197 protein-coding genes and 2 tRNA genes (1 of these 199 cut by a window edge) are annotated in these 230,686 nt (G+C 39.3%); 120 read left to right on the forward strand and 79 right to left on the reverse strand.

The features are described 5' to 3' along the window. Positions 1–155: 155 nt before the first annotated feature. A complete protein-coding gene (locus R2S57_RS01345; RefSeq protein ID WP_316843324.1) occupies positions 156–626 on the forward strand; it encodes a nuclear transport factor 2 family protein in 471 nt (156 codons plus the stop codon). Positions 627–680: 54 nt separating this feature from the next. Here R2S57_RS01345 and R2S57_RS01350 read toward each other — a convergent pair whose 3' ends face one another. The 3 genes from R2S57_RS01350 to R2S57_RS01360 form a co-directional block, all read right to left on the reverse strand. Continuing rightward, positions 681–1,250, reverse strand: a complete 570-nt coding sequence (locus R2S57_RS01350) for a DUF2911 domain-containing protein (protein ID WP_316843325.1) — start codon at positions 1,248–1,250, stop codon at positions 681–683. 128 nt (positions 1,251–1,378) lie between these two features. Beyond that, complete coding sequence (locus R2S57_RS01355; RefSeq protein WP_316843326.1) at positions 1,379–1,564, reverse strand: hypothetical protein; 186 nt, start codon at positions 1,562–1,564, stop codon at positions 1,379–1,381. Positions 1,565–1,636: 72 nt separating this feature from the next. Further along, entirely contained in the window at positions 1,637–4,141 is a 2,505-nt protein-coding gene (locus tag R2S57_RS01360) for a glycoside hydrolase family 9 protein (protein ID WP_316843327.1), read from the reverse strand. Positions 4,142–4,256: 115 nt separating this feature from the next. Here R2S57_RS01360 and R2S57_RS01365 point away from each other — a divergent pair, with 115 nt between their 5' ends. From R2S57_RS01365 to R2S57_RS01385, 5 genes are all read left to right on the forward strand, one after another. Beyond that, positions 4,257–4,883 carry a TetR/AcrR family transcriptional regulator gene (locus R2S57_RS01365; RefSeq protein ID WP_316843328.1) on the forward strand — a complete coding sequence of 209 codons (627 nt, stop codon included), beginning with the start codon at positions 4,257–4,259 and terminating at the stop codon, positions 4,881–4,883. After that, positions 4,880–6,199, forward strand: a complete 1,320-nt coding sequence (locus tag R2S57_RS01370) for a TolC family protein (protein WP_316843329.1) — start codon at positions 4,880–4,882, stop codon at positions 6,197–6,199. The genes R2S57_RS01365 and R2S57_RS01370 overlap by 4 nt, the downstream gene beginning before the upstream one ends. Positions 6,200–6,207: 8 nt before the next feature. Then, on the forward strand, positions 6,208–7,287 hold the full coding sequence (locus R2S57_RS01375) for an HlyD family secretion protein (protein WP_316843330.1): 1,080 nt from the start codon (positions 6,208–6,210) through the stop codon (positions 7,285–7,287). A 7-nt stretch (positions 7,288–7,294) separates the two neighbouring features. Beyond that, complete coding sequence (locus R2S57_RS01380; protein ID WP_316843331.1) at positions 7,295–8,842, forward strand: DHA2 family efflux MFS transporter permease subunit; 1,548 nt, start codon at positions 7,295–7,297, stop codon at positions 8,840–8,842. A 262-nt stretch (positions 8,843–9,104) separates the two neighbouring features. Further along, the gene (locus R2S57_RS01385; RefSeq protein WP_316843332.1) at positions 9,105–11,690 is read left to right on the forward strand and encodes a phosphoenolpyruvate carboxylase; all 2,586 of its coding nucleotides are present in this window, start codon (positions 9,105–9,107) and stop codon (positions 11,688–11,690) included. A 395-nt stretch (positions 11,691–12,085) separates the two neighbouring features. Here the strand turns inward: R2S57_RS01385 and R2S57_RS01390 are convergent, their stop codons facing one another. The 5 genes from R2S57_RS01390 to R2S57_RS01410 all read right to left on the reverse strand — a co-directional run bounded on the left by R2S57_RS01390 (position 12,086) and on the right by R2S57_RS01410 (position 17,457). Beyond that, positions 12,086–12,334, reverse strand: a complete 249-nt coding sequence (locus tag R2S57_RS01390; protein WP_010599336.1) for a DUF6952 family protein — start codon at positions 12,332–12,334, stop codon at positions 12,086–12,088. Continuing rightward, on the reverse strand, positions 12,334–12,642 hold the full coding sequence (locus R2S57_RS01395; protein WP_025141703.1) for a thioredoxin family protein: 309 nt from the start codon (positions 12,640–12,642) through the stop codon (positions 12,334–12,336). The genes R2S57_RS01390 and R2S57_RS01395 overlap by 1 nt, the downstream gene beginning before the upstream one ends. Positions 12,643–12,656: 14 nt before the next feature. Continuing rightward, entirely contained in the window at positions 12,657–13,289 is a 633-nt protein-coding gene (locus R2S57_RS01400) for a peroxiredoxin (RefSeq protein ID WP_025141704.1), read from the reverse strand. A gap of 430 nt (positions 13,290–13,719) precedes the next feature. Beyond that, positions 13,720–16,104: a prolyl oligopeptidase family serine peptidase gene (locus tag R2S57_RS01405; RefSeq protein WP_316843333.1), complete on the reverse strand. Its 2,385-nt coding sequence runs from the start codon at positions 16,102–16,104 to the stop codon at positions 13,720–13,722. 180 nt (positions 16,105–16,284) lie between these two features. Continuing rightward, positions 16,285–17,457 carry a hypothetical protein gene (locus R2S57_RS01410; RefSeq protein ID WP_316843334.1) on the reverse strand — a complete coding sequence of 391 codons (1,173 nt, stop codon included), beginning with the start codon at positions 17,455–17,457 and terminating at the stop codon, positions 16,285–16,287. Between the two features lie 187 nt (positions 17,458–17,644). Here R2S57_RS01410 and R2S57_RS01415 point away from each other — a divergent pair, with 187 nt between their 5' ends. The 4 genes from R2S57_RS01415 (at position 17,645) to R2S57_RS01430 (ending at position 20,496) form a co-directional block, all read left to right on the forward strand. Then, a complete protein-coding gene (locus tag R2S57_RS01415) occupies positions 17,645–19,042 on the forward strand; it encodes an aldehyde dehydrogenase family protein (RefSeq protein ID WP_316843335.1) in 1,398 nt (465 codons plus the stop codon). 65 nt (positions 19,043–19,107) lie between these two features. Further along, positions 19,108–19,632: a YfiT family bacillithiol transferase gene (locus R2S57_RS01420; protein WP_316843336.1), complete on the forward strand. Its 525-nt coding sequence runs from the start codon at positions 19,108–19,110 to the stop codon at positions 19,630–19,632. Next, on the forward strand, positions 19,629–20,105 hold the full coding sequence (locus R2S57_RS01425; RefSeq protein WP_316843337.1) for a DUF6265 family protein: 477 nt from the start codon (positions 19,629–19,631) through the stop codon (positions 20,103–20,105). Before R2S57_RS01420 ends, R2S57_RS01425 begins: the two co-directional genes overlap by 4 nt. A 208-nt stretch (positions 20,106–20,313) precedes the next feature. Further along, positions 20,314–20,496, forward strand: a complete 183-nt coding sequence (locus tag R2S57_RS01430; RefSeq protein ID WP_316843338.1) for a hypothetical protein — start codon at positions 20,314–20,316, stop codon at positions 20,494–20,496. A gap of 160 nt (positions 20,497–20,656) precedes the next feature. On the opposite strand, the gene R2S57_RS01435 is transcribed toward R2S57_RS01430, so the two are convergent. From R2S57_RS01435 to R2S57_RS01470, 8 genes are all read right to left on the reverse strand, one after another. Beyond that, positions 20,657–21,376, reverse strand: a complete 720-nt coding sequence (locus tag R2S57_RS01435; RefSeq protein ID WP_316843339.1) for a heavy-metal-associated domain-containing protein — start codon at positions 21,374–21,376, stop codon at positions 20,657–20,659. Between the two features lie 381 nt (positions 21,377–21,757). Next, positions 21,758–22,582, reverse strand: coding sequence for a 4,5-DOPA dioxygenase extradiol (ygiD, locus tag R2S57_RS01440; protein WP_316843340.1), 825 nt, complete (start codon positions 22,580–22,582; stop codon positions 21,758–21,760). A gap of 92 nt (positions 22,583–22,674) precedes the next feature. Then, complete coding sequence (locus tag R2S57_RS01445; protein WP_316843341.1) at positions 22,675–23,247, reverse strand: YceI family protein; 573 nt, start codon at positions 23,245–23,247, stop codon at positions 22,675–22,677. 254 nt (positions 23,248–23,501) lie between these two features. Further along, on the reverse strand, positions 23,502–24,062 hold the full coding sequence (locus tag R2S57_RS01450; protein WP_316843342.1) for an AraC family transcriptional regulator: 561 nt from the start codon (positions 24,060–24,062) through the stop codon (positions 23,502–23,504). Further along, positions 24,062–24,565, reverse strand: coding sequence for a DUF3347 domain-containing protein (locus R2S57_RS01455; protein ID WP_316843343.1), 504 nt, complete (start codon positions 24,563–24,565; stop codon positions 24,062–24,064). Before R2S57_RS01455 ends, R2S57_RS01450 begins: the two co-directional genes overlap by 1 nt. A gap of 67 nt (positions 24,566–24,632) precedes the next feature. After that, a complete protein-coding gene (locus R2S57_RS01460) occupies positions 24,633–25,445 on the reverse strand; it encodes a hypothetical protein (RefSeq protein WP_316843344.1) in 813 nt (270 codons plus the stop codon). Position 25,446: 1 nt separating this feature from the next. After that, positions 25,447–25,983 carry a heavy-metal-associated domain-containing protein gene (locus R2S57_RS01465; RefSeq protein ID WP_316843345.1) on the reverse strand — a complete coding sequence of 179 codons (537 nt, stop codon included), beginning with the start codon at positions 25,981–25,983 and terminating at the stop codon, positions 25,447–25,449. A gap of 110 nt (positions 25,984–26,093) precedes the next feature. Then, a complete protein-coding gene (locus tag R2S57_RS01470) occupies positions 26,094–26,495 on the reverse strand; it encodes an HYC_CC_PP family protein (protein ID WP_316843346.1) in 402 nt (133 codons plus the stop codon). Positions 26,496–26,589: 94 nt separating this feature from the next. Here R2S57_RS01470 and R2S57_RS01475 point away from each other — a divergent pair, with 94 nt between their 5' ends. The 4 genes from R2S57_RS01475 (at position 26,590) to R2S57_RS01490 (ending at position 30,577) form a co-directional block, all read left to right on the forward strand. Further along, positions 26,590–27,312, forward strand: a complete 723-nt coding sequence (locus R2S57_RS01475; protein ID WP_316843347.1) for a peptidylprolyl isomerase — start codon at positions 26,590–26,592, stop codon at positions 27,310–27,312. 204 nt (positions 27,313–27,516) lie between these two features. Then, the gene (locus R2S57_RS01480) at positions 27,517–28,284 is read left to right on the forward strand and encodes an exodeoxyribonuclease III (protein ID WP_316843348.1); all 768 of its coding nucleotides are present in this window, start codon (positions 27,517–27,519) and stop codon (positions 28,282–28,284) included. 99 nt (positions 28,285–28,383) lie between these two features. Next, positions 28,384–29,625 carry an imidazolonepropionase gene (gene hutI, locus R2S57_RS01485; protein WP_316843349.1) on the forward strand — a complete coding sequence of 414 codons (1,242 nt, stop codon included), beginning with the start codon at positions 28,384–28,386 and terminating at the stop codon, positions 29,623–29,625. Then, on the forward strand, positions 29,618–30,577 hold the full coding sequence (locus tag R2S57_RS01490; protein ID WP_316843350.1) for a formimidoylglutamase: 960 nt from the start codon (positions 29,618–29,620) through the stop codon (positions 30,575–30,577). Before hutI ends, R2S57_RS01490 begins: the two co-directional genes overlap by 8 nt. Before the next feature lie 155 nt (positions 30,578–30,732). Here R2S57_RS01490 and R2S57_RS01495 read toward each other — a convergent pair whose 3' ends face one another. The 4 genes from R2S57_RS01495 to efp (R2S57_RS01510) all read right to left on the reverse strand — a co-directional run bounded on the left by R2S57_RS01495 (position 30,733) and on the right by efp (R2S57_RS01510) (position 32,813). After that, positions 30,733–30,891: a hypothetical protein gene (locus R2S57_RS01495; RefSeq protein WP_186828576.1), complete on the reverse strand. Its 159-nt coding sequence runs from the start codon at positions 30,889–30,891 to the stop codon at positions 30,733–30,735. Between the two features lie 10 nt (positions 30,892–30,901). Continuing rightward, on the reverse strand, positions 30,902–31,462 hold the full coding sequence (locus tag R2S57_RS01500) for a 5-formyltetrahydrofolate cyclo-ligase (protein ID WP_316843351.1): 561 nt from the start codon (positions 31,460–31,462) through the stop codon (positions 30,902–30,904). A 99-nt stretch (positions 31,463–31,561) separates the two neighbouring features. Beyond that, positions 31,562–32,122: an elongation factor P gene (gene efp / locus R2S57_RS01505; protein ID WP_108197094.1), complete on the reverse strand. Its 561-nt coding sequence runs from the start codon at positions 32,120–32,122 to the stop codon at positions 31,562–31,564. Positions 32,123–32,252: 130 nt separating this feature from the next. Next, positions 32,253–32,813 (reverse strand): elongation factor P, encoded by a 561-nt coding sequence (gene efp / locus R2S57_RS01510; RefSeq protein WP_316843352.1) that lies wholly within the window; start codon positions 32,811–32,813, stop codon positions 32,253–32,255. 549 nt (positions 32,814–33,362) lie between these two features. Between efp (R2S57_RS01510) and R2S57_RS01515 the strand changes: the two genes are divergently transcribed. Continuing rightward, positions 33,363–34,700: an IS1634 family transposase gene (locus R2S57_RS01515; RefSeq protein WP_316843353.1), complete on the forward strand. Its 1,338-nt coding sequence runs from the start codon at positions 33,363–33,365 to the stop codon at positions 34,698–34,700. Positions 34,701–35,131: 431 nt separating this feature from the next. On the opposite strand, the gene R2S57_RS01520 is transcribed toward R2S57_RS01515, so the two are convergent. The 6 genes from R2S57_RS01520 to R2S57_RS01545 all read right to left on the reverse strand — a co-directional run bounded on the left by R2S57_RS01520 (position 35,132) and on the right by R2S57_RS01545 (position 40,919). Next, the gene (locus tag R2S57_RS01520; protein WP_316843354.1) at positions 35,132–35,746 is read right to left on the reverse strand and encodes an ABC transporter ATP-binding protein; all 615 of its coding nucleotides are present in this window, start codon (positions 35,744–35,746) and stop codon (positions 35,132–35,134) included. A gap of 25 nt (positions 35,747–35,771) precedes the next feature. Beyond that, entirely contained in the window at positions 35,772–36,236 is a 465-nt protein-coding gene (locus tag R2S57_RS01525; RefSeq protein WP_316843355.1) for a GNAT family N-acetyltransferase, read from the reverse strand. A gap of 73 nt (positions 36,237–36,309) precedes the next feature. After that, complete coding sequence (lpxA, locus tag R2S57_RS01530) at positions 36,310–37,095, reverse strand: acyl-ACP--UDP-N-acetylglucosamine O-acyltransferase (RefSeq protein WP_029274294.1); 786 nt, start codon at positions 37,093–37,095, stop codon at positions 36,310–36,312. Further along, positions 37,095–38,507: a bifunctional UDP-3-O-[3-hydroxymyristoyl] N-acetylglucosamine deacetylase/3-hydroxyacyl-ACP dehydratase gene (locus R2S57_RS01535; protein WP_025141732.1), complete on the reverse strand. Its 1,413-nt coding sequence runs from the start codon at positions 38,505–38,507 to the stop codon at positions 37,095–37,097. Before R2S57_RS01535 ends, lpxA begins: the two co-directional genes overlap by 1 nt. Then, positions 38,497–39,573, reverse strand: coding sequence for a UDP-3-O-(3-hydroxymyristoyl)glucosamine N-acyltransferase (gene lpxD, locus R2S57_RS01540; protein ID WP_316843356.1), 1,077 nt, complete (start codon positions 39,571–39,573; stop codon positions 38,497–38,499). Before lpxD ends, R2S57_RS01535 begins: the two co-directional genes overlap by 11 nt. Before the next feature lie 122 nt (positions 39,574–39,695). Further along, positions 39,696–40,919 carry an HD domain-containing protein gene (locus tag R2S57_RS01545; RefSeq protein ID WP_316843357.1) on the reverse strand — a complete coding sequence of 408 codons (1,224 nt, stop codon included), beginning with the start codon at positions 40,917–40,919 and terminating at the stop codon, positions 39,696–39,698. 111 nt (positions 40,920–41,030) lie between these two features. Here R2S57_RS01545 and R2S57_RS01550 point away from each other — a divergent pair, with 111 nt between their 5' ends. The 4 genes from R2S57_RS01550 (at position 41,031) to R2S57_RS01565 (ending at position 45,236) form a co-directional block, all read left to right on the forward strand. Next, a complete protein-coding gene (locus R2S57_RS01550) occupies positions 41,031–42,584 on the forward strand; it encodes a PglZ domain-containing protein (RefSeq protein ID WP_316843358.1) in 1,554 nt (517 codons plus the stop codon). A gap of 179 nt (positions 42,585–42,763) precedes the next feature. Beyond that, a complete protein-coding gene (gene tsaE / locus R2S57_RS01555) occupies positions 42,764–43,180 on the forward strand; it encodes a tRNA (adenosine(37)-N6)-threonylcarbamoyltransferase complex ATPase subunit type 1 TsaE (protein ID WP_316843359.1) in 417 nt (138 codons plus the stop codon). A 73-nt stretch (positions 43,181–43,253) separates the two neighbouring features. Next, positions 43,254–44,483, forward strand: a complete 1,230-nt coding sequence (locus R2S57_RS01560) for an alanine dehydrogenase (RefSeq protein ID WP_316843360.1) — start codon at positions 43,254–43,256, stop codon at positions 44,481–44,483. A 69-nt stretch (positions 44,484–44,552) separates the two neighbouring features. Continuing rightward, entirely contained in the window at positions 44,553–45,236 is a 684-nt protein-coding gene (locus R2S57_RS01565; RefSeq protein ID WP_316843361.1) for a M15 family metallopeptidase, read from the forward strand. Between the two features lie 237 nt (positions 45,237–45,473). Here R2S57_RS01565 and R2S57_RS01570 read toward each other — a convergent pair whose 3' ends face one another. The 3 genes from R2S57_RS01570 to R2S57_RS01580 are packed head-to-tail and all read right to left on the reverse strand — an operon-like array spanning position 45,474 to position 48,299. Then, positions 45,474–45,974 carry a phosphoglycerate mutase family protein gene (locus tag R2S57_RS01570; RefSeq protein WP_316843362.1) on the reverse strand — a complete coding sequence of 167 codons (501 nt, stop codon included), beginning with the start codon at positions 45,972–45,974 and terminating at the stop codon, positions 45,474–45,476. Between the two features lie 37 nt (positions 45,975–46,011). Next, positions 46,012–47,055 (reverse strand): aminotransferase class I/II-fold pyridoxal phosphate-dependent enzyme, encoded by a 1,044-nt coding sequence (locus R2S57_RS01575; protein ID WP_316843363.1) that lies wholly within the window; start codon positions 47,053–47,055, stop codon positions 46,012–46,014. Next, positions 47,055–48,299: a D-alanyl-D-alanine carboxypeptidase gene (locus R2S57_RS01580; RefSeq protein ID WP_316843364.1), complete on the reverse strand. Its 1,245-nt coding sequence runs from the start codon at positions 48,297–48,299 to the stop codon at positions 47,055–47,057. Before R2S57_RS01580 ends, R2S57_RS01575 begins: the two co-directional genes overlap by 1 nt. A gap of 135 nt (positions 48,300–48,434) precedes the next feature. Here R2S57_RS01580 and R2S57_RS01585 point away from each other — a divergent pair, with 135 nt between their 5' ends. The 6 genes from R2S57_RS01585 to R2S57_RS01610 all read left to right on the forward strand — a co-directional run bounded on the left by R2S57_RS01585 (position 48,435) and on the right by R2S57_RS01610 (position 55,248). Then, positions 48,435–49,682: an aspartyl protease family protein gene (locus R2S57_RS01585; RefSeq protein WP_316843365.1), complete on the forward strand. Its 1,248-nt coding sequence runs from the start codon at positions 48,435–48,437 to the stop codon at positions 49,680–49,682. An 88-nt stretch (positions 49,683–49,770) separates the two neighbouring features. After that, a complete protein-coding gene (locus R2S57_RS01590) occupies positions 49,771–52,287 on the forward strand; it encodes a zinc-dependent metalloprotease (protein WP_316843366.1) in 2,517 nt (838 codons plus the stop codon). A gap of 193 nt (positions 52,288–52,480) precedes the next feature. Next, on the forward strand, positions 52,481–53,356 hold the full coding sequence (locus R2S57_RS01595; protein ID WP_316843367.1) for a phosphodiester glycosidase family protein: 876 nt from the start codon (positions 52,481–52,483) through the stop codon (positions 53,354–53,356). 68 nt (positions 53,357–53,424) lie between these two features. Beyond that, entirely contained in the window at positions 53,425–54,351 is a 927-nt protein-coding gene (locus R2S57_RS01600) for a hypothetical protein (protein ID WP_316843368.1), read from the forward strand. Positions 54,352–54,455: 104 nt separating this feature from the next. Then, positions 54,456–54,647 carry a cold-shock protein gene (locus tag R2S57_RS01605; protein WP_025141747.1) on the forward strand — a complete coding sequence of 64 codons (192 nt, stop codon included), beginning with the start codon at positions 54,456–54,458 and terminating at the stop codon, positions 54,645–54,647. A gap of 73 nt (positions 54,648–54,720) precedes the next feature. After that, positions 54,721–55,248 (forward strand): RBBP9/YdeN family alpha/beta hydrolase, encoded by a 528-nt coding sequence (locus R2S57_RS01610; protein ID WP_316843369.1) that lies wholly within the window; start codon positions 54,721–54,723, stop codon positions 55,246–55,248. Positions 55,249–55,393: 145 nt separating this feature from the next. Here the strand turns inward: R2S57_RS01610 and R2S57_RS01615 are convergent, their stop codons facing one another. From R2S57_RS01615 to R2S57_RS01630, 4 genes are all read right to left on the reverse strand, one after another. Continuing rightward, a complete protein-coding gene (locus R2S57_RS01615) occupies positions 55,394–55,876 on the reverse strand; it encodes a hypothetical protein (RefSeq protein ID WP_316843370.1) in 483 nt (160 codons plus the stop codon). Next, on the reverse strand, positions 55,873–56,454 hold the full coding sequence (locus tag R2S57_RS01620) for a sigma-70 family RNA polymerase sigma factor (protein WP_316843371.1): 582 nt from the start codon (positions 56,452–56,454) through the stop codon (positions 55,873–55,875). Before R2S57_RS01620 ends, R2S57_RS01615 begins: the two co-directional genes overlap by 4 nt. 309 nt (positions 56,455–56,763) lie before the next feature. Then, positions 56,764–57,084, reverse strand: coding sequence for a multidrug efflux SMR transporter (locus R2S57_RS01625; RefSeq protein ID WP_316843372.1), 321 nt, complete (start codon positions 57,082–57,084; stop codon positions 56,764–56,766). Positions 57,085–57,153: 69 nt separating this feature from the next. Continuing rightward, complete coding sequence (locus tag R2S57_RS01630) at positions 57,154–57,720, reverse strand: Crp/Fnr family transcriptional regulator (RefSeq protein ID WP_316843373.1); 567 nt, start codon at positions 57,718–57,720, stop codon at positions 57,154–57,156. A 233-nt stretch (positions 57,721–57,953) separates the two neighbouring features. Here R2S57_RS01630 and R2S57_RS01635 point away from each other — a divergent pair, with 233 nt between their 5' ends. After that, the gene (locus R2S57_RS01635; RefSeq protein WP_316843374.1) at positions 57,954–58,316 is read left to right on the forward strand and encodes a DUF6249 domain-containing protein; all 363 of its coding nucleotides are present in this window, start codon (positions 57,954–57,956) and stop codon (positions 58,314–58,316) included. A gap of 350 nt (positions 58,317–58,666) precedes the next feature. Here the strand turns inward: R2S57_RS01635 and R2S57_RS01640 are convergent, their stop codons facing one another. The 3 genes from R2S57_RS01640 to R2S57_RS01650 are packed head-to-tail and all read right to left on the reverse strand — an operon-like array spanning position 58,667 to position 60,777. Then, positions 58,667–59,089 (reverse strand): hotdog fold thioesterase, encoded by a 423-nt coding sequence (locus tag R2S57_RS01640; RefSeq protein WP_316843375.1) that lies wholly within the window; start codon positions 59,087–59,089, stop codon positions 58,667–58,669. After that, positions 59,079–59,588, reverse strand: coding sequence for a DinB family protein (locus tag R2S57_RS01645; RefSeq protein WP_316843376.1), 510 nt, complete (start codon positions 59,586–59,588; stop codon positions 59,079–59,081). Before R2S57_RS01645 ends, R2S57_RS01640 begins: the two co-directional genes overlap by 11 nt. Next, positions 59,569–60,777: a HAMP domain-containing sensor histidine kinase gene (locus R2S57_RS01650; protein ID WP_316843377.1), complete on the reverse strand. Its 1,209-nt coding sequence runs from the start codon at positions 60,775–60,777 to the stop codon at positions 59,569–59,571. The genes R2S57_RS01645 and R2S57_RS01650 overlap by 20 nt, the downstream gene beginning before the upstream one ends. Positions 60,778–61,000: 223 nt before the next feature. Here R2S57_RS01650 and gltX point away from each other — a divergent pair, with 223 nt between their 5' ends. The 8 genes from gltX to R2S57_RS01690 all read left to right on the forward strand — a co-directional run bounded on the left by gltX (position 61,001) and on the right by R2S57_RS01690 (position 70,536). After that, positions 61,001–62,509, forward strand: a complete 1,509-nt coding sequence (gene gltX, locus R2S57_RS01655) for a glutamate--tRNA ligase (protein ID WP_316843378.1) — start codon at positions 61,001–61,003, stop codon at positions 62,507–62,509. 172 nt (positions 62,510–62,681) lie between these two features. Beyond that, a complete protein-coding gene (locus R2S57_RS01660) occupies positions 62,682–63,524 on the forward strand; it encodes a neutral zinc metallopeptidase (RefSeq protein WP_316843379.1) in 843 nt (280 codons plus the stop codon). A 104-nt stretch (positions 63,525–63,628) separates the two neighbouring features. After that, positions 63,629–64,762: a hybrid sensor histidine kinase/response regulator gene (locus R2S57_RS01665; protein WP_316843380.1), complete on the forward strand. Its 1,134-nt coding sequence runs from the start codon at positions 63,629–63,631 to the stop codon at positions 64,760–64,762. Positions 64,763–64,780: 18 nt separating this feature from the next. Beyond that, positions 64,781–68,371 (forward strand): response regulator, encoded by a 3,591-nt coding sequence (locus R2S57_RS01670; RefSeq protein ID WP_316843381.1) that lies wholly within the window; start codon positions 64,781–64,783, stop codon positions 68,369–68,371. 17 nt (positions 68,372–68,388) lie between these two features. Further along, positions 68,389–68,760: a two-component system response regulator gene (locus R2S57_RS01675; RefSeq protein ID WP_316843382.1), complete on the forward strand. Its 372-nt coding sequence runs from the start codon at positions 68,389–68,391 to the stop codon at positions 68,758–68,760. 3 nt (positions 68,761–68,763) lie between these two features. Further along, positions 68,764–69,582: a CheR family methyltransferase gene (locus tag R2S57_RS01680; RefSeq protein ID WP_410479058.1), complete on the forward strand. Its 819-nt coding sequence runs from the start codon at positions 68,764–68,766 to the stop codon at positions 69,580–69,582. Continuing rightward, positions 69,567–70,151 carry a chemotaxis protein CheB gene (locus R2S57_RS01685; RefSeq protein ID WP_316843384.1) on the forward strand — a complete coding sequence of 195 codons (585 nt, stop codon included), beginning with the start codon at positions 69,567–69,569 and terminating at the stop codon, positions 70,149–70,151. Before R2S57_RS01680 ends, R2S57_RS01685 begins: the two co-directional genes overlap by 16 nt. Before the next feature lie 19 nt (positions 70,152–70,170). Continuing rightward, a complete protein-coding gene (locus tag R2S57_RS01690) occupies positions 70,171–70,536 on the forward strand; it encodes a response regulator (RefSeq protein ID WP_113950067.1) in 366 nt (121 codons plus the stop codon). 119 nt (positions 70,537–70,655) lie between these two features. Here R2S57_RS01690 and R2S57_RS01695 read toward each other — a convergent pair whose 3' ends face one another. From R2S57_RS01695 to R2S57_RS01710, 4 genes are all read right to left on the reverse strand, one after another. After that, a complete protein-coding gene (locus R2S57_RS01695) occupies positions 70,656–71,612 on the reverse strand; it encodes a DUF3137 domain-containing protein (RefSeq protein ID WP_316843385.1) in 957 nt (318 codons plus the stop codon). Further along, entirely contained in the window at positions 71,612–72,169 is a 558-nt protein-coding gene (locus R2S57_RS01700; protein ID WP_316843386.1) for a LemA family protein, read from the reverse strand. The genes R2S57_RS01695 and R2S57_RS01700 overlap by 1 nt, the downstream gene beginning before the upstream one ends. A 50-nt stretch (positions 72,170–72,219) precedes the next feature. Beyond that, positions 72,220–74,034, reverse strand: coding sequence for a hypothetical protein (locus R2S57_RS01705; RefSeq protein WP_316843387.1), 1,815 nt, complete (start codon positions 74,032–74,034; stop codon positions 72,220–72,222). 67 nt (positions 74,035–74,101) lie between these two features. Then, positions 74,102–75,889 (reverse strand): hypothetical protein, encoded by a 1,788-nt coding sequence (locus R2S57_RS01710; RefSeq protein ID WP_316843388.1) that lies wholly within the window; start codon positions 75,887–75,889, stop codon positions 74,102–74,104. Between the two features lie 900 nt (positions 75,890–76,789). Between R2S57_RS01710 and miaB the strand changes: the two genes are divergently transcribed. The 8 genes from miaB to R2S57_RS01750 all read left to right on the forward strand — a co-directional run bounded on the left by miaB (position 76,790) and on the right by R2S57_RS01750 (position 84,874). Then, positions 76,790–78,205, forward strand: a complete 1,416-nt coding sequence (gene miaB, locus R2S57_RS01715) for a tRNA (N6-isopentenyl adenosine(37)-C2)-methylthiotransferase MiaB (protein WP_316843389.1) — start codon at positions 76,790–76,792, stop codon at positions 78,203–78,205. A 70-nt stretch (positions 78,206–78,275) separates the two neighbouring features. Continuing rightward, on the forward strand, positions 78,276–79,523 hold the full coding sequence (locus tag R2S57_RS01720; protein WP_316843390.1) for a sigma 54-interacting transcriptional regulator: 1,248 nt from the start codon (positions 78,276–78,278) through the stop codon (positions 79,521–79,523). Positions 79,524–79,559: 36 nt separating this feature from the next. Then, positions 79,560–80,072, forward strand: a complete 513-nt coding sequence (locus tag R2S57_RS01725; protein ID WP_316843391.1) for an LptE family protein — start codon at positions 79,560–79,562, stop codon at positions 80,070–80,072. A 74-nt stretch (positions 80,073–80,146) separates the two neighbouring features. Further along, positions 80,147–81,199, forward strand: coding sequence for a hypothetical protein (locus tag R2S57_RS01730; protein ID WP_316843392.1), 1,053 nt, complete (start codon positions 80,147–80,149; stop codon positions 81,197–81,199). Between the two features lie 15 nt (positions 81,200–81,214). Continuing rightward, positions 81,215–81,577, forward strand: coding sequence for a preprotein translocase subunit SecG (secG, locus tag R2S57_RS01735; protein WP_316843393.1), 363 nt, complete (start codon positions 81,215–81,217; stop codon positions 81,575–81,577). 153 nt (positions 81,578–81,730) lie between these two features. After that, on the forward strand, positions 81,731–82,756 hold the full coding sequence (locus R2S57_RS01740) for a sensor histidine kinase (protein ID WP_316843394.1): 1,026 nt from the start codon (positions 81,731–81,733) through the stop codon (positions 82,754–82,756). Between the two features lie 453 nt (positions 82,757–83,209). Beyond that, positions 83,210–83,851: a DUF47 domain-containing protein gene (locus tag R2S57_RS01745; RefSeq protein WP_316843395.1), complete on the forward strand. Its 642-nt coding sequence runs from the start codon at positions 83,210–83,212 to the stop codon at positions 83,849–83,851. Positions 83,852–83,863: 12 nt separating this feature from the next. After that, entirely contained in the window at positions 83,864–84,874 is a 1,011-nt protein-coding gene (locus tag R2S57_RS01750; RefSeq protein ID WP_316843396.1) for an inorganic phosphate transporter, read from the forward strand. A 152-nt stretch (positions 84,875–85,026) separates the two neighbouring features. On the opposite strand, the gene R2S57_RS01755 is transcribed toward R2S57_RS01750, so the two are convergent. The 3 genes from R2S57_RS01755 to R2S57_RS01765 form a co-directional block, all read right to left on the reverse strand. After that, positions 85,027–85,641, reverse strand: coding sequence for an FMN-binding negative transcriptional regulator (locus R2S57_RS01755; protein WP_316843397.1), 615 nt, complete (start codon positions 85,639–85,641; stop codon positions 85,027–85,029). A 120-nt stretch (positions 85,642–85,761) separates the two neighbouring features. Beyond that, positions 85,762–87,057: a carboxypeptidase-like regulatory domain-containing protein gene (locus R2S57_RS01760; RefSeq protein ID WP_316843398.1), complete on the reverse strand. Its 1,296-nt coding sequence runs from the start codon at positions 87,055–87,057 to the stop codon at positions 85,762–85,764. Beyond that, on the reverse strand, positions 87,050–87,628 hold the full coding sequence (locus R2S57_RS01765; RefSeq protein ID WP_316843399.1) for a sigma-70 family RNA polymerase sigma factor: 579 nt from the start codon (positions 87,626–87,628) through the stop codon (positions 87,050–87,052). Before R2S57_RS01765 ends, R2S57_RS01760 begins: the two co-directional genes overlap by 8 nt. A gap of 216 nt (positions 87,629–87,844) precedes the next feature. On the opposite strand from R2S57_RS01765, the gene R2S57_RS01770 reads away from it, so the two are divergent. From R2S57_RS01770 to R2S57_RS01820, 11 genes are all read left to right on the forward strand, one after another. Further along, positions 87,845–88,606 carry a DUF4197 domain-containing protein gene (locus R2S57_RS01770; protein ID WP_316843400.1) on the forward strand — a complete coding sequence of 254 codons (762 nt, stop codon included), beginning with the start codon at positions 87,845–87,847 and terminating at the stop codon, positions 88,604–88,606. A 333-nt stretch (positions 88,607–88,939) separates the two neighbouring features. After that, the gene (locus tag R2S57_RS01775) at positions 88,940–89,872 is read left to right on the forward strand and encodes a hypothetical protein (RefSeq protein ID WP_316843401.1); all 933 of its coding nucleotides are present in this window, start codon (positions 88,940–88,942) and stop codon (positions 89,870–89,872) included. Positions 89,873–89,882: 10 nt separating this feature from the next. Further along, positions 89,883–90,815, forward strand: coding sequence for a 2-dehydropantoate 2-reductase (locus R2S57_RS01780; RefSeq protein WP_316843402.1), 933 nt, complete (start codon positions 89,883–89,885; stop codon positions 90,813–90,815). A 118-nt stretch (positions 90,816–90,933) separates the two neighbouring features. Then, on the forward strand, positions 90,934–91,485 hold the full coding sequence (locus R2S57_RS01785) for an RNA polymerase sigma factor (protein WP_307524385.1): 552 nt from the start codon (positions 90,934–90,936) through the stop codon (positions 91,483–91,485). Positions 91,486–91,495: 10 nt separating this feature from the next. After that, positions 91,496–91,849 (forward strand): hypothetical protein, encoded by a 354-nt coding sequence (locus R2S57_RS01790; protein ID WP_316843403.1) that lies wholly within the window; start codon positions 91,496–91,498, stop codon positions 91,847–91,849. Between the two features lie 352 nt (positions 91,850–92,201). Then, a complete protein-coding gene (locus R2S57_RS01795) occupies positions 92,202–92,468 on the forward strand; it encodes a hypothetical protein (protein ID WP_316843404.1) in 267 nt (88 codons plus the stop codon). Between the two features lie 5 nt (positions 92,469–92,473). Continuing rightward, the gene (locus R2S57_RS01800; protein WP_316843405.1) at positions 92,474–92,707 is read left to right on the forward strand and encodes a hypothetical protein; all 234 of its coding nucleotides are present in this window, start codon (positions 92,474–92,476) and stop codon (positions 92,705–92,707) included. A gap of 4 nt (positions 92,708–92,711) precedes the next feature. Continuing rightward, entirely contained in the window at positions 92,712–93,104 is a 393-nt protein-coding gene (locus R2S57_RS01805) for a hypothetical protein (protein ID WP_316843406.1), read from the forward strand. 51 nt (positions 93,105–93,155) lie between these two features. Next, positions 93,156–93,608 (forward strand): Hsp20/alpha crystallin family protein, encoded by a 453-nt coding sequence (locus tag R2S57_RS01810; RefSeq protein WP_316843407.1) that lies wholly within the window; start codon positions 93,156–93,158, stop codon positions 93,606–93,608. A 176-nt stretch (positions 93,609–93,784) separates the two neighbouring features. Next, positions 93,785–95,005 carry a DEAD/DEAH box helicase gene (locus R2S57_RS01815; protein WP_316843408.1) on the forward strand — a complete coding sequence of 407 codons (1,221 nt, stop codon included), beginning with the start codon at positions 93,785–93,787 and terminating at the stop codon, positions 95,003–95,005. Positions 95,006–95,075: 70 nt separating this feature from the next. Continuing rightward, a complete protein-coding gene (locus R2S57_RS01820) occupies positions 95,076–95,987 on the forward strand; it encodes an AEC family transporter (protein ID WP_316843409.1) in 912 nt (303 codons plus the stop codon). A gap of 299 nt (positions 95,988–96,286) precedes the next feature. On the opposite strand, the gene R2S57_RS01825 is transcribed toward R2S57_RS01820, so the two are convergent. The 11 genes from R2S57_RS01825 to R2S57_RS01875 all read right to left on the reverse strand — a co-directional run bounded on the left by R2S57_RS01825 (position 96,287) and on the right by R2S57_RS01875 (position 112,710). Next, positions 96,287–97,480: an aminopeptidase C gene (locus R2S57_RS01825; RefSeq protein ID WP_316843410.1), complete on the reverse strand. Its 1,194-nt coding sequence runs from the start codon at positions 97,478–97,480 to the stop codon at positions 96,287–96,289. Positions 97,481–97,592: 112 nt separating this feature from the next. Then, entirely contained in the window at positions 97,593–99,020 is a 1,428-nt protein-coding gene (locus tag R2S57_RS01830; protein WP_316843411.1) for an L-serine ammonia-lyase, read from the reverse strand. A gap of 65 nt (positions 99,021–99,085) precedes the next feature. Continuing rightward, on the reverse strand, positions 99,086–99,745 hold the full coding sequence (locus tag R2S57_RS01835) for an MgtC/SapB family protein (protein ID WP_316843412.1): 660 nt from the start codon (positions 99,743–99,745) through the stop codon (positions 99,086–99,088). A 24-nt stretch (positions 99,746–99,769) separates the two neighbouring features. Further along, on the reverse strand, positions 99,770–100,792 hold the full coding sequence (locus R2S57_RS01840) for a PorP/SprF family type IX secretion system membrane protein (RefSeq protein WP_316843413.1): 1,023 nt from the start codon (positions 100,790–100,792) through the stop codon (positions 99,770–99,772). After that, positions 100,792–106,686, reverse strand: a complete 5,895-nt coding sequence (locus R2S57_RS01845; RefSeq protein ID WP_316843414.1) for a PKD domain-containing protein — start codon at positions 106,684–106,686, stop codon at positions 100,792–100,794. The genes R2S57_RS01840 and R2S57_RS01845 overlap by 1 nt, the downstream gene beginning before the upstream one ends. Positions 106,687–107,039: 353 nt before the next feature. Then, positions 107,040–108,674 carry a chaperonin GroEL gene (gene groL, locus R2S57_RS01850; protein ID WP_316843415.1) on the reverse strand — a complete coding sequence of 545 codons (1,635 nt, stop codon included), beginning with the start codon at positions 108,672–108,674 and terminating at the stop codon, positions 107,040–107,042. A 133-nt stretch (positions 108,675–108,807) separates the two neighbouring features. Next, complete coding sequence (gene groES / locus R2S57_RS01855; protein ID WP_316843416.1) at positions 108,808–109,098, reverse strand: co-chaperone GroES; 291 nt, start codon at positions 109,096–109,098, stop codon at positions 108,808–108,810. A 249-nt stretch (positions 109,099–109,347) separates the two neighbouring features. Beyond that, on the reverse strand, positions 109,348–110,112 hold the full coding sequence (locus R2S57_RS01860; protein ID WP_316843417.1) for a TIGR03915 family putative DNA repair protein: 765 nt from the start codon (positions 110,110–110,112) through the stop codon (positions 109,348–109,350). 184 nt (positions 110,113–110,296) lie between these two features. Beyond that, positions 110,297–111,553, reverse strand: coding sequence for a putative DNA modification/repair radical SAM protein (locus R2S57_RS01865; protein WP_316843418.1), 1,257 nt, complete (start codon positions 111,551–111,553; stop codon positions 110,297–110,299). A 154-nt stretch (positions 111,554–111,707) separates the two neighbouring features. Next, positions 111,708–112,352, reverse strand: a complete 645-nt coding sequence (locus tag R2S57_RS01870; protein WP_316843419.1) for an HD domain-containing protein — start codon at positions 112,350–112,352, stop codon at positions 111,708–111,710. A gap of 76 nt (positions 112,353–112,428) precedes the next feature. Then, on the reverse strand, positions 112,429–112,710 hold the full coding sequence (locus tag R2S57_RS01875; protein ID WP_316843420.1) for a helix-turn-helix transcriptional regulator: 282 nt from the start codon (positions 112,708–112,710) through the stop codon (positions 112,429–112,431). A 312-nt stretch (positions 112,711–113,022) separates the two neighbouring features. On the opposite strand from R2S57_RS01875, the gene R2S57_RS01880 reads away from it, so the two are divergent. The 5 genes from R2S57_RS01880 (at position 113,023) to R2S57_RS01900 (ending at position 117,597) form a co-directional block, all read left to right on the forward strand. Next, positions 113,023–113,256 (forward strand): hypothetical protein, encoded by a 234-nt coding sequence (locus R2S57_RS01880; protein WP_187592469.1) that lies wholly within the window; start codon positions 113,023–113,025, stop codon positions 113,254–113,256. Between the two features lie 268 nt (positions 113,257–113,524). Next, complete coding sequence (locus R2S57_RS01885; protein WP_316843421.1) at positions 113,525–113,758, forward strand: hypothetical protein; 234 nt, start codon at positions 113,525–113,527, stop codon at positions 113,756–113,758. Positions 113,759–113,827: 69 nt separating this feature from the next. Further along, positions 113,828–114,043 carry a hypothetical protein gene (locus R2S57_RS01890; protein ID WP_316843422.1) on the forward strand — a complete coding sequence of 72 codons (216 nt, stop codon included), beginning with the start codon at positions 113,828–113,830 and terminating at the stop codon, positions 114,041–114,043. Between the two features lie 96 nt (positions 114,044–114,139). Further along, positions 114,140–115,345: an HlyD family secretion protein gene (locus tag R2S57_RS01895; protein ID WP_316843423.1), complete on the forward strand. Its 1,206-nt coding sequence runs from the start codon at positions 114,140–114,142 to the stop codon at positions 115,343–115,345. Then, positions 115,342–117,597 (forward strand): peptidase domain-containing ABC transporter, encoded by a 2,256-nt coding sequence (locus R2S57_RS01900; protein ID WP_316843424.1) that lies wholly within the window; start codon positions 115,342–115,344, stop codon positions 117,595–117,597. The genes R2S57_RS01895 and R2S57_RS01900 overlap by 4 nt, the downstream gene beginning before the upstream one ends. Here the strand turns inward: R2S57_RS01900 and R2S57_RS01905 are convergent. Continuing rightward, complete coding sequence (locus tag R2S57_RS01905; protein WP_316843425.1) at positions 117,594–118,088, reverse strand: hypothetical protein; 495 nt, start codon at positions 118,086–118,088, stop codon at positions 117,594–117,596. The two genes, R2S57_RS01900 and R2S57_RS01905, sit on opposite strands and share 4 nt — an antisense overlap. 67 nt (positions 118,089–118,155) lie before the next feature. Beyond that, positions 118,156–119,334, reverse strand: coding sequence for a class I SAM-dependent RNA methyltransferase (locus R2S57_RS01910; RefSeq protein ID WP_316843522.1), 1,179 nt, complete (start codon positions 119,332–119,334; stop codon positions 118,156–118,158). 71 nt (positions 119,335–119,405) lie between these two features. On the opposite strand from R2S57_RS01910, the gene R2S57_RS01915 reads away from it, so the two are divergent. The 3 genes from R2S57_RS01915 (at position 119,406) to R2S57_RS01925 (ending at position 122,659) form a co-directional block, all read left to right on the forward strand. Then, complete coding sequence (locus R2S57_RS01915) at positions 119,406–119,771, forward strand: DUF3127 domain-containing protein (protein ID WP_029274214.1); 366 nt, start codon at positions 119,406–119,408, stop codon at positions 119,769–119,771. A gap of 192 nt (positions 119,772–119,963) precedes the next feature. Beyond that, positions 119,964–121,787 (forward strand): HAMP domain-containing sensor histidine kinase, encoded by a 1,824-nt coding sequence (locus R2S57_RS01920; RefSeq protein ID WP_316843426.1) that lies wholly within the window; start codon positions 119,964–119,966, stop codon positions 121,785–121,787. Between the two features lie 176 nt (positions 121,788–121,963). Next, a complete protein-coding gene (locus R2S57_RS01925; protein WP_316843427.1) occupies positions 121,964–122,659 on the forward strand; it encodes a response regulator transcription factor in 696 nt (231 codons plus the stop codon). Positions 122,660–122,766: 107 nt separating this feature from the next. On the opposite strand, the gene R2S57_RS01930 is transcribed toward R2S57_RS01925, so the two are convergent. Next, the gene (locus tag R2S57_RS01930) at positions 122,767–123,606 is read right to left on the reverse strand and encodes a 1,4-dihydroxy-6-naphthoate synthase (RefSeq protein ID WP_316843428.1); all 840 of its coding nucleotides are present in this window, start codon (positions 123,604–123,606) and stop codon (positions 122,767–122,769) included. 118 nt (positions 123,607–123,724) lie between these two features. Further along, positions 123,725–124,348, reverse strand: a complete 624-nt coding sequence (gene mqnB, locus R2S57_RS01935) for a futalosine hydrolase (protein ID WP_316843429.1) — start codon at positions 124,346–124,348, stop codon at positions 123,725–123,727. A gap of 117 nt (positions 124,349–124,465) precedes the next feature. Between mqnB and R2S57_RS01940 the strand changes: the two genes are divergently transcribed. The 4 genes from R2S57_RS01940 (at position 124,466) to R2S57_RS01955 (ending at position 130,313) form a co-directional block, all read left to right on the forward strand. Next, positions 124,466–124,876: a 6-pyruvoyl trahydropterin synthase family protein gene (locus R2S57_RS01940; RefSeq protein WP_090501570.1), complete on the forward strand. Its 411-nt coding sequence runs from the start codon at positions 124,466–124,468 to the stop codon at positions 124,874–124,876. A 12-nt stretch (positions 124,877–124,888) separates the two neighbouring features. After that, complete coding sequence (folE, locus tag R2S57_RS01945; protein WP_316843430.1) at positions 124,889–125,524, forward strand: GTP cyclohydrolase I FolE; 636 nt, start codon at positions 124,889–124,891, stop codon at positions 125,522–125,524. Positions 125,525–125,607: 83 nt separating this feature from the next. Beyond that, positions 125,608–126,489 carry an ACP S-malonyltransferase gene (gene fabD, locus R2S57_RS01950; protein WP_316843431.1) on the forward strand — a complete coding sequence of 294 codons (882 nt, stop codon included), beginning with the start codon at positions 125,608–125,610 and terminating at the stop codon, positions 126,487–126,489. Between the two features lie 89 nt (positions 126,490–126,578). Beyond that, on the forward strand, positions 126,579–130,313 hold the full coding sequence (locus tag R2S57_RS01955; RefSeq protein ID WP_316843432.1) for a sensor histidine kinase: 3,735 nt from the start codon (positions 126,579–126,581) through the stop codon (positions 130,311–130,313). A 34-nt stretch (positions 130,314–130,347) separates the two neighbouring features. Here the strand turns inward: R2S57_RS01955 and R2S57_RS01960 are convergent, their stop codons facing one another. Further along, positions 130,348–131,250, reverse strand: coding sequence for a hypothetical protein (locus R2S57_RS01960; RefSeq protein ID WP_316843433.1), 903 nt, complete (start codon positions 131,248–131,250; stop codon positions 130,348–130,350). Between the two features lie 205 nt (positions 131,251–131,455). On the opposite strand from R2S57_RS01960, the gene R2S57_RS01965 reads away from it, so the two are divergent. Further along, positions 131,456–133,000 carry a glycoside hydrolase family 10 protein gene (locus R2S57_RS01965; protein WP_316843434.1) on the forward strand — a complete coding sequence of 515 codons (1,545 nt, stop codon included), beginning with the start codon at positions 131,456–131,458 and terminating at the stop codon, positions 132,998–133,000. Positions 133,001–133,006: 6 nt separating this feature from the next. Here R2S57_RS01965 and R2S57_RS01970 read toward each other — a convergent pair whose 3' ends face one another. The 3 genes from R2S57_RS01970 to nagB form a co-directional block, all read right to left on the reverse strand. Then, positions 133,007–134,026 (reverse strand): LacI family DNA-binding transcriptional regulator, encoded by a 1,020-nt coding sequence (locus tag R2S57_RS01970; RefSeq protein WP_316843435.1) that lies wholly within the window; start codon positions 134,024–134,026, stop codon positions 133,007–133,009. 37 nt (positions 134,027–134,063) lie between these two features. Next, positions 134,064–135,224, reverse strand: a complete 1,161-nt coding sequence (locus R2S57_RS01975) for a DUF5009 domain-containing protein (RefSeq protein WP_316843436.1) — start codon at positions 135,222–135,224, stop codon at positions 134,064–134,066. A 303-nt stretch (positions 135,225–135,527) separates the two neighbouring features. Next, entirely contained in the window at positions 135,528–137,453 is a 1,926-nt protein-coding gene (nagB, locus tag R2S57_RS01980) for a glucosamine-6-phosphate deaminase (RefSeq protein WP_316843437.1), read from the reverse strand. 152 nt (positions 137,454–137,605) lie between these two features. Here nagB and R2S57_RS01985 point away from each other — a divergent pair, with 152 nt between their 5' ends. The 3 genes from R2S57_RS01985 to R2S57_RS01995 all read left to right on the forward strand — a co-directional run bounded on the left by R2S57_RS01985 (position 137,606) and on the right by R2S57_RS01995 (position 143,418). Next, on the forward strand, positions 137,606–138,802 hold the full coding sequence (locus R2S57_RS01985; RefSeq protein WP_316843438.1) for an anhydro-N-acetylmuramic acid kinase: 1,197 nt from the start codon (positions 137,606–137,608) through the stop codon (positions 138,800–138,802). Positions 138,803–138,967: 165 nt separating this feature from the next. Beyond that, a complete protein-coding gene (locus tag R2S57_RS01990; protein ID WP_316843439.1) occupies positions 138,968–142,105 on the forward strand; it encodes a SusC/RagA family TonB-linked outer membrane protein in 3,138 nt (1,045 codons plus the stop codon). 17 nt (positions 142,106–142,122) lie between these two features. Continuing rightward, positions 142,123–143,418 (forward strand): RagB/SusD family nutrient uptake outer membrane protein, encoded by a 1,296-nt coding sequence (locus R2S57_RS01995; protein WP_316843440.1) that lies wholly within the window; start codon positions 142,123–142,125, stop codon positions 143,416–143,418. A 35-nt stretch (positions 143,419–143,453) separates the two neighbouring features. Here the strand turns inward: R2S57_RS01995 and R2S57_RS02000 are convergent, their stop codons facing one another. After that, positions 143,454–144,200, reverse strand: coding sequence for a DeoR/GlpR family DNA-binding transcription regulator (locus R2S57_RS02000; RefSeq protein WP_316843441.1), 747 nt, complete (start codon positions 144,198–144,200; stop codon positions 143,454–143,456). A 371-nt stretch (positions 144,201–144,571) separates the two neighbouring features. Between R2S57_RS02000 and R2S57_RS02005 the strand changes: the two genes are divergently transcribed. Beyond that, entirely contained in the window at positions 144,572–148,039 is a 3,468-nt protein-coding gene (locus tag R2S57_RS02005; RefSeq protein WP_316843442.1) for a TonB-dependent receptor, read from the forward strand. An 11-nt stretch (positions 148,040–148,050) separates the two neighbouring features. Beyond that, entirely contained in the window at positions 148,051–149,895 is a 1,845-nt protein-coding gene (locus R2S57_RS02010) for a RagB/SusD family nutrient uptake outer membrane protein (RefSeq protein ID WP_316843443.1), read from the forward strand. Between the two features lie 73 nt (positions 149,896–149,968). On the opposite strand, the gene R2S57_RS02015 is transcribed toward R2S57_RS02010, so the two are convergent. Then, the gene (locus R2S57_RS02015) at positions 149,969–151,801 is read right to left on the reverse strand and encodes a PQQ-binding-like beta-propeller repeat protein (protein WP_316843444.1); all 1,833 of its coding nucleotides are present in this window, start codon (positions 151,799–151,801) and stop codon (positions 149,969–149,971) included. Positions 151,802–151,990: 189 nt separating this feature from the next. Then, positions 151,991–152,593 (reverse strand): porin family protein, encoded by a 603-nt coding sequence (locus R2S57_RS02020; protein WP_316843445.1) that lies wholly within the window; start codon positions 152,591–152,593, stop codon positions 151,991–151,993. A 260-nt stretch (positions 152,594–152,853) separates the two neighbouring features. Between R2S57_RS02020 and R2S57_RS02025 the strand changes: the two genes are divergently transcribed. The 5 genes from R2S57_RS02025 to R2S57_RS02045 all read left to right on the forward strand — a co-directional run bounded on the left by R2S57_RS02025 (position 152,854) and on the right by R2S57_RS02045 (position 161,568). Next, positions 152,854–153,069 (forward strand): hypothetical protein, encoded by a 216-nt coding sequence (locus tag R2S57_RS02025; protein ID WP_316843446.1) that lies wholly within the window; start codon positions 152,854–152,856, stop codon positions 153,067–153,069. 184 nt (positions 153,070–153,253) lie between these two features. Beyond that, positions 153,254–154,945 carry a S41 family peptidase gene (locus R2S57_RS02030; RefSeq protein WP_316843447.1) on the forward strand — a complete coding sequence of 564 codons (1,692 nt, stop codon included), beginning with the start codon at positions 153,254–153,256 and terminating at the stop codon, positions 154,943–154,945. 28 nt (positions 154,946–154,973) lie between these two features. Then, positions 154,974–156,299 carry an alpha-L-fucosidase gene (locus tag R2S57_RS02035; protein ID WP_316843448.1) on the forward strand — a complete coding sequence of 442 codons (1,326 nt, stop codon included), beginning with the start codon at positions 154,974–154,976 and terminating at the stop codon, positions 156,297–156,299. Between the two features lie 270 nt (positions 156,300–156,569). Then, positions 156,570–158,828 (forward strand): GH92 family glycosyl hydrolase, encoded by a 2,259-nt coding sequence (locus tag R2S57_RS02040; protein WP_316843449.1) that lies wholly within the window; start codon positions 156,570–156,572, stop codon positions 158,826–158,828. A gap of 133 nt (positions 158,829–158,961) precedes the next feature. Further along, positions 158,962–161,568 carry a glycoside hydrolase family 2 protein gene (locus R2S57_RS02045; protein WP_316843450.1) on the forward strand — a complete coding sequence of 869 codons (2,607 nt, stop codon included), beginning with the start codon at positions 158,962–158,964 and terminating at the stop codon, positions 161,566–161,568. A gap of 553 nt (positions 161,569–162,121) precedes the next feature. Here the strand turns inward: R2S57_RS02045 and R2S57_RS02050 are convergent. The 3 genes from R2S57_RS02050 to R2S57_RS02060 all read right to left on the reverse strand — a co-directional run bounded on the left by R2S57_RS02050 (position 162,122) and on the right by R2S57_RS02060 (position 165,919). Continuing rightward, on the reverse strand, positions 162,122–162,448 hold the full coding sequence (locus R2S57_RS02050; protein ID WP_116250525.1) for a 2Fe-2S iron-sulfur cluster-binding protein: 327 nt from the start codon (positions 162,446–162,448) through the stop codon (positions 162,122–162,124). Between the two features lie 42 nt (positions 162,449–162,490). Further along, complete coding sequence (locus R2S57_RS02055) at positions 162,491–163,501, reverse strand: NAD(P)/FAD-dependent oxidoreductase (protein WP_025141836.1); 1,011 nt, start codon at positions 163,499–163,501, stop codon at positions 162,491–162,493. A gap of 288 nt (positions 163,502–163,789) precedes the next feature. Next, entirely contained in the window at positions 163,790–165,919 is a 2,130-nt protein-coding gene (locus R2S57_RS02060) for a prolyl oligopeptidase family serine peptidase (protein ID WP_316843451.1), read from the reverse strand. Positions 165,920–166,243: 324 nt separating this feature from the next. Here R2S57_RS02060 and R2S57_RS02065 point away from each other — a divergent pair, with 324 nt between their 5' ends. The 4 genes from R2S57_RS02065 to R2S57_RS30455 all read left to right on the forward strand — a co-directional run bounded on the left by R2S57_RS02065 (position 166,244) and on the right by R2S57_RS30455 (position 168,970). Further along, a complete protein-coding gene (locus R2S57_RS02065; RefSeq protein WP_316843452.1) occupies positions 166,244–166,993 on the forward strand; it encodes a UDP-2,3-diacylglucosamine diphosphatase in 750 nt (249 codons plus the stop codon). A 468-nt stretch (positions 166,994–167,461) separates the two neighbouring features. Continuing rightward, positions 167,462–168,535 carry a peptide chain release factor 1 gene (gene prfA / locus R2S57_RS02070; RefSeq protein WP_116250528.1) on the forward strand — a complete coding sequence of 358 codons (1,074 nt, stop codon included), beginning with the start codon at positions 167,462–167,464 and terminating at the stop codon, positions 168,533–168,535. Positions 168,536–168,638: 103 nt separating this feature from the next. Further along, positions 168,639–168,712 (forward strand) — tRNA-Asp (locus tag R2S57_RS02075). Positions 168,713–168,775: 63 nt separating this feature from the next. Beyond that, positions 168,776–168,970: a GIY-YIG nuclease family protein gene (locus R2S57_RS30455; RefSeq protein WP_410479059.1), complete on the forward strand. Its 195-nt coding sequence runs from the start codon at positions 168,776–168,778 to the stop codon at positions 168,968–168,970. 217 nt (positions 168,971–169,187) lie between these two features. On the opposite strand, the gene R2S57_RS02080 is transcribed toward R2S57_RS30455, so the two are convergent. Further along, a complete protein-coding gene (locus R2S57_RS02080; RefSeq protein WP_316843453.1) occupies positions 169,188–171,524 on the reverse strand; it encodes a hypothetical protein in 2,337 nt (778 codons plus the stop codon). A 310-nt stretch (positions 171,525–171,834) separates the two neighbouring features. Here R2S57_RS02080 and R2S57_RS02085 point away from each other — a divergent pair. Then, a tRNA-Asp gene (locus tag R2S57_RS02085) sits at positions 171,835–171,908 on the forward strand. Between the two features lie 184 nt (positions 171,909–172,092). On the opposite strand, the gene R2S57_RS02090 is transcribed toward R2S57_RS02085, so the two are convergent. Next, positions 172,093–172,491, reverse strand: a complete 399-nt coding sequence (locus R2S57_RS02090; RefSeq protein WP_316843454.1) for a hypothetical protein — start codon at positions 172,489–172,491, stop codon at positions 172,093–172,095. 551 nt (positions 172,492–173,042) lie between these two features. Here R2S57_RS02090 and R2S57_RS02095 point away from each other — a divergent pair. Further along, positions 173,043–173,669: a sensor histidine kinase gene (locus R2S57_RS02095; protein ID WP_316843455.1), complete on the forward strand. Its 627-nt coding sequence runs from the start codon at positions 173,043–173,045 to the stop codon at positions 173,667–173,669. Then, on the forward strand, positions 173,670–174,371 hold the full coding sequence (locus R2S57_RS02100) for a LytTR family DNA-binding domain-containing protein (protein WP_316843456.1): 702 nt from the start codon (positions 173,670–173,672) through the stop codon (positions 174,369–174,371). Between the two features lie 826 nt (positions 174,372–175,197). On the opposite strand, the gene R2S57_RS02105 is transcribed toward R2S57_RS02100, so the two are convergent. Together R2S57_RS02105 and R2S57_RS02110 are read right to left on the reverse strand one after the other, a co-directional pair. Then, the gene (locus R2S57_RS02105) at positions 175,198–175,851 is read right to left on the reverse strand and encodes a TlpA disulfide reductase family protein (protein WP_316843457.1); all 654 of its coding nucleotides are present in this window, start codon (positions 175,849–175,851) and stop codon (positions 175,198–175,200) included. A gap of 158 nt (positions 175,852–176,009) precedes the next feature. Next, positions 176,010–177,125: a hypothetical protein gene (locus tag R2S57_RS02110; RefSeq protein WP_316843458.1), complete on the reverse strand. Its 1,116-nt coding sequence runs from the start codon at positions 177,123–177,125 to the stop codon at positions 176,010–176,012. 419 nt (positions 177,126–177,544) lie between these two features. Between R2S57_RS02110 and R2S57_RS02115 the strand changes: the two genes are divergently transcribed. Continuing rightward, the gene (locus R2S57_RS02115; RefSeq protein WP_316843459.1) at positions 177,545–177,937 is read left to right on the forward strand and encodes a RidA family protein; all 393 of its coding nucleotides are present in this window, start codon (positions 177,545–177,547) and stop codon (positions 177,935–177,937) included. Between the two features lie 125 nt (positions 177,938–178,062). On the opposite strand, the gene R2S57_RS02120 is transcribed toward R2S57_RS02115, so the two are convergent. Then, positions 178,063–178,623: a GIN domain-containing protein gene (locus R2S57_RS02120; protein WP_316843460.1), complete on the reverse strand. Its 561-nt coding sequence runs from the start codon at positions 178,621–178,623 to the stop codon at positions 178,063–178,065. Positions 178,624–178,941: 318 nt separating this feature from the next. On the opposite strand from R2S57_RS02120, the gene R2S57_RS02125 reads away from it, so the two are divergent. The 3 genes from R2S57_RS02125 to R2S57_RS02135 all read left to right on the forward strand — a co-directional run bounded on the left by R2S57_RS02125 (position 178,942) and on the right by R2S57_RS02135 (position 183,152). After that, positions 178,942–180,525 carry a Na+/H+ antiporter gene (locus R2S57_RS02125; protein ID WP_316843461.1) on the forward strand — a complete coding sequence of 528 codons (1,584 nt, stop codon included), beginning with the start codon at positions 178,942–178,944 and terminating at the stop codon, positions 180,523–180,525. A 98-nt stretch (positions 180,526–180,623) separates the two neighbouring features. Beyond that, the gene (locus tag R2S57_RS02130; protein ID WP_316843462.1) at positions 180,624–181,043 is read left to right on the forward strand and encodes a hypothetical protein; all 420 of its coding nucleotides are present in this window, start codon (positions 180,624–180,626) and stop codon (positions 181,041–181,043) included. 435 nt (positions 181,044–181,478) lie between these two features. Further along, positions 181,479–183,152, forward strand: coding sequence for an alkaline phosphatase family protein (locus R2S57_RS02135; protein ID WP_316843463.1), 1,674 nt, complete (start codon positions 181,479–181,481; stop codon positions 183,150–183,152). Positions 183,153–183,407: 255 nt separating this feature from the next. On the opposite strand, the gene R2S57_RS02140 is transcribed toward R2S57_RS02135, so the two are convergent. Further along, complete coding sequence (locus R2S57_RS02140; RefSeq protein WP_316843464.1) at positions 183,408–184,547, reverse strand: hypothetical protein; 1,140 nt, start codon at positions 184,545–184,547, stop codon at positions 183,408–183,410. 20 nt (positions 184,548–184,567) lie between these two features. Continuing rightward, positions 184,568–185,461: a TssN family type VI secretion system protein gene (locus tag R2S57_RS02145; RefSeq protein WP_316843465.1), complete on the reverse strand. Its 894-nt coding sequence runs from the start codon at positions 185,459–185,461 to the stop codon at positions 184,568–184,570. Between the two features lie 115 nt (positions 185,462–185,576). On the opposite strand from R2S57_RS02145, the gene R2S57_RS02150 reads away from it, so the two are divergent. Continuing rightward, on the forward strand, positions 185,577–186,515 hold the full coding sequence (locus R2S57_RS02150; RefSeq protein WP_316843466.1) for a type VI secretion system baseplate subunit TssG: 939 nt from the start codon (positions 185,577–185,579) through the stop codon (positions 186,513–186,515). Between the two features lie 24 nt (positions 186,516–186,539). On the opposite strand, the gene R2S57_RS02155 is transcribed toward R2S57_RS02150, so the two are convergent. Together R2S57_RS02155 and R2S57_RS02160 are read right to left on the reverse strand one after the other, a co-directional pair. Then, complete coding sequence (locus R2S57_RS02155; RefSeq protein WP_316843467.1) at positions 186,540–188,405, reverse strand: hypothetical protein; 1,866 nt, start codon at positions 188,403–188,405, stop codon at positions 186,540–186,542. 26 nt (positions 188,406–188,431) lie between these two features. Continuing rightward, positions 188,432–188,866, reverse strand: coding sequence for a GPW/gp25 family protein (locus tag R2S57_RS02160; RefSeq protein ID WP_316843468.1), 435 nt, complete (start codon positions 188,864–188,866; stop codon positions 188,432–188,434). Between the two features lie 178 nt (positions 188,867–189,044). On the opposite strand from R2S57_RS02160, the gene R2S57_RS02165 reads away from it, so the two are divergent. From R2S57_RS02165 to R2S57_RS02310, 30 genes are all read left to right on the forward strand, one after another. Continuing rightward, positions 189,045–189,566 carry a hypothetical protein gene (locus tag R2S57_RS02165; RefSeq protein WP_316843469.1) on the forward strand — a complete coding sequence of 174 codons (522 nt, stop codon included), beginning with the start codon at positions 189,045–189,047 and terminating at the stop codon, positions 189,564–189,566. Positions 189,567–189,577: 11 nt separating this feature from the next. Continuing rightward, entirely contained in the window at positions 189,578–190,063 is a 486-nt protein-coding gene (gene tssO, locus R2S57_RS02170) for a type VI secretion system TssO (protein WP_316843470.1), read from the forward strand. A 33-nt stretch (positions 190,064–190,096) separates the two neighbouring features. Further along, the gene (locus tag R2S57_RS02175) at positions 190,097–191,077 is read left to right on the forward strand and encodes a PKD domain-containing protein (RefSeq protein WP_316843471.1); all 981 of its coding nucleotides are present in this window, start codon (positions 190,097–190,099) and stop codon (positions 191,075–191,077) included. Positions 191,078–191,119: 42 nt separating this feature from the next. Continuing rightward, positions 191,120–193,495, forward strand: coding sequence for a type VI secretion system protein TssR domain-containing protein (gene tssR / locus R2S57_RS02180; RefSeq protein ID WP_316843472.1), 2,376 nt, complete (start codon positions 191,120–191,122; stop codon positions 193,493–193,495). 5 nt (positions 193,496–193,500) lie between these two features. Further along, on the forward strand, positions 193,501–196,017 hold the full coding sequence (locus tag R2S57_RS02185; protein ID WP_316843473.1) for an ATP-dependent Clp protease ATP-binding subunit: 2,517 nt from the start codon (positions 193,501–193,503) through the stop codon (positions 196,015–196,017). A gap of 56 nt (positions 196,018–196,073) precedes the next feature. Then, positions 196,074–196,520, forward strand: coding sequence for a hypothetical protein (locus tag R2S57_RS02190; protein ID WP_316843474.1), 447 nt, complete (start codon positions 196,074–196,076; stop codon positions 196,518–196,520). An 18-nt stretch (positions 196,521–196,538) separates the two neighbouring features. Further along, positions 196,539–197,927, forward strand: a complete 1,389-nt coding sequence (locus tag R2S57_RS02195) for a DUF5458 family protein (RefSeq protein ID WP_316843475.1) — start codon at positions 196,539–196,541, stop codon at positions 197,925–197,927. 122 nt (positions 197,928–198,049) lie between these two features. Further along, on the forward strand, positions 198,050–198,622 hold the full coding sequence (locus R2S57_RS02200) for an NAD(P)H-dependent oxidoreductase (RefSeq protein WP_316843476.1): 573 nt from the start codon (positions 198,050–198,052) through the stop codon (positions 198,620–198,622). Positions 198,623–199,208: 586 nt separating this feature from the next. After that, entirely contained in the window at positions 199,209–199,604 is a 396-nt protein-coding gene (gene tssD, locus R2S57_RS02205) for a type VI secretion system tube protein TssD (protein WP_025141859.1), read from the forward strand. Between the two features lie 128 nt (positions 199,605–199,732). After that, a complete protein-coding gene (gene tssD, locus R2S57_RS02210; RefSeq protein ID WP_025145659.1) occupies positions 199,733–200,128 on the forward strand; it encodes a type VI secretion system tube protein TssD in 396 nt (131 codons plus the stop codon). A gap of 345 nt (positions 200,129–200,473) precedes the next feature. Next, positions 200,474–202,342: a type VI secretion system Vgr family protein gene (locus tag R2S57_RS02215; protein WP_316843477.1), complete on the forward strand. Its 1,869-nt coding sequence runs from the start codon at positions 200,474–200,476 to the stop codon at positions 202,340–202,342. 15 nt (positions 202,343–202,357) lie between these two features. Continuing rightward, positions 202,358–204,241 carry a phospholipase effector Tle1 domain-containing protein gene (locus R2S57_RS02220; protein WP_316843478.1) on the forward strand — a complete coding sequence of 628 codons (1,884 nt, stop codon included), beginning with the start codon at positions 202,358–202,360 and terminating at the stop codon, positions 204,239–204,241. Continuing rightward, positions 204,213–205,370: a DUF2931 family protein gene (locus tag R2S57_RS02225; RefSeq protein WP_316843479.1), complete on the forward strand. Its 1,158-nt coding sequence runs from the start codon at positions 204,213–204,215 to the stop codon at positions 205,368–205,370. The genes R2S57_RS02220 and R2S57_RS02225 overlap by 29 nt, the downstream gene beginning before the upstream one ends. Before the next feature lie 29 nt (positions 205,371–205,399). Beyond that, positions 205,400–206,104 (forward strand): hypothetical protein, encoded by a 705-nt coding sequence (locus R2S57_RS02230; protein WP_316843480.1) that lies wholly within the window; start codon positions 205,400–205,402, stop codon positions 206,102–206,104. Between the two features lie 61 nt (positions 206,105–206,165). Next, positions 206,166–207,110, forward strand: coding sequence for a hypothetical protein (locus R2S57_RS02235; protein WP_316843481.1), 945 nt, complete (start codon positions 206,166–206,168; stop codon positions 207,108–207,110). Positions 207,111–207,143: 33 nt separating this feature from the next. Further along, on the forward strand, positions 207,144–207,620 hold the full coding sequence (locus R2S57_RS02240) for a DUF4280 domain-containing protein (protein WP_316843482.1): 477 nt from the start codon (positions 207,144–207,146) through the stop codon (positions 207,618–207,620). A gap of 2 nt (positions 207,621–207,622) precedes the next feature. Beyond that, entirely contained in the window at positions 207,623–210,610 is a 2,988-nt protein-coding gene (locus tag R2S57_RS02245; protein ID WP_316843483.1) for a hypothetical protein, read from the forward strand. Further along, positions 210,610–211,482, forward strand: coding sequence for a hypothetical protein (locus R2S57_RS02250; protein WP_316843484.1), 873 nt, complete (start codon positions 210,610–210,612; stop codon positions 211,480–211,482). The genes R2S57_RS02245 and R2S57_RS02250 overlap by 1 nt, the downstream gene beginning before the upstream one ends. Positions 211,483–211,639: 157 nt before the next feature. Beyond that, positions 211,640–212,005, forward strand: coding sequence for a hypothetical protein (locus R2S57_RS02255; RefSeq protein WP_316843485.1), 366 nt, complete (start codon positions 211,640–211,642; stop codon positions 212,003–212,005). A 63-nt stretch (positions 212,006–212,068) separates the two neighbouring features. Continuing rightward, a complete protein-coding gene (locus R2S57_RS02260) occupies positions 212,069–212,734 on the forward strand; it encodes a hypothetical protein (RefSeq protein WP_316843486.1) in 666 nt (221 codons plus the stop codon). Between the two features lie 291 nt (positions 212,735–213,025). After that, complete coding sequence (gene tssD, locus R2S57_RS02265) at positions 213,026–213,421, forward strand: type VI secretion system tube protein TssD (RefSeq protein WP_116249250.1); 396 nt, start codon at positions 213,026–213,028, stop codon at positions 213,419–213,421. A 163-nt stretch (positions 213,422–213,584) separates the two neighbouring features. Next, entirely contained in the window at positions 213,585–213,980 is a 396-nt protein-coding gene (tssD, locus tag R2S57_RS02270) for a type VI secretion system tube protein TssD (protein ID WP_025145659.1), read from the forward strand. 84 nt (positions 213,981–214,064) lie between these two features. Further along, positions 214,065–214,784 carry a hypothetical protein gene (locus tag R2S57_RS02275; protein WP_316843487.1) on the forward strand — a complete coding sequence of 240 codons (720 nt, stop codon included), beginning with the start codon at positions 214,065–214,067 and terminating at the stop codon, positions 214,782–214,784. Position 214,785: 1 nt separating this feature from the next. After that, positions 214,786–215,631, forward strand: coding sequence for a hypothetical protein (locus R2S57_RS02280; RefSeq protein ID WP_316843488.1), 846 nt, complete (start codon positions 214,786–214,788; stop codon positions 215,629–215,631). A gap of 23 nt (positions 215,632–215,654) precedes the next feature. After that, positions 215,655–217,472, forward strand: a complete 1,818-nt coding sequence (locus R2S57_RS02285; RefSeq protein ID WP_316843489.1) for a type VI secretion system Vgr family protein — start codon at positions 215,655–215,657, stop codon at positions 217,470–217,472. Between the two features lie 17 nt (positions 217,473–217,489). Beyond that, positions 217,490–218,770: a hypothetical protein gene (locus R2S57_RS02290; RefSeq protein WP_316843490.1), complete on the forward strand. Its 1,281-nt coding sequence runs from the start codon at positions 217,490–217,492 to the stop codon at positions 218,768–218,770. A 50-nt stretch (positions 218,771–218,820) separates the two neighbouring features. Then, positions 218,821–223,470, forward strand: coding sequence for an RHS repeat-associated core domain-containing protein (locus R2S57_RS02295; RefSeq protein ID WP_316843491.1), 4,650 nt, complete (start codon positions 218,821–218,823; stop codon positions 223,468–223,470). Between the two features lie 10 nt (positions 223,471–223,480). Beyond that, complete coding sequence (locus R2S57_RS02300) at positions 223,481–224,038, forward strand: hypothetical protein (RefSeq protein ID WP_316843492.1); 558 nt, start codon at positions 223,481–223,483, stop codon at positions 224,036–224,038. Between the two features lie 542 nt (positions 224,039–224,580). Continuing rightward, entirely contained in the window at positions 224,581–224,895 is a 315-nt protein-coding gene (locus R2S57_RS02305) for a hypothetical protein (RefSeq protein WP_316843493.1), read from the forward strand. Positions 224,896–225,063: 168 nt separating this feature from the next. Beyond that, positions 225,064–225,594: a hypothetical protein gene (locus R2S57_RS02310; RefSeq protein ID WP_316843494.1), complete on the forward strand. Its 531-nt coding sequence runs from the start codon at positions 225,064–225,066 to the stop codon at positions 225,592–225,594. A gap of 99 nt (positions 225,595–225,693) precedes the next feature. On the opposite strand, the gene R2S57_RS02315 is transcribed toward R2S57_RS02310, so the two are convergent. Continuing rightward, a complete protein-coding gene (locus R2S57_RS02315; protein WP_316843495.1) occupies positions 225,694–226,587 on the reverse strand; it encodes a LysR family transcriptional regulator in 894 nt (297 codons plus the stop codon). Between the two features lie 76 nt (positions 226,588–226,663). Between R2S57_RS02315 and hutH the strand changes: the two genes are divergently transcribed. Together hutH and R2S57_RS02325 are read left to right on the forward strand one after the other, a co-directional pair. After that, positions 226,664–228,199 (forward strand): histidine ammonia-lyase, encoded by a 1,536-nt coding sequence (hutH, locus tag R2S57_RS02320; protein WP_316843496.1) that lies wholly within the window; start codon positions 226,664–226,666, stop codon positions 228,197–228,199. Positions 228,200–228,218: 19 nt separating this feature from the next. Then, positions 228,219–230,225 (forward strand): urocanate hydratase, encoded by a 2,007-nt coding sequence (locus R2S57_RS02325; RefSeq protein ID WP_316843497.1) that lies wholly within the window; start codon positions 228,219–228,221, stop codon positions 230,223–230,225. 216 nt (positions 230,226–230,441) lie between these two features. Here the strand turns inward: R2S57_RS02325 and R2S57_RS02330 are convergent, their stop codons facing one another. Then, positions 230,442–230,686: the 3' portion of a PAS domain S-box protein gene (locus tag R2S57_RS02330; protein WP_316843498.1), read on the reverse strand. The gene runs 2,251 nt beyond the window's last position; 245 of the gene's 2,496 nt are visible here — the last part of the coding sequence; the start codon falls outside the window, past its right edge; its stop codon occupies positions 230,442–230,444.

The raw sequence follows: 230,686 nt of genomic DNA on the forward strand, positions 1-230,686 counted from the left end.
GTCCTTGTTTTTAAAATAAATCCAAGCCCTTTTCAATTCATTTTGGAAAGGGCTTTTTTTTTAATATCATTTTTTTGTTACCTCATCATTAAGGTGTTATCGGCATATTATTATTCTTCATTGCAGCCGACCTTTAATAAAAAAACACAGATATTATGAAATTAAGAGCTTTAGTGATTTTATTACTAGGTATTACAATCACCAATACTATTTTGGCTGCAGAAAAACCAACTGCCAGCCATAAATCAGTTATCAATTATTATATGGACAGCTATATCAACTCTGATTATAAAAAGTTAAAGGCTGTGCTGAGTGAGGATGCTGTTTTTACATCAAATAGAGACGTGAGGACAATTAAACATAAAGCAGCTGATGTGTTGAGCCAGATGAAGAAAAATGAGGGCGTAATACAGCGCGATTGTAATATCAGCTCTAGCATCGTATCTGAGAGCGATGCATTGGTAATTGCCCGTGTAGATATCAATTATGAATTATTTGATGGTGCCCAACAAAACTTTGTGATTATCGAAAAAAACAAGGATGGCGAATGGAAAATCACACAGGTGTACAAAGTATTTATTTCAAGCGAGGGCGAAGCAAAAAGATTGGCCTCAACTTCCCATTAAAAACAGAAAGTCCCGGTCAAAAAAACGGGACTTTCTGTTTAATTATTTTAAATCTTAAAAATTAATCGGTAACTCTACTTGTGTTTTGTCCCAACCGATAACCAGATTGGCACCTTCGTTAAGCGTTGTAAAGGTTAATGAGAAGTATTCGATCGGTTTAGTCAATGTTTTAACAGGAACATTTACGCGAACAATATCTTTAGATTGATTGTAAGTAAATGCACCCCATTTATCCGTCTCGCTGTTCACAATGATTGTCCAGGTATCTTTATTCGGAATGGCGAATAAGCTATAAGTACCGGCTTTAATTTTCTTTCCACCAATTTTTACTTTTTTAAAGAAACGCACTTCCGTACTTTCGTTGGCCCCGAAGCGCCAAACGTTTCCGTACTGTTCTAAAACACCAAAAATATCACGTCCTTTTTTCTGAGGGCGCGAATAAATGATCTTTATTACCGGCTTTATTAACTCTCCTGCTTTTGCTTTCGGGGCATTAAGAGGGAAGTAAATGATATCTGCCGGACTAGGGTCTGCAACAGGGAATTTTATTTCAGCGGTAGCAGCTTGTTGGGCTTTTGCGCTAAAACAAAAAAGAGCGAAAACAACAATGAAGATATTTTTCATTTGTAGGTTTTTGTTTTCTGTGGCGATGAAGCGATTATGGCTTTACACGTATTGGTAAAATCATAATAGACTCCTTTGCTGTGGAAATATGTTTTTATTCCTTGGTAGGATGTAATTGGTAAAAAGGCCTAGTATTTTCTGCCTTTTACAATCGCGTTTAAAAATAAGCCTGCTGTTAACAAACCTAAAACACCACCTAATAAAGCGAAAATATAGTTTTGCGTAATGATTGCTCCGGTAAAAGCCCCGAAGAATAAGCCTAAAGCATAATATAACCAGTTGAAATTATTGCTGCTGTTCTCTTGTACACTCATGTTTTTTGTTATTTGGAGGCAAAGTTAATATTTATTTTAAATTTTAATTTGTCATTCTCTTCAATAATCCAATTAATTATCGATTCTGGCTAATTTATAATCATACTTTTTTAAATAGCTGAGCAATTCTGCTAAGCGGGTATAAAATTTATCGGTTCTCCGGGCATCGGTACCAATGTGTAAGAGCAGGATGAAACCGTTTAAACCGTTCGGTTTTGTTTCGTTAAAAGTAGTAATGGATTGATATATCTCCTCGCTTGATTTGTAAGCCTTGCCAATTTCGGGATAGGTGTAATCTGCATTAGATCGGGTGCCCGGTGTGAAATTAACCAAATGTAATCCTTGCGCTTTTGTCCAGTTGGCAATGTTTTCATTGTACCATTCGTAAGGAGGTAAAAAATACCTCGCCTTTTCTTTGCCGATCCCAAAAACCGCCATGGCCTCATAGTTATCATTTAGATCTTTTTCGAATTCAGTTTTTGTAACCAGGAGGCTATCGCGTTTAGCCCAATCGCAATATAAAAGATGCCGGTCGGAATGCGGACCGAGATAATGCCCATCATTTTTAAGTGTTTTAATCAGTGAATTGAATTTTGGGTTCCGATAAAAATTTCCTGTCAGAAAAAATGAAGCCCTGACCTTTTCCTGGGCTAATATTTTACTGATTTTTTCGCCACCATCAGCAAACTCATCGCCCGTAAACACCAGGTAGATTTTCTTTTGAGTAGAATCACCACGAATGGTAGCGCCTAAACTATAAGTCTTATGGTCGGGTAAGGGGATCGCTTGCGCTTCTTTCGCGGCTAGTAAATAGATAAGCGATGCCGTTCCATCCATGGTAGGCTCGTTGGTACTATAATCGCCGTAATCATCGTGGTAAACGGCCAGATCACTTTGAAAGCCGGCATATTCATCAGCTTCATTTAATTTAATTCCAATCAGGCCTTTATAAATGTTGGTATAAACCGGACCATCAACCAGGCCACCGTTAATAGGATAACTTTTTAAATGGCTAAAAGCGGAATGCGGATCAGTTGGCGTGTCTCCCCAATGTGGTAAGCCGTAAACCATACTGGTTCCCCAGGGATTGCAACCAAAAAGCCAGTCGAAATTGGCCTGTTCCAGATCTGCATAGGTTTTGTCGCCACTTAATTTCGAATACCAGTTGCATTGCATGGCAAAAGCAACCGTTAGGTTATTGCTACACCAGATAAACGGAATGCCCCGGTAAAAGGCATTGTTTTTTGCCCGGTCCCAAACCTGTGTTATTCCTTCTTTATAATAAGCAACGGTGGTTTTATCTTCTGGATCCTGCTTAGCGATTTCGTAATGCCCCAGGTTGATAAACGGATAATATTGATAATGCGCAGCGGTATCCTTTTGCAGCCAGGGCGTTATGGTTTCTTGTTTGGCATATTGCAACGCCTGTGTTATTTTATTTTGATTTACTTTTTCCTTTCCGAAATTGAATGATGTTTCGGCCAGCTCCATGTCATCAACCCAGTTGTCTTCTGCATAAATATATGGCGATTTTACAGATGCGGTTTGCGTTACCCCTGGTTTTTGAAGCGCAAATTTATAGGCTGTTTTGGCCTTTTTCAAAAGTAATTTAGAATACTCAGGGGCTGCTTCTTTAAACAAAACGGAACCTAAATTAAAAGCACTTGTAAATTTAGCTGCGGTAGAACTCGTTCCCGTGGTATTGTTCATAAACTTGCCACGCTGCTGCGGTTCACCGGTAATAAAGTAAAGCGGACGTTCAAATCCTTTTCCATATTGGCTGTCTTCTTTCGGAATGCGCATACTGATGTGGTCGCGGTCGTCGGCCAATTGGTTAAACATGATGTTTTTTTGCGGATGCATTTTAAGCAACCAATCTAAACCCCATTTTGCTTCATCCAAAACATCTGCTCTTCCATTTTTTCCCTCCAAACCATTTGCTTGCCGCTGATCGCCAAAAACCTGTGGAAAATCACGATAAGCCATTAAAAGGTGGTAGGTTGCATTGGCTGATGTGGTGGAATATTGCAGATAATCGCTTGCATCGTGCCAACCGCCTGAAGCATCAAAATGTGTGCTGTCTTTAATCCCGGCTTTGGTGCCATACAAAACAAAGCCATCGTGTGTATGGCAGCTATCCTTTAAATAGGGGTTAAAGCCGCTCCGTTGCTGGCGCATATACTGTAGACAAAAATCAGGTGCACCTTTATAAACATTGTTATTGATCAGCAATAGGGGAGATATGATCCCATTTGCACGGATGTGAAATTTTCCTTCACTTTTAAAATCACTAAAGTTTAACCTCGCCGTTTGGCTAAAAGGACCATAGCTTCCGAAACTCTTAATGTTGGTTGAAGTAAATACAACCTGATTGCTTTCCTTTTCTACAATTTCGAACTGTTTTGGTATATCATTCAACTTACTTGCCCAAACGGCTACTTTAATACTTTGGGTGGGGTAGCCAAACAAATTGATCCTGATCCAGCTCTGCTGGTTTTCTTGTTTAGCGCCAATAAACGAACACAAGAATGACAGACCAAAGAGGAAAGTTATCGCTGAGAGAAACTTATTTTTCATTAGATCACTGATTATCTCATTTAAAATTAGGGTTTTATCAAGATAATGTAAAAGAAGTAGTAAAACATTTGGAAATTAATCAATCGTTTGATTAATTTTGTGCTGTCAAAAAGAAATGAAAACAGAAAAAGTAGATAAAAGACAGGCCATACTCGACGCAGCTGAAAAGCTGTTTTGCGAGACAGGGTATGAGGGTACCTCTACCCGGCAGATTGCGAAGGAATCTGGCGCGAACATGGCGATGATAAATTATTATTTCGGTTCGAAAGAAGGTGTTTTTGTTGAGATTATGAACGAGCGTATTGCTGGTTTCGCTTCTCAGTTAAAAATCATCAATGAAGATAAGATTTCGGCATTGGAAAAATTGCACAGGGTTATAGAGGGCTACGTAAATAGGATCATGAATAACACGGCGTTTCATAAAATGATGCACCGGGAACTGTCGTTAACCCAAAGACCCGAAATGTATGATAAGATTAAAGATGCCATGAGTCATAACATGCAGCTGATTGATCGCATTATTACCGACGGGATTGAAGACGGAAGTTTTAACAAGGTAGATGTACGGATGGTAATTGCAACCATTATGGGCACTGTAACCAATATTGTTATCGCTCCTCATAAGGTAATCTCATGTTCTGGCTTCGACCTCAATAATCCGAAAGACAAAAAAATTATTAAAGAGCGCGCGATAGCTCACTTACAAGATCTAACAACAGTTTATTTAACAACAAAAAGATGATACCCAAATCAATTAGATTAATGCTTGCGGCATCATTAATTCCAGCGGCTTTATTTGCACAGAGTACAAAGGAATTAAATATTAACCAGGCAATAGAACTTGGCATAGCCAATAGTAAAAACTTAAAACTTTCTCAAAACAAAATCGATCAGGCCGTTGCACAGCTTGAGGTTGTTAAAGACAACGTTTTGCCAACTGCAAACGCGAGTTTTATATACAACCACGCTGAAATTCCAACAAACACTTTTACTTTACCCGGCGGTGGATCATCCTTAGAATTACCTAAAAGAGCCGATGCTTTTGTAGGTACTGCAGCAGTGCAAGAATTGGTGTACGGTGGTGGTAAATTAAGATACGCGAAAGAATCGACCAAATTATTAGCAGATGTTGCGCGTTTAGACGCCGATAAAAGTAAAGAAGAAATCACTTATGCGATAATCAATACCTATTATTCCCTGTATAAAGTATTGCAAAGCAGAAAAGTGATTGATCAGAATTTAGAATCAATTGCAGCCCAGATTAAACAGGCACAGCGTTTCTTCGAGCAAGGCATCGTAACCAAAAATGATGTATTGCGTTTCCAATTGCAACAGGCAAACGTTACGCTAACGCAGATGGATATCGAGAGCAACCGCAAGGTAATCAACTACAATTTAGATATCCTTTTAGGCTTGCCTGAAGATACCGAAGTTAAAATTGTTGATCCAACAGCGGGTTTAAAAACAGCAAGCTCATTAAACGAATATATCGGCTTGGCAATGGCCAACCGCCAGGAGCTAAAACAATTGGATGTGCAAAACAAAGTGGCTGATTTTAACATCAAAACCATCAAAGCAAATACTTTACCTACAGTAGGTGTTGGTGCAAACCTTTATTACATTAACCCAAGTGGGAACTTTATTCCACCAACAAACCAATATTTAATGCCAATTACACTTGGTGCTACTGTTTCCTGGAATATCGGAAACCTTTGGACAAACAAGCACAAAGTAAGCGAAGCGAAAATCCAGCAAAGTGAAATTACCATTCAGAAGGATATATTATCTGATCAGGTAAAAACAGATATCAACAAAAACTTTCAAGGTTACCAGGTGGCAATGAACAAAATCCAGGTTTTGGAAACTTCAATTGCCCAGGCTACTGAAAACGACAAGTTATTGGCATCTAAATACAAAAACAATGTGGCTTCTGTTACCGATCGTATCGATGCAGAAACTTTATTATACCAGGCAAAAATAAACTTAGAGATCGCTCGCGCAGACGCAGGTTTGGCTTACTATACTCTATTAAAATCAACAGGAAAAATAACGCAATAAATACAGCAATGACAACTGAAAAGAAAAAAAAGAACAAAGTAGTACCCATCATTTTAGGTGTTTTACTAGTAATAGGTATAGTTTTCGGGATTACCGAATGGAATTATTATAGCAAACACGTAGATACGGATGATGCACAGATTGATGGCGATATCAGTCCTGTTGTTGCCCGTGTTGGCGGTTATGTTAAGGATATTAGTTTTGAAGAAAATACACATGTAGCTGAAGGTCAGGTTTTAGTAAAGCTTGACGACAATGATTACAAAGTGAAATTAGAGCAGGCACAATCCGGTCAAAAAGGAGCAAGTGCAGGTGTTGGTGTGGCAGAATCGCAAATTGCGGCTACTCAAGCCAATACTGGTACTGCTAAAGCAAACGTTGATGCGGCAAAATCAAATGTACAGGCTGCAAATGTTAAAGTAAACTTAGCGCAGAAAGACTATAACAGATATGAAAACCTGGTGAAGGATGGTTCGATAACCCAACAAGCTTTCGATCAGGCAAAGGCCAACAAGGAATCTGCAGAAGCAGCCAGACAATCTGCAGTGGCAGCATATCAGGCCGCGCAGGATCAATACAATGCTGCGGTTAAACAGGTTGGTACCACACAATCGCAATTGGCAGTAAGCAGCAATGTAATCAGCCAACGCCAAAGCGATATCGATTTTGCAAAGCTTCAATTATCATATACTGATATTAAAGCGCCTGCAACCGGTATTGTGTCTAAAAAGAATGTTCAAAAAGGACAATTGGTTCAAGCTGGTCAGTCTTTATTTTCTATCGTAAACGACGGAAGCCTTTATGTAACTGCAAACTTTAAAGAAACGCAGTTAGAGAAAATTAAAGAAGGATCTAAAGTAGAAATCGAAGTTGATGCTTATCCGAACGAAAAAATCGAAGGTGAAGTGTATAATTTCTCTCCAATTACCGGAGCAAAAGGATCTTTATTGCCTCCTGATAATGCTACTGGTAACTTCGTTAAGGTTGTTCAACGTATACCCGTTAAAATCAAAATTCATCCATCAAAAGAGCTGTTAGCCAAATTACGCCCAGGAATGAGCGTTAAAGCATCAGTATCTACTAAATAATTTTAAAATGGCCGAAGTAGGTTTAAAAAAGTGGATCATTACATTTACGGTAATCACAGCTTCTTTATTGGAGCTGATTGATACGACTATCGTAAACGTAGCGATCCCACAAATACAGGGAAACCTGGGCGCAACCCTGGAGGATGTGGCCTGGTTATCCACTGGATACGCCGTTGCGAATGTAATCATCCTGCCCATGTCGGGCTGGTTAGGCAGTCGCTTTGGGCGAAAAAATTATTTCTTAACCTCCATCATCGTTTTTACGCTGGTTTCTTTTTTATGCGGAAATGCAACGTCATTGAATGAGCTTATTTTATTTAGGATTATTCAGGGTTTGGCCGGGGGCGGATTAATATCAACAGCACAAGCTATTTTAATTGAAACCTGGCCTCGTGAAGATGTGGGTATTGCAACAGCCCTATTTGGTTTAGGTGCGGTTGTAGGGCCAACTGTTGGACCAACCATTGGAGGTTATATTTTAGAAATAGCAGATTGGCCATGGATTTTCTATGTAAATATTCCCGTCGGGATACTCGCCGCATACTGTACCATTACCTTTATTCGAGAGACGCCCAAGGATGGGCAAGGAAAACCCGTCGATTGGTGGGGTATTGGTTTACTGGCTGTGGCGGTTGGAAGTTTACAAACCTTATTGGAAAAAGGCGAAAGCGAAGATTGGTTCTCTACACCTTATATCATTGCATTAGCTGTAGCATCTGTTTTTGGCTTACTGCTATTTATTTGGCGTGAAACGAGTGCTGAATATCCGATCGTTAATCTTCGGATTATGAAAAAGAGAAGTTTCTCAATCGGGATGTTTACCTCCTTTATTTTAGGTTTTGGATTGTACGGCTCTGTATTCGTTTTCCCTGTTTTTGCGCAAAACCTTTTAGGTTTTACGCCTTTACAAACCGGAAAGCTATTTATAGCCGGTGGTATTTGTACCATTTCCATGATGCCATTTATCGGTATCATGCTTAAAAAGGGTGTTCCAGCGCAGTTTATGGCTACAGGAGGAATGTTTTTATTCTTTGTTTTCTGTTGGATGTTGAGTAAGTCGACACTGGCATCGGGAACGGGCGATTTCTTCTGGCCTTTAGTAATCAGAGGATTTGGAATGGCCCTGCTATTTGTACCATTAACTACCCTGGCCATGCAGGATTTGTCAGGACCGGAAATTGGACAAGGCTCGGGATTAAACAATATGAGCAGACAATTGGGCGGTTCTTTTGGTATTGCGGCTTTAACCACATTGATCCATATCCGTTCAAGTTTCCATAGAAGTAACCTGCTTACCAATATAAACGATTACAATCCCACATTTACTGCAAAGCTGAATGGCTTAGTCCATAATTTTATGGCTAAAGGTTCATCATTAATGGATGCGAAATTAATGGCAATGAAAGCGATTGAGGGTTCGGTAATTAAACAAACCATGTTGCTCACTTATAACGATGCTTATTGGGTTGCCGGATTGATTATGTTGTTCTCTATACCTTTATTATATCTTCAGAAATTTAAGAAGAATGCAAACATTGTGACCGATGCGCACTAAAATTTGCAAAGAAATCGCCTAAATATTGGCAAAAAACAAAAACAGCCGGTGTATTTTATTACATCGGCTGTTTTAACCCAAAAAATTAACAATCAATGCAATGCCCTTAAACATTGCAAATGTTCTTACTTAACCACATAGTGGCCAAATAAGATTCTAAAATTAAAATTTATTCTACAATTTTCCAAATTGTAAGCCTTAGAATTTTAATACCTTATGCATTTTTTGTAGTATTACGGTATACAAAACTATTGCATAAGCTATGCCTAAACTTCGTTTAACTACGCAACGAGAATCTATTTTTAATAATGAGGTCATCTCAAAATTCGAACTATTTAACAGTTTATTTCTCACTTTGCCTTTTTACAAAATTAAAGATACCGGAACCCTGCTTCCGCTATTTTTTAAGAGCTGTGAAGAAGGTATTGCAAACGGAGAAAAACCTGCACAGGTGATCGAAGAATTTTTTGCCAAGTATACCAGTTATACCGAACGTAAAGATATTGTTGACCTACTTTTCCGTTTCATTCAGTATATCGAGCGTCAGGTGGTGCTTTTTGATGCCGTAGAAGACGCCTCTTTTACCAAATTAAACACTACGGATGAACAGAGTACATTGGCGTTCATCTTAAAAAAGAATGCGGATAACAAACCCATGTTGGCTAAAATAGAAAAACTGATCGACGAGCTTTCGCTCCGTTTGGTTTTAACCGCACACCCAACGCAATTTTATCCGGGTAGTGTATTGGCAATTATTACCGATTTAACCAAAGCCATTAGAGATAACGACCTTACCTCAATGAACTCGTTATTACAGCAATTGGGTAAAACGCCGTTTTTTAATAAAAAATCGCCAACTCCGGTTGATGAGGCCTTAAACCTTGCCTGGTTCTTGGAAAATACATTCTACTTCGCTGCGGCAAATATTCAGGAAGAGATTGATCAGAACCTGGATGAATACAACCTGGAAACCAAGAAAATTTTAGAACTGGGTTTCTGGCCGGGAGGCGACAGAGATGGAAACCCAAATATTCATGCCGATACTACTTTAGCTGTTTCTAAAATGTTGCGCCAGATCCTGTTCCGTTGTTATTACCGCGATTTCAGGGTGATTAAACGCCGCATTACCTTTAGAGGTGTTGAAGAAAATATTGCAAAACTGCATGATGTACTTTATCTGAATGCTTTCGATCAAACCTGCGAACCCCACGATATTTCTGATGAATTAAGGGATAACCTGAATAAAATCAAAGAAACACTCTTGGAAGAGCACGATGGTTTATTTGTGGATTTAGTTAACGATCTGATCCGCAAGATAGATTTATATGGTAATTACTTTGCCTCTTTGGATATCCGCCAGGATAGCCGGGTGTTAAGAAGTGTTCATGCATATTGCCGTGAAAATAAACCGATTTCTTCTTTATACCCCGCCGATTATGATAAATTATCGGAAGCGGAGAAAGTAAACCTCATTTCCTTTAAAGAGGCAACTATCGTTTATGCAAGTGAGCCAGATGCTTTAATAGAGGATACCATTGAGGTAATTAAAGAAATTAAAGGCATTCAAAAACGTAATGGCGAAAAAGCCTGTCATCGTTTTATTATCAGCAACTGCCAACAGGCCAGCGATATTCTTCAGTTAATTGAGCTTTTCCTTTGGAATGGCTGGAGCAAAGAATCACTGACCATTGATTTTGTGCCGCTTTTCGAAACGGTTAACGATTTAAAAGGTGCAGCTGCAATTATGGACACGCTTTACAGTAATCCTTTTTATAAAGCACATTTGGCCAGCCGTGGAAATAAACAGGACATTATGCTTGGTTATTCCGACAGTACCAAGGATGGTGGTTATTTAATGGCTAACTGGTCTATATTTAACGGGAAAACATCATTATCTGCAGTTTCTGCGAAACACAACATACAGTTGGCCTTTTTTGATGGACGTGGTGGGCCACCTGCACGTGGTGGAGGTAAAACACACCGTTTTTACGCCTCAATGGGTAAGGAAATTGCGAATAAGAACATGCAATTGACTGTTCAGGGGCAAACCATCAGTTCGCAATACGGGTCGGTAGAAAGTGCTGAATTTAATATCGAACAATTAATCAATGCCGGACTGACTTCTGGATTGAAAGAGAAACATAACATCCTGTTAGATCCTGAAAATAAAGCGCTACTTGACGAAATGGCCGAAGAAAGTTATAAAGCTTTTGTCGACTTGCGCGAGCATCCGCTATTTGTGAGTTATTTAGAGAAATTATCTCCTCTAAAATTATTATCGCAGGCCAACATCAGCAGCCGTCCGGTTAAAAGGAACGGTGGCGGCGAAATGAAACTGGAAGATTTAAGAGCGATTAGTTTCGTTACGGCCTGGAGTATGCTAAAACAGAATGTCCCTGGGTTCTATGGTATGGGAACCGCTTTGAAAAACCAGGAAAAGGCAGGTAACTGGGATAAAGTGGTAAAAGTTTATCAGGATTCTGATTACCTGAAAACTATTGTAGACAACTGTATGATGAGTATGAGTAAATCAGACTTCACCATTACGGCGCATTTGGCCGCAGATAAGGAGTTTGGTGCTTTTTGGACACAACTACATAACGAATTCGAATTGGCAAAGGAGATGCTTTTAAAACTCTCCGGACAGCCAACTTTGATGGCCAATTATCCTGTAGATAAAAAATCAATTGCCACACGCGAGAAAATCATTCTGCCATTGGTATTGATCCAGCATTTCGCTTTAGAAAAACTACAGCACGACCAAAACGAGAAAGACCAGCATGCCCTAGAAAAGCTTGCGGTGAGAACGGTTTTTGGTATCGTAAATGCGGGTAGGAACTTGGCTTAACTTTTATAATATAATTCAAGGTCTGTGTCCACAGAGACCTTTTTATTTTCTTTTATTAGTCAGGATTTGCAATTCCGATTTAAGAATAAAGAATTTGTAATTCTTATGAGTGGATTATAAATCCACAGTTCAAAGGAAGGGATTGAAAATCCCGACCAACATAGAAAGTAAAGGTTGAGAAGGAACGAAGAATCTCTGGCTTAGGCTGCAGAAATCAACTTTAAAGATTAAAGTTAGTACTTGTAGTTCTTTGGTAAAAGATTCTTCACTGCGTTCAGAATGACAAACTGCGGCGGCCTTTAAGCTCGGTACGAAAGTATTTAAACAAAAATCCCCTGCTGATTTCATCAACGGGGGATTTTATATTCTGAAAAAGCCAGATAGCTTTAAGACGATTATCGATCAATCGAACCCATTACTTTTTGGCCGAAAGCATTAAGTGCGTCCTTTTCGGCAGCACCCTCACTTACCATCTGGTGTACTTCTAACGCACCACAGATATTGGTAATCATCTCGCCTGCAACATCAACTTCGTGCTCGCTAACGCCTCTAAACTCACAAAACGCCTCTAAAACCTCCAAAGTGGTCTCCAGTTGCGCCGGAGTGGTGTTTTGAAATAATTGTCTTATTACCGGAATCTTCATTACTTTATCTTGTTAAATAGTTCTATTAAACCTTCTGCTTTGTTGGTTTGCACCTGATCTACCAAACTGCCACCTTCAAAAGCTGCGAAAGTTGGTAAATTATCAACGTTTGCAAATTTGCGTGAGTTTGGAAGTTTTTCGGCATCAACAATCAAGAAAGCTACATCTTCATTTTCTGAAGCCAGTTTTTTAAACTTCGGTTTCATGATCCGGCAGTTTCCGCACCAGGATGCAGCATACTGAACCATAACCTTTGAGTTATCGGCCAAATATTGTTGAAGATTGTCTTCTGTTAATTCTAAAAACATAACGTTTTGTTTAATTAGTTGGCAGCTAAATATTCAGCTACACCAGTTCTGTTTGCGTTCATTGCTTCTTTTCCTTCTTCCCAGTTTGCAGGACAAACTTCGCCATGTTTTTGAACGTGGGCATAAGCATCGATTAAACGTAAATATTCTTTAACGTTTCTACCTAGTGGCATATCGTTAACACTTTCGTGGAAAACTTTACCTGTTTCGTCGATTAAATAAGTAGCTCTGAAAGAAACGTTTGAACCTGAGAAAGATTCGTTTCCTTCTTCGTCATAGTTCACTTCCTGATCTAAAATATCTAAGATGCCAGATAATTGTCTGTGCGTATCGGCTAAGATCGGATAAGTAACACCTTCAATACCACCATTATCTTTTGGTGTATTTAACCATGCAAAGTGAACTTCGTTGGTATCGCAAGATGCACCGATTACAATTGTATTTCTTTTTTCAAACTCAGGTAAAGCAGCCTGGAAAGCATGTAATTCTGTAGGGCAAACGAAAGTAAAATCTTTTGGATACCAGAATAATAATACTTTGCTATTTTTGTTTACAGCTTCTTCAAATACGTTGATTTTCAAGTCATCACCCATGTCCGACATTGCATCAATACTAACACTCGGGAATTTTTTGCCTACTATTGCCATAATTTTTTTGTCTTTAATTTTATGGCACAAAGGTAAGGCTAAAACAGGTGTCAAGCAACCTCGTTTCACTAATTGTTAATTGTATTTATTGATAACGATATAGATGAAAACTATATCTGATTAGTAAAATATAGCAGACTTCTATTCTAATGTTTTGGAAATGAACGAGTGATACCTCTGGCTTCTGAAGTCCCACCATTTGCTGCAATCTTTTTAAAGAAATCTGTCATGCTGAGGCACGAAGCATCTTTCATCGGTTACAGATGCTTCGTGGTTACACCGGAAGATTAAAGAAAAGTGTCGGCATTGCGAGGAATAAAGCAATCCTAATGCAAGCGCTAGGCGATCGTTGTAAGATTGTCTGCCTGCAGCAGGCAGGCTTCCTCGGCTGAAAAAGCCTCCTCGCAATAACGAATTATTTATAGAGAGCTTACTTCTTCAATGTATTTTCATACAGTTTAAATATCCTTTTATACTCATCCGTCCAGCTGCTGGGTTCCACAAAACCGTGGTCTTCAACCGGGTAAACGGCGAGTTCCCAATTGTTTTTGCCAAGTTCTATAAAACGTTGGGTAATGCGTACAATATCCTGAAAATGAACATTTACATCAACCATTCCATGGGCCATTAACAGGTTGCCCTTCAGCTTATCGGCGAAGTAAATTGGTGAACTTCTTTTGTAGGCAATCGGATCGTTAAAGGGCTCGTTTAAAATGTTCGAAGTATAACCATGGTTGTAATGTGCCCAATCGGTAACCGAGCGTAAAGCCGCACCGCTGGCAAAAACATCCGATTCGTTAAACATGGCCATCAAAGTAATAAAACCGCCATAAGAGCCGCCATATAAACCAACATGCTGCGGGCTAACACCGTATTTTTCTACCAAAAACTTAACACCATCAGCCTGATCGGTTAAATCTTTTCCGCCCATGTGGCGGTAAATTCCCGTACGGTGATCGCGGCCATAACCCGAACTTCCGGTATAATCGATGTCGATTACCGTATACCCATTATCGGCCAGTAAATTATTGAACATAAATTCGCGGAAATAAGTGCTCCAGCCGAAATGTACATTTTGGAGATAACCAGCACCATGCACAAAAACAACCGCAGGATGGTTGGGATGCGGATTGTCCGATTTATATACTCTTGCATACATATCAGCACCGTACCGGTTTTTAAAACTGACCATATCCGGCTGACGCCATCTGTAGGAATTAAACTCTGCCGAGGTAGACTGTGTAATTTTTTCAGCTTTGGCACCAACCTTATTGGCCTGAAGATACAACTCGCCAGGTTTATCCAGGTAAGAATAGTTAATGGCAATATTTTTCTCATCAGGAGAAAGTGTAATGTCGTTTAAACCTTTCATAGTGGTTATCTGGGCAAGTTCACCACCGTTTACGCCAATTTTAAAAAGATTCGTAATCCCCGGGTGCTCTTTATTCGTTTTAAGATAAAATGTGTTTCTATCTTTCGAGAGCTGAACAGATTGAACTTCCCACTTGCCAGAAGTAAGCTGTTTTTTGTCGCCCGTGGCAACATTAGCCACATAAAGGTGCGAGTATCCCGTTACTTCGCTCTGATAATAAAAGCGGTTGTTGTCGATCCATCCGGTGCTGCCCTGGTAAAAGCCACTAATGCCTGGGCCACCGATCCAGGCTTCGTCGCGCTGACGGTCGATCAAAGAAAATTTACCCGTTGAAGCATCTAGCTTCAAGATCCAACGGTCTTTATTATCAGTAGAAGTGGCCACCACAATTGCAGTTTTTCCATTATCATTCCAAATTGGACCAAAGAGATTTACAGGCCGATCGGCGTTTTTCTTTTTTAAAGTATCCAGTTCTTTCGGATAGTCTTTCAGAAAATCAGGAAGATCTTTGATGCCGGGTATAGTTGAAGTCTGAATCGCATAAACAGAGTCTTTTTGGGTGTCGTAGATAAAACCTTGTGAGGCATTTTCATTTTCACCCACCTTTGTTCTGCCTGGAATATCTTCGGTATAACCAGACGAAGTGATGTAATTCGGTACAATGGTATTGTGGTTGTTCTGCGCGGGGGTAGTTAGCTTGTAGGTAATGAAATGCCCGTCAGGACTAATGTTTACATCATTTAAAAATTTATCTTCGGTATAAAGTTCTTTTAATGGTTTTGTATCAGCAGATGTAACGCCAAAACGGCCTCTCCCGCCACGTGTAACACTTCTGGTTTCGGCATTTCTCTTTTTGATGATGTCAAATAGTTCCGTCTGTTGAGCCTTGAGCCATTTATCCTGCTCACTAACGGATTTGCTTTCCGGTTTTCCGGCTTTTTTACCTTTAACAAAATTGGTTAACTGTTTCGTTTCAGCAGATTTTAGGTTTACTTCGAAAAGATTGTCGCCCAATTGGTAAACAATATTCCCGTTCGTTAAAAAAACAGGGCTGTTTTCCCTTTCCTGTGTACTGGTTAAACGTGTTTCTTTGTTGCTCTTGAAATTTTGGAGATAGATATCACCGCTTTTTTCGATTAAACCAAGCGAATGGTCGGGATTGTAAGTGTAGTTTAAACTCAGCAGCTTTTCGTCTTCTTTTTCGGCAGCTTTAACAGGTTTTGATGAAGTGGCCAAAACTTTGAATAATTCTTCTTTAGCTTTATTTTCAGGATTCCAGTTGAAGTAGAGCGTTTTGCTGTCTGCTGTCCACCGGAAATTTGTTGGTGCGATACCCATCCATTTTGGGTCGCGCATAATCTTTTCGACGGTTAAGGGCGCCAGTTGTTGCGCAAAAGTATATTCGCCCGTGCAGAGCAATAGGAAAAGTAAATATTTCTTCATGAATTTTAGGTTTGGCTGCAATTTAGATAATGGCCAGTGCTAATTTCATAAGGAAATGGAAATGTTACAACACCTCACCCTATAAACGGTAGTGTTTTATTGCAGAGGCTGTTCATTCCCTCTCCTGAAGGAGAGGGATACAAAGGCAGAAGTAGAAACGCTGGCACTGATAGGGTGAGGTTAGCGGATTACCCTTCCAGTTTTATCCACGTTTACATCATCAAAAGGCTTAAGGTATTCATTGATGATTACTGCGAATTCCCGTCTGGTTAATAATTTTTTAAGATCGTATTTAGAAGCAAACCTGTAATTTTTGTTCCATTTTTTCTGCAGTTCGGTTTTGGTGGCCTCAACCGATTTATTGCCTACATAACAAACCATGGCAATAGTATTCTCCAGATTGATTGGAATATGCTGATGATCGTCGAACCAGATCTGTGCTTTATAATAATAATCTTTAATCGGTTGTTTGATTTCATCGTAGCTCACCTCTTTTTCTGGGTTGAAATAGGCTTTGCCCTGCCTCATTTCTGCTTTGATAATTCCAGTTATGCCCACTTTTTGGATGGCTAGCCAGTTGGAATCGATAACTTTTACGTCGTCAAAAGGCATTAGCGAATGTTTGTAGCTTAATAATTCTCCCTGAATCCTCTTGAGGTTGGATAAACTTGTTTTGGTATCAAAAAAGGCAGCATAGGCTGCGGTTGCTCCAGCTGCAGGGCCAATTTCGAATTGATCGGCAGGGATGTATAAGAGGTTTTCCTGATTTGGAATAAGCAGGTTATAGAGGGAAAGAAAATTTGCCTCTTTTGAAGAAACACTGGCTACTGCCGTTCTGTATGTATTTTCGTCATAGTTTAGTGGGGTTGAGGCTGCTGGATTTAAGCTGGTAATTTTTAATGCAGCCATTAATTTATCCGGATTATCGGCCATCACCAGCACTTTCGCCCTAATGCTTCTATCTTTGGTAAGTTTAACTTCCCAGCCGCTTCCTGAACGTTTAATTTCTGTAAATGAAATTTTGTTGATCAGTTTTAACAGTTGCGAACTGTCAACTTTGCTTTTTGACCGGCTTTTTTTATTCTCGTTAAAATTCCCTAAGTCTTCTATGTCCTTTATTACAAAATTTAAATATAACCTGGAGACCTCGGCTGTTTTGGTTTTCTGAATTTTATCGAGTTGAAAACCATTGTCTTGAGTGAGCAGGATCGTTTTAACACCCGATTTAAACGACTGATAGGCCGCCGAGTAAGCGGCATCGCCATTGCCAATAACCAATACATCTGTTTTTAAGGTTTGGGCATGTATAACCAAAGGAATTATGAATGCGAAAACAAAAAACAATCTTTTCATCTGAGAATATTAAAATTTGCTGCAATATGCTTTAAATGCATGAATTTTTAATGAAATGCATGCATTTTAACTAAATTTAACCTACAACTTTACTAACCCGACTAATTATTTAATTTTCATATCACCTCACAAGCTTTATATTTTCTTAAATTGCTGATATGGTAAAAATTGTGCGCGATTGTTAATCATGGAAGAACAGATCAAATCAGTTTTCGATTTACAGCAACAACATAAATTCGATTTGCGAAAAACGGATGCCAAAATCCGTATTAGAAAACTGAAGTTGCTTAAGCAGGCTTTAGAAAATGCAGAAGAGGAAATATTTGCCGCTCTGGAAAAGGATTTGCGTAAAAACCGTTTTGAAACCGCGGTAACGGAGTTATTTTTTACCTATGCAGAAATAGACCACGCCATTAAAAAGTTGCGCATTTGGATGAAACCAAAATCTGCAGGCAGAATCATGAGCAACCTTTTTGCAAGCAACAAAATCTATTACGAGCCCAAAGGCGTTTGTTTGATTATTGCGCCATGGAATTACCCTTTGCAATTGATCATGAGTCCGTTGGTTTCTGCTATAGCGGCGGGGAATTGCGTAATCCTCAAACCATCTGAATTGAGCGGTGCCACTGCGGCCATAATTAGTAATTTGATTTCCAAAACATTCGATCAAAATGAAATTGCCTGTTTTGAAGGCGATGCCGAAGTTTCCACAGCGCTGTTAAAACTCCCGTTCGATCATATATTTTTTACCGGAAGTACTGCCATTGGTAAAGTGGTGATGGAAGCTGCGGCAAAAAACCTGAGCTCGGTTACCTTAGAGCTTGGTGGCAAATCGCCAGCTATCGTAGACGGGAACTGCGATTTAAAAAAAGCGGCCCAAAAAATCGCCTGGGGCAAATTGGTTAATGCCGGTCAAACCTGTATTGCACCAGATTATGTATTGATCGAAGAAAGTAGATTAAATGATTTTATAGAATATTACAAAGCTGCAGTTCAAAAAATGTTCTTCCAGGAGGGCGAAATTAACAAACGTGATTACGCCAAAATAATCAATGAAAAGCAGTTTAAGCGCTTAAATAGTTTAATTGAAGAGGCGATTAATGATGGTGCCATATTGGCCTTGGGTGGACGATCAAATGAAAAAGATTTAACCATCCTACCTACACTTTTAACTGCTGTGAAAAAAAACAGTGCAATCATGCAGGAGGAAATTTTCGGACCGGTTTTACCTGTTGTTACTTATAAAAACTTACAGGAAGCCATCGATTTTGTAAATGGCAAAGCTAAACCTTTAGCGCTTTATGTGTTCTCAGATCATCAGCAAAACCTAAATCAGATCATAAGAGAGACCAGTGCAGGCGGGACCTGTGTAAATGATATATTGGTGCATATCAGTAATCCAAATTTACCTTTCGGTGGGGTAAACCATAGCGGCCTAGGCAGTTGTCATGGTGTTTTTGGTTTTAAAACCTTTTCGCACGAAAGGGCAGTGGTTTTTCAGTCTAAATTTGGTTTAACAAAAATGATTTACCCGCCTTATGAGCCAAAAACGGGTTTGTTAAAATGGTTAAAGAAATTGATGTAAAATATTCCATGGATTCCGTGTTTCAGTGGTAAAATAATTCATTCAAAAATCCTTATTTTGCTTTCATGGATTTAGAACAGCTCAAATACCCGATCGGTCAATTTTCAATGCCTGAAATTTTCGATCAAAAACAAATCGACATCTGGATTTCAGAAATCGAAGCTTTACCTGGCCAGATCAAATCAGCTACTGAAAACCTGACTGATGAAGAATTAAGCCAGACTTATCGCCCCGAAGGCTGGACGTTGAGACAGGTTGTTCACCATATTCCGGATAGCCATATCAATGCTTATATCCGCTTTAAACAGGCCGTAACTGAAGACATCCCTATAATCAGGCCATATTATGAAGAACGCTGGGCCGAAACTGGAGAAGCAAAAAACGGAGACATTATACTATCCATTCATTTATTAACGGCTTTGCACCAACGCTGGGTTGCTTTTTTGAAAACATTGAAAGTTGAGGATTACCAACGAAAATATATTCATCCTGCGCAAGGGAAAGAACTTAGTTTAGCAAACATGCTGGGTATGTATGCCTGGCATGGCAAACACCATTTGGCGCACATTACCAATACTAGGGCAAAATGAAAAGAATCTATTTCAGCTTCGTGATCTTAGTCCTTATCGGCTTTTGCAGTAAGGTACAGGCACAAAAAGAACCATTAAAAACCTTTGCGTTTGTTTTAGGTAACTGGGAAATGCAAACATCCAAGGGTAAAATAGTAGAACAGTGGGTTCAAAGTTCAGACCAATTGCTGAGCGGCAAGAGTTACAGAATAAATGCCAAAGGCGACAGCTTGCTTAGCGAAACCTTACAGGTTAGAAAAATAGGGAAAGAAATTTTCTATTGTTCAACTGTTGTCAATCAGAACGAGGGTAAAGAGGTTTGTTTTAAACTTGTTTCTACAAAGGATAAGATTTACATTTTTGAAAATAAGGAACACGATTTTCCGCAAAAAATAGTGTATCAAAACCAGGGAAAAAAAGAAATGCTCGCCTGGATTGAAGGCGAGCTAAATGGCAAAAACCGGAAATCGGAGTTTAGGTATAAGCGGCAATAGTTACAATCTCTTATTTTACCTGTAAATGTATATATTTATAAAGCGAGGCGATATCGACAGTGTTCATCGAAAATAATACTGTTTGAACGTTTTATCTGCGGCGTCGCCCTGATCCGATAGTTATCGGATGTATTTCAAGATCTATCTAGGAGGAAAGGTGCTGATAGCAAAGTAGTGTAAAATCTTAATTAATTCAAGTTATGTCAATATGGATATAAAGCAAACATCAACGGCGAATAATGAGCGTTCAAAACGTTTAGAAAATGGTAGGTTTCAAAAGAACACGATCCCATTATCGAAATTAAATACCGTAATAGGAGCAGTTGAACTATTAAATGATTTTGATGAAGAAATAGAACTCCGTGCTTATTTTGAAAACAAACACTTATAAGCCCAAAGTAGAGTAATGATATGTCTATTAAAAGACGGTTAGTTCATATATCGTTAACCCGTCCCGGTTTCAGCGTCAGGAACTATATGCGAAGAAAGATGCTGATCCCGAAGCTTCGGGACAGCACGACGATCGCGTTAGGGAAAAGAGAATAAAATAATTACATCAAAATCAGCATGGCCGCACTCATCGCAATCATGATGGCATCTTCAACAATGGTAACGGTACTCATAGGCAAGTTAAATACAGCACCCAAACAAGCACATTGAATCTTTTTCTTGTTTAAAACGCTTTCTAAAACACCAAGGATGCTGATGGTCATGACGATCAGTGTAACCCAATTGATAACGGCAGGAGATAAGTTTAAGGCGAAAGACAGACCTAAGCCAAGTTCGATAAAAGCATAAATATAACCCCAGGCACTCAACTTTTTGGCAACAATATCGTACATGGCATAACTTTCGGCAAAACCTTTTAGATTGATCATTTTAAAGAAGGAGAATGTAAGGAAGAAACCCGCCATAAAAATGCGCATAAATACCATGAAGTTAATTTCACTTCCTTGCCACGAAACCACCAGTGCTATTGCGGTAACATATCCGAAGATTAACAAAATGGGTTTATAGGTTTCGGCCCAGGATTTTGCTTCTTCAAGTGTTTCACTGTGATGCGCTGCCGAGATCTGATATTTGCTTTCTGCACCGCCCAAAGCTTGTTGAAGCGCATCTAAGCCAATATGTTTATCCATGCTAATGGTGGCAGAATGGGTATCTTTCGAAACCTCAACAGCCGTTATGTCAGGTAAAACGAGCAGGTTACTTTTAACTTTATTTTCGCAACCGCCACAGGTCATGCCTGTAAGTTGATAAGTGTGTGTCATGATTAAATTCTTTGTACAAATTTACCGCTTCATCTTACGATAAGCGTTACAGAATAATCATAAAGTGTTATAGAATTTTAGAAAGGGGTCAATCTGAACGCAGTCAAGAAGCCCTGTCTACAGCGACGGGCTTTCTTTTGGTTGTGCAATTCTTTTTCTCGCAGTTGAAAGTATTTATCATTAAGAAGTTAAGATAATTAAGGCTTGACCATCGATTTATAAACAATGCAAACAAGCCACTAAACAAGTTGTTTTTCCTAAACCCTAAACCCTAAACCCTAAACCCTAAACCCTAAACCCTAAACCCTAAACCCTAAACCCTAAACCCTAAACCCTAAACCCTAAACCCTAAACCCTAAACCCTAAACCCTAAACCTCTGCTTATCCCACTAAAACCGAAGTCATGGTTAATGAACCGCCCACGGCCTTATCGTTAAAGAAAGAAACCTCTTCTTTATCATTTTTCATTCCAAGGGTATAAATTAGCGGCAAATAATGCTCTGGAGTAGGAATGGCCAACATCGCATCAGTACCAAGGTTGCGGTAATTAATCAAAGGTTGGTGATCGCCGTTGGCAATTAAGTTTTTGAACTTATCATTCATTTCAATTGCCCAATCGTAACCGCCTCCGTTAATCATTTCCCAGCTTAACATGCGTAGGTTGTGCACCATATTTCCGCTACCTAAAACCAATATTCCTTTTTTACGGAGCGCATAAATTTCTTTTGCGATTTCATAATGTTGCTCAGGCGATTTGGTATAATCGATACTTAACTGAAGAACCGGGATATTTGCATTCGGGTACATGTGTTTTACTACCGTCCACGTGCCGTGATCTAAGCCCCAATCGTGGTCTAAACCAACAGGAGTCGAATGAATTAAACTGGGTATTTCTGCCGCTAGTTTCGGATCGCCAGGTGCGGGATATTGCACATCAAAAAGCGCTTGAGGAAAACCACCAAAATCGTGTATGGTACTTGGGAAATCCATCGCGGTAACAAAAGTGCCGTGTGTATACCAGTGTGCTGATACTACTAAAACGGCTTTTGGCACAGGGATATGTTTTGCCAATTCTGCCCAACTCTGACTAAATTCATTGTTTTCAATACCGTTCATTGGAGAACCATGGCCAATAAAGATTGTTGGCATTAGATCCGTTTGCGGTAAACGTTGAGTAAAGTTTCTAAATTGGGATAGAGTAGACATAATGTGAGGTGTGTCATGCTGAGCTTGTCGAAGCACCTATTTGCATTTCGACAAGCTCAATGTGACAGATTTTTTGAATAACAGTCTTATAATTATTTGCCCTGAACAAATTCAAGGTTTAATTTAATGGCAACGTCTTTAGCAACACCCGCACCGGTTGGATCATATTTAATGTTATAATCTAAACGGTTAATGGTGGTTGTTGCACCAAAACCAGCTTTGGTATTGCCTTGTTGGTCTTTCGCTGTACCACCATAAACAACAGCAAATTTTACGTCTTTGGTTACGTCGCGGATGGTTAATTTTCCACTTAACTCATAATTATCACCGCTTAATTTTTTGAATGAAGTGCCTTCGAATTTCATGGTTGGAAATTTCTCTGCATTAAAGAAATCATCTGTTTTTAAGTGACCATCTCTCATATCAACACCTGTTGTGATGCTGTTTACATCAACGGTAAAGCTAATTTTAGCATCGGTTAAGTCTGGTTTCGAAGCCGTAACGGTTCCGTCGAATTTTTTAAACGAGCCATCCACAAAAGAAATGCCCATGTGTTTAACCGAAAAGTTAACAAACGAGTGCATTGGATCAATTTTCCAGCTTGTTTGTGCAAATGATGCCACACTGATTGAGGTAGCGATCAGAAATAAGAATAATTTTTTCATAACTAGTGATTTATTTAGGTGCAAATATAGTTGAGTATCAGTCGATCAGTCTTGACGTATGGTAAGAAATTTGGAGGTTAATCGGTTAAGTGTTTAAAACGGTTAATTGATGGATTGGCCAAATTGTTAACTGAAAACTGGTTAATAGTTAATGGTATGATGGTTCATGGACAACTAGGCTAGGCCATTTGGCCATCAACTATGATCAATCAAACTATTGACCACATAGCCCCATCGTCCATTTTACATCCTCACTACACTTCATCAAGCGTTTTCCTGCTGTCTGTTGCGGCTGCTTTATAAACCGATGGTGTAATGCCGGTTACTTTTTTAAATTGTGCCGATAAGTGCGCAACGCTACTGTAATTTAACTGATAAGCAATTTCGCTGAGTGTAAGTTCGCCATAAGTAAGCATTTCTTTTGCTTTTTCTATTTTTTGGGCAATGAAATATTTTTCGATGGTTTGGTGTTCCAGTTCTGAGAAAATACTGCTTAAACTGGCATATTCTAGCTTTAGCTGCTCGCTTAAAAAGGTAGAAAGATTAATTTTTAAGGGTTCTTTGGTATAATGAACCAGATTGATAATGGTGGTTTTAATCTGCTCTGCAATCTGGGTTTTTTTATCCTCCAGCAATTCGAATCCAAAAGGGGTCAGGTTTTCTGCTATTCTGCTTTTATCCGCTGATGATATATTTTCGGTAAGGGTAACCTCGCCAAGTTCAACCAATAATGGTTTAAAGCCGAGCTTTTCGAGCTCAGCTTTAACCACCATTTTACAGCGGTTGCATACCATGTTTTTGATATGCAGTTTCATCAGTTTGATTTTATGGTTTCCGAAACATCACCGCAATCAAACATCATACTTCCATAATATGGATTTTCGATATTTTCTTTTTCATTTAACCAGCTTGCTTTGGCCATTGGGCAATGTTGAACATACACGGTTTGGCTATTGAATTTTAAACCCTTTAGGGTTTTGATCATGGCGTATGAGATACCTTCAAAGGCTTTTCGCTGTGTTTTGATATCATTAGAGCCGGCAAGTTGAGCGGCCTTACTTTTAATAATGGCCGCTTGTTCCATAAATATTTTATGCTGATCAGCAGGCAAATCTTTATGGTTCACCGCATTTACTTTAGCCGATAAAACTTTTACCTTTTCAATGGCCAGGTCTTTTTTATCGGTTGCCAATGCATTTTTAACATCGTAATAAGCCGTTAGTACCTGGTTTAAGGCTACATCAGTTTTGTCTTGTGCGTAAGTGAATGCTGTTGTTGCGATTGTGATAATGGCAATTAATCCTAATATTTTTTTCATCATTTTATGGTTTTGAGATCATGACTTAAAATCGGTTACATAAGCCTTGATGATTTCGTCTTTTATATTATTTTAAAACGTTAAAGAAATTAAATTCTGCCCTGAGCAGGTACATGTTTTTGGTATATCGGTTATCCATATTTCCGGCGGCCTGAAAGCGGTACCCGAAATCGATCCGGGTTGTACTGTTCAAAACCATCTGTATAGCTGGGGCAATATCTAAGTACGATTGACCACTGCTTGGATCCGTTTTACCCAGTAACTCTAAATATACATTAAAGTTAGGCTGGTTATAGTCTTTATAAACCACCGGCAAAACCAGATAACCCGACGATAAGCTGTACGATAGCATATTTTTAGGCTGTGGCATCCTTGCAACTTGCCTGTCGCTGTTTTCGAAAGCATGTGCATAACCCAAAGTTGACGAAAGTGCCAGTTTATGCAAAAGCTGTGTAAAAATTAATCCACCTTGTACACCACTGTTGTCGCCTTCGAGGTTGATATCTCTCGTGTATGTTGGCCGTTTACTAGTGCTTACCCGCCCAAAGGCCGCTGCCCTGAAATGACTATGTGTTTCATCCAACGACAAAAACCGGTACTTTGCATACAAACTTCCACCTTCTAACCGGTATTTTCCATCCATATCCGAAAGGAAAGCCTGCGCATGCATCATGAGGTTTTTATTAAAGCCAACCATCACTTCCGGAATGGTTCTGCTTACATAACCTGGATAGTTAAACATTCCTTCGTTGGTAATCCGTACACCGATTGATTTAGTGGGCATATTGCTGGCGGGCTCCGTAAATACATACAATTCTTGTGCAGCGGCAAGGTTATAAGCGCCGATAAACATCAGCACCAATATTAATATGCGCTTCATCTTAAGAAAGAACTAAATGATAAATACGTGTTTTCTTACCGTTTACAACACCTGTGCCAGTTGCATAAGCATCAGAATTGGCTGTTGCAGCCTGTTTTTTAAATGCTGAACCCGAAATAAAATCCTTATCAACTACACTGGCCTTTATTGTACCACTGAGCGTTTTACCTTTTACATTTACAAAACGGTACACATTCCCGTCAACAACAGCCTGGCCTTTGTCATCAACCTTTGCATCGTTAAAATTGAAGTTTGCAGTTAAGCCACCAACGGAAAAACCTGCATCCTGAACTTTTTTGCGGATCAGATCAAGACTAATATTGGCATCTTTTTTAAAGGTTAGTACAAAAATGTTTTTATTTAAATCTGGTTTTACACTGCTGATAAAGTTTAGGGTTTCTAAAGACTTTTGTGTTGCTTTTGAACACATCGAGCAGGTTAAACCAGTTACCTGTAAATCTGCTGAAGATATTTGTTGCGCCGAAACATTAACGGCAAAGAAAAGCATAATGATGCTGAAAATTTTTATTGTTTTCATGATTTTTTTAATTAGAATAAATTTCTGAGCTACCGTCACCCTAGATTATTTCAAGGGCGCATGGCAAAATAGATGCTGAATCAAATTCAGCATGAGGGAACAAAAGAATCCTAATTCCTAAAAATGCAATTGAAAATATGTAAAGCAATCCGCGAGGATAGAGGTGGTGCCTTGTTCGAAATTTTGCTAAAAAAATCGGGAAAAATGTTGCTTAGAAACGCAGAAACCGGCGGGTGAAGGAAAAGCTGGATCGAAAACAACTTTGGCATTTGTACCTGTGCCGCTGTTTGGTGACTATCTTTAACTTTAACCGTTACCTGAGTGTTTTTGCAACAGCCGTCGTCTTTCTTTTCGGCAGGAATATCCTTGCAGAATTTGCAGGAAACCTCGTTGCTAAAAAGTTTAACGTTTTCTAGTTTGCCTCCACAGAAATGGAGACTTAAAGCCAAACCCATAACACTAACTGCATAGAATACAGCCAAAGAAAGTGCTATTTTTTGTTTTAACTTCATTGATACAAAGGTAAAGCAAAATAAATCGAATAAAGCCAGCATTTATTTATTGAATTTCATTTTTTAACTTAATTTAGCCTCAAACACCAATCAAATGAAGAAAATATTATTATTTCTCTGCACTTTTTCAATGCTTTCTGCTTTTGCGGCAAAGCCTAAAAATCAATATGTACGCATTAAAACCGAATTTGGAGAATGTATCGTTAAGCTATATAATCAAACGCCTTTACATCGCGATAATTTTTTGAAACTTACCAAAAAGGGTTATTACAATGGTGTTTTGTTTCATAGGGTAATCAAAGATTTTATGATTCAGGGAGGTGATTCGGATTCAAAAAATGCAAAACCTGATTCTTTATTGGGCAATGGAGGTCCGAAATATACCATCCCTGCTGAATTTAATGATAGCTTATTCCACAAAAAAGGTGTTTTAGCTGCGGCAAGAGAAGGCGATGATGTTAATCCGGCCAAAGCATCAAGCGGTAGCCAGTTTTATCTGGTTCAGGGAAAAATTTTTACCGACCAACAACTCGATAATGTGGAAGAAAAACGTTTGAAATTCAAAATCCCCGAATGGCAGCGCGAAGTGTATAAAACGATAGGCGGTACCCCACATTTAGACAGAAACTACACTGTGTATGGCGAAATTGTTGTGGGATTAGATTTGGTGGATAAAATAGCCGTTCTGGAAACGGATAAAAATAACCGGCCAAAACAGGATGTGAAAATGGAAATCACTGTTTTGAAAAGGAGGGAGGCGAAAAAATTAGAGAAACAGCTGTTGCAGGTTAATCAAGGGGGAATCGTCATTCGATAAATAATTTACTTAATTGGCGTCATCTGGAGCGGACCCGAGCTATCGGGTGCAACGTAGTCGAGAGATCTAACAAAACAGATCTCTCCATTCCACTGCGTTTCAGTCGAGAAGGACGGTCGCTAATGCATATCATTAATTCAAATACTAAGCATTTATTCAATTAATTTCTAAATTTACCGCGCACAACAATTGAAATTTTACTGAATGAAAATTATCTCCTATAACGTTAATGGGATTAGGGCGGCAAGTACCAAAAACTTTTTTGGCTGGCTTCAGGCTACAGATGCTGATATGGTCTGTTTACAAGAAGTAAAGGCCCTTCCTGTACAGATCCCAGAGATTATTGCCCTGATCGAACAATTGGGTTACCATCATTACTGGTTTCCGGCCGAAAAGAAGGGCTATAGCGGTGTAGCCATATTATCGAAAATTAAACCCAAGCACGTAGAATTTGGCTGTGGAGAAGAATGGATCGACAAGGAAGGAAGGATTTTAAGGGCTGATTTTGAAGGCTTTTCTCTAATGAGCCTGTACATGCCATCGGGTTCGAGCGGTGACGAAAGACAGGTGAAGAAATACGAATTTATGCGGTTTTTTGATGTGTACATTGGAGAATTGAGGGAAGAATTTCCAAATTTAATTGTAAGTGGCGATTATAATATCTGTCATACAGCTATAGATATCCATAATCCTAAATCAAATGCCAATTCATCAGGATTTTTGCCCGAAGAAAGGGAGTGGATGCAATTATTTTTGGATAATGGTTTCATCGATACCTTCCGCCATTTTAACAAAGATCCACATCATTATACCTGGTGGAGTTACCGCGCTGGTTCGAGAGGGAAGAACCTGGGTTGGCGCATCGATTACCATTTGGCTACCAGGCCGATGGAACATCGCCTGAAAAATGTTAGAATTTTACCCGATGCTATACATTCTGATCATTGCCCGGTTCTTTTAGAGCTAGATTAAGTATTTGGTTAACTGGTTAATTGTTTAAGTCGGTTAACTGTAACCAAAACTCAACTAACCAATTTGTACAGTTTAAACATTTAACCTTAATCTAGCCAAATGCTAATCACAAACATAAAGGGCCTCGTAGGCTTACATCCCAAAGATAAATTAGTGCTACGGGGCAGTGAACTGGATCATTTACCTGTTCTTGATAATGCCTGGCTCTTGATAGAAGAGGGTCTGATCAAGGATTTTGGTGTGATGGATTCAATCCCATCTCATATCTCAAATCTCTCCTCTCAAATCTCGATAGAAGGCCGCTATGTTTTCCCTTCCTGGTGCGATAGCCACACGCATATCGTTTTTGCAGCCTCACGGGAGGACGAATTTGCAATGAAAATACAGGGCAAAGCCTACGAGGAAATTGCGGCTGCAGGAGGTGGGATCTTAAATTCGGCCAACAAACTTCAAAAAGCATCAGAAGACGAATTGTTTGAAGGCGCTGCTGTGCGGTTAAAACAGATGATTCTTCAGGGAACAGGAGCTGTCGAAATTAAAAGTGGTTATGGCTTGACTACGGAAAGTGAACTCAAAATGCTTAGGGTGATCCAAAGGTTGAAAGCTCAGTTTCCAATCCCTATAAAAACAACTTTTTTGGCAGCACATGCTTACCCTGTTGAATTTAAAAACAATCATCAGGGCTACATCGATTTAATCATTGATGAGATGCTGCCCCGGATTGCCGAAGAAAAGCTTGCAGATTATATTGATGTTTTTTGTGAAAAGGGATTTTTCTCCGTAGAAGAAACCGACCAAATATTAAAAGCAGGTGCAAAATATGGATTGAAGCCTAAAGTGCATGCCAATCAGCTTTCGGTGTCGGGAGCAGTTGAAGTTTCGGTGCAAAATAAAGCCATTTCTGTTGATCATCTCGAAGAAAGTAATGAAGAAACCATTCAGACATTAAGAAAAGCCGATACCATTGTAACATTATTGCCTTCCTGTTCGTTTTACTTGGGTATTCCATTTGCAGATGCTAAAAGCTTCATTAAAGCCGGTTTGCCTGTTGCTTTGGCTACCGATTATAATCCAGGCTCAACACCTTCGGGAAATATGAATTTTGTGGTATCGCTTGCTTGTATTAAAATGAAGATGTTTCCGGAGCAGGCCATAAATGCTGCAACACTCAATGGCGCAGCAGCAATGGAATTAAGTGAAAATTATGGAAGCATTTCTATTGGCAAAAAAGCCAATCTATTTGTGACCAAACCAATACCCTCTATTGCCTTTTTGCCCTATAGTTTTGGAGAAACGCAAATAGAAACCTTTATTTTAAACGGTGAAATTTATAATGGATAGCCTTAAAATATATTCGCAGAACGACATTGATCATCTGATTATCCCTCGTGATGGTGAAACCAAACTTGGCGAAAGAGTGGCTGTTTTATCCTCGTGGAATGAACTGGAAAGTGCAAACGCAAAATTTGTATTGTTGGGTATTCCGGAAGATATTGGCGTGCGCGCCAATGCCGGTATTGCGGGTGCAGCATCTGCCTGGAAGCCGAGTTTAATGGCTTTGCTAAATATCCAGAGCAATCGTTTTTTAGACGGAGAAAAGATATTGGTTTTAGGGCACTTCGAAATCAACGACCCTGAGGATTCTTCTATAAAAGGTTTGAGGAACAAGGTAGCTGAGATTGACGATCTCGTTTATCCCATTATTGAAAAAATTATAGCTGCCGGTAAAATTCCGATTGTAATCGGTGGCGGGCATAATAATGCTTATCCGATGATTAAAGGACTTTCATTAGCGAATAAAAAACCAATAGCTGTTTTTAATGTTGATGCCCATGCTGATTTAAGGGAGCTTGAAGGTAGGCACAGCGGCAATGGATTTTCTTATGCCTTAAAGGAAAATTATTTGAGCAATTATTTGATGTATGGCCTGCATCAAAACTATAACAATGAAGCCATTTTAAAAAAGATAGATTCTGACCCGAAGTTAAAGGTAGTGTTTTTTGATGATATTTTAATCGGTGCCGATTATCGCAGTCTTATCGGTGATTTAGATTCAGCAGCAGGTTTGGAAATCGATTTAGATTGCATTCAGAATGTACTTTCGAGTGCCGAAACACCATCAGGTTTTGCCGTTAACGATATCCGAAAATTGATTTTAACTAGCGCAAAGAAATTTTCTTATTTGCACATTAGTGAGGGTGCCACGCGCATGCTGGATGGAAGGGTGAGTAAATTAACGTCTAAACTGGTTGCTTATCTGGTGAGTGATTTTGTGAAGGCATATACTTTTTAGTGTTAGCCACGGAGTTACAGAAACACGGAATATTTCCTGTGTTGCGTCACCATGAAATTGTTTCAGGGGCTTTCTTGTTTTTATTAGTTGAGAGAGTATGTCTTGCATGTAGGTCCTGAAACAGGTTCAGGATGACCATTCATAAGTAGAAAATTCTACAAATGCTCCGCCTCGTACTTTTCTCCCGCCTTCAACATCAGTTCGATCTGTTTTAAGTCATCGGCTGTTAATTCTTCCTTTTCCTGTAGTTCGAATACCGCAATCATGTTGTCTTCGTACTGTTTTTCGGTTTTGATAACGATTTCCTGTGGCATGCCGGTAAGCTTAAAATTTTATAATTTCTGTTGGTGTAATGCAAAAATCTAACCTGATGTCATGTTCATTTACATCGTCGATTTTTTCGATAGCAGAATACAAAGATAAGCCTATTTTCTGAGCATTTAAACCCTCAAGAAAGCGGTCGTAAAAACCTTTGCCATAACCTACACGATAACCTTGTTTATCGAAAGCTAAAAGTGGAACAATAACCAGATCTACTTCACCTTTGTGCAGCTTTCCTTTCTGTGGTTCCAGGATATTGTACAGGTTTTTCTTCAGGTCATCAATACCAAGGTATTCATGATTTGTCATGAGCGCTGTTTCAAAATCTGCTTTAGGCACAATAATCTTAACTTCAGGATGATTTTTATTCAGCCATTCGATCAACAAAAAAGTATCGGGTTCCTTTTTCTCTGAAATAGGCAAAAAGATATGTAGCGTTTTAATTCCGCTCAAATCAAGCATTTTAAACTGTTCTAAGAGCGATTTGTTAAGTTCAGCGTAATTGGTGTCGCTTCGTAACAATCTATCGTTTAGCGCTTGCTTTCTGATTTCTGCTTTTAACATATACAAAGTTAAATATTTTTCAAACCTTGCAGGTTTGTATATAACCAAAAAAGCCTCTGAAGCATTTGCGCTTCAGAGGCTTTATATATTTTGTTTAAATTATTTTACACGCTCAACGTATTCACCTGTACGGGTATCAATTTTGATTTTATCTCCTTGATTCACAAACATTGGAACTTTAACCTCAACACCATTTTCTAATGTTGCTGCTTTTAAAGCATTTGTAGAAGTATCACCTTTAACCGCTGGTTCGGAATAAGTAATTTCGAATTCGGCAAAGTTTGGCAATTGCGCCATAATCGCTTCTTCACTTTCCATAGACACAATAATGTTCATGCCTTCTTTTAAGAATTTGATCGCTGAACCAAATAAAGCTTTCTCTACGTTAAACTGCTCGTAACTATTATTGTCCATTACGACCAAATAATCACCTTCTTCATATAAATATTGGTAATCGCTGGTTTCAACGCGGCAAATTTCTACGGCTTCGTCGGTATTCATACGTGCCTCAACAATTCTGCCCGATTTAATGTTACGGAATTTGCCAGTGTAAAATGCGCCACCTTTTCCTGGTGTACGGTGATTCCATTCGTCAACAGTAACCAGTTCGTTATTGATACGAAGGATGTTACCTGTTTTAATTTCTGATGCTTTTGCCATATTGTATGATCCTAAATTGGATTTATATTTCAGTTTTTCGTGACGGCAAAGGTAAAATTATTTTGATAAAAACCTATAAAGGTTTAAGTTATAAGGCTTAGGGTTTTAGAAAATTTAGCACCCGGTTTTATTATTTTACCCTTTCCATATATTCGCCGGTTTTGGTGTCAACCTTAACCTTATCGCCCTGGTTAATAAATAAAGGAACCCTGATTTCTGCGCCAGTCTCTACAGTAGCATATTTTTGCGCACTGGTAGAGGTATCGCCTTTTACCGCAGGCTCTGAATAGGTAATCTCTAATTCTACACTGTTTGGCAGTTGCGCAACAATGGGTTCGTCGCTCTCGAATGCAATAGTTACGTTCATGCCTTCTTTTAAAAACTTGATGGAATTTCCGAAAAGCAATTTAGGGATGTTGTACTGCTCAAAAGTATTATTGTCCATTACCACCAAATAATCGCCATCCTCATAAAGATATTGATAGTCGTTAGTTTCGACACGGCAAATAGTTACCTCTTCATCTGTACGGAAACGGTATTCGACAATTTTTCCGGTTTTTACGTTGCGCATGCGCGATTGATAAAAAGCCCTTAAATTTCCGGGGGTACGGTGGATATATTCTTCTACACTTACCAACTCTCCGTTAAAACGAAGTACATTTCCGCTTTTTACTTCTGATGCCTTTGCCATTTTATATTGAAAATATTGTTTTGCTAATTTTTGAACACCAAAGTTAAAAAAAGGAATGATGATTTGGAAAGGAAAAACCTTAGTTCATTGGTTCACTAGACAATGGTTCATTGGTATTGATGCAATCGCAATATCATTATGGTCTTGTTTTAGCGTTAATGAGTAAAAAAACCTCCGTATAAAAGAAATGCCTTTGGGAACCACTCCAAAGGCATAATCAACCTCCTGACTTCAGCATGTTTTCTGGTAGGTATTTATAATACACTGACTGTCTGATATTTGCTAAATTCACGTCATCATATTGGGTGACGCAGGGGTGTTATTGGTTATCTTTGACATATGTTTGTCCGCAAAAAGAGGAATCGGTCTGGCACTACTAGCGTCGTTGTAGCAGTTAAGCTTCAGGGTAAATTCAAGGAGATAAAAACTATTGGAGTCTCCAGTAATGAGGCCGAGATTGAAAGCTTCTGTAAGGAGGGTAAGATTTGGGCAGATAGCCAGGTAAAGGGAGCAGACTTATTTCGGCAATAAACCCAGGAGGCGGAGGAAGTGTACCTCACTGATCTTCTGCTATCCAATATTGAAAATATCCTTCACAACGGCACTCAACTTATATTAAATAGGGTCTACGATTCAATCGGATATGATGCGATAGATGATTATATCCTAAGACAGTTGGTCATTTCAAGATTAACTCAACCTATGAGTAAATCTGCTACGATTGAATATTTAAAAGCCCACTTTGATGAAGATCTTCATCTGGATAAAATCTATAGGTATATGGACAAGCTCTACAATACCCAACAGGAATCCATTCAAAAAATCAGTGTAGAGCATACCAGAAAGATCCTGGGAGGTAAAATTGGGTTAATGTTCTATGATGTAACCACGTTATACTTTGAGTCAGATTATGGAGATGGTTTTAGGGAGCCTGGATTTTCCAAGGATGGTAAACACAGCCAGCCCCAGATAGTTTTAGGACTATTGGTGAGTGAGGATGGATATCCACTATCCTATTCGATGTTCAATGGAACGCAGTATGAGGGGCATACCATGATTCCAATTGTAGACGATTTTGTAAGACGTTTCAAACTGGATGATTTTGTTCTGGTTGCTGATTCTGGTCTTATAAACAAAAAGAATATCGATTTCCTAAAGGCTCAGGGATATAAATATATTATAGGTGCGCGGATAAAAAACGCAAATAAAATTCAAGCGGACTGGATATTTTCCCAGCAGAAGATCGAAGGTAGCTTTAATGAGACCACCGTAGGAAACGGTAGATTGATAGTAGGTTATTCGGAAAAGCGTGCAAAAAAAGATGCTTATAACAGGACCAAGGGAATTAGCCGACTGGAAAAAGCTTTTAGGGCAGGGACCATTTCTAAGGAGAACATAAATAAGCGTGGCTATAATAAGTTCCTGGTGATATCAAAAGATGTGAAGGTGAGCATTGACAAAAGCAATGTTGAGGAGGATGCGAAATGGGATGGATTGAAAGGATACATCACCAATACGGATCTTCCTGCAGCAGAGGTATATAATCAATATAGCAGTTTATGGCAAGTAGAGAGGGCTTTTAGGATTACAAAGGGTACCGTTGAAATGAGGCCAATGTTCCACTTTACACCTAAAAGAATAGAAGCTCATGTATGCGTTTGTTTTGTTGCCTATAAGGTCTACAAAGAACTTGAGCGGATACTAAAAAAAAATCAATACAACTTAAGCGTGGATAAAGTCTTGGAAATAGCAAAGACCATTACCACACTGAGAATAAAATTGCCAAAGAGTGGGAAAACCATCAATAAAACGATGATTATTACTGAAAGACAGAAAATGATAGAGCCCTTATTTTCAGATGATTTTTGGAAATCTCAATTTGGGTGACGCATTGCGGAAGTCAGGAAAAAGGAATGATGATTTGGAAAGGAAAAACCTTAGTTCATTGGTTCACTAGACAATGGTTCATTGGTATTGATGCAATCGCAATATCATTATGGTCTTGTTTTAGCGTTAATGAGTAAAAAAACCTCCGTATAAAAGAAATGCCTTTGGGAACCACTCCAAAGGCATAATCAACCTAAACCTCAAACTAAACTATGAAAAACTCTTTGCCTTTTGCGGGCTATATATTTTGATTCCGAAATACGGAAAATCTGATCTTTTACTTGAAGAGAATAATTAATAATTGTTTCTCTTTTTGGTGGTGCAAAGGTAAGTATAAATTGTGAATTACAAAATATTTTTTGAAAAATATTTTTATAATACAAATGTATGACAAAACCTACGTTTTGTAGGGGGTGAGTTTTGTGGTTAACTTACTTATAATCTGATATTTGTATCTGATTTGTGCAGAAATCGTATTCTTGACTTTGATTGGAGCCAATTATCATTAGACGGTCTTTTCCAAAATTTTCGATCAGTTCCCGGTACCAACTTATGCCCTGAACGTCTAAATTGCTTGTTGGCTCGTCTAAAAATAAAATTGGTGTATCGGTACAACATGCCAAAGCTAGTTTGGTTCTTTGCTTCATTCCCGACGAAAAGTACTTAATTTGTTTGTTTGCTGCTTTTTCTAATCCCAAAATGGTAATTAGCTTTTTGGCATCAATACCAAGGGCAAAATTTTTGAATTTAAAGTGGAAATCGATGCTCTCTCTTAAGGTAAAGGTTTCAACCAGCTCGAGATACGGCGCAGCTAAACTGATGTATTTATAGATGTTTTCTACTGGAATCTCTTTTGTGTCTGAGAATGAAATTTCTCCTTCAGAGGGAGATAAGCTACCTGTTAAAACACTTAATAATGTTGACTTACCAGAACCATTGGGGCCGAGTATTGCATAACTATTGCCGGATTTAAATTCAGTGCTTAAATTTCTAAAAATCCACTCTTTGTTAAACCTTCTGCCTACATTATTTAAAGAGATGTTCATTGTATTAAGTATCGAGATGTGAGTATCAAGATTTGTTAAGTGGTTTAATCATGCAAACACTGTTATCAACACCAATATATTGTCCGTAATTGGGTGTGATTCGATAACCCTCTTTTTGATAAAGTGCGATGGCCTCGGGCTGTTTTTTGCCGGTTTCTAAAACACATGCAGAAAAGCCTAGTTCAGCGGCCCAATGCTCCAACTCATTTAAAACTTTAGCCGCGATCCCTTGTTTTCTATGATCTGGATGAACGAACATCCTTTTAACTTCCGCTTCAGTTGCTGAGAAAGGTTTTATCGCGCCACATGAAACCGGGTGGTTCTGTTGATAAGCCACAACAACCTCTTTAATGGCATCAACCTGATTAAATTGAGCGTAAAAAGCATGGTCATCACCATCTCTAACGGCTAAATCCTTATCCAATAAAGCAACCAGTGCCCTAAAATCGGCATGGTCTGAATCGGTCCTGATTAGCGTTAGATCACTCATGAATATTGATTTGAATTTGGCTCAAGGCATAAGTTTTGTCTTCAACCTTAAACCCTTCGGCCTTCTCCCTTAATTAACTGCCCATTCCGAAACCCTTCATTACCCCGCGGTTAGAATTACGGATAAAATCTACAATTTCATCACGGATTTCCGTCGGTTTAAATTCGGCTTCGATCATGTCTAAAGCTTTGGTTACGTTATTGTGTTTTACGAAAAGTACACGGTAAATTTCCTGGATTTCATCGATCTGCTCGTTGGTGAAACCTCTTCTGCGTAAACCAACAGAGTTGATGCCGGCATAAGAAAGTGGCTCGCGTGCAGCTTTTACATAAGGCGGAACATCTTTACGTACCAATGAACCACCGGTAACGAAAGCATAAGAACCCACTTTAACAAACTGATGTATGGCAACCAAACCTGCTAAAACAACATTGTTTCCAATGGTGATGTGACCTGCCAAGGTGGTGCTGTTTGAGAAAATACAGTTGTTGCCAACTTCACAATCGTGCGCAATGTGCGAATAAGCCTGGATTAAACAATTGCTTCCGATAGTGGTTTTCCATTTGTCTTTAGTACCGCGGTTAATGGTAACACACTCGCGGATAGTGGTGTTATCACCAATTTCTGCGGTGGTAACTTCCCCAGCAAATTTTAAATCCTGAGGCTCTCCAGAAATTACCGCACCGGGAAAAATACGGCAGTTTTTACCGATCCTTGCGCCATCCATAATGGTAACATTCGATCCGATCCAGGTTCCCTCTCCAATCACAACGTCTTTATGTATCACTACAAAGGGTTCGATTACCACGTTTTCGGCAATCTTTGCCTGGGGATGTATGTATGCTAAGGGTTGTATCATTATTGGGCGGGTTCTGCTTGTTTAATTTTTGAAATTTGAGCCATCATTTCGGCTTCGACAACGATTTTTTCGCCAACCATACCTACGCCTTTCATCTGGGCAATACCCCGTCTGATCGGTTCAAGTAAATCGCAACGGAAAACAATAGTATCACCAGGAAGCACCTGAGCTCTAAAACGTACGTTATCAATTTTTAAAAAGTAAGTTAAATAATTTCTGGGATCGGGAACAGTACTTAATACTAAGATACCACCAACCTGAGCCATGGCTTCAATCTGGATTACACCCGGAAAAACAGGTGCGCCAGGGAAATGCCCTTTAAAAAACTCTTCGTTCATGGTTACGTTTTTAACGCCTACCACGTGGTTTTTTGAAAGTTCTAATATTTTGTCTACAAATAAAAAGGGTTGACGGTGAGGCAGAATATCCATGATCTGAACAACATCATATAATGGCTTTGCACTTGGATCGTACACCTTTTGTATTTTTTTGTTTTTTTCTTTTTTAATGGCTGCTTTAATTTTTTTAGCAAAAGCAACGTTTGCCGCATGACCAGGGCGCGCAGCCATAATGTGGCCTTTTAAGTGCATCCCAACCAAAGCTAAATCACCGATCATATCCAAAAGTTTATGACGGGCAGGTTCGTTTTGGTAACGCAGTTCCATGTTGTTCAAAATTCCTTGCGGAGCAACATCGATATCCTTGCGGTTGAATAATTTAGCCAGGTGGCTCAATTCATCTTTGGTAACCTCTTTATCTACAATTACAATGGCATTATTTAAATCGCCCCCTTTAATTAAATTGTGCGATAACTGATATTCTAATTCGTGCAAGAAACAGAAGGTACGGCAAGAAGCAATTTCTTTCTTAAACTCTGCAATGGTATTAATGCCAGCATGCTGACTGCCCAAAACAGGAGAATTATAATCGATCATACAGGTAAAACGATAGTCATCAAGTGGCATGGCCACGATTTCTACTTTTCTATCTTCTTCCGTATAGGTGATGTTATGAGGGATGGTGAAGTATTCACGATCTGCATTTTGCTCTACAGTACCAACTTCTTCCAATAAATCAACAAATTGGATCGAACTACCGTCCATAATCGGGGTTTCTGGCCCATCCAGCTTAATCAGCACGTTATCTAGGTCCATACCCACTAAAGAAGCCATAACATGCTCTACGGTGCTTACGCTAGCGCCATTTTGAGTAAGGGTTGTTCCACGTGAAGTATCGGTTACGTTATCTGCATCAGCTTCGATAATCGGATGTCCGTCTAAATCAATACGCTGAAATTTAAAGCCATGATTTTCGGGAGCGGGGCAAAATGTTAAAGTCACATTAGCGCCTGTGTGTAAACCAACACCAGATGCTGATATTTCTTGTTTAATCGTTTTTTGTCTAACGTTCATTGTGTATTGTATTCTTTTCCAGTTCAGCTATGAGCTTTTTCAATTCCTCTTCGAGCGCGTTTATTCTTTTCTCTACATCTGGAAGATGTTTGAAAATTACGGAGGCACGCATCCAGTTGCGTAAAGGTTGCGCCGGACTGCCATGCCATTGTTTATTTTCTTCTGTAATATTGAAATTAATACCGGCCTGAGCGCCAATCTGCGTGCCTTTGGCCAGGGTTAAATGACCGGCAATGCCTACTTGTCCGCCAACAACGCTATTAGGGCCAATCTTCGTGCTTCCAGATATGCCCGATTGTGCTGCCAAAACAGTGTTTTCGCCAATTTCTACATTGTGTGCAATCTGGATCAGGTTATCAATTTTTGCACCTTTTTTTACAATGGTTGATCCCATTGTTGCGCGGTCAACAGTTGTATTTGCACCAATCTCTACATCATCTTCAATAATTACATTGCCGATTTGAGGGATTTTATTGTAGGTGCCGTCTTTTTGCGGTGCAAAACCGAAACCATCACTTCCGATTACAGTATTAGAGTGGATGGTAACCCTTTTGCCAATTACCGAGTTATGGTAAATTTTTACACCAGGGAAAAATGCACTGTTTTCGCCAATTTTAGAGTTTGCGCCAATAAATGTTTGGGCATTTATTTTGCATCCATCGCCAATTTCTACATTTTCGGCAACATAGGCAAAGGCATCGATAAATACATTTTTACCAATTTTTGCTGTTGGATGTACAAAGGCCAGCTTGTCTATACCCGATTGGGCAGCTTGAGCATTTATGGCTTCGTTGTATTTATCCAATAAAATGGTAAAGGAACTATATGGGTTTTCAACACGGATTAAGGTGCTGGTATAAGGCTGTGTAGGAGCGAAATCTTTTGATACGATAACAACTGATGCCTGAGTAGAATACAAGAAATTTTCGTACTTAGGGTTAGAAAGAAAGGACAAAGAGCCTTCCTTCCCGTCTTCTATTTTAGAAAGTTCGGTAACGGCTACATCTGGGTTCCCATCAATGGAACCGTTCAAAAACTGACTTATCTGCGTGGCAGTAAATTGCATCGTACAAAGGTATATGTTAAATTGATATGAACAAAAAAACCTGCTAGAGTTAAGCTGTGTATATTTTACACAATAATAAGACTTAAAACGGCAGTAAAAGTTAAATATTTTGTTAAATAAGCTTAAATCCCTCTGGGGTAACAGAGGATATATTTTTCTACAGTTTTCTGTAGCGACTCCAGATTGGATAAATCGGATGCCTTCGCAATATCAACAATATCGTTATTTTTCATCAGAATCTTGATATTTCCGACCCCTGCGTTATAAGCCCGGTTTTGGATCGAATCGGTAAAAACAAAATATCTGGCTTCTGCGGGTTTGATTTCTAATAAATTAACGGCTGCATCCTGCAGAAAGTTTACGCGGTCATCATCAGCTTTTTCATTGCCCATTTCTACTTTATATAAATTTCTTGAAGTAAGCATTTTACACAGCGTAGACAAAATTTTATCGGGATGTTTAGTCCAAACTTTAACTGCTGCATAAATATCCTGATCATCAAGGTTGGTAAAATGCTCCAGATTTTCGTGTTGCGCAAAAAAATTGGCCTCGTTGATATCGTTTTTTAGGAAATAATTTAATGATGGTGAAGCAAATAAGTTTTCGCCTGCTGCGGATAATTCCTTTGCACGTTCTAATAATTTCACCAGGATCATCTCACCAGATATCACCGTTTTGTGCAGATAAACCTGCCAGTACATCAGTCTGCGGGCAATCAAAAATTTCTCTATTGAATAAATGCCTTTCTCCTCGATAACAAGGTCGTCATCATACACATTAAACATCTTGATAATCCGGTCGAAACTGATTACGCCCTCGCTTACACCAGTAAAAAAGCTATCGCGGTTTAAATAATCCATCCGATCGAGATCCAGCTGACCGGAAATCAACTGATGAAGAAACTTTTTAGGATAGGTGCCATTAAAAATTTCAATAGCATGGGTCAAGCGGCCGTTGAAATGCACATTGAGGTCGTGCATCAGCTTTGCTGAAATATCTTCATGTTTAATTCCGGTAACCAATGAATGTTCCAGGGCATGCGAAAAAGGCCCATGGCCAATGTCATGCAGTAAAATGGCCAAAATGGCGGATTCTTCTTCGCCATCGGTGATGGTGTGTCCTTTGCTTTTTAAAAGGTTGATGGCCAAACTCATTAAATGCATGGCACCCAAAGCGTGGTGAAAACGCGTATGTAATGCCCCTGGATATACCAAATGCGTCATTCCGAGCTGTTTAATGTAACGCAAACGCTGGAAATACGGATGTGAGATTACATCGTAAACTAATTCGGAAGGGATACTGATGAAACCGTAAACCGGATCATTTATTATTTTCTTCTTGTTCAATCGTTAAAAATAGTTAAATAGATAGATACGGTACAAAAATTGCTATTTTTATTTATAGTTTGATTTACCTGCCAGAATTAAAAGGCAATACTTACCTATTTTTACAAAAACATGCAAGAAACTAGAATATTATGGGCCGATGATGAAATCGACTTATTAAAACCTCATATATTATTGTTGAATGATAAAGGTTACCACGTAACTACATTCACCAATGGAAACGACGCTTTGGAGGCATTTGGAAAAGCCCATTTCGACCTGGTTTTCCTGGATGAAAATATGCCGGGCATGAGCGGCATCGAAACCCTATCTGCCATTAAAAATTTAAATCCCGATGTTCCTGTTGTATTGATTACAAAGAGTGAAGAAGAGAACCTGATGGAGGATGCCATCGGTAGTAAAATTGATGATTATCTGATAAAACCCGTTAACCCTAAACAGGTTTTACTGACCATTAAAAAGCTAATCGATAACAAACGTTTGGTGAGCGAAAAAACCTCGATGGCTTATCAGCAGGATTTCCGCCGCTTGGGTATGACATTAGGAGACAGGCTAAATTATGAAGAGTGGGTTGAGGTGTATAAAAAAATTGTTTTTTGGGAGCTTGAATTAGAAAAGCTGGATGATCCGCAGATGCATGAAATTTTAACCATGCAAAAGCAGGAGGCCAACACACAATTCACTAAGTTTATTGAAGAAAATTATCTCGACTGGATCAAAAATAAAGATACGGCTCCGTTGCTTTCGAATGAATTGTTAAAGAAAAAGGCTTTTCCGCACATTAATGATAATACACCCGTATTTTTCATCCTGATTGATAATTTACGCTATGATCAGTGGAAAATTATCAATCCTTTAATATCAGAATATTTCAGAATTGATGAAGAAGATATGTATACGAGTATTTTGCCAACGGCAACACAATATGCCCGTAACGCGATCTTCTCGGGTATGATGCCTTTGGATATGGAAAAACGTTTCCCCCAGCTTTGGCAAAATGATGATGATGAAGGTGGAAAAAATATGCATGAGGAGGCTTTTCTTGCCGATAACATTAAACGCAGCTTAAGAAAAGATTGTAAATTCAGTTATAACAAAATTTTAACTTTTGAGCAGGGTAAAGATCTGGTTGATCAGACACATAATTTGTTGCAGAATGATTTTAATGCAATTGTGTTCAACTTTGTGGATATGTTGAGCCATGCACGTACCGATATGCAAATGATACGTGAGCTGGCTAACGATGATGCCGCTTACCGCTCGTTAACCCTATCGTGGTTTGAGCATTCTCCGCTTTGGGATTTATTGAAAAAAATCTCTCAAAAGAAAGTAAAAGTGGTGATTACCACCGACCACGGAACCATCCGCGTTAAAAAACCGGTTAAAGTAATTGGCGATAGAAGTACAAACACCAATTTAAGATATAAACAAGGCAGAAACCTTAATTTCAATGCAAAAGAAGTTTTTTTAATAAAAAACCCACATGATGCATTGTTGCCTAAAATCAACATCAGCAGCAGTTATATTTTTGCACGTGAGGATAGTTATTTCGTTTACCCCAACAATTATAATCAGTTTGTAAATTACTATAATGAAACCTTTCAGCATGGTGGTATTTCATTAGAAGAAATGATTATTCCGGTGGTAACGTATTCGCCGAGATAGAATAAAATAATTTGTCATTTCAACTGGAGCATAGCCGAATGGAGAAATCTTTGACGAGATTATTCTGGAGAGATTTCTCCTCCAAAGGAGCTCCTTTGGAGCACTACGGTCGAAATAACGGCTATAAAAAAGGCAAAAGCAATACAATTATGTATTACTTTTGCCTTTATTTTTTTTAAATGGATATCGAAGTAAATAGTTTAGCCGATTTACCTGCTGTTGTACAACAGCTTTCAGATTTTGCGGGAGGGCAAAAGGTCTTCATTTTTGAAGGCGATATGGGCGCAGGAAAAACAACCTTCATTAAAGTTTTCTGTAAACATTTGGGGATCGATGATGTGGTTTCGAGTCCTACCTATTCTATCGTTAACGAATACGAAAGTCCTAAAGGGGCGGTATTTCATTTTGATTTTTATAGGATAAAAGATATCCATGAGGCCTATGATCTAGGCTATGAAGAATACTTTTATGGTGGCGGCACCTGTTTAATAGAATGGCCTGAAAGGGTGGAAGAATTATTGCCCGAAAACTATGTTAAAGTGGAGATAAAAGTACTGGATGAAAACCGACGCTTATTCACCTTTTCGAAGGTATAACAATTAGTTATCAATAAATTAACAGATTTTCCTTATCTTGAACAACCTAAAACTACCAAAATTTTAATTCAACATGGCTACAGGATTACGCGAAGGAATGGCCGATATAGCTCGTCAGGGTTTACTACAAACACAAGAGGCAAAGCTGGAAACCCGAAATAAAAAAAACAGTCTTTACATAGGAATACCGAAAGAGATTTCTTTTCAAGAAAATAGAATTGCGCTAACGCCTTTATCTGTGGCTTTGCTGGTAAACAACGGCCATCGGGTTGTTTTGGAAACCGGGGCAGGTATAGCAGCCAATTTTTCAGATTCAGAATATGCTGAGCAGGGTGCCAAGATCGCATACGATAAAAAAGAGGTTTTCGATGCGGATATATTGGTGAAGATTGCGCCACCGATGCTCGAAGAGATTGAAATGATGCATAAAGGGCAAACGCTTATTTCGTCATTACAGACCGGAACATTAAAACAAGATTACCTGAAAGCGTTGATGCATAAAAAAATCAATGCACTATGTTTCGAAAATCTTCGCGATGAAGGTAATGTGTTGAGTGTAGTCCGCGCCATGAGCGAAATTGTTGGCTCGACTTCCATTTTAATCGCTGCAGAATATCTGAGTAATGTAACGGGAGGGAAAGGGTTAATGTTAGGTGGCTTTACCGGCGTTCCGCCGACAGAAATTGTTATTCTGGGTGCCGGAACAGTTGGCGAATATGCGGCACGAACAGCTTTGGCATTGGGTGCCGAGGTTAAGGTTTTCGATAGCTCTATTTACCGTTTACGCCGGTTACAAAATAATTTAGGCAGTAGCAGGGTATTTACTTCAGTAATGCAACCTATTGTATTGAATAAAGCCATTGTAACCTGCGATGTGGTAATTGGTGCCATCCGTGCGAGCCATGGCCGTAGTCCTTGCGTGGTGATGGAAGAAACCGTTGCCAGGATGAAACCACATTCGGTGGTTATTGATGTAAGTATCGATCAGGGTGGTTGTTTTGAAACTTCTGAGGTAACCAATCACACCAATCCCGTTTTCAGAAAATATGATGTAATTCACTATTGTGTGCCTAATATCGCTTCCCGTGTGCCAAGAACGGCATCTTATGCGCTAACCAATATTTTTGCGCCAATTTTATTGGATATCGGTGAGTTTGGTGGTTTAATGAACATGGTATGGAATACGCCTGGCATCCGAGAAGCACTTTATATTTACCAGGGAAACTGTACCAATAAAGACCTTGCAGATATGTTTAACCTGCCATTTAAGGATCTTGAATTGTTGGTGGTTTCGAACCAATAGTGGATGTAAAATGGATCAGGGTAGATGAAAACATCCCGATACTCGTGTCTAAAATCTTGATACTAAAATATGAAATTCAATCTCCTCAGCTTATTTTTTTTCCTTTCGCTGGCTGTATGTGCTCAAAATAAACCTGCGACTGTACAAAAGCTGGTTGTCGTAAATTCTTATAACCAATACCTGGCTTCCATAAAAACGAATCCGGATAACGAATTGGTCGAAATCAAAAAAGCCATCCCAAATATTAAGTTGGATATCCGTTACGCCACCAAAAATAACTTTATGCAACAGGTGATGTACAAACAGGCAAGGGCTTTTGCGCGGAGACCCGTGGTAGATGCGTTAAAAAAAATCCAGAAAGAATTGAACAAAAAAGGATACGGCTTAAAAATATTCGATGGTTATCGGCCATATGCCATTACCGTAGCGTTTTACAAAAAGGCGAGCGATAAAAATTTTGTAGCCAATCCGGCAAAAGGATCTAAACACAATCGGGGCTGTGCGGTAGATTTAACTTTGATCAATCTGAAAACAGGCAAAGAACTAACGATGCCAACACCCTACGACAGCTTTTCGGCAGCAGCAGCTGCAAAGTATGAAAACGTATCACCTGAGGCTAAGAAAAACCGCGATTTTCTAATTGGGCTTTTGGGTAAATACAAAATGAATGTACTGGAAAATGAATGGTGGCATTATGATTTCTCAGGTTGGAAAAACTACGATTTAATGGATATTCCTTTCGAAAGGTTATAGTGGTTCATTGGTTCAATAGTCAATAGTTCATTGGTTCGGATGCTTAGCCCTGCATAAATCGAAATTTGCAGCGTTGGAGAAGAGCAGGCTGAAGCATCTCAATGCAGGCGCATAAAAGTCTTATTTCCTTAAGTCCTTAATGGTTAATAATAGTGGCTATTGATTCGGCTCCAACTTATTGTAGTGTAAGGTGGTAATACCTGGCAACACACTAAATTTCGGCAGCACAATAAGGATTTACAAATGGTGCGGCCTGCCGTACTGATCCATTTTAACCTTTGCTTTATCTTCTTTTACCGATAATTCAAAAATATAATCGTAATCATCATCTGTTAATTCTTCTTTTGGTCTTTTACCGCCAAGGGCTTCGATAATTTCGAGTACGGTATTAGAATGAGCAGCTACCATCACCGTTTTACCTGCGTAATTGGTTTTGATGCTATCTACAAGAGATTTGATGTCTTTATAATCAATTACTTTCGGGATCACCAATGAGTCTAGTGTTTGATGGGTCCTTTTGGTGGGGGTGGCAAAGGCAACATCAAATTTTACCTTTTTTAAATATTTTGCTAAATCTGCTGTGCGTATTTTCCCTTCGTCGGATAAATTAGGATTGGTATCCTGTGGGTTCGATCTATCTTTTTCAGCATGTCTAACAATCCAAACGGTAGTGGTTTGTGCAGAAATGATATTGGCAAATAGAAGCGTTAACGACAGGAGTACGAACAGTTTTTTCATGTCATAAATATTGAAAAATTAATTGGATAAGAAAAGCTTAAAAATTTATGGCAGCGATTAGCTTTTCTATATCTTCTTTTTCATGCCAGGCAGAAAGCACGATTCGGTTTAAAGTTTTGTCGGTAGGATTTGGATAGGGGAAAGAGGAAATCAGGATCTGCTTTTGCAAAAGGCGTTGGGAGAAATTTACATCGCCCAACAGATACACAGGGAAATCCCATTCGTGTTTCCAGGTAAGATTTAATGCTTCTTCAAACATGGCCATGTTGTTTTTCAGCTTATTTAGGGCCTTACTATATATTTGCTCTGCATGGATAAATGCATACAGCCCTGCTGCACTGGGTGGAGAAGCGCCGATAAACGTATTGGTTTTTTTAAGTTTATCGATCATTTTATCTGAAGCTAATATTATTCCAGCATCCACACCCAGTGCTTTTGCCATGGAGGCAACCACTACATTTTCGATGTTTTCTTGCTTCGGAAGGTTTACAATTGCGCCTATTCCATTATTATTTACACCGATTCCATGCGAATCGTCAACAACAAGGATTATATTTTTATCTTTACTAAGTTCTTTTGCAAAGTCGAAATCATAAATTTCAGGGACGAGATTATTCATCGAATTGCTGACCAAAACCCAGGTCTTTTCTTCAGATGAATTTATCCTTTCGATCGTTTCCGCTACCCAATCTCGGAATAACATTAAATTTTTAGTTTGATTTTCTACCAACCAAAGTGCAGGGTGCGCTGCGGGGCCATAAATTACTTTCCCCAATCTACATAAAGCTTTAACGGTAAGCTGTGCTGCTAAATATCCGCTTGAGGTAATCAGTGCTGCTTCTGCTCCATATCGTGCTGCAGCTACTTTTTCTGCTTCATCATAAATACCCTGTTGGATATTGTTGGTGCGGCTTGTGCCGTTATTTAATCCAAATTTTTTTACTCCTTCGATATATAAATCAATGAAATCCTGATTTTGTGGAATGCCCAAATAAGCCGTTCCTCCAAAATATAGATAAGAGGTACCATCAATGTTTATTTTGTTCGAAAAGGGTTGGTCAATTGATTTAAAATCTGGCATTAGAAATTCTCATGTATATAAGTTACTATCCGCACCATTTCTGCCCTTACCTCGGCAGTAGGTTTTACAAAATTATTGTTCATGAAAGAATAGATGTACGTTTTTCCTTTTTTGGTGAGTACATAACCACTTTGATTATGTACGCCTCCCAATGAGCCTGTTTTGCCATAAACAAAGGGTTTGTCGGTTTTGGGGTAAGCACTTTTTAAGGTTCCGCTTTTTCCTCCGGCAGGTAACAGATCAAAAAGTTTCTCGGGATTGTTAACCAGCCTATAAATGGAATCGAGCAGGTATACATTATCACGCGGCGTAAATAAATTCTGGCGCGATAGGCCCGATCCATCCACCCATTTAACTTTATCGGGTAAAAAAGAAAGATAATTTTTGGTAATGTGTTCAATTGCTTTTACTGTACTTAAAGTATCGCCAATCTGGTTGGCGCAAACCAATAATAAATGTTCGGCTATAAAATTATCGCTGGGTAACATTAAATGTTTTAAAACCGAATCGCGTTTCGCGCCGGGTAAAGTTTTGGCATCTGAAGGTACTTTTAAATCTATAATGCCAACAGCCTTGTGTAAAGTATCCGATAATACTTCAACGGTAACCTGCGCACTGGTTTTATATGGATTTTGTTGATTATAACCGGGTTTTACCACAACGGCAGGATAATGAAAATTATTGGTTAAAAAATCGCGTGTTACCTGAAAATTACCTGTAGTTTTTGTAGAATCCGCTTTAAAACAAGAGGCAAAAACCTTTGGCTCAATATTGATTTTATTTGGACCGGCATAAGTAGAAGTTACCATATTATCCATAATCGGCATTTCTGTAATTTCGGGCTGATAATAATAATCGTAATCATCCCAGGCCCAGCCATCACCAAAGAAAGTGCCCGAATACCGGCCAGGCGCAAAAAAGAGCTTTTTGTCTGAGGCCAGAAGAAAATTATAGGCAGATTTATCTTTCACCGCAAACTGTAAAAATGCCGGATCGCCCGTTCCCCAAAAAATTAACGAATCGTTCCGCTCAACATATCTTAATGCAGGCATTAAATCGGGGATCATTTTCAAACTCGCAAAAAAAGTATATAGTTTGGTGTTAGAGGCCGGAGTAAAATACTTATCGGCATCTTTCTCAAAAATCATCTTTTTGTCTGTGGGGTTAAAAAGCGCAAAACCAACCTGATACTGTTTAATTACCTGCGAATTTTTGAATTCTTTTGCTACCTTATTCGAAATCATTTTATTGGTTGAGCAACCCGTTAACACACAAATGGACAGGATAAACAGAAGAAAAATGAAATTTTGATTTTTTAACGGAAACATGTTCTAAATTTAGTGGATATAATTAGCAACTAATTTATTAAATTTAGTTCAATGTTAACCAAATATAGCCCCGGTGTAATAATCTGTTTACGTAAACTAAGCATTTGCCTGGGTTTTGTATTTCTTGCTTTTTCGGGGTTTTCTCAGGAGTTTTTGTTTAAAAGAAATCGACAAAAGCAGTCCATCCCTTTTAAGTGTATCAAAAACCTGATGGTAATTCCGGTATATGTAAATGGCAAGGGACCTTTTGATTTTGTTCTGGACACTGGTGTGGGGCCGATGATTATCACAGATCCATCCATCATTGATTCGCTAAACTTTAGTATGCTCCGTAAAATCAAGGTTTCTGGTCTGGGCATCGAAACTGTTGAAGCTTATGTTTCTCAAAGCCTCGATGTTAAAGTGGGCAGTGCAGCTATAGAACGTATACCTACCGCAATTTTAAAGGAAGATCTTTTTAATTTATCGGGCCATTTGGGCTTAAAAATTTATGGATTATTGGGTTATAGCTTTTTTAACAGTTTTATTGTTGATGTAAGGTATAGTGAAAACAGGCTGATTATTTACGAGCATGATGCGAAGATTAAATACCGGGGAAAAAAGATTCCTATTCAAATAGATAATCAGAAACCATATATTATGGCAAATATCGAGCTTCCGGATAGCGGAACTGTTGCCGCCCGGTTTTTAATGGATACGGGCGCGAGCCATGCCTTATCGCTCGAAATGTTCAATGGAGGTGAATTCCCGCTGCCAGAAAAAAATATTAAAGCCAATTTAGGCATGAGCCTTAGTGGCCAGATTAAAGGTTCTGTTGGCCGTTTAAGTAAGATTAATTTAGGCGGATATCTATTTAAGGATGTGGTTGCTGGTTTTCCGGATTTTAAAACGATTGCCGATAAAATTGATCTATCCAAAAGGAATGGAAATTTAGGGGCCGATTTATTACGGAAATTCAATATCCAGTTCAACTATCAGGAAGGTTTTATTTATGTTAAACCCAACAGTTTACGTAAAACTCCTTTCGAATATGATATGGTGGGAATGGTTATTTATCTGGATCAGAATGATTATAAGCGATTGATTATAGGCGAGATAGATGAAAATAGTCCGGCGGAAAAAGCAGGTTTGTGTCCCTATGATGAGATTATAGGTGTTAATTTTAAAGCAGTAGAAACTTATTCGTTAAACGACCTTAACGAGCTGTTTAAATCAAAAGCCGACAGAAGTGTGATTTTCGAAATTTACAGAGATAAACAGGTGTTTTATAAAGTAGTACGACTTGAAAAGAGAATATAAAGTAATCTTCCTGTTACAAAAGAGTTGTCGTGTAACAAGATTTTAACTTTAACCTCTTATTATCAAGCAAACTAACTCTTATATACACATGAAGAAAAACTTTAAGGTACTTGCCTTAGCAGGTATCGTAGCCCTTGGTGTAGCCGGATCGGATTCCGTATATGCTCAGAAGAAGTCGAAAACCACCAAAGGTGCTACGCCAGCAACTTCATCGGCCACTCCGGCTGCTGCACCAAAAAAAGAAGGAATTAAGCCATTTTCAGAAGTAATTACGGCAAAAGCCAGAACAACTAATGGTTTATTCAAAACACACAAAGTAGATGATAAATGGTATTTCGAAATACCAGATTCGATGATTAACCGCGAGATGCTTGTGGTTACCCGTTTGGCAAAAGTGCCTGCAGGCGTTAAGGTGGGCAACCAACAGTATGGCGGTGAAGAATTAAACGAACAGGTTTGGAAATGGGAGCGCAGAGGAAAACAGGTTTTTATCCGCGTGCCAAGTTATGCTACTAAAGCAGATCCAAACAGCGATATGTACGAATCGGTACAGAACTCTAATCTTGCACAGATTTTGGCCAGTTTCGAAATTAAAGCTTATAATAAAGATACTACGGGCGTTGTAATTGATGTTACCGATTTTTATAACGGCGATGTGATGGCCATCGGTGCTACCGATCAGATCCGTAAAGCCTATAAAGTTACCATGTATGATGCCACACGCTCTTACATCGATACCGTAAAAACTTTCCCGATCAACCTGGAAGTAAAAACTGCTAAAACCTATCGTGCAGCAGAATCGCCAACCGATAACAGCAATGCTGCGGTTACTTTTGAGTTTAACACTTCAATGCTGCTGTTGCCAAAAACGCCTGTGAAAGCCAGAATAATGGACAGTAGGGTTGGTTTCTTTGGTCAATCTCAGATTGATTATGGAAGCAATGCACAAAAGGCAGAGCGTACAGCCTATATCCACCGTTGGAATTTGGTTCCTAAGGATACAAATGCCTACAAACGTGGCGAATTGGTAGAACCAGTAAAACCGATTGTAATTTATATTGATCCGGCAACGCCAAAAAAATGGGTGCCGTTTTTAATCCAGGGGATTAACGATTGGCAGGTGGCATTCGAAGCCGCAGGGTTTAAAAATGCCATTTTAGGTAAAGAAGCGCCAACGGCACAGGAAGATCCTCAATTTAGTGTAGAAGATTCAAGATATTCGGTGGTGCGCTATTTTGCATCAGATATTGCAAATGCTTACGGGCCGCACATCAGCGATCCACGTACCGGACAAATTTTAGAAACACACATCGGTTGGTACCATAATGTAATGAACCTTTTGCGCAACTGGTATTTTGTGCAAACAGCAGCCATTAATCCAGAAGTGCGCAAAGCGCAGTTTAGTGATGCACAAATGGGCGAATTGATCCGTTTTGTATCGTCGCACGAAATTGGCCATACGTTAGGTTTACCACACAACTTTGGTTCGAGTTATGCTTACCCTGTTGATTCGTTACGTTCTAAAACATTTACCGATAAACATGGTACCGCACCATCAATTATGGATTATGCCCGTTTTAACTATATCGCACAACCTGGCGATGGTGTAACCAAACTTCACCCTCAAATTGGCGAATATGATAAGTGGGTAGTAAAATGGGGCTATTCCTGGATCCCGGGAAATAAAACCGCCGAGCAGGAAAAAGAAATTTTAGATCAATGGACCTTAAAAAATGCCGGTAATCCATTATACTTCTATGGCCGCCAGGGTACCACTTTAGATCCACGTTTACAAAGTGAAGATTTAGGTGATAATGCCATGAAGGCGAGTACTTATGGTATTGCTAACTTAAAACGTATTCTTCCAAACGTAGAAAAATGGACTTATCAAAAAGGTAAAGATTATAGCGACTTAAAAGAAATCTATACCGAAATTGTGGGGCAGTTTAACCGTTATATGGGTCATGTGGCTACTAATGTTGGTGGATTAAGTGAAAACTTTAAAACTTACGAGCAAAAAGGGCCTGTTTATGCTTACCTCCCTAAAGCAAAACAAAAAGAAGCCATTACTTTCTTCAATCAACAATTGTTTACCACACCACTTTGGTTAATCAGTAATGATCAGTTAGCCAAATTTGATAACGGACAATTAATTCTGCGTATTAAATCAGTACAGTCGAATATGTTGGGTAATCTTTTGGCCCCACCTAGACTAGCACGTTTATTAGATAATGAAATTAAAAATGGCCCTGCCAAAGCATATACCTTGCCTGAATTATTTACCGATTTAAGGTCATCTGTTTTTATTGCTGGTAGGCCAGATGCATTTAAACGCAATTTACAACGTGCTTACGTTGCCCGCTTAGAAGATCTAATGACTAAGGAGTCTGATCTTCCTCCTGGTTTCCCAATGGATTATGCAGCGAGTTATGGTTTAACACCAATCAATGTAGGTTTATCTGATATCAGACCATTGGTTAGAGCAGAGCTAAAAACGTTATTGGCGACTACGAAAGCCAGAGCGGCAGCAGGCGATGCCATTACCAAAGCACATTACGAAGATTTAAGCATCAGAATTAAAGATATTTTAGATCCGAAGAAATAAATGATTGAATGATAAAATGAGTGAATGAAAAGCAATACGCCATTCACTCATTCAAACATTTTTTGCGTTGGTTTAACCTCGCAGGTTTTTAAAACCTGCGAGGTTTTATCTTTTATTGGCATTCTTTGTATAATTCTTGATGCTTTGGGCGAATCACTAAATCGTTTTTTAATTTTAAGGCAAAACAAATTTTATGCTTAAGCGATTATTCTTTGCAGTTACCTTATTTACCTACGGTTTCTCTGCTTTTGGTCAGAATGCTGATTCTTTGACAGTTGTAAAAACCAGATGGCAGAAAAATAAAGTTGCCAAACAGGTGGTTTTATACCGACATCATTTTGATCAAAAGAATCTTTTTGCAGCAAACGAAAACATTTCGTTTTTAGAAATAAAGAATACCGGCCGCAAAGCTGTATTTGCGATTGGCGCAGAAGAAAAAGAACTGATTACCACCAGTAATTTTGGTTTACGGGATACGGCGATTGCTGCGGTAAACGGTAATTTCTTTGATGTGAAAAACGGAGGATCGGTAGATTTTGTACGGCTTAACGGAAAAAACGTTAATACCAACCGTTTAGATAAAAACGGAAACCGGGCAAGGCATCAGGAAGCCGCACTTGTGATTGAAAATGGCAAAATTTCCATCGTAAAATGGGATGGCACTGCCGATTGGGAAACTAAATTGAATGCTCAAAATATTTTGTTAAACGGCCCCTTATTAACTCTTAACAATGTTGATGAGAGCCTGGATACAGCTGGTTTTAACCGCCTGCGCCATCCACGCACCTGCCTGGGCATTAAAGCAAATGGGAGGGTGGTTTTGTTAACAGTTGATGGCAGAAATGAAAATTCGGCTGGAATGAGCCTGTTCGAGCTTACTAAGTTAATGCGTTGGTTGGGTTGCACCAGCGCCATAAATTTTGATGGCGGTGGCTCTACAACACTTTGGGTAAACGGAATGGAAGGCAACGGTGTAATTAACTACCCAACTGATAACAAAAAATGGGACCACGAAGGGCAGCGAAAAGTGGCCAATGTGATCCTGGTGAAGAAGAAAACCCGAAGATAAATCTCATCCGACGCATGAATGTTTAGCTCTGGCTAAAAAAACTTATTTTAGCCGAAGATTTTGTTGAAATGATTAAAAATACGATATACTTTTTCTTTTTTGTGCTGATGCTCTCTGCCTGTAAATTTGGCTCTAAAACCAGCGACCCAACTTTAAGGGATTTTACCTTCGAGCCTGTAAAAGGCATCCGCTATCAGGAAGTAAAACGGCGCTTTAAAAATGGACTTTCCTTTAATGCTGATGGGTTTATGCAAAAACCATCGTGGATCATTGAGGTGGTTAAAGAAGATACGATGTCGGCCTGGAGTCCACAGAAACAAAGAATGCAGAACTTTTATATGCAATACGACCACGGAAACGTATATAATTTTGCAGCTGAGTTTTTTAAAGTAAAACACATCAGTAAAGACAGTTTGGTTTTCCAGCGTGTACAGGTTAATGGAAGAGTAATTGCATCAGATGTTCGCTCGGATGTTAACATGACCTTTTACGCACAGGATTACATTAAAAACAAACTGAAAGCCAAAGCTGCCGATCTGCAAAAACCAACCAAGGCCGATACTGCATTTATTGAGAAACGCACGGCCAAGGTTAACTTAAATAGCGATAGTGCTTTTGCCGCAACAGATCCGGTTCAGTTTATCCCGAAAAGCAAAATCGCAAGGGTCGAAAAAATCAGTACCGTAGACCGCGCAAACAATAGGACCGAGGCTTACGATTACATGTTCCCGCAATACATTATCCGGATTGATCGCGCCTATAAAGATTTCGCTTACCAGGTTGCTGCGGTGGTCGATTTTCAGGGCGGGATACACGTAAAAACCATTTATAATGTGCTTCCCGAAAATGCCGAAGCCAAGAAAAAAGTGGCCCAGGGAATAGCCGATATCTACGTCAGAAACCTTTTTAATGTGGCTCCTGGAACCACGCTCGGAATTCCGCACAATAGCGAAATTACTTTAACAATAATTGGGAAGGCAATTAAAAAGCCTTAGTAATCTGCTATTTACAAAATTTTAACGTTAAAAAAATGTTAAAATTTATTTTGATTTTAAAAATTAAAACTTACCTTGCAGACTTAATTTTAATATTTAATACAATGCAAGAAGGCACAGTAAAATTCTTCAATGTAACTAAAGGTTTTGGCTTTATCGTTCCTGCGAATGGCGACAGCGAAATCTTTGTTCATTCAACAGGTCTTATCGACGAAATCCGTGAAAACGACAAAGTTCAGTACGAAGTTGCTAACGGTAAAAAAGGCTTAAACGCCGTTAATGTGAAAGTAATTTAATTTATTTATCATATTTACAGAGAAGGCTGCTTTCTTGCGATGGCGGCCTTTTTTTATTTTCTTCATTCAGATCATGACTTATTATTTCATTATTCCTGGTTTGGGCAATTCGGGCCCTGACCATTGGCAAACGCATTTCGAAAAATCTGGAGCTCAGTTTATCCGCATCAACCAACAGGAATGGGATGAACCGGCCAGTAAAGATTGGATCGAAACCATAGATCGGGCACTAGCTGGCTATGATCTGGCCGATGTGGTTTTAATTGGTCATAGTTTAGGCTGTACTGCAATTGCCAATTGGGCAAAAGAATATGGAAAAAAGGTTAAGGGCGCTTTGCTAGTTGCGCCCAGCGATTTGGAAGCACCACGTTATACCTTTAATACGGTTGGTTTTGACCATGTTCCTTTAGCTAAAATAAACTTTAAAACCATTGTTGTGGCCAGTACCAATGATGAATGGGTAACGCTTGAAAGGGCCGCGTTTTTTGCTGAGAACTGGGGAAGTGAATTTATTAATATTGGCCATGCAGGCCATATTAATACCGACGCTGGTTTTGGGGAATGGCCAACAGGTTTGGAGATTTTAAAAACTTTGGGTTAAAATTTGCTTTAAATAAGTCGTCATTGCGAGGCGGTGCTTGAGCGAGCCGAAGCCCGCCTGCAACGGGCAGGCAATCTTCTATTTCTTGAAACAAAGATTGCTTTCAGCCAAATAAAACTTGGCTTCGCAATGATGCGTAAGAATGTTACTTTTCGGCCACTTTCTTTCTTAAAAACTGATCTAAAAAAATCAATCCGATTACCAAATCTGCAAATAAGAAGCTATAAACGGCAGTAGGTGTAATGTATTGATCTAATTTGAAGTCGAAATCAACATTCATATCGAAATCGGGCATACTGAGGTTCGAGTTGTACAATACATAGCCAAATAAGGCCGCTAAGGAAATCACGAAAAAACCACCAATGCCATAAATAATCTTTTTATCAACCTTTGTTTTCATCGCCACAGGTGCTGGCACCAAGGCAACACTTTCCATCACATTTCTGGTAAACGACATGGAAGGTTCATCAAGATCTATTCCTTCAAAAGATGAGTTAAACTTTAAAAGATCATCATATTGAGATTTAATTTCAGCATCTGATGCAATTTTTTCTTCGATGGCTTTTTTTGAGGTTTCATCTAAATTTCCATCTATATAATCCCAAAGCTGTTGTTCTATTGTATTCATAGTAACTCCTTTACTTCATCTTTTAACAAATATTGTAATTTTTCTTTAAGCCTTTGCCTTGCGCGGTGCAATTTAACTTTTATGGTATTGGGCTCCATGTGCAAGGCTTCACCAATCTCTTCTAAACTTTGCTCGCCCTTATAAAATAAGGTAATTATAGCAGCATCATCAGGCAACAATTGGGTAATGGCCAGGTTTAAAAAGGCATGGCTATCCTGCCTTTCGTAACCGTTGGCATTAAAGCCCGATGTATGGTTTTCGAGCTGTATTATGGTACCTTCGTCATGGATTGATGAGGTATCCAAGCGGTTTTTTCGCAAAAAAGTCATGGCGGTGGTATAAGTAATAGTATAAAGCCATGTACTAAATTTAGCCGTTTGTTTAAAGGTACCCAATGCCTTGTACGCTTTTACAAAACAATCCTGTGCAATTTCTTCGGCATCTTCCCTGTTTTTCGAAAACCTTAAAGCAAGCGTAAATACAAACCGCTGATGGCGTTTTACCAGCAAAGCATACTGAGCGGTTTCGCCGTTCAATACATTTTGTATCAGCGCTAAGTCTGTAAGTATTTGCTCCATGTTTAGCTGTAAGACTACATTAAAGCTAGGTAGGTTACACGTGAAACATCATTATGGAGGATTATTATTTATCAACCAGATTAATAGTGTAACTAGATTAGTTTTTTGAAAACGAAAGGGCAGTTTTTCATGGCGGAGGGTAGTCCTGCTGTTCGCTGTAGCCCTCATTCTTCGGGGCTGCCGCTGCCATCAGGTTTATAAACAACGTTGGTTCGCTACGCAAACCTTTAAAATGAAAACTGTTCTAACCAATGCGAAACTTGCGAAGTTTTGCCTGCGCTTGGCTCGGTAAACTTCGCAAGATGGCCGCTAATGCGAGGCGAAAAATTTTAAGCCGGCAATGGATCCAATCAGTGTACAGATAAAAAAGATCCGCCAAAAAGTTGCTGGTTCGTTAAAATAAACAATGCCTATAATTACGGTTCCTACGGCCCCTATACCTGTCCAAACGGCATAAGCTGTGCCCATTGGCAAGGTTTGAGTGGCTTTATTTAACAATAAAAAGCTTAAGGTAATGCAGACAAGAAACGCTGCAGTCCATTTTATATTCGAGAAATTGTTCGATAATTTAAGACAGGTGGTAAAGCCAACTTCAAAAAGGCCGGCAATAATTAAAATAATCCAGTTCATGTTAAATGTGTTTCTGCAAACTTACGGTGCATTTATCGGGCAACATTTTACAAATGTTAAAAAATAAACCTATTTACAAGTGGCCCTGATGCGGCTCAAAGTAACTTGGGTTACGCCTAAATAGGAGGCAATGTGTTTTAGGGCCACACGTTTGATCAGCTCAGGAGATTGATCTATAAATTCCTGATAACGCTCTGCAGCTCCCTTAAAAGCCCTGTCGATTAATCTTCTTTCGGTAGCAATGAGTTCCTGCTCTGCAATTTTTCTGCCCCAATTGGTAATTTCCAGATTGTCTTTGTAAAGCAAAAACAGATCGTTTAACCTGATCCTTATTAAAGTACTGTTTTCTAAAAGTTCCACGTTTTCGTAACCCGGCCGATTGTTGATATAACTATTAAAAGAAAAAAGCACATTACCACTTTGTCCAAACCAGAAAGTAATCTGCTGGTTTTCGCCATCGCAATATGCCCGGGCTATGCCTTTTTCAAGCACATAAAAATAAGGTTCTATCTTGTCGGCATGGATAATGATCGTACCCTTTTTGTATTTAACATATTCAATATGCTTAGAAATCTCGTGCAGTGAATCATCACTTAATGAAGTAAAAACGGCTATATTTCTAAGTTGTTCAATCAAAATCGATGGTTTTAAAACAAAAATAAGAATGTTTTGGCAAGGTAGCGCTTGATGGTTGAATATTGATGTTTTTGCGATTTATATCCGTTATTTTTCACTTGTACACTGGTGATTGATCATTGGTTATTGAATATTTTACATAGGGTGTAACCTGATTCAAAAGCATGTAGTCATAATACACAGAACACGGTTCAACAGACAGATAAAATATTTACAAATTAAAAATTATAATCATGGAAGGTATATTAGTTCCCATCTCACTTTTTTTAGGTGCATTCGCAATGGTATTCGGAATACGCTATTTATCAAATAAGGAGAAAATGGCAATGATCGAAAGGGGAATCGATCCAGGGGTGCACAAGGCAACACCAAAACCATTTTTAAGCCTAAAATTCGGTTTATTATTGGTTGGTTTGGGCGTCGGTTTATTAGTTGCGCTCTTCACGGTTAGAGGCGTATTCGGCAGCGACATGACCCATAGCGAAGAAGGACAATCGGTAGCCATTTATTTCGGCTGCATAGGCATTTTCGGTGGCTTAGGTTTAATTGTTTCTTATCTGGTAGAGAAAAAATGGTTGGATAACAATAAGTTTTAATGAGCAGAGAAGTCAAGTTTACTAACAAGGTTGCGGTGAAAACTTGACTTCTCTTTTTTTGTGTTGTCAGATGTTTCCATCTGACAATTGATATTTTCAGTAATAGAAATTTGCTTTTAGATTTAAAGGACAGTCAGATGGTAACATCTGACAGCACCATTTGATGATATGGAGAGAAGTCAAGTTTACTAGCAAGGTTACCGTGGAAACTTGACTTCTCTTTATTTTTGTGTTGTCAGATGTTTCCATCTGACAATTGGTACTGGAATTGCAATAGTCTACTTTCAACATCAGATAATTTACTTTGGGTTTAATGAACAGTCAGATGGTAACATCTGACAGCACGTAGTTTACTGCGGCCTATTGATAATCGCAACCGTTAAGCGGCTAATGCAATTCATTTTTCCACGTTCGTCGTAAATTTTAATTTCCCAAACCTGCGTTTTGGCGCCCACATGTAAGGGTTTGCAGATGCCTTTAACCAGACCACTTTTTACGGGGCGCAAATGGTTGGCATTTACTTCCAGGCCAACGGCCATGTACTTTTCAGGATCGATACACATATAAGAAGCAATACTGCCCAATGTTTCGGCTAAAACTACTGAGGCACCGCCATGCAATATGCCTGCAGGCTGATGTGTGCGTTCATCAACAGGCATGGTTCCGCTAATAAAATCTTCGCCAATTTCGGTGAATCGAATATCGAGCAAGCCACCCAGATGATTTTTCGGGCGGTTATTTAAATCTTCAATGGTAAAATTTTTAAACCACATGATAACGTTCTTTTAAGATAGAAACATGGTGAATAATGTGGCCTCCGGCGATAAAAAGGATAGATTTTACATTAATTTCCCTTCCAGAAGCAATTCCTTTTCTGTTTAATTCTTCTTCATTTAAAGATTTAAAAAGGTATAAATTGGCTTTGCGCAGGGCAATAAATTCTTCAATTAAATCTTCCAGTTCACGCTCGGCAAAGCGGGCGTTTTTTACATAATCATCTTCTTCAAAGCCCGGTAAGGGTTGTTGTTCATTTCTTGCAAAACAGGTGATGCGATAAGCAAAAACGCGCTCGGTATCGATAATATGCCCCAACATCTCTTTCAGTGTCCATTTGCCTTCGGCATAAGCATAATCTGCTTTATCGGCATTGGCCCTAAATAAAGCTGGAAGGCTTTGAACCTGATCGTTTAAAATCTCAAAAATATCTCGATCAACTTTGCTGATATATGTTTCACCCCAAATTGGATATTCGTTAGGCTGTGGTCGGTTCATATCTTAAACTGCTTTTTAATATTATTCTAAAAGTTGTGCCTTTACCCAGCTCGGAGTCTTTTACAAAAATTTCGCCGCTGTGGTAATTCTCCACAATACGTTTGGTAAGTGATAGGCCCAGTCCCCAGCCACGTTTACGTGTAGTATAGCCCGGTTGAAAAACCGCGTCGAACTTAGATCTTGGAATGCCCTTTCCGGTATCGCTCACATCAATAAATACCTGTTCTTTTGCTAAATTTTCGATAATGTTAATGGAAATTGATCCTTCGTTTTCGATGGCGTTGGCCGCGTTTTTCAAAAGATTTTCGATTACCCAATCAAATAAAGGCACATTTAACATGGCCCTTACCTGTTCATCGCCGGTAATGCTGAATTTTACCTTATCTGATGTACGTACCTTAAAATAGCGGATAAAATCGCTGATTACAATATATACGGTATGGTCTTCGAGTATAGGTTTGGACCCGATTTTAGAAAAACGGTCGGTAATAATTTCCAGGCGTTTAATATCGTTCTCCATTTCGGCAATTAAGGGGTCATCCTCTGCATCGAATTTAGATTTCATGAGTTCCGTCCAGGCCATGAGCGATGATATAGGTGTGCCCAACTGATGCGCTGTTTCCTTGGCCAATCCCACCCAAACATGATCCTGTTCGTCTTTCCGGGCAGAACTGAAGGCCGCATAAGCTGTTAAGAGAAACAAGAAGATCACAGCCATTTGTATGTAGGGGAAATACCTCAACTGTGTTAAAATAAAAGAATCACGATAGTATGCTTTGAACTTTTTGCCAAAAAAATTCATTTCATCTGGTGGGTGCTGGGCTTTCATCTGTCTCAGTTGGCGTACAAAATATAAGCTATCGTAAGTAAGTTTAGTATCGGCAGTTGGATAATTGGTTTTTGCACTGTCTAAACCGAAAAAAGAACTGATCATGCCTGCCGAATCGATCATGATTACAGGCGTTTTGGTATTTGCACGTACCGTTTCTACAATTACGCGGTAATCATCGTTATCGTAAAGAAACATGGCACGTTCCTGGATTTTAACCCAAAGGTGAAATTGGTCGGCCTCCTCGCGTTCCATTTTTTTTACAAAAGAATCGGTGTAAAATACTGAGGCAATGCCAATTAAGATGGCAAATATGAGAAGGAAAAACTTCCAGCGGCGTTTCTTTTGATAGGGGTTCATGCTTTAGCTAGCCAAATTACAATAACAAAACGAAAAAAACATAAAACCATTATGCTTTTTAAAAAAGCTAAGGCAATCATTTAGAAAGCATAATCGCTTCATCACATATGAAAACCATATAAAATGGATGAAAAACATATCTTTGCAGGATCTTGCGTTTTGCGCAAAGCGATAAGCGTTCAGAACGCCTAACGCCTAGCGCCACTCGCTCAGCACACCAATTATGGATAAAAAAGTTAGAGTAAGATTTGCCCCAAGCCCAACCGGAGGTTTGCATTTAGGTGGTGTACGCACCGCTTTGTTCAATTATTTGTTCGCCAAAAAAAATAATGGAACTTTTATACTTCGTGTAGAAGATACCGATCAAAACCGCTTTGTAGAAGGCGCCGAAGAATATATCGTAAATTGTTTAAATTGGTGTGGCATTACACCAGATGAAAGTCCGGCCAACCCCGGTGCTTATGGGCCATACCGTCAAAGTGAGCGTAAACCGAGTTACCGGAAATTTGCTGAGCAATTAATTAGTGATGGTTATGCTTATTATGCTTTTGATACCCCCGAAGATTTAGATGCCAAACGAAAAGAAATTCCAAATTTTCAGTACGGACAGGCCACACGTATGCAGATGCGTAACTCTTTAACCCTTACCATTAGTGAAGTGGAAGATCTTTTGGCAGCAAAAACACCACATGTAATCCGTATTAAGGTGCCCGCAGATGAAATTGTGCATTTCAATGATTTAATCCGTGGAGATGTAAGTTTCGAAACCTCGCTGGTTGACGATAAGGTATTGTTAAAAGCAGACGGAATGCCTACCTATCATTTGGCTGTTGTGGTTGATGATAAAGCAATGGAAATCAGTCATGCCTTTAGAGGTGAAGAATGGTTGCCTTCGGCTCCTGTTCATATTTTGCTTTGGAAGTATTTAGGTTGGGAAGCCGATATGCCTGCATGGGCACATTTGCCTTTAATTTTAAAACCTGATGGACACGGAAAACTAAGCAAACGTGACGGTGACCGTTTAGGTTTCCCGGTGTATGCCATGAACTGGACGGATCCTAAAACTGGTGAAGTAACCAAAGGTTTTAAAGAACTGGGTTTCATGCCCGAAGCTTTTATCAATATGTTAGCGCTTTTAGGTTGGAACGATGGTACCGATCAGGAATTATTCTCATTAAAAGAATTAGAAGAAAAATTCTCTGTAGAACGGATCAGTAAAGCGGGGGCTAAATTCGATTTCGAAAAAGCAAAGTGGTATAACCACGAGTGGATCAAATCTCAGAATGCGGAACGATTAGCACCAAGTGTTAAAACGGAACTGGAAAAAGCAGGTGTTGAAATAAACGACGATGCTTTTTTAAATACCATTATCGAGTTGATTAAAGACCGCTGTACTTTGCTGCCCGATTTTGTGGCGCAGAGCAGTTACTTTTTTGCTTCACCCGCAGAATATGATGTAAATTCAGTTAAACCAAAATGGACAACAGAAAAAGCAGACTTTTTTAATGCTTTTGCAGAAAGTTTAACACTAACCGACGCCATTACTGCAGAAGCTGCTTTTAAAGCCTTAGCTGAAGAGAAAGGATTTAAACCTGGCGAGTTGATGCTGCCTTTCCGCATTATGCTGGTTGGTGGCAAATTTGGGCCCGGCGTTTTTGATATTGCCGTATTGTTAGGCGTAGCGGAAACAAAATCAAGAATTGCAAAAGCAATCGCTGCTTTTAATAATTAGCAGATTTAATTGAAAAATTAAGGTGAATGATATCAGGAAGTCAAGTTTTTTAAAAAATTTGACTTCCTTTTTTTTGCTACCGACCAAAATGAAATCAATTAAAATAATTTCTACTTTAGCATAACAATTGTCCCGTGATTAAGGTTATTCATTAAACTAAAAAATATTAACTATGCAATGGTTTGGTAAAGGCAGTAATAATGTAGAAGACGGCAGAAGCGGTGGTGGTGGAAAAACCATCCTTGGCGGAGGAATCGGTATTATCATCGTTGTACTCGGATTAATTTTTGGGAAAGATTTAACTGGCGTGGTGAGTCAGATCCCGGCAACTACAGGTACTGAAGAAGTAAAGCAGGGCGTTCCTGCCAACGATGCACAGGCCCAGTTTGTTTCTGGTGTTTTAGAATCAACAGAACAGGTTTGGGATAAGGAATTCCAAGCCATGGGTAAACAATATGAATATCCAAAATTAAGATTGTTTAGGGAGGCTGTACAAACTGCGTGCGGAAATGCCAGCGCCAATGTTGGGCCATTTTATTGCCCTGGCGACCGTAAAGTATACATCGATTTATCATTTTATGATGATTTGAAAAACCGTTTCGGAGCGGCGGGCGATTTTGCGCAGGCTTATGTAATTGCACACGAGGTTGGCCATCACGTTCAGAACTTATTGGGCATTTCAGAAAAGCTAGATCAGGCCCGCGGTCAGGTGAGTGAAAAAGAATATAACCGTTTATCGGTTAAATTAGAATTGCAGGCTGATTTTTTTGCCGGTTTATGGGCACACAATGCACAAAACCTTAAAGATTTTAAATTAGATGAAGGTGACATAGAAGAAGCTTTAACCGCTGCCAATGCCATCGGCGATGATAAACTGCAAAAACAGGCTACAGGCGATGTACAGCCTGATTCTTTTACCCATGGCACATCTGCTCAGCGCATGTACTGGTTTAAAAAGGGTTTTGAAACTGGAGATATTAAACAAGGTGATACCTTTAATTCAAATAATTTATAAAAAGTTAAAACTTTTTCGAAACACTGTTGTTTGTTTACAGTTAATGAGATTTTTATCTCCAAACCAAACATAATTATCCCGGCTTCTTATTTGTTTTAATAAAGATGATCCTTATAGTTGATGACAGGCCCGAAAACCTGATCTCGTTACAGAAAGTACTCCAAGCACACAATTTTGAGGTTGATACCGCATCATCCGGCGAAGAAGCGCTAAAAAAAGTCTTAAAAAATAATTATGTCCTGATTATTCTGGACGTACAAATGCCCGATATGGATGGCTTTGAAGTGGCTGAGGCCATTTCGGGTTTCAGTAAGGCCAAAGATACCGCCATTATATTTCTCTCGGCCGTAAATACTGAACTCAAATTTATTACAAAAGGCTACCTGAGCGGTGGTTTGGATTATATCACCAAACCCGTTGATATTAATGTGCTGCTGCTTAAAATAAAAACATTCTACCGTATTTATGAGCAGAACAGAAAGCTTAACGAAGTACAGGAGAAGTTATTAGAAGAAATCGAATTCCGAAAGCAGGCTGAACATAAAAAAGACGAATTTATCAGTATCGCAAGTCATGAGTTAAAAACACCTTTAACCAGTGTAAAGGGGTATATTCAGTTATTGCAACGGAGCTTGCACAGAGATGATAAAACGATGGCGCAGAACCATCTCGAAAAAGCCGCCATTCAGCTCGAAAAGTTGAACGAATTAATTGTCGATTTGCTCGATATCTCTAAAATTGAAAGTGGCAAGATGAAGTTTAACATGAAAAGCTTCTGTGCCGATAATATGGTGAGCAATGCCATCGAAATGTTGCAACATTCAAATCCCGATTTTAAAATTACGAAACTCGGCAAAACCGAGGAAATGATTTTTGGAGATGAAATGCGCCTCGAGCAGGTGGTCATCAATTTCATTACCAATGCGATAAAATATGCTCCCGGCACCAATCAGGTTAATGTTACCATCAATATTAAGGATGAAAAACTTTATCTGGCCGTAAAAGATTTCGGTATTGGCATTTCTAAAGAGCAACAACATAAAATATTCGATAAATTTTACCGGGTAGAAGAAAATAGCAACCGCTTTAATGGCCTGGGTATCGGTTTGTATATCTGCTCCGAAATTATCAATCGGCACGGTGGAACAATAGGGGTAAACAGCGTTCCGGATGAAGGATCGGAGTTTTATTTCATCATCCCCATTACCGAAGAAGAAATCCTTAAAAATCAGATCTAATTATCCTTAACACATATAATGAAAACAACTCTTAAAAATAATTTACGTTTGGGCCTTGGCTTGTCGCTAATTATTCTATTTATCAGTTCATTGGCTTCTTACGTAAGCATCAGTAACCTGATTAAAAGTACCGACCTGGTAAAACACAGCGACGAGGTGATTCTGAATACTGAAGGTGTAATTTCTACCTTAAAGGATGCCGAAACCGGGCAACGTGGTTACCTATTAACGGGAAATAAGATATTCTTGCAGCCTTATTACGGTTCTACCGATACCGCAATGGCGGCTTTAAACAGGATAGAGGCACAAACTAAGGATAATACCGTTCAGCAAAAAAATGTTGCCGAATTAAGAAATATCCTGGCCCGTAGGCTTAATATTATTACCTCAACCATAGAAATAAAATCATTAGGCGGGCAGATTGATCCAACGGTACTTTTAGAGGGTAAAACCTATATGGACCAGGCGCGTGGCGTGGTGAACAGGATGGTAAAGGAAGAAAGGAGATTGCTCGAAAGCCGCACGGCTGAGCTAAACAAACTTACGGCTTATACCCCAATCCTGATTTTAATTGCGGCCCTTCTCGCCATACTGATCACCCTGTTTTTTTATAGAAAAGTATCTGTCGATTTTGATGAACGTGTTAAACTTCAAAAAGAAATTGAGGATAAAAAATATGAAATGGAGAAACGCATTGTGGCCATTAAAGAAATTGCCTCTCAGATTTCTAACGGCAATTATGGTGTAAAACTCGATAGCCAGAGTCAGGATGATATAGGTGAGCTTTCTGAATCGCTAAACACGATGTCTTCTTCATTAAAAAAATCTTTTGATACACTTGAAGAAAACGAATGGATACAAACGGGGGTGGCCAACTTAAATGTAAACATGGTCGGCGAAAAGGATGTTTTCCATCTGGCAGAAGATATTATAGAATTTTTGGCCAATTATACCAAAAGCCAGATTGGTGCCCTCTACTTGTTTAAAGATGATGGTTACCTGCATCTGAAAGGTCAATATGCCTTGCAGGGGCAAAATTTAGTGGAAACCATTGAACTTGGGCAAGGATTAATTGGCCAGGCCGTGAAAACGGGTAAAGCTATTTTGCTGGATGATGTACCACAGAATGAATTGACAGTTACCCATGCCACAGGAAATATAAAACCAGCGCAACTAATTGTATTGCCTATTATTAGAAACGAAATTTCAATAGGAGGTTTGGAATTGGGTACCATAGGTAAATACAGCAACCTTCAACTGCACTTCTTAAACCTGGTTTTATCTGATATCGGTACAGCCCTGTTAGGCGCACAGAACCGTCAAAAGCTTCAGCAGTTATTAGAAGAAACGCAGGCACAATCAGAAGAGTTGCAAGTGCAGCACAACGAATTAGAAGGCTTAAATGCTGAACTCGAAGCGCAGGCGCAAAAACTTCAGGCCAGTGAAGAAGAATTACGCGTGCAACAAGAAGAGTTATTGCAAAGTAATCAGGAGCTTGAAGAAAGAAGCAGTTTGTTGGAAGAGAAAAATGAACTGATTGAAGAGCGCAATATAGAAATTCAACAGAAGGCAGAGGCTTTAGAGTTGAGTACACGATATAAATCGGAGTTTTTGGCCAACATGTCGCATGAGTTAAGAACCCCACTTAATTCGATCTTGCTATTATCGAGGTTAATGGCCGAAAATGAGGCAATGGATCGCGAACATCAGGAATATGCGGAGGTGATCCAAAGTTCGGGCCAGGGCTTATTGAGTTTGATTGACGAGATTTTGGATCTTTCTAAAATTGAAGCTGGTAAAATGGAGCTCGATAGAATGAACATCAAAGTTGATGATATTATCTTCAATATGCGTTCGTTATTTAACCCTCTGGCAAAAGAGCGGAACCTGAACTTTGTGGTCGATAAATCTACAACAGTACCTGAGTTTTTCCATACCGATAAAATGCGTTTAGAGCAGATCATCAAAAATCTGTTATCTAATGCCATTAAATTTACAACCGTGGGCTCGGTAACGTTAAACATCAGTAAAAACGAGAAACTGGGCGCACTGGTATTCAAAGTTACCGATACTGGGGTGGGTATAGCGCCCGAAAAACAAGGCATGGTATTCGAGGCTTTCCAACAGGCAGATGGCTCTACACGGCGTAAATTTGGCGGTACAGGTTTAGGTCTTTCGATCAGCAGAGAACTAGCTAAACTATTGGGTGGTTATATCGACTTAAAGAGCGCTGAAGGCGAGGGGAGTGTTTTCACTTTAACGTTGCCTATTGATAAAAATAAGGGCTTTGAAGGCGTTGCTGTTAATTTCGATAAACCTGTTTTTGTCGCTGCTGCAGAGCCGGTGATCAAAAAAGTAAGTCATTTAACGGTCGATAATATTCCGCAGGAAATAGATGATGACCGCGATAATATCGAGCCTGATGATAAGGTAATTTTAATTGTGGAGGATGATACCCCTTTTGCCAAAACACTTTTAGATTTTACCCGAAAAAGAAATTACAAAGGTTTGGTGGCCGTTCGTGGTGATGTGGGCATCGAAATGGCGAAAAGATTTAAACCGCTCGCTATTTTACTTGATATTCAATTACCGATTAAAGATGGCTGGCAGGTAATGGAGGAGTTGAAATCAGATCCTTCCACACGCCCTATTCCGGTGCACATCATGTCATCTTTACAGGTGAAGAAAGAAAGTTTGTTAAAAGGTGCAGTTGATTTTATCAACAAACCTTTTGCTTTTGAACACATGCAAGAGATCTTTTCGAAACTGGAACATGCACTTAGCCGTCACCCTAAAAAGGTACTTATTGTTGAAGAAAACGAACAACATGCCAAAGCATTAAGTTACTTTTTAAGCAACTTTAATATCCAGACCGAAATTGTGAACCAGGTAAATGAAAGTGTTTCTGCGCTACATAAACCCGAAGTAAACTGTGTAATTCTGGATATGGGTATTCCTGATAAACATGCTTATGAAACCCTGGAAGTGGTGAAGAAAACACCGGGACTGGAAAATCTGCCAATCATTATCTTTACGGGTAAAAACCTTTCAAAAGGAGAGGAAAACAGGATCAAACAATACGCAGATTCTATAGTGGTAAAAACGGCGCATTCTTATCAGCGCATATTGGATGAGGCTGGTTTGTTCCTTCATCTGGTAGAAGAAAAAAGTAAAGAGAAAACAAAGGCCCCTAAAAAATTCTCCGAACTGCAGGATGTATTGATTGGTAAAACAGTTCTGGTTGCCGACGATGATGTGCGTAATATTTTCTCATTAACCAAAATGTTAGAGCAGCACCAGATGAAAGTGGTTGCCGCTACCGATGGTAAAGAAGCGCTTAAACTGTTAAATGAAACCCCGGAGATCGACGTGGTATTAATGGATATGATGATGCCTGAGCTTGATGGTTATGAAACGACAACAGCCATCAGACAGGATATCAAATACCGGAACCTGCCAATTTTAGCGGTAACGGCTAAAGCCATGATGGGCGACAGGGAAAAATGTATTGCAGCAGGTGCTTCCGATTACATCAGTAAACCCGTAGATATGGATCAATTGGTATCACTTTTGCGTGTTTGGCTTTACGAAAATCATCATAACTCATAACCCATTTTATTTAAACTATGCCTCAAAAATTAATTCTCATTATTGATGATGATAACCGAAACATTTTTGCCTTAAAAGCTGTTTTAAAGGCCAAAGGTTTTGATTGTGTATCTGCTATAAGTGCTCAGGAAGGTTTTTCTATTATAGAAAAACAGGACAATGTTGCCATTGTATTAATGGATATGATGATGCCCGATATGGATGGTTATCAGGCCATTGCCGCGATGAAAAAATCGGCTAAAATGCAAAATATACCCGTATTGGCCGTAACGGCGCAGGCCATGGTTGGCGATAAAGAGCGCTGCTTAGGCGCAGGCGCATCAGGTTATGTTTCAAAACCGATAAATGTTGACGAGTTATTGGAACAAATAGAAAACTTTACAAAATAGGTGGTGATAAGTGATGCAATAGATAATGATCAGGTGGAAATCCTGCTGAATGATGTTTTGGAAAGCCACGGATACGATTTTCTGGAATACTCGCATGCATCAATAAAAAGGAGGATTACCCGCCTTTATGCATTGGATAATTTTGTAAGTTTTGCCGAATTCCGTTATACGGTTAGAAGCGATAAGCAATATTTCAAGCGCTTTTTGGAAGAGATTACGGTGAATGTGACCGAAATGTTCCGCGATCCTTCATTTTATAAGGCCTTACGGAATGATGTGCTTCCTGTTTTGGGCACTTATCCGTTTATTCGGATCTGGGTGGCTGGCTGTTCTACCGGGGAGGAAGCCTATTCGCTTGCCATTGTTTTAAAAGAGCTTAATTTGCTCAATAAATCGCTTATTTATGCAACAGATATTAATCCTTCTGTTTTAGAAAAGGCAAAAAAAGGCATGTTTCCGCTCAATTATTTAAAGCAGTATTCTGAAAATTATCTGCAATCGGGAGGGATAAAAGAGTTTTCCAGTTATTACACTGCAAATTATTCGCTTGCAAAATTTGATGAGAGTTTGAGCAGCAAAATGATTTTTTCGACACATAATTTAGTTTCTGACCACTCTTTTAATGAATTTCAGCTCATTTTATGTAGAAACGTATTAATCTATTTTGATAAAGATTTACAGCACAAAGTATTTAATCTATTTGATGGCAGCATCGAAAAATTAGGGTATCTTGCTTTAGGAAGTAAAGAAAGTTTGGAGTTTTGGCCCAAAGCTAAAGAATATAAAAGGGTACAAATGGAGAAAATATGGCGCAAACTGTAAGTTCTAACTCCTGTGGTGCATTAATTATCGGTGGCTCGGCCGGTAGTTTGGATGTTTTGCTCGAAATCTTTCCCGCTTTAAGGAACGATATCCGTTTTCCGATTGTGTTGGTGGTTCACCGTAAGGCCAGTAACGAATCGCTCTTAACCGATTTGTTGCAGAGCCGCACCAAACTTCAGGTTAATGAAGCTGAAGAAAAGGAATTTTTAACTCCTGGTAAGGTTTTTATTGCCCCGGCCGATTATCACCTGTTGGTAGAAGAAGACGGAAGCATTTCTTTGGATTATTCGGAAAAAGTGAACTATTCGCGACCATCCATTGATGTTACCTTTCAATCGGCAGCTGAGGTATTTAAAGAAAAATTAGTCTGTATCCTGCTATCGGGATCTAATGCAGATGGCGTTGAAGGATTAAAAATTGTAAACAATTTGGGTGGTAGAGTGGTTATACAGAATCCAAATACGGCGATAATGCCGTATATGCCCCAACAGGCTGTAATAAACGTTAAGCCACATGTGGTGTTGGATAGCCGTGATATGGCTGATTATATAAATAATTTAAATGGGTAATTTGCCTTCGGAGGTTAATATGACAGTTGCAAAAAAAGTATTTGTTTTTGATGATAATAGAGATATTTTAGATCTATGTACATTTATTTTAGAAGATGCGGGCTATGAGATAAAAACATCTGAAAATGCCAATAATATAGAAGAACAAGTAGCAGAATATATGCCCGATTTAATTTTTATGGATAACTGGCTGCCCGATTTAGGAGGGATACAGGCTACAAAAGCATTAAAAAGTCACCCTGATTTAAAGCATATTCCGGTAATTTATTTTTCTGCAAACAATGATATTTCTTCGTTAGCAGATGAAGCTGGTGCTGATAGTTATTTATCAAAACCTTTTGATATTGCGGCCTTGGAAGAAATTGTTAAAAAACATTTGAGCTAGTGGCGCAAGTCTTACGAAGTTTCGATTGCCTTGCGCAGGAGAAACTTCGTAAGTCTGGGCCAGCCCACGCTAAACTCCTGCATTTTTGCCTTCCATTTCACCTCTGTTAAACTTTGGGTTTATGCTTTCCCCCAAATCCTGGTATTCAGATCCAGTTCCTTAACGATATCATACATAAACTTGATGGTGGCAATATCTTCATTCACAGTTTCAGGATTTAACAACGATTTAAAAACAGGAGCCTCGAAATAGTTCCGGTTTAAAGGAAAAGCAATATACATTCGCGATTCGATAAATGATAAACTGATGTTGTATTTGGTTTGATGGTTGAGGTTTAATACCCTTTCCATCATGGCAGGAGTGAGGATGTACCTCGATTCTACCTGATCCGAACCATGCGTTACAAAAGTTTTTTCAAAATCTACGTTTTCCAATTGAATCACATCTTTGCTGCCAAAGGAAAATAGGTTTTTCGAAAACCATGCGCCAAAAGCAGCACCGAAATCTTTGGGTTTAACAATGGTAACACCATTAAATTTCTTGTTAAAATCGGCCGCGAAAAGAATGCCCTTAAAAATATCATGCCATTCGGTTCGGGTGCCGTTTTTAGTTTGCGTAACCGTTTTATATTCGGCATGTACTTCAGCAAAATAAAATCTGGTTTTGCCAGCACAGCCCATAACCAGATCTTCTGTTTTATAACGATCAGGCTCGGTGTTAAAAAGCTGGGTGTACATAAACTCCGTGGCCTCAATTCCCTGGTAGGGCTGGATAGATAAACTTTCATCTAAAAACTTAAGCGCGGCACCAATTACATCATTTTTGTAAGTGTTTTTATAGCTGTTTAATGCATCGCTTATTTTGTAGAATAAAACACCTCCATAGATAATGGGAATTAAACCCGCAATAACACCCGGTATCGGGAGGCCTAAAAAGAAGCCAAGGATGAGGAGTAAAATGCCTGCAGCAATAAAAATATAACCTTTGGTTTGGGTAGCCGCAATTCTTTTGCGCTCTACCTCCATTGTAGCCAAAACTTGCTGTAAGGCTACATTGCTTTCAATATTGAACGACATTAATTATTGAAAAGTTCTTTGGCGCTGATGTTTTTGCGTTCTTCGGCCGCAGTTTCTAAAACGGCGATCGGCTGAAAATTTAGCATTCCGGCAAATAAACTGCCCGGGAACATCATAATCGAATTGTTATAGTCGGTTACCGAAGCATTATAAGTTCTTCTCGCTGCGGCAATCTGTTCTTCACTTTCAGTCCAGGTGCTTTGCAGGTTAATGAAATTGGTATTGGCCTTTAAATCAGGATAATTTTCAATGTTCACCATTAAGCCTTTAACACTGCTACTCAATTGCGCATCTAAATCTGCTTTTTCGGCAGTACTGATGTTTCCTGAAGTGGCCCTTGATCTGAGTTCAACTATTTTGGTCAATGTTCCCTGTTCGTAAGTAGTATACTGTTTTACCACTTCAACCAGGTTTGGAATGAGGTCGAAACGTTTTTTGAGCATCACATCAATAGCAGAAAAAGCATTGGTTACCTGGTTTTTCTTACCGATAAGTGAATTGTAGAAGAAAATTCCGATCAGGAATATAAATCCGATAATAACGAGGGCAATAATCATAATTTTAGTTTAAGGTTTAGAGAATAAAGATAAGAAAAGGTTACAAAATGCTATCGCTTTTCATTCTGTTCCCGCTCTCTTTTTAGGCGGCGCTCTAATCTTTTCTGTTTTCTTAGATTGTGGCTGGCCCGCATAGCCTTAAATTTAGCAATATGTTCGCGTACTTCGTTCTGTTTTTCTTCAGTAATGCCTATGCTATATTTTATACCCGTAAAAAGGCTTTTCCAGATCATGTTGAAGAAAGAGGTATTTGCCGGCCTGCTGTAATTCACATATTCGGGAACTAATTTCCCGTCTGCACCTGGGTTTTCTGATTTGATGATCAGTGCATTCGCTAAAAAAGAAAGAAAACCGCGGGTAACCAGATGATCCTTTTCAGGATCGTTTTTCATCAGCGCCACCGAAAGGTCGTAATAAGAGAAAGCCACTGTTCCCTTTGCACCTAAGTCATTTGCCTTAAAGTCGAACTTCAGTTTATCAATATTGCCGCGGTTAATGCGTACCAGGCCCAAGGGTTTGGTAATCTGGTTTAAAACCCGGGCATTAAAATTATGTAAAACACCATTATAAGAAAAAGCCCCATCTTTAGCTGTTAAGTCGAATTTAAAATTTACATCCAGTTTCCCCTGCCCAAAAAGATAAGTGTTCAGGTTAACCTCCATGGTGGGGTTTATGGCCTTAATTTTTTCGACATTGGTGGCGTTTTTTATAATCCCCGAGGTGTGCTGAAAGCTAATCTGCCCTTTCTGGCTACTTTCACTATTGTAAACGGCATAATTAACGTCAACATCTTTTAGTTGAATTTTCTGCACCAGTATAGGGTCGTCAAGCAACTGTAAAAGCTGATGGGGGAATTTGCCGATCTTACTCTCCCGTGGTTTTTCCGGAAGTCCGTTCTGATTAAAAACTGAAATAAAACCATTAGAAATGGCCATTTCTTTTGCCCATAGCTCTTGCTTGCTGATATAAAGCGGCAAATCGATCCCGTTGAGCATAATATCGCTCATACTGATGTTAAAACGTTCCCTTGCGTAGCCGGCCACTTTTCCAAAGGTCATTTCATCATATAAGGGAACCATAGCAAAACTATTTATCCTCAATTTACCAGTTGTTGCCCTAAAATCGAGCTGATCCAGTTTAACATCATACATTTTATCCGGGGTACGGTAAACGTAATTATTGAGGTTGATCACAATATCCTTAAGCAGATAAAAGCGGGAGGGATCTTCAGCAGAGGTAGAATCAACCAATAGGTCGGTTAAGGTAATATTGAGGTCATCAATGGAAAAAGGAGTAGCGTTGGGTCTGTTTTTATTGATGTATTTAAAACCAACATCTTTAAAACGGATGGTTTTAATGCTAAACTCCTTTAGGTTTTTGGAGATGATATCATAAGGAGATTTAATCGGCCTGGGTGCCCGGCCCTCGTTAAAGGCAAACTGTTGATTCACCATTGTTACCTCAGGTTTATCAAATATAATTTCTTCCAACTGAAGCTTTTGTTCCCTGTACAGGGTTAGCGGATGGAAGCGCTTTACGACCAGTTTTTTTAAGGAAACGGTATACAGGTTATTGGGAGCCCTTTTTAATGCAATAAGCTGTTTAAACCGATTGGTATCGGGCGTGATTTTTACATTTTGTAAAGTGGCATTTCCGGTAATGATATTTGTAGAAACCTTGGTAAAGCTGATGGTATAAAGGCTATCGGTCGATTTATAGAGCAGCGTTTTTATTCTATCGGTTAATATAGGGCGCGATTTTACATTTAAAAACCAAGCGACACCTGCAAGTACGATAAAAACGCCAAGCAAGGTGCCGGCAATCCATTTCAAAACTTTATAACGGTATCTTTTTGTATCAGGCATTAAAAAAAAGGAGCTGTGGTTTTATCAGCAATATACGCTTATAAACATATATTTTAGAAATGTAAGATCAGTTTTTTTCCCTTCTTGCTTTCCTTGCCGCTTTACGATCGGCCCGCTTTTGTTCCCTTATTTTTTTTGCAATTACTTTTTGCTGTTTTACAGGGTTTTTTTCGGGTACAACGCCCACGCCCACAATATCTTTGATGCCAACAAAAACGGTTTTCCACATCAGGTTAAAAAAGGATGCTGAATTAATCCTGGTGTTGGCCATGTTTGCTGTCCTTGGGGCTTCGCCTTTTTGTGGATTTTCATTTTTCACCAAAATGGCATTGGCCAGAAACGATAAAAATCCCTTTTCCTTAGTGCCCTCGCCATCAATATTATCGGATAGCAACTTTACCTTTAAATTGCTGTATAGCATATTCATAGAACCTGCCGCAGACCTTAAATTTCCATTTGCCTTAAAATCGAGATGTTGTATGTCGCCGCTTTCTATTTCTACTAAACCCAATGATTTGGATAGAGAATTTAGGTTTTTCATGTCAAATCTGCCTAGATTTCCACTGTAAGTAAAAGCGCCATTGTTATCGGTAAGATTGAAATCAATTTTTACATTTAATTTTCCTGTACCCATTAAAAGCGTGTTTAAATCGGCTAGTGCATGATTCTTTTTGCTCAATTGTAAGCTATCATTGGTTACATTTAAGATATTTCCTGTTAATGCCTTGAAGTTTACCGAGCCAGTTTTTTTACTGGCAGGATTAAATTCCGAATATTTCACATTCACATTTCTCAGTTTCACAGTATCAATTAGCGTAGGCATGTTCAATCTCTTCAAGGCGATATGCGGATAATTTTGACCTTTATCCAGGCCCGGAGGTGGTGGCGATTCGCGGCTCATGAAAACTTCAACATTTGCCGGACCGATCCTTAACGATTTTGCATGCAACTTCTGATCGGTATTTAAGCCAATAAAATCGACACCATTAAATTCTATTTTATCAAATGTCAGGTTATAACGGTCTTTCTGGATTTTGTATTTCCGGGCAAAAGTGAGTTCATCGTATAATGGCGTAAGTTTAAAACCCTTAACCGTTATTTTTTTTGATGCCGTAGAACCCTTAATGGTATCCACTTTCATGGAGTACATTTTATCTTTGGTTGCGGATTTGTATCCTGCTAGCTGAAAGGATACATCTTTGGTATAATAAAACCTCGTGGTATCATTTCCGGAAAGCGAGTCCAATAAAAAATCGTTAACCGTGATATCAAGGTGTTTGATAGCGTTTTTTGTGTTTTTAGCAGCTGTTTTGTTGATGTAATCAAAATCTGCATCCACAATTTTGATGCTTTTGACATGTACAGATTTAAACGTTTTTGAAATCTGCTCATAAAGCGATTTTTCGTCTTTTATTGTATCTGGCTTCTTGGTCACCTTATTAAAAACCATATTGATGGATGGTTTCTGCAAAAGAATTTCACTTACGTCCACCCTTTTTTTAAAATAAGCGGTTAATATCCCTACTCGGGTAATTTGGAGCTTCTTTAACTTAATTTCAAAAGTATGCGCTGGTGCCAGTTGTTTTTTCTTTAAGCTATCAAAAACGGCTGTGTCGGGTGTTAGGGTAACATCGCGCAGCGCTAAACTGCCAGTGATTACATTTAAATTGATGCTCTTAAAATCGATCCGATATAAATGATGGGAGCCGTTATACACACCAGCCTTAATTTTTTCGGTCAGGATCGGTTTCCATCTGGCACTTAAAAACATAGCACCAAAGGCTATAATTAATACCAGGATACCGAATATGCTTCCTATCCAGGTCCAGATTTTATTTTTATGCTGAGCTATCATTTTTATGGCTTATTGATAGGTAACAGATGGGAGAGCTAAAGGTTTTTTTGAAGCGGAAAGACTAAAGCGGAAATTGTTATTGCTTTTTGAAGCGTAGGGACAGTGGAAGTGCCTGAGGGTGTTCCCTTGCTTCGCTTTTACGCTTTGGCCCATCGTTTCTCGTTGCCGCAAGGTAATACTCAATTTCATTGTGTTTAGCATTTTTAACCACAGATATACACGGATAAACACGGATTTATATATCTGTGTGCATCCTTTCGTTCTGTGGTTAATTGATGTTCACCTGTACCTTAGGAATTACCTTTAAAAACATTAGGGTACCGCTTCGCCAAGGGCTAGGTGGGTTAGGCCGGTGGCACGGAAACCGTCATAGTAGCAAAGACTGCTGTAATATAAACCCGACCGAAGTGGGATGCCGATTTAAGCATCTGTTTTTATTTACTTATCGTATGCTTGCTTCTTTCACAGGTTTTCAATCGGCAGAAACGGGGGCTGCATTCCTCCACCGGCATGAAACCACACATTTTCAAAAGGAAATAGACCAACTTAAAAAATGAATGATTTTAACGGAGGGAAAGGTTTTTGGAGCGCAAAGGCAGTATAGGAAACATCATTTGTTCCTTTGCTTCGCTTGTACGCTTTGGCCATCGTTCCTCCTGGCCTGCAGGGTACCGCTTCGCCAAGGGCTGGGTGGGTTAGGCCGATAGCATGGAAACCCCTCATAGCAGCAAAGACAATTGTAATCTAAAACATTCAAAAAAAATAATAAGATTGCTTCGTCGTTCCTTCCGGCAATAACGTGAGGATCATAATCCCAGAGTAAACATTTAAACAAAATATGTCAATTTGTCACTTTTAATTTTATTTGTGTATTTTTGCAATCCCCAATTTTTTTAAATAATGATTGATTTACAAATACCAGATAAGACACACGATGAGGCCAGGCAAGGTGAAGCTTTAATTTTAGATGCACCGGTAAAAGCCGATGCCCGTAAATTATACATCGAAAGTTATGGCTGTGCAATGAATTTCGCCGATAGTGAAATTGTTGCCTCTATTTTATCCGAAACTGGATTTGAAACCACAGGGGATTATCACCAGGCAGATGTGATCTTCATCAATACCTGCTCTATCCGCGAAAACGCAGAAACCAGGGTAAGAAACCGCCTGTCGCAGTTTGGTGTAGAAAAACGCCGTAACCCGAAATTAATTGTGGGTGTTTTGGGCTGCATGGCAGAGCGTTTAAAATCTAAATTTTTAGAAGAAGAACGTTTGGTTGATGTAGTTGTGGGACCAGATGCTTATCGCGACCTGCCGAATTTAATCGAACAGGTAGAAAGTGGACATAAAGCCGTTAACGTTTTATTGTCGCGTGAAGAAACTTATGCTGATATCAGTCCGGTTCGTCTAAACAGCAACGGAATTACCGCATTTATTTCCATCACCCGTGGTTGTAATAACATGTGTTCTTTCTGTGTAGTTCCTTTTACCCGTGGTCGCGAACGCAGCCGTGATGCACATTCTATTATTGAAGAGGCAAAAGGTTTGTTTGAAGCAGGATACCGCGAGGTGACGCTTTTAGGCCAAAACGTAGATTCATATACCTGGACCTCAGAAGACGGAACCGAAACTGTAAATTTTGCACAGCTTTTGGAACAAACGGCCCTCGTTAATCCTGATTTAAGGGTTCGCTTTTCTACTTCGCATCCTAAAGATATTACCGATGAAGTTTTACATACCATCGCTAAATACGATAACATTTGTAATTATATCCATTTACCTGTTCAATCAGGAAATACCAGGATATTGGAGTTAATGAACAGAACATACACCCGCGAATGGTATATTAACCGCATTGATGCCATCCGCAACATTATTCCCGGTTGTGCAATTTCTACCGATATTATTGCGGGATTCTGCACCGAAACCGAAGAAGAACACCAGGAAACTTTGAGCATAATGGATTATGTGGAATATGATTTTGCATATAATTTCACCTATTCTGAAAGACCAGGCACTTCAGCCGCTCGTAAATTAGCGGATGATATTCCTGAAGAGGTGAAAAAACGCCGTTTGGCTGAAATTTTAGCAAAACAGCAGGCACATTCACTGATGCGTTTACAAGAATGGGTAGGTAAAACCGTTCGTGTTTTAATTGAAGGCACTTCTAAAAAATCTGATCTTGATTATTGTGGAAGAGGAGATAGCGGCGCAATGGCCATTTTCCCTGCAATTGAAGGCGTTAAACCTGGTGAATATGCAAATGTGTATATCGAAAGATGTACGTCTGCTACATTGATCGGTAAAATAGTTTAAAAAATGTGGCGGGTAGAAGGTAGGAGGCGTAAGGTCGAGTATCTCAAATCTCAATACTCAAATCTAAAGAATGGATACACAAAATATTAAACAACGGTTCGGTATTATTGGCAACTCGCCCTTACTTAACCGCGCCATCGATATAGCAAGCCAGGTAGCACCAACCGATATGTCGGTACTGATAACCGGTGAAAGTGGTAGTGGTAAAGAGGTTTTCTCGCAGATTATCCATCAGATGAGTGCCCGTAAACACGGTGCTTTTATTGCTGTTAACTGCGGTGCCATTCCAGAGGGAACAATTGATTCGGAGCTGTTTGGGCACGAAAAAGGGTCTTTTACAGGTGCACACGAAGCACGTAAAGGTTATTTTGAAGTAGCCAATGGCGGAACAATTTTCTTAGATGAAGTTGCCGAGCTACCTTTAGGTACACAGGCCCGTTTATTGCGGATTTTAGAGAGCGGAGAATATTTGCGCGTCGGTTCATCTAAAGTTCAGAAAACAGATGTCCGCATTATTGCAGCAACCAATGTTGATGTATATAACCGCGTAAAAAACGGGAAATTCCGCGAGGATTTATATTATAGGTTAAACACGGTTCCTTTGCGTATCCCGGCACTACATGAGCGTAAAGAAGATATTTACTTGTTATTTCGGAAATTCTCTGCCGATTTTAGCGATAAATACCGCAGTCCGGCCTTACATTTAGAGCCAGACGCGATTCAGATTTTAACCAATTACAGCTGGCCAGGTAATGTTCGTCAGTTGAAGAATATTGCCGAGCAGATCTGTGTTTTAGAAAAAGAACGTAACGTTACCGGACAGGCGATTTTAACTTACATCCCGAATGAAGCCGGCAGTAACCTGCCAATGGCAATTAATTCCCAATCAAAAGAAGATTTTACAGAACGTGATATTTTGTATAAAGTTCTTTTCGATATGAAAAAGGATATGGTTGAACTTAAAAAACTCGTTGCCGAAATTATTCAGCATGGCGGTAATACCGCAACTGTTTTGGCTGATAACCCGCAATATATCAATCAATTATATAGAGACGTAGAATTACCTGCAGGTCAGGAGCACGCTTTTACGATTCAACAGCCTACGCCAAACAACAATAACGGGAGCAACAATAATAACGCTGATTATTTTGCACACGAAGCCGAAGAGGTAGAAGAATCCTTATCACTGGTTGATAAGGAATCGGATCTGATTAAAAAAGCCTTAAAAAAACACAAGGGCAAGCGTAAATTTGCTGCCCAGGAATTGGGGATCTCTGAAAGAACACTGTACAGAAAGATTAAGGAGTTAAATTTATAATTTAAATTACGATTGCTTTAAGCATCAATAATAGCTATGAAAATTAAAATATTTGCCTTAATCCTTGTTGCTACGGTATTAAATGCCTGCTCATATAAATTTAGCGGGGCATCTACAACGGGTTTAAAAACGGTTGTTATCCGGTTGTTCGAAAACAACGCACCGCTTGTAGTGCCGACCTTAAGTAACCAGATCACAGAATCGTTAAAAACCCGTATCCGTAACCAAACGAAGTTGATTATTTCTACAACAGGCGAGGGCGATGCATCATTTGAGGGCAGAATAACGGGTTATGATATTAAACCCGTTGCACTTCAGAACAGTGCTACACCTACTTCAGGAGCAAACAGGTTAACAATTACCGTTTCTGTAAAATACAAGAATAACCTCAAAGAGCACGAAAAGGAAAGTTTTGAAGAGAGTTTTACGAAATTTTTCGATTTCCCGATCAGTGGAGCACCTATCCAAACGTTATTGCCTGGTGCTATTGAGAATATTAACAAGCAATTATCAGAAGATATTTTTAACCGTGCCTTTGCGCAATGGTAAATAAAGCAGGATTCTAAAGGATAAAATTTTAAAAACCCGTCTACATTTTTTTAACTTAGCGGCAAACCTCGATAATGGATAACAAAAAGCTACTGGCAGATTTACTTGCGCAACCTGGAAAGGTTGGACCAGAGCACGTATCCTTATTGCAGGAAATGGTACAGCAATTTCCCTATTCGCAGCCCATACATTTGCTTTTGGCTAAGGCCAATGCATCATCAATTCCGAAGGCTGCGCTTTACAGCCAGGGCCATGTTTTGTTTCATGTACTGAATATGATTTCGGTTAAAGAAACTGCGGAAGAAGTGGAGATTAATGCCATCGCCACTGAAGATATAGATGACGAACAAGTGGTTTTTGAGGAAATAATTGAGTTTAAAGAAGAAATTCCGTCACCTATAAGTCAACCCTTATCGGTAGAAACGCCGAATAACCTGCCAGGTATTGATAGCCATTTAATGGATCTGCCTGCCGTAGACGATTCCTTTATCGAAAGTGTGGCCGCTGTTGATTTTTTTGCGTTTGAGCAGAAATTAAGCACAGATGTTGTTATAAATGCACCGGAAATAGAAACGGTAGTGCCTGATGAACCGGAAAGAAATTTTGTTTCTCAATATAACGATGATAAACTTCCTTATACGTTTTTATGGTGGCTGGCCAAAACACGTAAAGAGCACGAACAGATTTTTCAGCCTTACGCACATCCTGGCGCAGGCAAGTTAAAGCCGCAACAACAAAATAATCAGCAGCAGGAGCGTGCTGAATTTCAGCAACAGTATGTTGAGCACATTTTTCACATTCAAACACCATTCGAAGTAGCAGATCATCTGGCTGAATATCCTGCCGGAGAAATTAAAGATGCTAAAGGTGCGGAGATTATTGATAAGTTTTTAAAAGAAGACCCCACAATCAAACCGCCCAAGCCTGAACAGATCGATAATGAAAACAAGGCAAAGAAGAGCGCAGAAGACAATTACGACCTTGTTTCGGAAACATTGGCAAAAATTTATATCGAGCAGATGCTTTATCACAAAGCCATAGATACTTATAAAAAATTAAGTTTGAAATATCCGGAAAAAAGCCGTTACTTTGCCGACCTTATCCAATCTATAGAAAAGAAATTTTAAAATATAAATATTAGCATGGTAACCTTTTTAATCATTTTATTAATTATTGTTTGCGTAGCCTTAGGCTTGTTTGTTTTAATACAAAACCCTAAAGGCGGTGGTTTAGCTACAGGTGGCGGCACCAGTAATATGTTTGGTGTACAACGCACCGGCGACGTTTTGGAAAAAGGATCGTGGGTATTATTAGCTGCTATTGTTGTTTTAACATTATCAATTACTACAATTGCTAAAACTGGCGGTGGCACTGCTGCTGTTGGAAACTCGGCTATTCAGGAACGTTTGGATAAAACTCCATCACCATCTCCACTGGGAGGCGGTTTAAACAGTGCTAAGCCTGCAGCTACTGCTCCAGCTAAATCTGATACGACTAAGAAATAACCAATTATAATTGGTACTTTAAAAAGCTTTCCTCAAAAAGGAAGGCTTTTTTTATTTTTATGGTGTTTAGAATTCGCTGTTCTGGTGTTCAAAGCAAATCACCTATCTCGAAGATGTTAATATACATTTAACATAAAAGCTTTAAATTGCAGCATGAAATTGAGTGTGCTGGTTTTATTTACTGCTCTTGCCGTTGGAGTTTCCATCGGGATGGTTAATTTTTATTTTCAGCATAGCTGGTATTATCTGGCTATTTCTTTTGGTGTGTCGTTTCTGTGCAGTTTTTTGGTTTTTTATTACCTGCTCGAAAAATACATCTACACTAAAATTAAACTCATTTATAAGTTGATCCACAACCTTAAACTGGGTAAGGATTTAAAAGATGCCCTAGGCGAATATGTAAGCTCTGATCCGATCAACGATGTGGAGCAAGAAGTGAAGGAATGGGCCGGTGCAAAGAAAAAAGAGATCGACCTGTTAAAAAAACAGGAGCAATTTAGAAGAGAGTTCCTTTCTAATGTGTCTCATGAATTTAAAACCCCTCTTTTTGCTATTCAGGGATACATCGAAACTTTACAAGATTGTTTGGTAGATGATCCGGATCAAGCCGTTTTATTTTTAAAGAAGGCGGAAAACAATGTAGAGCGTTTGAGTTATTTAATTAATGATTTAGATGCTATTTCTAAGCTCGAAACGGGCGAATCGCCTATAAATTATCAGAAATTTGATTTTGTGCAACTGGCCAAAGAGGTGATGGAAAACCTAGAAGACCGTGCACAGGCCAAACATATTAAACTTTTCTTTAAGGATAAATATACCGCTATCACATACGTTTTAGCCGATCGGGAAAAAGTGCGCCAGGTATTGATCAACTTAATGGTAAACAGTATTAAGTACGGAATTGATGGTGGCGAAACTGCCATTAAGATTTTTGAACTGCATGATCAGGTTTTAATTGAGGTTACCGATAATGGTATCGGCATCGAAGAAAAACACTTGTTACGTTTGTTTGAGCGTTTCTACCGCATCGATACACACCGGGCGAGAGAAGTGGGCGGTACGGGTTTAGGCCTGGCTATCGTGAAGCACATCTTAGAAGCCCACCAGCAAACCATTTCGGTTAGAAGTACACCAGGTATTGGAACCACCTTTGCTTTTACCTTGCAAAAAGGAGGTTAATTTTTTTTTGCCACTGCGTGCAAAGAGAATGACACAAATTAATTGTTCCATTTCGTTTCTCCATAAATCATTCGTCTATTTTTGCCACGGAATCACGGAGTACACGAAAATAAATAGATTATTTTTTCTCCGATTCCGAGGTTGCTGGCTCGCCAACCGCCCTATGAGATCAATTTTTTATTAAAGGACAGTTTTCTTAATGCTGATCCACCACAATCAAAAGGCTGAAAAATGTTGGTCAGGGTGGCCTCATCTCTGATAAAATGTGCAATTATCTTTCAAAGCGCCAGTTCTTTAATTTTTGCAGGGCCTATTCAATTCATTATCAAATACCTAAAAAATGATCAAATGAACCAATCATGACGAAATACTACCCTATCTCGTTAATATAATTAATAAATTAACATTAACTTAACATTGGGCTTGTAGCTTTGCAACATATTAAAAATTAACATGAACAATATTTTTAAGTTCTTTACACCTCAAGACAAAAAGTTTCACCCACTTTTCGAACAAGCAGGGAGCAATGCATTAAAGATTGCAGAAACCCTTTTAGAAATGGTTAGCACGGGTGATGCGGAAAGAAGAAAAACAATTTTTAAAGAAATTGAACGCTTAGAGCACGTAGGTGATGATATTACCCATTCGATTTTTCTTGAGTTAAGCAGGAACTTTATCACTCCATTTGATAGAGAAGACATTCACCAACTGGCTACAGCTGTTGATGATGTTGCCGATTATATCTATGGTACTGCAAACCGTATGCAGATGTACAACATGAATACCATTAACGAACCGATTGTTAAAATCGCTGAACTTTTGGTCGAAATGTGTACCGATATTGATAAAGCAATTAAAGAACTAAGAAGCTTTAAAAACATCCGTGTGATTGCTGACGCTTGTATCCGTATCAATAGCGGCGAAAACCAGGCTGATTATGTATTTACATTAGCGGTTGCCCGTTTATTCGAATACGAAACCAATGCGATTGAATTAATTAAACAAAAAGAGGTTTTACAAACGATAGAAAAAGCGACAGATAAATGTGAGGATGTGGCGAATGTGCTTGAAACTATCTTGGTTAAAAACGCTTAATAATACACAAACATGGTAACTACCTTATTGGTTGTTGTTGTAATTCTGGCTATTGCTTTCGATTACATTAACGGCTTTCACGACGCCGCTAACTCGATTGCAACAGTTGTTTCTACAAAAGTGCTTACGCCTTTTCAGGCGGTTTTATGGGCTGCGGTTTTTAATTTCGCTGCCTATTTCTATTTTACCGATCATAAGGTGGCCAACACGGTAGCTAAAACCGTTATTGAACATTACATCACACTAGAAGTAATCCTTGCAGGATTAATAGCTGCAATTATCTGGAACCTTTTAACCTGGTGGTACGGTATACCTTCAAGTTCTTCTCACACCTTAATCGGCGGTTTCGCTGGCGCAGGTATGACATACGCTTTAATTACAGGTGCTAGTCCGCTGGATGCCGTAAATATGGGTTACGTAATCAAAATTATTTCCTTTATTGTGCTGGCTCCGATAATCGGTTTGGTTATTTCTGTTGTGTTAACCTTAATCATTATCAATATCTGTCGGAATGCCAAGCCCGCCACAGCAGAGAAATGGTTTAAACGTTTGCAGTTAATTTCATCTGCGGCATTAAGTTTCTTTCACGGTGGTAACGATGCTCAAAAAGTAATGGGTATCATTGCAACGGCATTAATCGCAGCTAAGGTTATTCCAAATTTCGAGGCAATGCCTTGGTGGGTTCCTGTAGCCTGTTATTCTGCAATATCTCTAGGCACCATGAGCGGCGGTTGGAAAATTGTAAAAACAATGGGTTCTAAAATCACTAAGGTGACGGCACTTGAAGGTGTTGCTGCAGAGGGTGCAGGTGCAATTACCTTAGGAATTACAGAACATTTCGGTATTCCGGTTTCAACTACACACACCATTACAGGATCAATTGTAGGGGTAGGAGTTGTAAAAAGTGTATCCGCTGTACGTTGGGGGGTAACCATCAACCTGATTTGGGCATGGATTTTAACCATCCCGGTATCGGCAACTTTGGCCGCCATAATCTATGCAGCAATTTATTACTTGAAGTAAAAACAAAGTCCTTTAGTATATCGAAAAGACCAAAGTTTAATTGCTTTGGTCTTTTTTTTAGGTGTTTTTTTACCACAGAGGGCATCAAGAATTATACAGAGTGACACCGAGCAGATGTTTATCCATTCCGTGGTTCAAAATGGGTAAATCTCCTAAGAGTGCTTTTTCATCTCTTTAGCTACTTCCTGATCCAATGCATGATTACTTTGCTCCAGGTTTGCCATAATACTTTCCTTGTTTTTGGTCGAATGGTTCTGGCTCATTTTGAAAACATGATCGATATGGCTCACGGTAACTTCAAATCCCGTAATCGCCTTTAAATGTTTCTGAATGTATGCTTCATCCATTTTATTAAAGGCCGCAGGGCTGGTTTTGGGATCTTCATATTTGTCGGTTAATTCTTTTATCAACTGATAGGTTTCTTCTGAGGTCATCAGTCTAATGATACCCTTGGCCTGAACGGTCTTGTAGTTCCAAGTAGAGGCTACCGCTGGGCTTTCGTATACTGAAGCACTGATATAGGCGTGAGCACCCGTAAAAATGGCCATAACGCGAGGGTTTTGCTCGAAAGCTTTATAATGATCAGTTTTGGTCATGATGTGGCCAATAAGTTTTACCGATCCGTCTTCAACTAAAGTTTTAACGGGCACTTGTGTAGCTACAGGGAATTCGCCATCGAAACCGATTAGGGTTACAAAAGTATTTTGGTGCATAAACTCAAGAATTTCATCCTGATTGTCAGCGGTAAAGTGTGGTAATTTGTACATAAAAGTTTGATTTTTTTACCCCAGAGAAAAGGGGGGGTCACAGAGAACACGAGGGCTTATTGTATTTTACCCGCAGTGTAATGGTGCAACGCTTTGTATTCTTGTGGTTAATAAATGAAATTAAAACTTAACGCTGATTTCGACTAAATCAGTTCCTTTTTTAGGCAATACCCAATCCGGACCATCTTGGATAAGCCGTTTCGCTTCAGCATCAGCTTTTTTGTTAAGGGATTTTATCACAGCGATATTGCTAGGCCGCCCGTTCTTTTTAACTTTAAAACTTAAAATCACAAATTGCTCCGGGCCTTTTGCATTGTAAAGCTTATTATTGTTCTCTAAGTATTGCACATAGTTGATGGTAGAAACCGGAATAGGCTTCGTAATGCTATCAGCTGATTTTCCATCCAGGTTCTGTTCTGCACGAAGGGTGATTTTTGGCGCTGCAATATTTTCTTTCTTGCGCCCGTTCGACCCTGTAATCAAGGCAATTTCATTAAGGGATCTATCCCCGGTTAAGGCACTTTTAATCGCGTTAGGATCTTGTAAGCCTGCAACAGGAGCTTCTTTAAAGCCGATGGCATTAATCAACAAGTCTTTGTCCTTTGCATTGCTATCGGCAGGTAACGAAAAATAGCCCTTCGCATCAGTTGCCGTTACATTTTTGGAACCGGCTAGCTTTACAACCGCACCTTGAACGGGTTTACCATTACTTTGATCGACCACGTTACCGCTAAAAAAAATCTTATTTGAAGCAATTGCCGGTGCTGCAGCGATTACAACTTCATTTAATGCACTTTGTTCGGCTTTAGCTTTATAAGCATTATCGTTTTGCGCTTTTGCTACGCTTGCACGATTATATGCTGAAATGCTTTTCGCTTTAACGATTTCCTGCTCAGCAGGTTGAACAAGAGGTTTAGTTTTCGTGTTTTTAGCCAAATCGCCTGTTTTAGCATCTGCAATTGCTTTATCCACTAAAGCTGCACTCGTAGAATTTTGTACAACAGTATCTTTTTTCGGCAAGGTTGAAGCGACAGCTGTTGAGCTATCCAACTGCACCATTACACCTTTCTCTTTTCGTGCAGCAATTTCTGCGTTTCTGCGGTTGGTTTCGCGCATAAAGAACAAAATGCTCACTGCAATAAAAGCTACGGTGGCCGTTGCGGCAATACTTAACCTTTGCGTGGTAATGCCCCAAAGCTTACGTTTTATAGGTTTTTCAGCAACACGGTCGTACAGTTGTTTTTGTAAAATAGAAAGCGTTTGTTTACGTTTTGGCGATTGTTTTAGGCCTTCTAACGCTTCTGCAACGAAAGGATCTTCTAAAGCCTGTCTTTCTACAAAATGCATGGCTTTAGCATCAAGTTTACCATCAAGGTAATCTTCCAGGACATCAATATCTAACCACTCGTTATTCACTACTGTTTTTTTCTATACAAATCTTTAAATTCCGCTTGCCGTTTTGGATGTAACTTTTTACTTTAAGCATATCGTAGCCGGTAATATCGGCCACTTCTTTATAACATTTTTCTTGTAAATAAAATAAATCTACGCTTTTTCGCTGTTCTTCAGGCAAAGTTTCCATACACTTTTCCATAATGGTAAGCTGCGTTTCTTTTGTGTTGTCTATATCCAGATGCACAAACTCGCTGTTTTCCACAAAAGTATCATCTATAGAAACATTATTTTGCTTGGCCGATTTCCGTAATGCCATTAAACAATGGTTCCGCGTTAAAACATGAAGCCAGCTTTTAAAATTCTGCACCTCATATACTTTTAATTTTGTGACCAATTCTTCAAAAATCTGCATTACCGCATCTTTGCTTTGCTCTTCATCTTTAAAGTAGTTTAAGCAAACCCCAAAAACCAAATGCATGTATTTATTGTAAAGCGTACCCAACGCATCCAAATCGCCGGTATTTTTATACTCAGCAATTAATTTGGCATCGTCTTGCTGGGTGTTCCCAGCTGTGGTTTTTATAAATCTCAAAAAAAATGGTAGCTATTTCGAATTATCTTTCAAGTATAAAAAATATTTCTGAGTGATGGGACATAAACTAATTTTTTAGGACTATTAAAGGATAAAATTCTTCTTATCGTAACATTCTTTTTAAAGGGTTTAACATGGTTGCCATTTGCAAAGGCTTATATTTGAGCAATAATGAAAAATGGCAGCTGTTTTGCTCACTACGATTAAACACACAAAATGAAAAGAATCAATATTTTAACGGCATCACTGGCCATGCTGGTATTGGGAAGCTCCAATGTTAGTGCACAGATTAAACTGAGCGATCTATTTAAAAAAGTAACACAAAAACAAGGTGCATCAACAGCTACAACCGGAACGCCCTCTACTTTAGAAATAGGGCAGGGGATTAAGGAAGCCTTACAGATTGGTGTTTCTGCAGGTGCAGATCGGCTTTCGGTTAAGGATGGTTTTTTAGGAAACCTTGCGGTTAAAATCTTAATGCCGCCTGAAGCACAGAAAGTTGAAAGAACATTGCGTGGCATTGGTTTAAACAAACTCTGCGATAATGTGATTGTGAGTCTAAACCGTGCCGCTGAAGATGCCGCTACTGAAGCGAAGCCGATTTTTATCTCCGCCATTAAACAAATGACTTTAACCGATGCCACTAATATCCTTTTAGGAAATAGTGATGCCGCTACAGAATATTTTAAAAGAGTAACCACTTCGCAATTGATGCAAAAGTTTAGCCCGATTGTAACAGCAAGTTTAAGCAAGGTAAACGCCACTAAATATTACAGTGACTTAACTACCCAATATAACCGTTTGCCCTTGGTAAAGCCTGTAAACACAAACCTAACGGAGTATGTTACCCAGAAAGCAATAGATGGTTTATTTGTTGAAGTTGCCAAAGAGGAATTAAAAATCAGGGGCAATTTAAGTTCAAGAAGTACGACCTTATTGCAAAAAGTATTTGGTTACGCGGATAAGAAAAAGATTTAAGCGGTTAGTTGGTTCGTGAGGACACGAACCACGGCAAATTAGGAATTTATAATACTAATCGCCTTGGTCTGTGTCTTCACAGACAAAAATTAATTCTTTGAATAACTATATTGATTTGTGGTTCGTGGAGACACGAACCATGGCAGAGAAAAACTAATTTCCTCGGTCTGTGTCCCCACAGACCGAAATTAGAGCTTATTCATTTTGATTTATGGTTCCCGAATTCTGACAGGAGATCAAATCTATCAAGACAAAGTTTATTTTAAGTAAAATATAGCTTCTGCATGGTTTCCTGAACGACGGAAACAAAAACTATTTGTAAAATTGCACATGATGAATTTCAACAAAGTGTTCGCCTTGGCTTGTATTGCCATTTTAGTTGTATTAACAGCTTGCAATAACAATAAATCAGACGATAATGCAAATAAAGCCGTTTTAGACACTGTTTCTTTAAGCAATAAAAATTTTGCTTTGGCCTATCAGGATGGTGATAAAATTGTTGCAACGAGTATCGATACCATGAAACAGATTTCATTCGGAGGCGCTACAGATCCTGCAATCTCTCCCGATGGTAATAAACTGGCTTATACGCTTAGCGATTCTGTTGGCAATAGATCAATCTGGATTGCCGATATGGAAAACAAAAGCCAGGGGAAACTGCAGGTCAATAACAAGAACTATTATCAGGCCATGTGGTCGGCAGATGGAAGTGCGATTGCCTTCAATATTTTTAACAACAAAAATCTTTGGAAAATAGGGGTAATTAAAACTGATAATTCGGGTTATATCATGCTGGATAGCGCATCTAAGATAAATGTTTATTCACCGACCTGGAAAAATGAAAAAGAAATCATTGGGCAGGATCTTAATAACCTGTACACTTTTGACCTTTCAGGAAAATTGATCGATACCAAACCGATTGCAGGTTTAATTGGTAAAGATTTTTCGATTGCGAGCAGCAATAGTTTCTTTTATACGAAAGATGGACAAAAACTGATATTCAACGCAGGAAACACCGATGTTTTGGGTGGATTAACAGGGCCAAGTGAGGCGGTTTATGTATTGGATTTGGCCACTAAAAAGGTAACACGGATTTCGCCAAAAGGCATCAATGTGCCGTATGTTTTTGTGACGGCCGATGACCGGATTTTTTATAGCGGCGCCGAAAAACCATATACGCAGAGCAAAATATACGTTTCTGATTTAGACGGGAATATTAATACGGTGGTGGATAAAGGAACTCATCCAACGGGAGCATTGAAATAATCTGTTTATCATGAGAAGTAATACAAGAATTGTTATTGTAGGAATTGGTGGCGTAGGTGGTTATTTTGGTGGCTTATTGGCTAAAAAATATACCGATAGCAATGAGGTGGAAATTATTTTTTTTGCCCGTGGCGAACACTTAAATGAGATACAAAGAAACGGTCTTACTATAGTTGATGGTAACGAAAGTTTCACCACCAAACCGCATTTAGCTACCGATGATTATAGCAAAATAGGTCTGGCCGACTACATCATCATCTGTACAAAAAGTTACGATTTAAAACAGACCATCGAAAAGTTAAAACCCCTAATCGATGATAAAACCATATTACTGCCGCTTTTGAACGGTGTGAGTGCCAGTGATGAAATTTTAGCGCTCCTGCCTAATGCAAATGTTTTAAAAGGCTGTGCATTTATCGTTTCCAAAATTAAGTCTCCCGGGGTAATCGAAAATTCTGGCAATGTCCAGAAGTTATCTTTTGGTGTAGATGGTACGCTTAATGATGGGGTTTTATATCTAAAGGAGCTCATGATCAATGCGGATATCGAGGTAACGGTGCCTGATCAAATCTCTACCGCAATCTGGGAGAAGTATATATTTATTTCGCCTACAGCTACCGCTACATCTTATTTTGATACTCCTATCGGAAAAGTGCTTGACGAAAATCTTGATACTGTTTTGAGTTTAATCGAAGAAGTGAAAAAGCTTGCGTTTGCGAAAGGAATAAGCATTAGCGGAGCAATTTCGGATAAAACATTACATACAATGCAGTCGATGCCTTACGGAGTTACGTCATCGATGCACCGCGATTACCTGAATAAAAAACCTGCAACAGAACTGGAATACTTAACTGGATACGTGGTCCGCGAAGCGGAGAAATTTGGTATTTCAACACCAACATACCATAAGTTATATGAAGGGTTACTCAAAAAAGCTCATTAGGGTAAATCGCTAAAAATCAATTGATTTTGCTTGTAACTGCCAATATTATAAAAAAAGTAAAGAAATTTTAAAGTAATATTGAGTTTCATCCGTTTACAGGATTATTAAGCAAAATTTAGTGCCAACAAACGAACCTCAAAATATCATTTCTACAGTTGCCAATTATGGTAAACGCCTGTTCAGTTTCATCCGTGGCCGGGTGAATACAGATGAGGATGCGGAAGATATTTTGCAGGATGTTTGGTTTCAGTTGAGCAACCAGCCCGAAGCCGGTGCCATCGAACAGATTAGCGGTTGGCTTTATCGGGTAGCCAGAAATAAGATTACCGATAAATACCGAAAACAAAAAGAAGAATCGTTAGAAGATTTTACTTTTGAGGGTGAGGATGGCGAAATCAATTTTAAGGAAATTTTACTTGCCGAATCCTTCTCGCCAGAAGAAGAGAGTTTAAAAAAACTATTCTGGGATCAGTTATTTCTGGCCCTTGAGGAACTGCCAGAAAATCAACGCTATGTTTTTGTTCAGAACGAACTTGAGGAACGTACTTTTCAGGAACTGGCCGACGAAAGCGGAGAGAATATCAAAACATTAATATCAAGAAAAGGTTATGCGGTAAAACACCTGCGTAACCGCTTACAAAATTTATATCAGGAATTTATTAACTATTAAATTTGCAGACATGATGAATAGAAATTTTAATCGGCGCAAGAAATTTATTTTCTTTTTACCCGTAGCGGTGCTTATAGCAGCGGTATTGGGTTATGTGGTTATGTTTTTATGGAATTGGATTTTACCTGAAGTGGCACATGCAGGCAAACTAAATTACTGGCAGGCGCTTGGTTTACTGGTGCTGTGCCGATTGCTTTTTGGAAACTTTAATAAGGGTGGCCATGGCAATCATAATGGTTTCCGTGAAAGGGCAAGGAGTATGCGTGCCAAATGGGAGACGATGAACGAAGAAGAAAGGATTAAATTTAAAGAAGAATATAAACGGAGATGTGGCGGATGGGGCCACCACCGAAATAAGGAATAATGAAGAGCCTCGACAAATGTCGGGGCTTTTTGTTTTATTGTCATTCTGAACGCATTCCATGGGTCGGTGGCTCACCCAATGCTATTAAGTTAAGCCCTAGTCACAGGTAAACATAATTTAACCACTAGCTCAATGACATTGGTGGCTCACCAACCGACACCATCTCCTAAAAGATCCTTCGAATATGCTCAGGATAACATCCTGGAGGAAAAATTTCTAAAAGATAAAAAAATCAAAATAATTTAAAGTAAAAATAAAGCTGCTCCGTCTTCCTGTATAAATAACAAAAATAACCAGATGTGTAAGTCAATTTATTAGTAGTGAATTGATTACCATAAAAAAAATAGAGAAGATGAAAAAGATATTAAAAACCATCGGATTCGGGATTGTACTTGGTGCAGCCGCTTTCTTCATACCCTTTGTATTCAAATTTATATTCGCCGTGATGTTAATCGGCTTGATGTTCAGGGTTTTTATCGGTAGAAGACATTACCGTTTCCGCAATCGCTTTAATGAATTCGAAAATCATTACAATCCAATTGTACCGATCGATAACCAATGGTACAGGCCGACCGTGCAAGGCAATGGAACAGTGAACAACATCAACGTAAATTATTAACCGCCATGAGAACCTTTAGAATATTATTGGCCCTTGCTGTAGCAGCAGGAACTTTTTACAGCTTAAATGTATTGGCTGTTCAGAATGGATACCGCGACCGGTTGGATTTTAAAAACAGGCATTACCATGACGATTGTCAGCAAGTGCATGATAGAAACCATAGTTTCAGTCATCACAACAGAAAAGCTGACGATACTATAATTAAGCCAATTGACAGTGTAAATAAAGTAATTAGATAAGATCATGACACAGGTACTTTTTTTAAGCGATCCATCTCAAGCTGATGTTCGTCCGATTTTAGGATTGGCGAATGAGCTGATTACCAAGGGAGAGAAGGTGACTTTTTTCAGCTCGAATGAGTTTAAAGGACCTATAGAGAAGATTGGTGCTGACTTTAAAGCCTATACTCAGGAACTGAACATTTTTCAAGGGAAAAAAGAGGAGGGTGATGAACAGCAACCCAAATCTGGACTGATCAGCGCATTGCTTGAGCCTATGAAATTTATAGATGATATTTTGGTTCAGATCAGAGGCTTGAAGTTTGATTATGCCGTTTTCTCACCTTCATATCCCTATCAAAATATCATTACCCAGCTGTTGGGCATACCAAAAACCGAGCAGGCGGTTTTCAATTAAAATATTGGCTTTTTGCCAATGAATAAATAATAATAATTAAAATCAAATACAATGTACAACAAAGATAGATGCCATTCTGGCAAGATGCATAGCCGTTTTGGCTCAGGAGAGGGAAGATTTGGAAGGCACTTTGGCGGGCCTTTTGGTCACCATAAATTTGGGATGTTTAACCAGGGCTTTAGAAAAGTACCCGTTAACATCGAAGAAACAGAAAACAGTTTTATCATCGAACTTTTTGCACCCGCATTAATTAAGGAGCATTTAAAGGTGCTTACCAAAGATGATGTGTTAAGCATTACTTACCAGCCTAAAGAAGAAGTGGATGCTGCAAAAAAATACAGCCGCAGAGAATACAGCAACGGAAGTTTCGAAAGAGCTTTCGGTTTAAACGGGAAGGTTTTATCAGATGATATTTCAGCGCACTATGCTGATGGAATTTTAAAGGTTACGTTACCTAAAAACCCTGAAACGAATACACCAGAAAAAGATATTCTGGTAGACTAAGTTTCGTCTATTATAATTTCCAGGCCCCAATTGTTTACAACAGTTGGGGCTTTTTTGTTTTAATGTATAAAGACCCCGAAATTTACCTTACAGTTATTTAACAACCTATATTAAAATGCAGTTTGCTATTAGCCGTATTTTAAGGTACTTTTGCTAAAAGACATAAACACAATAGATTGAATTTTAACGACTTTAATTTTAACCCCGATTTATACGAAGGCTTAATGGCCATGGGGTATAAAAGCGCTACTCCAATACAAGAACAAGCTATTCCGGTAATTTTAGACAATCACGATCTGATTGCCTGTGCTCAAACCGGAACCGGAAAAACGGCTAGCTATCTTTTGCCCGTAATGGATAAAATTAGCAAAGCTGCTGACAGACATAACAATACCCTGATTTTAGCGCCAACGCGTGAGCTTGCTCAACAGATTGATTTACAGGTAGAAGCCTTGGCTTATTTTACCAATATCAGTTCTTTGGCGGTTTACGGTGGCGGAGATGGTATTGCTTACGAGCAACAAAAACGCTCGATGCGCGATGGGGTAGATATTATTATTGCAACACCTGGCAGGTTAATGGCGCACTTATCATCTGGTGTGTTAAAACTGGAACATTTGCAGCATTTAATATTAGATGAAGCGGATCGAATGTTAGATATGGGTTTCTACGACGATATTATCCGTATCATTAGCTATTTGCCTAAAAAAAGACAAACGCTTTTATTTTCAGCCACAATGGCGCCGAAAATAAGGACAATGGCGGGCAAGATTTTGCATGAGCCAAAACAGATTACCATTTCGATAGCTAAACCAGCCGAAGGAATTGATCAACAAGCCTACAATATCCACGATCAACAGAAACAAGCTTTATTGACCGATATTTTTAAAAGCGGACAATACAAAAGCAGTATCATTTTTGTTTCTACTAAAGAAAAAGTAAAAGCTTTATACAAAACATTTAAGGGTTTGGGCATTAAAGCCGAAGCTTTTCACTCTGATTTAGGTCAGAAAGAACGGGAAGATATTTTATTGGCTTTCAAAAACCGCAGGTTGCCGATTTTGATCGGAACAGATGTTCTATCCCGCGGGATTGATGTTGAAGGTATTGATTTGGTGATTAACTACGATGTTCCGGGCGATCCTGCCGATTATGTACACCGTATTGGCCGTACAGCAAGGGCCGCTACAAAAGGAACAGCTATTACTTTGGTGAATGGCAGAGATAAGCGGAAGTTTGATAACATCGAGAAACTGATCGAAAAAGAAGTTCCACGCATGCCTTTACCAGAAAGTATAGCTGCAATGGAAATTACCCACGTTGAAGAAAAAAGACCTCAGCATAACGGCAAGAAAAAGGTTTGGCACAAAAAGAAAAAACCAAAACCTTCCGCTTAAATGATTCGAAACGCCATAAGTACAAATCTTATTGGCGTTTTTCTTTTATAGATTATCTTTGCACCACTCCATGGTAAATTTCATTCTTATCGGTTTATGCATTTTAGCGGGGATTCTTTTCAGAAAACGTAAATCGCTACCCAAAGATGCACACAAAGGCATCAATGCCTGGATCATCTACATTGCATTACCCGCAGTTTCTTTTAAATACCTGCCACATATTGCCTGGACTAAAGATCTGTTGTTCCCTGCCTTTGCACCCGTATGCATATGGATATTTGGTTGGTTATTTATTACAATCTACAGTCGCATTACCAATATTAGCAAGGCAACTTCAGGCGGATTAAAGTTAACCAGTTCATTAAGCAACACGTCATTTGTTGGTTTTCCTTTAATTGTAGCTTATTTTAGCGAAAAAGAACTGGCTATTGCCATCATCTGCGATCAGGTTACCTTTACGCTTTTATCTACTATTGGTATTATTGTGGCCATCCGTTCGTCGCAAAACCAAAAGTTAAGTCCGAAATTGGTGCTTAAAAAAGTATTGACCTTCCCGCCACTTATTGGTTGCGTTCTGGCATTAAGTGTTCCGCATTTTATTGATGTTTCTGCGCTCGATCCATTGTTTGATAAACTGGCAGGTACAGTTGGCCCATTAGCTTTGTTTTCGATCGGCTTACAGCTAAAATTTGGGGGTTGGTTTGGCGAACTGAAACACATCAGCTTTGCGCTATTGTATAAATTAATTCTAGCGCCTTTGGTGGTGCTGCTGATTGCACTTGTTTTGGGCATGAGCGGAACGATTACCAAAATAACCATTTTCGAAATGGCGATGCCAACGTTGTTAACTGCTGGCGTGGTGGCCGATCAATACAACCTTAACCCTAAGCTTTCAAATCTGGTGGTAGGGATCGGGATATTGCTTTCATTTATCACCACAGGTTTATGGTGGCTGGTGCTGAATTATTCAGGGCTAGTATAATGTTTATCTTTTTTTACCACAGAAACTACAGAGAAAATACACGAAGATCACAGAGACTTATCTGTTTTAACCACAGATAAAAAGGATGGACACAGATAGGACTTTGGTTTAATTATAGAAGTCACCCTGAGCGGAGTCGAAGGGCCCTTTCTTAAGGCACTGATTATACTCATTTTGCTCCCATTTAATCTTCGACTATCATTACTTTGTGTTCCTCTGTGTAAAACCCGTTGAGCGCTGTGGTTAACAAAAAAAGCCGCAAAATTTCTTCTGCGGCTCATTAAATGATTTATGTTTAATTATAAAGCTAATTTTTTCGAAATTGCGGTTGGGATACCTGCTTTGTTTAATAAAATAGCTGTTGTTTTATACTTAACGTAGTTTTTGGTTACATATAAATAGCCTTTATAATCATTGCTTGCTCCCCAAGAATTCTTTACGATATAATATTCTTTGCCATTCTGATCTTTTGCTAAACCAACAATATGCATCCCATGGTCATCAGTGGTTTGGTAATTGTCGAAAGCCAATTGGCGGTTTTCCTGGGTAATTTCCATTTCTGGCTGCGGACCATTAAACATCTCTGCTTTTTGTTTCATCGTCATGTCTGAGAAAGGTGTTTGTGGTACAAAAGCAACACCGTTTTTCCAGCTGAAGTTTTTCTCGCTTACATCGGTAGCCCAGGCAACGGTATAACCACCTTTTAAAGCATTGTCTATAATATCGGTTAACTCGTTTACCTTTACATTGTAAACCTGATCAAACGACCAGTTATCGGGTACCAATAAAGTAAATTTGCTGTAGAAAGGGTGGTCGTTAAATGAAGAGAGTTCTACATAGTTATCTGCATTTAAACCCACAACTTCCTGTGCGAAAGTTTTTGGTGTATATTTTTTGCCATTGTAAGTAAAATTTTCCGGTACAGCGCCTAAATAAGCATCAATTACACCTGTATAAGCTTTTAACCAGTTTGGCGTTAACTCTCCGTTCGAATTTTTTACAACCGCTTCTAAAACGCCTTTTTCAATATCGCCAAGCTCTGCTGTTTTATTTATTTTAGTACCGTAGTTTAAACCCGTGTACACGTCCTGCGGAACTGCACCGTATTTTCTGTACATATTAATTACATCATGTAAAGCACCACCATCGCCTAAAGATACAGCGCCATGCATACGCACATAATTTTTACCTTTTTCTACATAAGCATTGCGGGCAGAAAAAAGCTGGGATAAAGTTACAGGCTGTTTACCTGCTTTGATCATTTCTGATTCTAAGAATGAGTTGGTAGAATAACTCCAGCAGGTACCAGAAGAACCCTGGTTTTGAACCGGAGTATTTGCAAGATTAATCAATTCAGTGAACTTGAAAGAGGCTGCACTGTTTTCGCTTTGGTTGTTTTTTAAAGAATTAACAAGATTGTCTTGACCATAAGTTGCCGATATAGAAAACGACAAAGCCAAACCAATCACACTTAATTTTGTGTAGTTGATCATTTTTTATGAATAATGTTTAAAATTGAGCGAATGTAGAAATTGTTGCTGATTTGCGCTCAGAAAGTTTGTAATAAATCGATAACATTAGTCATTTTATTGCAACAAAGTTGAATTAACATTCTGGCAAACTGATCGGAATATTGGTTGCTAAGCCGCCATCGGACGTTTCTTTGTATTTGGCATTCATATCCAGGGCGGTTTCCCACATGGTGTTTACCACCGCATCTAAACTCACTTTTGCCTTATCAGGATTACTTTGTAGCGCCAACTGACTGGCAGTAATAGCTTTGATTGCACCCATAGTATTTCGCTCAATACAAGGGATTTGTACCAGGCCACCGATCGGATCGCAGGTTAAGCCCAGGTGATGCTCCATGGCAATTTCTGCAGCCATTAAAACCTGCCTTTGTGAGCCACCTAAACATTCGGTTAACGCTGCAGCAGCCATGGCAGAGGAAACGCCAATTTCGGCCTGACAGCCACCCATTGCGGCTGATATAGTTGCCCCTTTTTTGAAAATACTCCCTATTTCTGAAGCACAGGCAATAAACTGGATGATTTTTTCTTCAGAATAACCATCGCAAAAGGTGATAAAATATTGTAGTACAGCCGGAATTACCCCTGCGGCACCATTGGTAGGAGCAGTTACTACCCGGCCAAAAGAGGCATTTTCTTCATTAACGGCTAAAGCAAAACAGCTTACCCAGTCTAAAGTATAATTAAAGCCATTACCACCTTTTCTAATTGCTTCTACCCAGGTATCGTAATTTGAATATTGGCTTTTAGCCATTAACCGTTTGTTTAGTGGAAAAGCTCTTCTTGCAACATTCAAACCGCCAGGCAAAAAACCGGTAGTGTGGCAGCCACGGTAAATACAATCGCGCATTACGGCAAAATGTTGTAATATGCCTTTTTTTGTCTCTGCTTCGGTACGCCAGGCCAGTTCGTTTTCCATCACGATTTCACTCACTTTTAAACCGGTTGATAAACACCAGTGTAAAAGTTCTTTTGCTTTTTCTATTGGAAAGGGGAGGTCTACCTGAACTTTTTTACTATTGTCTTCGCCTTCTTTTACCACAAAACCACCACCTATAGAATAATAGGTTTCAGAAAATGCTTTTCCATTTGTTAAAAATGCCTGAAAGGTAACCGCGTTCGGGTGAAAGGGTAAACTCTCCGCAAATAGGAAAAGCAAGTCGTTAGTGTAATCGAAATCGATAAGCAAATGACCGGCAAGATTTAGTTTTTTATCGCTTTGGATGCTTTCGAAAGTTGGAGTAACCGCATCTACATCAAAAGTTACAGGGTCTGCTCCTGTTAAACCAAGCAGGATCGCCACATCCGTTCCGTGGCCTTTACCTGTTTTGGCCAGTGATCCATAAAGCAATATTTTTATACCTTCTACATCATCAATCAAGTTGTTTTGAGCAAGTGAAGCTGTAAATTGTTGGGCAGCGCGCCAAGGGCCTAAGGTATGTGAACTGGATGGGCCGATGCCTATTTTAAAAATATCGAAAACTGAAATCTGTTCCTTGATCATTATGAATATAGTTACACAAAGCTATGATTGTTTTATGATTTTGGATAAATTAATTTTCGTTGCTGTTAAAAATCAAACTCTATAATATCATCATCTTTAAGCATACGCTCCACAAATTTCTGATGGTTCTGCGGCGTTCCGGTAGCTACCCAGTTTCCGGTGATAATATTATCAACCAATTGATGTTTGCCGCGTTGTGGTTTTAGTTTACTCTCGCGGAAAACTTCTTCGTAGCTTTCTAAATTACCGTGTGTATGTTGTCTTTTAACAATGCGGTAAATCCTTTTGGTAAAACGGCGATCACCGATTTCTTCTAAAAACGGGAAAATAATTAAGGCCAATAAAACCACAATGGTAACACCTACGGCTTGTTCATAGTAACCGGAGCCTACGGCCATCCCGATAGCCGCAACAATCCAGATAATACAGGCGGTTGTAAGACCTTTCACCCGGTTTTCTTCTTTAAAAATTACGCCTGCACCTAAAAAACCGATTCCGGTAACAATATTCGAGGCAATGCGATCCTGGCTGGTTGGTCCGATTTTGATCGATAGGATGGTAAATAAGGTAGCACCTAAACCAATCATCATCATGGTTTTGAGGCCCGCAGATTTACTTCTGTATTCGCGTTCAGCGCCGATTATGCCACAAAGCAGCGTAGCCAATAAAAATTTATTGATTTCACTCTGTGTGATGAAATGCGTTTTATCTAAGAAATCATCCATTGCCTTGAAATTATAAAAGGCAAATTAATAAAAATCATAACATCTTAAGCCATTTGACCTGCCGCCGTTTGAACTATTCGGAAAATATTTTTCGTAACCTACACCAATCTCGGATGTTCCGCTGGTATTGGTGTAGTTAATTTTAGAGGTTGTAGCATCATGGCTGATGCCCAATCTGAATTTTTCGCCATTGGTGCGCCTGTTGAAAATATCAAAGATGACAGAAAAAACAACGGCGTCGCTTCCGTTCGAAGTGCCATCGTTGCGGTACCAGATCCCTGCATTTATTCCCGCATATTTATATTGCATGCCTACACTTAAAGATTTTACATTCCCTTGTTTGTAAGCTACAATTGAAGGGATGAGGTAATTTCCATCGCGATCATATTCATCTGGCACGAGGGTAAGTTTATAACTTAAATTCCCCGAAATACGCAGGGGTAATTTGGCCTGAAAGCCCGATAGCGATTCGTCTGGTCGGTTAAGATGGTGTGCCGCAAGCCCCATCATAAATTTTCCTACCACCAGATTTGCGCCAGCGTTAGCGTCAAAATAAAATCGACTATCAATGCTTGGTCGTTCGGCACCTGAAACACTTCCTGGAATATAACCTGTATTGATATCAATCTGATCCCCAAACACCAACTTATCCCAGTTTAGCTTTTGATTGGTAATGCCGCCCTGCAATCCAAATGATAACGCAAAGTCATCCCCACCGATAATGTAAGCATAACTTACCGCAATATTATTTTTAACGAGATAGGCTGTACCCTCGCTGCTGCGGTTAAAGATGATTCCAATGCCACTGTTTAACCTCCGTAGGTTGAGGTCGCCAGAGGCTGTCATATACGAGTAATCACTCGCCAAGCCAGTCCATTGGTTGCGGTAAAGTGCATTAAACCTGATATCGCCCTCAAATTGGCCGGTTAACGCCGGATTTAAGTAAATTGGGGCGTTGTAAAACTGCGAATAAATATGATCCTGTCCTAACGAGATCGTTGGCAGTAGCATTATTGCAAACAAAAATAATATAATCCTTCTCCTCATTATCTTATTAAATATATTACGCCCGTTTTTTTTGGTGGAGATGAATCGTAAGTCATCCCTTTCCAATCGCTGCCATTAATGAATTTGAGATCTACTTTCCAGTAGTAAACGCCCTGTGGTTGTTCTTGCCCTTTATAAGTGCCATCCCAGCCCTCCAAAGGTGCACCATCATCTAGTTTGCTTGTTTCCCATAATACCTGCCCCCATTTATTAAAAACAGACATCTGCCATTCTTTTATTCCACGGCCTTTTGCTTTAAAAATCTTAACCTCATTTTTCGTACTTGCGGGCATAAATGAATTCGGAATGTTCAGCTGGCCTGGTACACCAATGATTCTTACGGATTGGAAGGTGCTGGAAGTACAGCCTTCTTTGTTGAGCACGTTAAGGGTTACATTATAAGCGCCCTCGTTGGCATAGGTATGGCTTGGGTTTTGTAAGGTAGATACCGATCCATCGCCGAAGGTCCAGGCCCAGCTAACCGCGTCAGTGCTGATATCTTTAAAGCCAAAGCTATAGTTTGGAATAGAAGTTTCGCTCCCTGGGGAAACGCTGAAGTTGGCCACAATTGGTGGTACAATATGGATAAAATCGGCTATTGTGGTGGTATTGGTGCAAGTTTGTGCATTGGTAGTGCTTAAAGTAACCGCATAATTTATGTTTGATCCGGTATAGGTATGTTGAGGCTCAAACTCATTTGAGGTTGGGGAGCCGTCACCAAAATCCCATAGATAGCCTACCGCACCAACACTCGTATTTTTAAATTTAACAATAAGATTGGTACAGCCAGATGTTTTATCGGCGCTGAAACTTGCTGTGGGTTGAGCAAGCACCGTTACAGTTTCAGTCGTGAAGTTTTTCGAACAATCATTTCCTGCATCCAATTTGATCGTGTATTTCCCTGGTTTTGTAAATGTGTAAGGAAAAACGCCTGTTGTGTTGGAAAATGCGCTTGAAATCTCACCTGTATCCTCATTGGTAAAAGTGTAAACAAATCTATTTGCTCCGCTCGAATTATTCACAAAGTTTACTTTGAAAGGTGCACAGCCTTTTTTCTCATTCCCGTTTACCACCAGTTCTGCGATCACGTTATTTGGTGAAACCACGATGGTGTGACTTGATGAACTTGTTCCACAAGCATTTTTAGCTGTCATGGTTACGATAAAATTCTTAACCACAAGTGTACTAAAGGTATGGCTTACTGTTCTTCTATCCGGAACATCAACTGGCATAGCGCCATCGCCAAAATCATAGGTGTAAATGGTACCTGCACTTTCAGGAGAGGTATTGCTAAAGTTGACAAGCAGATCTGAACAACCCGTAGTTTTATCTGGAGAAAATACAGAAACAGGTTTTGCATGCACAATAACAGTAGCCGTTTTTATAATCGGCGGGCCGCATGGCACGGTGGTTTCTAAAGTAATATCGTAAACGATATCTTTTCCTGAGGCATCGGCCTGGAAGGTTACTGCTGGCGGTTGCGCTAAATTTGACGTTACACCATTGCCAAAACTCCATTTGTAGGTGGCTCCCGAAAGTGGCGTGGTGGTGTTGGTAAAAGTAACATCAACAGGGCCACAACCTGCTGTTGTGCTTTGTGTAAAAGATGGTGTAATTACAGGCAACGTACTAAAATTTATACTTTTCTCATCGGTATTACAACCCAAACTACTGGTCACAACAAGTTTTATCGATACCGTTTCGTTCCCGTTTAATAACGTGTAACCAGGGAATGTTGGGCCGGTTCCGATTTGTACATTATTGGCAAACCAGGTGTAAACACTGTTTCTGTCTGGATATGAAGTAGCGGCAACGTTGTTCGCATCCAAAACGAAAGGTGCACAGCCAACATTGTTATTATAGGTGATTTCTGCTTTGGCATGTGGATTAACCGTGATTTTAACTTGATTACTTAAATTATTGCTACAAGCCCCACTGCTTACAGAACGCCTGTAAAAAACGGTAGCTGTTGGGGTCGGTGGTGTAAAGCTTACGCCTGTTGCACCCAATACATCGCTCCAGGTGGTGCCATCTGAGCTTGATTGCCATTGATAAGTATATACACCACTACCACCACTGGGCAGAGCGCCTGTTAAAGTTGTTGCTGCTGTACCAATACAGATATTTTGATCAGCAGATATCGTATTATTGGTTAAAGCCGGTAAAACAGTAACCTGTATCGAATTACTGATAGACGTACAAATCGTACTATTCACCAATCGTCTAAAATAGGTTGATAAGCTTACCATCAAAGTTAGATCCTTGTTGGTGGCGGTTGGAATATTTAGCCAGGTATTTCCATCTGCACTGCTCTGCCATTGATAAGCAAATGTACCCGTTCCTCCAGTTGGGGTATCACCGATAATGGTAATACTTTGTCCTGAACAGGTAGCTGCCATTACAGGATTGATATTGTTGGTAACGGGTGGGTAATAGATTACAGTTACATCATCTACAGAAGGAGGACAGCCATTGAAACCAGAAATAGTCCACCTGAAGGTGTAGGTTTGCCCGGGAACTAAGCCGCTTACCGTTGTATTGTATAACGTGTGGTCCGTGATGAGGATACCTGTTTGCGCAGAGACTAATGTCCACAAACCGGTATTCGGAGCAGGCTTATTTCCGTTTAAGGTAATGCCGTTTCCACTACATAAATTTTGATCTGAACCTGCATTTGCGGCAACGGTTCCCGGGTTTACCGTAATGGTGGTAGCGGTTGATGTTGCTTCTGCACAACTACCACTTTGTACTACCGCCCTATATTGTGTAGTGAGGCTAAGGTTAGCAAATACATAAGGGTTTGCAGTTGAGGTAATGGTAGACCAGGTAATGCCGTTATCGATAGATCTTTCCCAGCGGATCACATTTCCAACTTGTCCGGTTAAATTGATGTTTCCGCCATTGATGCCAGCACAAACATTTACGGCGCCATTGGTTGTTCCGCCTACGCTGAGTGGGTTAACCGTGATCTGTACATCGTCACTAAAGGTTGAGCAGCCACCATCACTTATTGTCCATCTAAAAGTATAAGTATGTCCTGCCTGCAAACCAGAAACTGCTGTATTGCCCTGTGTATCATTTGCAAACGTTATAGTTGTAGGCGCAACAACGATAGCCCACTTTCCCGTGCCTACCACCGGTGTGTTTCCTTTTAAGGTGTAAATAGTCGCATTACAGATGGCTTCATCCGGGCCTGCGTTTGCCAGTGTTGCACTTGGTAAAACTGTTATGGTGATGGTAGCTGGCGAGCCTGGACAGCCGTTTGTAGATATTGGCGTAATGGTATAGGTTACTGTACCCGATGTTGTACCCGAATTGCTTAAAATATCGTTAATCAATGTGGCTGCTGAGGCTACTGCTCTATTGCTATTGCCTGTTATTGCCCCTGTTGCCGTACTAGTATAGGTATAGTTTATGTCAGGCAGATTTGTCGATAGGGTAATGGCCGATGAAGTGGCATTACAAATGCTTAGACTGGCTGCGATTGGTGTTACAATCGGGTTTGGTTTAACCGTAACGAGCAAGGAGAATGGCGTTCCGTCGCAACCATCTAGATGTGGCGTTATAGTATACGTAACGCTCGCATCTGCATTGAGGTTGGTATTCGTGAGTATATCATTAATATTGTCTGTTCCACTTGTGGCATAACCGGAAGCTGATGCTGTTCCGGTGGCTGTCCAGGTATAATTGACCCCCGATACCGCAGAAGTCGGGATGTAAGCTACGCTGTTATCCGTGCAAATGATTTTATTGTTCGCACTTGTTAAACTGATGTTGGGTTTTATTTTTAAAATAATGTCATCATCAATCTGGTTGCAAGGTGCGGCCAAGGCTGTAGTTACCCTCAATTGTAAGGTAACGGTACCTGCTGCTTTTTCGGCTGCAGTGGGGGTATAAGTTGCATTTAAAACATTTCGGTTAGGTGTAAATGTTCCTAGTCCTCCAATCCAGTTTTGTGTAGTTATTGCACCTGTTACATTACCGCTTAAAATAAAACTTGGCTCATTAAAACAAATGCTTTGATCTCCTCCTGCATTCACAACCGGGGCCGTACTAAAGGTTAGTTTCTGGGTATCGCTTGCTGTACCACAATTGTTTTTATGCGTAACCGTAATGGTATAAGTATCATAACTGTCAAATTTGATAGATGGAAATTTGGTATTGGCCGTTGTACCCCCGGTAAAGCTGTAAGTGCCAGCGCCAGATGGCGTAACAGTCCAGGTATACGTATCTGCTAAATCTTTAGTGGTGCCCGTAATCAGCGTTTTGGTTGGTCCTGTTGTGGTATTGTTAAAATCGTAGGTAGATAAATTACAAAGTGTAATATCGGGCGAAAGTGTAGCTGTTGGACTTTCATTTACCACAACAGTTTGCGGCTGACTGGCAATCACCCCACAGGATGGAGTGGTAATATTTAGTATAATGGTATAAGTGCCTGGATTGGTAAAATTGAATACCGGTGTTTTGCTCGTTGCGCTTGTACCACCAGTAAAACCTACTGCAGGAGTAACCGACCAAAAATAGCTGTTGGCAGCTTCGCAGGTATTATCTAAAACAGAAAGATCGGTAGCTTGTAATGTTGTTCCTGCGCAAATGGTAGCCGAGGGCAGACTAAATGCTGGCTTAGGTGCATCCTGGATGCAGATGGTATGCTCTACCGGATCGGCATTACAGGTACCAGAACTAATTGATTCCAACCGGATAATGTGTGAGCCATGGGTAGGGAATTGATGCACCAGGTTATAAGAGCGCGGCTTATTTACGGCAATTGGTACTCCATCAATAAACCAGTTATACGTGACCATATTGGGCGTACAGCCCGGGGTATTGGTATTTGGGTTTTCTCCCGAAAGAGAAGTATTAACAAAAGTAATGTCGCTATTGGTACAGCCTGGTGTATTAAAAGCAAAATCGTTTATCGGTTTTACCACTACCTTAGCAGATGAAGATACGGGTGTGCCTATTGTGCCACAAAAAGTATTTGATACATTGATAGATACATCAAAAGCATTATAAATTGTTCCCGCACTTGATGTTGAAACACTTCCACAAGATGATCTTGTATAAGGATGTGTTACTTTGCCACCATCATTAACAATTTCGCAAAGGGTATATACGGATGTGGTTTGATCGCCCCAAACGACGGTATAAATATCGCCTGGAAAATTGTTTTGAATGCCTGAGGTTGAAGATACATCTACATTAAATGTGAGCAAACCCAACGGTAAGCAAACTACTGTATTACCCGAATTGGCAAAAGCAGTTATTGTTTTATTATTGACGATCAGATAAGCCTTGGTTGCAACGGTACCATCGGGCATTACCGCTTTGGTGTAAACCGTGTAATGTGCCTGTTGAGCGATAAATGGTTGTATCGGGGTCGGGAAATTGATCACCGTTGCACTTCCACCACTTAATTCGTTTGTGATGGCTGCGGTTACTGTACTATTTGCCGTAGACTCATTGTTCAGGAAAAAAGAATTATCGGGTTTGCTGACACAGGTACCAAAAGTCTCAGTGTTATTGGCATTTAAATAGTTCGAAGTTAGTTTAGCCTCAACAGGCGCCCCGGCTTTAACGGTAAAGGCGGTTGAGGCTGCGCTTACCGATACAGGATCGGTAGATTTTACCCTTACCCTGTAGCCTGTGCCCGCGGCAAGGCCAGAAGGAATGATGCCATTAACATAGGTGCTATAAAAACTGTTATAACTGCCTATAAGTGTTTCGGTGCCGAAATTTCCGTTTTGATCGGAAAGATAGAGTTGGAATTGATTGCCTTGTGATATACAGGTAGTGGGTACTGTAAAAGGCACAGCAATGGTACTGCCGGGAGTAAATGGTCCCGGATCTACCGTACCAATATTCACCTGGGCTAAACTTGTTGACGTGTGCAAAAATGCCCCAAAAAACAGGACAAAAAAAAGCCATTTCCTTTTACAACGAATCTTCATAAATCTCTAACACTAGGGAATGATTTTATTGCGTTCCGCAAGCGAGTTAGTTAAACTTGCTTTGATCCAATCTCATATATGAGTATCAGGCCTAAGACGCGTCAATAAATATTCAGTGGCAAAGAACGTATTTTTTGCATTACGGGTACAAAACTTTACACCAACATCAACTAAATGAGTAGGTTATAAATACGTTAAAGTTCGTTTTTGATGGTAATAAGGCATAAAAAAACCCTCAAGGCTCCTTGCCTTGAGGGAATATTTTTACACGAAATAATTTCGCTGTACGGATGGTATTACATCATGCCACCCATACCGCCGCCGCCCATTGGAGGCATTGGAGAACCACCTTCTTCAGGCTCATCAGCTAAAACAACTTCTGTAGTTAATAACATGGCTGCAATAGATGCTGCATTTTCTAATGCTACGCGGCTAACTTTAGTTGGATCGATAACACCAGCACCAATTAAGTTTTCGTAAACATCAGTACGTGCATTGTAACCGAAATCGGCTTTACCTTCTTTAACTTTTTGCACTACGATAGAACCTTCAATACCTGCGTTTTCGCAAATTTGACGTAATGGCTCTTCAATCGCACGACGGATGATCTGGATACCCGTGTTTTCATCTTCGTTAGCACCTTTTAGATCAGCTAAAGCTTCAACTGCACGGATGAAAGCAACACCACCACCGGCAACAATACCTTCTTCTACAGCCGCACGGGTTGCGTGTAAAGCATCATCAACGCGGTCTTTTTTCTCTTTCATTTCAACTTCACTCGCTGCACCAACGTAAAGAACTGCAACACCGCCAGCCAATTTAGCCAAACGCTCTTGTAATTTTTCTTTATCGTAGTCAGATGTAGTAGTTTCGATCTGAGATTTGATCTGGCTTACACGTGATTTAATATCTTCTGAGTTACCAGCACCATTGATTACAGTTGTATTGTCTTTATCAACAACAACTTTTTCAGCAGAACCTAAATAAGTTAAATCAGCATTTTCTAATTTGTAACCTCTTTCTTCTGAAACCACAATACCGCCAGTTAAAATTGCGATGTCTTCTAACATTGCTTTTCTTCTGTCGCCAAAACCTGGAGCTTTAACAGCAACAACTTTTAACGAACCACGGATTTTGTTTACAACCAAAGTAGCTAAAGCTTCGCCATCTAAATCTTCAGAAATGATTACCAATGGTTTACCAGTTTGAACAGTTTTTTCTAAAACCGGCAACAATTCTTTCATGTTGCTGATTTTTTTGTCGTAGATTAAAATGTAAGGATTTTCTAATTCAGCTTCCATTTTGTCTGCATTGGTCACAAAATATGGAGATAAATAACCTCTGTCAAATTGCATACCTTCAACTGTTTTAACTTCAGTTTCAGTACCTTTTGCTTCTTCAACAGTAATTACACCATCTTTACCAACTTTGCTCATGGCTTCAGCAATTAACGAACCGATTACCTCGTCGTTATTTGCAGAGATAGATGCCACTTGTTTAATTTTGTTGTTATCATCTCCAACCGCTTGCGATTGAGATTTTAAGTTTTCTACAACAGCCGCAACCGCTTTATCAATACCACGTTTTAAATCCATTGGATTTGCACCTGCAGCAACATTTTTAATACCGGTAGTGATAATGGCCTGAGCCAATACCGTAGCAGTAGTAGTACCATCACCAGCAATATCAGCTGTTTTTGAAGCTACTTCTTTAACCATTTGAGCACCCATGTTCTCAACGGCATCTTTTAATTCGATTTCTTTAGCCACAGTAACACCATCTTTAGTGATTGCTGGTGAACCGAATTTTTTATCGATAATTACGTTACGGCCTTTTGGACCTAAAGTTACTTTTACTGCATTTGCAAGAATATCAACACCTCTTTTCAGGGCGTCGCGTGCTTCTACGTTATATTTTACTTGTTTTGACATTTCTTTTTTGAATTTTGAATGATTGTATGAGAGAATGATTGAATTTGTATTCTTCACATTCTAACATTATTATTTTATTTGTTGATTAATGCTGAATTCTCTCATTTGAGATTCAGTCATTTAATCATTACTATTACCCAACAACAGCGTAAATATCAGTTTCGCGCATAATAAGGTAATCTTTACCTTCGTAAGGGAATTCGGTACCACCGTATTTGCCATAAATTACAACATCGCCAACTTTTACACTCGCTTTTTTACCTTCAGAATCTTCTTCAGAAACAGAAACTACAATTCCTTTTGATGGTTTTTCTTTAGCAGTATCAGGGATATACAAACCCGATGCAGTTTTTTCTTCTGCTGCAGCCGGTTCAACTATTACTCTGTTCGAACTGCCAGCAATTGGTTTTAGGTTTAACGCCATAACTTTTATTATTTTTTTATTTTGATTTGAGTTTTTTAACTAAGCATACAATTAACACTTTTTATGCCAAGTGTTTTTGAGGGACAAATTTTCACCAAACTGTCAATCTTTTCACCCTAATTAAGAATGTGGGTGTCAGCATGGCAGTAAGTTTTTGACTTTGTAGCCAGATTTATAATTTTTTCAGATAAATGTTCAGCCTTGACAAATTCTCAAATAGCTTGCTGGTCATTTGTCAATACTTTTGAATTAAACCGGAGTTTTCTCTGTCAGATATTTCCAGTACCTTTTAGGCACATGCTGTACATGCAGCTTGGTGTTTTTACGGGCAACAATATTGGCGCTTTTAAAATAATCTTTCCATAAAGTGGCATATAAGGCTTCCCCTTCATCCATTAAAACAGATGCCGGGTTCTGCTTATTTACACCGTTATTAAAGCTGATCGTAATTTCTTCAACAGCATGTAAATTATAATGTAGACCATATTTTCGTTTTAAATCATATATCACCCACTGCTGGTCGGCATATCGGTTTTTGAAGTGGTTGGAGATTAATGGCAACACATTAAAATCAGGATCGATACTGGCATAAAATAGGCCGTCGCCCGTTTTCTGAAAGCGGATAAACGCTTCCATCCTGTGTTTTTCCCTTTCTAAGCTTTTGGCATATTTAGATAGGGCAATTACATGTGCATTGCCATAATTACTTTCAGCTCCTGGCTGATTTTGAAATACATATATCGCAAACTGAAACAAATGATTATAAGCTTCGGGAATTTCTGATAAATAACTGCAATAAAATTTACGCAACCAGTCTTTTTTGAGTTTTTTTTGTAATCCTGCCCAAACCCGGTCGGCTTTCTCATCGTTCGTGCTTACCGTAAAACTTTCTACAAATGCCTCAGGCTGAAAAATTGCGGTAGATTTTAATGCCACTTTCCCTGGTTTGCGTTCAAACCATTCGAAAACTGCTGTTAACAGGCCTTGCAGGGATCCATCAAAGATATAGGTCATGGTTGGTTATAATAGATAAAATATTAAGCGTTGAGACGGATCCTCTTCGGATATGCTTCGGATCCCAGACGGAGCTGTGACAATTATACCCTCAAGAACGCTGTCAAGAATCTGTGTATGATATGTCCCAAAACTTAATCTGTTCATCTGATCTGATAGCTATCGGATCAGAATGACAGTACATTTAAAACAAAATCATCTGGTTGCTATCAGTTTTGACATACTTACTCTGGCTTTCGGCCAGAATAAAAGCTTTAATCTGTGTGCCCTGATAATCTTTCAGCTGATAAGGGCTATCTAAACAGATAATAAAATGTTTGGCCCGGTTATATGCTACGCCAATTTTTTTTAACTGATCGATCCTGAGTTTTCCGAACTTCCGGGCCTGTACAATTTTTTGCGCTGACATGACGCCGATTCCTGGTATGCGGAGAATCATCTTATAATCGGCTTTATTAATGTCGACCGGAAAATGCTGCATATTGCGGATGGCCCAGCTTAATTTTGGATCGATATCCACATCAAGATTCGGATTGGCATCATTTAAAATTTCCTGAACCTTAAAGCCGTAAAAACGCATCAACCAATCGGTTTGATACAATCTGTTTTCCCTTAAAAGTGGTGGCTGCGTACCAAGCACAGGCATTCGGGTATCGTTGCTAATGGGTACATAACCTGAATAATAGACTCTTTTGAGCGAAAAGTTTTTGTAAAAGGCATTTGCAGTGTACATAATATCCTTATCGCTTTCGGGCGTAGCACCGATAACCATTTGGGTGCTCTGCCCTGCGGGAACAAATTTTGGCGTGTGTTTAATGAGTTTTTTATCGGCTGAAAATTGGGTAATCTGCTGTTGCACAAAGGCCAAAGGTTTAATTACATCTTCATGATTCTTCTCTGGCGCCAAAAGTTTTAAGCCCGCTTCGGTAGGCATTTCCAAATTAATACTCATCCTGTCGGCATATAAACCGGCTTCTTTAATCAGTTCATCACTTGCGCCAGGAATGGTTTTCAGGTGAATATACCCGTTGTAATTCTGTTCTAAACGTAGTTTCTTTACCACCAGTAACAAGCGCTCCATGGTAAAATCGGCATTTTTGAAAATCCCTGAGCTTAAAAACAGCCCTTCAATATAATTCCGGCGATAAAAATTCATCGTGAGCTCTACCACTTCGTCTACGGTAAAGGCTGCGCGTTTTACATCGTTGCTTTTTCGCGAAACGCAGAACAAACAATCGTATATACAATGATTGGTTAACAGGATTTTTAGAAGAGAAACACATCGGCCATCTTCCGTATAAGTATGGCATATGCCAGAAGAATGGCTGTCGCCAAGGCCTTTGGATGTGTTTTTTCTTGTGCCGCCACTTGATGAACAAGAAACATCATATTTAGCGGCGTCGGCAAGAATATTTAATTTTTCACGAATTCGATCAAACATAGGGATGGGTATTTACTAACAAATATAGCTTAATAACTAAAAATATTAGTAAATAGATTTGCTTAATCTATTCGATTTAGGAATAATCGTAATGAGCTAAACGTTTGAAGAGGTCAGCTTTCTGCAATCAGGTAATTGATACGTACATTCATACTTATTTACCTTCCCATTCTTTATAAAAATGCTCCAGGTATAATAGCATAAAGTTGTGCCTCTCTGTTGCTATTAACTTACCGGCTTCAGTATTCATCAGATCTTTTAGTAAAAGTAATTTCTCGTAAAAGTGATTAATAGTAGGGGCCGTTGTGTTTTTATAACTTTCTTTGGTGAGGTGTTCTTCAGGTTTAATGGCCGGATTGTAAAGTACCCTGTTTTTGAAACCGCCATAGGTAAAGGCGCGGGCAATACCAATAGCACCAATGGCATCTAAACGGTCTGCATCCTGAACAATCTGCATTTCTTTTGAGGTAAATCCTGAACCATCAAAGCTGTTTTTGAACGACATGTCTTGGATAATCAGCTTCACATGGGCGATAATATCAGCATCAACGGCGATCGATGCTAAAAAAGATGCAGCCAGGTTTGGCCCCAGTTCTTCATCACCATTGTTGAATTTAGGATCGGCAATATCATGCAGCAAAGCAGCAAAAGCCACTACCTGTTCATCACCTTTTTCTTGCTGGTTAATGGTTTGAGCGGTTTTAAAAACACGTTCAATATGAAACCAATCATGTCCGGCTTCGGCGTTTGCTAAAGTTTTTTGTACAAAATCAATGGTTTTTTCAATGGTAGCCTGCATCGTTATAAATTTCTTCCAAAGGTATTGGAATTATCTGCAGGTAAAAAAAAAATGATATCAACAGCGGATCGAGTAATTAACTCGCCGCTGCCGTTCTGTTTTCATCATCAGCAATAATTTTAATTAGATCATTGTGATTAAGGGTTAAGAGGTGGGGTACCTCAACCTCTAAAATTGCCGCAATTTGAAATAACCGGTCGATAGTAAGTTTACTATAACCAAGCTCAATTTTGCTGTATGCATTTTGAGAGATTTTTAATTTCGCTGCCAGATAATCTTGAGTATAGTCTCTGTATTCTCTAATTTTTCTAATATTCCCGGCAACATTCTTCGTCTTTAAAGCCAATACATCTTCCATAAAAAAGGGATAAAATATTTTAATGTTCTTTCACTATGTACGAAACATTTGTAGCAACAGATTTTTAGCGTCTGAATTTTTAGCACAATGAGGAATCGCGCGAAACGGGGAAACGAACTGTTTATTATAACAAAAGAACAACCTAAATGTTTAATGTATTCTGTTTTCGTGTTGTTAATCAATGTTTTATAAAAACTTTAAGCTCCTTAGCTTCGTTCTTATAATAACTTCGCCGCTTAAACATGGCAGGTTTATAAAAGGAGTAGCCGAAAACCTCAAACAGAGTAGGCATTATTAAAATTAGAAAACGTTATGAAACTTCAAGAGTTAAATTTAAACGAAATGAAAGAAATCAACGGTGGTGGTTTATTTGGTGGTAATGATTCATCAAGTTCTGGCGGTCTGTTAGGATCAATCGGAATTGGTAACTTGTTATCCTTCTCCAACGAAACCCAAGACGGAGATGAATCGAGTAAAACCTCGTTCTCTTTAGGAAATAACATTGGTGGAAGCTTAGAAGGATTATTCAAAAGCTTAACCAGCTAATTTGACTTCACAACTCAATTTATAAAAAAAGGACTTCTTCGGAGGTCCTTTTTTTATTACCACTCGCGTAACGAATTATAATATTAAATTGTTTTAATTATCTGACAACCAGTAAGTTTAATGTATTCTGAACCGTTGTTTGAAACCCGCAATTTAGAAAATCTATAAGTAGAATCTTTCCGTTTGTTAATTAAAGGACGATGAAAGTCAAACTTAGGGTATGCCGAAAACCTTTAAGAGAGTAGGCTTTAGTAAATCTATTTATATTATGAAAATGCAAGATTTGAATTTAACAGAAATGAAAGAGATTAATGGTGGGGGTTTATTTGGTAACAATGATTCATCAAATTCGGGTGGTTTATTGGGATCAATCGGAATTGGTAATTTATTGTCGTTCCAAACCGCAAGTAAAGATGGAGATGAGGCCAGCGCAAGCTCGTTGTCAATCGGTAACAACATCGGAGGTAGCCTAAAAGGCCTGTTTGATAGTTTGAGCCAATAATATATTATTAATTGAAAAGGAGGATATTCATTTATCCTCCTTTTTCTTGTTCAGTTAATTCGAAATATCATGGAAAATTTATCAGAAAAAGAGCTTGTAGCAATTGCAGGCGGTGGTTTATTCGATGGCAATAAAGGATCAATGGGGATATCGCTTACCGCAACAGCAGATAGTTTATTAAGTATCACTTTTACGAGGAGTTACGGGGATTATAAAAGTTCAACCACGCTATCAATAGGAAATAATATTGATTTAAACCTTGGTTTTTTAGGCAATAAACAATAATTATAACTTAATCATATTGAAAAAAGGCCATTGTTTTGGTCTTTTTTCGTGTTTACGAAAAAACCAAAATGCCCCAATTGCGTATATAATTTAGATATGGATAGCGATAAATATATATTTCCTAAAGAAGTGATTGAAAATACGGCCGAGTACCATTTTCATTCGCATAACTCCTATACCAAAATTATATATCAGGTAATCCTGGCGGTACTTATTGTTGCTTTTTTAGCGATGTTTCTCATCAAGGTAGATGTAAATGTAAAAAGTACGGGACTTTTTCGCCCAACTGCCGAACGGAACGAAATAAAACCATTGGTAGCCGGCCGGATCGATTCGCTGTTTATTAAGGAGAATATGCATGTTAAAGCCGGGCAGGTTTTACTCACTATAAAAAAAGAAAATATCGAGAGCCAGGATGCATTGAACCAATTTCAACAAACCGATGTTACAGCTCAGCTTTACGATTTGGGTTTGCTGATCAATGCTTATAAACGAAACGACTGGTCGAAAAAACTACCACTAAAATCAGGCGTTTACGGTCAGCAATATAGTTTGTTTATGCAACGGGTTACCGAAGCAAAAGCCCGCTACCAACTTGCCTATAAAAATTACGACCGTTATGCCTATCTCTATAAACAAAAAGCGGTTTCGGCATTAGAATATGATGAGGTAAAACTTAAAAAGGATAATGTATTCAACGAACTTTCACTAATCGGAGAGGAGCAGGGCAGCAAATGGCAAACCGAACTCAATCAGTTGAGTATTCAGAACCAACAATTGGGCACACGCGATAGGCAGTATGAAGAGGAAAAGGAATTTTATACCATTAAAGCCCCATTAACGGGTACGGTACAACAGCTAAAAGGGATCCAGCCTGGAAGTTCTATTTCTGCCAACGAAATTTTGGGCGAGATTTCGCCCGATTCGGGTTTAATTGCCGAAACCTATGTACAACCTAAAGACATTGGCCTGTTGCATGTTGGCACGAAAGCCAGGTTCCAGATCGATGCCTACAATTACAATGAGTGGGGAATGGCAACCGGAAAGGTGATTTCCATTTCGAGTGATGTTTTTATGCAGAATGGTGCACAACCTTTTTTTAAAGTAAGGTGTTTGCTCGATAAAAATAGCCTTAAACTGCGTAACGGCTACATCGGCAAGATTAAAAAAGGCATGACCTTACAGGCACGTTTTTTTGTTACCCGTAGAACTTTGTTCCAGTTGCTTTACGATAAAGCAGACGATTGGTTAAACCCGAACGTAATTCCTCAAAGTAAAGAAACCCAAGTTACGCGCCTATGAAAACCGTAAACCAATTTTTTGAATCTTTAAAATCAAAAAAGAAAGCGAAGAAAACCATTATCAAACAGCATGATGTTACGGATTGCGGGGCGGCATGTTTGGCTTCAATTGCGATTCATTATGGTTTGGATCTTCCTATTGCCCGTATCCGGCAGTATGCCTCTACCGATAAAAAGGGTACCAATGTTTTGGGTTTGATCGAAGCGTCAGCAAGATTGGGTTTTTCTGCTAAAGGCGTAAAAGCCAGTTACGATAATCTTTTTACCATTCCCTTGCCGGTAATTGCACACGTAAACCACAATAATATTGCGCATTATATTGTACTATATAGTATTACCGAGGCATATGTAGAAGTAATGGATCCCGCCTATGGCGAAATGCAAAGGTTAAGTCCGGATGAGTTTAGGCAAAAATGGACCGGTGTGTTAATTATGCTATTGCCTGGCGATGATTTTACAGCTGGCACTGAGCGGATTTCTTTGGAGAAAAGATTTATTTACCTGTTAACACCCCATAAATCGGTTTTGATTCAGGTATTGATAGGGGCTATTTTTTATACGATACTGGGTTTATCCACCTCCATTTTTCTCCAAAAAATTGTAGATAATGTTTTGCCTGAAGGGAATACCAATCTGCTAAATTTAATGGGTACGGTGATGATCATCATCATTTTGGTGCAGATTTTTATCAATTATGCCAAAACTTTGTTAACCATAAAAACCGGACAGCAAATTGATGCCCGCCTGATTTTAGGCTATTATAAACATCTTTTAAAGTTACCCCAGCAGTTTTTCGATACCATGCGCGTTGGTGAGATTATTTCGAGGATGAACGATGCAGTAAAAATCAGGGCTTTTATCAATGATGTGCTGGTTGGCTTTGCCGTAAACGTTTTCATCCTCATTTTCTCTTTTGCCCTGATGTTTACCTATTATTGGAAACTGGCTTTGATTATGCTTACGGTGGTACCATTGTATGCAGTGGTGTATTATGTTTCGAACCGGTTAAATAAAACCACCCAGCGCCAGTTGATGGAGAAAAGTGCCGAACTGGAAAATCAATTGGTAGAATCGGTACATTCGGTAAGTACGATCAAACGTTTTGGTTTGGAAAATTTTTCGAACTTAAAAACTGAAATCAGGTTTATCAATTTGTTAAAAACGGTTTATACCTCTGGAACGAATTCGCTTTTGGTAGGGAATGCGAGTGGTTTTATTTCCAGCATTTTTGCCGTAATCCTGCTTTGGGCAGGTGCGGGTTTTGTGTTGCAGAACATGATTACGCCTGGCGAACTATTATCATTTTATGCCATTATCGGTTATTTTACCGGCCCGGTAATCAGTTTGATCGGGATGAATAAGGTATTTCAGGATGCACGTATTGCTGCCGACAGGCTCTTTGAAATTATGGACCTGGAACGTGAAAAAACTGAGAATAGAACCGATTTAACACCCGATATGATTGGCGACATCGAATTTAGGAATGTAAACTTTAGATATGGAACCCGGGTAACCGTGTTTGATGGCTTTAGCCTGCACGTGCCAAAAGGGAAAATTACAGCTGTGGTTGGCGAAAGCGGATCGGGTAAAACCACGCTGCTCTCGCTTTTGCAGAATATTTATCCGCTCCAGTCGGGCAATATTATGGTTGGCGAGTTTGATATCAATTACATTACCAACGAAAGTTTACGAAAACTGGTGGCGGTAGTGCCTCAGGATGTGCACCTTTTTGCCGGAAATGTAATTGAGAATATAGCCGTTGGGGAGATGGAGCCCGATATGAAAAAAATTATCCGCATCTGTGTCCAGTTAAACATTATGGATTTTATAGAGCGGTTGCCGAATGGATTTGATACTTACCTGGGGGAAAATGCAACCAATTTATCTGGCGGTCAACGACAGCGTTTAGCCATTGCCAGAGCTTTGTACCGCGATCCTGAAATATTGATTTTGGATGAAGCGACTTCTTCGCTCGATTCTTCTTCGGAAGAGCATATCCACAATGCCATTTCTTTGCTCCGTGAAAATGGAAAAACCATTATTTTAATTGCCCATCGTCTTAGTACCGTGGTAAATGCAGATAAGATTGTGGTTTTAAAAGAAGGAAAGCTGATTGAAGAGGGAACACACGAGCAATTGGTGAAACACGATGGCATGTATACGGGCATGTGGCATAAACAGTTTCCATCAATCACAGCTACTTTAAAAAAGGGAAAAAGGAAAGCTACAGAAAATTTAGATGCTAAGGATTAATATAATCCCCAGTCATCTTCAAATTCATCTTTTTCGAAATATTTCACCCATTCGATAAAGAGCAGTCGAAATTTTTCAATTTCGTCTAAAACAATGTCTTTATATTCCGGAGTACAGATTTCGAACATATCTGCTGCCCTTACCTGAGTTTCTAATTCGCGGCAATTGGTTCGGATGATGGAGGCATTTTCCATCCTTAAAATATACATATCTGCCCCTTCTGCCCCAACAATTTTAGGGCAAAGCATTAGTGCATTCTGCATGATCAGGTTTGCGGTCATTTCGGCCATTTCGCCTTCCAGTGTTTCGCAAAACAGGGCGGCATATTTGTAAACCGCTCTGGCCTGGTTATAAAGGCTTTTTGCACGGGTTACTTTTAGCCTAACCTTTTCCGCATCGTCACTCGATAGATTTTCTTCATCCTCATCATCCCGGCCAAATCGGCTGAAATGCTCCCATTCGGGCATATGATCCATGTCATCAAATTCCATATCTTTCAAAATCGTTTACGTTATGGTACGTAAGAGAGTGTAATATATTAATTTTCAATCAAAAAGTCTAGCCCTCAATTAATGGTGCCCTGCGTGAGCCATCATACAATTCGTATTCTAATAAACGACAATCTAATTTGCCATTATAAAATTCGACTTTTTTAGCGGCTTTTAATCCAATTTTCTTTGCAAGATCGGGATTTCCGGTGAAAATATAACCAGAATAGCCTTTGCATTTGGTTTTCATAAAATCGCCCATGCGTTTATAGGTCAATTCTAATTTACTGTGTACACCCAAACGCTCACCATACTCAGGGTTAAAAACAACCACACCTTTACCATCTTCAGGAACAGGGGTTAATTCGAAATCGCATACTTCAAATTCAATTAAAGTATCAACCCCTGCTGTTTTAGCATTTCTACGGGTTACCTCAACAGCATCTTCCGACAGATCGGATGCTACAATTTTAAGATCAACATTTTTGATCACCTGGTCTTTCAAAATTCTGCGTTCGGTGAAAAAATCTTCCTCATTATAGCCTAAAATATGCATAAAACCATAATTCATGCGGTATAAACCAGGAGCGCGGTTGGTTGCAATTAAAGCGGCTTCGATTGCCAACGTTCCTGATCCACACATGGGGTTAATAAATGGCGATTTCTTGTCCCAGTTGGTCGCTAAAATAACGCCAGCGGCTAATGCTTCTAACATTGGTGCTTTTCCGGGGATTTTACGGTATCCGTGTTTGGCAAGGGTTTCGCCAGAAGTATCCATAAAAACATCTGCATCTGCATCTTTCCAGTATAAGTGTACTACCGCTTTGTTCGCATCAGATCCAGAGTTGGGGCGGATGCCTTTTTTCTCTTTCATGCGGTCTACAATAGCGTCTTTTACTTTTAAGTTTGCAAATAGTGGTGTGGTGATATTTGGGTTATCCACATTTGAGGTTACCGAGAAATAACCCGAAAAATCAATCAGTTCTTCCCATTCAATGGCTGCGATTTCAGTATATAAATCATCAGGCGTAATGGCCTTGAAACTTTTAATTGCATATAGGATCTGACTGGCACAACGCAAGTTCAAATTGAGCTTTATACACTCCGTAAGGGTAATATTGAGCTCAACACCCGTAGCGAAAGCTCTTTCTATGGTGTAACCTAAAGCCGTAACTTCATCTTGTAAATAGGGCGAAAGGCGCTTGTTGCAGGTAATGATTACCTTGCTTTTATTGTGGAAAACTTGCATCATAATATATGCGAAGTTATCAATAAAATTATAGAGATTTGATGTTTATAGTACATTAAGTAGTATTAGATATGGAAATTAAAGGAAAAGTACACGAAGTAGGTGCCACACAACAAGTAAGTGAAACGTTTAAAAAACGTGATTTAATAATAGAATACGCAGAAAATCCAACATACCCAGAATATATCCGTTTTGAGGCTTTGCAAGATAAAACTGCATTATTAGATACATTTAAAGCAGGCGATGAGGTTGAAGTTTTCTTTAATTTACGTGGTCGCCCCTGGACAGATAAAGCAGGTAAAACATCATATTTTAACAGTTTGGTAATTTGGCGTATCAATGCTGTTGCAGCAGGTGCCCCGGCAGCAACACCAGCTTATGCAGCTCCGGTTGACGTAAGCAATGCGCCAGGTGAAGATGATGATTTGCCTTTCTAAATAAAGAATCTTTTTTAAGCAAACAATTTTGAACCATGCCGAGGCTTTAGCCTCGGCATTTTTTTTGACCATAGGCGCTGTTAAAATATGTTAAAAACAAGCACTTAGCCTAACGATTCAGTATTTTTGATATCTGTTTAGATTTAAAAATATTGTGATTTGGTTTTTTACCCTTAAAACCATTCTTGTTCAATGAAGAAAAAGAGTTTTTGGTTAATTACTGTTTTAATGACGGTGGCTTTGCTTGGTGTATTTGTAATGCAATTGTATTACATCAGGGAATCCTATAAACTAAAATCCCAACTTTTTGATGAACAGGTAAACCAGACCCTAACTACAGTTGTGAATAAAATACAGCGTAGAAATGTTGCAGATCATCTTAATAGAAAAGACGCTGAAAATAAATTAAAACAGCTTCAGGATTCGAGACAGCGTGCACTGGACATAAAAGATTTAAGACAGCAATATGTTCAAGAAACTGAGCTAAGACAGGCTGAACGCGAAAATCAGATCGAAAACTACCTTAACCAGCAAGATAGTATCATTCGGGTCTCGTATAATTCTCCCAATGTAATTTCTGAAAAAGAATTTGTTTCCTTGTCGTCGCCATTAAGTGGTGCCAAGCTTGATCTGCAGATGGATGCTTTTATCGATATAAAAAGCCTCGTATTAAAGGGGTACAGTATGCGTACTAAGCCCTATGCCCAAGCATCTAAAACCTTTGAGTTTAAAAGTCTGCAAAGTTTGCCCGATTCGTTAAGGTATTTAGTTTATGATCCTAGAAATGGTAATCCGGGATTTGTAAGTGTACCAAAGATTTCTGAGGATTTGGAGAAAAAATTTAATCGCGAAGATGATATCGAGAAAAAGAAACTGGAGTTAAAAATTGCATCCCTGGGAAAGGATACTTTTTTGTATACAAGATCGAGTGTGGTAGAAGATGTTTCTAAAGAATTACGCGAAACGAATGTGCCAATTTACAAACGCATTAATTTTAATTTGTTGGGTGATTTATTAAAAGAAGAACTTGTTGCAAATAATATTACGCTTGAACCTTCTTATCGCGTATCGCTGGCCAAAAAAGATTCCACTATTTTCATGATGGCCTCCAATGTAAAGGGAGAATTCTTGCCCGAAAATACCTATAAAACACCTTTGTTTGGAAACGATTTGTTCCGCGATCCGGGAATGCTTTTTGTGAGTTTTCCGAATAAAAACTCAGCCATTATTTCTAACCTGAGCGCTACACTGGCCTCATCTATCGGCTTGTTGCTCGTACTTGTTTTCATCTTTTCTTACACCCTTTATGCCATTTTAAAGCAAAAGAAACTGTCGGAAATGAAAACAGATTTCATCAACAACATGACGCATGAGTTTAAAACCCCTGTGGCTACTATTATGATTGCCAGTGAGGCTTTGAAAGATCCTGAGGTAACGGAAGATAAAGCACGATTAAAACGTTTGGCGGGTATTATTTATGATGAAAATGTTCGTTTGGGCAGCCATATCGAACGGGTATTGAGCATTGCCAGGTTGGAAAAAGGAGAGCTTACCATGGAGAATACTGATGTAGACATGAACGATTTAATCGTGATTGTGCTCGATAGTATGGAACTGCAGTTACAAAAAAGAAATGCCATTATCCATGTCAATACAGACGCGGAAAATGCAGTGGTTTATGGTGATGAACTGCACCTTTCCAACGTAATTTATAACCTGATTGATAATGCGAACAAATATAGTAGCGACACGCCTGAAATCACGATCACAACACGTAATACCAACAGGAGCTTAATTATCGAAATAGCAGATAAGGGTATTGGAATGACCAAAGAGCAATCGAAGCGGATTTTCGATCAGTTTTACAGGGTCCCCACCGGAAATTTACATGATGTGAAAGGTTTTGGTTTGGGCTTAAATTATGTACAGGATATTATCAAAAAACTGAACGGTACGGTTAAGGTAAGTAGCGAAAAAGATAGGGGAACTACGTTCGAAATATCTTTACCTTTATAAAACCGGTTAGCCATCGGTACAAAAGCTTGCTTTATCGATACATTAAAATATAACAGGTTTAGTTTACCTAATATAGTAGAGTATTATTAATCTACAACGTAAATTAAACCCTTATGCATATTCAGAATCAAACCTTCAGTGTAGGTAATGCTACATATGTGAATAAAATTAAGAAAATGAAAAAAATACTCCTGGTAGAAGACGACCCAAATTTAGGTTTATTGTTACAAGACTATTTGCAGCTAAAGGGCAAGTTTGATGTTGTGTTATGCACCGATGGAGAGGACGGATTAAGGTCGTTCAATAAACAGAACTTCGATCTTTGCATTTTAGATGTGATGATGCCTAAAAAAGATGGATTCACCCTTGGTAAAGACATTAGAAAAGTAAATACCCAGGTTCCGATCATTTTTGCGACAGCCAAAACCATGTTGGAAGATAAATCTGCTGCCTATGATTTGGGTGGCGATGATTATATTACCAAACCTTTCCGGATTGAAGAACTTTTACTGCGCATAAACGCCATGTTTAAGCGTGTGGCCAACAAAACCGATCAGAACGACGAGGCTGCAGAAACACAGTTTTCTATCGGTCAATATCATTTTGATTATACTACCCAGATTATCACCAATAACGATGTACAACAAAAGTTATCTACCAAAGAGGCTGAACTTTTGCGTTTATTGTGTTTGAAAAAGAATACCGTTTTAACGCGTGAAGAAGCTTTACTGAGTATCTGGCATGACGATAACTACTTTAATGGTAGAAGTATGGATGTATTTTTAAGTAAACTCCGTAAGTATCTTAGGGCCGATCCTGCTGTAGAAATTATTAACGTACACGGAAAAGGTTATAAGTTGTTGGTAAGTTAAATTAACTAAACCAGTCGTCCTCCTGAACTTGTTTCAGGATCTAATGGGATGCATCTTAAAAAGATGCTGAAATAAATCCGATAGCTATCAGATCAGAACGAAAAGAATTAAATATATAAATTCTCCTGAATAGCAGGAATAATATTCCGTTCCTGTGCAAGCTTAAATAAAGTATCAACGGCTTTGCGGCCCTCTTCGCCGAGGTTAATGCTGTATTTATTCACATAGAGTTCAATATGTTTATACATCACGCTTTCTTCCATGGCCTGGGCATGCTGGCGGATAAAATCGATCCCCGATTTTGGATGTGCAAAAGCAAACTCTACCGATTGCCGGATTAAGCGGTTTACTTTTAACCGCACTTCGCGGTCTAAATTTCTGTTGATTACGATTCCTCCTAAGGGAATGGCGCAACCGGTTAATTTTTCCCAATAATCACCTAAATCAACAATTTTAGTCAAACCTTTATCCTGGTAAGTAAATCTATTTTCATGGATGATTAATCCTAAATCAATCTCATTGTTAAGCAGGGCAGATTCGATCTCCGAAAAAACGAGTTCCTGTTTGTTTAGCAGATGGGGGTAGGCAATGCCCAATAAAAAATTTGCTGTGGTATATTTTCCCGGGATTCCAATTTTTAGTTGGGAGTCTGGAGCCTGAAGCTCGGAGTCGTTAAAATGATTTTTGCTTATCAGCAGTGGACCTACGCCAAAACCTAAAGCACTGCCAGCATCTAATAAAGCGTATTGATTGGCTACATAGGCAAACGCATGAAAACTTAATTTGGTAATGTCTAATTCACCCCTAAGTGCTTTTTGATTTAAGGTTTCTACATCATCATAAGAAACTTCAAATTCTAAACCTTCAGTATCAATTTTATGGTGAATGAGTGCGTCGAAAATAAATGTATCGTTGGGGCAGGGAGAAAATCCAAGTGTAAGTTTCATCTATTTATTTTTTTGTTTTCAGGTGTTAGATGGAGCCTTTGACAATTAAAATAATTATTTTAATTGTGTCGGGTTCATAAATCAAAATTAACTACTGTAATAAATTAATCAGTCATAATCAGTTCATTTCTCCGATAAAAGCAATTGCCCAATCGTTTAAGTTTTTAATAGCAAGGCCTATTTTCCAATTGTCTTTATTTCTGGGCTCTACATAATTGGATACACTCCTAATTTGGAGGCAATCGATGTTTAGTTGTTTGCAGGCATAAAAAACGGCAGCACCTTCCATGCTTTCGGTTGTAGGATTTAACCTTTGAATCAGTTTTTGTATACTTTTTTCGCTTCCGCTTACACAATTCTTGGTGATGCCTTTTGCAATCGGTAAAGCGACTATTCTTTGGGTTCGGGATGTGTAATGGTTTTCTCCAAAGCCTAAATCGGTTATGGTTAAAAATTCCTCGCCATTTTCTGCACCCAGTTCGGCAAAGGTATCCTCGGTAATGTTTAACACCGTTCCTAAGGCTATACTTCTATCAAAACTTCCTGCAATGCCAAAATTTACCACAAGATCATATTTTTGCGAAAGATGTTGACCTAAGGTGAAGGCCGTTGCCACCATACCAACTCCTGTAATGAGCAGATCGAAATTTTTGCTTTCCACAAAATCTCCTTCAGGTAAATTGAAATGCTGATAAAGGATGTTAAGTTCTGCTTTTGTAGCGGCAACAACTAAAGTTTTCATATGGTAAAGTTAATTCATTGTTATAATAATCTACCTTACATCATCCATTTTCCATCTTACATTTTACATAATGGCGCTTAAACCTTTATCTGTATATTCGCACTTTATTTTATAGTAATGATTTACATAACGAGAAAAGCATCATTTAATGCGGCGCATAAACTGGCCCGTACCGATTGGGATGATGATAAAAATAATGAAGTTTATGGTAAATGTGCCAACCCCAACTGGCATGGCCATAACTATTGGTTGTATGTTACCGTTAAAGGCGAGGTTAATCCGGAAACAGGTTTCCTGGTTGATTTAAAATGGCTGAAAGACGTAATGAACGATTATGTGGTTGATAAAGTTGACCATAAAAACTTAAATCTTGATGTGGATTTTATGAAAGGCAAGTTGGCTTCGACCGAAAATCTGGCCATAGAGATCTGGAAGCAGTTATGGGCACCAATTGCAGAAAGCGGCGCCATTTTACATTGTGTAAAAATCTACGAAACCGAAAATAATTTTGTTGAATACTTTGGCTAAAAACCTAAATTAATGAGCAATAAAGACGTATTAAAAGGCGAATCGAGGGATGGTTATGTAAAAATAGACCGTTACAACGAAGATAAAATTGAAGCTGTAGCTACCCACTATAAAGATATTCTTGGACAGTTAGGCGAAGATCCGGAACGCGAAGGTTTATTGAAAACACCTGAGCGAGTGGCTAAAGCTTTACAGTATTTAACCCATGGCTATGATTTAAAACCAGATGAAATCCTAAAAGGAGCCATGTTCCAGGAGGATTATAGTCAAATGGTTGTGGTTAAAGATATCGAAGTGTATTCGATGTGCGAACACCACATGTTGCCATTTTTTGGTAAGGCGCATATCGCTTATATCCCAAACGGACATATTGTAGGTTTGAGTAAAATACCGCGTGTAGTTGACGCTTTTGCCCGCCGTTTACAGGTACAGGAACGTTTAACCAACGAGATTAGAGATTGCATTCAAAATACGTTAAACCCTATGGGGGTAGCCGTAGTAATAGAGTGCAGACACTTATGCATGTCGATGCGCGGCGTGCAAAAACAAAATTCAGTTACAACAACCTCAGCGTTTACCGGTACTTTTTTAAGTAATGATAAAACAAGAGCTGAGTTTTTGAGGTTAATTACAGCGAGTTTAGATTAATCCTCAAGTCCCCTAAAGGGGTATGGATTCAACAATAATAATTTAACTAAATATTTAATTTCCCCTTTAGGGGATTAAGGGGTATGAAAGCATATATTTTTCCCGGACAGGGAGCACAGTTTGTAGGCATGGGTAAAGATCTTTATGAGCACCCAAAAGCTGCAGAGTTATTTGAACAGGCCAACCAGATTATCGGTTTCCGCATTAGCGATATTATGTTCGGCGGAACTGATGAAGAGCTTAAACAAACCAATGTAACCCAACCGGCAATCTTTTTGCATTCGGTGATTTTAGCAAAGGTTTTAGGTGATGATTTTAAGCCAGATATGGTTGCCGGCCACTCTTTGGGCGAGTTTTCTGCTTTGGTATCTGCCAATGCCCTAAGCTTTGAAGATGGGTTAAAGCTGGTTATTGCCCGTGCAAATGCGATGCAGAAAGCTTGTGAAGCACAGCCATCAACAATGGCGGCTATTTTAGGGCTAGCCGATGATGTAGTTGAAAAAATCTGTGCAGAAATTGATGCGGTGGTAGTGCCGGCAAATTATAACTGCCCAGGCCAATTGGTGATTTCGGGCAGTATAGAAGGTATTGATCTGGCCTGTGCCAAATTAACTGAAGCCGGAGCAAAAAGGGCATTAAAATTAAATGTAGGCGGAGCATTTCACTCCCCTTTAATGGAGCCTGCAAAAATCGAATTGCAAGCTGCTATTGAAGCAACCGATATTTCGGCACCAATATGCCCGGTTTATCAAAATGTTGATGCTAAGCCCTATACAGACCCAACTGAAATTAAAGCTAATTTAATTAAACAATTAACGGGTGCTGTACGTTGGACACAAACAGTAGGGAATATGCTTGCGGATGGTGCCACTGAATTTGTTGAGGTTGGTCCGGGCAATGTATTACAGGGATTGGTTAAAAAAGTAAGCCGCGAAGTACAAACAGGCAGTGCTACTATAGCTTAATTTATTCAAAATAAATAATAATTCCGACGCCATAAACTCAGCTGTTTATGGCGTTGTTTTATATCAATATTTAATATCTTTATCAATAGATGAAAATGAGCTTTGGTGTAAAAATTAGGTTTCTATTGCTCGTTTTGGGCTGTTGCCTCATGGTAACGTCTATTTCGCTGAGCCGTTTTACTACCAAAAGTGAGCTGCTGGAACACGATGCCGAGGAAATTCAACAGAACCTTTTGACCAAGGAAAGGCTTGTGCAGAATTTCCTGGCCAATAAGAAAGAAGTGGCGAAAGCCAAGCAATTTCACCTTAATCCCAAAAATGCACTTGATTTTATTGAATCTTTTCGTCAAAAGAGTGGCATAAACCTCTTAACCTTTGAAAACAACCGGCTTAAGTATTGGAGCACAATTAAGGTTTCTGAAATAGATCCGAACACCATTAGAGAAGGCAGTTCTGTGTTGTTTTTCTCCAGCGGATGGTATGAGGTAATTAAAAGTACACAGGGCAATTTCAATTTTATCTTTTTAATTGCTATCCAGCCTCAGTATCCTTTTAAAGAAACACAATACTTTAAAAACGATATTGACCCCACGCTCTCCAAAAGTAAAATATTAGCATTTGCGGGTTTTGCCGATAAGGAGGTTTATGTAATAAAAAGTCTTGATAATAAGTTTTTATTTGGACTTAAAGTTAAACCAGGTTATGCAGAAGCCTATTATTCTGGTACACAATTATGGCTGTTTATTGCAGGTATGTTGTGTATCTGTATGTTTTTTAACTCTTTAAGCTCACTTATTGCCAAAAGAGGGCACATTGCATGGGGCACCTTTTTACTGCTTTTTTTCTTTCTGGCTTTTCGGTTATCAGATTTATATTATGGATGGTTTAATCACCGGTTTATCTTAGATTTATTTGATCCACGCATCTATGCAGATAGCTTTTTAATGCCCTCCCTGGGCGATTTTCTATTGAATGTTATCGTGCTTACCTGGTTGCTCCTGTTCATGTACAACCATAAAGAGCAATATCAGTTCCCGGGGTGGATTAAACGGAATAAGATAATAGGAGTATTTATACAGGCAGGGTTATTGGTTTTAATCGGTCGGATAGTGTGGGATACAGATGATATTTTCTTTGGATTGATCTTCAATTCCAAGATCAACTTCGATATCGTAAACATTCTAAAACTGAGCGGCACAAGTTGGGTAGGTATTGTAATTTTATGTTTGGCCTGGTTTCAGATCTACCTGATAACGGTAATATCTGCAGTGGTGAGCAGTCAGTTAAATGTGACCAATAGAGAGCGGTTGATTATTTTCTTAATCGGTTTTGCTGGTGTTTTTGTGTACAAACTTATTGTTGATTTTAATGCATTTTTTATTGTTTTTGCACTCGCATTATTTATCGTTGCCAGAGCCGTTTACGTAAAAGAGCGAAGTTTTTCTATCGGTATGTTTGCCATTGTTTTTTTCTGCCTTGCATTTAATACCTCCATTAAATATACAAGATATAAAGATTTCAAAGAAAGAAGCTTACGCGAGCCATTGGCACGAAAAGTACAATCATCAGAAGATCCTAATGCCATTGTTGCTTTAGGAGCTTTAGGTAATGAAATTGTTAAGGATGATTTTCTGGTTAGGTATTTTAATCAGGAGCGGATGGGCAATTATGCGGTGCTCAAAAACCACATTAAAGATTATCTTGATGGCTATTTAAACAGGTACGATTATCAGATTTATCCTTATGATAAATCCGGAATTATAATTGGTAGTGCCGATAGCCCGCCTATTGATAAATATAAAAACCTGGTAGAGGTAGGTTCGGTTAAAATTGATGGTTCTAACTTTTTCTATCAGGTAAACAACACATTTGGCTATCAGGATTACTTCGGGATTATTTCCGTTGTAGATCAGGGCAATTTACTGGGAACATTGGTTGTTGAACTACGGTCTAAACCTTATAATTATAACAATCGTCTTCCAGATCTTTTTGGTGATCAAAAATTAATGAAGGATGAAGATTTTAAAGGCTATTCTATTGCTTTATACAGTAATAATAAACTCCTTAATCAATCTGGAAGCTATACCTATCCCCTGGATGGTAGTGTTTTTAAAGGTAAAAAAGATGATTTTATTACGACCAGCGATGATGAGCTTCGTTACAGCCATTTAATTTATAAGCCTTCTGATAGTAAAATGGTCATTATCAGCAGAGAGAAGGTAGATTATCTTGAGCGTTTAGCTGCATTGTCTTTCTTTTTTCTGGTTTTTATTATTTTTTCGATACTGCTCTATGGATTAATATGGCTCATTAAAAATTTAGATGACGATAAAGTGGGCTGGTTTAGTATCAACAGGTCGTTGATGATCAATGCCAATAAGATTTTATATAAAACGAGGATCCAGGTATCAATTGTACTTTCTGTTGTGGCTACATTGGTTATTGTAGGCTGGGTAACTTATTATTATATGAATCTCGAATACCGTGGCCAGCAGGATGCTATTTTAAAAGATAAGATCAGAAAGGTACAGCAGAATTTCGAAAAGCAGATTTTTAGCAATGGTATTATTGCCAATGATGAGAATGCTGTAGCAGATTTTAACAATTTTGCGGATATCAATAATGCGGATTTAAATTTATACGATCTGAATGGTGATCTGATCATGACTACCTACCCTAAGCTTTATAATTACAAAATCATTGGCAAAAAAATGGGGCCAAAAGCTTACGTTTATTTAAATAGCCTGCACCGTTCTGAATATATCAACCCTGAAGAAAAAATCGGTAATTTAACTTACGCGGCAGCTTACGCACCAATCAGAAATGCTCAAAATAAAACAATTGCGTATATCGGCCTGCCAAATTATTCCAACGAAGAAGAATATACCGATAAGATAGCGCTTTTTGTAAGTAATCTGATCAATATTTATGCACTGGTTTTTGTGGCCATTGGTGTACTGGCTGTATTTTTGGCCAACCAGATTACCAGCCCCTTAACGTTTATACAGGAGAGTATCAGTAAAACAAAAATAGGACAGCGGAACGAACCGATTGTGTGGCGTAGGCATGATGAAATCGGTTCTTTAATTAAAGAGTATAACAGTATGATTTCTGCCCTGGAAGCGAGCGCACTTAAGCTTGCGAGGTCGGAACGCGAAAGCGCCTGGCGCGAGATGGCAAAACAGGTTGCCCATGAAATTAAAAATCCCTTAACACCATTGAAATTAGGGGTTCAATTGTTAGAAAAATCGTGGAAGGAGAAAGATCCAAATTTTGAGCTAAAATTTAATAAGTTTAGCAAGTCGTTTATAGAGCAGATTGATAGCCTTTCTAAAATAGCCTCCGAATTCTCCAATTTTGCTAAAATGCCTGATACCAATTTGGAACGACTTTCTTTATTACCAATTATTGAACAGGCTATAGAGGTATTTAGAAGCACTGAAAACGTGACAATAGATGTGCTAAACAAAAGCGATAAGGATGTTGAAATCATGGCAGATCACGATCAGCTTTTAAGAACCTTTAACAACCTGCTTAAAAATGCCATTGAAGCCATTGATGAGGAATCTTTATGCTGCATTACCATTGTGGTGTACCTCGATGCGCAAAACGCTTATATCGAGATCAAGGATAATGGTAAGGGGATTCCCCAATCTTTACAGGATAAGATATTTGTTCCAAACTTTACTACCAAAACATCAGGCACAGGATTAGGTCTTGCTTTTGTGAAACAAGCTGTAGAGAATGCAGGTGGATCGGTTAGATTTACCTCCATTAGTAACTTAGGGACAACTTTTTATTTGAATTTCCCTTTAGCTAAATAGAAAAATAATTAAGGTTGGTTAGGGGGGATTAATTTTATCTCAACTCTACCTGAGCCTTGCCCATGGTATTGCCATCAGCATATAAAATTACGGTGTAAATACCTTTGATAAAAGGTTTAGGATTTGTCCAATCGATAACATAGGTGCTGTCATCGTTATTGTAATTGATAAATATAGAATGGCTGTACTGCATTTCCTGCCCATCAGCCTCGAAACGGTTCCCTTCATCAGCTAATAAGTTGCCGGCAGGATCAAATACCCTAAGATAAATATTATGATGGCCTTTTTCTGCTAATTGGTTTGGGATAATGTTAAAACTGACGCTTAGTTTTTCTGCAGTTGAAGATCTGGTGACCTCAACTTTTTTACCGCTTGATTTTGTCCTGAAAGCGACAATTTCGGCACTTTGAAGTTTTAATACTGCGGCTGTTTTAACCTTTGCATTTAGATTAGCGTTTTCATTCTCCAGATTCGAAGCCTTATTGCTAATATTTTTGAGGGTATTTTCTAAACTATCGCGACTATTTTTAAGGAAGATGTTATCTTTTTGAAGTTGAATAATCTGGTCGTTGTAATTCTTAACAAATGTTTTCAGCTCTATGATCTGCGCATTCGCTTTGTCTAGCTCGCCCTGGGTAATCTGGTTCTTTTCTAAAGCAGCCTTAAGTGCTTCAATTTTTAGGCGGGCGATTTTTTGCTCTTCAACCAGCTTATCGTTTAAATCTAAGTTTAAAGCATTCACCTTATCTAGCTCAACCTCAATTTTTTCTACCTCAAGCCTGAGCTTATCTTTTTCCGTGCTTACGGTTACAAACCTTTCGCTCTGCTTTCGATCTTTAAAAAACAAGTAGGCATTTGTGCCAATTAAAGCCGCAATAACGATGACCAGGAAGTAAATTTTGTTTCTATCACCCTTATTAATCTTTTGTGGTTCCATTTTTAATAACGCTGTATCTTCTTTAAATTAATATACTTTTGTTGTCCATAGGTAAATGGGGGTGTACAATTAATTTTAGCAGGGCGCAAATTATAATTTTTAATAAACTTATAAGAGTTTTTAAAAAAAATCGTTTAATTGCTAATGTTCATTGTATTCAAATCAACACAAACACACAACCTGAATAAAAAATAAAACAGAAATAATGCTTAAAAACTTCCTATACGCACTTTTATCTTTAACTGTAGTACCTTATATATTAAATGCACAACCATTATCAAAAATTGCACCAAAAAGGGAGTTTAGAGGTGTTTGGGTAGCTACGGTTACCAATATCGATTGGCCATCAAAGCCTGGTTTGAGTATTGATCAGCAAAAACAGGAACTGATCGGTATTTTAGAGCGGCATAAAAGTCAGGGTATGAATGCCATTATTTTACAGGTTAGGCCCGCTGCAGATGCTTTTTATGCAAAATCAAGGGAGCCCTGGAGCCAGTGGTTAATGGGCAAACAGGGGTTGGCACCCGCACCTGGTTATGATCCATTGGCTTTTGCCATTAAAGAGGCTCATTTTAGGGGAATGGAACTTCATGCCTGGTTTAATCCATATCGCGCAAGCATGAGCAGTTCGGCCGTATTGAGCGAAAACCATGCTTACCGTAAACATCCTGATTGGTTTTTTACTTATGGGGGCAAAAAACAGTTTGATCCCGGAATTCCTGATGTTAGGGAATATATTGTGCAGGTGATTTTGGATGTAGTAAAAGGTTACGACATAGATGGTATTCATTTCGACGATTATTTCTATCCATATAAGGTAGAAGGGCAGACCATTAACGATGGCAATACCTTTTATAAGTACCCGAATAATATCTCCGATATCAAAGATTGGAGGCGCAATAATGTCGATTTACTGATCAAAGAGCTGGACGATAGTATTCATCATTATAAAAAGTGGGTTAAATTTGGGATCAGTCCCTTTGGGATCTGGAAAAACAAATACGAAGATCCGGAGGGTTCTGCTACAAGTGGTTTATCCAATTATGCGGAGCTTTTTGCCGATAGCCGCAAATGGGTAAGGGAAGGATGGGTAGATTATATCAATCCCCAGATTTATTTTACGTTTACCAGAAGAGTGGCACCATATGGCATTTTAGTGGATTGGTGGAGCAATAATACCTTTGGCAGGCATGTTTATATCGGCCAGGGGGCTTATCTTGTAAATTCGAGGGCAGAAGCCGCCTGGAAAAACCTAAGTGAAATTCCGAATCAGATCAGGTATATCAGAGATAATAATAGGATTCAGGGAAGTGTATTTTTTAGTTCTAAATCTTTAAGTACTGTTGCAAAAGCCGTGGGCGATTCGCTGAAAAACGACTTTTATAAATATCCGGCTTTGCCGCCACAAATGCCATGGTTGGATGACGTACCTCCAAACGAACCTCAGGCCTTAACCGCCGATGCCTTGAAAGATGGTGTATATTTAAAATGGCAACTGCCGTTAAAGGCAAAAGATGGAGAAACAGCTTCGGGATTTGTAATTTATCGTTTTGCTGAGGGAGAGAAAATTTCTGTGCTTGATCCTAAAAATATTATAAAAATCAGTTTTGAAGATTACCTTTCTTTTATTGATACCAGTGTTGAAAGCGGAAAGCGGTACAGCTACCTTGTAACTGCCTTAGATCGCTTAAAAAATGAAAGTGAGCCCAGTGGGCCAGTGGGAATAGAAGTGCCTCTAGCTAAAGAATAATGGCCGCTATGAGCACTTTTTATTTGTCGATTCTCTTTCGACAACTTCGGCTTGGAGCACGACATGTTCCATATTGGCATAGGGGTTTTCCTGACTGATCATTTTGAGAAACATTTTGGCGCATTCCATGCCCATTTGTGGGGCATGCTGATCGATAGTTGATAAATTGGGTGTAATGTAGGCTGCAAATGCTTCGTTGGCAAAACCGATTACTCCGATTTCGGGTGGTGTTTCACCAATTTCTTTAAGTTTTTGAATAACGCCCAGTGCGGTAAAATCGTCTCCGCCAATAATAGCATCAGGTTTGTTGCTGCGCATGAGTTTACCTGCACCAAATTGCCCATCTTTAATAGATAGGCCACCCAAGAGGATGTGCTCTTCCAGAACTGGTAAATTATGGTCTGAAAGTGCTTTTTTGTAACCATCTAAACGGGCATTGAAAATTTTAACCTGATGTGCGGTAGTTATAAAGGCAATTTTTTTATAACCTTTATCAATTAAATGTTTAGTGGCAATATAACCCGCCCTAAAATCGTCGAGGGTAATGGTGGGTACCTTCAGATCAACATTTACCCGATCGAATAAGATGAGGGGCTTGTTTTGTTTGATAATTTCGGCGAAATGCGAAACGTCTTCTGTTTCTAACGATAACGAGGCCATAATGCCATCTACCTGCGCCTCTAGCAAAGTTCTTACGCCATTTATTTCGTTTTCTACCGATTCGTTCGATTGATAAATAATCACGCGGTAGCCGCTATCTTTCAGCCCATCTTCAATACAATGGATAATGGATGCAAAAAAATGCGCCTGCACACTCGGTACAATTACACCGATAATATGCGTTTTACCAGATTTTAGCGCGGAAGCGAGTTTGTTCGGACTGTAATTGAGCTTTTTAGCCATTTCTACAACCGCTTTCCTCGTGGTATCGCTTATGGCCGGAAAGCCACTAAGCGCCCTCGAAACAGTTGATACGGTAATGTTCAGCTCCTTTGCAATGTCATATATGGTGGTTTTCTTTTTCAATTAGATAAGGGAATCATTTAATTCCAGCGCAAATTTACTAAACCTTTATAATAATGTTCTTTTTGTACATAAAATATAATAGTACGTAGAAGCCCAGCACATAAGTAACTGCCCAAACGAGCGAGGCATTTATCGGACTGAAAAACGGAGTATAGCAGGTTTCGTAAAACCGGACCAATAAACCTGTTTTGGTACCATCAGGTTTGGTAATCTGGAACAGATTTAATACACGGGGCATTAATCCCGCCAGAAAGAAAACGGTTATGGCATTTACCCCATATACGACGAAAGGAGTGGTGAATTTTTTGTAGCCCTGCACATCGATGATCCAGTAGCAGAGCGCCAGCCCAATTGAAGCCAATCCGCCTGCATATAATACATATGAGCTGGTCCACAACGCTTTGTTAATCGGGAACTGTAAATCCCAAAGTAAACCTAAAATAACCGCTGTAATGCCAGTGGTAAACAACCAGGCCACTTTTGTTGCATTATCTACATCTTTTCTGCGCATCCAAACGCCTACCAAAATACCAAATAAACAAGTTCCTATTGCAGGTAATGTGCTTAAAATGCCTTCCGGATCCCAGGTTTTGGAGGAGGCCCAGGTATGTGCTTCGGTAAGAATACCTCTATCAATCCAGGCCGCTAGGTTGGTTTCTTTTTCCAGATTGGGATAACCTACTCCAGGAACTGGAATAAAAGTCATTAATGCCCAATAAACGGCAAGTATTACAATTAAGGTTTTGAATATTGTTTTGTTGGATACCTTGATAAAGATTATACTGCTAATGATGAAAACAATGCCTATTCTTTGCAGTACACCCAGCAATCTTACGGTTTGAAAAGCCTCCCATATAGATTTATGATCCATTATCGCGCTAATGATTTTTCCAAAAATGGCAAGGAAAAAACCAAGTAAGTAGAGGATGATTCCACGTTTTATGGCTTTTATGATTGTTTTGTTGTGCGTAGCCGGATCTGCTTTGCTGCTGCTCATGGCAAAGGCTATAGATACACCAACAATCCATAAAAAGAATGGGAAAATTAAATCTGTAGGCGTGCAGCCATTCCATTCAGCATGTTCTAAAGGAGCGTAAATATGCCCCCAGCTACCTGGATTGTTCACTAAAATCATCGCAGCTACAGTTAATCCCCTAAAAAAATCCAGAGAAAGTAATCGTTGTTTAGGTTCGGTCATGGTTATTGGTTTGGCTTCAGTAAACTAATTTAGAGTATTGTTTTTAGAATGAGAAATAAAACCAGATAGGAGAGGTGAAGTAGGGTACAACTTTCGAAGTTTAGTGGATCTGTCATCCTGAACAAAGTGAAGGATCTTTTGCCGATCATAGTATTGGGATGGTGCTTCTTTTTTGACGTTAGCGATCCATTTTTAAAAGATGCTTCGCTGCGCTCAGCATGACAATGCGCAGAACAAGCTTATCGGCAAAAAAAATCCTGCCTTGAATAAACAAAGCAGGATTGGTATTATTTGGATTTTAAACTAGTCTTCAAACTTCCAGCGAACAAAAGCTTCCATTGCTTCATATTCTGCAAGGCCAAGTTCATCATAAGCTTTTGCAGTATCACGGTTACGGTCTTCAGCACGTTGCCAGAACTCCCTTGAATCGTCGCCAGGGAAAACAGCTCTGTCTTTTTGGCTCTGGTGTTTGAAAATCGCATATTTTTTACGTTCAAGTTCCTTTGGAGAAATTGGAACGGCCATTTCAATTTCGTGTGTTTCGAACTCGTACCATGCGCCACGGTACATCCACAACCAGCAATCCTGTGCCCAGGCTTCAGTTTTGCGCAGGCGTTTTAGTGCAGCCAGAATAATGTTGAAACAAACAATATGCGTACCGTGTGGATCTTCAAAATCACCAGCAGCATACACTTGATGCGGTTGAACTTTTTGTAATAATTCTATTGTCAGTTCAATATCAGCATCTGTTACCGGGTTTTTTTGAACTTTACCACTCTCGTAAAAAGGGAGAGCCTGAAAATGGATATGATCATCTTCAAGTCCGCAATAACGGGCTCCGGCAATGGCCTCGCCTTTCCTGATCAGCCCTTTAACCGTTTGGATCTCTGGTGTATCTACCTGGTTTGGTTTTTTCTGGTCAATAAAAGCCCTCATGTTGTTGTAAAGATCTTTCAAATGTGTATTATCCATACCCATTTTCTCGGTAAAATCTACATTGAACTCAACAAAACGAAGTGCATCATCATCCCAAACAGCCGTATTGCCAGATGTTTGATACGCTACGTGTACATCGTGTTTTTGATCAACCAAGCGGATAAAAGTACCGCCCATCGAAATCACATCGTCATCAGGGTGCGGAGAGAAAATAATCACTCTTTTCCTAGCAGGTTCGGCTCTTTCCGGACGCTGAGAATCATCGGCGTTCGGTTTACCGCCTGGCCAGCCTGTAATGGTGTGCTGTAATTTATTGAAGATATGGATATTGATATTGTAAACCGGGCCTTTTTCGGTTGCCAGTTGTGCCATACCATTATTGTTGTAATCGTCTTCGGTTAATTTTAAGATCGGCTTTTTCAAGGTGTTGGCTAACCAGATTACCGCTTTACGGATCAATGCATCAGTCCAAACACAATCTTTAACTAACCATGGCGTATCAAAACGGGTCAGTTCTGAAGCGGCAGGTGCATCGAGGATAAACTCTACATGATCAGAAAGTTGCAGGTAAGTTGCCGGAACATCGCCCGAAATTTCGCCTTCAACTGCTTTTTTGATAATTGAAGCTTTTTTACGGCTCCAAGCCATTAATATAATTTCCCTTGCTTTGAAAATGGTACCGATACCCATGGTAATGGCTTTGGTAGGTACAAAGGTTTTTCCACCGAAATCACGTGCAGCATCGCGGCGGGTCAGGTCGTCTAAGGTAACTAAACGGGTACCCGAGTTTGGCGCAGATCCTGGTTCGTTAAATCCGATGTGACCAGTACGGCCAATACCCAAAATCTGGATATCAAGACCACCCAGATCGCCGATTTTCTTTTCATATTCCAAACAGAATGCAGGAATGTCTTCCAATGCAAGTGTTCCATCAGGAATGTGAACATTCTTCCTTTCAATGTCGATGTGATCGAAAAGGTTTTCGTTCATAAAAGTAACGTAACTCTGTACCGCAGTTGGCGCCATTGGATAGTATTCATCCAAATTGAAAGTAATTACATTTTTAAAACTTAAGCCCTCTTCCTTGTGCAGTCTAACCAGTTCGGCATAAACTGCAATTGGGGTAACACCTGTTGCTAAGCCCAGTACTGCAGGTGTGTTGCTTGCTTGTTTTGATTTAATGAGCTCGGCAATGCGGTGTGCTACATTAATTGAAGCAATTTTTGGATTTTCGAACACGCTTACGGGTAATTTCTCGAAACGTGTCTCCTCCAGTAGATTTAATCTAGCCATTTTTTTTATATGGATTTTAATGTACGGAGCAGTAAATATAGAGAGTTATGCCCAATTTGTACCAAAGGTTATTTACATTTATTGCAAGTATTTAAACAATATTCGATTAAAGGGCCAGACAAACGTTTGATCTTTTTAGATAAAAAACCGATATGAACACGCAGATCCAAAAGTTATACACTAAAGTAGCTAAATCAGAACGTTTAATTATAGGTTTGATGAGCGGGACCTCTATGGATGGACTGGATATTGCACTCTGTTCGGTAAAGGGAAGTGGTGCAGCTACTGATATTCAAGTCTTAAAATTTAAGACGGGTGATTACACGGATGATTTTAGAGCAAAAATTAAAGCCATTTTTTCTAAAAAGGAGGTTGATTTACAATTGGTCTGTTTGATGAATGAGCACATTGCAAATGTCCACGCGGAGCTCATTAATAATGCCCTGGGAGAGTGGGGCTATAAAAATGAGGATATCGATTTTATTGCCAGTCACGGACAAACCATTTTTCATGCGCCAAAATCTTTGCATCAGCTGGCTGATTATCCTAACGGCACATTACAAATTGGCGATGGGGATCATATCGCATTAAAGACAGGCATTATTACGCTTTCTGATTTTAGGCAAAAACATTTGGCGGCTGGCGGCGAAGGAGCTCCTTTGGCCGTTTATGGAGATTACCTGATGTTTTCGAAGGCAGGAGAAGACCGTGTGATGCTAAACATTGGTGGGATAGCAAATTTTACCTATTTACCTGGCAGTACGGATGCCAGTGAAATTTTTTCGACAGATGTTGGTCCCGGAAATACGTTGATGGATCAGTACATGCAAAAACATTTTAATAAATTTTATGATAAAAATGCGGCTGTTTCTATGGCCGGCAATTTGAAGCAACAACTGCTTTCTGCTTTACTTGATTGTGATTTCTTCGATCTGGATTTCCCTAAAACCACTGGCCCGGAACTATTTAACCTAGACTATTTAATAAAGGCTCAGGAGCAATCCTCAACAACGGACCTGGATGCAGCAGATGTGATGGCTACCTTATGTCATTTTTCGGCAGAAACCATTGCTCATGCCATAAAACGTTGTTTTGGTGACGCGGCTAAAGCGGAAATATTTATGAGTGGCGGCGGGATGCATAATCCCTTGCTGGTTCAGCTTCTTCAAAGTAAACTGCCTTCTTGCAACTTCTTAACCACGGATGATCTGAATATCAATCCAGATGCTAAAGAGGCGGTTCTGTTCGTTGTTTTGGCTAACGAAACACTTTGCGGCAAACCGATCAACTTTGGCGATAGGAAAGGTGTACCTTCCGTATGTATGGGTAAAATTAGCTTGCCCGAGTAGTTGATCATTTGGAGGCGTGAGTCTTCAGTCGAAAGTTCGGGGAGGGAGTCGAATTTTGGAGCTTAAAACCGTCCAACTTTTCAACATCCTAACCTTTCAACATTCTTTGTGTGGTATTTTGTTAAATTTGTTTAACACTAATCTTCTAACACAAAACCAAATTTTATGGAAAAAAGTTACCTAAAATGGTCAACAGGATTTCTCGCAATTTTGTTGATCCCATTTCTGCTGCTGTTGTTTGCAGAAACGGCTCAGGCACAGAATAAGCGCTATAACATTAGCGGAAAAGTGACTGATGCTTCAAATAATGAGCCTATCCCGGGCGTTGTAGTTAAAATTATCAATACAAATTTAGCAACCAGTACCAATTCTAACGGCGGCTATACCTTCTCTGTTGATCTGGCCCCGGGTAAATATCAGGTTCAGTTTTCTTATGTGGGTTACAAGAGTAAGAGCCAGGAAATAGACCTCGGCGCTAACGATCAGGTTCAATTAAGCACAGCCCTAAGTGCAGATGCTGTTGGGCTGGATGAAGTGATTGTTACAGGAACATCGCAAGGAACAACCAGAAAAGAGCTGGGAAGTTATGTAAGTACGGTAAAAGGTGATGACCTGAACAAAGCGCCGAGCGGAAATGTGCTCTCCTCTTTACAAGGCAAAACAGCAGGTGCTCAGATCAGTCAGAATTCAGGGGACCCTGCAGGCGGACTGTCGGTTCGTTTGAGAGGTATCAGCTCAGTAAACTCATCGTCAGAACCACTTTATATTATTGATGGTGTAATTGTCAACAATTCAACTACCAGGGTTACCAATACTTCGGCCAATTACGATGGCGGAAACTTTGTGGGAAGTATTGGACAGAATAGAATGGTTGATATCAATCCTGCGGATATTGAGCGTATCGAAGTGCTTAACGGAGCCGCTGCTGCAGCCATTTATGGATCAAGGGCAAATTCGGGGGTAATTCAGATTTTTACTAAAAAAGGCGTGAGCGGTGCAGCACAAGTTAATTTTAGCACGAGTTTAACTTTAAGTCATTTGCGTAAACAGGTTGAGGTAAACGAATCACCGGTTAGGTTTGGCACACCTACTCTTTTCCCTACTCAAGACGTGATCCAAACGGTTGGCGATCCTGCAGTTCTCGAAAAGAGTACCATTCCCACAGCCCGTTATAATTATCAGGATTACATTTTTCAATCGGCTACAGGTACCGATAATACGGTTTCTGTTTCTGGAGGAAACGAAAATACAAAATATTATACTTCTGCTGCTTATTTCAGTAATCAGGGAATTATTAAAAACACGGATTTTACCCGTTATAATTTCAGGGCAAACATCGATCAGAAAATCACTGAATGGGCAAAATTAAGTGCCGGCTTAAACTATATCCGCAGCTCGGCCAATGAGAAACCTGATGGAAATTCATTTTTTTCGCCAATGAATTCGGTTACCATTATCGGTAATATTCATGATATTTTTGCCAGAGACGCCAACGGTAACTTAATGGCCGTTGGAGAACGGGGTAGGGTAAATCCTGTTTCGGTAATCGAAGATATTAAACAGCGTCAGGAAACAAACCGCATTATTGCCAATGCCAATTTAAAATTGTATCCGGTAAAAAATCTAACCCTGGATTTTACTTTAGGCGTTGATAATTCTGGTCAAAGTGGCTCAACTTACATTCCGCCCTTTGCATATAATGTAAACCCTGATTTTTATGGAGGGGGTGCGGCTTTAGATGGCACCTTAAATGGTTATGCCAGTGCGGCAACAAACAATGCTTTTCAGTTTAACAATGAGTTTAATGCAACTTATCAAGCTAAACTATCGGATCTAATCTCTTCAACTACCCAGGTTGGCTATTCATTTCAATATGAAAAAACAAGATATCAGTTGGTAAATGGCAGAGGTTTAGCCCCATTAATCGAAACGGTAAATGCTGCAGCAACACAACTCCCAAGTGTAGACGGAAGAACGGAACTATCTGTTAGTGGGGGCTATATCCAGCAGAATTTTAAATATAAAGATCATTTATTTGTTACTGGTGCCCTAAGGGTTGATCAATCTTCTGTTTTCGGATCTGAGAACCGTACACAAGAGTACCTGAAGGGAAGCTTAAGTTATGTGCTTTCTTCGGCCGATTATTGGAAAAGTTTTGGCGTCTCTGATTGGTGGGATACTTTCAAAATCAGAGCAGCTTATGGAGAATCGGGAAATTTGACTGGTATTGGTGCATACGATCGTATTAACGCCTATTCTACCCAGTCATTCCTGGGCAGGGCTTCATTGTTTTCGAGTGCAACTTTGGCGAACGAAAATGTTAAACCAGAACGCCAGCGCGAATTGGAGCTGGGAACAGATTTATCTTTTTTTAAGAACAGACTGGGACTACAGTTTAACTGGTACAATAAAAAAGTGAGTGACCTGTTAATTGCCAGTGTGCAGGCGCCTTCAACCGGTTTTTCGAGTTTATTAGATAATATCGGTTCATTAAGAAACAAAGGGATTGAGCTTGTATTAAATGGAACACCAGTTGACGGAAAGGGTTTCAAATGGAATACTTCAGTTGTTTTCAACAGGAATAGAAATACGGCACTCGATGTAGGTGGTTTAAGGTTGTTTAGTACAAACCCAGGCGCTCCGGTGGCGATTATAAATGGTGAGGCAATCGGCGTGTTTTATGGAACTTTTTTTGCACGTAATCCCGATGGAAGTCTGTTAACAAATGCCGCAGGAATTCCTCAAATCGAAAAGGGAATTCAAAATTCTGCCACAACGTTTACCCCTCAGCGCGATGCAAATGGTTTGCCTACAGGAACAACGCTGCGTAAAGTAATCGGTAATCCAAATCCAGATTACAACATGTCTTTTGTGAACGATTTTACCTACAAACGATTGAACCTACATGTACAGTTTGATGCCGTTCAGGGCGGTGATGTATGGAACGCCGATTGGAGAACCCGCCAAGGTGTTGGTAATGGTAAAGTTGCGGAACAAGAACAACTTGGTCAACTACCAAGGGGTTATGTTGCCGGTGTTTATGCCATTGAAGAATGGAGGATTGACGATGGATCCTTTGTTAAATTGAGGGAGATTTCGCTGAGCTATAATGTGGGCAAACTAAAATTTTTAAGAGACCTTACCGTAACGGTGAGTGGTAGAAACCTTGTTTCATGGGATAATTACAAAGGTTACGATCCTGAGTTAAATTCGGGCGGACAATCTACCATCTTAAGAAATATAGACTTTGGTTCGGTGCCTATTCCACGAACTTTTAGTTTGGGTTTACAAGTTAAATTATAATCGTTAAAGGAAAGTTTATGAAAATTATAAGAAATAACATTTCGACAAATATAACCTGTTTAGCGCTTTCGTTAACATTGTGCTTTGCCTCATGTACGAAAGAATATCAGGATCCATCCAGAGCTAAAACAGATGTGGCTTTGGGTACTCAGCAAGGATTAACTGCGGTGGCAATAGGTTTGCAACGGGTATACACTTTATCCCGTACAGGTGTGATGTTCAACTCTGTTGCGGCAAATGGTTTTGTAACCAACGAGTTAAGGTTACTCAATTCTGGTAATATTCCTGAATTACAATTAAGCACCGGTGGAAGTACTGTTGATGGAACCAATACCATTTTATTTAATCTTTGGACAAGCGCCAACAAGATTATTTATGATGCAGATTTAGTGATTGCCAATGCCAATAATTTGGGCGATAAAGGTTATGCCGCAGGATTGATTGCTTACTCAAGCATATTTAAAGCACTGGCTATTGGGAATATGGCACAATACTGGGAAAAGATTCCGGATGGCACGGGGAAAAATGTAGCTTTTATTACCCGTTCTGCAGGATTTACAAAGGCAATTGCTGTTTTGGATAATGCTTTAACTGTTATTGCAGCAAATTCAATTTCTGCCAGTTTTTTAGGTAATGTTCCTTCTGACGTAAATATCGTAAATACAATACATGCCTTAAAAGCCAGGTATGCACTTTTTTCGGGAAATTACCCGCTGGCATTAACAGAGGCAAATGCCGTTGATTTAACGAAGGCTTCATTTTTCAAGTTTGATGCTACCTCACCGAATATTTTATTCAGTATCATCTCTTCAAATAATGTGTTTCAACCATTGAATGCAAATCTAGGACTTACAGGTGTTAATGCCCCGGATGCAGCCGATAAAAGAATTGCTTTTTATACCGTACTGGCAGGTAGTCCTCAAACATTGCGTATGAGCGGTTTTGCAGCTGCAACGGCAACGCCCTTCCCAATCTATCTGCCTGGGGAAATTATTCTGATCAAAGCAGAAGCCCTGGCCAGGCAGCCAGATTTGCCTAATTCATTAATTGAACTGAATAAGGTGGTTACCAAAACAACAGATCTGTTTGGTGTTGCGGCAGCATTGCCACCACTAACCGGGCCTTACACACAGCAGCAATTGCTTGATCTTATTTATAAACACCGTTCGATAGAACTGTATGCTTCTGGATTAAAGATTGAAGATATGCGAAGGTTCAATCAGCCTTTAACCGATCGTAAACGGAACTTCTTTCCTTACCCTTTCCAGGAACGGGATAACAATACCAATACCCCTGCCGATCCATCTTTCTAGTAAAAATAAAAGTCCCGATATTCATCGGGACTTCTTTATAAAATATTCAAATCCTTTTCGCGGTAGCGGGAAAGCGATTCATGATCTAAATCCAGCTCTGTGATCAAATAACTAATGCTTTCTATTGGGCAAACCCTTAACCTTAATGCAATATCCAGCTTTTCTGAAATGCAGAGCACGGCTGTTTTTTTTGCACAGGCCAACATGGCCTTTTTAAGCTGATTAATTTCCCAGTAAGTATCCGTCAAGCCCTCATCGGGATGGATTGCACTGGTCCCCATCAGGCATAAGTCGGCCTTAATTTCGGATAACTGTGTAATAACCTGTCCGCCATAGGTAACCTGCGAATTTTTGGAAAACAGACCGCCAATCAAAATCACTTCGATGTTGTTGTATTTGGCAAGCTCTACTGCAACCAGCGGACTAATGGTAAAGAATGTTGCAGATAAACCCTGTGGAAGTAGTTTTACAAACTCTAAAATTGTTGTGCCTCCTCCGGTTAAAACAACCATGCCGTCTTTTATCAGCTGAACGGCTTTTTTGCCAATCGCAATTTTGCTGTCTCTGGCATAAACCGTACTATCATCAAAAGAACTGTGATACGACTTAGATAAAGCACCCCCATGAACCTTATAAAGCAAGTTTTCATCAACAAGTTCTTGTAAGTCTCTCCTGATGGTATCTTCAGAAACATTGAGTAACTGCACTAAATCGGATGTCAATACACGGTTGTGCAGATTAATCTGGCGCATAATGAAATCGTGACGTTCTTTTTTCAGCATAAACTTTTCTGGTTTTATAACGAATGTATAAAAGATTTTTACATTTTTAAATAAAAGGGTTTATGCCGTTTTTGCCAGTAGCTGTAGCGGCATAACTATTGTACCACGCAGGCCTTTTGTATCTTTCCTTCGCATTAGGAAGCCAATCCCAGCGACTTGTTCTATATATTTCTCAGCTTTTTAGAGCAATTACAAAGTGAATAACTGCTTCATAATCAGTAATTGCGCTTTTTTGCGTGTTTGTGCGGTAATATAAATGTTGCAAACCAAAATTTGTTTTTTTTAATCAATTAATTCATGATATTTACTTAAATATTGCTGTTTTATGCGGTATTGAAACTAAACTACAAAACAATTCTAAACTTACGTTTATGAAAAAAAAACTACTATTAATTTTTCTTGGTACGTTTTTGTTGCTGGCCCATGCCATTGCGCAACAAAGCACCATTACAGGTAAGGTTACCTCCGAGGATGGGCCGGTACCTGGTGTTTCCATTAGGGTAAAAGGAAGCACAACCGTTGCCCAATCCAATTCCGACGGCAGTTATTCCATTAGTGCGGCCAATGGTAGCATCTTGGTGTTCTCTTACATTGGTTATGTAACCGCAGAGAGAACCGTTGGTGCAAGTAATACCATCAATGTAAGTTTGAAAACCGATGCACAGGGACTTGATGATGTAGTTGTAGTGGGTTATGGCACACAGCGGAAAGGCAATTTAACAGGGGCAGTTTCTACCATTGATGTGAAAAAGACTTTAGACGGCAGGCCAATTGCCGATGTGGGTAGAGCACTTCAAGGTGCTGCTTCAGGTTTAAGTGTGACGGTTCCCAGTGGAGAAATTGGTTCTGATCCGGTAATCAAGATCAGGGGACAATTGGCCTCAATTAACGGCGGAAGCTCACCTTTGATCTTATTGGATAACGTAGAGATTCCAAGTATCCAGCTGGTTAATCCAAATGACATTGCCTCCATCACCATTTTAAAGGATGCGGCCGCGTCGTCTATATACGGTGCTAAAGCCGCTTTTGGTGTGGTTTTAATTACCACCAAACAAGGTTCGGGTACTGATAAACCATCCATTACCTATTCAAATAACTTTTCTTTCCAGAACGTTTGGAAGGATTTAAAAATGGCTGATGTAAATGGTTTAAAATATACGGTTGATGCTGCGGAACGTGTTGGTGTAACCACGCCGGTTGGTGCATTTTATTATGTAGATAGGGCCAGTTACGAAAAGGCCGTTGCCTGGAAAGAGAAATATGGCAGTACAATCGGTCCTGACGATCCGACCGTATTTGGCAGAGATTGGTACGTTCAGGGGGCTAACCAGAAAATGGGCGTGAGGACTTACGATCCATATGATTACATGATCAAAGAATGGGCACCTACACAACAACACAATTTATCTGTTGGTGGTACAACAGGAAAAACATCTTATAATTTGGGACTTGGTTTGCTTGATCAGAGCGGGATGTTAAAACCGGCAAAAGAAGATCGTTTTACACGTTATAACGCTTCAATCAAAATATCAAGCGAAATCAATAAGTACCTCACCATCCGTGGGGGTGCACTATATTCGAGAAGAAATAAAGAATACGCTTATACTACCAACTCTACAACAGCCGATCCATGGTTGTATTTATATCGTTGGAGCTCTTTATACCCATTAGGAAAAGATGAAAATGGTGATGCCATCCGTAGCCCTGAGAGTGAGGTTGCTTCGGCAAATACAGCCAACATCTTATTAAATTATGCCAATGTAAATTTGGGCTCAACAGTTAACATCCTAAAAAACTGGAAGGTAGATTTTGATTATACTTTTACCAATCAAACTGAAGATTGGAGAAGGCCGGGTACAAGGTTTACCGCCAGGAACTCATGGGTAGCGCCTAAAGCGCGTTTAGATGCAAGTGGCGCACCAGTATATGTAAATGATCAGGGGCAAGTGGTATCGAGCACTACCGCAGGCGCAATTGCGGCTTATGATCTGTCTATGGATATGTACACCACACCTGGATCAAGTCCTGATCATTTCGCCCGATCTGCCACAAGTTATTTTAGCCATACCATTAATGCTTTTACTACTTATAACTTAAACCTGAAGGAAAACCACGATTTCAAGTTTATTTTGGGTTTAAACCGGGTAACTTCTACCGCTGAATCCCAATTCGGTCAGATCACCAATCTAAGCGACATTACCAACCCGCAATTTAGGTTTGGAACCGGATTGCAAACCGTACTTCCATCTTCGGCAGCAATGGGAATTATTCCGGGCGGAATTAGTATTCCTGGATCGGATAAAAGATGGGAAGCACAACTGGGCTATTTTGGCCGTGTGAACTATGCCTTTAAAAATAAATACCTGATCGAAGCCAACCTACGTTATGACGGTTCTTCCAAATTCCCAACCTTTTTGCAATGGAGATGGTTTCCTTCATTCTCTGCGGGCTGGGTTGCCAGTGAAGAAAGTTTTATGGCCTGGACCAAACCACTTTTAAATCAATTAAAATTTAGAGGATCTTGGGGCTCTATCGGAGATCAGACTGTGCCGAACAATTTGTATATACCTATTATGCCAAGCGGACAATCTAGCTGGATTGGAGCAAATGGTGCAAAGGTTAACTTTGTAGGTACACCTAATCCAGTTAAAGAGGCGATACAATGGCAGGATATTGTAACTACAAACCTTGGTTTAGACGCGACTTTGTTAAATAATAAAATAAACGTCTCATTTGATGTTTTTCAAAGAAATACAGATAATATGATTGTGCCTACAGAGGGCATTCCGCTTACTTTTGGAGCAGCTGCACCACAAGGTAATTTTGGCGCTTTACAAACCAGAGGCTGGGAATTGACCTTAGACTTTAACCATAGGTTTAAAAATGGCTTAGGTATAAACTTTAAAGGAAATATATCAGATGCTAAAACGAAGCTAACTGAATACGGTTCGGGAACGCAAGTGCTTAACAATTATAATGGCAAAGACATTGGCGAAATTTGGGGCTATCGTACCGATAGATTGTATCAAACAAGTGATTTTGAATTGGATGGCTCAGGCAAACCGATCTTAATTACGTTAACTAGTGCTGAAAGTAGCTTAAACGCTGGTAAACAAACTTATAAATTAAAAGCCGGGCCAAATGGAGAAAAACCTGTTTATCAACCCTTTTTACAAAACTCATCGACTTTCCGTTTTGGGCCTGGTGATGTTAAATTTATTGATGTTAACGGAGATGGAGAAATCAGCAATGGAGATGGCACATTGGCCAACCATGGCGATTTAGAGGTAATCGGAAATTCTAACCCAAGTTACGAATATGGTTTTAGGTTGGGTGCAGATTTTAAGGGTGTTGATATCAGTGCGTTTTTTCAAGGTGTAGGAAGCCGCAAAATCTGGGGTGCCGGATTTTTAGCCATCCCAGGCTTTAACTCGGCCGATGGTGCCATGCCCGAAGCAATTGCTGGTAATTACTGGACGCCGCAAACTCCGAATGCATTTTATCCTGCGGCTTATAACAATGCGGCAAGTGGAACTACAAACAATATGCAGGTTCAGGATCGATACCTGTTGAATATGGCTTATATCCGCCTCAAAAATTTAACCGTTGGTTATACTTTTCCTCAGATGCTCACCAAAAAAGTTGGTATCAGCTCGCTTAGAGTTTATACCGCTTTAGAAAATTTCTTCACATGGGATCATTTAGGCGATTTACCGATCGATCCGGAAAGTGTTAGTGGTTATTCGATCTGGGATCAGTCAAATTACAATAGTGGCCGCACAGGAACGGGAATCCCGGCTTTCAAAAGTATCTCTTTTGGTGTTCAGTTGAATTTTTAAAAATGATGAAGATGAAATATTTTAAATACATATATGGGCTGCCGGTTATGGCATGCCTGCTTCTGGTTTCTTGTAATAAAGATGTTCTGGATCGTACGCCTTTAACAGATTACATAGATGGACAGTTTTGGCGTGGTGAGGATGATATCCGGATGTATGCCAATAGTTATTATTCAAATTTTTTCACCGGCTACAGCTCTGGTTTTGGAGTTGATTATACACCGGTTAGGGGATATACTTTCTCTGACGATTTAACAGGTAAGAATGCTCAGGGCAGCTTTGAAAGTAGTGTGCCTACTTCAAGAGGCTCTGTTTCTGAAGCAGCTGATTGGTTAGGTACTTACGCGGGCCCAACCTGGGATTTCGCCTGGATCAGGAAGTCAAATGTAATGCTTGCCCGTTTAAACGATGTGGCGAAACCTAAAATTACCGGAGAAGCTTTTAACCACTGGACAGCAGTTGCACGTTTTTTTAGAGGTTTTGAATACAGCCGTTTGGTGAGTGTTTTTGGTGATGTGCCTTACTTTGATAAAGAAGTTTCGGATACCGACCTTGCTACTCTATATAAAGATAGAGATGCCAGAGGTGTGGTTATGGACAAAGTATATGATGATTTTAAATTTGTGATGACTAACATGCGCGAAAATGACGGCGCGCAATTTCTAAACAAATATATTGCTGCAGCCTTTATTTCAAGATTCATGTTATTTGAAGGAACATATGAGCATTATCATGGTTTGGATGAAACAAGAGCAAAAAAATATTTGGAATTTGCTGTCGAGGCCGGCGATTATGTGATCAACAGCAACAAATATAATTTCACCCGCGATTTTAAATCATTGTTCTCGAGCGATAACCTGTCCGGTCATCCCGAAGTATTGTTGTATAGAACTTACGATGCTGCTTTATCAGTAACACACAGTATCGGTTCTTATCAAAACGGAACTGAGGTAGTAGGGGTTGATGCCAATTTAGTTTTAATCAAATCTTTCTTGCTTAACGATGGTAAAGTATGGCAGAACTCTGCTGTTACCGGAGCCAACTCTTTTACGATTGCTGATTTGGTAAAAACCAGAGATCCCCGGTTCGAAGCTTCATTTTATGATAAAGCGCTTGTTCCCTCGGCAACATTGCTTTACGGCTTTAAATTTGCCTCAAGAGATGCCCTAACTTATATTGGTAAAACTTATCCAGCCGCTTGGGGCAGCAATACCAATACGAGCGATGCACCAGTAATGAGGTTAGCCGAAGTCGTATTAAACTGGATTGAAGCCAAAGCGGTATTGGCTCAATATTTCGGTGGTACAGATGTAACACAGGCTGATTTGAACAAATCGGTAAATGCCATTAGAAACCGTCCTTTGGATGCTGCCGCAACCGCAAAAGGCGTATTAAAAACAGCACCTTTAACGTTAGGCGCACTTCCTGTTGATCCGGCTAAAGAGGCCGATGTTCCAGACCTGATTTGGGAAATCCGGAGAGAACGCCGTATGGAGTTTGTGTTTGAGCATACCAGGCTGTTGGACTTAAAACGCTGGAAAAAACTAAACAATATGGACTTCAGCACCAATGCTGATTATTACTTAGGCCCATGGGTTAACGTACAAGCCGAAGCCCCAAGTTACTTAACAGCTGCAAATGCAAAAGCCGCCAATGTTAAGGTTAAAAAAGAGGACGGTACCATTGTTACTTATGATGGCACAAATGCTGCGGCTATGGTGGGGTATTGGATGGTTACCAATGCGGCCAATAGAAATGCTTTTACAGATCGGGCATATTTAGCACCGGTAGGGCAAGCCCAAATTATTCAATATCAGGAAAAGGGTTATAAACTTACACAAACTACAGGTTGGTAGTGTTTTAAGTCTTTTCTAAATTTTAATGATAACCTCCTCAATTTTTAAAGTTGAGGAGGTTTTTTTATGCCTTTTACTTTGTGCGCAACCACACCACTTTGCCATCCATGGTGCTGGCCAGAATATTTTTACTATCAATTACATTCACGGTATTAATCATCGAGTTATCAATTTTATGTGCCCAAACGGTGCTTTGCTGTTTAGGGTTGATGGCATAAATAACGCCATTCTTAGTTCCGAAAAATACCTTTCCGTCTTTTTCAATTAACATAGAGGGTACGTGTTCATATCCAAAGCCTACATTATATCGCCAAAGTACACCAGGATCTTGTGCCTGTGCTTTATAAGCTACAATTTCATCCTGCATGGTTTTGCCATAAATCACGGTACTATCGGCCGATTGTCCGATCGATTCGCGAACTGTGGCTTCTTTGCTTCGCCAAAGTGTACTGCCACTTTTTGCCTCAATCGCGGTTAAATAACGGTCGGGCGCTGCAATATAAACAATGCCTTGATAAGCAACAGGTGTTACCATGGCTGGCGAAAACATCCTGTTACCCTGGCCGTTGTTCCATTTCCATAACAAGTTTCCGGTATTTATATCAAGTGCGTATAAATGTCTGCCCCAGGAGCCGAAAATAATTTTGCCCTGATAAATGAGCGGTTTACCTACAATTGTGCCTTCTACCTCTTTAAATGACCATATTTCATTTCCTGTTTTAACATCCAATGCCCTGAATGCATTGTCGCTGCCCCCTATGTAAACCCGTTCTCCGCTAACTACCGGCGAGCCCAGCACCGAGTTGCTTGTTTCTTTGTGCCATACTTCTTTCCCTGTTTTTGCATCTAATCCATAGATAGTTCCGTCACCTGAGCCCAAAATAACCGTGTTGTTTACTGCTACAGGAGAAGAATAGATCGCCCCTTTGGTTTTAAAAGTCCATACTTTTTTTCCGGTATTTTTATTTAGGGCCTCAACCAAACCCAGGCTATTACCAAAAATAACATTGTTCGAAGCATAGGTTGGTGTGTTTACCACATTGGCATTAGAGTGGTAAGTCCAAACTTCCTTTATGCGTGGGTATTTTTTATTAATGGCAAAATCAGGGCGCACATATTTTTTTGAGTCGCCCTGAAAAGTTTTTAGCGCAATTTTTCGCCATGCAGGCAGAATATCCTGCGTCGGTTTTTTAACCTGAAAAAACACACTGTCCTTGGTCATACTTACGATGTTGTAACCGCCAATACTATCTTTTGCCCTTAAATTGGAGCGGCCCATCGTGGCTTCAATGCCTTCAAAATTGTAGGGATGGTTATTGTGTCCATGTCCACAAATGGCATATTGGATGTTGTATTTCTTTAATAAATCGGTTGCTTCGTACCAATTGTCTAAGCTGTTATCTAAAGGGTAGTGGTTGGCAAAAATAATGGGCATATTTTTAGGTGTCGCTTTAAGCACACTATCCAGCCAAACCGTGGCATCTCTTGGGATATGTCCGTCGCTCATTCTTACATAAGGCCCGGATGCGCAGGCAATAAACCGGTAGCCATTGTGGTCGAATATAAATTTATCGCCACCAAACTCTTTAATAAAATTTACACCGCCCGATTCAGACCATCCGGTATCGTGGTTTCCGGGGATAATGTGATAAGGTTTGTTCAATTTGGATAGAATATCTTTAGCCAATTTAAGCTCATTATTGGTGCCCATTTCGGTGATATCGCCGGTAATGATTACAAAATCGATGTCTTTTAACTCGTTTAAATCAGTAACCGTTCTGGTGAGGTCTTCTTCGCCTGTTGTTGAGCCCACATGGGTATCGGTTACAAAAGCATATTTAAAATTTTGGGCCTTTACGGTGAGCGATAAGAGAATAGCAAACAGCAAAAGAATGGGATGTTTCATTTCGTTTTTCGTTAAATTGTTTTACTATAAAAATCGACATTTTTTAGGGCTTAAACAGGGCTGTAATGCCAATTTTACATGTTAATAAATGTGTTGCAGGAGGTTAAGAAATGGCTTTTCTGTTGTGAAAAAATAATTAAACAAAAAAGGCGACCAATGGCCGCCTCTTATCATGTTCTGTTGTAAAGATTACAAGATTTTAAATCCTAAACTCAATTGGAAAAGGTTAGGTTTTTGGCTGTATTTTTCGCTTTTACTAATGTTCGATAAACCAGCTTCATAACGTAAATCAACCGAAATACTACCCACATCTACTCCTGCACCAGCTTGTAAACCCAATGCCTGGTTTTTGTAATTGCTGAAATCTGTAGCCTGTTGATAAGCGCTATTAAATGATGAATTTTCATCCAGGATAAATGAAATCACCGGACCAGCCATCAAACGGAAGTTTAAGTTTTTAGCACCGAATTTCGTTCCGAATAATACAGGAATATCCAAAGTGGTAAATTTTACTTTTCCTTCAGCAGCAACTTCGTTGCCATTATCCTGTGTAAAACTGATAAATTTGTTGCCTTTGCTGCCAATGTAAGCCTCAGGCTGTACATAAAAACTTGCACCACCAATACGTGCCCAGGCACCGATCTGATAACCTAAGCGGTTTTCTTCACTTGCAAAATCTGCATTTAACTTGGCTAAATTTACGCCTGCCTTAACCCCAAGGTTAAAGGTTTGTGCCTTTGATGTTGCCCAACCCAAGGTTAGGAAAACAATTGAGAAGATGATTTTTTTCATGTTGTTTAATTTGCTTTTTTAGGGATTTTTGAATCCATAAATCATGAATCATGCATTTTGAAGGGCATTTTTTCAGACAATGGTTCCATTTTTATTATTAACACTATCCGGATTTTATACCCGATTAGGTTTTATAACGCGCTTTTAACACAATTATCGTGCAAAAAGAGTTCGCGAATCTCCACTTTTTTTGTCCCATCACATAAAAAGGTATCAACCTGAGCAAATATTTTTTACTTTTGCATCAAATAAAATATGCCATGGCTAATTTTCAACTTACTTCAGAAAATGCATTTAAAGTAAAAACTAAGTTTTTAAGGAAATATCGCGATCTGGCGAGCGAACCTTTAGATTTTACGCCTGGTAAAGAAGATCAATTGATTGAAGATTTAATGCGTTTGGTTAAACGCGATCGCACGTATATCGAATTTACCATTCAAAAAGCACTTGCCGATACCAAAGGCAACAGACTTTAGTCTTCTTTTCTTTATCTCATTACCTTCTTTTAGCGTAACGCTTAATTTACGCTTAGCTCAAATAAGCTGTTTTTAATATTTATCGCTTTTTGTACATTTACGTTTGTACACGTGATAATAATTTTCCAAACAGACAGGTATTTCATTTAACTTGCTCCGATCGGAATTAAAATAAATTAAGGGAATGAGAAAACTAAAATATGGTCTTTTAGCAGCTGGGTTTGGTGTAGCTGTTTTATCTTTTTCATTTAAAGAAGATTTGTTCCTGGTATCTAAAAACCTGGATATTTTTGCTTCGCTTTATAAAGAAATCAATATCAACTATGTTGATGATACCAATGCCCCGCAATTGATGAAAACGGGTATTGATGCCATGTTGGATAGTTTAGATCCTTATACAGAGTATGTTCCGGAGTCTGAAATTGAAGATTATAAACTAAAATATGTTAGCACACAATACGGAGGTATTGGTGCGAGTACTGTTTTTATTGATGGTAAACTGTTTATCAACGATGTAAGCGAAGGTTACCCCGCCAATAAAAGCGAAGTAAAAGCTGGCGATCAGGTGGTAAGCATAAACGGAACCGCTGTAAAAGGAAAAGACCGCCAGGAAATTAGCCAGTTGTTGCGTGGCCCTAAAGGAACCCCGGTTGATCTTTTGGTGATCAGAGAGGGAAAAGAAATAGCCAAAAAACTCGTTCGCGAGGAAATAAAACAACCCAATGTTTCTTATTCGGGCATGGTTGGTGATGGGATCGGTTACATCAAACTCGATAAATTCCTCGAAAATTCTGGTCAGGAAGTTAAAGATGCTTTGTTGGCTATTCAAAAGGAAAACCCTAAAGGTGTGGTGTTAGATTTAAGGAACAATGGAGGCGGTATTTTACAGGAGGCTGTTAAAATTGTTAATCTCTTCGTCAATAAAGATCAGCTTGTAGTTACTCAAAAAGGTAAAAACATAGAGAAAACGATTACTTATAAAACACTTTCGGCTCCGATTTCAACCTCAGTTCCTTTGGTCGTGCTGGTAAATTCAAATTCGGCCTCGGCTTCCGAAATTGTAGCGGGTTCCTTGCAAGATTTAGACCGCGCCATTGTAATCGGTCAGCGCAGTTATGGCAAAGGTTTGGTTCAACAGACTTTCAACTTACCTTATAACAGCCTGGTTAAAGTAACTGTGGCCAAATATTATACCCCATCGGGCAGATGCATCCAAAAGCTGGATTATGCACATAAAAATGCCGAAGGTGTAGCCGAACGTTTTGCCGATTCTACCATGGTGATGTACCAGACCAAAGCAGGTAGAAATGTGTACAGCGGTAATGGGGTTTATCCTGATATTGTGGTTGATGCGGCCAAATTAAGTCCGATTACCATTTCAATGATCAACAAAAGCCTTTTCTTTAACTATGCAAACCAGTATAGAAAAGAAAAGCCAACTTTAGCTTCTGCTAAAACCTTCCAGTTATCTGATTCAGATTATGCCACTTTTTCTAACGGCCTTGCCGATAAGGACCTGTCGTACCAAAGCCGCACCGAAAGATTACTTTCAGATCTGCGTGCAGAGGCTGAAAAAGAAAACAAGTCTGCCGAGGTAAAAACCGATCTTGAAAACCTAAAATACAAACTCACTTCCTCTAAAAAGACTGATTTAACCAGCCATAAAGCTGAAATTAAAAGGGTTTTGGAAACACAGATCGTAAGCCGTTATTTTTACGAAAAAGGGCGAATTGAGCAAAGTTTCCAATACGATAAAGAACTGGCTGCGGCAAAAAACCTGTTTACCAACCAAACACAGATCCTTGCCATTTTAAAAGGCGACGGAAACTACAAAGTAATCGGTAAACCAAGCAAAGCTACCGCTTCGATAGACTAAAATCTAACCACATATACCTTATTTCCTCATGAAAAAACTAACGATTATAGGCTTAGTCCTATTGCTTGGCTTACAGCTACAAGCACAGGACTATGTACCGGCAGCTGCTAATTTAAAACAACGCGAATGGTTTAGCGATGCCCGTTTCGGATTGTTTATCCACTGGGGGCCTTTTAGTATCCCGGGCAGTGGCGAGTGGGTAATGAACGAGCGAAAGTTAAATGTTCACAATTATACCAATCTTAAAGATTTTTTCAACCCAGTTGAGTTTAATGCGGAACAATGGGTAAGCATGGCAAAAAATGCCGGAATGAAGTACATTACACTGATTACGCGCCATCACGATGGTTTTAGTATGTGGGATACCAAATATTCTGATTTTAACGTCATGAACACACCCTACAAAAAGGATATTGTAAAAATGATGGCCGACGAGTGCCACAAACAAGGAATAAAACTGTATCTGTATTACTCTTTATTAGACTGGCGCAGGGAAGATTATCCGCACGAAACCGGGCGCACAGGGCAGAGTTCTGGTCGGACAGGCAAAGGTGATTACGCCAGTTATTTACAGTTTATGAAAAACCAACTGACCGAACTATTAAGTAATTATGGCGAAATCGGTGGGATTTGGTTTGATGGCCATTGGGACCAAACCGAGCCTGAGGGATCAAAAGACAGGACCTCGCGTATTGACTGGAAATACAATGAAATTTATGGTTTGATCCACAAACTGCAGCCGCAGTGTATGATTGGTAATAACCACCACCTTACACCATTTGCGGGAGAAGATTTTCAGATGTTTGAGCGGGATCTTCCTGGTGAGAATAAATCGGGCCTAAGTTTTCAAAAAGCATCAGATCAGTTACCCCTCGAAACGTGCGAAACCATCTCCAATTCATGGGGATATAACTTGAGCGATACCTATTACAAAACAAATAAAGAATTGGTGCACATGTTGGTTAAAGCAGCAAGTTTAGGCTCCAATCTTTTACTGAACATTGGTCCGATGCCAAGCGGTAAAATCCAGCCAGAGTTTCAAGACCGTTTAGCCGGTTTGGGCGAATGGCTTAAAGTATATGGCGAAAGCATTTACGGCACAAAAGGCGGATTTATCAAACCACAGGCCTGGGGAAGTATTACACAAAGCGGTAACAAAATCTATATCCACATTATAGACGGAAAAACCACAAGCCTGGATCTCGAAAACGTTCCGGTAAAGAAAATCAAAAAGGCATATTTGTTAAAGGATAAAAGTGCTGTAAGCTTCACCTTTAAAAAATCGAAATTGGCAGTTACTACAGTAATTAATGCTGCAGAACCTGATCAGGTGATTGTTTTGGAAATTGGATAGGAGGCATTTTATATACATTTTCATCCTGAGCGCAGCGAAGGATCTTCCAAATAGGCATCATCTTGACTGAAGCGTAGTCCCGATGTTAAGTCGAGAGAGATCTATCTAGTTAGATTTAGCTCCGCCTAGCACTTCGTGGTTCTCGGCAGCATTGCAATACAGTCGAAATGACGTGCTTTTGATGTAATTCTTTCCCCTTTTTAGGAGAAATACACATAAAACGTTTTACTTTTAGATTTTTAAATCTATTGTAGGAAATTATAAGCACACATGCAGTTCAGGAAAACCTCATCTATTCTACTTCTAACCGCCTCTCTAATTACACTTAATGCCGCTGCACAGCAGAAAACTAAGTTTACCCAATATGTAGATCCATTGATCGGATCGGCCAAACACGGGCACGTTTTTGTTGGCGCCAATGTTCCGTTTGGAGCAGTACAACTCGGGCCGAACAATATTTTTGAAGGCTGGGACTGGTGCAGTGGTTACAATTATAGCAGCAACACGATTACCGGTTTTGCACATACGCATTTAAGTGGCACAGGTATCGGCGATTTGGGCGATATTTCAATCATGCCTGCAACGGGTAAAATTTTGCTCGAAAAGGGTAAAACAGCCGATGATCAGGGGGGGTACCTCTCTAAGTTTTCACACCAAAATGAAGTGGCAAAAGCAGGTTATTACAGCGTATTGCTAGATAAATACCAGATTAAAGCAGAATTAACGGCAACCGAAAGGGTAGGCTTCCACCAATATACCTTTAAAAAAGGTGCTGAAAACCCCCACATTATGATCGATTTAATCGAAGGCATTGGTTGGGATGCGCCTGTATCGGCTTCATTGAAACAGCTGGATGCTACCACCATTGTAGGGCATAGAAATTCTAAAGGCTGGTCTAACGATCAACGTTTGTATTTTGTAATCAAACTCTCGCAACCGATTAAAAGCCTTTCCTTATATGATAGTACTGTAGTTAAAAGTGGAGCCGCATTATCGGGCAAAAAATTAAAAGCAGTACTAAGTTTTAATGCCATCAATAAGGAAAAACTGCAGGTTAAAGTGGCTTTATCTCCGGTAAGCATCGAAAATGCCATTTTAAATTTAAAAACAGAATTGCCGGGCTGGGATTTCGTGACTACTGCTAAAAACAGTGATGCAAAATGGGAAAAAGAACTCTCAAAGGTTAAAATTCAAGCTTCCAATACCACTAAAAAAGTATTTTATACCGCCTTGTACCATACCATGGTGGCGCCATCACTATTTAACGATGTAAATAAGGATTACCTTGGTACCGATAAAAAGGTATACAAAAAGGCTAAGTTTAACAATTTAACTACCTTTTCCCTTTGGGATACCTATCGCGCAGCAAATCCACTTTTTACGATCCTGCATCAGGATAAGGTAAGCGATGTGGTAAATACCATGCTGGCCATTTACAAACAACAAGGGAAATTACCCGTTTGGCATTTAATGGGAAGCGAAACCAATACCATGGTAGGTTACCATGCCGTTCCGATTATTGTAGATGCTTATTTAAAAGGATACCGTGGTTTTGATGTAAATCTGGCATACGAATCGATAAAACAATCGGCCATGCAGAAAACAGATGGCATCGAATACATTCAGCAGCTTAAATACATTCCGGCCGACAAGATAAACGAATCGGTAGGAAAGGCTTTAGAATATGCTATCGACGATTATTGTATCGCGCAAATGGCTAAGGCACTGAACAAAACAGCAGATTACAATTACTTTAGCAAAAGATCGAAATTGTATAGTTTATATTTCGATCCAAGCGTTCAGTTTATGCGGGGTAAACTTGCCAATGGAAACTGGAGAAGTCCTTTCGATCCTTTTTCATCTAAACACCGTGAGGATGATTATGTAGAAGGAAATGCATGGCAATATACCTGGTTGGTGCCGCAGGACGTAGAGGGGCTGATTAAACTTTTTGGAGGGGATAAACCTTTTACCAATAAACTCGATTCGCTATTTACCTTGCCTTTAGATTTGGGAACCAACGGTTCGCCGGACATTAGCGGATTAATTGGTAATTATGCACAGGGGAACGAACCCAACCATCATATTCCCTATTTATATACTTACGCTGGTCAGCCATGGAAAACTGCCGATCTGATCCGTAAAATTGACCACGATTTTTATTCTTCAAAACCAGATGGACTATGTGGTAATGAAGACGTAGGCCAAATGAGTGCCTGGTATATTTTCACTGCAATGGGGTTTTATCCTGTAAACCCGGCAAATGGTGCCTATGTTTTCGGAACGCCATTGATTAATGATGCTAACATTTCACTTGCCGGCAATAAGAAATTCAATATCAAAGTTGTTGGGAACAGTGCTGAAAATAAGTACATTCAAAAAATTGTATTAAATGGTAAACCTTATACTAAATCATATATTTTGCACAAAGCCATAATGCTTGGTGGAAATATGCAGATTTACATGGGAAATAAACCCTCGGCAACTTGGGGCGTAAAACCTGAGGATAGACCAATATCCACTAAATAAGGATTGAATGAGCGAATGAGTGAATGAGAGAATGTTTGTAGGGCTAAGCGTAAAATACACTCTCTCATTCATTCATTCACTCACTCATTCAATCACTCACTAATGCTATCATTCATTCAATAATTCTAAATACATGAAGAAAATATTTCTACTTCTTTTACTCTGTTCAGCTTTCATTGTAAATGCTCAGCAGCGTTACGAACTCAACTCGGGCTGGGTTTGTACCAATATCAAAGACGCTCAGGCCAATGGTTCAGAAATTTCTAAACCTGGTTTTTCGCTTAATAGCTGGATGCCTGCAACAGTGCCTGGAACGGTTTTAACTACCCTGTTAAACAATAAAAAAGTTCCTGATCCATTTTATGGGATGAATAACGAAAAAATCCCTGACGTATATAAAACCGGAAACGATTATTATACCTATTGGTTTGTAAAAGATTTTGAGGAGCGGGCCACAGGTAATGAACAGATTTGGCTCCAGTTTAGAGGTATAAATTATAAAGCCGAAATTTATTTAAACGGCAAAAAAGTTAATCCAAAAACCCAGGTGGGCATGCACCTCCGGGCACAGTATAACATCACCAAACTATTATCTCCCAATGGGAAAAACAGGCTTGCTGTAATTGTTTATCCGCCAGATTTTCCGGGCAACCCCAATGGCGGTCAGGGTGGCGATGGCACTATTGCCAAAGGTTTAACCACACAATATACTGCAGGTTGGGACTGGATCCAACCTACCCGCGACCGCAATACAGGGATTTGGGATAAAGTAACCATCGAGAAAACCAAAAGCATCAACATCCAAAATCCACAAGTAATTACCCTGGTTCCGGGTATAAGGTTACCAGAAGGAAAGCAGAACCCAGTTACGGTTAAAGTTTCGGTTGAAGTAGAAAACCCAACTAGTCAGCCTGTTTCAGGTACGTTGCAATATCAAATTGCTGGCAAGTTGATTAAACAAACCACTACTATTGCTGCAAATAAAACCGCAACGGTAAAACTTCCTGATTTACAGCTTGAAAACCCAAAACTGTGGTGGCCAAGCGGGTACGGGGCGCAAAACCTGTATGACGTAAAAATCGAATTTGTGGCGGCTAACCAGGTGTTGGATCAGGAACAGCTTAAAGTGGGCGTGCGTCAGATTGATAACATCTGGAACGAACATACCAAAAGTATGGGCGCTTATGTAAACGGACAAAAGATTTTTATTAAAGGAGGCAACTGGATCATTTCGGATGCCATGCTTCGTTTTAGTGATGCCCGTTACGATGCGGAAATCCGTTACCACAAAGATATGAACCTCAATCTGATCCGCATCTGGGGTGGGGCGATTTTGGAAAGACCTGAATTTTATAACGCCTGTGATAAATACGGCTTACTGGTTTTTCAGGATTTCTGGTTCAGTGGCGATTGTAACGGCCGCTGGGTAGATCCAATGAAAAAGGAAGACCAATGGACGCGTAGGAATTATCCGGATGACCATAACCTAACCTTAACGGCTATTGAAGATCAGATCAAAATGATCAGAAACCATGCTTCACTTGCTTTTTGGTGTGGAGGAAATGAAATTACGCCGCCAGAAGATATTTTAGCGCCTTTAAAAAACGATATCCTGCCAAGGTTGGATGGTACAAGAAAACTTTTCGACTTTTCTAACAGTGATGAAATGTCGTTTAATGCTATCGGTGGAAACGGCGATGGTCCGTATGGGATACAGGATATTAAAACTTTCTGGGGCACAAAGACTTTCCCTTACAATTCGGAAGTCGGTTCGGTAGGCGTAGGTGACTATGCTTCTTTGCTCCGTTTTATCCCAAAAGAAAACCTGATTGCGCCACAATACAAAGCGAAGCCAGATTCGGTATGGGATTACCATAAATATATCTCCTACGAGCAATATCTTAATCCATATGGTAAACCAAAAAGTGCTGAAGACTTTGCTATGAAAGCCCAATTGGCCAATTATGATCAATACAGGGCCTTAATGGAAGGCTTTTCGAATAAAATGTGGGATTGGTATACCGGTTCCATCATCTGGAAAACCCAAAACCCATGGACAGCCATGCGTGGACAGATGTACGATTATTACCTCGACCCTAATGCCTGTTTATACGGTTTAAGGAAAGGCAGTGAGCCGCTGCATGTAATGATGAATCCTTTGGATAGTATGGTTACCATCGTGAACAATGGATTTACAACAAAAAACAACCTGATGGTACAGGCGAAAGCCTACGATATGGATGGGAAAGATTATTTCTATTCGCAGGTATTTAATTCTGTTGGCCCATCTTCTGTGAGAAGACTTTTTCCGATGAACGAATTTTTGGCCAAGCTGGATAAAAAAGAGGGTGTATTTGTTTCGTTGAGAATTTTGGATCAGAAGCAGGATATATTGAGTGAGAATATATATTGGCTTCCGGGTAAGGATGGTGAATATTCAGGCTTGAAAAATATCAAACAAACGCCGTTAAAAGTTACTGCAATTGATCAAAAAAATGGTAAAGTAAGCGTTACTTTGAGCAATGCTAACGGAAATCCGGTGGCATTTTTTAACCGTGTGGCTTTGATAAATGGGCAGACCAACGAACGTGTGCTTCCTGCTTTTTATGATGATAACTACGTGAGTATTTTACCTGGAGAAAGTAAAACCGTAACGGTAGAATATACCGGGAAGCAAAATAATTTAGCTGTAGAGGTATATGGCTGGAATGTAGAAAAGCAGAAGGTAAATATTCAGTAAGCTAGTCGGGATTTGTAATTCCGTCTTTCGAACTTAGGATTTTTAATCCTGGGTGTGATTCTCAGACCTCGCAGGTTTAATGGAGCGGAGGCGTTTGAAAACCTGCGAGGTCTATGAGACTTTAATTGTTAGCATTTTTTGAAAATGATGGGTTCTGTGTCAATGGCGTTTGGTGGTCCTGCTATTGCTTCAAGTCCTCACTCGTGCCTCGTTGTGGGCTTTACGCGCTATCAGGTTTAGAAACAAGGGCCACTGCTTCAAAACCCGGGAGGTCTAAAATTGCTATGAATTCGCGTTAGGGATTGTAAGGGTTCAGTACCGATCCTTCATCGGTACCGGAGCAAAGCGCAGCCCTGAAAAGCCCGACCCTTGCGTAGCTTGGGTAACGCCCAAATCTGTTTACAATTTTCGATTGGCAGTTTATAATAATTTAGATTTTAATGGCTGGTGTGGATCAAAAATCCACAGTATGGAGAATCGAGATTGCAAATTTCGACTAATAAAAAAAGGCGACACTTACGTATCGCCTTTTCCATTAAATATGTTTACAGCCTTAGCTTACACCGTGTAATTTCACCTTTAATCCTTCCATATTGTTGTTTAACTGCAATTGGCAGGCTAAACGCGAGTTTGGTAACAGATCGGGCAAAGTATCCAGCATGGCATACTCATCGTCTGTCATTTCATTCAGTTTTTCTTCACCTTCCAAAACATCTACACAGCAGGTAGCACATAGTGCCATTCCACCACAGGTTGCCAGGATATCGTACTCTGATGCTTTTAAAAACTCCATCAGGCTTAAGCCCATGTCTGTCGGTGCAACGTGTTCGGTAACCGAGCCATCCGGCTCTTGCATATATATATTAATATTGTTTTCCATTTTTTAGCTTACTTATATTGATTCACAAATATAGTAGAAAGCTTAAAATTCTGAAACTCCGTTTACAGTTGTATATTTCATGGTATATTTCACACCTGGGTTCATGTAAGAATAAGCACTGTGGCTCATTAATGCCGCCTCGTGGAAACCACAAAGTATCAATTTTAATTTATTGGTGTAGGTATTGATATCACCGATTGCATAAATTCCAGGGATGTTTGTCGAATAATCATCAACATTTACCTCGATTGCACTTTTGTTGATATTTAAGTTCCAGTCTTCAATCGGACCTAATTTAGGGCTCAATCCAAACAAAGGAATTAAGTGATCAGCCTCTACAACCGTTTTTTCCATCGTGCGGTTCTGCACAATTTCAACCTGCTCCAGTTTATCGGTTCCCTGTACGGCCTGAAGGTTGCTGTTTAAAACCAAATTGATTTTACCACTTTCGGCCAATGCCATTACTTTAGATACTGAATCGGGTGCACCGCGGAAACTTTCGCTTCTGTGTACCAAAGTTAATTCAGAACAAACCTCGGCTAAATAAATGGTCCAGTCTAAAGCAGAGTCGCCACCACCGGCAATCACCATTTTCTGATCGCGGTATTTCTCCGGGTCAAGGATCATATAGTTTACGCCCTTACCGTTCTCAAATTTCTCTAAGTTTTCTACAGCAGGTTTACGTGGTTCGAAACAGCCTAAGCCACCGGCGATAACCACAACCTTGGCTTCGATAACGGTACCCATGTTCGTTGTTAAAACGAAATCTGCTTCGCCACGCTTTTCTAAACCTTCGATACGCTCGCCTAAAGTAAACGTTGGATGGAAAGGTTTTGCCTGCTCCATTAAGTTATCGATAAGTTCCTGAGCCAGCACAGAAGGATAACCAGGGATATCGTATATCGGTTTTTTAGGGTAAATTTCAGACAGCTGACCGCCAACCTGAGGCAGGTAGTCAATTAAATGGCAACGCATTTTTAATAAACCGGCTTCAAAAATGGCAAATAAACCAACCGGACCAGCGCCTATTACGGCTATATCAGTAGTGATCATTAAAAAAAATTTGACGCAAAGTTACAAAATAAAGTATTACCAATTCTGCTATTTAGAAATATTCTAGATAATTTTGCAATCCTATTATATTCAGTATTTTATATCCCCTAACTTAACAAAAAGCAAAAGTTAAGGGTTTTTGATGGTTTAAAGCAAATTATAATTGGTCTATGGATTTAGTGGGATACGTGCGATTGTCATCCTGAGGAACGAAGGATCTTTTTAGTGTCAAAGCTTTCGCTTATGATAGAAAGATACTTCACTCCGTTCAGGATGACAAAGAACCATCTACCAGTTCATCCCTAAATTCTGAAATACAAAACTCCACACATCAGCTGCTTCTTCAATCATTTTAGTTGTAGGCTTACCCGCACCATGACCAGCCTTTGTTTCAATCCGGATTAAAACCGGATTTTCGCCTTTGTATTTTTCCTGTAGGGTTGCTGCGAATTTGAATGAATGTGCCGGTACCACACGGTCGTCGTGATCGGCAGTGGTGATCAAGGTAGCCGGATAATTTACGCCACTTTTTACGTTATGTAGCGGCGAATATTTAATCAGGTAATCGAAATCTTCTTTTTTGTCGCTGCTGCCATATTCCACTGCCCAGCCCCAGCCAACGGTAAATTTGTGGTAACGGAGCATGTCTAAAACGCCAACGGCAGGCAATGCCACTTTAAACAGATCGGGTCTTTGCGTCATACAGGCGCCAACCAATAAACCGCCGTTTGAACCACCAGAAATAGCAATTTTAGATGGGTTGGTGTATTTTTCTTTCACCAGATATTCTGCTGCGGCAATAAAATCGTCGAAAACATTCTGTTTTTTTGATAACATCCCTGCTTTGTGCCAGGCTTCGCCATACTCACTTCCGCCACGTAAACTCGGCTGAACGTAAATACCGCCACGCTCCAAAAACAACATCCGTGATAGGCTGAATCCTGGCGTTAAGCTGATCTGGAAGCCACCATAAGCATAAAGATAAACCGGATTATTGCCATCAAGTTTGATACCTTTTTTGGATACGATAAACATAGGTACCTTGGTGCCATCTTTCGATGGATAAAACACCTGTTTGGTTTCGTAATTTTCGGTATTAAATTGAAGACCTGATTTTTTATATAATGTCGATTCTGCCTTATTTATATCGTAACGGTAAATGGCGCCTGGCGTAGTGAAATTGGAAAAGGTGTAAAAAAATTCTTTATCTTCTTTATAACCACCGAAACCATCAACGGTACCAATTGCAGGCAGTTTTACCTCTCCGATTTTTTTTCCGGTTAAATCAAACTGGATAATATTGGTGCTTGCATCTTTTAGGTACGATGCCCATAAAAATCCACCGCCAGCACCAACGCCCTCTAAGGCCAATTTCGACTCAGGAATAACCTTCTGCCAGTTTTTCGGATCTGCATTTTTTGGATCAACCAAAACCACTTGTTTGTTTTCGGCACCAAGATCTGTATTCACCAATAGCTTATCGCCAATATTATCTACAACGCTATGGTTATTTTCATAACCCTTAATCAAAGGTTCAATTTTGCTTCCGGTTGCTTTTAAATCCTGGTAGAATAGCGCATTACCCGAAGTACCCGCACTGGCATATACCACTAAAAAGCGTTCATCTTCGGTAACACCGGCGCCAAAGTATAGGTTGGGATTGGTTTTATCTTCAAAAATTAATTGATCATTTTTTTGTTCGTCACCCAATTTGTGAAAATATACTTTCTGATACTTATTGGCTGCCGAAAGATCTGTGCCTTTTACAACGGGCTCATCAAATTTACTGTAATAGAAACCGTCACCTTTCCAGGCTGCGCCAGAGAATTTAGTCCATTTCAGCTCATCAGCTAATTTCTTTTTGCTGGCAATTTCCATTACATAAATATTGCTCCAGTCTGAACCGGCCTGTGCAACGGAATACGCCAGGTATTTTTTGTCGTGAGAGAAGCCCAAAAGGGAAACTGCTGCTGTTCCATCTTTTGTCAGTTGGTTTGGATCGAGAAAAACTTCTTCCTTGCCCTCCAATCCTTTTTTAATAAACCAGATGCTTTGGTTTTGGAGTCCATCGTTTTTGGTAGAGAAATAATATTCTCCCACTTTAAATGGCGCACTTTCTTTTGGATAGTTCCAGATTTCGGTTAAACGTTTTTTAATATCAGCACGATAGGGAATTTGCTCCAGGTAATTTTGGGTAACTTTATTCTCGGCTACCACCCAGGCTTTTGTTTCGGCAGAAGTGTCGTTTTCGAGCCATCGGTAAGGATCGGCAATGGTTGTTCCGAAGTAATTGTCGGTTGTGCTGTCTTTTTTGGTTTCGGGATATTTCATCAATGTTATTTTTTCTGCAGGTTTTTTGCCCTGGTTACAGGCGAAAAGGCTTAATGCAAATAAGCTCAATACAATTTGTTTTTTCATACTGATTAAGATTTATTTACTAATATATGTTATTACCTTCGGTTTGATTACACCGGTTTTAGGATTACACAGATTAAAGTGTTTGAGCTTTGGCTTTAGCTGCTTCCAGATTTTCACCATTGAGAAATTAGGGGCATTAAGTTTTTTTTGCCACGGAAACACGGATTTTGGTTCCTTACTTTAGTCTTTAAGCTTTTTCCTTCGGGTTGATTACACTAATTTTGGGATTATACAGATTAAAATGTTTTGGGCTTTCCTTCGGTTTGATTACACAGATTGTAGGATTTCAGAGATTAACCTATTTGCGTTACCTTTGGGGAATCCATGAATAAGAATATTTATTTCGCTTCTGATTTTCATTTAGGCACACCGAATTATGCCGAAAGCCGTGCCCGTGAGGCGCGTATTGTAAGTTGGTTGAATTTTATAGAACCGAATTGCAGTGAGCTGTTTTTGATGGGCGATATTTTCGACTTCTGGTTTGAGTATGCAAAGGTAGTTCCGAAAGGTTTTATCCGCCTGCAGGGAAAACTAGCTGCCATGGCCGATGCCGGAATAAAAATTTACTTTTTTAAGGGGAACCACGACATGTGGGTGCGCGATTATTTTACACAGGAAATCGGCATGGAAATTATCAGCGATGAACTGATCATAGAACGGGCTGGGAAGAAATTTTATCTGCACCATGGTGATGGTTTGGGGCCGGGCGACAATAAATATAAATTCTTAAGGAAAATTTTCAGAAGCAAGCTCTGTCAATGGTTATTTGCCCGCCTACATCCAAACCTGGGCATTGGTATTGCCAACGCGTGGAGCCAGGGGAGCAGAGCCGCGCAAACCGAAAAGGAAGTTTTTTCAGGCGAGGATAGGGAATGGCTGGCCATTTATGCCAAAGAACAGTTGCAAAAAACACATTTCGATTATTTTATTTTCGGACACAGGCACCTGCCGCTCGATATCGATTTGGGCAAGGGAAGCCGATATGTGAATATAGGCGAATGGCTTAATTATAATTCCTATGGGGTATTTGATGGCCAGGATTTAAAACTGGAATATTATAACCCAGAAGCTTAATTTTTAAGTTTATCTTTTGTAAAGCAAGGTCTGGAGCTTAGTTTAATGTTCGTCGGGCTTCGCATTATAGTCCCGATTTAGAAGAAAATCCAGAGCTGCCATTTCATCCGGTAGCTATCGGATCCCGTTTAGCTACGCAGGTTCGTATTGCGATTAAGGGTTGCATTACGTCTAGGGTGCACCATCTATTGTTTATAAACCCGATATAAGTGTAAAGCTGGAGCCCGATTTTTTCTATCGGGAGAGGACTTTGAACGTTAGCGGGACTATCGGCCGCCATTGATGTTTAACTACTCATTTCCAAATTGAACTACAACAATTCAATTTATCCTAAGCGATTAACTAAATCAAACAGTTAACCAATTAAGCCTTCTCTCCAAACAAACTAATTCATCTTTTTTCCTTATTTTTGCATTTCCTAATTTTTAGCCCTGTGCTGGCAGTCAGGAAATTTCAACAAGAATAAATATGTTAGATAAATTAGAAGCTATAAAGCTACGTTGGGAAGATGTAGAAGAATCGTTGAGCAATCCGGATGTAATTCAGGATATGAAACGTTTTGCGGCTTTAAACAAAGAATATAAAGACTTAGGCAAAATTGTGGATGAATATAAAATCTACAAAAATGTGATGAGTAATATCGATGCCAACAAAGAAATTTTAGCGACCGAGAAAGACGCTGAGATGCGTGAGATGGCAAAGGAAGAACTGGACATGCTTTTAAAGCAACAGGAAGAGATGGAAAGCAATATCCGTTTGATGCTGATTCCTAAAGACCCAGAAGATGCCAAAAATGCGGTATTTGAGATCCGTGGTGGTACCGGTGGCGATGAGGCGGCGCTGTTTGCAGGCGATTTATACCGTATGTATACCCGTTATTTCGAAACCAAAGGCTGGAAAGTGGAAACTGTTGATGTAACCGAAGGTACTGCTGGTGGTTATAAAGAGGTAATCCTGAAAGTAAATGGAGATGATGTATATGGTCAGCTGAAGTACGAAAGTGGTGTACACCGTGTGCAACGTGTACCTGATACCGAAACTCAGGGCCGTGTGCATACCTCCGCGGCATCTGTAGCGGTGTTGCCTGAAGCTGAAGAAATTGATCTTTACATCAACCCTGCTGATATCGAACTGCAAACTTCGCGTTCAGGTGGTGCCGGTGGACAGAACGTAAATAAGGTAGAAACTAAGGTGCAGTTAACGCACAAACCTTCTGGCTTGGTGGTGGTTTGTCAGCAAGAGCGGTCACAATTGGGTAATCGTGTGATTGCAATGGAGATGTTGAGAAGTAAACTTTACGATATCGAGTTGCAGAAAAAGAATGGTGATATTGCCGCTAAACGTAAAACGATGGTGTCAACCGGAGACCGTTCGGCTAAGATCAGGACCTATAATTATCCACAGGGGCGTGTTACCGAACACCGCATCGGTTTAACGATGTATAACCTTCCATCTATCATGGATGGCGATATTCAGGAGATTATTAGCGCACTTCAGTTCGCAGAAAATGCAGAAAAGATGCAAGAAGGTGCTGTAGGATAAGGAGTTAAATATTTTTTAAAATAAAGTTTGCGAATTAAGATATAGTCTCTATATTTGCAACCTCGAAAGAGGAAAGAGGTTCGAGCTTTAAAGGAGAACAAATGGAGTGGTAGTTCAGCTGGTTAGAATGCCTGCCTGTCACGCAGGAGGTCGCGGGTTCGAGTCCCGTCCATTCCGCGAAAATAGTTTTAAATTTAACTAAAAGCCTGTAAATTAAATGTTTACAGGCTTTTTCGTTTTTTGAAAATACCAAATTATTCATTTTTTTGGATCAAGCGGAAAAGTTGGGGAGTTTATATCATTCAAAGCCTCGCAGACAAATCTTATTACAAAGGCTTTACCGAAAATCCGCTGCGCAGATTGGTTCAGCATAATAATGGAGAGTCTATCTATACAAGCACTAAATTGCCTTGGTGTTTTGTTTATATTGAATAAAGGGAGTCGAAAAAGGAGGGTTCATCCGTGAAAGAGTCTTAAAGAAATATAGTCATGACCAAATAAATCGACTGATCGGCTCAGAAAAAAATCAGTTACTGAAGATGCTGGATAGTTTATCTGCTTAGGCGGGTTCGAGTCCTTCCGACCTTCGGTTGGGACAACAAAAGCCTTAACTTGTAAAAGTTGAGGCTTTTTTGTTTCTTGATGCCTTGCATTATAATATCGTGATGCGCAATGCCTTGAGTCCGCTTAAGCCTTGCAAATCTTCCAGATCAAGATCTTCGGTTTCAGCATTCAGTACACCGGTTTCCTGCAGGTATTTTACAAATGGGAGGTAATCTTCAATGTCGCGTTTATTAAAATAGATCAATGCAAGTTTATCGGGCTGGGTAAGCCGTTCCTGCGAATTGCGGATCAGTACCTTGTCGATCCTTTTTTTGATCATCTGATACCTGATGTTGTAAGCACCTTCTACATCGAATTTCCTTTCGTCGGCCCTGAAACTGATGTCGATCGGGTGGTTATGGATAAAGATCAATTGTGTGGTGGCCAGTTTAACCGGCAGCTCAGGTTGGATCTGTTGGACCATTTTAGCCACTGTGGCCATAGATGATAACTGCCACAAACGAAGGTTCTGTAAGTGGAAGTTGTTAAAGGCCCTATCGGGTGCAATAGATTGCCCGATATAAATATCGTATTCTACACCGTCTGTCCTGAATTTCTCAAAATAGCAGGGATAGGATTGCTGCAGTTTTTCGCGCTCGGCTTCGAAATAATTGTTGATGGCGGTATTTATCAGTTGCATAGAAACCTCCAGTGCCTGGCGGTGTTTGTAAACTTCACCATTGTGTTCGGAAATTTCCTGAAGGTATTGATCGATTACCTTTTTGGTATTTGGATCAGACTGCGAAATCAGTTTCAGGTAATCGGTGGTCTCTTCTTTAAGGAAGATATTGAGGCTGTTTTCTTCGGTGGTATTCAGCTCGCCCGCCTCTAAACTATTGCTCCATTTTTTGCAGCTGAAGATCTTTTCTTCTAGCAAAGGTGAGCTATACAACTTGTTGAGCTGTTCCAATGTTTCGGAGAGCATGTTCAAATGCAAGCTAAAATCGGCCTTGCTGGCGCTATTGCGTTCGGTTGTAGAGTTCCTAATGTCGATGGCGCCATAAAAAGGATATACATCATCGAAGCTGATCTCTTCCGTACGCAAGGGCAGGTTTTTCTTTTTGTCGTAAAGCTGATGCCAGGCCGCTTCATTAAATTTCCATTGTACCGATGGCTGGATGGAAGTATATTTTTCTTTGATGATATTTTCAATCTCGAGGTTAAACTCGTCGATATAGATCTGTAGCAACTGGCCAATGGGCCCGAGTACAGGCTCTAATAAAGTAATTTTCTTTTCGTCGAAGGTTTCTCCAACCCATGTATGCATGCCCAGTACACCTACCAGTATGTGGTTGTGGAATATGGGCGAGAGCGACATCGATTTAACATTCAGTTCCCTAAAACGATCTAACCAGGGGAACATTTCCATATCTTCTGCCCAGATATCGGGCGAGTAAAAGGAATCGGGATGGGCGGCGTAACCTTCTGCAATCTGTTGAAAGGCCTCGGGACTGAGTGTTTCTTCGCCCCATACCGAAAATAGCAGTCCACTTCCACCTTTAACATAACCATAAACCATTTTATTGTTAATCCTTACAAAGGGGAAGAGGTCGAACTCAATATTAGCATTTTGCACCAGGATTTTAAGAGATTGGATTACCTCTGTATAGGCCATTTCCTCATCGCCTGGACTGCGGCTCAATCTGATGCTCTTAATATTTTCTACCGCCTTTTTGGTGGTTACATCGGTAATAGTAAGTACCGAAATACCCTTAAACTCAAAGAGATCAAGCGGCAGTACCTGCTGAATCTGATCGATCCCCGATTCTTCATTGAAATATTGCTGCAGTTCGCGATAGCTCAGTTCGGGAATTTGCTGTTTGGCCTTCACCTCCATAAAGCTGGTGTTGATGCCGATATGAAAATAACCGGGCAAACCGGTGTCTGCATTAATACCCGAATGGTATTTTTCTTTTAAAGGGGCATGGAAGGTGTAAAGTTCGTTAAGGATAAAGGAATAGATAAAATGCAAACGGTCTTGCTGGTGTTGCGCCATTGTTTTGCCACCCATATAGCCGTTTTGGTCTTTTTCTTCGTTTTCCAATAACTGGTACATCAAATCTGTTCCATAAAAGGTGACGGGCTGCATCGGAAAACAGAGCCCCCAGGCCAGGTGGTTTTCTGCTGAAAGCGAAGGGGAGAGGCAGGCGTAAACATGTTCTAAAAGCAACTCATACTGATTAATGCTTTCGATAGAAATGACTTGTTCATCAACACCTTGTGCCTGAAAAGCTTTTAATGCGTTGATATAGATCGCAGATTTTACGGTCTGCTCTTCTTCAATTTTTCGGTGCAGGTATTTGATGAAAGGGCCGAAGGAGATGGCTGAGTTTACTTCTGGCAAATCGGCATAGCTTTGGGCAATATTCAATATGCGCTTTTTCATCTCTTTAATTTTAAATCATAATGACTCCAGACCGTGTGGTACTTAAAGGTACCCGCTCAATTGATTCATATAAAGATAAGAGATGTGGCGGGTTGTTAAAAATTTTTTGCCTGAATATGATGGCCTCCTGGTATTGGAAGCATGGGGGCTTCCTGATTTATTCCCTTTTTAATTAAATTATTTAGAATGAGGTTCAGGGAGTTATGGAATTACAACGAAAAAGATTGCCCACGATAGTGATAAACAGAATATTTATCTATATTTGCAATCCCGAAAGGGAAAGAGGTTCGAACTTTAAAGAAGAACAAATGGAGTGGTAGTTCAGCTGGTTAGAATGCCTGCCTGTCACGCAGGAGGTCGCGGGTTCGAGTCCCGTCCATTCCGCGAAAATAGTTTTAAATTTAACTAAAAGCCTGTAAATTAAATGTTTACAGGTTTTTTCGTTTTCTGAAAACACCAGATTATTCATTTTTTGCAAGAAAAAGGTGAGCAATTCGGTGAGCACATTAAACAGCGCGAACGCTTGTTTCAACTCCGAAGGGCTCAATTTTTGTGAAATATTAACCGTTTATTTATTTTCGTTGCTTTTGTTGTAAGCAAATACCCTTTGCCTGTTTTTAAAGGTGTATGTGCCAGTCACAGTCTTTGTTTTGGTTTCCTTAGAAAGGATAAGCTTTACCGTTTCTTCAGGCGAAGCACCCATTTGTTTAAGCACTGCTACCAGATCTTCTGAAAAACGCTTTTGCCATTTATCTCCAAAGTTCTGTTTGCAAAAATCCAGTATTTCTTTGGTTGAATATTTATCCAGCTTTTCTAAGGCAAACCACTCATCATTAAACTGTACAATGGGTTTTTCGTCGTCCCATTTTACTGCTGTAAAAGGTGATGCTTTTTCCAGTTGTAATTTCTGACCAAAGCCAGCTAATGAAATGAAACATAAAGTAAATAATAGCAAATAGGTTCTCATAATTTTATTGTCTTTAAGTTAAAATCTGCTCAAACTTATGCATACTGGAGCATTTTCAAAACGGTGATCGACAAACATAGGTTAGCAACTGATAATCACCGGCCAGCGGCCGACTTAACCAAATAACATTTCCATATATTTAAATACAGATATTAGCACTAGACTTTATGATACAACTTTCGGGCAATACAATAAAAACAGTTAAGCTTTTTGTCAATTCGATTTTTATAACGTTCATAATAGTCAAGCTCATCATAACTGCTGTTTCTGAATTGCCAGACAATTGGCTTTTTTTTAGCACTAGTGGCGCTGTAGAGAATTTTGCTAGTGCTTCTATTGCTTTTGCCTTAATTTATTTTGTTTTTAAATCAAGGAGTATCTTGCAGAGGGTATCCTTTATAATGCTTTTTGTTGTTGTGCTTACTTCAATAGCTATACTGAAGGATTTTAGGATTCACAACTTTACTGCTTTTGAACAATCGTTCGAATACTTTAAGAATTTTCTAGGCCAAACGTTATTGTTTTATCTATTCTTATATCTGATAAGTAAGTTGGATGCCATCAGCCGCTACAAAAATCTGGAACGTGAGCTGCATGAGGCGAAAGAGCAGTTACTTCGGAACCATATGCATCCCCATTTTTTGTATAATGCATTCAATTCCATATATAGTTTGTGCTTGAAAAACAGTAGCGATGCAGCAGACTATATACTTAAATTGTCAGGTATGATGCGCTATTTAACAGACGAAACTCATCGCAGCAAAGTTCCATTGATGGAAGAACTCGATTTTATTCAAACATATATAGATATTGAAAAAATGCGTTTCGGGGGAGATGCGGCTATTTTGCTAAGTACCAATGGGAATATAAGTGGAGATAAGCTAATTGAACCGTTTCTTTTAATCACACTTGTGGAAAATGCGTTCAAACACGGATTTTACACCAATTCCGCTGATGCTTATGTAAATATATCGTTGAATATGAAAAATAACGACCTTTTGTTTTGTGTGGAAAACAGTGTTTTTGTTAAGCAACATTTTCAGGAAAGCGAGCGGAAAGGAAGAGGCCTGGATAACTTAAAGCAACGGTTACATTTGTTATATCCTAAAAATTCTCGACTTGAAATAAAGAATGTGGATAACCAGTATACATCTCTACTTAAAATCACTTTAAATTAAATGAATTTATATAAAGCCATAATAATTGATGATGAACATCTGGCAATTGATGTGATCAGCCATTATTTAGAGAGATTCAGCAATTTTGAGGTTGTTGGAACATTTACCAATGCGGTTGAGGCTTTCAATTTTTTAAAAGAGGGGCACCAAATAGATATTGCTTTTACAGATATTGCCATGCCCGAAATTTCTGGAATTGAACTTGTTAAACTTTCAAAAAGCAATGTCATGTTTGTTATGACTACCTCGTATAGCGAATATGCAGTACAAAGTTTTGATCTTGAGGTTATAGATTACCTTTTAAAACCAATTTCTTTTGAACGTTTCGCAAAAGCTATTAACCGCTTTGAAAACTGGAAAGAAAAGCAGAGTGAAAAAAAAATAGAGGCGTCTTTTTTCATCAAAGAAGGCAATGAGTTCGTAAAGGTTTTGGTAAACGATATCGATTATATTGAAGGTTTAAAAGATTATGCGAAAATTGTTACCGGAAATAATTATTGTATGGCTTTAAAAACATTGAAATCAATTGAAGTTGTATTAGGCCCTTACGGGTTCATGAGAATCCACAAATCCTATATCGTTCCGCTTGCCAAAATAACCCAGTACAGTGGAGACTGTGTGTTTGTAAACAATGCTGAGATTCCTGTTGGCAGTAATTATAAAGAAGCGTTGACGGTTTATCTAAATAGAAATAAATTATAGGGACATAAAAATAAATGGATTTAAATGATCCCTGCACTTTGCTTTTTAAATTAAATTAAGGCATTTCAAAGTAGTATGCCTGATGTTAGAAAATAATATTTATGATAATAAATGATGGTTATATAGTTTTCAAAATAGTGGGCATGGTTGGTTGTTGGAATTTTAAATACTAATTGGTCATGCAGAGTCTCAACATCGTTTCTGTGATGATTGCCAATATACTTGTATTCTTTTTTTCGATCCTTTATATGTCCTTAATTAGCTTGAAGTTAATAGTCTATAGCAGGCCAATGGCTGTTGCCATAATACTACTACTTTGGTTAATGGCTTTTATTGGAATACGATGGAGGTACAAAAATGGTTATAGTAATGTAATGAAAATGGCCACAGAAAGGTATCCGTTCCCTAATCGAAAAATTTCAATTCTTTTTGTTATACTTTTTGAGCTCATTTATAATTGCCGGTTTTGAAATTTTGTGTTTCCGGAGTCTCATGTACGATTAAATTCAACTCAATCAGCAGAATTACCACCTTACGTATAAAAACTTTCTGTTAATAATCTTACAGTTAGCTGGGTGTTCGAAGAATTCGGATATTGCGTAATAATCAGTAAAAATAAACTAAAGGTTATCAAACGGCCGATATATGTATGACAAGCTTTGGATTATTAAAAAGCTTAGTGCCAAGCAGACATAACCACCAAAGGTGGGAAAGAATTACCTTGGGTATGGAAGCGTGTAAATTAAATATTAACATGCTTTTTTGTTCTCCGGAAACACCAGATAATTCTTATAAATTGAATACTTTGTAAGGATGATTTATTTTATTATCTCCAATAAGCATCGGTAAATTTTTCTGGAAAGTATTTACTGAATTCATTTTGCAAATTATATGACGAAAAGTTATCGTCCTGTATTTTTCCTTCTCCGGTTACCAGAACGTAACGGGGTATCCCGTTAAATTTGAACAGTTCTCTCAACGCCAGATATTCATCTGTCTTGATTCGGTGTGTATTGATCATTGCGTTTTTCACGGTATAATCATCATAAAATGCAGCTTCTGTGCTTTCAGCATCTGTCACAAATACAAAATCAAAATCCGGATTATTCTGGTATTTCTTTCTCATCGACAAGCTACTCTCTATTCCGCTACGACAAGGCCCACACCATTGCGCCCAAAAATCTACAATTAATATTTTTCCTTTCAATGGATTGATGATTTTTTTGAAGACTGCTGCTGCGGCGTTATTGGGCAGCTCATAAGCAACGTTCCCTATTTTGTATTTGGTATACATCCGGTTCATTTCGCTAACCAGAAAGGGATCTTTTATGCTTTGTGACAGGTAAGTCGTCTCTTTAACAAAATTTTTATTTTTGTATTGGTTAAACTTAAAGTTCGAAATCAATGAACGAAGCTTGGCGATGTCAAAAACCAATGTAGATTTCTTGTTTTTAGCGAGATACGCAGAATCTAATTTCAAATAACCTTTATTATCATTATAAATTAATGATCTTTCATATACAGGCGAAAATTCAAAGCGATTAATGAAGGTTGAAAATTCATGGGAAATTAAAATTGATTTGTCGTTTAAATCAATTTTATCCAGAAAATCGAAATAATGATCAGGCATCGGCAACTTTAGAATTTCATTGTCGGGTTTTTCCTTTTGGTAATAGCCGCGCGAGCTTCCATAGTAAAAAGGTAGTTGGCATAAGTTAAGTCAACTTGGTTAAGTATCATTTTTTTTATGTCGTCAGGTGTCTGTTTTATAGCTATTGTACTATCTGCCGTCTTCCTCGCTTTTTCCCAACTCTGAAGCTGCATACTTTTAAAGTCTTCAGGCCTTTGTTTTTCTCTATATTCTTCTAATTTACCATAGTCAGGCCTGATAAACTTAATCGAGGCCAGCATCTCGTTAACTGATTTATTCACACCCAGATATTGTACATTTTTAAATGTGTAGCGTTTGTCGCGATACCGATCTGCCAATAAAAAATCATCCCAATTTAAAACTATGCCTGTTACAGTTCCTGGTACTGCATAAAAATCAATACCTTGATTATTAAAAAATATATTGGATGAAATGGGATGAATGGCCAACATATTACATTCAAACCTTCCATCTTTATATATTCTTACTGTTGTCGGAAAGTTTTCTCCAGTAAGATCATTTTGGTGGTAGATAATGCCACTCGCAAAGCCTGCTCTTTTATCATATCCTTTAATGTAACCGACAATTTTAATCGAATCGTTCGCGAAAAACCGGTTTTGATCTCCTTTACGTTTTTTGCCGGCAATTTGTCCATCCATCCATTTCGATACATGGTCAGGTATTGACTTTGTCTTATCGGTTTTAGATTTTTGCAATGAAATACCGTAAATAGAAGTTTTGCCATCATCTCCATAGTTTAGGCGCTTTACCTTTTTGTCCAGTTTAGGGAAGATTAATCTAACTGAGGTATCACCTGATATTGGCGTCCACAATTTGGTGTTAAATTGAGCACCTTCGATCTTTTTTACGGTATATTTCTCACCCGTATCCGCATTTTCTAAATATGCTTTATCGCTGAAGGTAGTCCACCAGTTTGGTAAAAAGTTAATTTTAACGTCAACAAGGGTTGCGGTGTCGAGTAGGGTGATTTTATCAATGTGGTAGATGCCTGTATTGGTAAATTCGCTTTGAGGATTGTTAACGGTTTGTGATTTTGTTGTAAATACAACCAGAAGTAAAAGGAGCGCAATAAAGTATTTCATGAGATAGCCTTAATTAGATGATGAATATTGATGAGTCGATTTTTGGGTAAAATTCAGAATACAAGAAAAATTGATCGAATAAATGCAGGACATCGGAAATTATCTTTTCATATTTGGTCATTTATTTGGAATGTTAAGATAACCTCTCACAGCGCCAAACATTTAAATGTTTCTCCAACGAATATAATGTAATTTGTTTTTGTAAACAACTAAGTGCTTTATATTGATGGGGTTCAGGTCTTGTTCGTTTGGATAATCAGCATGCATTGCTTAAAACAACTGATTCTATATGGAAGCATTCGAACATCATAAAATAACCTGATCAGAATTTTCAATAATATCATCATCGCCATTCTACCCTTGACATACCCTTGTCGCAGCCATGCCTCATTTTTGCATTATAATTTAAAAACAACATCATGGAAAAGCAAACATTTGATCCCTGGGGATGGGGTAAATCTACCAATTCGGTACAGGCGGTGGAGGTTAAAAATAGCAGTGGAACTCTGTATTGTTCAGGGCAAGTCGCGATTGATCATAACGGCGTGCCAAGCCATGCGGATATGCGTTCGCAACTGATCCAAACCATTGCGAATCTGGAACAGCTTATTGAAGAATCAGGCTATGCATGTAAAAATATCGTACGACTCAATTTATACACCACTTCAACGCAGGATTTTTTTACAAGTTGTATGGATGTGTATGTTCCATTCATTCAAAAACATGGTATCCAGCAGGCCACTACTTTACTTGAAGTGAAAGGGCTTTTTGCTACACTGACAGTAGAACTTGAAGCTACGGTAGTAAAATAACGAATATGGTTTTCATCATCCACAAGGCTTCTTAAACCATATAAAGCTTAATAACACCAAAGCCTTAGCTTGCATAAGTTAAGGCTTGGGTATTTCACCAGGTTTGCTACCGGGCACACATTTTATCATTCAGTTAATTGCGTATGCAATACGGCAAACTGATCAAAGGTGAGTTTTTGCGTTTTATCCATAACAAGAAAGTGGGTATCTGTATTTCCTCTTAGGTAGAGTGTAGAATTATCGTAAATGGCGGTATAAAGTTGCTGGCTTGTGGTATTCACATCAGCAATTGCATTTCCCTTTAAAATAATCTGAAGGTATTTGACTGATAGGATTCCTTGTGTCTTTACAACGGCATTTTCGCTGGCTTCTATTCTGTAAATTTCCGATACATAAACAATCAGTTTACCTGTTGTAACACTGGCTCCGGTGATGCTGAGTACATCGCCCTGTTGTGTTATTCTGGCGTTTCCCTCATTATCATCGGTGTAGGAAACGCCAACCTGAGGTCGCTGGATCAGTAGCACTTCAACATTCCCTTTAATTAAGATTTTTCTGAAGGGCGCAACCTGATCGGTTTTTGCAGGCTTATCCGCCGCGGCGCTGGCTGTTGTTGGAAAGAGGTAGGTCAATACTAAAATAATGACTGATACCATGGCAATTTGGGCTTTTAAATAAGATTTCATTTTGTTTTATTTTAATGGTGTTTGAATAAATCGTTATTGATAAGATCTTTTGTTTCTTTAGGCGATCATATCGTTCGGTAGCCTATTAACGAAGGAAGTGCCAAAACAATTTATTCTTCGTATAATACTGATAATCAGAATTTTGATTTTATTTTTAATGAATTTTGGTGTTCATTATCGAACAGTCGGTCGTGCGGCACCGAACAGTTTAAGTAGATTATAGCGACCAAATCGTGATGCAACAGGCAGGATTGTATCGTATTTTTTATAAATTGAGGTGCCGAAACCATACTATTGCTGATCACCTTAACTTCTTCTATGCATACCATTTTACCTTTTCTATTGGCCATCGTAGCCATCATTGTACTGCTGAATATGTGGGCCACTAAGCTCAAAATTGCTTATCCGATTTTACTAGTTGTGGGCGGGCTGGTGATCAGTTTCATACCTGGTTTACCAAAGGTGAAAATTGATCCCAACCTCATATTTTTTATATTTCTTCCGCCATTGTTGTATGAAGCCGCCTGGACCATCTCTTTTAAAGAGATGAAAAAGTGGTGGCGCATTATTGGAAGTTTTGCTTTTCTGGTTGTCTTTTTTACGGCATTATCGGTAGCACTCGTGACCAGCTATTTTATCCCTGGATTTACGATTGCTTTAGGTTTCCTATTGGGAGGCATTGTTTCTCCGCCTGATGCCGTAAGTACGGCAGCCATTACGAAGTTTGTAAAAATCCCAAAATCTACTGCGGCTATTCTGGAGGGCGAAAGTTTGCTAAATGATGCCTCCTCGCTTATTATTTTCCGTTTTGCATTGGTTGCGGTGGGCACTGGTCAGTTTATCTGGCAGGATGCAGCCACGAGCTTCTTGTGGATGGTAATTGGTGGAGCTGGTATTGGTTTATTGTTGGGTTGGCTATTTGTTCAGGCACATAAATATTTACCCACCGATGCGCCATCCGATACAGCGCTTACCCTTATTGAGCCTTATTTTATGTACTGGATTGCCGAACAGGTGCATAGTTCGGGTGTGCTGGCGGTGGTAAGCGGGGGATTGTATATGTCGGCAAAGCGACTGGTGTTTTTAAACAGTACCAGCCGCATCAGGGGATTCAGTGTCTGGGAAAGTTTTATTTTTATTTTAAATGGCGTAGTTTTTCTGATTATCGGGTTGGAGCTTCCCGAAATCAGGGATGGTTTACGTTCACAGGGCATTCCCTTAAGTACTGCCATCGGTTATGGTTTGCTGGTTACCGGTGTATTGATTGCTGCCCGGATCATCAGTTCGTATGCCGCTATGCTTGCTACGCTTATTTTCCGTCCGAGCGTAACCCCTGCGGCACGTTCGAAAAGGGCACTGCTATTTATGCCACTATTGCTCGGCTGGACTGGCATGCGTGGCGTGGTTTCATTGGCAGCAGCACTGGCCATACCTTTAACCTTCGATAATGGAAAAGCTTTTCCTCAAAGAGACCTGATCTTGTTTATTACTTTTATTGTGATCTTGTTAACCCTCCTCGTGCAAGGGCTAACCCTACCATTCATTATCAAACGGACGGGCGCTTTTGGTTTTATATTTAAGCAGGAAACAGATGAAAAGGTTAAGCGCGACATGAAACAGGGTTTGAAGCAACATGCCTATCAGTTTCTTAAAAACAAATACGATAACGAATTGAACGGGCATGCGGGCATGGAAAAATTATTAAAACACTGGGAGGAAAAAGCCAATGCTACCGACGATAGTTGGATGAATGAAAATACGAAAATCATTTTTATCGAACTGCTCGAAGGCCAGCGGAGCTATCTTACCGAACTGAATAAAGATCCCGCTATTAATGAGGATATCATCCGCCATCAACTCTATCAGATCGACCTTGAAGAAGAAAGATTGAAGATTATCTGATTTACGGTCTGATCTTTAGCTATTAATGTTCCCTCAAGTACTATGCATTGTAGCGTTTTATCCAGTCTTGCCGTTTTTCATTAAAAACCAAAAAGACAATGAAAAAAATAACACTGGTATTATTAATGGGCATTGCCCTGGTAGCTTGTAAAAAAAACAAAAGCACTTCTGATTGTGGAAACAAAATGTGCACAGAAGAATTTGTGATGACGGGTATAAAATTTGCAGACAAAAACGGAGCGGGGGCGGAAATAAAAGACCTCAGCGTGATAAATCAAAGGACCGGAGAAAAACTATACGCAAAATCAAGTGCATCAATCAGTACGGTAAAAGGATATTATGTGGTGCTTGATGATGCAAATAAATTACAATTATCAGAGCAGGGCGATGATCTCAAAATCACCGGTACATCTATAACAACCAATCAAACTAAATCGGCTATAGTGAAAGTGAGTGGTGGCAAGTGTGCCTGCCACATCAGCAGGATCTCAGGGGCAGAACAGATTACTTTCGATTAGCATTCCTTTTACTGCATAAAAAGTACTGGATAAAAAATAACTCCACGTTTTGTACCAATTCATTCATATTAGACTCGACCCTAAGGTTGAGTCTTTTTTTTGGCTCATAAATTCATCCAGTTTATTTATTGTGACATTAAAATCAAGTCATGTTTAATATGACGCTGGTAGTTTGTAGCAAATTGATCAACCATTAGCATATGGTATCTACAGATCTGCTTCAGAGATTGTTTGGGTACAATTGTCACAGCTCCGTCTGGGATCCGAAGCAGCTCCGAAGATGATCCGTCTCAACCCTTAATTTTTCATTGCGCTGGCACAGTGTTTCTACCGTTTGCAATTTAAGATGGATGTTTCTTTTTTAACCGGAATTTTGTTTAGTTTAGCTAAACAAAACTTATTTTATGTAAACATTTTCTTAACCTTAATTTAACTATGAAAACATTGAAATCCCTATTATCCCTAATTGTTCTTATGGGCTTATGTATCCTGTCCTGTAAAAAGGCTGACACTGCATCTGCTGAAGAAAACCAAATCTCGGATGAGCAATCGTTAGTCAAAAACGCGCTTGCAGCCAAACCTAAAAAAGTTTTATTTATCGGTATTGATGGCTGTGTATGGAAAGCCATTACGGCTACAAATGCGCCTAACCTCAAAACTTTGATGGATCAATCGTACACCAGCACCAATGCCTTGGCGCAAGTGCCTACCTGGTCATCAAATGGATGGTCGGCTTTGTTCACGGGCGTTGGTGTTGCCAAACATAAGGCATCTGATAACAGCTTTTCGGGATCTGATTTTGTAAACTACCCTTCGTTTTTCAGGCAGATCAAAACCAATCTGCCAGCTTTACGTACGGCATCAATTGTGACCTGGTCGTCGATAAATGATTTTATTGTGGCTACCGCAGATGTAACGGTAAAACAGAACAGTGCAAGTGATAATGCCACCGAAAAGAGGATTATCCAGGAAATTACCACGAGCAATACCGATGTTTCATTTTGCCATTTCGACGATGTAGACCATGCAGGGCACGCCAGCAACTATAGAACCACCACCCAAATGTATATGGATTCGGTAAAGGCTGTTGATTTACGTGTAGGCAGGATATTAACCGCCTTAAGGGCCAGGCCGACCTACAACAACGAGGATTGGTTAATTGTAGTGGCTACCGATCATGGCGGCGACGCCAGTCATGGTGGTGCCAGTTACCTGGAGCAGAATGCCTTTATCATTTTAAGCAATAGTGCCATTGCGCCTCAATTGGTGAACACATTGCCCACTACTGCAACAGAATCAAACCCACACAGTATTACCACGGTCGATTTTAAAACCAATGTTTATGGTCAGTTGCCAACACTCAGTACTTTGAACCTGAGTGCAACAAGCAGTTTTACCATTGAGTTTAGGGCAAGGGCAACTTCAGCTACGAGCGATCCGGTTATTATCGGAAATAAAAACTGGGCCAGTGGTTACAACAAAGGCATTATCATTGCTAACAGAAATGGCATCATCAGGGCGAACTTTGGCGATGGCACCAACAGATTGGATGTTGATGGGGTTGATTTAACCGATCAGTTGTGGCATCAGGTAGCCATCGTGGTTAACCGTACTAGCCAAAAAGCAACAATTTATGACGGTGGAATACAAGTTGCCGAAGGTAATATTTCTGCCGTTGGCGATCTGCAAAGTGGTACAGCGTTTAAAATCGGCCAGGATGGTACCGGAAATTATAGCCCGTATTTTACTGGTAACATATCCGAAGTCAGGTTGTTTAAATCGGCTTTGCCTGCAACGAGTATCAGTACCTATAGTTTTACAGCTGTAACCTCAGCACATCCACAAAGTGCCGACCTTGTTTTGTATACCAAAGGCAATGAAACTTCAGGAACTGCCTATAATGGTACTTTGGTGAGTCCGAAAATAGATATCCTGACCAAAAATAGTACTGCAATTACACGTAGCGCTTTAACTACACCTATTTTTTACCGTAAAACAACCGATTATCACGGGGCCCCTTATTTGTATAACGTGCCACCAACGATATTGAAGTTTTTAGGTATTGCAAAGCCCACATATTATGATGGTGCTGCCCTGGTTAATTTTTAACCCAACGATCATAGTAAACAAAAAAAGCTGTAACCGGTTAAAGGGTACAGCTTCATTGGTCTCATTCATGAGTTGAAAATACGCACATTAAGTACAAGATTTTCAGTTTCTACGAATTTTTATCTTATTGCCACAGATTGACAGATTAAATACAATCTGTCAATCTGTGGCTTTCAACGACGAAGGGCATTCGTAATTAAACCTATGTACCTTCAGCGCACTGTGGTTTAGTTTTTAATTTATCCGGGAAATATTTTAATCGAGCAATGTCCAGGTTTTTCTGGCCTGTACCTGTTGTACCACCTGTTGTTCGGCAACCACAATGTTTTCTTTGCGCTGACCGATGTATTCCAGTCCGCTCAATTTATTCCATAGTGCAACCAGTACATTCATAAACTCGCTGGCCATGAGCATGCTGTTGTTAATCTGTTTGTGATCGTATACCAGTTCGATGGTTTTAGCTAAAAGTTCTTCGAAGTTTCCGGGGGTAACATCCTTCCACTCGTAAAAATATTTAAGCAGTTCTTCCCTTTCGCGGGGATCGATCAGTTTGATGGCGGTGAAAAAGATGTGCGCTAAGCTGGAGAAATAACCCGCCAAAACCACTGGCGATTCGCGGTGTGCAATATTTCGGTATTCGTAAAATAATCCGGCAATATAATCCACAATTTTCTCCGAGATTAAACGGATATTCTTGCCTAGTGGTGTAATGTTATCGCGGCCACCGGTTTTATCAATGATCCTGAAAGCAGCCAATTGTAAATCGTTCAGTAAAACGCTGAAAGATTCGTAGTACCTGATTAATGCAGGATGGCTCGTAATTGTGGAGCTGGGCGGGATATAATTGTTATTGATGGATAATCTTCCGTTTTCGTAATAAACCTGTCCAATGGTCAGGAAATAACTGTCTGCGGTCTGTGAACTTACTTCAGTCTCTGGCAGAACGGCAATCGAGTAACTTTTTGCCAGTTCGGGATAACGGATCGGGCTTTCTTCGGGATTAGGCGTGCCTGTTGGTACGCGGTTAAACGGGCTAACCACCAGCAAGATTACATAATTACGGGGTTCTGACTGGCCAAAGTAATGGTTATGGACCAATGTATCCATATTGTCAGATTGTGTAATATCAATATGGCAGCCTTCGGGTGTAATGGCATTACAGTACCTTACCCTCACCTCGATATGATTGGTGGCTTTTTCGATAATTTCGATATCGTGCGAGCTTTTATATCCTGCAAAAGGGGGTAAAAAACCGTAATTACTGCTGTTTAGCTGCAGGGATACGGCATCACGCACAAAATCCTGTAAATAGAGGTCGCTTACTGTAAAATGATCACTAGAAAGCTTCATGCCATTAATCCAGTTGATGGATTTATATTTTAGCGGCTTTATCATGGTAGATTTTTTATTATAGATTAGATAAAGATAGCACTTTCTCCAACTTCGTTAGGCTTATTTGCATTTTCCGATACCCGTTTAGCATAAATCGTCATTTTTTCGGTAATGCCGTTTTCGATGATGTCCAGATCGGGGTCTATAAAAATATTGCGTTTAAAAAAGGATGTTTTAATAAAGAATATCCATTTGTAATTCTCCATGTCATCGCCTTTAAACTCCACCGGGCTTTTGGCAAACTTCAGATTGTAATCATCAATAAATTTATGGAACCAGATGCCGAAATTCATGTTTTCTACCGCTTTTACCTTAACTTTTAAAGGTTCAGGATCGGTGCTTTTTTTATACAGTTCCAGCTCGAGTACCAGAAGCCTGTTAAAATCTACATGGTCCATATTGATATCCAAAGGCGTATCTGGGTATTTCCAGATCTTGTAAATTTCGGATGGTATGCCCAATAACGAAACATAGGCCCACCAAAAAATAAGGGGTACAAAAAAGCAGATGATACTGCCCGCGCCAAACCATCCGAAATTTACCGAACTTAACCAGTTAAAGGCGAGTTGAAATAAATAAACGGATAAAAGGGCCGAAATCAAGGTGGCAAAAAAGATAAATACCTTACGTTCCAATACATCTTTAGGGTAGTATTTCGTTAACAGATAAACGAATAGCGTACCCATTAAAAGGTAATAAATACAGCAGATAATATAACCCCAGGGCATAAAATTAAAATTTAGAAAGCCCAGAAAACCTGGAATAGCTAAAATAATGCCGATCAGCAGAACACTTACGATAAGTCGTTTGTTGTTAAGGAACTGGTTCTTTTTGTTGATGATAGAAAGTACTGCCGTTGAGATTAAGAAGATCAGCGGGAATAAGAGAAAGCGAATAAAAAATGATTTAACGTCCATTAATTTTTTTAGATGATGTACTGCAAATATAGTATCTTTAGTATTTGATTATGATCCTTTATTTTTTCGATAATATAAATTTAATCTATAACAAAAATGCAAGCTTAAAGTTTAAATGAAAAAAGAAACTTTGATTAATAACGAACTCTTTACAGATTATAAGGCTGTAGCACAAGCTGCAGATCTTATAGAACGCGATATCATAGCGGCCGACCGGATCGAAATCATCCCTATGGGGCCTGATAAGCGTGCTTTTGCAAAAGATATCGAAAATGCCAGTATATATTATTCTGAAAAAAGAAGGCACGACCGTATCCGGATCAATACCAATAGAGAGGGCTTGTATGATATGCTGCCGGAAGGCCTTTTCCACAGGCCGCCTACAGGTAGTGCAGGCATGGATGAAGAGTCGATGATTAAGGATATCAGGGATCGCCGGGAGGAAGAAAAACAGGCCAGGTTATTTTTTACGCCCTTTGATGCCGAAATTAATCACGTAAGGATCATGACCGAGCTGTACGAAAACAAACTCGATAAAAAAACAACCTACGCTGATTTAAGCCAGATATTTGAATTTGGATGGGATGAGTTTAACCTGTTAAACAAGGAACAGAGCATTATTTGGATGCACCTGCTGCCAGAAATCCAACAGAAAAGAAACGATATCGATTTTGTATCTAAAGTGCTTACGGCCTTGTTTAACCTGCCTATTGCCCTGGTAAATGCTACAGCCACTGTAGCACCCATCAAAATTGCCGCTGAGCTGCAGATGCAGTTGGGATCGAGTGCATTGGGTATCGATACCATTATAGGTGATACTTTTATGCCAGAAAATGAATCGTTCAACATTAATATAGGCCCAACCTCCCCGCAAGAGCTGGTTAATTTTATTCCAGGGCAAAAGAACAGGGGCATTTTGGATATGGCCATCGGTTACCTTATGCCTGTAGATGCAGAGGTAAATGTTGAGCTCCTTACCGCAGTCGATTTTCAGGAAACATTACTCAGTGCAGATGGCGAAAGTGCTTATTTGGGTTATACACTTTATATTTAAAAATTCTTTTATTAGCGGTTATTCTTATACCATTTTATAAACCGAAGGCTTTAACAGCATGCGGTAATGTATATTCATAGTGCTCCGTAAATTTAATTTCGCTAGGGTAAGGCTTAACAGTTCATCCCAATCCTGAGCGTTGAGGTTAATGTGATCTGCAGGTTCGATGATGATATCTGTGGTTTTAATAAACCCTGCGTTGGGTTTATTATCCAGTATAAGGCCCTTGGCCAAAGTGATGCCTTTCAATTTATTGCCCAATTCGTAACGGCAAAAATTAATGACATCTGCCTTGGTAATAATCCGATCAGCCGTGGTTAAGCCATATTTATAGGCCTGTACCCTATTGGTGGCATTTAACCTAGAGCGGCCACCTTTTGTTTGGCTCAATAAAAAAATACTTTCCGCATTCACCTTATTGTTATCGTATACCACCAAACGGCTACCTGCATTGATGTGGTTGGCTTCTTCGGCTTGTGTAACCCATATATCTAAAAATAAAATATCGGCATCGTCAATCGGTTTTAATACGATATAGCTGGGTAACTCTTTAATATCTTTTAATGCCGAGCGGCTTTTTTGTTCAATAAGGGCAATATTCTGTTCCAAGTTTTTAAGAATGGTGCTTAAAAAGTCTGGTCCGTAGGCAGAAAAGGCGGCCTTCTCATCCCTCAACAGTTCAAAAAGATAATCAACCAGTTCTTTCGCATTTCGGGTATCAAAACGTTCAGTACCCCCATATCTGATCGAAAATGAGCCGTCGCCCTTTTCGTTTTCGTTGGTGTATGGAATTTCATTATAACTTTTGCCCTTATTGTCTTTCAGGTTTTCTACAGCAAGCATTTGATCTGCCGATTCTGTTTTAATCGGAATAATATTATTCATGGTTTTAAGCCGGTGTTTAATCTGGCTTAACCTTTTATTCACCACCGGGAACGCATTAATATAAATGTGCAGTTCGTTCAGCATTTCCTGGTTGATGGCTGCAGGGAAAACAACCTTCAGCCATTTTACCGTTTCGTCGATGCGGTTTAATCCGGCTGGCTGAAAAATGTTTTCGAAAACGGCTGGCAGTTCCTTGCTTTCATCAATATTAAAATCATTCAGATCGCCCAGTGTAATAAAGCGGTTGCTGTAAAACTGTAAAACATCGGCTTTAATCAGATTAAGCAGTTGTTTGTGGTGAAAGGGGGCTTCAACTTTGCCGGTTAAGGGCTCATCCATAAACCGTTCGGTATAGGGGGTGATTTCGTTGTCTTTGTAGAACCATTTCCCCAATGATAAAAGATCGTAAGTATTTTCGGGCACTGAATAATTTTTCCAATCGAAAAATAAGTTCAGCTTATTAAAGTCCATCCAGTTTTTGATCCCGCTAAAACCAATATACAGGGTGTTCTTTTCGATAGAAAAGCCCGGCAGCGTGTTCAGTCCAAGCTGTTTGCTTGAGTTTTCTACATTAAAAAGTGTATTTCCGGTGGCAATATATTTTATCGAAGCATTGTTAACCTTTACCGTATGCAAAGGGCTAAAGAAAATATCGGTTTTTTTGGTCTTATCGTTTTCCTGCTGGATATTTTTCTTAAAGGCAAACTGGGTATATGGCGAGAGGTAATCTTCATCTTCAATAGGCCTGGCATGGATAATGGCATGGGCAGGTAATGAGGAAGTTAAATGATCGGGCGCTAAAATGCGGCTAATCTTATCGAAGATCCTATTTTCCAGGTTTTTAACATCATTGGCTACGTTGAACAATTCGTTGCTTAAGGCCTCAATAATCAGCTTTACGAGCGGGTCGAAATCATTACTGTCTTTAACATTCCAAAAATCTTCGGCATTTTTTAAAATTCTATTGCGGATTTCATCTTTTGATGAATAAAAAACTGGCTTCATGTGTAGAAAATTTGGGGCGTTTTCGTTTAGGTGGATAGTGGGCTAAGGAATAATGCAGTATTGAAAAAATATTTTTCTCCTGTGGTTTTTATCAGTGCCCTAACGCTAATATCCACCTTTTTTTTGATCTCAGTTATCTTACGCAATGGATATACATTTTCTACCTCGGTAATGCGCACTTCTACCGAAGTATTATAGATCCTGAACTCGTAATCGGTGATCGATTTGAGCAGCGATTTGCGGAATTTTTCCTCCCAGATGCTTTCACTCACGATTAATTCAAAATCGAGGTCCCATATCTCACAGCCAAAATCGTTGTGGTACCTATGTTCTCCAAAGCGGGTAAAAATAACCAATTCTATGTGGTTCGAAATCGATTTACCAAGGTCAGTTGGCTGAAGGCCAGTACCTGAGAAAACAGACTTAAATCTGAAGGGTTTGTTGTAAAAATTTTCAGACATAGATGATTTGGCTTAAAGTTTGTTAAAAGTAAAAGAAATAAAATCGTTTTTATAACCAAACAACAAATATTAAAAATTGTTATGGTACTGTGTTAATTTGAAATGATTGTGAGATTTTAAGTGAAGTTGATGTCAGATTAATTACTAGACTATTGCTATGTGACCCATTAATCCCTCTATGAAACCCATTAACGCCATCGAAATTAGGAGTGCTTACACGAAGTTTATCTTAAACTTTGTATTCCTAACGCTTTTCTCTATTCTGTGTATTTACCTCTTTTATGCGGCTTCCGATTACGAATACACCCTACTCGATAAAAAAGTAAAGGAAACCGAAAAACTATCTTACCTCAGAAAAGACATCAATACAAACTTCGACCTTATTCTGGTCCGCTTTAAAGAACTTTCCCAGTATACCAATTATAATGCAGACGAAATGAGCAAACAGGCCATTTTGCTGAGTGATATTCAAAGCGCCAACAACAGGATAAAAGAGCTGATCTCCAAAAAAACAGCAGTTACGCCAAGTTTTACCTTGTACGAAAAACTGAACAATAATGTAGGCGCTATGGCCAATCTGCAAGATTCGCTGATCGATTCGAGGTCGGTGATACAACGGGCCAAAGAAAGAGTTGATGAGTGTATTCTGGCAAACCAGGCTGCAGCAAAAAAAATTAGAAACGGCAGGTTCGGGCGATAATTAGCAATACGATGATAAAATTAAGCATAAAAGAAAGGCGCGAACAATTTTTGTTCTTTTTAGCGCTGTTTGTTTTTACGGTTGGGCTTTTAAGCTTTGGCATTTTTTATAGTGGCAAATCGCAGTACGAAATTTCTAAAGCAGAGCTTGAAGTGAAAATTAATGAAAATGAAGTGTTTGAAAATACAGTGAAAGAAACCATGCCTATTGTGGATACCACCTTTAAATGGATTACCCGTTACAATCCAAATGTACGGGCTGTGTTTTTAAGAGACGATATTCAACGTTCATTAGGTTCTATTAAATCAGCATTCGACCGGAAAGCATCCGATTCGCGCTATAAAATTTTTATCCAAAACGAACTGTTATACGACAGGTTGTTTTATGATAGACAAGAGCAGAATAAGAATATTTCGGATATCGAACTTTATCAAAAACAACTCGACGACTGTATTACCAACAGGCGCCAATTACAACAAACCATATCAGCAAGATAAACATTCTCAAACACCATATAAAAAACGCTACCTATGTCTGACACAAACACCAAGCAAGTTAATTCAAATTCGCAAGGCTATGTTATTCTTTACATCCTCCTGGCTGTACTGCTACTAACGGGTCTGATTTTCTTATTTAAGAGTTCATTGTTCGAAAAACGGGCAATTGATGCGAGAATCCTTAAGGATGAAATTTATTTAAACGAAGATTTAGTTTTTACCGATAATACGCCAAAAGCCTCAAAATGGTTATGGGAATTTGGTAATGGGGAAAAAGCCACTACTAAAACCGGATCTTATCATTACACCAAACCCGATACTTACATTGTACGCCTTACGGTTGATGGCGAACTCCGCCAGGAATTTCCGATCACTGTACGCGATACCGTAAAGGCCGCAGTTGTGGATAGCGTGCTCACCATCAGCGGGCCAACCGCAGGTTTGGTTAACGAAGAAATCAGGTTGGAGGGCGATGGCGAAGGAAAGGATTTCGAGTGGTCGTTCGGCGAAACCGGCCGTGTAGATGTTAAAGGAAAAACCGCTTTATACACTTATCGCGCCCCTGGAAAATATGTGGTCCGTCTCCGGTCGGATAAAGCCCGTAAACCTGCTTTCTTAACCATTTTAATTACCGATCCAAATGCCGAAATTGTAGAAGATCTGGTTGCACCAGGAGATGGAGAACGCAAAACGATTGATGATATCAGAGCGCGTTTACAGGCTATTGCCAATGGTGCCGATTTCAATTCCAATTATTATTACCTCATTAACAAGTACATGTGTAATAACGAAAAAGTAACTGTAAATGTGGAAATGAACGGTAAGAAAAAACAGACCGATATTTATTCGTACTGTATGGGCCTAACCTTTGGTGGTGAAATAGCGGTAGATGAAGCGCAGTTAACCATTAAGCCAAATTCTACCTGTGCCAGTTTATTAAATATTAAACAACATTCCGGAACGGCCCAGCCTGCAGCAACAGCAACAACCGATGCTCCGGCGAAAACGAAATAGATTAACCTCTTAACCTAATTTTAAAGCTCATCTACAAAGAATATGAAAAGATATTATGCCTTAACCATCCTGTTTTTAGGAATATCGTTTGCCCATGCACAGTCACCGGCATCCTTTGGCAAAAAAGTGAAATACATGCCTAAATCTTACGAAAGGCCTGCCGAAACCATAAATGTTAACGATAATACCAGCAGCAGTAGTTTGCCATGGATTGTTTTTTCCGATCGGGAAGACAACTATACCACTACTGCCCCAGGTGGGAGTTTGATCATGAAAAAAATCAGCTTTATGGAGCCTTTTTATGTTTCGAAAGAAGAAAACGGGTACCTGAAGTTGATTAAGTATAAGGCGGGAATGATCAGGGGCAGAAAAATAAACGATAAAAAAAGTGCCATCAGTTACGGTTGGATTGCAAAATCTAAACTGCTTTTATGGCAACGTGCATTCTCTAACCAAAAAACGGGTTATGCAGAAAAAGCAATTGGCATTGTAAATGGAAAAAATGCACTTACAGAACCAAAGTTCTATTTCGATACCACCGATTCTATCCTGGTTTACAACACACCCGAACTTAAAGACAGGCGTACCAAAGTGCGGTTGCACGAAATTGCCTATATCTATAAAAAATCGGAAGATGGTAAAAAATACCTGATCGGTTCTGATGATCAGTTGGTGGCCGATACGGCTTTAAAAAGTATTTATGGATGGGTTTCGGCAGAAGCAGTACACAGCTGGGGAGACCGTTTGTATATCACCTCAGTTAAACCGGGTAACTACGATGCTGATGATTCTACGTCGACAGCCATCAAAAATGGAATTGATAAAGGAACCGCTTTCGTTGTAGATCCTTTATTGCCAAGTGAAAACCTGATTTTGAGAAGCGTACCAGTTGTTTCGGATGATGCCGGTGCTTATGCCGTGGGTATTGCAACCGATGTTTATAACAAAAAAGACAATAAAATATTAACCATTAACGGTTCATCACTTTCTTATCAGGATTACCTAAAACTGCGCAAGAATAAAACAAAGGTAAATGTTGTTTTTGTGGTGGATGGCGGAAGTCCGATGACGAAATATCTTTCTGGAATGACCAATACCATTGCTTCATTTGAAAGTATAATGGGCGATTTTGGCAAAGGAACAAAAGTAAACTATGGTGGCGTGGTATACCGTGGCGAAACCGGATGTGCATTACAGGGGATTTTTGTGAGCCCGATTCAAAATGACTACAGACAGTTAATGACCTTCTTATCTAACCAGGCTAAAAATACCCTTAGGTGTAATGGCGAGATCTCAGAAGAACCGGTTTTTACTGCACTAAAAGCGGGTATCAATTTATTTAAAGCAAAAAAGAACGAAACCAATTTAATTGTTCTGGTGGGTAGCACCGGAAACATAGGTGGTACCAATAATTACCTCATTAACGAATTGAGCGAGCAGGTTGCCCTTGCCGATGCGCGGATTTTGGCTTTACAGGTATATAGCGATTTTAACCAATCGTTTAATGATTTTGTAATCCAATCGCGTAAACTCGTTTCCGAATCGGCCATTCGTTCGGCAGAATATAGAAAAAATACCATGGTTAAGGGTGAAGGTTTGAAAAGCTTTCAACCGTACAATACCAGTTTGCAGGATTCGATTTCTTACTATTTAGATTATCCAAAAAACAGTTTGATACAGGGCGGGGTGGTATTCCCTACAAAAGGAACTGTAAACTCTAACCAGAGCATGACCATTGCGTTGCGCCGTTTTGTAAAAGAAACCAATGCCGATATCTATAACCAGATCAGTTCTTTGGATAGTGCGTTCCGTTTAACGGGCATATCACGCAAAAATTTATCTGCTGATGTAGAAGGTTTATTGCCTGAGCCTGTTGGTGCAGAGGTGGCCGACCGTATGCCGCATAATGCTTTTAAATACTATAGCACGGCAAATGTTTCAGCTGATGTGGTAAAAAATAACCGCTCTACTTTGCAATACGCCATTGTATTAAACAACATGGAATACAAACAGATTGTGGATGTTTTTTCGATTATGTTGGGACAAAACCTTCAGGCCGATCAGTCTTCTTTCAGGAGCAAGCTGGTTAAAAACTATGTAAGAATGCCTAAACAGTTGCTGGGTATGAAAGTATCATCAGGTGATATTAAAGCGATGACTTTGGCCAATTACATTAAGCTGGTTACTGGTTTACCTTTAAACAATGAGTTTTTGGGTAAGTACAAGGTAAGCGACTTAAAGAGCACGTCTAAAATGCCGTTAGATCAGTTTGAAACTTATATTAAATTATTAAATCAATCCGTACAGCAAATTAAACGTGCTACGCAGATTGAACAACAGTTTATTTCGAACGGCAAAATATATTACTACATCACCGAAAATAATTTTAACCCGGCAGTATTGCCTACAACCAACTAAGGGATATGGCAGTTACAAATTTAAGCGAATCGGTAAAAACAGCATTACACATAGCACAGTCTTTAGCTAAAGAGTACAGAAACGAAGTGTTTTCTGCTGCTCATTTGCTTAAGGGTTTGATGCATAAGGATGTTGGTTTACGTTCATTTATCACCTCTATTGGGAAGGATGAAGAATACATTAGCGAGTGGGCAGAAGTTCGGATTGATGAGCAGGCAAAATCGGCTAGCCTTAGCGATACCGTTAGCGGTGCAGCCGAAATTGCGGTGATTTTTGAAGAAGCAGATAATGTGCGCATTAAATTGGGTCTCGATTTAATTACACCGGTTTGTGTGTTAACCGCCCTGGCAAAACCAGGCATCGGTTTTCAGCCCGATCAGTTAAAATCTTTTCCGATCAAAGAACGTGAGATTTTAGATCTCTATGTAAAGGACGAAGAAATATCGAGGGTGGTTTCGCCTGATAAAACCGCATCGGGTACTGAAAATAAAAGTACCGGCAATGCACTGCATAAATATTGTGTAGACCGTTTGCAGATGGTGCGTGATGGCAAAACAGACCCAATTATTGGCCGCGATAAGGAAACGCGGATGATGATGGAAATCCTTTGCCGCCGAACCAAACCCAATGTAATATTAACAGGTGATGCCGGAGTAGGTAAAACAGCACTGGTTGATGGTTTCGCTATCGATATTGTTAACCAGAATGTACCTGAAAGTTTAAAGCCTGTTCAGCTTTTCGAACTGGATTTAGGATCATTAATCGCAGGTGCTTCTTATAAGGGAGAAATAGAAGACCGCTTAAAAAACATCATTAAAGAAATAAAACAGTTTGAAAAAGCTGTGCTATTTATTGATGAGATCCATACGTTATTGGATAGTAAAGGTCCTTTGGGTGCAGGCATCGGCAATTTATTAAAGCCAGAGCTTGCCCGCGGCGAAATTACAGTAATCGGTGCAACAACCATTGATGAATACCGCAAGATTATTGAACCGGAACAGGCTTTTAGCCGCCGGTTTGAAGTGCTTCAGGTAAATGAGCCAAATGAAGAAAGCACCATCAAGATGTTGCAGAAACTGGCTGTAAAATACGAGGAACACCATACTTTAACTATCGAGCCCGATGCATTGGGCGAATGTGTACGTTTGGCCAAACGTTACATGAAAGACAGGCGCCTTCCTGATTCGGCTTTCGACCTGCTAGACCGGACCATGGCAGCTATGAAAATGATGAACGATACTTCCGATCAGGTAATTGAGAGTCTGGAAAGTGATTTGGAGGTATTAAAGGCAAACGAGGGACAATCAGAAGCCGATCAATTTGCCGATTATAAATGGCTTTTTTCCCTGCTTCAGAATAAATTAAGTCCTGTTTTATTGGGTCGCTTAACCGACGAAACCCAAACTGATGCTTTTGAAACCGCTGACGAATACCAGGGTTATATCAACAGCAGCCTTCAGGAATTAAAAAAATATGCGGCCGAAAAAAGCGACCGTATTACCAAACAGGATATTGCTTCTATAGTGGCCTATAAAACAGGGATCCCGATGGGTAAACTGCAGGCGGGCGAGAAGGAGAAACTGCTTAATATGGAGCAATACCTCAAGAAACGTGTGGTAGGACAGGATCAGGCTTTAAAAGCTGTTTCTGATGCCATATTGGAATCTCGCAGTGGATTGAACAAAAAAGGCCAGCCCATTGGGTCGTTCTTTTTATTGGGCCCAACCGGAACGGGTAAAACCGAACTGGCCAAATCAATCGCTGAGTTTTTGTTTAATGATGAAAAGGCGATGATCCGTTTCGATATGTCCGAATTTAAGGAAGAGCATAGTGCCGCCTTGCTTTATGGAGCGCCTCCGGGTTATGTGGGATACGAAGAAGGTGGTTTGCTGGTGAACAAAATCAGACAACAGCCATATTCTGTATTGCTGTTTGATGAAATTGAAAAAGCACACCCTTCGGTTTTTGATACTTTTTTACAGATTTTGGACGAAGGCCACATGCACGATCGTTTGGGAAAAGAAGGAGATTTTAGTAATTCGCTCATTCTTTTCACGTCAAATATCGGTAGTGAATGGATTGCAGAGCAGATAGGCAAAGGTGTTATTCCGGTTTCGAACCAATTGATGGAAGTAATGGCGGGGCATTTCCGTCCGGAGTTTTTAGCCAGAATTTCGGAAATCGTTCCTTTTGCACCGATTAACGAGAGCAATGTGGTGCGCATTTTCGAAATCCAGTTGAGCAGCCTGATCCAATCCTTAAACAAAATGGGTATTGAGTTTGAAATCGCAGATGATGCCAAAAAAATGATCGCTTTAGATGGCTTTACGCCGAAATATGGCGCGAGGCAATTGTCGGCGGTGATCAGAAATCTGTTGCGCCGGCCCATCTCTAAATACATCATTTCGGGCGAGTTAAAAAAAGGATCGAAGATCAAAGTGAGTAAACATCCGGATGCAGATCAGTTAGAATGGAATATTATTCAGCCTGAAGCCGCAATATTGGAACAAAAATTGAGTTAAAACGTTAACTATTATATTATTAAGAAAAATTAATCGTAAATCTAAATCAACATACTATGTTTAACTATGAAATTGGAGGTAACGAGCGAAAAATTGATACCTCGGAAGCTTTCGCAGAAATTGCCCATAATAAAACACTTTTTGTACAGAAACTTACCGATAACGAACCGATAAAACCAGAAAAGGTAGAAGGATTAAAAACGGTAAAGGAAGTATTCGAACATTATAAACCAAATGTAAAAGTAGCTTTCGAAAAGCAGGATGGCTCTACCGTTGGCGAAACGATAAACTTTAACGATCTGGGCGATTTTGGCGTAAAAAACATCATCAACCAAAGTAACTATTTAACCAATGTTAACATCGAGAGGGAAATGTCGCTTAATGTAATCAAACAGTTAAAATCGAACAAAACCCTAAAAGCTACACTTGATGATGAAGAAACCAAATCGGCTTTCATCAGTGCTTTGAAGAACTTTGTTGACGAATTGGAGCAAAATAAATAATCTAAACGCTGAGAAAACATGTCAAATCCTCAAGAATTAAAAGCAGACCAAAATACATCCGAAGCAGGTTTTAAACCCGCCGAAGGAAAAAGCATAGAAAAGACGTCACTGAAGGATAACTTAGAAAAACTGGCCAGGGTGGGCGGTTTCGATTTGTTGGAAGCTACAGTTGATGGTCTTCAAAATTTAAACCCTGAAAGAAAGGCACGTAAGCAGATCTTTTTAACGGGTGATGAAAAAAAGAAAGAGCGCGAAGAGCTGAAAAAGAAAATCCAGCTTTGGATTGATGTGCTCGAATCTTCTACTTCGGTAGCGGATATGGTAGAGAAAAGTACTGAAAAGTTGAATGCTGCGGAAGAGAATCTGAAAAAGAATATCGGTACCGCACTCGAAAGCACCAGAGAGCTGGAGCAGGCTTATCGTTCGGTTCATTTATTCTATAAAAATACCGAATCCGATAAACTGAAGAATGTAGTGCTGTTAAATGCATCGATGGATCAGATCAAAGATTTGGATAATCCACGTTTTATCGAATATGTAGATGATGAATTAAAGCAGAACTACGATCGTTTAGATCTTCGTAAAAATTATTCGTTAATGGTGGTGCCAGGTTACATGGGCTCTAATAAAGTATTAGAAAGATGGGGCAAAATAGCGCACAACAACAAAGCCATGCTGGTAACCGATTTCGCCGATCTTGATCAGCCGGATGATGTACTTGATTTATTTACTGCTGCAAACTTTACCGGAGGTGATGCATTCAGATCGAACGTAATCATGACCTGTAACTGGTTGGTAGGCCGTGGTAAAGTGGCCGAAGTTGGCGAAGAAGATGACCTTACCGTACCTGGATCGGCAGCACTTGCAGGTAAAATGTATTATACCTTAATGTCGCAGGTTACAGCAGGTAAAAAACATGGTGCAATAAACGAGGTAGATGGGGTAAAATTCGATTTAAAGAAAAGCGAAATCTCTCATTTAGAAAGAGTGGGTTTAGTGCCAATGGTAAATGAATATGGTAAAGTGATGGCTTTCTCAGCTAAAACTTTGTTTAATGGTGATAATATCGGTTTGCAAACCTATTCGGTTGTGCGTGTATTTGATTACATTACTAAAGTACTGTTCGATTTCTTAAACAGAAGGGCATTCGAAAACTGGACTTCTAAAACCGAGCAGGATCTGCGCGGTCAGATTGTTAAGTTTTTGGATGGTATCCAGGGGGCTGACCGTTTGATCGAAAGATTTAAGATTATGCGTTTCGAAAGAGATGAGCTTCAAAAAGACAGAATCCATTTAGATATCCATATTACACCCTATTTTCCGGCCAAAAGTTTCGTAGTGAAATTAGACGGACATAAAGGTGAAGATGAGAATACCACATGGAATACAGAGTACAATCAGCAATAATTTTTTGATCGCTGAAATAAAAACCCAACCCTAGCGTTGGGTTTTTTTATGGTTATGCATAACACTTAACAAATTCTTTATAATTTTGTAACGCATCGGCCAGATCAGATTAATCAAAAAAAATGAAGCAAGTACTTATCCTGAATGGGGATATTGAAAAAAACGCATCTACAAATTTCCTGATTAACGCCTATAAGGAAGGTGCAGAAAGTGTTGGCGCAACCGTGAGGGAGCTGGCTATTATCGATCTGATATTTAATTCGAACAAGCTGTTTAACAATAGACAGATTGCCGAATTAGAACCCGATTTGCAGAAAGCCTTAACGGCTATTCGGCAAAGCAGCCATGTTGTGCTTTTTTGTCCGGTGTATGTAGACCATATTCCGGCAAAGATTAAGGGTTTTTTTGACCGCTTGTTTATGCCCGATCAGATTTTTACCACTCAACAGCAAAATGTAAACAATAATTTTAGCGGTCGCTCGGCAAGGATTGTGTCTATTTTAGACGAAGCAACCTTTAAAGAATGGAAAGCAAATAAGAAAACAACTTATTTATCCATCAAGAAAGTTGTTTTTGAGAAATGCAGGATGAGCCCTGTGCTCACAAATACCATTGGCGAACTACATTCTCTCGAAAACCATTACAGTCAGAAGTGGCTGGCCAAAATGGAAAAGTTTGGCGCACAGCTGATTTAAATTTCGTTATTTCGATCCGACAGCTATCGGATGAAGCGTAACTGGTATTTATTTTTATCGGTAGTAAAATGGTCAAAGTCATTTAGTGAAGTATTTTTAGCCACAGATAAACACGGATTTCTATAGCCCCGCCTGAACAGCCGGGCAGGTGTGTGCATCCTATCTAGCTGTGGTTAATTGATTATTTCCTGTGAACTTAATGACATCGGTACAATAGGAGCCAAAAGGTTAATCCGAAGATCCCACAAAGTAAATCTATAAATGGATCACATCAAGTATTTCCACTAAGAGCTTTGCCCTAAATTGCTACACACTGTGGAGAAATCGCTACAGTTTTATAGCTTATTCTAACGTATGAATATTTGTAACACTAAAAATATCTTTTAACTTTTCCACATTTTTTCCACAGCAATAACTCCTTTAACTAAGCATTTAGTGCGATTTCTTGATTTTGCCGCTTTTTTTAAAACAAGGCTATGCATTATATATGAGCCATATAGAAGATAATTGGCCTGATATTTGGTTAAGTTGATGCAGTAGCGGAGGCTACGTAAAATCAATTTTTTAACCTTTAAATTTTAAAACTATGGCTTTCAAAGCTAGATTAAATTTTTCGGGCAAGGAGTACGATGTGCTTCACTGTGCCTATGCGTTAAACCGCGATGTAGATGCTAAAGGAAGACCTTCTTCCGGAGTTTACGGCGGTACCATCGACATTGAGATCGAATCAACCGAAGACACCTCAATTATCGAGGCGATGGTAAACAACCAGTACAAACCTATTACAGGAACCCTTCTGATCAAGAAAACGGAGGAAGATGCCAAAATGAAAGAAGTTAACTTCGAGGATGGCTACATTGTTAAATATTCCGAAGGGATCAACATTGTGGGCGATCACCCGATGACACTCAAGTTCCAGATTTCAGCACGAAAGCTTAAATTAGGCAACGCAGAGCACCTTAACGATTGGCCAAAAGCCTAAAGAGAGGTTGAAGGAAGGAAGGTATAGGGTAGAAAGGTTAAATGTAAATAAAACCTAAGTACCATGCGCTTCGCTCCACGCCAACCGCTCACCGCAATTCATTTTTCAAGAAATTAAAACTTACTACAATGGCATTCAAAACCCGATTAAACTTAGGATCAAAAGAATTTGATGTACTACAGTGCAGCTTTTCATTAAATAGAGATGTTGACGCAAAAGGCCGTCCATCATCAGGTGTTTATGGTGGTACCATCCACATCGAAATCGAATCAACTGAAGATACTTCAGTAATCGAATCGATGGTGAACAACCAGTACAAACCGCTTTCAGGAACATTGGTTTTCAAAAAAGGCGAAGAAGATTCAAAAATGAAAGAACTGTCTTTCGAAGATGGTTACATCATTCAGTATAACGAGGGTATTGCGGTAAACGACAATACACCGATGACTTTAAGTTTTGTAGTTTCTGCCCGTAAGCTAAAGCTGGGCAATGCAGAACACGAAAACGATTGGCCTAAAGCTTAATCCGCATTAAGCTTATAGTTATCAGAGCGCCCCGATATATCGGGGCGCTTTTGATCGCTTGTTATTTATCACCCTACATCTACTACTATCTCAGTTAATGTTGCTTTGTGATGTGTTATACTCATCACAATTTATATCAAAATTAATGCTCAATTATGCCTAACCATCTCAAACATATTGCAGTAAAAAACGTCTACTATTCAGGTAACACGTTTGGTTCGGCATCCACGCGCAATATTCTTCTAAACATGGTATACATCGTTAATGGATTTATGATTAATCCCACCGCGTGTTTATACACCCAGAATTGGGTTTGAGGTATTGTTGTGATCAAGATAAATCAATATGGAAAAGAAACTCATTGCAGAAATCAATATAGAGGACAAGGAAATTACCCATTTTGCATCCTTCAGTCTTCAACAAGCTTTTAACGAACATCATTATTTCGAACTGCGTTTTAACCACGATCAGATGGGAGCACCTGGTCTGATCAGTTTAGACGACAGCCGCGATTTTGTAGGTAAAACCTTAACCGCATCTTTTGGGCATTCGCCAGAAGGTATGCAGAATTTCGTAGGACTGGTTTCGAAGGTAGAGCTATCACAAAGCCATGGTTATCATGGCGTTTTAATCGTAAGTGGGTATAGTCCAACGATTTTAATCGACCGCGGACCAGATTTAGGCTCCTATTTAGACAAAGATTTGAATGAGATTGTAAAACTGGCAACAAAAGATACACCTGCAAACGATTTAAAAGTTGTTGCAAATGCTGCTCGAAGTTCATCAATAGATTATATTATCCAATATAGAGAAAGTGATTTTGCATTTTTGAACAGGCTTTCGGCAGAATACCATGAGTGGTTTTTCTATGATGGCAAACAGCTAAACTTCGGGAAACCCAATACCCAAAAAGAAATAGCACTTTTTTATGGAAGGGATGTTCAGGAGATGCAATACGCAATGGAAATTGCGCCGATTAAAAATAAAAGGTTCTCTTATAACCCGAAGCAGAACGAAATGTTATTGAGCGAAAGTAGCGGAAAGGTAGACGGTACGCCCGATTTATCACATGCCATTAAAGCTTCGAACCTTACCTTTAGCAAAACTTTCAACCAGCCTTCCGTAATCAGGGTAGATAACAATAACGATATTACAAGCCTGGTCGAAAACGAAGAAAAGGCCAATACCAGCGAACTCTTAAAAGTTACTGCAAGAGGCGATAATGCAGGTCTGAGTATTGGGAGCATTGCCGAAATTACCATGAGCCTGCGTAAAGAACTGGCCTTTACATCAGAAAGTTTGGGAAAATTCCTCATTACCGGTATCAAACACCATATCGACGAAAATGGTAAATACCACAATACATTTGAAGGGAAAATATCGACTACGGAGCGCCTCTTGGTTAAAAACTTTGAGAAACCACAGCCCGATATGCAGCTGGCCGATGTGATTGATAATAATGACCCACAGGGTCAGGGCCGCATTAAAGTGAAATTTAAATGGGAGTGTTTAACCAACGATGTAACCGAGTGGTTGCGCGTGGTAACCCCAAGTGCAGGTGTTGGCGACAGGGGCAATAACCGTGGATATTTTGCCATCCCCGAGATAGACGACCAGGTGATGATTGCTTTCGAAGAAGGAAATATTGCCCGGCCAGTGGTAATGGGCAGTGTATACCACAGTTCGAGTGTAAACAGTAGCCCCTTGGTTAAAAACCATTTAAAAAGTATAATTACCAGAAGCGGACATTTGCTGGAGTTTGATGATAGCGATGGAACGCAAGGTATAACACTCACGGATATCCATCAGAATATTATTCATATTGACACAAAGGGCAATAATATTACGATTACCGCTCTGGAGAACATGACGCTAAACTGTAAGAATATGCAGATTAATGTATCCGAGAATATGGCAACAAGTGTAGGTCAAAATATGGCTAATACAATCGGTATGAATAGATCGGAAACTGTAGGCATGAGTGCTACAGAATCAGTTGGCGCAATCAAAAGTACAACTGTAGCGGGTAATATGAACCTTATGGTAATTGGTCAGCTAATGGAAATGATTGAAGGAGATGTACACAGTGAAACCAAAAAAGAACGAAATGAAATAAGTGCTGGTATTATGAATATTAGCTCAGATGAGTATATTAATAAACATGCTCAAAAACAAGTACAGAATAATAGTGGTGAGAGTGGAACTGGGTATTAACTAACTAATCGATTTATGAGTAGATCAAGAATTGTTGGTGGTAGCTATACTAAAGTTTCGAAAGGCAATCACCAGATGTTTTCAGAAGAAAGCATCGTTTCCTCTGCTGGGAAAAAAGTGCAGCAAAAAGGGGCTAATGAGGGAGTAAGCCATGGTACACCACAAACGGCACCAAAAGCAGAAAATGCTGTTAACGTATATGTAGGGATGTTTTTTGATGGAACGGGTAACAACAGATTTAATTCTGAAGCGGAATATTACAGTAAGATCAATTCAAATAATGTCAATTATGTTGCCAATACCATCCCTGCACATGCGGTTAAAACCATTACGGATATTAATGGCAAAGTAACCAAAGTTAAAATATCAGATAGGGACAGTTATTGGAATCCATACTCGAATGTGGTTAAACTGTATGATTTATACAAGGAAGAAAAAAATCCTGAGCATACAGATGAATTACACAAAGAATATGGTAAACATGTTATTTTAAAACAATACGTCGAAGGGATAGGGACCAAGCGTAACTTGGAGGATGATGTAGCCGGTTCTGCACTTGCCAGAGGTTCACGAGGAATTATAGGACGGGTAGAGGAAGGGATAAAAGATCTGGTAAAAAATCAATTAGGCGTTGTTAAGGCAAAAAAAATAAATAAAATTGTTTTCGATGTTTTTGGTTTTAGCAGGGGTGCAGCTGCAGCGAGGCATTTTTGTAATGAAGTAAAGAAAAAAGCATCCTATACGCACGAAATGGTAAGGGATAAGTATGATCCGGAACATAAAGGGCTTGTACTAACGGGCAAACAAATCGTATCATCGCATGCAGGTGGGCTTTTAGGTAGATTATTACAACAAAATGGATTCAAATCGGTTAGTGAAACTTTTTCCATTGAAATTCGGTTTCTAGGCGTGTTCGAAACGGTAATTTCTGATGGTATTGTTAAAGAAAATTTAGGCTACAAAGCGATCCCACTCACATTAATGGGGCCACTTATACAAGAAAGTTTAAAGGATATTAAAACAGCGGTTGGAGGTTTAGGTATAAAAAATATTTTTCACATTCAGGCTGCTTCAGAGTGGAGGCAAAATTTTGCGTTTACTCCTACCAATGCTGGCCATACCATAAGCATGCTTGGTGCACACTCCGATATTGGTGGAGGTTATGGCAATCTCGATAAATATACTACTGTGCTCGATTATTTTGATCTAAAACCCAATGATACTAAAACGTGGAAAGAAAAACAGGCTGTAAGGCAATTTTATATCAATCAAGGCTTTTGTAATGAAAATCAAATCAGTTTTATAAATACTTATGACCACGTCAAAGAGACCAGTACAACATCAAGTCCTTATGGTGCTATATATTCAAGTCGCAATATAGATGGACCTGCAGATTTTCCAGATGGAGGTAAAACAATATCCAGCAGTCCTTATTATCAAGCCAGTCAGTCTAAAGTATCCGACCATTACATGCTGGTTGATGAACGGTATATTTCAAACAATTATGCATTGGTACCAATGTATATCATGCTGAAAAAAGCGCTCAATTGCCAGGTTCCTTTTTATAAAAATTATGATGAGGCTTCCCCAAAACCGCCATATAAGTTTGAATATGAAATTACTGATAATGTGCTTAATGATTACTTATCGCTGATGTTGAACGTTATGGAAGGGAAAGGTATTGAAAACGGCAGCTATAATATTCCGGCAGAAATGCGGAAACACATTTGTAATAAATATTTACACCTATCAGCCAATTATGGCGGATTCGATACTATTCGTGTAAAAACCGGAGATCACTACCTGTTAGGAAATTTGGGTTTTGTAAATCGACCAGTGCCTTATCATTTCGCAAACGAAACTATTACCTATGAAAGAGAAATTTATCAGCCTAAATAGCCTGTTGTTTTTGTTTGTGCTGTTGGCAAGTTGCCAATCCAAAGAAAAGTTTGATTGGGATGCTGGAATTTCTGGACCTAAGCATTATCCTTCTGGCGCACCATCTGTGAGCTATTTTTATAAAGGAGAGGACCTAGCAGGTGCATCAAGTGGTACTGGAGCTGATCAAGGCTGGGGCATAACAAGTGGTGGCTTTACAGGGGGTGATGATTTAAAACCAGTGCCCGATAGTGTTTATGTAAAGTGGGTGTGTGGTGCGGATGATTTATTATATAAAGCAGGATTTAAATTGCCCAGAGAGAAAATGCTCGAATTGTTCAAAAAGGGTACAACCGACCTCTTGGGGAAAAGAAATGATTACACTGTAATTATTGCGGGAATGGCACCAGGTGGTAATGTTTGTATTTGGATGCAAGCAGGTACTGTGCTCACCGAAGTGGCAAAATTTAAGGTGAAAAAAGGGACTGAAGATCCGAACATTGATAAGAGCTATAGGCAGAAAGACATAAAAGGATGGGAAGATTACTTAACCTATTGGGAACTGCACGGCATTCCCTATCACGTTTGGGAAGTGGGTGAAAAAGAATATAATTATACTATTGGATTTAGTAGTGCTGAAGATAAAAATTACAGCTTTGGGATAACAGGCTATTCGAAGGACGGAACAACAATTGGTTATAATCAAGAGGATACTACGCTCGTAATGCTGAAACAAAACGCAAATTATACACCTTCAAGTAGTAAAATAAAAAACAAATTGCCAGTTCATTTTTCTATACAATGGATTTCAGAAGATGATGAGCAATGGTACAAGGCAGAAATTGTGTTGCCTAATAATTTTAGTGAAAAATTCACATCTAGCGGAGCTGTTAAAAACTACGGTTATGATAGGATCTTAATAAAGATGGATAAAGAAATTCCTGGGCAGGCTTATGTTTTCGGAAAGGTGATGATCCTAGGAAAGGATAAAGAAGATATAATTATGAAATTCAGGGCGCCAAAGCTGAATAACAAAACCAAGGCCTATAGCTTTTCCAAATATTCGCTTCCCAAAGGCTACGTTTTCCCAAAATGGGAAGGCCGAAACACTTTAACATTTCCCAAGCTTGATTATTGGCAGGAACCTTGAAAAAATTGATCATGATTAATCAACGTAAAATGAAAATATCCCTTTTATTACTTGTAAATGTAATATTCATCTTTTCGAATTGTGGGCTGCATGAAAAAAAGGGTTATTCGCAAAAAACAGAATATAATTTAAAAGGTCCGGTAAAAGAAGTGATTATCCACATGTGCAAGGTAGAGGGGGGGAATATTCCTGTTGATACGACAAACTTTTTCGGAAAGGAGAGGTTCACTTTTGATCAACATGGTAATGTGATGGAAGATTTCAGAAAAACCAAAAATGAAAATGGCATTGAGATCGTATATAAATTGGTTTTTTCTGGGAAAGGTAAAAATAGAAGTTATGATGAAACTGGAAGTGTTGATGGTAAAGAAATAGAAAAGGGCAGTTACGAATATGTTTGGTTAGATGATAGGAGTTATAAAATCGTAAATAAAGCCGGGAATGGCTATAGTTTACTGGTAACTATGGATCAGGATTATAGAACAATTAAAACTCAACTGAAACAAAATAATGTCGAAGTTAATACTACTTGGGAACATGTAATAAAAAATGACAGAGTAGAAAAATTTAAGGCATTGAGTACGGTAAATAATTTGGACACTACAAAGAATTTAAATATCCAGGTCATGAAAGCTTTTGATCAACATAACAATCCTACACTTATTTATACTTATGACAATTTAGCAGAAAAAAAACCAATCGCAGTAGTTTTTAAACGATATAGATATTATTAACGCCTGGTGACTTCACATCGCAGTAGTCAATATCCACATCAAAAGCCTGAAATTCATCTAAATGAATATAAATTTTAAAAATATAGATCCTTCATCTTCAACGCAAACTATTTTAAGAGATAGGCGTTATGGTGTTTCTGTAAAATATTATGCCGGAAATGATGAATCACCTAATAAACGAATAGACTACGAAGTTGATGTGAAAATTGATACACATCATAACGGCTGGCAAATAGATATCGATAAACAAAATGTATTTTTCAACCAGCATGAACCAGATCTGATTAGCGAAATTTTATCGCAGGCAATAACGAGATCAATCTATCCTGTGCAGTGTGTAATTAACAATAAAGGTTTGCCGGTAAGGGGAATTACCAATCATGATCAAATTTTAAGCCGTTGGAATCAAAATAAAAAAAGGATTGCAGACAAATATGAGGGGGAGACGGTTGATAAGTTGATAGGTGTTGCGGATATAAAGTTTGGAAGCAAAGCATTGATTGAAAAATCAATGAAATATGATATGTTCTGGAATCTATTTTTTCATCCTAAATTCATTGGATATAATGGTACAGCCGGTGTAAGAACAGATCTACATCTTGCTGTTGTACCCTATAAATTTCCGGTTAGGTTTACAGGTTTACAATATTTTAACAGACAGGTTACTTCATACCATACCTTAGAAGTAAATTTTAATTCGGACGAAATGGAGGCCCCTCAGTTTCTAAGGGGGGCAAAAGATGAAAATCAGAAGTATTATATGAAATTGGATGTCGTATTTGATCTCGATGCCAGTCATTTATTTCTGACCAATACTACGGCCTATTTTAGTTTTTATTATAAAGATCATGAACAGAATATCTGTTTAGTAAAAAGAATATATTTTACGATGTATGAAATCAATGCTGTTTCAAAAACAGATGAGCATAACATAATCGTAGATGACGAACCAAAGAACAAGAAAAGTAAACTGATGAAGTTTATAGATGCTTTGGTGGGAGATTAATTTGAGGCGTTTGATTTTAAAAGAGACATAAAAATGGCACTAAAAGAAAAGGTAGTTCAGGGCGCAATCTGCAAATGTCAGTTTGGTACAACTCCAGATCAGCTCGTGGTACTTAGCCATAAAAAGTGGTATGCCAATGATCATGAAGCGAAAGAGAAACTTATTGTTACCAATAAGGATATTGGAGTACCCCTAAAAAAAAAGACATTTGGATCTTGCTCCAAAATGAATAATAGTCCTTGTGTGCCAAATATCACTAAATGGGATGGTTTTTACGAGAAAGAAAAATACGACCCACCTGGTGGCTACATTATTTTAGAAGATAGCAAGGCAACCTGTGCTGTAGCTGGTAGCCCATGTATAGAGATTGTTAAAAGCGGTCAGATTGGTGTTCCAAGCAATAAAAATTTAAAAAATGCTGATAAAGAGCTTCAAGCAAACGTAAACCCTTTGATCAATATGATGGATCTGGATAAGCTGGATCCATATGAGTTTTTAAATGCGGAATAACCATGGGAAAAGTAATAGCATGTAAAATTGAAGTGACAGGACCGTTAAGCACTTTTATGAAAGAACAGTTGGTCTATTCTGGGCAAACCATTACGGTAGAAGCCAGCTCCAATGTAAATTTCTTTTTAGATGAAACCTGCTTTAGCGACCACATACTATCGCCTGATGTAAAATGGGCATTTATTTATGAAAATTACTATGCGAGTATAAAAGACAGCCAAGGGCAGCAGAATGATCTTTGGGCTGATATTGGAAATGGACAAAATCAGTTTATTACTGAGAAAGGTATTGGTAAACAATATAAAAAAGCAAGTAAATTCAGTATTAGTCCAGAAGGGACCAGTTACTATTACGGCTTTAAGCAGAGAGTTGTTGTATTTAACGAAAATGCCGATCAGGAATTTCATTTCTTCATTATACCCTACATTAATACACCAAGCGTCAGCTATGCTTATTTTAACGAAAGTGAAAAGGTAAGAAGATACGGTGATACGATGCACCTTCAAATTTTGCTGCATCAATATCCAGATAACATTAATAAAAAGGGAAATTATGAAGCAAAAGTATACTTGCTAAAAAAGGAAGATGCATTAACTGCTATAGATACTGATGATTTTGAAGAACATAATCTTTTTGACAAACCTTTTACCAAAAAACTGGGGTTTATCGACTACAATAAGGCAGATAATATCAATACCATTATCAATATAGATTTCATAATAGATGTTGCCTGGAGAAAAGAGGATAAAGAAGAGAAGACCTTTGTTCCAATCATAGAACTATATGAAACTAAAGAAAAAGAGTTTGCAGGAGTAGTTTCTTACGATAGTGTACAAGATCCAATTATTAAGAATTTTGCGCGCGAACCGTCTCAGAACTTGTCGCGGTATAACGCTAAGTTATTGGGAATGGAAGCTCTTCAAAAAGAAAAAAATCCCGTATATAGCGAATTTAAGGTTTCAGAAGAAACCATGTCCGAATTTCTTGATAGGAAAGAGATCGAAAAAAATAATATGATCCAATATATTGGAGATATTAATTACACAAAAAAAGAGAATAATCCCTGTGCTTACTCTACGATAACGCTAAAGGAAGGGGAAAGAAGTGTTGTAATATTTGATGAAAATCAATTGGTTAGTAAAGTAAAAGATAGCAGTCTTAATACTTTTGATATCGTAGCAGGAGACAAAGAAAAGACTAAGGTTACTGTAACAGCTAAATTTAAGAAAGATGCTAAAAGCCCGGAAGAATCTTTGCATATCGGAGGGGCATACAAATGTGAAAGCATACTTAATGATGGACATAAGCATGAAAAGCCAGAAGATGTTTTTAAAATGCAATACATCGTTGGGCAATGGAAACCTTCAGCAGATTTTACGGGCCGATTAATGGATCGATTATTAAATTTTAGTACGATAAATAGCTTTAGATTTTATCATCCTGAAAACGGGAAAAAAGCACCAGAACTTAAAGTAGATGATCCTTATAATAAGCAATATTCAGATGATCAGCAAGCTAAGGGATTGCCAAACCCATCTGGTAGTATGGATAGATTCAAACTCATTTCAGTAGCCGAAGTGCAAGGCCTCACAGATAAAGATTATAAGATTGAAAAAGATACAATTTCTTTAGAACTTGGCTATGTATATAATAAGGTTTATGAAAATAAAATAGCCGATTATTTAGGAACACAAGAAGCTTTTGAGGGTGGAGCGCTTTCTAAAAATGTAAAGAACATCTGGGTTATCAGGTATCTCTTAAAGCTTATTAATAAGGAAAAGATTTATCAAAGCTATTTTGTGCCGGTAACAACTTGTCGTTATCCCAATCAGATCGCAAGAATAAATGTATACCCGGATATGAAATGGGTATTCAATTTTAATTATAATATTAAAACGCCAATCTACTATAAGCCAACTGCTTCATTAGTTGAACACTATGCCGATTCTTATGAAGGAGGGAGGATAACTACGAGTAATAGTGCTACCCGGGTGGATATTAGAGAGCGGATGATAAATAATGCCGGCCAGGTGGACGAGGGGCGGAAAACATCCTTTACCCTGGGAATAGAGTGCGAGGTTAGTGGTGAAGACGATATAATTAGTCTCTCAAAGGAAATGGGAGAAAAATATAGAAAAATGCTTTCTCCCCTGTTATGGATTGTGAATAAATTGGATGGTGATCTAGGGGTAAGTGAGGCTAGAAATGAAAATAATCATATCAGAACTTCCGGAAATACGGGCCTTTTAAGTAGATTGAACAAATTACCAATGAGCTTCGAATTGGAGGCTCCAAATATTGGTGTTGGGTTAGGAATTGGCTTCGCTGGCTCAAAATCAGGCAAAATTAGTTATGAACTAGAGGGAAGATTAGTTGCTGATCCTCTCATTGGAGCAAATGTTAAACTAGATATACTTGCATTAGGGAGTAAATTAAAGCCTTGGGGCCTGATATTGGATGCTTTAGACCTTGCTTCTTGGGCAGCTAATGTTTTTAGCGGAGGAAGAGTAGAGTTTGATTATAAAATAGAGGTTCGTTTTAAAGCTCAAATTAAGTTGGTGGGCAAAAAAACAGGAATTGATCCGAAAACTAAAGAGCCTATTTATGAGGGACATGCAAATGCAAAGTATAATTTTGTCGATAGAAAACTAGATTTTAGTGGTGGTATTGAAGGTAAGATTTTAGGAGAGATTGAGATCAGTGCCTCGGTAAAAATATTAGCGAAGGTTAAAGATGCTAATGCTAGAGTTTTAGATGAAAAGAAAAAGATTGCGGAAGTAGGAGTTGGTGCAAAGGCAAGTTCTTATGTCAAACTTACCTGTCCATTTGAAATTAAGGATGGGGGAGTAGATATAGATTTTTATTTTTCAGGAGTAAAACTAGAAGTTTGGTTTAAGGCCAGTTTAAATCCAAATGATAATGATGGAGAACCGGACATAGTTAAAAGTCTAGTCCCTAAAATAGACTTAACTAAAAAAATTCAATTTTGATGAAACAAATATTATATATCCCATTGATCGCCTTACTTTTCATAGTTAGCTGTACCGAGGCTAAGCAAGAAAAAGTAGCAGGTAACTATAAATATAAAGAAAAGATGAAAAAGACTTATTTTGCAAATTATGATTTTAGTGGTCGCTTCGACATCATTTTTAATGGCGTAAGCATGGTCAGAAACAGGAAGGATGGAGTGGTCAGCGGAATTGAATATTTGAATCCATATATATCGAAATCAGGCGTTCAAAATATAATGCTCGTTGTAAAACCTTTCGGCCCTAATTCAAAAATATTGCCTAAAGATGTAAAAGATTATTTTATTGACATTGTTTATACAGAAAATGGTGCAGCTGCCCCCGTTAAAAATGTGAAAAGATGTTCCTTTCCCGCTATCGATAAGCCAGCAGATTCATTGGTTTATACTTGGACATTTGATGCTGATGTGCCTTACGAACTAGAGGGCTTTACAAATTCGTTAAGCTTAACTAAAGAAGATCCTGCTCAACTATTATCTGAAGTGTTAGCATATTATCAAAATGTTCATAATATAATTAATGAGGGAAATCATAAAGATTATCTTCAATTGTATAAAAAATCGCGCGAGAGGGAAATGGTTTCAGTATATATGGATGAGAACAAGCAAAAGGAATATTTAGAATCCTTAGAGAAACGCATCTCCTCATCGAAAGGTTACATGCAACCCTTAACCGATTACAAATTGTTTATCCACCCTAATGGAAAATTAGTTGGTCTAATTACATCAAATGGGGTCACTCCTTTATACTCCAAGGATCAGGAAGGAAAAAGAAAACAATATGGATTGGAATTGCATAGGGTTAAAGGAAGCAATAAGTTAGAGGTGTATTAAAAGCTAGATAAAGTTACATGGTTGAGGATTATTCTCAAAATGGCACACCGATTTTTACCAGTTCATTTTTTATTGTATGAAGTTTTAACATTTAAATCCGGATTTAAAAGGAACTTACAATAAGTTCGGCAATTAATTGTAAATAACATCAACTAATATGATCATCACGAATGCTCAGCCCATTGCAAATAATAAAATCCAGGTATTGATTAAATTTTTAATCGTTTTTTTATTATCAGCCCTAATCGTTACGTTACTTTTCATTCTTATTTTCGGTAATCTTGCTCAATCAATTACATTAAAGGCTGTGCTAAAAACGATCACACAATTTGGTATTGTGATCAGTATCCCCGCAGCCATCCTCTTCGTTCTCACAGATCTTTTGATGAAAAAGATAAAAATAATATGGGTTCTGTACTTGGTAAGAGGTATTGTGCTTTTTGGTTTACTTTGGTTGGTGAGTTTATTTTTTTCGATTTATCTGATCGCCAATGCTTTATTTGATAATCCCTTTGTGAAATAACCTGTAAACACCATTTATACAGACATATAAATGAAACTTCTTTAACACTAATCTGATTTAGATATGATTAAAATACTGATAGCAACAGTTGCCATTTTTGGATTAACGGCCTGCAATGCGAATGATAAAAAAGAGGAGGATAAAGGTGCTCAGAATCATGTTAGAAGCAATAATTTTGATCTGGGCAAAATTAATTTTAGGGAAAACCTGAATACAATCTTAACTGCTCAAGGCCTTAAACTTAGCGATAGTAAAAGTACAGAACAAACGATAATGGGTTTTAGTACATACAGCACCCAATCAGATAAATTATTGAATTTTGATGGTGTATCATTAGCCGGAGAAACCAAAGCAAAGAAAAATCAGGTCGTGTTTCATTATCAGGATAGCGATCAAACTATAGGGATGTTCGAACTTAAAATTTATACCGAAAAAACACGGAACGAACTGTTGGCTGCTTTGAAGGAATTTTCGGGCAAACCGGTTTACGAAAAAAGCAGCAATGCAAATGCCATCGAACTGGATGAAAACGGAGATGAAGTAAAGGCGTCTGAACGGAGCAATAAAATATACAGGGTTTGGGAGAATGCCAAAACCGGGATTTCCTATTTCTGGATTGAAACCCTTACCGGTAAAGAGTTATCACTTGAGATAACAGCCTTAAATAGAAAAGATAAGGCTACAAAAGATTGGATTGCCTTTCGTGCCTTCGATTGGTACAAAAATTAGCGTTGTCTGTAAATTTGTTTATAAAAGTAACACCTTGTCCAGAAATGCTACAATGTTTTGATCTAGATGCTGTAGTAAAAATCAGACTCCAATTATTTTTGAAAAAATATAATTTTTTTTCTTGTCAAAAATCTGCGTTCCCCTTACCGTAGGCTAATATTTTGGAAATTATTGTATGTGTTAGCCGTTATATATGAGCAAGATACACAATAATTGGCTTAATATTTGGTTTATAACTAATGTAGCGGAGGCTACGTAAAATCAATTTTTTAACCTTTAAATTTTAAAACTATGGCTTTCAAAGCTAGATTAAACTTTTCAGGCAAGGAGTACGATGTGCTTCACTGTGCCTATGCGTTAAACCGTGATGTAGATGCTAAAGGAAGACCTTCTTCCGGAGTCTACGGCGGTACCATCGACATTGAGATCGAATCAACCGAAGACACCTCAATTATCGAGGCGATGGTAAACAACCAGTACAAACCTATTACAGGAACCCTTTTGATCAAAAAATCGGAAGAAGATGCCAAAATGAAAGAAGTTAACTTCGAGGATGGCTACATTGTTAAATATTCCGAAGGGATCAACATTGTGGGCGATCACCCGATGACACTCAAGTTCCAGATTTCCGCGCGAAAGCTTAAATTAGGCAACGCAGAGCACCTTAACGATTGGCCAAAAGCTTAGTTAGGTAGAAGGTAGAGCATAATTCTAACCGCTAACCGCTAACCTCTAAACAGTTTAGAGAGGAGGGTTTAGAGTTTAGGCAATAAAACGCTAACAGCTATGCTCCAGCCCAACGCCAACCGCTCACCGCAATTCATTTTTCAAGAAATTAAAACTTACTACAATGGCATTCAAAACCCGATTAAACTTAGGATCAAAAGAATTTGATGTACTACAGTGCAGCTTTTCATTAAATAGAGATGTTGACGCAAAAGGCCGTCCATCATCAGGTGTTTATGGTGGTACCATCCACATCGAAATCGAATCAACTGAAGATACTTCGGTAATCGAATCGATGGTGAACAACCAGTACAAACCGCTTTCAGGAACATTGGTTTTCAAAAAAGGCGAAGAAGATTCAAAAATGAAAGAACTGTCTTTCGAAGATGGTTACATCATCCAGTATAATGAGGGTATTGCGGTAAACGACAATACACCAATGACATTAAGTTTTGTAGTTTCTGCCCGTAAATTAAAGCTGGGCAATGCAGAACACGAAAACGATTGGCCTAAAGCTTAATTTATTAAAACCGTTATTAGTTGCTGGTTTTGGCCTAATAACGGTTTTTTTTTGCTTTAGAGGTGTGATATAAAGAGCTAAACTATGGCTACCGACTTAGAATACATTAAGCTGTTTAATTCCTGCACAATAGCGCCGTTAAAATCTGTTGAGATCAACCGGATTATTGATGATAAAATCATAAGCAACAAATCAAGATATCAGGCAGTAAGGAATAAACTATTAAACTTAAACGAATATACGTATCGCAGTACCTGTTTTGTAACCGAACCTGATGATCTGTTACTGAAAAAGAATCCTAAAATGGCCAACAGCTTTTTTAACAGGTCATTTTCAGATACGGGTCTTTTCTCTGAAACTACCGGTATTCCATGGTATTTTATTGCCTGTGTACACTATAGGGAAAGTAATTCTGATTTTACTAAACATTTGCATAATGGCGATCCCCTTAGTGGTTTTACCAGACAGCATCCTGCTAACCGGCCAAAAATAAGCCATGGGCCACCTTTCACCTTTGAAGAAAGTGCTGTAGACGCCTTAAAACTACGTGGGCTGGATAAAGAAACCGTTTGGTCGCTACCTAAAGTATTATTGCGTTTGGAACAATATAACGGGATCGCAAAAGCCTATCAGAACAACAATATCAATTCCCCTTATTTATGGGGCGGTTCCAATCTTTACACTAAAGGAGGTTTCCCAAGAGATCATTTTTTTAGTCTCGATTATGTGAACAAGCAGATCGGAACGGCCGTTATTTTAAAGGCTATGGAAAACAGAGGATTAATCAACATACCAAGACAATAACATGAAAGCAACACTCTTTTTATATATGTCTGTGGTGTTTTTGCTGTTTTCTTGCGGAGCAAAGCATGATAAGCAGCAACCTGGAAAAACCAGCAATACCGATACTGTTGTACAACGAAAGCTGGATTCAGTTCCTGCCAAAACCGATTCGCTTGAACATTTGGCCGCCAATATGGTAGCTTCTGCTGAAAGTTACCGGAATGATGGGAACACCGAAGCTGAAGGGATATTTATCGACGCATTTATTGAGGCATTAAAACAGCCAAAGGCTTTTGAAACCGATTTTGCCAATCTAAAGAAATATGAAATAAAGGTACTAACTGCCGATGATGGTAGACTTAGGGTATTTTACTGGCTTTCACCATATTCAGGATCGATGTGGCATGTGCAAAATATTGTGCAGTATAAGGATGAAAATGATGCGGTGATAGCTCTTTCGTTTAATAGTCTTTATGAGGATAAAGACGATGAAGGCAGTCCTACACCATTTTTTGAACACATCTATGCTTTAAATACATCGCCTCAAAAAACGTATTTGCTTACCGGGTATGGGCAAATGAGTGGCACCGAACCTTACAGTGTAAGCCACACTTTGGTAATCGATCATGCAAAATTTAGCATCAACAAAGCTTTGTTCAAAACAGGCAAAGCAGTTAAAACACAGTTATTCGCCTCCGCAGAACTTAAAGAAGATCAGGATAAAGAAAAGTTGATTGCCCAGCTGGCAATAACATATAACCCAGGCGGTAAAACCATCAGCTATCCTGAGGTTAATGAAACAAAGGATGGATCTGTGCTCACTGGAAAAAGGAACGTTTTAACCTTTCGCGATGGGATGTTCAAGTAGTCATAAACTATTATTTAGTTGATATGGAAAAGAAATTAATCACCGAAATTAACATAGAAGATAAGGCCATTACGCATTTCGCTTCTTTTAGCTTAAAACAGGCTTTTAATGCGCATCATTATTTTGAACTGCGGTTTAATCACGATCAGATGGGCTCGCCTGGCATGATCAGCTTAAATGATAGTCGCGATTTTGTGGGTAAAACCCTTACCGCATCCTTTGGTTATGATTCTGGCAGTTTACAGGAATTTGCCGGCCTGGTCACTAAAGTGGAACTGGCGCAAAGCCATGGTTACCACGGCGTGCTGATTGTGAGTGGATATAGTCCAACAATTCTGATTGACCGCGGACCAGATTTAGGCTCTTATCTGGATAAAGATCTCAATAGTATTGTAAATCTTGCTACTTCAGATGTACCTTCAAACGACATTAAAATTGTAGCCAATGCGGCCAGAAAGGAACCTATTGATTATCTGATCCAATATCGGGAGAGTGATTTCGATTTTCTGAACAGACTTTCTGGCGAATACCACGAATGGTTTTATTATGATGGCAAACAACTGAATTTTGGTAAACCGGATGATCAGAAAGAAGTTGCCCTAATTTATGGTCGTGATGTTCAGAATCTACAATACGCCATGGAAATCGCGCCGATCAAAAATAAACGTTTCGCTTATAATCCCAAACAGGACGAAATGTTGCAGAGCGAAAGCAGTGGCGCAAGTGATGGATCGCCTGACCTTGCGCATGCCATACAGGTATCTAACGCCATGTACAGCAAAACATTTAACCAACCCGCACTTATCCGTGTAGACAATAACAATGATATTAAAAGCCATGTGCAGAATGAAGAAAAAGCACATATTAGCAACCTGTTAAAGGTAAACGCCAGTGGCGATAATGCTGCTTTGGGTATAGGCAGTATTGCCGAAATTACGATGAGTGTGCGGAAAGAACTTTCTTTTTCTACCGAAAGCCTGGGTAAATTCCTAATCACTACCATTAACCACGATATTGATGGTACTGGCAAATATTACAATACTTTCGAAGGTGTGATAGCCACAACGGAGCGGCTTTCGGTAAAAAACTATTCCAAGCCTAATCCTGATATGCAACTCGCAGATGTGATTGATAATGCCGACCCACAAGGCCAGGGGCGCATTAAGGTGAAATTTAAGTGGGAATGTAAAACCAACGATGTAACCGAGTGGTTGCGGGTAATTACGCCAGATGCCGGAAGCAGTGATAAGGTAAGTAAAAACAGGGGTTTTGTATTTATTCCCGAAATCGGCGATCAGGTAGCTTTAACTTTTGAAGAAGGCAATATTGCCCGTCCGATTGTACTGGGATCAGTATTTCACGGCAAAAGTGGCAGCGGTGGCAGCGCAAGCAATAACAGCAAAAGTTTAACTTCTAAAAGTGGTCACACTTTAACCATGGACGACGGTGCGGGTATGATTATGCGCGATAAAGACAGCAATTTTATTGAGTTGGATGGGGCAGGTAAAGCGGTTTTCGAAACCAAAGAATCGATCCTGATCAAATGTGGTGAAAGCAGCATTTTTATGGATAAAACAGGCAAGATCATCATCAAAGGCAAGGATATTTTAACATTAGGAGAAAACATTGGGAACTCAGCCTCAGTAAGTATTGGTATAGGCGTAGGTCCCGAAGATGGTACACCAACCTCTGGTATCGGTATCGAAGCACAAACCCTGGATATTGGTACAAAAACACTTTCGATGAGTGGTGAAACAGAAGCCAACCTGGCATCGAAAAAGATTAACGTAGGTGGCGAAAGTGAAACAAATATCAGTAGTGGAACGATTAACCTAAATTAATGCCGACTTAAGCTCCAATGAATCCGATACAACTCGAACTATTTAAAATAGATAAACAATGGCAACAAGTAGTAAGACAACATCCATCAGAAACCCTGTTTCTTTGTTTAGGTGAACGGCACGAGGTAAATTTATTTGAAGCTTATTTCAAATACCAGTTAACAGAAGAAAGCCGGACCGACGATATGTTCCTGCTCCATTATCAAGGTTTTAACAACAAAAATGATTATGGTAAAAGTTTAGTGAGGGAGTGGAAAGAAATCTTTGATTTATGGCAGAAAGACACTGGTAAAGGCATTGTTTGGGATGTTGAATCAGGTGACGCAAAAGATTATAAAACAGATGCCTTTGTGCCTGTTATGGCCTTGATAAGGCTTTGTGGTCTTTATCCGGAGTTGAACTCAAAGAAAATATATATTCAGTTGGCACCAACAGTTATTGATGATGTTGTTAGTCTTTCCGAATGGATAAACGAGTGCTGCAGTTGTATTAAAACATTAAATAACCATAATATTAAACTGGTTTATACCGAGCACCATATACACCGTACGTTAAAGAAATTAAAACAGGGAACAGAATTTAAGCTCAATATAGATGTAAGCCAGTTGATGCAGAATGCCGCGGCGCATACCAACCGCGAAAAAAACGATCCTGAAGCCGATTACCAGCAACAGATATTGATTGCTAGTAATTATTTGAGTAAAGGGAAACATGAGCAGGCCAATGCAGTTTTGGAACGCGCCATTGTGATTGCCCAGAAACAAGGGTTGCAAGAAGCTGTTGTTGCTGCAAGGATTATGCTGGCACAGAGTTTAGCGATAAAAAACAAAAAAAACGAAGCGCGCCAACAATACGAAATGGCTTTGGCCCGGGCCGGAGAGCGCTCACAGCTAAGTGCACATATCCATATGAGTTATGGCAGCTTTTTATTAGCGCATGCCGGTAAAGATGAAGCTAAAAAGTACTTCGAAAAAGCAATTAAGATTGCCGAAATGATTGAAAACAATTTTATCGCCATGGAATGCACCCGTTTGCTTGGCCAGCTTTCGGAGAGTAAAATAACAGGTTCTTCAAAAGCAATGACGTATTATGTTAGATGCCTGGAAATTGCGAAGAAAATGCCGATAGAAAAACGGCGACAAAGTTCGATGGCTTATACCGCATCGATTATGTTAAAAAAATATGGAGAAGGAAGTCCTGAGGGCAAAAAACTAGATCTGGAGATGAGACAGGATTATGGAGAAGACTGGAAATCGATGGCAGAAGTGCCCGCGAACCACGCCAATCCATTGTCGTAAAGATGATCGGCAATAAAATGAAAATAACATTGCCTTAAAAAACTATACGGATGAAAAAAGTAAAAGCAAGTAAACCGAATATGGCTATCGATAGGTCAATCAGCCTATCTGCGAGTTTAACCAAAGCCGAACCAAAAGCTGTAGGTAGCGGCGGCGGTGGAGCTGTTGCTCCGGGAAGTAATCCGCCTGCAGCAAAAAGTACGTTAAAGCTTTTAACAGCCAAAAAACCCGCAATGGCCAATACAGCTGTGCAGCATGTTAGTAAACATTTTGATGTGGTGCTGGCGATCGATTTTCATTGGACAACCATTCCCATTCCTCCATCTTTCGGATTCATACCCTTGCCCTTACCCCATCCGTTCATTGGCATGGTGTTCGATCCGATGGACTACCTGCGGTTTAACATTCCTATTCCAAAATTTGCACAAGGTTTAATTGGTGCGGCCAGCATCCCGATGGGCGGCTCTATTTTTGTACATGGCAGACATAAAGCCACTACAACTACCAGTGTAATGGGGGTTTTACTTCCGTTTAGACACATCAGTTCCATACCGGTTTATTTTATTGTAAATATTCCGGGTTCGCCACACGAAGGCGAAGTGTATTGGGGTTCTACTACTGTAAAAGGGCAGGGATCAGAAATGAGTGGTTCTAATCCCGGCCAGGTACTAACCTGTTGGTGCCCGCCAATGGGTTTAAAACCATTGCCTACCGTACCTGGTAAGTTAAAGAAAAATCCATTGGCTTATTTCGCTTTTTATAGTGATTTATTAAGCATGTATGTGCAGATTAATACCGGTAAACCCGTATTGGTTGGTGGTAAATTTGCACCGCATAATTACACACTGAAAGAATATTTAATGCGCTTTGCCGCTATTGGTATTATGAGGGGACTTACCAAATTGGGCGGGGCTTTATCTAAGGCGGCATTAAATGGCGTGAAAAAAATGCTTGCCAAAATGTTTGCTGGAGGCAACCCGCTAAAAAAACTGAAATGCCACTTTGGTTTTGAGCCTGTCAATTTCGTTACAGGAGCCATGTTCTTCGAATGGACGGATTTTGAGCTGCCGGGCGGTCAAACACTGGCCTGGAATAATGTATGGCGCAGCGACAAACCCTACGCGGGTATGTTAGGTAATCAGGTATATAACAATTACGACCTTTACATTTACCCTGATGCTGAAGCTGGAATCGTAGGGTTTAACCACCCCACCGAAAATATGGTGATGCCTTTACCTTATATCGAAGCATATTCAGGTAAACAATACGACCGTGCCCAGAAACTCTGGATGGAAAGGCCTGATGAAAATACCTGGGTGCTTACCATCGATCAGGATATTTATACTTACATACTTTTTAGTGGCGGCCCAGATGGTGATATCTATCGCGTCAATCAGATCGAATACAGCAGCGGTACCAGCCTTACATTTTATTATCAAAAACAACTTTTATCCCGCATTGTCGAAAATTCAGGTCGTGCGCTCGAAATGCAGCACAACGAATCTGCTAGCGCCATTAAAGCCGTTTATTATCACTATAAAAATACCAGCGATTTGTTGGCGACTTACGATTATGATCAGCGGGGCAATATGATCAAAGTATATGATCGGGCTGGTAAGGCCATCAGCTTTGAGTATGATGAGAACAACCGTGTAGTGAAAAGAACGAACCGGAACAATATGGTTTATTTCTGGACTTACGATGCAGAAGGCCGTGTAATCCATACCGAAGGTAGGGATGGTTTTATGAGCGGATCGATAAGCTATTTCCCGGAGCAAGGATATAACGAAGTATATTATCGGGATGGAAAAATAGAACGTTATTATTATGATGAGAACGATCTGGTGTACAAAAAAGTAGATGCATTGGGTGGTGAAACCTGGTACGAGTACGATCGCTATAATGAAGAAAAAATGGTTTCCAGTCCTGAGGGTAGGGTAATCGGCTACGAATACGACGACCGGGGCAATATTAAAACTTACCATACCGCAGATGGCGAACAATACCAGTACGCATGTGATGAAAACAATAACCTCATTCTGAGGAGTGATCCGGCTGGATCGAATGAAACGTGGCTATATAACGAGCAGAACCAATTGCTTAAACATGTACAAAAAGACAATAGGGTAGTCGATTTTTATTATACCGAAGGGCAAAAATTACCGGTGTTTTGCCGTGATCATGAAGGGCATGAAGTCCATTGGACTTATAACAGTTTAAACCAGGTGATCGAATCGGTTTCGAGCGAAGGCAATATCCGCCGCTGGACTTACGATAATTACGGGCGGTTGATCCGTTTTAGTCCTGACGGTAATCAAACTACGGTTTGGGAGCGTGATGAAATGGGCCGTGTTATCCTGGTGAAAGAGTTTGGTGAAGAGCCTTTACGTTTCGAATACGACGCTTATGATCTTCCGGTTTACGCTACTGATGGCCGTGAAGAATGGTACATGGCTTATACCCCAATGGGTAGCCTAAAAACAGAAAAGAGAAGCAGCAATTCATCACATCAAAACACCCAGACGCTTAATTTTACCTATGATAAATGGGAAAATTTAAAGGCCATTACCAACGAAAAAGGCGAAGAATATCTCTTTTTAAGGGATGCCAACGATGATGTGGTAAAGGAAATCGGTTTCGATGGGCAAGAACAACAACATATCCGCAACCAGGATGGGCAGATTATTAAAACTATACAGGCAGATGGTAAAGCCGTTTACCACAATTACGACTTAAGTGGGCGTTTAGTGTATAGCAGCTATGAAGATGGTACTTATGAAGCTTTCCAGTACAATAAACTTGGTTTGCTTATTGCTGCAGAAAATGAACATTCATCGGTTAATTTTAAGCGCAATCTACTGGGTATGGTTAGCCAGGAAATACAGGATGGCTACCAGATCAATTATCAATACGATGTTTTTGGGAACCTGATCAGTTTAAAAAGTTCATTGGGTGCCGATATTCAATACGATTATGATGAAATAGGTTATCTGAATGGTATTGCAGCGAAATGTGGCGGATCAGCAGAATGGACAGCAAGCATTGGCCGGAATAAAAACGGACAGGAAACCAGCCGCAGTTTAAGCGGTGGGGTTAGGGCGACATTCGATTATGACCACGAAGGCCATCCAATCAGCCAAAAGGTTGAGACCAGTCGTTCTATCACTGCTTTTAAACAATATGCCTGGGGGCCAAATGATAAACTCAATAGCTGCTTAAATAGCATTACAGGTGGAAGTATCAATTATAGGTACGATACTTTTGGTAGTTTGGCTTCGGCAAGTTACAGTGATGATGGCAAAGTGATTTATAAAAATCCTGATGAAATAGGGAACTTATATAAAACCGCAGACCGCAGTGACAGGCGTTACGATAAAGGTGGCAAATTGCTTAAAGATGATCAATGGTATTACCGTTACGATGCCAAAGGTAACCTCGTACAGAAAAGTAAGCGTAATATTATCGGTCTGGCCAAAGAGGAAGTTTCTCAACCAGAAGACAATGGTCTGTTTGGTAAAAAATTAAACTGGGGAATGGCCAATCCTGAAATTCCCAAAGCGGAAGCGCTGGATATCCTGGCAGATGCCGAACCGGATTTGCCAGAATGGAAAGAAGGCGACTGGGCTTATGCCTGGGCGGCCAGTGGCATGATGAAAGCGGTTAAAAATCCACAGGGTGAGATCATAAGTTTCGAATACGATGCCTTAGGCAGAAGAAAAGCCAAGATTGTTCATGGCTCCTCCCCAAAAGGGGGAGGCCGGGAGGGGGTGATCTACCGCTATGTTTGGGATGGTAGTTTGTTGCTCCATGAATGGAACTATCGACTTGTTGAACGGCCAAATCTGGTAGTAAACGAAGATGGATTGCTCAGCTACGATAAAACGGAACCGCTGGGCAACGATCTAATTACCTGGGTGTACGATCAGAATAAATTTACCCCTAGTGCCAAAATCATTAACGGCCAATATTATTCTATCATTAGCGATTATTTGGGTACACCTGTACAGGCTTTTGATAATACAGGTAAAAAAGTGTGGGATTGCGAAGTTGATATTTATGGGAAAATACGTAAACTTAGCGGTGATCGGGAATTTGTACCATTCCGGTATCAGGGGCAGTATGAGGATGTAGAAACAGGATTATATTATAACCGTTTTAGATATTATGATCCGGAAAGTGGGACATATGTAAGCAAGGATCCTATTGGTTTGTTTGGTAATAACCCTAACTTTTACGGATATGTTAGTGATAATAATTATTATGTCGATGTATTTGGATTAATTAATGAATTTGGAATAGCTGGTTATGGCAGCCCGGTACATGCAAAGGATGGCCTTTCTGCTCATGAGCTATTACAAAATGCTTGGTTGAGAAATAATGGAGTAATTGCCGGAAGAACTGCTGGCATTGCGTCAACAAATCCGGCAATGGCATTACAGGAAAATGCTATGCACAAAACAATTTCTAAACTTCAAAGGCAGTATGGGTTACATAATCCTAATGTGCTAAAAAAAATGACTGCTTTGCAAAATATTAATCGAAATACGGCAATAACTAGAAGAGGTATATATGATGATTTAGTGAATAATAGAGGGTGGGAACCTGCAAATGCTAAAGAATTTGCGACTAAAAAGGCACTAGAGTTACGGAGCGAGGCGATAGATTTTGCAAAAACAAACAAATTAATTAAATGTAACTAACTTTAATAATATGATTTCCAACGATAAAATTTCAAAAATAGATGAATATTCATCGAAATTAAGAGGCCGTTTAGGTGGTAATATTCCCATAGAATTTGAGCATCGGGAAGTAGAAATAAAAGGGTACCAATTTTATTTATGTGTTGAAAATCCTTTGACACAGAATAAGATGATTTCAATTTTCTTACCCAAAGATTATGATTTAATGATAGATCATAACATCTATCCCGACTGTAGTATTAAATTATTTGTTCACGACTATACTGATGAGAGTGAAAATGAAAATTATACAAATAAAAATATTAATAAAAGTTCGTTAACCCCATTTTCAATCGTTAATGGTGATGATTTAGGCTTAATTAGAATTGGTGATAGTCCCCGTTTATTACAAGATGAGAATTATTACTTTGAAAAAATTGAGGAGGATGGATATAATTTCTTGATGCAGATAGATGAAGATTATTATTCCGACAATACGCTAAATGGAGATTATCCTTTAGGTTACGGGGCTATTTACATATACAGTAAAAAAGAAGATATAATAGTAGGGTTTTTTCAATTTGGATAGCTGAGTATTCATGACCAAAGATTAATAATTACTTGGTTGAAGAAGGATTGTTTAACAAAGCAGAAGATAAAAATTACCAAAAGTGATATTGGATCTGTGAATTGCCTTAGACAGTCTTTTCGCAGACTTTAATCTCCGAACTCAGGAGCGGAAGATTTTATTAAGGCAATAAATTATTACAGAGAATATGATACATTTATTGATTAAGAATGAAACTTCAATTTAGAAATGCGTTGTGCTAGAAGAATATGCGCTTGTTATATCCTACTTAGGATACTATTGTTGACTGAAATATGATCAAATAATGAATCCGATTTCCGGTTATAGCCTAGCACAAACGTCCACATAGAGGGGGCTTGTGCCTTTTAGCGCTAAGTTTATGCTTGCATCAGAAGGTATTCACAAGAATCGTTGGCTCGGTTACGAAAGCATAACTATTTGGCAGCGATTTAATTATCTGGGTGTAAGATAAGAGTAATGCTGCAGAAGATGAAGAGTTTTTCGATGACGAAATACTGAAAGGTGCTTACTAAGTAAATATTATGGAGGCTTTAAACAATATAGAAAGAATAAAACAAGAGATCAATCAGTATTATGAAATGTCTTTTGAAAATGAGATTGAAGATTATTTATTTAATAAAAAATTAAAAGAAAAATTACAAAAAGTCATCATTGATTATAATACTGATGAGATAATAATTCAGAAAGCTCTTTTAATATTAGCTGAAAGTACTGGATGTGATGAAGATCAGGAAATAGCGGATGAAATACTAGATCTTTTATATGATAAAAAGTATATCAAGCAAAAGGATTTAGATTTTTTCTATCAAAATGTAGCAACAAGAAGATGGTTTTAAAACTTCGTTGGTAAAATAGATAATATTGGTGCGACTGGTTAAGATTAAAATTTGGTAGGAGGAAATATATTATAAACGGTCTAGCTCATTAAATTTATTTCACTCATCATGCAACCTATTGAGTCCCATTTGCATCTTGTTTAATATAATCAACTTAGCGCTATTCAAATGAAATATTTTAAAACGTTCTTATTATCCCTTTCGATGCTTTATTGCATCAGTTTACCGGCTAAAGCTACCGCCCTTGATACCCTTCACGTCATTCACGGAGATGAATTTTTACGATATCCCTTTGGTATGTTTCAAGATTTCAAGTCTTTTAAAAATCAAGACATAAGTGTGCTTCGTTCGAAGATTTCATACGTTAGGCCTTATCAAGACGAAAAAAAGGAAGCAACGAGAACATTTAATGTGGGTGGAAGTTTTGTGAGATTTTATGCCAACAAGGATACCAAAAAAATAGAAACGATAAATGCTATCATTTTGAATAAAGGAATGCCACTTCAAAATGACATCATGATCGGAATGGATCGGTCAGACTTTTTAAAAAAACTAAACATCTCTGAAAACGCTAGTAGTAATGCAAGGGTTGTCGAATTGTCGTCAAAAACCGGAGATATCCATCACTACTATGACTTTCAGAACGATAGATTGGTAAGAATTACCATCCTCTCAAAGCTTTTTTATCAGAAAGAATAATGTTGATCAATTTTGGCTAAATGGGAAAAACTTAAAATATTGGGCATCGCGGATTGTTGTACCCTTTTTTCGTTAAAATGAATTTAGCGTACAAACGCGCTAAACCTTATCCTGCAACAACAGTTTAATTACATTTTTTAATGCCGGGTTCCGGTTCGATTCTTTCCAGATCATATACAGCTCAGTTCTTTGTGGAATATGTTTAAGCTCCACAAACTTCACGTTTTCCTGATAGCCATATTGCAGGGCAGTGGGTACAATGGCAATGCCCAAACCTTCTTCAACCAGTTTGTAAATGGTGAGTGCATTAACTGATTTGTGATAGGTTTTGGGTTTAAAACCATGGTCCTCGCAAATGCTCATCATCAGGTCATAGTAAAATGGACTGTCATCACTCGAAAAAAAGATGAAAGGTTCGTTACCCAATTTTTTTACCGCTTCAAAACTTGCCTTTTTCATGGGGTGGCTTTTGGGTAATACCAGAGAAAAAGTATCCTGATGGATCATGTGTTTGGAAATGCCCGGTTTAAACTGTTGCATCCGCACAAAACCTACGTCGAGCATGTCTTTTTCCAATAACTCGACCTGTAACTTATTGGGCATTTCATCCAGGTTAGTTCTGATTTCCGGGAAGTCTTTATTAAGCTTAAAAATCACTTCAGGCACAATTTTTTGTGCCGCTGAGCCTAAAAAACCAATCCTGAGTTCACCCTGTTTGCCCTCATTAATATTGCTGACCTGTTTTTTAATGTTTTCGATATGGCTGAAAAGAAAATCTACCTCATCTTTAAGGTAGAGTCCAGCTTCGGTAAGCTCTACCTTTTTCTTCGTCCGATCGAATAGTGGGGCGTTAAAAATTTCCTCCATTTGTTTAATCTGTCGGCTCAGTCCTGGCTGGGAAATAAAAAGGCGGTCGGCAGCCTTTCTAAATTTCAGTTCCTCGGCCAACACCTGAAAATATTTTAAATGCCTAAGTTCGATTTGATAACCCATGGTTATTACATGATGATGTAATTGGTATTTATAGGTATCAAATATAGGGCTTATTTTTGTTTAAAACCTTTCGAACATGAGCGAGCAACAGATTTTTAATTACGGAACAGATCATTTAACCGCTAAACTGGCTTTGGCCATCAGCAATGGTGAGATCAAAGGCGTATTGAGTGCAGATACCCGGGATAAAGTGCTCGAAAGTAGTAAAGTGGTCGAACGGATTGCCATTTCTGGTAAAGCGGTTTATGGCATCAATACCGGTTTTGGTCCATTATGTACTTCCATGATTTCGGCAGTTGACACCCGTAAATTACAAGAGAATATTTTGAAAAGCCATGCGGTTGGTGTTGGCGAACCAATAGATAGCGAAATAGCTAAACTGATGCTGGTTTTAAAGCTGCAGGCTTTGGCTCAGGGTTATTCGGGTATTCAGATCGAAACGCTCGATCGGATGATCTGGTTTTTGGAAATCGGTGCTACACCAGTAGTGCCCAAACAAGGCTCCGTTGGTGCTTCTGGCGATCTTGCACCCTTGTCGCATCTGTTTTTACCTTTAATTGGTTTAGGTAAGGTGCATTATAGAGATGAAATTATTGCTACAGCCCAGCTTTTAGCAGAATATCAAATGGAGGCTTTGCAATTGGGTCCAAAAGAAGGCCTGGCGTTAATTAACGGTACCCAGTTTATTGCTGCCCATGCAGTTAAAGTGGTACAGCGCCTGGAAAATGTACTCGATGCTGCTAATATTATTGCTGCCATGATGATTGAAGGCCTGCAGGGCTCTGAAAAACCTTTTCATGCAGCGCTTCATCAGTTAAGGCCTTACCCGGCCAATATTGCTGTGGCAGGGCAAGTAAGGAAGCTATTGCAAGGTTCTGAAATTATGAAATCACATGCCGATTGCGCCAAAGTACAAGATCCATATTCATTAAGGTGTATTCCACAGGTGCATGGCGCTTCCAGAACGGCTTGGTTACATTTAAAAGAAGCTTTAGAAATCGAACTGAATTCGGTAACGGATAACCCCGTAATATTTAGCGATGATTTAACGATCAGTGGCGGCAATTTCCATGGTCAGCCCCTGGCTTTACCACTCGATTATGCCTGTTTAGCCGCTTCGGAAATCGGGAACATCAGTGACAGGCGTATTTACCTTTCTTTAGAAGGAAATACTCCCGGCGTGCCTAAACTTTTAATGAAGGAAACCGGATTAAATTCGGGCTTTATGATTGTTCAATATACCTCAGCCGCTTTGGCCAGCGAAAATAAAGGACTTTGTTTCCCTGCCAGTGCCGATAGTATTCCAACTTCTTTGGGGCAGGAAGATCATGTAAGTATGGGTTCCATCAGCGGTCGTAAAGCACTTCAGGTAATTGAAAACGTAGAGAAAATCCTGGGTATCGAACTGTTCTGTGCCGCACAGGCCATTGATTATCATCATCCCTTAAAACCAGGCAAAATAATGGCTGCGGTGCATGATTTTGTGCGGACCGAAATTGATCATTTTGAAGAAGATCAGATCATGTACGACCGCATGGAAAATGCGATCGAAATGGTACAAAAAGGCAGAATTGTAGCTGTTGCAAAAAGGGCTGAGTCGAAATTGAATTAAGAATCTAAAATTACAAAATATGGATTTTAAAGCACAGCTATTGGCGGGGATTCCTTCAGTATTACCAGCAAAAAAGAATAGAGATACAGCATTAAGCCATGCTCCCGTACGGCGGGCAGTTTTAAATACAGAAGAGAAAAAACTGAGCATCAAAAATGCATTGCGTTATTTTCCTGAAGTATGGCATCAGGAACTTGCACAAGAATTTTTAACTGAACTGGAAAATTACGGACATATTTACATGTACCGTTTTAAACCCGATTATGCGATTTATGGAAGACCGATAGCTGAATACCCTTGTTGTACGCCACATGCCGCAGCAATTATGCTCATGATCCAGAATAATCTGGATCCGGCCATCGCACAGCATCCGGAAGAGCTAATTACATATGGTGGAAATGGGAGTGTATTCCAAAACTGGGCACAATATTTATTAACCATGCAGTACCTTGCTACGATGACCGATCGGCAAACGCTGAATATTTATAGCGGACATCCACAGGGCTTATTTCCATCGAGCATTGCCGCACCTCGTGTGGTGGTTACCAATGGCATGATGGTTCCCAATTATTCTGCACCGGAAGATCTTGAAAAATTTAATGCATTAGGTGTAACCCAATATGGGCAAATGACGGCAGGTTCGTACATGTATATTGGTCCACAGGGCATTGTGCACGGAACGGCAATTACTTTAATGAACGCCTTTCGAAAGAAAGGATTTTATGGAAAAGATGTAGCAGGTAAAATCTTTCTCACTGCCGGATTGGGTGGCATGAGCGGTGCACAAACCAAAGCCGGTAATATTGTGGGCTGTATTACGGTTTGCGCTGAAGTTAACCCACAGGCTGCAACAAAAAGACATCAACAGGGTTGGGTAGATGAACTGATCGATAATTTAGATGAACTGGTAAAAAGGATAAAGATTGCTCAGGAAGCAAAAGAAGCTGTATCCCTCGCCTATATTGGCAATGTGGTTGATGTTTGGGAGCGACTTGATGCCGAAAATATTGAGGTAGCCATCGGTTCAGATCAAACATCGCTGCATAACCCATATTCAGGGGGCTATTATCCTGTCGAGTTAAGTTTTGAAGATGCAAATGATATGATGGCAAATGCAGCTGATAAAATCAAAATTTATGTCCGGGATTCGTTAAAAAGGCAGGCTAGAAGCATTAACAATCATACGGCCAAGGGCACATACTTTTTCGATTATGGAAATGCCTTTTTGTTGGAATGCAGTAGGGCAGGTGCAGATGTGATGGCACCAAATGGAGTAGATTTTAGATATCCCTCTTACGTAGAAGATATTCTAGGCCCCTTGTGTTTCGATTATGGTTTTGGTCCGTTTAGGTGGGTATGTGCTTCGGGTGATGAAAAAGATCTCGATTTGACCGATCGAATGGCCAAAGAGGTGATGGAAGAAATTAAATTGACTGCCCCATCCGAAATACAGCAACAGTTACAGGATAACATTAACTGGATTACTGCGGCAAAAGAGAATAAACTCGTGGTTGGCTCAAAGGCCAGGATTTTATACGCAGATTCAGAAGGCCGGGCGAAGATCGCTTTGCGGTTTAATGAGGCGATTAAAACAGGTGAGTTATCAGCATCGGTTATTTTGGGCCGGGATCACCATGATGTAAGTGGAACGGATTCTCCATTTAGGGAGACGAGTAATATCTATGATGGAAGCCGGTTTACGGCCGATATGGCCATTCATAATGTAATAGGTGATAGTTTTAGGGGTGCAACCTGGGTTTCGATCCATAATGGTGGTGGAGTGGGCTGGGGCGAAGTGATAAACGGTGGTTTTGGAATGGTGCTCGATGGAAGTGAACAAGCGGCTGAAAAATTGCAGAATATGCTTTTTTACGACGTGAACAATGGCATTGCCAGAAGAAGCTGGGCCCGTAATAAAGAAGCCCGTTTTGCCATTGAACGCGAAATGAAACGCACGGGTACTTTAAAAATTACGCTGCCGAATTTAGTTGATGATGCGATATTGGATCAATTGGAAATAAATTAGATTTTTGTTGACGAGAAATATATCGTTGTCATTCTGAACGCAGTGAAGAATCTTTTTACACTTAAAGCTGTGTTGATGTGAAAGATTCTTCGTTTCATCCGATAGCTATCGGATCAGAATGACAAACAAAATATAGATTGTGCAGATTTATGCAGTGGCGACTTTCTTAAAATACTCAGCGCCCTTTGCGAAATCTTTGTATTCTTTGCGGTAAAATTAACTCAAAGGCAAAGTAAAATGAAAAACAGAACCCTGGCCTTCTTCACTTTCGGCCCAAATCCGGCCACCATGTCTTTCTATAATTTCGGCACTTAAATAAAGCCCAATGCCAAAGCCAGAAATGGTATGGTTGCCTTGCACTCGGTAATAACGTTCAAACAGTTTCTCAATATCATCAGGTTTTATGCCTATACCTTCATCTTTGATCTGAATCTCGACCTGCGTATCATGCAATTTACAGG

It is taken from the genome of Pedobacter psychrodurus (assembly GCF_032678585.1).
GTDB classification, from domain to species: Bacteria; Bacteroidota; Bacteroidia; order Sphingobacteriales; family Sphingobacteriaceae; genus Pedobacter; species Pedobacter psychrodurus_A.

Excerpts from the sequence above, each read along its gene's own strand:
- R2S57_RS02215 (WP_316843477.1), top strand. The coding sequence starts at position 200,474 with ATGGAAAAGAAACTCATTGCAGAAATCAATATAGAGGACAAGGAAATT.
- R2S57_RS02175 (WP_316843471.1), top strand. The coding sequence starts at position 190,097 with ATGTCTGACACAAACACCAAGCAAGTTAATTCAAATTCGCAAGGCTAT.
- R2S57_RS02100 (WP_316843456.1), top strand. The coding sequence starts at position 173,670 with ATGAATTTATATAAAGCCATAATAATTGATGATGAACATCTGGCAATT.
- R2S57_RS01925 (WP_316843427.1), top strand. The coding sequence starts at position 121,964 with ATGAAAAAAATACTCCTGGTAGAAGACGACCCAAATTTAGGTTTATTG.
- R2S57_RS01650 (WP_316843377.1), bottom strand. The coding sequence starts at position 60,777 with ATGAACCCCTATCAAAAGAAACGCCGCTGGAAGTTTTTCCTTCTCATA.
- R2S57_RS02190 (WP_316843474.1), top strand. The coding sequence starts at position 196,074 with ATGTTTAACTATGAAATTGGAGGTAACGAGCGAAAAATTGATACCTCG.
- mqnB (WP_316843429.1), bottom strand. The coding sequence starts at position 124,348 with ATGAAAACTTTAGTTGTTGCCGCTACAAAAGCAGAACTTAACATCCTT.
- R2S57_RS01415 (WP_316843335.1), top strand. The coding sequence starts at position 17,645 with ATGGAAGAACAGATCAAATCAGTTTTCGATTTACAGCAACAACATAAA.
- R2S57_RS01635 (WP_316843374.1), top strand. The coding sequence starts at position 57,954 with ATGGAAGGTATATTAGTTCCCATCTCACTTTTTTTAGGTGCATTCGCA.
- R2S57_RS01360 (WP_316843327.1), bottom strand. The coding sequence starts at position 4,141 with ATGAAAAATAAGTTTCTCTCAGCGATAACTTTCCTCTTTGGTCTGTCA.
- R2S57_RS02130 (WP_316843462.1), top strand. The coding sequence starts at position 180,624 with ATGAAAAAAATAACACTGGTATTATTAATGGGCATTGCCCTGGTAGCT.
- R2S57_RS02165 (WP_316843469.1), top strand. The coding sequence starts at position 189,045 with ATGAAACCCATTAACGCCATCGAAATTAGGAGTGCTTACACGAAGTTT.
- R2S57_RS02055 (WP_025141836.1), bottom strand. The coding sequence starts at position 163,501 with ATGATCACTACTGATATAGCCGTAATAGGCGCTGGTCCGGTTGGTTTA.
- R2S57_RS01745 (WP_316843395.1), top strand. The coding sequence starts at position 83,210 with ATGAACAATATTTTTAAGTTCTTTACACCTCAAGACAAAAAGTTTCAC.
- R2S57_RS02250 (WP_316843484.1), top strand. The coding sequence starts at position 210,610 with ATGAAACAAATATTATATATCCCATTGATCGCCTTACTTTTCATAGTT.
- R2S57_RS01600 (WP_316843368.1), top strand. The coding sequence starts at position 53,425 with ATGATTAAAAATACGATATACTTTTTCTTTTTTGTGCTGATGCTCTCT.
- lpxA (WP_029274294.1), bottom strand. The coding sequence starts at position 37,095 with ATGATACAACCCTTAGCATACATACATCCCCAGGCAAAGATTGCCGAA.
- R2S57_RS01965 (WP_316843434.1), top strand. The coding sequence starts at position 131,456 with ATGCTTAAAAACTTCCTATACGCACTTTTATCTTTAACTGTAGTACCT.
- R2S57_RS02245 (WP_316843483.1), top strand. The coding sequence starts at position 207,623 with ATGGGAAAAGTAATAGCATGTAAAATTGAAGTGACAGGACCGTTAAGC.
- efp (WP_316843352.1), bottom strand. The coding sequence starts at position 32,813 with ATGGCAAAGGCATCAGAAGTAAAAAGCGGAAATGTACTTCGTTTTAAC.
- R2S57_RS01465 (WP_316843345.1), bottom strand. The coding sequence starts at position 25,983 with ATGAAAACAATAAAAATTTTCAGCATCATTATGCTTTTCTTTGCCGTT.
- R2S57_RS02220 (WP_316843478.1), top strand. The coding sequence starts at position 202,358 with ATGAGTAGATCAAGAATTGTTGGTGGTAGCTATACTAAAGTTTCGAAA.
- R2S57_RS02015 (WP_316843444.1), bottom strand. The coding sequence starts at position 151,801 with ATGAAACATCCCATTCTTTTGCTGTTTGCTATTCTCTTATCGCTCACC.
- R2S57_RS02290 (WP_316843490.1), top strand. The coding sequence starts at position 217,490 with ATGAATCCGATACAACTCGAACTATTTAAAATAGATAAACAATGGCAA.
- R2S57_RS01405 (WP_316843333.1), bottom strand. The coding sequence starts at position 16,104 with ATGAAGAAATATTTACTTTTCCTATTGCTCTGCACGGGCGAATATACT.
- R2S57_RS02110 (WP_316843458.1), bottom strand. The coding sequence starts at position 177,125 with ATGAAATACTTTATTGCGCTCCTTTTACTTCTGGTTGTATTTACAACA.
- R2S57_RS02030 (WP_316843447.1), top strand. The coding sequence starts at position 153,254 with ATGAGAAAACTAAAATATGGTCTTTTAGCAGCTGGGTTTGGTGTAGCT.
- prfA (WP_116250528.1), top strand. The coding sequence starts at position 167,462 with ATGTTAGATAAATTAGAAGCTATAAAGCTACGTTGGGAAGATGTAGAA.
- R2S57_RS02045 (WP_316843450.1), top strand. The coding sequence starts at position 158,962 with ATGAAGAAAATATTTCTACTTCTTTTACTCTGTTCAGCTTTCATTGTA.
- R2S57_RS01460 (WP_316843344.1), bottom strand. The coding sequence starts at position 25,445 with ATGAAGCGCATATTAATATTGGTGCTGATGTTTATCGGCGCTTATAAC.
- R2S57_RS02185 (WP_316843473.1), top strand. The coding sequence starts at position 193,501 with ATGGCAGTTACAAATTTAAGCGAATCGGTAAAAACAGCATTACACATA.
- R2S57_RS01435 (WP_316843339.1), bottom strand. The coding sequence starts at position 21,376 with ATGACACACACTTATCAACTTACAGGCATGACCTGTGGCGGTTGCGAA.
- R2S57_RS01860 (WP_316843417.1), bottom strand. The coding sequence starts at position 110,112 with ATGACCTATATCTTTGATGGATCCCTGCAAGGCCTGTTAACAGCAGTT.
- R2S57_RS01770 (WP_316843400.1), top strand. The coding sequence starts at position 87,845 with ATGAAAAGAATCAATATTTTAACGGCATCACTGGCCATGCTGGTATTG.
- R2S57_RS01875 (WP_316843420.1), bottom strand. The coding sequence starts at position 112,710 with ATGGAAGATGTATTGGCTTTAAAGACGAAGAATGTTGCCGGGAATATT.
- R2S57_RS01425 (WP_316843337.1), top strand. The coding sequence starts at position 19,629 with ATGAAAAGAATCTATTTCAGCTTCGTGATCTTAGTCCTTATCGGCTTT.
- R2S57_RS01805 (WP_316843406.1), top strand. The coding sequence starts at position 92,712 with ATGACACAGGTACTTTTTTTAAGCGATCCATCTCAAGCTGATGTTCGT.
- R2S57_RS01685 (WP_316843384.1), top strand. The coding sequence starts at position 69,567 with ATGGCGCAAACTGTAAGTTCTAACTCCTGTGGTGCATTAATTATCGGT.
- R2S57_RS01800 (WP_316843405.1), top strand. The coding sequence starts at position 92,474 with ATGAGAACCTTTAGAATATTATTGGCCCTTGCTGTAGCAGCAGGAACT.
- R2S57_RS01750 (WP_316843396.1), top strand. The coding sequence starts at position 83,864 with ATGGTAACTACCTTATTGGTTGTTGTTGTAATTCTGGCTATTGCTTTC.
- R2S57_RS01420 (WP_316843336.1), top strand. The coding sequence starts at position 19,108 with ATGGATTTAGAACAGCTCAAATACCCGATCGGTCAATTTTCAATGCCT.
- R2S57_RS02235 (WP_316843481.1), top strand. The coding sequence starts at position 206,166 with ATGAATATAAATTTTAAAAATATAGATCCTTCATCTTCAACGCAAACT.
- R2S57_RS01525 (WP_316843355.1), bottom strand. The coding sequence starts at position 36,236 with ATGAGTGATCTAACGCTAATCAGGACCGATTCAGACCATGCCGATTTT.
- R2S57_RS01985 (WP_316843438.1), top strand. The coding sequence starts at position 137,606 with ATGAACACGCAGATCCAAAAGTTATACACTAAAGTAGCTAAATCAGAA.
- R2S57_RS01990 (WP_316843439.1), top strand. The coding sequence starts at position 138,968 with ATGGAAAAAAGTTACCTAAAATGGTCAACAGGATTTCTCGCAATTTTG.
- R2S57_RS01375 (WP_316843330.1), top strand. The coding sequence starts at position 6,208 with ATGACAACTGAAAAGAAAAAAAAGAACAAAGTAGTACCCATCATTTTA.
- folE (WP_316843430.1), top strand. The coding sequence starts at position 124,889 with ATGAGCAATAAAGACGTATTAAAAGGCGAATCGAGGGATGGTTATGTA.
- R2S57_RS02050 (WP_116250525.1), bottom strand. The coding sequence starts at position 162,448 with ATGGAAAACAATATTAATATATATATGCAAGAGCCGGATGGCTCGGTT.
- R2S57_RS02115 (WP_316843459.1), top strand. The coding sequence starts at position 177,545 with ATGGAAAAGCAAACATTTGATCCCTGGGGATGGGGTAAATCTACCAAT.
- R2S57_RS02155 (WP_316843467.1), bottom strand. The coding sequence starts at position 188,405 with ATGAAGCCAGTTTTTTATTCATCAAAAGATGAAATCCGCAATAGAATT.
- R2S57_RS02125 (WP_316843461.1), top strand. The coding sequence starts at position 178,942 with ATGCATACCATTTTACCTTTTCTATTGGCCATCGTAGCCATCATTGTA.
- R2S57_RS01395 (WP_025141703.1), bottom strand. The coding sequence starts at position 12,642 with ATGTTTTTAGAATTAACAGAAGACAATCTTCAACAATATTTGGCCGAT.
- R2S57_RS01610 (WP_316843369.1), top strand. The coding sequence starts at position 54,721 with ATGACTTATTATTTCATTATTCCTGGTTTGGGCAATTCGGGCCCTGAC.
- R2S57_RS02135 (WP_316843463.1), top strand. The coding sequence starts at position 181,479 with ATGAAAACATTGAAATCCCTATTATCCCTAATTGTTCTTATGGGCTTA.
- R2S57_RS01590 (WP_316843366.1), top strand. The coding sequence starts at position 49,771 with ATGAAGAAAAACTTTAAGGTACTTGCCTTAGCAGGTATCGTAGCCCTT.
- R2S57_RS01755 (WP_316843397.1), bottom strand. The coding sequence starts at position 85,641 with ATGTACAAATTACCACACTTTACCGCTGACAATCAGGATGAAATTCTT.
- R2S57_RS01790 (WP_316843403.1), top strand. The coding sequence starts at position 91,496 with ATGATGAATAGAAATTTTAATCGGCGCAAGAAATTTATTTTCTTTTTA.
- R2S57_RS02300 (WP_316843492.1), top strand. The coding sequence starts at position 223,481 with ATGATTTCCAACGATAAAATTTCAAAAATAGATGAATATTCATCGAAA.
- R2S57_RS01930 (WP_316843428.1), bottom strand. The coding sequence starts at position 123,606 with ATGAAACTTACACTTGGATTTTCTCCCTGCCCCAACGATACATTTATT.
- R2S57_RS01645 (WP_316843376.1), bottom strand. The coding sequence starts at position 59,588 with ATGAACCGACCACAGCCTAACGAATATCCAATTTGGGGTGAAACATAT.
- R2S57_RS01640 (WP_316843375.1), bottom strand. The coding sequence starts at position 59,089 with ATGTGGTTTAAAAATTTTACCATTGAAGATTTAAATAACCGCCCGAAA.
- R2S57_RS01575 (WP_316843363.1), bottom strand. The coding sequence starts at position 47,055 with ATGCCAGATTTTAAATCAATTGACCAACCCTTTTCGAACAAAATAAAC.
- R2S57_RS01900 (WP_316843424.1), top strand. The coding sequence starts at position 115,342 with ATGAAAACCGTAAACCAATTTTTTGAATCTTTAAAATCAAAAAAGAAA.
- R2S57_RS02025 (WP_316843446.1), top strand. The coding sequence starts at position 152,854 with ATGGCTAATTTTCAACTTACTTCAGAAAATGCATTTAAAGTAAAAACT.
- R2S57_RS01450 (WP_316843342.1), bottom strand. The coding sequence starts at position 24,062 with ATGAAACTGCATATCAAAAACATGGTATGCAACCGCTGTAAAATGGTG.
- R2S57_RS01690 (WP_113950067.1), top strand. The coding sequence starts at position 70,171 with ATGACAGTTGCAAAAAAAGTATTTGTTTTTGATGATAATAGAGATATT.
- R2S57_RS01825 (WP_316843410.1), bottom strand. The coding sequence starts at position 97,480 with ATGATCAACTACACAAAATTAAGTGTGATTGGTTTGGCTTTGTCGTTT.
- R2S57_RS01480 (WP_316843348.1), top strand. The coding sequence starts at position 27,517 with ATGAAAATTATCTCCTATAACGTTAATGGGATTAGGGCGGCAAGTACC.
- R2S57_RS02240 (WP_316843482.1), top strand. The coding sequence starts at position 207,144 with ATGGCACTAAAAGAAAAGGTAGTTCAGGGCGCAATCTGCAAATGTCAG.
- R2S57_RS01725 (WP_316843391.1), top strand. The coding sequence starts at position 79,560 with ATGAAAATTAAAATATTTGCCTTAATCCTTGTTGCTACGGTATTAAAT.
- R2S57_RS01795 (WP_316843404.1), top strand. The coding sequence starts at position 92,202 with ATGAAAAAGATATTAAAAACCATCGGATTCGGGATTGTACTTGGTGCA.
- R2S57_RS01890 (WP_316843422.1), top strand. The coding sequence starts at position 113,828 with ATGGAAAATTTATCAGAAAAAGAGCTTGTAGCAATTGCAGGCGGTGGT.
- R2S57_RS01835 (WP_316843412.1), bottom strand. The coding sequence starts at position 99,745 with ATGGATGATTTCTTAGATAAAACGCATTTCATCACACAGAGTGAAATC.
- R2S57_RS02080 (WP_316843453.1), bottom strand. The coding sequence starts at position 171,524 with ATGAAAAAGCGCATATTGAATATTGCCCAAAGCTATGCCGATTTGCCA.
- R2S57_RS01385 (WP_316843332.1), top strand. The coding sequence starts at position 9,105 with ATGCCTAAACTTCGTTTAACTACGCAACGAGAATCTATTTTTAATAAT.
- R2S57_RS02090 (WP_316843454.1), bottom strand. The coding sequence starts at position 172,491 with ATGAGAACCTATTTGCTATTATTTACTTTATGTTTCATTTCATTAGCT.
- R2S57_RS01410 (WP_316843334.1), bottom strand. The coding sequence starts at position 17,457 with ATGAAAAGATTGTTTTTTGTTTTCGCATTCATAATTCCTTTGGTTATA.
- groES (WP_316843416.1), bottom strand. The coding sequence starts at position 109,098 with ATGGCGTTAAACCTAAAACCAATTGCTGGCAGTTCGAACAGAGTAATA.
- ygiD (WP_316843340.1), bottom strand. The coding sequence starts at position 22,582 with ATGTCTACTCTATCCCAATTTAGAAACTTTACTCAACGTTTACCGCAA.
- R2S57_RS01350 (WP_316843325.1), bottom strand. The coding sequence starts at position 1,250 with ATGAAAAATATCTTCATTGTTGTTTTCGCTCTTTTTTGTTTTAGCGCA.
- R2S57_RS01625 (WP_316843372.1), bottom strand. The coding sequence starts at position 57,084 with ATGAACTGGATTATTTTAATTATTGCCGGCCTTTTTGAAGTTGGCTTT.
- hutH (WP_316843496.1), top strand. The coding sequence starts at position 226,664 with ATGAGCGAGCAACAGATTTTTAATTACGGAACAGATCATTTAACCGCT.
- R2S57_RS01500 (WP_316843351.1), bottom strand. The coding sequence starts at position 31,462 with ATGTTAAAAGCAGAAATCAGAAAGCAAGCGCTAAACGATAGATTGTTA.
- R2S57_RS01585 (WP_316843365.1), top strand. The coding sequence starts at position 48,435 with ATGTTAACCAAATATAGCCCCGGTGTAATAATCTGTTTACGTAAACTA.
- R2S57_RS02010 (WP_316843443.1), top strand. The coding sequence starts at position 148,051 with ATGAAATATTTTAAATACATATATGGGCTGCCGGTTATGGCATGCCTG.
- R2S57_RS02120 (WP_316843460.1), bottom strand. The coding sequence starts at position 178,623 with ATGAAATCTTATTTAAAAGCCCAAATTGCCATGGTATCAGTCATTATT.
- R2S57_RS01675 (WP_316843382.1), top strand. The coding sequence starts at position 68,389 with ATGCCTCAAAAATTAATTCTCATTATTGATGATGATAACCGAAACATT.
- R2S57_RS01470 (WP_316843346.1), bottom strand. The coding sequence starts at position 26,495 with ATGAAGTTAAAACAAAAAATAGCACTTTCTTTGGCTGTATTCTATGCA.
- R2S57_RS01570 (WP_316843362.1), bottom strand. The coding sequence starts at position 45,974 with ATGAAAAAACTGTTCGTACTCCTGTCGTTAACGCTTCTATTTGCCAAT.
- R2S57_RS01710 (WP_316843388.1), bottom strand. The coding sequence starts at position 75,889 with ATGATAGCTCAGCATAAAAATAAAATCTGGACCTGGATAGGAAGCATA.
- R2S57_RS01620 (WP_316843371.1), bottom strand. The coding sequence starts at position 56,454 with ATGGAGCAAATACTTACAGACTTAGCGCTGATACAAAATGTATTGAAC.
- R2S57_RS01475 (WP_316843347.1), top strand. The coding sequence starts at position 26,590 with ATGAAGAAAATATTATTATTTCTCTGCACTTTTTCAATGCTTTCTGCT.
- R2S57_RS02040 (WP_316843449.1), top strand. The coding sequence starts at position 156,570 with ATGCAGTTCAGGAAAACCTCATCTATTCTACTTCTAACCGCCTCTCTA.
- R2S57_RS02005 (WP_316843442.1), top strand. The coding sequence starts at position 144,572 with ATGAAAAAAAAACTACTATTAATTTTTCTTGGTACGTTTTTGTTGCTG.
- R2S57_RS01430 (WP_316843338.1), top strand. The coding sequence starts at position 20,314 with ATGGATATAAAGCAAACATCAACGGCGAATAATGAGCGTTCAAAACGT.
- tssR (WP_316843472.1), top strand. The coding sequence starts at position 191,120 with ATGAAAAGATATTATGCCTTAACCATCCTGTTTTTAGGAATATCGTTT.
- R2S57_RS01580 (WP_316843364.1), bottom strand. The coding sequence starts at position 48,299 with ATGATTTCGAATAAGGTAGCAAAAGAATTCAAAAATTCGCAGGTAATT.
- R2S57_RS01700 (WP_316843386.1), bottom strand. The coding sequence starts at position 72,169 with ATGATTATTGCCCTCGTTATTATCGGATTTATATTCCTGATCGGAATT.
- secG (WP_316843393.1), top strand. The coding sequence starts at position 81,215 with ATGGTAACCTTTTTAATCATTTTATTAATTATTGTTTGCGTAGCCTTA.
- R2S57_RS02275 (WP_316843487.1), top strand. The coding sequence starts at position 214,065 with ATGGCTACCGACTTAGAATACATTAAGCTGTTTAATTCCTGCACAATA.
- R2S57_RS01940 (WP_090501570.1), top strand. The coding sequence starts at position 124,466 with ATGATTTACATAACGAGAAAAGCATCATTTAATGCGGCGCATAAACTG.
- R2S57_RS01670 (WP_316843381.1), top strand. The coding sequence starts at position 64,781 with ATGAAAACAACTCTTAAAAATAATTTACGTTTGGGCCTTGGCTTGTCG.
- R2S57_RS01490 (WP_316843350.1), top strand. The coding sequence starts at position 29,618 with ATGGATAGCCTTAAAATATATTCGCAGAACGACATTGATCATCTGATT.
- R2S57_RS01720 (WP_316843390.1), top strand. The coding sequence starts at position 78,276 with ATGGATACACAAAATATTAAACAACGGTTCGGTATTATTGGCAACTCG.
- R2S57_RS02195 (WP_316843475.1), top strand. The coding sequence starts at position 196,539 with ATGTCAAATCCTCAAGAATTAAAAGCAGACCAAAATACATCCGAAGCA.
- R2S57_RS01455 (WP_316843343.1), bottom strand. The coding sequence starts at position 24,565 with ATGAAAAAAATATTAGGATTAATTGCCATTATCACAATCGCAACAACA.
- R2S57_RS01820 (WP_316843409.1), top strand. The coding sequence starts at position 95,076 with ATGGTAAATTTCATTCTTATCGGTTTATGCATTTTAGCGGGGATTCTT.
- R2S57_RS02225 (WP_316843479.1), top strand. The coding sequence starts at position 204,213 with ATGAAAGAGAAATTTATCAGCCTAAATAGCCTGTTGTTTTTGTTTGTG.
- R2S57_RS01895 (WP_316843423.1), top strand. The coding sequence starts at position 114,140 with ATGGATAGCGATAAATATATATTTCCTAAAGAAGTGATTGAAAATACG.
- R2S57_RS01520 (WP_316843354.1), bottom strand. The coding sequence starts at position 35,746 with ATGAACATCTCTTTAAATAATGTAGGCAGAAGGTTTAACAAAGAGTGG.
- R2S57_RS01810 (WP_316843407.1), top strand. The coding sequence starts at position 93,156 with ATGTACAACAAAGATAGATGCCATTCTGGCAAGATGCATAGCCGTTTT.
- miaB (WP_316843389.1), top strand. The coding sequence starts at position 76,790 with ATGATTGATTTACAAATACCAGATAAGACACACGATGAGGCCAGGCAA.
- R2S57_RS02160 (WP_316843468.1), bottom strand. The coding sequence starts at position 188,866 with ATGTCTGAAAATTTTTACAACAAACCCTTCAGATTTAAGTCTGTTTTC.
- tssO (WP_316843470.1), top strand. The coding sequence starts at position 189,578 with ATGATAAAATTAAGCATAAAAGAAAGGCGCGAACAATTTTTGTTCTTT.
- R2S57_RS02315 (WP_316843495.1), bottom strand. The coding sequence starts at position 226,587 with ATGGGTTATCAAATCGAACTTAGGCATTTAAAATATTTTCAGGTGTTG.
- R2S57_RS01960 (WP_316843433.1), bottom strand. The coding sequence starts at position 131,250 with ATGGAACCACAAAAGATTAATAAGGGTGATAGAAACAAAATTTACTTC.
- R2S57_RS01380 (WP_316843331.1), top strand. The coding sequence starts at position 7,295 with ATGGCCGAAGTAGGTTTAAAAAAGTGGATCATTACATTTACGGTAATC.
- R2S57_RS01560 (WP_316843360.1), top strand. The coding sequence starts at position 43,254 with ATGGCTACAGGATTACGCGAAGGAATGGCCGATATAGCTCGTCAGGGT.
- hutI (WP_316843349.1), top strand. The coding sequence starts at position 28,384 with ATGCTAATCACAAACATAAAGGGCCTCGTAGGCTTACATCCCAAAGAT.
- R2S57_RS02145 (WP_316843465.1), bottom strand. The coding sequence starts at position 185,461 with ATGGACGTTAAATCATTTTTTATTCGCTTTCTCTTATTCCCGCTGATC.
- tsaE (WP_316843359.1), top strand. The coding sequence starts at position 42,764 with ATGGATATCGAAGTAAATAGTTTAGCCGATTTACCTGCTGTTGTACAA.
- R2S57_RS01975 (WP_316843436.1), bottom strand. The coding sequence starts at position 135,224 with ATGACCGAACCTAAACAACGATTACTTTCTCTGGATTTTTTTAGGGGA.
- R2S57_RS02020 (WP_316843445.1), bottom strand. The coding sequence starts at position 152,593 with ATGAAAAAAATCATCTTCTCAATTGTTTTCCTAACCTTGGGTTGGGCA.
- R2S57_RS01665 (WP_316843380.1), top strand. The coding sequence starts at position 63,629 with ATGATCCTTATAGTTGATGACAGGCCCGAAAACCTGATCTCGTTACAG.
- R2S57_RS01595 (WP_316843367.1), top strand. The coding sequence starts at position 52,481 with ATGCTTAAGCGATTATTCTTTGCAGTTACCTTATTTACCTACGGTTTC.
- R2S57_RS01400 (WP_025141704.1), bottom strand. The coding sequence starts at position 13,289 with ATGGCAATAGTAGGCAAAAAATTCCCGAGTGTTAGTATTGATGCAATG.
- R2S57_RS01870 (WP_316843419.1), bottom strand. The coding sequence starts at position 112,352 with ATGCAGGCTACCATTGAAAAAACCATTGATTTTGTACAAAAAACTTTA.
- R2S57_RS01550 (WP_316843358.1), top strand. The coding sequence starts at position 41,031 with ATGCAAGAAACTAGAATATTATGGGCCGATGATGAAATCGACTTATTA.
- R2S57_RS02230 (WP_316843480.1), top strand. The coding sequence starts at position 205,400 with ATGAAAATATCCCTTTTATTACTTGTAAATGTAATATTCATCTTTTCG.
- R2S57_RS01995 (WP_316843440.1), top strand. The coding sequence starts at position 142,123 with ATGAAAATTATAAGAAATAACATTTCGACAAATATAACCTGTTTAGCG.
- R2S57_RS01905 (WP_316843425.1), bottom strand. The coding sequence starts at position 118,088 with ATGGAATTTGATGACATGGATCATATGCCCGAATGGGAGCATTTCAGC.
- tssD (WP_116249250.1), top strand. The coding sequence starts at position 213,026 with ATGGCTTTCAAAGCTAGATTAAACTTTTCAGGCAAGGAGTACGATGTG.
- R2S57_RS01730 (WP_316843392.1), top strand. The coding sequence starts at position 80,147 with ATGGATAACAAAAAGCTACTGGCAGATTTACTTGCGCAACCTGGAAAG.
- R2S57_RS01495 (WP_186828576.1), bottom strand. The coding sequence starts at position 30,891 with ATGCCACAGGAAATCGTTATCAAAACCGAAAAACAGTACGAAGACAAC.
- R2S57_RS01535 (WP_025141732.1), bottom strand. The coding sequence starts at position 38,507 with ATGAACGTTAGACAAAAAACGATTAAACAAGAAATATCAGCATCTGGT.
- tssD (WP_025145659.1), top strand. The coding sequence starts at position 213,585 with ATGGCATTCAAAACCCGATTAAACTTAGGATCAAAAGAATTTGATGTA.
- R2S57_RS01705 (WP_316843387.1), bottom strand. The coding sequence starts at position 74,034 with ATGCCTGATACAAAAAGATACCGTTATAAAGTTTTGAAATGGATTGCC.
- R2S57_RS02200 (WP_316843476.1), top strand. The coding sequence starts at position 198,050 with ATGAAGCAAGTACTTATCCTGAATGGGGATATTGAAAAAAACGCATCT.
- R2S57_RS01780 (WP_316843402.1), top strand. The coding sequence starts at position 89,883 with ATGAGAAGTAATACAAGAATTGTTATTGTAGGAATTGGTGGCGTAGGT.
- R2S57_RS02305 (WP_316843493.1), top strand. The coding sequence starts at position 224,581 with ATGGAGGCTTTAAACAATATAGAAAGAATAAAACAAGAGATCAATCAG.
- R2S57_RS01615 (WP_316843370.1), bottom strand. The coding sequence starts at position 55,876 with ATGAATACAATAGAACAACAGCTTTGGGATTATATAGATGGAAATTTA.
- R2S57_RS01865 (WP_316843418.1), bottom strand. The coding sequence starts at position 111,553 with ATGTTTGATCGAATTCGTGAAAAATTAAATATTCTTGCCGACGCCGCT.
- R2S57_RS02065 (WP_316843452.1), top strand. The coding sequence starts at position 166,244 with ATGAATAAGAATATTTATTTCGCTTCTGATTTTCATTTAGGCACACCG.
- R2S57_RS02035 (WP_316843448.1), top strand. The coding sequence starts at position 154,974 with ATGAAAAAACTAACGATTATAGGCTTAGTCCTATTGCTTGGCTTACAG.
- R2S57_RS02280 (WP_316843488.1), top strand. The coding sequence starts at position 214,786 with ATGAAAGCAACACTCTTTTTATATATGTCTGTGGTGTTTTTGCTGTTT.
- R2S57_RS01775 (WP_316843401.1), top strand. The coding sequence starts at position 88,940 with ATGAATTTCAACAAAGTGTTCGCCTTGGCTTGTATTGCCATTTTAGTT.
- R2S57_RS02325 (WP_316843497.1), top strand. The coding sequence starts at position 228,219 with ATGGATTTTAAAGCACAGCTATTGGCGGGGATTCCTTCAGTATTACCA.
- R2S57_RS01605 (WP_025141747.1), top strand. The coding sequence starts at position 54,456 with ATGCAAGAAGGCACAGTAAAATTCTTCAATGTAACTAAAGGTTTTGGC.
- R2S57_RS02285 (WP_316843489.1), top strand. The coding sequence starts at position 215,655 with ATGGAAAAGAAATTAATCACCGAAATTAACATAGAAGATAAGGCCATT.
- R2S57_RS02295 (WP_316843491.1), top strand. The coding sequence starts at position 218,821 with ATGAAAAAAGTAAAAGCAAGTAAACCGAATATGGCTATCGATAGGTCA.
- gltX (WP_316843378.1), top strand. The coding sequence starts at position 61,001 with ATGGATAAAAAAGTTAGAGTAAGATTTGCCCCAAGCCCAACCGGAGGT.
- R2S57_RS01355 (WP_316843326.1), bottom strand. The coding sequence starts at position 1,564 with ATGAGTGTACAAGAGAACAGCAGCAATAATTTCAACTGGTTATATTAT.
- R2S57_RS01885 (WP_316843421.1), top strand. The coding sequence starts at position 113,525 with ATGAAAATGCAAGATTTGAATTTAACAGAAATGAAAGAGATTAATGGT.
- R2S57_RS02150 (WP_316843466.1), top strand. The coding sequence starts at position 185,577 with ATGAAAAAAGAAACTTTGATTAATAACGAACTCTTTACAGATTATAAG.
- R2S57_RS01695 (WP_316843385.1), bottom strand. The coding sequence starts at position 71,612 with ATGTCGTTCAATATTGAAAGCAATGTAGCCTTACAGCAAGTTTTGGCT.
- groL (WP_316843415.1), bottom strand. The coding sequence starts at position 108,674 with ATGTCAAAACAAGTAAAATATAACGTAGAAGCACGCGACGCCCTGAAA.
- fabD (WP_316843431.1), top strand. The coding sequence starts at position 125,608 with ATGAAAGCATATATTTTTCCCGGACAGGGAGCACAGTTTGTAGGCATG.
- R2S57_RS01445 (WP_316843341.1), bottom strand. The coding sequence starts at position 23,247 with ATGAAAAAATTATTCTTATTTCTGATCGCTACCTCAATCAGTGTGGCA.
- efp (WP_108197094.1), bottom strand. The coding sequence starts at position 32,122 with ATGGCAAAAGCATCAGAAATTAAAACAGGTAACATCCTTCGTATCAAT.
- R2S57_RS01915 (WP_029274214.1), top strand. The coding sequence starts at position 119,406 with ATGGAAATTAAAGGAAAAGTACACGAAGTAGGTGCCACACAACAAGTA.
- R2S57_RS01880 (WP_187592469.1), top strand. The coding sequence starts at position 113,023 with ATGAAACTTCAAGAGTTAAATTTAAACGAAATGAAAGAAATCAACGGT.
- tssD (WP_025141859.1), top strand. The coding sequence starts at position 199,209 with ATGGCTTTCAAAGCTAGATTAAATTTTTCGGGCAAGGAGTACGATGTG.
- R2S57_RS01345 (WP_316843324.1), top strand. The coding sequence starts at position 156 with ATGAAATTAAGAGCTTTAGTGATTTTATTACTAGGTATTACAATCACC.
- R2S57_RS02255 (WP_316843485.1), top strand. The coding sequence starts at position 211,640 with ATGATCATCACGAATGCTCAGCCCATTGCAAATAATAAAATCCAGGTA.
- R2S57_RS02000 (WP_316843441.1), bottom strand. The coding sequence starts at position 144,200 with ATGCTGAAAAAAGAACGTCACGATTTCATTATGCGCCAGATTAATCTG.
- R2S57_RS01955 (WP_316843432.1), top strand. The coding sequence starts at position 126,579 with ATGAAAATGAGCTTTGGTGTAAAAATTAGGTTTCTATTGCTCGTTTTG.
- R2S57_RS01840 (WP_316843413.1), bottom strand. The coding sequence starts at position 100,792 with ATGAGGAGAAGGATTATATTATTTTTGTTTGCAATAATGCTACTGCCA.
- R2S57_RS01920 (WP_316843426.1), top strand. The coding sequence starts at position 119,964 with ATGAAGAAAAAGAGTTTTTGGTTAATTACTGTTTTAATGACGGTGGCT.
- R2S57_RS01740 (WP_316843394.1), top strand. The coding sequence starts at position 81,731 with ATGAAATTGAGTGTGCTGGTTTTATTTACTGCTCTTGCCGTTGGAGTT.
- R2S57_RS02140 (WP_316843464.1), bottom strand. The coding sequence starts at position 184,547 with ATGATAAAGCCGCTAAAATATAAATCCATCAACTGGATTAATGGCATG.
- R2S57_RS02310 (WP_316843494.1), top strand. The coding sequence starts at position 225,064 with ATGAAATATTTTAAAACGTTCTTATTATCCCTTTCGATGCTTTATTGC.
- R2S57_RS02260 (WP_316843486.1), top strand. The coding sequence starts at position 212,069 with ATGATTAAAATACTGATAGCAACAGTTGCCATTTTTGGATTAACGGCC.
- R2S57_RS01370 (WP_316843329.1), top strand. The coding sequence starts at position 4,880 with ATGATACCCAAATCAATTAGATTAATGCTTGCGGCATCATTAATTCCA.
- lpxD (WP_316843356.1), bottom strand. The coding sequence starts at position 39,573 with ATGCAATTTACTGCCACGCAGATAAGTCAGTTTTTGAACGGTTCCATT.
- tssD (WP_025145659.1), top strand. The coding sequence starts at position 199,733 with ATGGCATTCAAAACCCGATTAAACTTAGGATCAAAAGAATTTGATGTA.
- R2S57_RS01910 (WP_316843522.1), bottom strand. The coding sequence starts at position 119,334 with ATGCAAGTTTTCCACAATAAAAGCAAGGTAATCATTACCTGCAACAAG.
- R2S57_RS01390 (WP_010599336.1), bottom strand. The coding sequence starts at position 12,334 with ATGAAGATTCCGGTAATAAGACAATTATTTCAAAACACCACTCCGGCG.
- R2S57_RS01830 (WP_316843411.1), bottom strand. The coding sequence starts at position 99,020 with ATGATCAAGGAACAGATTTCAGTTTTCGATATTTTTAAAATAGGCATC.
- R2S57_RS01660 (WP_316843379.1), top strand. The coding sequence starts at position 62,682 with ATGCAATGGTTTGGTAAAGGCAGTAATAATGTAGAAGACGGCAGAAGC.
- R2S57_RS02060 (WP_316843451.1), bottom strand. The coding sequence starts at position 165,919 with ATGAAAAAACAAATTGTATTGAGCTTATTTGCATTAAGCCTTTTCGCC.
- R2S57_RS01365 (WP_316843328.1), top strand. The coding sequence starts at position 4,257 with ATGAAAACAGAAAAAGTAGATAAAAGACAGGCCATACTCGACGCAGCT.
- R2S57_RS01565 (WP_316843361.1), top strand. The coding sequence starts at position 44,553 with ATGAAATTCAATCTCCTCAGCTTATTTTTTTTCCTTTCGCTGGCTGTA.
- nagB (WP_316843437.1), bottom strand. The coding sequence starts at position 137,453 with ATGGCTAGATTAAATCTACTGGAGGAGACACGTTTCGAGAAATTACCC.